Here is a 221,943-nt window from a genome sequence, read left to right as displayed (position 1 = left end):
CTGGCGATGACGATGTAGGGCGGGTTGTCCTGCGCCTTGATCAGGCGCGTGGCCTGCAGCCCGCCCATCTCGGGCATGGCCAGGTCCATCAGCACCACGTCCGGGCGCAGCACCTCGCACTGGGCGATGGCCTCGACGCCGTTGCCGGCGGTGCCGGCCACGGTCAGCCAGGGCAGGCGGCGGAAGTGGCGCATGGCCGCGGAAATGAAGCCGGCATGGTCGTCGACCAGCAGCACCGAGATCTGTCGCATCACACACACTCCTGTCGGGCCTGGCGCGTGGCCAGGCGCTGGCGCGCCCGCGCCGGCCCGATCGCCAGCTGGTCGCGGTACTTGGCCACGGTGCGGCGCGCGATGCGCACGCCCTGGCGGGCCAGCAGGCCGGCGATCACGTCGTCGGCCAGTGGCGCGTGGGCCGGTTCGGCGTCGATCAGGCGCTTGACCATCGCCTTGACCGCGGTGCCGGCGATCTCGGCGCCTTCCAGGCGCACGGCGAACATGCGCTTGAGCTCGAAGGTGCCGCGCGGGGTCTGGATGTACTTGCCGCTGACGATGCGCGAGATGGTGGACTCGTGCACGCCGATGGCGTCGGCCACCTCGCGCAGGGTCAGCGGCACGATCGCCTCCGGGCCCTGCGCCAGGAACGCGCTCTGGCGCTCGACCAGCACCTGCGCGGTGCGCAGCAGGGTGTCGTTGCGCATCGCCACGCCGCGCACCAGCCAGCGGGCTTCCTCCAGCAGGCCGCGCAGGGCGGTGTGCTGGCTGCCGGCCAGGGCGCGTTCGCAGTGCGCGGCGATGCGCAGCTGCGGCGCGCCGCGGCGGTTGAGGGCCACGCGCCAGGCGCCGCCGGCGTGCCGGACCACCACGTCCGGGACGATGTGCTCATGCACGTCGGCCGCGGGCGCCTGCACCGGGTGCGGACGCAGGGCCAGGATCATCGCCATGGCCGCACGTACGTCGTCGATCGGGGCGCCGGTGGCGGCGGCCAGGCGACCGGCGTCGTGCGTGGCCAGCAGGTCGAGGTGGCCGGCGACGATGCGCCGGGCCAGGTCGCGGGTGGCGTCCGCCGGCAGGGCGCGCAGCTGCGCGGCCAGGCATTCGGCCGGATCGGCGGCGGCCATGCCCGGCCAGTCGCCGTGCAGCAGCCGCTGGCGGAGCATGCCGACGTCGTCGGCGCGGGCAGGGAAGGCGTCGCGGGCGGCGTCGAGCAGGACGTCGAGGGGCTGTTCGAGATAGCCGCGGTCGTCGCACTGGTCCAGCCACCAGGCGGCGACCGGCAGGTCGCGCGCATCCCAGTGCAGGGCCAGCAGCCTGAGCAGGCGCAGGCGCGGATCGCTGGATTCGCCGTCGGCGATGCGCAGCATGCCGTCCTCGTCGCCGCCGGCGCCGGCGCTGCCGCCGGACAGGAAGGCCGGATCGGGCAGTTCGTCCCAGGCGGCGGCGTCGAGCGCGGCCGCTTCGGCGGCGGTGTCCTCGGCGGCCTCGTCCTCGGGCTCTTCCTGCTCCAGCAGCGGGTTGCGCTCCAGGGCTTGGCGCAGCTCCAGCTCCAGCTGCGGGGCGGTGAGCTGCAGCAGCCGGATCGACTGCAGCAGCTGCGGCGTCAGGTTGACGCCCTGGCTCATCCCGACGCGCAAGTTGGCTTTCATCGTCGACTCCCCGTGCGCCGGCATGCCGCCGGCGATGGGGGCCATCGTGATCGCCGCGTGACGGAAGCCGAATCAGGGCGAACCCGGCTCCGGATCAGGGAATTCCCGCCCCGGTGTCGGGGAAACCCCGACATTGCGTCAGGTTTCCGACCCGCCCCGGCCCGATGTGACGCCGCGGGTCCAAAACTGCCGACCGCTCAGGGGCGGTCGTGCAGGCGCATGGCGATGCGCAGCAGCTCGCCCGCGTTGCGGCAGCCCAGGGCTTCCATCATCCGCGCCCGGTGGGTTTCCACCGTCTTGACGCTGATGCCAAGGTCGCCGGCGATCTGCTTGGTGGTGCGGCCGGCGCCCAGCGCGTCGAGGATCTCGCGCTGGCGCCGCGGCAGGGCGTCGACATTGCCTTCGCCGCGGCTGCCGTTGCGGTAGCCCTGCAATTGCGGTGCCGAAACCTGGGGACTGAGGTAGGTGCGTCCGGCGGCGGCGGCGCGCACGGCGATCTCCAGCTCCGCCGGCGCGGCTTCCTTGACCACGAAGCCGAGCGCGCCGCGCGCCAGCGCCTCGCGTACATGCAGGGCGTCGTCGTGCATGGACATGATCACGACCGCGCATTCGGGGCTGGTGCGGCGCAGTTCGGCTAGGGCGTCGAAACCGCTGCGGCCCGGCATGGAGAGGTCGAGCAGGATGATGTGCGGCAGGGTCTCGCGCGCGCGGATCACCGCCTCGTCGGCGCTGCTGGCCTCGGCCACCACCTCGATGTCCCCGAACGAGTCGAGCAACCGGCGCAGGCCCGCCCGCACCAGCGTGTGGTCATCGCAGATCAGCACTTTCAGCAATGCATCACACCCCTTGTCCCGCCAGCGCCACCATAGCGGCGGGCGCGGTCCCCTGTGTGCAGTCCGCCAAGAAGTGTGACAGATTGCTCACTCGGTGGGGCGAGGGCGCCGGCTTTCCGCCACCGCGCGGCGGTGGATCCGGAACAGGTGCCGTTCCAGCGCGGCCTCGAGCGGGGCCGGCAGGGCTTCGAACCGCAGCCACACCCGGGTGCCCGGGGCTTCGACCGCGCTGGCGATCGCGGTCGCCGGCAGCAGCAGGGTCGAGGGCAGCCAGTCGGCCGGGCGCACGCGGAACAACCCGCTGGCACCGGACGCGGGCGCCTCGTCGAGCACCAGGCTCGCGCCCTTCGCGGACCAGCGCAGGGCGCGCGCCGGATCCTCGTCCATGCGGCACAGGCCGGCGACCAGGGTGGTCAGCAGGTCGAGCTTGGCTTCGATGCGCGGCAGGGCGTGGTCGCCGGATTCAGGTTCTTCCGGGCGCGGGCCGTCCTCGACCACGGCCAGCGCGCGCAGCAGCGCTTCGCCGCTGGCGGCCAGGACGGGACGGGGCTGGTCGGCGCGCGGCACGAATGCGGCCGGGCGCAGCTCCTCGCAGGCGAGGGTCTCGCCGAACAGCAGCCGTTCCGCCTCGGCCGGATTCATGCCAGGGCCTGCTGCCAGGCGCGGGCGCCGCGCTGGTCGCTGTTGAGCTTGTCGAGCGCGCGCGCGACGTCGTCGCGGGCGGCGCGGATCTCTTCGGTGAGCGCGTGCTGGGCGTCGAGCAGCTCCAGCCAGGGCGCATGCGGCGTCTTGGAGAAATCGACCTTGGCCAGGGCCTGCGCCACCGCCTGGCCGTGCGCGTCCAGCAGCGCGCTGGCGCGGTCCCAGTCCTCGCCGGCAATGGCCGCGCGGACCTCGGCGGCGGGCAGCACCGGGATCACGCGGCCTCCGGCGGCGCGATCGCCAGCCAGGCCGACTCGATGTCGCCCAGCAGGTCGTCGACCTCAAGCAGGGGCGCCGGATCGTTGTTGGCATTGGCCGCGAGCAGGCGGCGTTGCGCATAGTCGTAGAGCGCCTGCAGGCCATCCGCGATCTCGCCGCCGGCTTCCATGTTCAGCGCGCCGTTGAGTCCGCCGATGATGGCGCTGGCGTCGCTGATCGCCTGCGACTTGCGCGGCAGGTCGCCGCGTTCGAGACAGGCCGCGGCCAGGCGCGCACGCTCACGGGCGCCGGCGAGCAGCAGCGCGATCAGCCGGTGCGGGCTGGCTTCCAGCGTCGCGCTTGCCACGTCGGTCTGCCGGTACTGGTTGGCGAGGATGCGGGCGTTCATGTCAGTCTGGCTTCGGAAGGGCGGCGATCTGCTGGGCGAGGTAGTCGCTGCTGGTCTGCAGGCTGGTCAGCAGGACATCGAGCGCGGTGAACTGGGTGCGGTAGCGCACCTCGGCCTGGCTCATGCGGAAGTCGAGCGCGCTGCGCTGGCTGGCCAGCGCCTTGCTGCGCGTGCTCAGGTTCTCGCTGCGCGAGGCGAGCAGCCCCTCGGGGTCGAGCAGGCGGTCCAGGGTGGCGTCGAGCTTGCCTGCCATGCTGTCGGTGCCGGTGCCGAACAGGCGCGAGGTCAGCGTCGGGTCCTTGGCCAGGCCCGCGTCGAACGCGGTCTCGTCCAGCTTGAGCGTTCCGTCCTTGGCGATGGTGATGCCCATCGCCTTGAGGTCCATCACGTTGCTGCTGACCGTGTCGCGCAGCTCACGCGCCGCGTTGCGGGTCATGGCGTCGCCGTTGAGCGCGGCGGCGACCTGGGTGGAGGTGTTGTAGGCGGTGGTGGTGGCGATCGAGGCCAGCGCGGCGTTGTACGCGTTGACGAAGTTCTTGGCGGCGTTGCGCTGCGCGCTGCCGTCGCTGTCGATCCCGAGCTGGTGGACCACGCCGGGTTCGGCCCTGGTCAGGGTGAGGCTGACGCCTGCGACCAGGTCTTCGATCGTATTGCCCGAGTGGGTGCGCTCGAAGCCGTCCACGCGGACGCGCGCATCCGCGGCCGCCGTCAGCTCGGACATCGGGGAGGTCCCCGGAGGGCCATAGGCCAGCGCCGCCAGGCCCCCGTCGCCGCCGCTGGCGGCCACGGTCAGGGCATGGGCGGTGCCGGTGCCGACCGCGTTGAGGACCAGGTGCGCGCCATCGTCGCCGACCACGATGCTGGCCGACACGATGCGCCCGCCCGCCTGCGCGTTGATGGCGTCGCGGATGCCGGTGAGGCTGGCGTTGTCCTCGTCGATGTCGATGGTGAGGGTGGCGTCGCCGGCGCTGATCGTCAACTGGCCGGTGCCGACCGTTGTATCGGGCCTGGCGAATGCGCCGGAGGCGAGCTTGTGCGCGGTCGCCAGGGCCAGCACTTCGACGCCGTAGCGCCCGGTCGCCGCGCCGGTGGAGGCGGTGGCGGTGAAGCCCGCGCCGTCCGGGACCGTGACCTTGCGGGCCTGGGCGGCGTCGCGCGCCCCGAGAGCCTCGACCGCGGTGCGCAGCCCCGAGAACGCGCTGCGCAGGGTGCCGATGGCGGAGATCTGGGCGTTGATCTGGCGCTCGCTGCGATCCAGCCGCGCGTCGGTCGGCGCGCGTTCGGCGGCGACCAGCTGCGCGACCATCGTCATCACGTCGAGCTTGCCCGCCGAGCCGATGGTGGTCATGGCGCGTGGGCCCCCGTGGCGCCGTCCGCCTGGCGCGGGCCGCGGCGTTCAGTGCACTGCTGTGGGGCAGGTCCAGGGCGCATGGCGCGATCCTCGGCGGAATGGGAATTCTGGGTGGAGCCTCGAAACTGGACGGGCCGCGTTGGCGGGCCCGTCCGAACCGTTGCGCACCGCCGCGGACGGCGGATGCGCGTTGTCGCGGTCAGCCGCGAGGCGCGCCTGGGGCGACGCCTCGCGGCGGCCGGTCAGCGGAGCAGGCTCAGCACGCCCTGCGTGGCCTGGTTGGCCTGGGCCAGCATCGCGGTGCCGGCCTGCTGCAGGATCTGGTTGCGCGAGAGCTGCGCCGATTCCTTGGCGAAGTCGGCGTCCTGGATCCGGCTGCGGGCGGCCGACAGGTTCTCCGAGGTGGTCGACAGGTTGGCCACGACCGAGGTGAAGCGGTTCTGGATCGCACCCATCGAGGCGCGCGCGGTGTTGATCGCGTCCAGGGCGGCGGTCATCGACTGCATCGCAGCATCGGCGCCCGAGGCGGTGGAGATGTCGAGGCTGTCGAAACCGGTGGAGGTGGCGCGCGCGTTGGTGCCCGCGGCCAGGCCGGTGGTGGCCGCGGTCGAGCTGGGGCCGGCGTGGGCCACGGCGATGTCGGCGGTGGTCGAGACCAGGGTGATCGTGGTCGCGGTGTCGTTGACCGCGTAGACGCCGGTGGTGTCGGAGACCGAGTTGATCGCGTCGCGCACGCTGGCGGCGCGCGCAGTGGCCGATGCATCGGCGGCGATCGGGCCGACCGAGGTGCCGTTGATCGTCAGGTCGCCGGCATCGATCGCGGTGAACGCGGTCGCGGCGTTGCCGGTGACGGTGGCGCGCTGATAGGAACCCAGGGCGCTGGAGTTGGCGTTGACGATGGAGGAAACCGTGATCGTCTCGCCCTGGTTGGCGCCGACCTGGAACACCTGGTTGTTGAACGAGCCGTCGAGCAGCTTGACGCCGTTGAAGTTGGTCTGGCTGGCGACGCGGTTGATCTCGGCCTTCAGCGCCTGCGCTTCCTTGTCCAGCGCGGCGCGGTCGCTCGCGGAGTTGGTCGCGTTGCGCGACTGCACGGCCAGCTCGCGGATACGCTGCAGGTTGTTGCCGATCTCGGTCATCGCGCCTTCGGCGGTCTGCGCCAGCGAGATGCCGTCGTTGGCGTTGCGGGCGGCCACGTCCATGCCGCGGATCTGGGTGGTGAAGCGCTGCGAGATCGCGAGGCCGGCGGCGTCGTCCTTGGCGCTGTTGATGCGCATGCCCGACGACAGGCGCTGCAGGCTGGTGGCGAGCTGCGCGCTGGACGAGGTCAGGTTGCGCTGCGCGTTGAGCGACATCACGTTGGTGTTGATGACAGAGGACATTGGGACATCTCCTGGGAAGTTGGGTCCGGCGGCGACGAGAGGCGGGGCCGGCGTTCGCAGGGTGTGACCGGGATTGGTCCTCGCCGCTGCTGGTAGAGGTAACGGCGCGCCGCTGTCAAGCTTTAGGGCCGTTTCCCGCCTTCGGGAAAAATTCCTACAGGCGGTCGAACAGGGAGAGGCCCTGCACGCGCAGCATCGTCTTCTGCGCCGCTTCCAGCGCGGTCAGCTGCAGCGCCAGGCGGCTGGCGGCTTCGGCGACATCGACGTCGCGCAGGTCCGACAGCGATTCCTGCAGTGTCAGGTCGGTGGCGCCGCGCACGTCGTCGGCGGTATCGATCGCCGACAGGCGCGTGCCCACGCCCGAGCGCAGTCCCAGCATGTGGTCCTGCGCCGTGGCGATGTCGCCCACCGCAGCGCCGATGAGGTTCTCCCGGCGCGCGCGCTCCACGTCGCTGGCGGCGGGCGCCTCGAGCGCGTCGGCCAGGTTCTGCAGCGTGGAGAAGACGTCGCGGGTCGGCGCCGGTTCGATGGCGAAGCTGTCGCCGGGCGCCGGCGTGCCGGTGATGGTGAGCTGGAGCCCGCCGGCGCTGATGGTCGCGCCGGTGGCATAGGTGCCGGTGGCGAGCTGGGTGCCCGCCCCGTCGACCACGCGCCAGGTGTCGGCGGCGGTGAACTCCACCTGCAGGGCCTGCCGGCCCCAGGCGGCATGGTCGGTCACCCCGCTCGACTGCAGGACGCCGTTGCCGGTGTTGCCGGCCGCGGCGCTGCCGCGGACGATTCCGTCGCCGGTGCGCACGCGCAGGAACACCTCGCTGCCGGGATCGCCGTCGAGGACCCACTGGTCGGGCCCGATCTCGATGGTGTTGCGTCCGTCGTCGCCGGCGTAGGTCACCACGCCGGCATTGTCGGCGAACGGAATGACGCCGTCGCGGGTACCCGAGAACAGGCGCCGCCCGTTGCCGTCCTCGCGGTTGGCGATGGCGAGCAGCTCGCTGCGCACGGCGCGCAGCTCGGCCGCGATCGAGGCGCGGTCCTCGGCCGACAGCGAACCACTGTTGGCCTGCAGGGCGAGCTGGCGCGCGCGGTCGAGCTGGCTGCCGGCGTCGGCCAGCGCCGATTCCTGGGTACGCAGGCGGTGCTGCACCAGACTGGCATTGCGGTCCTGCTGCTGCAGCGAGGCCAGCGCGTGGTCCAGGCCCTGCGCGCGCGCCATGCCCGCAGGATTGTCGGCGGCGCGCAGCAGGCGGGTGTTGCTCACCAGCTCCTGCTGGGTGCGCGCGACCTTCTGCTGCTGCTGCATCAGGCCCTGCAGGCCCTGGGCATGCAGGGCGGCGGTGGACATGCGGAGTACGCTCATGGTCGGTCCTTAGCGGCGCACGGCCGACAGCAGGGTCTGGAACATGGTGTCGGCGGTGGCGATGATCTGGGCCGCGGCCTGGTAGGACTGCTGGAAGCGCATCAGGTCGGCCGCCTCCTCGTCGAGGTTCACGCCACTGATCGACTCGCGTTCGGCGGCGGCCTGCGCGTGGATCGCGGTCTGCGCCTCGTGGCCCAGGTTGGCGTGGCGCGCATCGGTGCCCACGCGCGCGGTCAGCTGGGTCAGGCCGGCGGTGAACGACTGGCTGCCGCCGTCGAGCACGCCGGTCTGGTCGAGGTTGCCGAGCGTGCGCGCGTTGCCGTTGTCGGTCGATCGCGGCGGCGTCGGCGCCAGCGAGAAACGGTCGCCGGCGGCGGGCGCGCCCTCGAGGGTCAGCGACCAGCCCGCGGCCGGATCCGAGATCGCGGTCCCCGGCGTCCAGGCGAAGGGGCCGTTGCCGTCGATGGTGTACTGGTTGCCGTCGATGAACTCGATGGCGGCACCGGCGAAGCCGGCGAACGCGCCCGCGCTGGTGACCTGCGCCTGTGCGACGCGGGCGGTGCCGAGGTTGGCCGGGTCGGCCGCGCCCTGCAGCGGCGAGGCCGCGGCGATCTGGGAGGTGCTGGTCAGCGCCACGCGCAGGCTGGCGGCCGCATCGGCGGCGGGGCGCAGCATGAAGCTGTCGCCGGGCGCCGGGGTGCCGCCGACCTCGAAGGCCATGCCGGCGACGCGGAACGGGTCGGCGGCCGTGCCGCTGCCCGCCAGCGCCACCGCTTCGCCGGTATCGGCGCGGGTGGCCGACCAGGCGCCGTCGAAGCGCAGCACCAGGTCCTGGGCCTTGAGCGCCCCCGGGTCGGTGACGCGCGCGGCGATGCTCGCGCTGCCCGTATTGCCGGTATGCGCGTCCGCCCGCGGCGGGGCCAGGCTGAAGAAGTCGGCGCCGGGCGCGCCGTCGTAGTCCACGCCCGCGCGATGCGCGGCATTGAACGCGCTGGCGAAGGTCGCGGCCAGGCGGCCGAGCTCGGCGCGCGCCGGATCGAGTACGCGCTCGCGGAATTCGAGCACGCCGCCCAGTTCGCCGGACACGCCGGCCGAGGACAGGCGCGTCTTGCCGCCAGGCCCGTCCACCGCCAGCAGCTGCCGGTCGGGCCGGTAGGGATCGGGCACGCTGGACAGCTGCATCGCCTGTGCGCCCAGCACCAGCGGCTGGCCGCCGACGGTGAACACGTTGAGCGAGCCGTCGTCCTGCGCGATCGCTTCGGCACCCACCAGGCCGGCCAGGCGCTCGATGCGCAGGGCCCGGGCGTCGAGCAGGTCGGGCGACGCGTTGCGGCCGCCGGCGTGGATCTCGCGATTGAGTCCGGCGATCTCCTGCGCCAGCTGGTTGGCGTCGGCGATGGTGGACTGCAGGCGCTGGCCCGACTCCTGGTCGAGGACGGCGAGCTGGCCGTCGAGCGCGCGCCAGCGCGCGGCCAGCTGCTCGCCGCTGGACAGCAGCTGGCCGCGCGACACGGTCGATCCGGGTTCAGCGGCCACCGCGTCGGCGGCGTTGAAGAACGACGACCAGTGGGCGGTCAGGCCGGTGGCCGGGTCGGACACCAGCGCGTCCACGCGGCCAGACAGCGACGACAGCTGCGACAGCCGGCCGAGCTCGCCGCTGCTGTCGACCTGGCGCGCAAACACCAGGCCGTCGGCGAGCCGCTGCAGCGCGGCCACCTGCACGCCCTGGCCCACCCAGCTGCCGCCCTCGGGCTGGGCCGGGCGCGCGGCCAGTTCGACGCGCTGGCGGCTGTAGCCGGGCGTCGAGGCATTGGCCACGTTGTGGCTGACGGTGCCCAGCGCGCGCTGGAACGCGAGCAGCGCGGAGGTGCCGGAGCTGAGCATGCCGGTCATGGCTTATCCCCTGGGAACGGCGGCGAGCGCCGCGGCATAGGTGGCGACGGCGGCGGGCTGCGCGGCCGGGGCGGCGGCGTACTGCACCGGAGCGTCGGCGCGCACCGGCAGCGAGGCCAGCGCACGGTTGAGGGTGGCGCCGTTGGCGATCGCGGTGATCTTGGCCGCGTACGACGGATCGGTGGCGTAGCCGGCCTTCTGCAGCGCGCTGGCGAAGCGGTGCACGTCGTTGCCGGTGCCGCGTGCGGCGGCGTAGCGCTCCTTGCCGATCAGCCGGGTGTAGTCGGCGAAGCTTTCGGCCACCGAACCGTAGGCGCGGAATTCGGCGCGCTCGTCCACGCGCTGGCCGCCGACGAATTCATGGGTACGCGCGCTGACGCGATCGCCCTTCCAGCCGCCGGTGGCCTTGATCCCGAACAGGTTCAGCGAGGAAGCGTCCTTGCGTCCGGCCAGGCGCCGGCCCCAGCCGGTTTCCAGCGCGGCCTGCGCCACCAGCGCCTTGGCCGGCACGCCGAGCTCGGCGGCGGCCTTCTGCGCCTGCGGCCAGATCGAGTGCACGAAGGCCTCGGGCGAGCTGGCGTCGAACGGCGCGTCGTCGCCGGCGGCGAAATCGGGCCTGCGCTGCGACGGCGCGGGCGCGGCGTAGGCGTGCAGGTCCATGCCCGGCATCGACACGCCGGAGCGGGTGGGCGCCAGCGGCAGCATCCCTGCCGTCGCTGACGCAGGGGAAAGCGGAATCGGCGCGGCGCCGGCGGCGGGCGCCGACAGCGGCATGGCGCCGGCCGGCGCAGTGGCGCCGCCGCCGCGCTGCTCGAGCTGGCGCATGATCATCGGCGCCAGGCCCAGGCCGCGGCCCCTGGACAGTTCGCGCGCCAGCTGCTGGTCGTACATGTCGCGGTAGCGCGTGTCGCCGCCCATCGCATTGCCCGGCGAGGCGCTGCGCATGGACTTGATCAGCATGTGCGCGAACTGCGTCTCCAGCTCGCGCGCCGCCTTCTCCACGTCCGCGCGCGGCGTGGCCTGCGCGGGCGCGAGATCGAATGCGTTGGTGGCGGGAAGGCGCATCAGGCGGCCGGGAATCGCGAACGGGGAATCGGGAATCGAGGCGCCGGACCGGATGCCTGCGGCATCCGGTTGGAGAGGGTCGAAACGGCGGCAAACCAGCGCATGCCGGCATGGATGCAAGCCACGTGCCCGGCCAGCGCTGCGGACGCGGAAACGGCGACGGGAACCGGCGACGGACCGGTTCCCGATTCCCGATTCGCCGTTCCCGGCTTCACGTCATATCACCTCAAGCTCGGCGCGCAGCGCGCCGGCGCGCTTGAGCGCCTCGAGGATGGCGACGATGTCGCCGGGCGCCGCGCCGACGGCGTTGACCGCGCGCACGATCGATTCCAGCGACGAACCGCCTTCGAACAGGAACATGCGGCCGCCGTCCTGGCTCACTTCCAGCGCGGACTGCGGCGCGACCACGGTGCCGCCGCGGCCGAACGCGCCGGGCTGGCTGACCTGCACGCTCTCGGTGACCGAGACGGTGAGCGAGCCGTGCGAGACCGCCGCCGGCAGCACCGACACCTCGCCGCCCATCACCACGGTGCCGGTGCGGGCGTTGACGATGACCTTGGCCGCGGCCGTGCCCGGCGTGACGTCCAGCGATTCGAGCCGGGCCAGGAAACCGACACGGTCGCCGGCCGGCGGCGTCACTTCGATGGTGACGCCGTCGAGCGCGCGGGCGCGGCCCGGGCCGAAGGCGCTGTCGATCGCGCCGACGATGCGCGCGGCGGTGGTGAAGTCGGACTGGCGCAGGTTGAGGGTGACCACGTCGCTGGCGGCGGCGCCCGGCGCGGCGCGCTCGACGATGGCGCCGTTGGGGATGCTGCCGCCGTTGGGCGCGTTGGTGGAGATGCGCGAGCCGTCGCGCCCGGAAGCGCCGAAGCCGCTGACCACCAGGGTGCCTTGGGCGATTGCGTAGACCTGGCCGTCGGCGCCCTTGAGCGGCGCCATCAGCAGGCTGCCGCCGCGCAGCGAACCGGCATTGCCGATCGAGGACACGGTGATGTCGATGGTCTGGCCGGGCTTGGCGAAGGGCGGCAGTTCGGCCTGGATCGCCACCGCGGCCACGTTCTTGAGCTGCGGATTGACGCCCGGCGGGATGGTCACGCCGAGCTGGTCGAGCATGGTCTTCAGGCTCTGCACGGTGAAGGGCGTCTGGCTGGTGCGGTCGCCGCTGCCGTCCAGGCCCACCACCAGGCCGTAGCCGACCAGCGGGTTGCCGCGCACGCCGGCCACCTGGGCCAGGTCCTTGATGCGCTCGGCCTGGGCCGGCGCGGGCGCGCTGCCCAGCACCAGGGCCAGCACGCAGGCCAGGGCGGGGAGCAGGCGGGTCGCGATCGATGTCTGCATGGTCGCGGCCTCAGTACGGGAATGCGGCGGAATTGAAGAACCGCGCCAGCCAGCCCATGGCATTGGAGCGCGCCAGGGTGCCGCGGCCGCCGTACAGGATCTGGGCGTCGGCCACGCGGTCGGAGCTGATGCGGTTGTCGGGACCGATATCGGCCACGCGCACCAGGCCTTGAATCTGCACCAGCTCGTCGCCCTGGTTCAGGCGCATCTGCTTCTCGCCGGCCACGCGCAGGTTGCCGTTGCCCAGGTCCTCGACCACGCGCACCGTGATGTTGCCGGCCAGCTGGTTGCTCTGGGCGCTGTCGCCGCGGCCGGCGAAGTCGCGCGTGCCCTCGATGCCGGCCTGCAGCAGCGGGCGGCCGTTGTAGGTGATGTCCTGGCCGAAGATGGTCGGCGCGGCCACGTCCACGCCGCTCTCCTTGCTCACCGCGGTGGTGGCGTTGGTGCGGGCGCGGGTGTTCTCCACCAGCACGATGGTCAGCAGGTCGCCGACGCCGCGCGCCTTGTTGTCCTGGAACAGCGACATGCCGCGGTGGCCGCCGCCGGCCGAGGCGTAGATCGAGCCGCCGCCGTCGCCGGCCACGGGCGCCGCGGGCATGGCCGCGTAGCCGCCGGGCGCGGCCGCGTGCGCCGGCGTGGCGTGGGCCGGGAAGGGGCGGGTATCGCCCAGGGTCGCGGCGCAGCCGCCCAGGGCCAGCACCAGGCCCATGCTCAGGAGTGCCTTCATGGCCGCGCTCACAGCTTGTTGTTGAGGTAGGCGAGCATCGAATCGATGGTCGAGATCGCCTTGGCATTGGTTTCGTAGGCGCGCTGGGTCTCGATCATCGACACCAGCTCTTCGACCACGTTGACGTTGGAGCCTTCCAGCGAACCCTGCACCAGCAGGCCGGTGCCGTTCTCGCCGGGCGCGCCGCTCTGCGCCGGGCCGCTGGCGCCGGTTTCCACGAACAGGTTCTCGCCCTTGGCCTGCAGGCCGGCGGGATTGACGAAATCGGCGATGGTCAGCGCGCCGACCTGCACCGGCTCGGCCTGCCCGGCCAGCTGCACGCTCACGGTGCCGTCGGCGCCGATGGTGATCGACTGCGCGCCCTCGGGCAGCTGCAGGCCCGGCTGCACCGGGAAGCCGGAGTTGGTGACCAGCTCGGCCTGGGCGTTGACCTTGAAGCTGCCGTCGCGGGTGTAGGCGGTGCTGCCGTCGGGCAGCAGCACCTCGAAGAAGCCGCGGCCGTTGATCGCCACGTCCAGCGCGCCGCCGGTCTGGCCGAGGCTGCCCTGGGCGAATTCTTTGGAGGTCGCGGCCACGCGCACGCCGGTGCCGACCTGCAGGCCGGTGGGCAGGCTGGTCTGTTCGGAGGTGGCGCCGCCCGGCTGGCGGGTGGTCTGGTACAGCAGGTCCTCGAAGCTGGCGCGGTCGCGCTTGAAGCCGGTGGTGTTGGTGTTGGCGAGGTTGTTGGAGATGACCGCCATGCGCGTCTGCTGCGCGTCGAGGCCGGTCTTGGCGATCCATAGAGCCTGGGTCATGGCGGGATTCCGTCGGTGAAGGTGGGCGCGATCAGCGCGTGGACAGCAGGGTGTTGGCCATGCGCGCGGTCTCGTCACCGCTCTGCAAGACCCGTACCTGCATCTCGAACTGCCGCGCCAGCTCGATCATCGAGACCAGCATCCCGGCCGCATCGACGTTGCTGCCCTCGCGCACCCCGGCGACCAGGACGTTGCCTGCCGCGGGCGCCGGTTCGGTGCCGGGCGCCGGGCGCATCAGGCCGTCGTCGCCGCGCACCATCGCGCGCGTGTCCGCGGCCACCACGCGCAGGCGGCCGGCCTCGGCCATGGTGGCCATGGGCTGGCCCTGCGGGACCAGCGACACGGTGCCGTCGCCGCCGATCTCGATCGCGTCGAACGGCGGCAGCGCCATCGGCGCGCCGCCGGCGTCGAGCACCTGCAGCCCGCTGGCGGTGGTCAGCAGGCCGTTGGGATTGAGCTTGAGGTCGCCGGCGCGGGTATAGGCCACGCCGCCGCCCGCATCCTGCACCGCCAGCCAGTGGCCGGGCGCCAGCGCCACGTCCAGGGGGTTGCCGGTGGTGGTGCGCGCGCCGGGCGCGTCGCTCACGCCGAGGTTGCGCTGCACGGTGGCCACGCGCGAAGCCAGCCCGGGGCCTTCCACCGGCACCGCGACGGTGCCGCCGAGGGCGGCCTGGAAGCCGGTGGTGTCGGCGTTGGCCAGGTTGTGGGCGACGGTCGACTGCCCGCGCAGCGTCGCGCTGGCGCCGGTCATCGCGATGTAGAGGGACTTGTCCATGCGGGCCTCGGTGTGGCGGTCGGCGGAGCGCGCGTCGCGCCCCGCCGGTGCCGCTGCAACATCCGTGCCGCGGCGGCGCCGCGTGCGTCGCCGGCGAGCGCCGGCGCGCCGTGGATCAGCGGATGTTGATCACCGTCTGGGTGAGGGCGTCCTGCGCCTGGATCATCTGCGCGTTGGCCTGGAAGTTGCGCTGCGCGGTGATCATGTTCACCAGTTGCTCGGTGAGGTTGACGTTGGAGGCCTCCAGCGCGCCGCCCTGGACCATGCCGAACTCGGCGGTGCCTGCCGCGCCGCGGCGCGCCAGGCCCGAGCCGTGGGTCTCGGCCCAGGCGTTGTCGCCGATCGGCTGCAGGCCCTGCGGGTTGGCGAAGTTGGTCAGGGCCACCTGGCCCAGCGGGGTGGACACGCCATTGCTGTAGCGCGCGGCGACCACGCCCTCGGCCGAGACTTCGATGCTGCTCAGGCGGCCGGTGGCGTGGCCGTCCTGGACCAGCGCGGACACGCCGAAACGGTCGCCGTACTGGGTCGAGCGCTCCAGGTCCAGGGTCAGGTCCAGCGCCGCGGCGCCGCCGGGGATGGTGTGGGTCGGCAGCGTGATCTCGCCGTTGGCGGGCGCGACCAGGGTGCCGGTGTTGGAGTACTGCAGGGTCTGCGGGCCGCCCACGTCGACGCCGTCGATGCGGGTATGGACCTGCCATTCGTTGGGATTGGCGGTGCGCACGAAGTACATCGACTGCGAGTGCGGCGCGCCCAGCGAGTCGTACACCGTCACCGAGGTGGTGTGGTTGTAGCTTTCCGGGTCGTTGGCGTCGAACGGCGTGGCGGTCGGCGGCGCGGCGTTACCGGGCAGGTTCAGGCCCAGCGAGACGTGCTCGGTGGCGCGCGGCGGGGCGTCGCCGGTGGCCAGGCGCAGGTCGCTCATGCGGCCGGTGTCGAAACCGTCGCCGCTGGCGTTGGGCAGGAACACCTGCAGGCGCTGGCCGGTCGGGTTGACCACGTAGCCTTCGCGGTCGGCGCCGAAGTTGCCGGCGCGCGAGTAGGAAACGCCGCTGCTGCCGGACAGGGTGAAGAATCCCTCGCCGGTCAACGCCATGTCCAGCGATTTGCCGGTGTAGTCCACGTTGCCCTGGGCGAACTGCTGGGCCACGCGCTGCAGGCGCACGCCGGCGCCGATGGTGTTGTTGGACAGGCCGTGCGCGGTGGCGGCGAACACGTCGCCGAACTCGCCGCGCGACTGCTTGAAGCCGGTGCTGTTGGCGTTGGCGATGTTGTTGGAGGTGATGTTGAGGTCGGACGACGCTGCGTTCATCCCGCTCAGCGAGATCAGGAAACTCATGGTGTGCTCCTTCGGGAAGGCGTGCTGGGGACGGCGTTGGTCAGCCGATGCGGTGGACCGCCGAGAGCGGGACGCTGCCCATTCCGGCGAGGTTGAGGTACAGGCCGCCCGGTTCGATCGAAACGCTGTCCACGCGCGCGTTGGCGCGGATCGGCAGCAGTTCGGCGTCCTTGGCGGAAGGATCGGTGGCGCCGCTGACGGCGCGGAAGCTGTAGGTGCCGGCGGTGGCCGGATTGCCGGCCTCGTCGAGGCCGTCCCATTCGAAGGCGGTGGCGCCCTTGTCGGCGGCCTCCACGGTCATCCGCCGCACGCGCACGCCGTTGGCATCGACCACGTCCATGGTGACCGGCCCGGCCGCGGCGGCGACCACCTCGCCGCGCAGGCCGGCGCCGCGCTGCAGCGGCACCGCGTCGACCGAGACCAGCGCCTCGTGGCCGACCAGGGCGGCCGCGCGCAGGGTCTGGTCGGACTCCATCACGCTGGCCATGGCGGCCATCGCGCCCTGCATCGAATCGATGCCCTGCACGGTGGAGAACTGCGCCAGCTGGCCGAGGAACTGGTTGTTGTCGAGCGGCTTGAGCGGATCCTGGTTCTTGAGCTGCTCGGTCATCAGGTGCAGGAAGTCGGCCTGGCCGAGCGAGGTGCTGCGCGTGGCCTGCTGCTGGCCGAGGCCGAGCGAAGCGTAGTCGGTGCCGGAGATCGTGGTCATCGGGAATCCTCGGGAGGGCGCGCTCAGCGGCCCATGTTCAGGGTGGCCACGGCGAGTTCCTTGGCGGCGTTGAAGACCTCGACGTTGGCCTGGTAGCTGCGCGAGGCCGAGATCAGGTCGACCATCTGCGTCACCGGGTCGATGTCGGGCGCGTACACGTAGCCCTGGCCGTCGGCGAGCGGATGGCCGGGCTCGTAGCGGCGCAGCGGCGCGGCGCTGCTGTCGAGCACCTCGTCCACGCGCACGCCGGCCAGGGCCGGATTGCCGTCGATCGGGATGGCCGAGAACACCGGCTGCTTGGCGCGGAACACCTCGTCCGGGTTGCCCGACACCGAGTTGGCGTTGGCCAGGTTGGAGGCGATGGTGGACAGTCGCACCGACTGCGCGTTCATCGCCGAACCGGCGACGTCGAAGATCGGGAGATTGCTCATGGCGGGCTCCTGTCGCGGCTTACTGGCCGGTGATCGCGGTCAGCATCCCGCGCACCTTCGACTCGACGAACGACATCGACGCGCGGTATTCGAGGGTGGCCTGGGCGAAGATCGCGTTCTCGCGGTCGCCGTCGACGGTGTTGCCGTCGAGACTGGGCTGCGAGGACGGCCGGGCGAAGCGCGCGGCCTCGCCGGCGGCGGTGATCGGGTCGCCGCCCGCGGCCGAGGCCGGATGCAGCGCCGCGGACAGGGCGCCGTTGAAGTCCAGGTCCCGGGCCTGGTAGCCGGGGGTGTCGGCGTTGGCGATATTGGCGCTGAGCAACTGCAGGCGCTGCTCGCGCAGGGCGAGCGCGGTGCCGTGGATGCCAAGGAAGTCGGACATGGGCCCTCCGGGGGCGGATACGCCCGGTAAGGCAGGCAAGCGGCGTGCCAGAGGGGGTCCGCTGGCGGCTGCGGGGGAGGTCCCGGTCCGCGCCTGGCCGCGTTGCGGCCCCAAGTCCGGCGGATCCGGCAGGGCGCGCCAAAGCCACCGCCTACGCGGGGCGAGGGCCTTCCGGATCAACCGGTTGCGCGTGCCGCAGGCGGCTAGTGGAAGGCGCCCATGCGCGCGCTGACGCGCTGCGCCAGCTCGCGCTCGGAGTACTTGGGCACGAAGTCGTCGGCGCCGACGCGCTCGACCATGGCCTGGTTGAACACGCCCGACAGCGAGGTGTGCAGCAGCACGAACAGGCCGCGCAGGGCGGGGTCGCGACGGATTTCCGTCGTCAGGGTGTAGCCGTCCATCGCCGGCATCTCGATGTCGGAGATGACCATGGCATAGCGCTCGCCCGGCGGTTCGCCGTTGCGGACCAGCGCCTGCAGGTGGTCCAGCGCCTGGCGCCCGTCCGACAGCTGCACGGCCTCCAGGCCCAGCTGCTCGAGCACCACCCGGATCTGGTTGCGGGCCACGCGCGAGTCGTCCACCACCAGCACCTGGCGCGGGCCGCCGTTGGTGGACACCGGCGTGAGCGTGCCCAGGTCGCTGGCGCGCGGGGCCGATTCGGCCAGCACGCTTTCCACGTCGATCAGCTGGATCAGCTCGCCCTGGTGGCGGGCCACGCCGGTGAGGTAGTGGTTCTCGCCGCCGAGGTCGGGCGGCGGCTGGATGTGCTCGACCGCGATGTTGACGATGCGGTCCACCCCGGCGACGAGGAAGCCCTGCACGGTCCGGTTGAATTCGGTCACCACCAGGTAGCGCGGTTCGTCCACGTCGCCGTCGCGGTGGCCGATGGCGCGCGCCAGGTCCAGCACGGGCACGCTGCGTCCGCGCACGTCGGCGGCGCCGGCGAAGGCCTTGGGCAGCTGCGGCAGGGTGAACAGCGGCGGGCGCTGCAGCACTTCCTTGACCTTGAACACGTTGACGCCAAAAAGCTGACGGCTGCCCAGCCGGAACAGCAGCAGGGCCAGCCGGTTGTGGCCGGCCAGGCGGGTGCGCTGGTCGATGCGGTCAAGCAGGTCCTGGCTCATGGGACAGGGTGTCGGCCGCGCGGCGGGGATCTTGAGCCCGGCGTTGCGGCTCTCCCCGCACCTGGGGGAGGGGGCAACGCGATGTCCCCCACATTTCCTCGAGTCCCGCGCTCTCGCCCCTTCCCCCGCCCGCGGGGGAAGGCCGGGATGGGGGCGCGCCGCAGGCGCGCGGACCGGACGCGGCGGCCTGCCGGCCCCCACCCCAGCCCTCCCCCGCAGGCGGGGCTGGGAGCCATGCGCGATGTCTTCCACATTTTCTCGAGTCCATCGCTCTGCCCCTTCCCCCGCTCGCGGGGGAAGGCCGGGATGGGGGCGCGCGCCGCAGGCGCGCGGATGGGGCGCGGCGACCTGCCGGCCCCCACCCCAACCCTCCCCCGCAGTTGGGGGAGGGGGCAATGCCCGATGTCTCCCAGATTTCCTCGAGTCCCGCGCTCTGCCCCTTCCCCCGCTCGCGGGGGGAAGGCCGGGATGGGGGCGCGCGCCGCAGGCGCGCGGATGGGGCGCGGCGACCTGCCGGCCCCCACCCCAACCCTCCCCCGCGATGCGGGGGAGGAGCAGGACGCGCGCGGCGCACGTCATCTGCGGTCCTCCATGCGTCGCAACCACAAGCCGCGCGACACCCACGGCACGCCGCTTGCAGCGGCCGTGCAGGAGACCCACCGACAGGAGCGATCCGTGTCCGTCGCCGACATCGTGGCGCGCTGCGAAGGCAGTCGCCGAATCCCGCAGGCTTGTCTTGCGCTGCTTCTGGCCCTGGCTGGACCGGCCATGGCCGCGGCGCAGGCCGGCGCAGCCGCAGTACAGCCGCTGGAGTCGATCGCCGAGGCGGCGGTGGCCGCGCTGGGTGCGGGCGATGCGGCCTCGGCCGAGGCGGTGCTGGCGCCATCGCTGCGGATGGTGCGCTGCAGCCAGCCGCTGCAGGCCGTCGCCACCGGGCCGACAACGGCCCAGGTGCGCTGCGACGACAGCCCGGGCTGGCGACTGTACGTGCCGGTGCGGGTGCGCCGCGAGGCCGAGGTGGTGGTGCTCCGCACCCCGGCGGCCAGCGGAGTGCCGATCACCGCCGACCAGCTGGTGGTGCAGCGCCGCGACATCGGCGGCGCCGCCGGCGCCACCTTCGCCGATCCGGCCGACCTGGTCGGCCGCGTCCCCAGCCGCGCGCTGGCCCCAGGCGTGGTGCCGACCGAGCACGACCTGTCGCTGGGCGCGCCGCTGCGGCGGGGCGACCCGGTGGTCCTGGTCTCGCGGACCGACGGCGTCGAGGTGCGGGTGCCGGGGCGGGCGCTGGGGCCGGCCCAGGCCGGTGGCCGCATCGGCGTGGAGAATGCCTCCTCGCGCCGCGTCCTGCGCGGCCGGCTGGTGGCCGAGGGCGTCGTCGAACTGCTGCCATGACCGCCCGGCGACGCAATCTGTGTCCGGGTTCAAGTTCCTGGCGGGGGTGCCGTTACAGTGCTCGACCAGGCACCCCCAGGAGCGGGCCATGACCCACAAGATCGACGGCAGCGTGCCCCTCGCACGCCCCACCGAATTGACCAGCCGGCCGCTGGCGAGCAGCCGTGCGGGCAGCGCCGAGCGCGGCGCGCCCGTGGCGGCGACCGAGAGCGTGCGCCTGACCGGCGAAGCCGAAGGACTGCAGGCGCTCGAGCGCGAGCTCGGCGCCGGCCCCGCCGGCATCGACGTGGCGCGGGTGAACGCGCTGCGCGCGGCCATCGCCGACGGCAGCTACCGCGTCGACGCGCAGGCCGTGGCCTCGCGCATGCTCGACCTCGAGCACCAGCTGGGCGGCTGACGATGGAGACCGCGCTCGCCGCCGACCATCCACTCGAGGCGCTCGAACGCGCGCTGGACGCCGAGCGCCGGGCCCTGCTGGACAACGACGTCGACGCCCTGCTGGCGTCGACCGCCGCCAAGCTCGAAGCGCTGCGGCGCGCCGAATCCGCACGCCCGGGCGTGGAAGCCGCGGCGCGGCTGGAAGCGCTGCGCCAGCAGAACCAGGCCAACGGCGTGCTGCTCTCGCGCCGCCGCCGCGAGGTGGGCTGGGCGCTGCGCCACATCGGCCGCGTCGAGTCGGCCGGCGTGTACGATGCACGTGGACAGCAGGGCGCCCGACCCCAGGCCCGCTGTCTGGGAGTGGGATGAGCGGACACGACGACGACCGGCACCAGCAGCCGCCTCCGGCCCCGGCCGCGGGCAGCATCGACTGGGCGTTCCGCACCACCGAGAACGCCGTGATCCTGCTGGACGGCGACCGCCGCCCGCTCAACATCAACGCCTCGGCGCGCGCGCTGGCCGCGCGCGCCCTCCCCGGGCAGGACATCGGCGCCCTGCTCGACCTGCTGCCCGACGAGGCCTGGACGCAGTCGCGCGCCAGCGGCCGCTGGGCCGGCGAGGTCGCCACCCCGGCCGACGTCATCCTGGAGATCGTGGTGCGCAACGGCCTCGGCCAGGGCGACGGCGTCGACCTCAACCTGGTCACCTTCGTCGATGTCTCGGCGCGCAACGCGCGCCAGGCCGAGCTGCAGCAGCGCCACGACGAGCTGCAGGCCGCGCACCGCCGCCTCGCCGGCACCCAGGAACAGCTGCTGCAGTCGGAAAAGATGGCCTCCATCGGCCTGCTCGCGGCCGGCGTCGCGCACGAGATCAACAACCCGATCGGCTACGTGCACTCCAACCTGGGCACGCTGCAGGAGTACATGGGCGCGCTGCTGTCGCTGATCGAATGCCAGGACGAGGCGCTGCAGGCCGACGACCCGGCCGCCGCGCGCGGCAACGTGCGCGAGCAGCGCGACCGCCTCGACATCGACTTCATCGTCGGCGACCTGCCCAAGCTGATGGCCGAGTCGCGCGAGGGCATCGAGCGCGTCACCAAGATCGTGCAGGACCTCAAGGAGTTCTCCTACGTCGGCCGCGGCGAACCGATGCGGCCCTCGGACCTGCACAAGGGCCTGGAGTCCACCCTCAACATCGTCTGGAACGACCTCAAGTACAAGGTGCGGGTGGAGAAGCACTACGGCCAGCTGCCGCTGGTCGAATGCCACCTGTCGGAGATCAACCAGGTGCTGATGTGCCTGCTGATCAATGCCGGCCAGGCGATCGAGCACCGCGGCACCATCGACATCACCACCGGCGCCGAGGACGGCGAGGCCTGGATCAGCGTCGCCGACAGCGGCTGCGGCATCCCGCCCGAGTCGCTGCCGCGGATCTTCGATCCGTTCTTCACCAGCAAGCCGATCGGGCGCGGCACGGGCTTGGGCCTGGCGATCGCCTACAGCATCGTGTCCAAGCACCACGGCCGCATCGAGGTCAGCAGCGAGGTCGGCGTGGGCAGCACCTTCCGCCTGGTGCTGCCGGTGGAGCAGCCGCGCGGGACGGATGCGCCGGTTCAGTAACCCGGGTATTCGCCTTCGCGGTGCCGCTCGTGCGACCGGAACGCGTCGGCGATGTGGCCGCGCAGTTCGTCGTCGTTCCAGGGCTTGGTCAGGAACCGGTAGATCGAACCGCGGTTGATCGCCTCGGTGATGGTGGCCAGGTCGGTGTAGCCCGACAGCACCATGCGCACCGTGTCCGGGTACAGCTCGCGCACCTTGGCCAGGAACTCGGTGCCGCTCATGTCCGGCATGCGCTGGTCGGAGACGATCACCTGCACGGTGTTGCTGGCCAGCAGGTCGAAGGCCTCGCGCACGCTGTTGGCGGTGAGCACCTTGTAGCCGTCGCGGCGGAACAGGCGCACCAGCGAGCGCAGCATGTTCTCCTCGTCGTCGAGCAGCAGCAGGGTGCGCTCGGGCCGCGTGGCGGCGAACGCCGAGGGCAGCAGGAAGCGGCGCTGCACCAGCGGGTCGAGCACCTCGGCCGGCAGCGCCGGGCTGAACAGGTGGCCGAGGAAGAAGTCGCAATGGTTGCGGCGCAGGAAGCCGAGCTCGGCCTCGGTCTCCACGCCCTTGGCGGTCAGCTTCATGCCGAGCCGGTGGCCCATGGCGATGATGCCGCGCACGATCGCCGCGCTGCGCGGGTCGCTGTCGACGTTGCGGATGAAGCCGCGGCCGATCTTGAGCCGGTCCAGCGGGTACTGCGCCAGCGCCGCGAAGCTCAGCCCGCCCATGCCGAAGTCCTGCACCGCCAGCGTGGTGCCCAGTGCGCGCAGGCCGCCCAGGGTGTCGTGGATGCGGTGCGCGTCCAGGGCCAGCGCGCTCTCGGGCAATTCGAACTCGAACGCGCTGCCGCGCAGCTGGTGGCGGTGCAGGCGCTCGCCGATCACGTCCAGGCAGTCCTCGCGCGCGAGCAGGATGCTGTCGATGTAGACCGACAGGGTGAGGTAGTCCAGGCCGCGCTCGCGCCACTCCACCAGCTGGCGCATCGCCGCGTCGATCACCCACAGCCCGAGCTGGCTCGACAGGCCGGCGCGTTCGACCCGGCCCAGGAAGCGGTTGGGCCGCAGCAGGCCGTGGTGCGGCGAGTCCCAGCGCAGCAGCGCGCTGAAGCCGACCAGGCCGCCGTCCTGCGCGGCCACCTGCGGCTGGAAGTACAGCCGCATCTCGTTCTTGTCGAGCGCCTCGACGAAGCGTTCGGCGAAGCCGCCGTCGGAGTTGGTCTTGGCCGCGACCCCCGAGTACAGGCCGACGTTGTTGTGGCCGCCGCGCTTGATCTCCAGCAGCGCGCGCTCGGCGCTGGCCAGCAGGGCCGCCGCGTCGCTGCCGTGTTCGGGGAACACCGCGATGCCGATCGAGACCGTCACCGGCAGCGTGTACGGCGGGATCGACAGCGGCGCCTCCAGCGCGTCGCGGAACAGGTCGGCCAGCGCCTCGCCGTTGGTCTCGTGCTCGCGGTAGGCCAGGCAGGCGACGAACTCGTCGCTCGACAGCCGCCACAGCGTTCCGCCGTGCGGCATCGCCTTGCGCAGGCGCTGCGCCACCGCCGCCAGCACCTGGTCGCCGACCGCCTCGCCCATGTTGACGTTGATCAGCTGAAGCATGTCGATGTCGACATGCAGCACCGCCAGGCTGCGGCGGCTGGCGCGCGCGCCGGCCAGCGCGGCGGTCAGGCTGGGCCCGCCCGCGCCGAGCCGGTACAGCGAGGTCACCGGATCGAGCGGGACGCCGCTGGTGTCGTTGTCGCCGAGGTTCATGGCCGAAGGGTATCCCGTGGAAGCCGCGGCTTCATGGCGCGGTCCGTCGCACGCGAAGAGTGCCCTATATTGGTGCAATGTCGCCGCCCGCATTCGATCCTGCCCTCGACCCGCTGGTCACGCCCGTGCTGCGGGCCGATCGCCACGGCCGTGTCGCGTGGTGCAACCAGGCCTTCGCGCGCTGGCTGGGGGTGAGCCAGAAGCGCCTGCCCGACCAGCCGCTGGTGGCGCTGGAGGCCGAGGGCGACAGCCTGCGCAATGCGCTGCACCAGCTGGACGACGCCGAGGGACCGCGCCGCCTGCGGCGGGTAGCGCTGGCCTTCCTCGGCGGCGAGCCGCGCTTCGCCGACGTCTGGCTCACCCGCGAGGCCGATGGCGGGCTGCTGCTCGAGGCGCATCCGGTCGACGAGTTCCCCGGCGAGGACCCGACCCGCGCGCTGCCGCTGGCGCTGTCGGCCGCGCTCAAGGGCCTGGCGCACGAGCTGCGCAACCCGCTGGCCGGGCTCAAGGGCGCCGCGCAGCTGCTGTCGCGGCGCGGCGTCGACGCCGACGCGCGCGAGCTCGTGGACCTGATCGGGGCGGAAGTGCAGCGCCTGACCCAACTGGTCGACCAGCTGCTCTCGCCGGCGCCGCCGCATCCGCACCAGCCGCTCAACATCCACGGCGTGCTCGAGCAGGTGGTGCGCCTGGCCGAACAGGAGGCCGGCTGGGCGGTGCGCCTGGCGCGCGACTACGACCCGAGCCTGCCGCCGCTGCTCGGCGATCCCGACCGGCTGGTGCAGGCGGTCTGGAACCTGGTGCGCAATGCCATCCAGGCCGGCGCGGCCAACGTCAGCCTGCGCACCCGCGCCGAATTCGGCGTGCGCATCGGCGAGCAGGTGCATCCGCTGGCGCTGCGCATGGAGATCGTCGACGACGGCCGCGGCGTACCCGAAGCGCTGGCCGAGCAGATCTTCCTGCCGCTGGTCTCCGGGCGCGCCGACGGCAGCGGCCTGGGACTGGCGATGGCGCAGCAGGTGGCGCGCGAGCACCGCGGTTCGCTGGCCTACCGCTCGCGACCGGGCCATACCGTGTTCACCCTGCTGCTGCCGCTGTCCCCGGACGGCGGCGACGGCGACTCCGATCCAGCCAGCGAAGGGGCAGTGCAGTGAGGTCGCAACGACATGACGGGTGATTCCGCCACGGTGTGGGTGGTCGACGACGACCGCTCGGTGCGGTTCGTGCTGGCGACCGCGCTCAGCGACGCGGGCTATGTGGTCTCGGGCTTCGACTCGGCCGATGCCGCGCTGTCGGCGCTCGACGCGCGGCCGGCGCCGCAGCTGCTGTTCACCGACGTCCGCATGCCGGGCGAGGACGGGCTCAAGCTGCTGGAGCGGATCAAGCAGCGCCATCCGGAGCTGCCGGTGGTGGTGATGTCGGCCTATACCGACGTGGCCAGCACCGCGGGCGCGTTCCGCGGCGGCGCCTACGAATTCCTGTCCAAGCCCTTCGACCTGGACGAGGCGGTGGGCCTGGCGGCGCGGGTGCTGGGCGAACGCGCCGAGGCCGATGCCACCGCGGCACCCGAGGTCGAGCCCGCCGGCGACGTGCTGGTCGGCGATTCGCCGGCCATGCGCCAGCTGTTCCGGGCGATCGGCCGGCTGGCGCAGGCGCCGCTGAGCGTGCTGGTCACCGGCGAGACCGGCACCGGCAAGGAGCTGGTGGCGCGCGCGCTGCACCGCGAGTCGCCGCGCGCGCGCCAGCCCTTCGTCGCGCTCAACACCGCCGCGATCCCGGCCGAGCTGCTGGAAAGCGAACTGTTCGGGCACGAGGCCGGCGCCTTCACCGGCGCCACGCGCCGCCACATCGGCCGCTTCGAGCAGGCCGACGGCGGCACCCTGTTCCTGGACGAGATCGGCGACATGCCGGCCTCGCTGCAGACCCGCCTGCTGCGGGTGCTGGCCGAAGGCGAATTCTTCCGCGTCGGCGGGCGCGAGCTGATCCGGGTCGACGTGCGCGTGATCGCGGCCACCCACCAGCACCTCGAGGCGCTGGTGGAGGAAGGCCGCTTCCGCGCCGACCTGCTGCACCGGCTGGACGTGGTGCGCCTGCGCCTGCCGCCGCTGCGCGAGCGCCGCAGCGACGTGCCGGCGCTGGCCGAGCGCTTCCTGCACGGCGCCGCCGAGCGCTTCGGTGCCGCGCCCAAGCGCTTCTCCCAGGCCGCCACCGAGCGCCTGCTGGCGCACGACTGGCCGGGCAACGTGCGCGAGCTGGAGAACCTGTGCTGGCGGCTGGCGGCGCTGGCGCCGGCGGATACGATCACCACCTCGGACCTCGACGGCATGCTGTCCTCGGCCCGCGAGGCCGGCGGCGGCGACTGGGACGCCGCGCTGCGCGCCTGGGCGCGCGACCAGCTCGCCGCGGGCGCCAGCGACCTGCACGCGCAGGCCCGCGAGCGCTTCGACCGGGCCCTGCTGGAAGCGGCGCTGGAGCACACCGGCGGGCGCCGCACCGAGGCCGCGACGCGGCTTGGACTCGGCCGCAACACCGTCACCCGCAAACTCGGCGCCAGCCGCCGCCCGCGCCGGAGTTGAACCTGGCGCGACGCGGGCGGTCCCATCCCTTCCCGCGTCGCCTGTCCTGTCCATGTCCAGATCGCCCCATGTCCGCGGCCCGCTGCTGGCCGCCACCGCTTCGGCCCTGCTGGCCGCCTGCGCCTCCTCGCCCCCACCCGCACCGCCCGCCGCGGCGCCTGCGCCGCCGCGGCAGATCGCCGAGGCCGGTACGGTCCCGCGCGCGGTGGCCAACCTGGCCTCCGCGTCGGGCAGCCTGGTGAGCGGGCGGCTGCTGCTGCAGCCGGTCGCCGAGGGCGTGCGCATGCGCGGCCAGGTCGGCGGCCTGGTCCGCAACGGCGCCCATGGCCTGCAGGTCCATGAGCGCGGCGACTGCAGCGCGGTCGATGCGCGCAGCGCCGGCCGCTACTACGACCCGCTGGCCGGTGCCCGCCAGGACGGCGCGGTCGGGGCCTCGCCGGGGCGCATCGTCGCCGGGCCCGACGGCGTGGCCACGGTGGACCTGGTGGTGCGCGGGGCGGTGCTGGGCGGCGGGTCCGACAACGACATCCTCGGCCGCTCGTTGCTGGTGCTGGGCGCCACGCCCGGTGCGATCAGCGCGCGGGTGGCCTGCGGGGTCGTCACCGCCGCCGAATGAGTTGCCGGCTAGGCTCGACGTTCTGTCGCGTCCGAGGAGACCACGTCATGCGTTATCCCAGCCTCCTGGTGCTGCCCGCCGCCCTGCTGCTGGCCGCCTGCCAACCCCAGGACCCCGAGCCGCCCAGCCCGACCGCCGCCACCGAGGCGCAGTCCCCGCAAGGCGGCGACCCGGAGAGGGTCGAGGAGGCCGCCATGCCGGATCCTGCGGACACCATGCGTGATGCCGACGAACTCGCGGCGGGGGCCCGTGCGACGCTCGCCCCGACCCAAGGCAGCCAGGTGGCCGGCACGCTCTCGTTCGCCGCGGTCGACGGCGGGGTGCGCGTCACCGGCGAGGTCACCGGCCTGCCCGGCGCCGGCGCGCACGGCTTCCACGTGCACGAGAACGGCGACTGCAGCGCGCCGGACGGCAGCAGCGCCGGTGGCCATTTCAACCCGGCGTCCACCGCCCACGGCCGCGTCGGCCAGGGCGAGCACCACGCCGGCGACAGCGACAACATCAGCGCGAACGACCAGGGCGTGGCCACCGTCGACACGCTGCTGCAGGGCGTGAGCCTGGGCGATGGCGGCGCGGGCGACATCGTGGGCAAGGGCGTGATCGTCCACGCCGATCCGGACGACTACACCACCCAGCCCACCGGCAACGCGGGCGGCCGGCTTGCCTGCGGCGTGATCGCGGCGCAGTAACCGACCCGGCCTGTCCGGGCCGCCGCTGCGACGGCCCGCTCCGCGCACGCGGCGCGGGCAGCCGCGTGCGGGACCCGGCGGGCTGGATGACGGCCCGGGCAAGGGCTAAAGCGCGCGCGCGTCCACGGCCGCAGCGGCCTCCACGAACACCACGTCGATGCCATGTGCGCCGAGCACCGCCGCGAACTGCCGCTGGCGCGTCTCGAAATGCGCGAACAGGCGGCGCAGCCGGTCGGTGTCGTCGGTATCGGGCTGGTACCGTTCGCGCCAGGCGGCGGGCGCGAACAGCGCCATGCGCACCTCGCCGGCGGTGTAGCGCAGCACCGGTTCCGGACCCGCGTCCAGCAGCGCCTCGTGCTGCGGCGACAGGAGGGCCGTTTCGATCAGCGGCCACAGCGGCGACAGCCCCAGGTGCTCGTACTGCAGGGCGACCATCGCCGCCAGGTCGTGCAGGGTCAGGTAGCGCGCGTGCTCCACCCGCGCACCGAACGCGTCCTGCAGCAGCAGGGCGGTATCGGCCTGGGCCATGCCGGTGTCCAGCAGCTGCGCCTCGAACGCGTCGGCCACGCTGCGTGCCGTCGCCGGAGCGCCGTGCAACAGGAACGGCAGCACGCGCAGGTTGCCGCCGAGCAGGGCCGGGTCGGCGGCCAGCGGCTGCGGTACCTCGCCGCGCGCATCGGCGCCCAGGGCGATGATGCGGGGCGCGCCGCCGCCGCCGGGCGCGCGCGCATGCAGCTCGGACAGCCGCCGATGCAGCGGCCAGCCCGGGCGCAGCGCCTCGGCCGGATCGAAATGCGCGGCCGCCAGGCACAGGTCGAGATCGCGCGCGCCGGGGACCAGGGCCGCGAGGTCGCGACCGACCAGGCCCGCCAGTCGCGCCGCCTCGTCCTGCACCAGTGCGGGCCGGCCGACGCCGGTGCCCGGCGCGAGTTCCAGCGCCAGCAGGCCGGCGACTGCGCCGTCGGGCAGGCGGGCGTCGCCGGAGGCGACCATGTGCTCGGTGTTCATGGGGCCATTCGCCACGGTACGTTAGACTCGTCGATTATGCCTGTCGCCGGTTGACGGGCCCGCACCGGAAGAGGTCCCCACGATGCTGCAAGGTCGTCCCGTCGCCGTGCTGGGCGGCGTCCGCATTCCGTTCTGCCGCCAGAACACCGCCTACGCGGACGTCGGCAACCTCGGCATGTCGGTGCGCACGCTCGGTGCCCTGGTCGAGAAGTTCGGCCTGCACGGCCAGCAGCTGGGCGAGGTCGCGATGGGGGCGGTGATCAAGCACGCGTCGGACTGGAACCTCGGCCGCGAAGCCGCGCTCTCGTCGGGCCTGTCGGCCCTGACCCCCGGCATCACCCTGCAGCGCGCCTGCGGCACCTCGCTCGACACCATCAACCTGATCGCGACCAAGATCGCGACCGGCCAGATCGAGTCGGGCATCGGCGGCGGCTCGGACACCACCTCCGACGTGCCGATCGTCTATGGCAAGTCGCTGCGCCGCCGCCTGCTCGCCGCCAACGCGGCCAAGACGACGAAGGACAAGCTGGCCGCGTTCAAGGGCTTCCGCCTGCGCGAGCTCAAGCCCGACTTCCCCGGCGTGGCCGAGCCGCGCACCGGCAAGTCGATGGGCGAGCACTGCGAGGACATGGCCAAGGAGTGGAACATCGCGCGCGACTCGCAGGACGAGCTCGCCGTGGCCTCGCACCGCAAGCTCGCCGCCGCCTACGAGCGCGGCTTCTTCGACGACCTGGTGGTGAGCTTCCGCGGCGTCTCGCGCGACAATATCCTGCGCCCGGACACCTCGCTGGAGAAGCTGGCCACGCTCAAGCCCGCGTTCGACCGTATCTCCGGCCGCGGCACGCTGACCGCCGCCAACTCGACTCCGCTCACCGACGGCGCCGCCGCCTGCCTGCTGGCCAGCGACGCCTGGGCCGCCGCGCATGGCCACGAGGTGCTGTGCCACATCCGCGACGTGCACGTTTCGGCGGTGGACTTCGTGCATGGCGAAGGCCTGCTGATGGCTCCGACCGTGGCCGTGGCCGAGATGCTGGCGCGCAACGGCCTCACCCTGCAGGACTTCGACCTCTACGAGATCCACGAAGCCTTTGCCGCCCAGGTGCTGTGCACCCTGCGCGCCTGGGAGAGCGAGGACTACTGTCGCAGCCGCCTGGGCCTGGATGCGCCGCTGGGCCGCATCGACCCGGAGAAGATGAACCCGGTCGGCTCCTCGCTGGCCGCGGGCCATCCCTTCGCCGCGACCGGCGCGCGCATCGTCGCCACCGCCGCCAAGCAGCTCAAGGAACGCGGCGGCGGCCGCGCCCTGGTCTCGATCTGCACCGCCGGCGGCATGGGCGTGGTCGCGATCCTGGAACGCTGACCGGCGCCGCGCGCCGCGTTAGACCACGACCGGCGCCTCGCTGCGCCCCTCGCCGCCGAACACGCGCAGGTAGCGCGCGATCTCGGCCGGGTCGCCGGTGGCCTTGGCCGGGTTGTCCGAGAGCTTCACCGCCGGGCGGCCGTTGGCCGAGGTCACCTTGCAGACCAGCGAGATCGGATCGAGCTGGTCGCTGGCGAACGGCGCGCAGCCGCGGAAGTCGTTGGTGAGGTTGGTGCCCCAGCCGAAGCTCATGCGAACCTTGCCGTGGAAGTGGTGGTAGGTGCGCTCGATCGAATCCACGTCCATGCCGTCGGAGAAGATCAGCAGCTTCTCGCGCGGGTCGCGACCGCGTTCGCGCCAGAAGCGCAGCACCTGCTCGCCGGCCTCGATCGGCGGCAGGCTGTCGGGGCGGAAGCCGGTCCAGTCGGCCACCCAGTCCGGCGCGTCGCGCAGGAAGGCGGCAGTGCCGAAGGCATCGGGCAGCACCACCAGCAGGTTGCCCGAATACAGCTCGCGCCAGTCGTCGAGCACGCGGTAGGGCGCGGCGCGCAGCGCCTCGTCGCCGTCGGCCAGCGCCGCCATCACCATCGGCAGTTCGTGCGCGTTGGTGCCGATCGCCTCGAGGTCGCTCTCCATCGCGATCAGCACGTTCGAGGTGCCGATGAAGCGTTCGCCGAGGCCCTCCTTCAGCGCCTCCACGCACCAGCGCTGCCACAGGAAGGAGTGCCGGCGGCGCGTGCCGAAGTCCGACAGCACCAGGTCCGGCAGCCGGCGCAGCCGCTCGAGCTTGTCCCAGAGCCTGGCCTTGGCGCGCGCATAGGTGACATCGAGCGCGAAGCGGCCGCGGCCCTGCAGGGTCGAGCGCACGCGCAGCTCGTTGACGATCGCCAGCGCCGGGATCTCCCACAGCGTGGTCAGCATCCACGGCCCGTGGAAGCGCAGCAGGTACTGGCCATCCTGCCGGGACAGCTCGTAGTCGGGCAGCTGCACCTGCGCCAGCCAGGCCAGGAACTCCGGCGCGAACATCTGCTCCCGGCCGTAGAAGGTGTTGCCCGCCAGCCAGATCAGTTCGCGCCGGGTGAAGCGCAGGCTGCGCACGTGGTCGAGCTGGGCGCGCAGTTCGCTTTCCGGGATGACGTCGGCCAGGCGCACCGTGCGGCTGCGGTTGATCAGTTCGAAGGTGGCATCCACCTGCGGATGGCGCCGCCAGATCATCTGCAGCATCAGCAGCTTGTAGAAATCGGTGTCCAGCAGGCTGCGGACGATGGGGTCCAGGCGCCAGCCCTGGTTGTAGGCACGGGTGGCGAGGTCGGTATGGAGCATGCGGAGGCCGTTGCGCGGGGGCGTCGCAATAGCGTACGCGACGCGGCGGAACCGGCCGGAAGCGGCACCACCGTGCACCTGCGGCACGGGCCGCCCCGGTAGAATCGCCGGCATGTCCCTCCTCCAACTCCAGCGCGTCGACTACGGCGTCGGCGGCCCGCTGCTGCTCGAACACGTCGACCTGTCCATCGAATCCGGCGAGCGCGTCTGCATCGTCGGCCGCAACGGCGCCGGCAAGTCCACCCTGATGCGCCTGATCGCGGGCGAGCTGAAGCCCGACGACGGCGAAGTGCGCCTGCAGTCGGGCGTGGTGGTCGCGCGCATGGCACAGGAAGTGCCGGGCGACGCCGCGGGCACCGTGTTCGACGTGGTCGCCCGTGGCCTGGGTGAGCTGGGCGAACTGCTGGCGCGCTACCACCACGCGCTCGATGCCGGCGACATGACGGCGATGGGCGAGGCGCAAGCGCGGATCGAGGCGCAGCACGGCTGGGACCTGGACCGCCGCATCGGGCAGGTGATCGAACAGCTGGAACTGCCCGGCGACGCCGACTTCGCCGCCCTGTCCGGCGGCATGAAGCGCCGCGTGCTGCTGGGCCAGGCGCTGGTGCGCAAGCCCGACATCCTGCTGCTGGACGAGCCCACCAACCACCTCGACATCGAGTCGATCGCCTGGCTGGAGGGCTTCCTCAAGTCGTTCCCCGGCAGCCTGCTGTTCGTCACCCACGACCGCAGTTTCCTGCGCGCGCTGGCCACGCGCATCGTCGAGATCGATCGCGGCCAGCTCACCAGCTGGCCCGGCGACTACGACAACTACCTGCGCCGGCGCGAGGAGCGCCTGCATGCCGAGGCGATGGAGAACGCGCGCTTCGACAAGCTGCTGGCGCAGGAGGAAGTGTGGATCCGCCAGGGCATCAAGGCGCGCCGCACCCGCAACGAGGGCCGCGTCACCGCGCTCAAGGCGATGCGCCGCGAACGCGCGCAGCGCCGCGAGCTCGCCGGGAACGTGCGGATGGAAGCGGCCGCCGCGCAGGCCTCGGGCCGCAAGGTGGTGGAGGCGCGCGGCATCCGCCACGCCTACGGCGGGCGCGTGCTGCTCGACGACGTCTCGACCACGATCATGCGCGGCGACCGGGTCGGCCTGATCGGGCCCAACGGCGCCGGCAAGTCGACCCTGCTGCGCATCCTGCTGGGCGAACTCGCGCCGCAGGCGGGCGAGGTCAAGCTCGGCACCGGACTGCAGATCGCCTATTTCGACCAGCACCGCAGCCAGCTCGACGAGTCGCTCAACGCGCTGGAGAACGTGGCCGAAGGACGCGAGTTCGTCGAGGTCAACGGCGCGCGCAAGCACGTGATCGGTTACCTGCAGGATTTCCTGTTCACGCCCGAGCGCGCACGCGCGCCGATCACCCGCCTGTCCGGCGGCGAGCGCAACCGCCTGCTGCTGGCGCGGCTGTTCGCGCAGCCGTCCAACCTGCTGGTGATGGACGAACCCACCAACGACTTGGACGTGGAAACGCTCGAGCTGCTCGAGGAGCTGCTGCTCGACTACAAGGGCACCCTGCTGCTGGTCAGCCACGACCGCGACTTCCTAGACAACGTGGTCACCAGCACCCTGGTGCTGGAAGGCGAGGGGCGACTGGGCGAATACGTCGGCGGCTATGCCGACTGGCTGCGCCAGCGGCCCGCGCCGGGGACGAAAGCGCCCCCGGCAGCGCCCAGGGAGGCGGTCGTGGCGCCGGTCGCGACCGGCGCGGCCCGGGCCAGGCGCAAGCTCGGCTTCAAGGAATCCCGGGAGCTGGAGCAGTTGCCGGGGCGGATCGAGCAGCTGGAGGCGGACATCGCGGCGCGCGGCGAGGCGATGAACGACCCGGCCTATTTCCAGCAGGACAGTGCGGCCATCCTCGCCGCCAACGCGGAGCTGGCGAGGCTGCAGGCCGAACTCGACGCGGCCTACGCGCGTTGGGCGGAACTCGACGAAGGCTGAGCGGTCACTCGCGCAGTCGCGGCAGCCCGTGCTCGTCGCGATCCTCGACCAGCGCCTCGTCGGCGATGCGCTGGTGCATCTCGCGCGGCGGCAGCGGCACCACCGCCTGCCCGCGGCCGGCGGCGAGGGCATTGGCGTAGCACTGGCGGGCGCGGTACTCGTCGCCGCTGCGCGCGTAGCCGTCGCCCAGCGCCTCCCAGGCCTCGCTGCCGCCGCCCTGCGCCAGGGCGCGGTGCAGCAGGGCTTCGGCCTGCGGCCAGTCGCCCGCGTCCTGTGCCAGGCGCGCCAGCGTGCCCAGCAGGGCCGGGCTGCCCGGGTGGGCCTTGAGCCAGCGCTCGGCCTGGCCGCGCCGGTGCTCGAGCCGGCCGACCGGCAACTGGCCGTAGCGGGTCGCGAGGTGTTCGTCCCAGCGCGCGTCCAGCGCCTGCTCGATGCTGCGCGTGGCCGCGTCGTCCCAGCCGAAGGCGGCGGCGCGGGTGGCATAGGCATCGACCACCACCGGATCGGTGCGCAGCGTCTTGGGCAGGGCGTCCCAGCGCTCGGCCAAGGCATTGGTGTCGGCCGCCTCGCGCAGCGACGCTTCCGCCCAGCGTTGCTCGCGTTCGTCGAGCAGGGCCTGCGGCCAGGCGTTCTGCTGGCGCAGCGCGCCCAGCAGGCCCCAGGCCTCCGCGGCCTGGCCGTTGGCCGCCAGCGCCTCGGCGCGCAGCGCCAGGCCGCGCGGCGGCAGCGGCTGCGCGGCCGGTGCATCCAGCGCCACCAGCGCGTCGGTCGGACGCTGCTCGCGCAGCGCGAGCTCGGCGGTGGCGATGGCGCGCAGTGCGGCATGGCGATCGCCGAATCCCGCCAGGTGCGTGCGCGCGGCGGCATGGTCGCCCCGCGCGACGGCGGCTTCGGCCGCGCCCAGGCGCGCCGCCGACTCCACGCGCTCGTCTTCGGCCGCGAGCGCCAGTTCCTTCTCGGCGCGCGACCAGTGCCCCTGGTGCAGCGCTTCCAGGCCGTGCCCGATGCGCGCACGCACGCGGCTGTCGCGATGCCGGCCCCAGGCGCGGAACGGCAACGACAGCAGGGTCCAGAGCAGCCACACCGCGAACGCCGCGGCGAACAGGACGCCGATCGCGATCAGGACGGTGGTGGTGTAGTCGTAGCCACGCCAGCGCACGAGCACGTAGCCCGGGTCCTGGGCCAGCAGCAGTTGCGCGGCCAGGGCACCGGCCAGCGCCAGCACGAGCCAGAGCAGCAGGGTGCGGAACAGGGTCATGGGGCAGGATCCTCGTCGTGGGAGCGTCCCGGTCGGCGCCCAGCCTCGCGTGGTGGGCGTTGAGGCGGCGTGGACATGCTGAATGGAGCGCTCAGGCCTGGCGCAGCCGGCGCAGCTGGCCGAGCGTGCTGCCCAGCGCAGGCACCTGCGGCGAGAGCGGGTGGGCCTGCAGTGCGCGCAGGTCGCCCCGCCGTGCCGCGCGCCCTGCCGACTCCGGCCACAACCGCAGGACCCACTCGTCCGCGCGCGCCAGCGCGGCGCGCCAGGCCTGCACGTCGCGCCGCTCGATCGCCGCGCGCGCCAGGGCGAGCTCCAGCTGCAGGGCGGCCAGGCCGGCGACGCGCTCGTCGGGGGCGAGGGCTTGCGCCTCACCGCTGGGGCGCACCTGCACCAGGCGCGACAGCAGCCGATCCCACCATGCGGCTTCCCCGGCGGCGGGTGCCGATCGCTGCGGGAGGGCCGGCAGCGCCGCTGCGAACGCATCCAGGCGGCGCGCGGCGGCGACTCCGGGGTCCTCGCCAAGGGCGTCGAGCGCGGCGCGCTCCTGGGCCAGGGCCTGGCGCAGGTCGAGGCGCGCATGGTCGACGATGCCGTCGAGCAGCTGCGCGGCCAGCGCATAGGCGCGCCGCGCGCCGTCCAGGTCGCCGGAGAGCAGCAGCCGCTGCTGGCCTTGTGCGAGCAGCAGTTCCACTTCGTCCAGCCGCAGCGACTGCCCGGCATCGGTGGCCGGGTCCGCGAGCTTCTGCACGGTCTCGTCCAGGAGCGCCGCGCGCTGGCCCAGGCCGATCAGCTCCTCGCGCAGCAGGCGGTTGGTGGCCTCGGCCTGCTGCAGGCGCGCGGTCTGCGCGCGCTGGTCGCGGCGCAGGGCATCCATGCGCTGTTCCAGGGCCTCGACGCGCAGGCGCTCGGCCGCGACCGCCTGCGCATCGGCGACGCGGATCGCGTTCCAGCGCCAGGCCGCGCAGGCGCCCAGCGCCAGCACGGCGACCATGGCGAGCAGGGCCCATGCGAGGGCGCCACCGCGGCGGGGCCGCGACGGTGGAAGGGAGGCAGGCGGGGCGTTCATCGAGAAAGGGGGACCGGGGGGCTGCGCATGCTATCGGAGCTTGAACGTCATCCTCGCGGCATGGCGGCCGCCAGCAGCGAGGCCGGCCGCGCATCGGTGGCGACCCGCACGTCGACGAACCCGGCCTCGCGCGCCAGGTCGGCCAGCCGCTGGCTGGCCGCCAGCACGCGGGCCTGGCGCAACCGGTCGAGCAGGTCGCCGGGCAGGGTCTGCAGCATGCGCTGCAGCGCTTCGCCGCTGCTCAGGGCCAGGCAGGCCGGGCGGTCCAGCGCGCGCAGCCGCGCCAGGGCGGCGGGCGAGGGCGGCACCGGGACCCGCGCGTACACCTCGGCGCGCAGCACGCGCGCGCCGCGCGCCGCCAGCGCCGGGGCGATCAGTCCGCGTCCACCCGGCGCGGTGACCATGCCCACGCTGCGGCCGTCCAGCCGCTGCAGGGCCGGCAGGGCCAGCAGGCCCTCGCTGTCCATTCGCGACGGCGCCGCCACCCCGCGCACGCCGGCCCGGCGCAGCGCCGCGGCCGTGCCGGCGCCCACCGCGACCCAGGGTTGTCCGGGCCTGTCGCGCAGCGGCTGCAGCGCCGCCGCCGCGCGCGCCGCAGCCGGGCTGGTAAACAGCACCACGTCGGCCGCCAGCGCCGCCGACAGCGCATCGCGCGTGGCGTCGTCGTCGCGCGCTTCGATCCGCCACGGCGACAGCGCCAGCACGCGCATGCCGTGCGCGGCCGCGGCGCGCCGCATCGCGTCGTGCCCGCCCACGGGTCGCAGCGAGATCACGTAGCATGCGGGCTGCTTGAGTGCGGGGGTGCCGTGTTTCATGCCGGCCAGCTTGGTCGCTGCCCTGGCGTGTCGCAAGCGCTCCCCTCCACACGGATGTCCCGGCCGCATGCCTGTCCTCGCCCCAACCGCCCTGCACGCCCTCCAGTCGCACCTGCTGGCGATGCCGCCGGCACGCGCGCTGCAGCCGAGCGTGGAGGGATTCGTCGCCGGCCGGCTGCGGCTGCGGGCGCCGCTCGCGGCCAACGTCAACGACAAGGGCAGCGCGTTCGGCGGCAGCCTGGCGTCGATGATGACGCTCGCCGCCTGGGGGCTGACCACGCTGCAGGTCGAGCATGCCGGGCTGGACGCGGAGGTCTACGTGGCCGACAGCCAGTTGCGCTACCTCACTCCGCTGCGCGAGGACCTGCTGGTCGAAGCCTGGCTCGACGACGACCGGGACTGGGCCGGGTTCCTGTCCACCCTGCGCAGCCGCGGCCGCGCGCGCACCACCGTGCACGCACAGGTCCTGCTGGGCGACGGCGCGCCGGCGGCCACGGCCACCTCGCGCTACGCGGCGATCCTGCGGCGCGGATGAGCGGCGCGCGCCCGGCTGCTAGCATGCCCGCGCCCACGGGGAGGACGACGATGCGCGGATGGCGGCTGGTGGTGACGGGTTGCGTGGCGCTGCTGCTGGCGGCCTGCGCCAGCACCGGCAAGGAGATGTCCGAACTGCAGCGCGCCCAGTATTCCTGGTCGGCCGCGATCCGCTGGGGCGACTTCGAGGGCGCCTGGAACCTGGTCGACCCCGACTGGCGCGAGGCGCATCCGCTGACCGACCTGCAGCTGGAGCGCTACCGCCAGGTGCAGGTCTCGCACTACCGCGACCTGGCCTCCAGCCCCGGCGAGTCGGAAGCGCTGCGCGAGATCGAGATCGGGGTGATCAACCGCCACACCATGGCCGAGCGCACCCTGCGCTACACCGAGCGCTGGCGCTACGACGCGCAGCGCAAGCGCTGGTGGATCGAGGGCGGACTGCCGGACTTCTGGGCGGGCGAGTAGCCGCCGGGGCCGTCCGCGCGGCCCTGTGCGACAATCCCGTCCCCTTCCGCACAGCCGATCCGCCGTGGACTTCCAGGAACTGATGGCCTTCGCCGGCCGCAACCAGATGCTCGCGCTGGCCTTCGTGGGCCTGACCGCCGCGATCGTCGCGACCGAGATCGCGCGCCTGCTGCGCAGCTACAAGGTCGTCCGCCCGGCCGAGGTGACCGCCCTGGTCAACCGCGACAACGCCCTGGTCGTGGACCTGCGCGCGATCGCCGATTTCGAGAAGGGACACATCCCCGGCTCGAAGAACGTGCTGATGAGCCAGTTCGATCCCGAGAACAAGCGCCTGGCTTCGGCCAGGGCGCTGCCGGTGGTGCTGGTCTGCAAGACCGGCCAGAGCGCCGGCGAGGCCGCCAAGCGGCTGAAGAAGGCCGGTTTCGAGCGCGTGTTCGTGCTCGACGGCGGCATCGGCAGCTGGCAACAGGCCGACCTGCCGCTGGCCAAGGGCCGCGGCTGAACCCTCCAGGTGCGATAATCGCCCCTTTCCGCCCATTTACCGGAGCAGTAGCAGGATGTCCGACCAAGCCCTCAACGGTGGCGCCGAGCCCGCGCAGCAGGCCAACGGCCCGCAGTTCAGCGTCGAGAAGATCTACGTCAAGGACGTCTCGTTTGAGTCGCCCAAGGCTCCGTTCGTGTTCAACGAACAGACCCAGCCGCAGATCAACATGAACCTCAACCAGCGCGTGCAGCGGCTGGGCGAGAACGCGTTCGAGGTGGTGCTGGGCGTGACCCTGACCTGCACCGCCGGCGAAGGCGACGCCAATGCGGTGTACATGGTCGAAGTGCAGCAGGCGGGCGTGTTCGGCCTGGCCGGCTTCGAGCCCAACGTCACCGATGCCCTGCTCGGCACCCAGTGCCCGAACGTGCTGTATCCCTATGCGCGCCAGCTGATCGGCGACCTGATCCAGGCCGGCGGCTTCGCCCCGTTCCTGCTGCAGCCGATCAACTTCGACGCGCTGTACGCCGAGGGCCTGCGCCAGCGCCAGTCGCAACAGGCCGGCGGCGACCTAGCCAACAGCGAGACGGCGGGCAACGCTTGATCCAGCAACGCACGTCCCCCCGGGTCGCGGTCCTCGGGGCGGGCTCCTGGGGCACGGCGCTCGCATCGCTGATCGCCCGCCACGGCCATCCCACGATCTTGTGGGGCCGTGACGCGGCGGTCGCCGAGGCGATCGACCGGCGCCACGAAAATCCGCACTACCTGCCGGGCATCCCGCTGCCCGGGGCGCTGCGCGCCACCACCGACCTGGCCCTCGCCGTGCGCGATGCCGACCTGGTGCTGGTGGTGGTGCCGTCGCACGCGTTCACCGAAACCCTGCGCGCGCTGGCGCCGCTGCGCCCCGCGCACGGTGGCGTGGCCTGGGCGGCCAAGGGTTTCGAGCCCGGGTCCGGCCGGTTCCTGCACGAGGTCGCGGGCGAGCTGCTGGGCGAGGACGTGCCGCTGGCGGTGGTCACCGGCCCTTCGTTCGCCAAGGAGGTCACCCTCGGTCTGCCGACCGCGGTGACGGTGCAGGGCGACGATGCGGCCTTCGTGCAGCAGGTCGCCGACGTGCTGCACGGGCCGGAATTCCGCGCCTACACCGGCAGCGACATGCGCGGCGCGGAACTCGGCGGCGCGATGAAGAACGTGCTGGCGGTGGCGACCGGCGTGGCCGACGGCATGGAGCTGGGCCTCAATGCCCGCACCGGCCTGATCACCCGCGGCCTCAACGAGATGCTGCGGCTCAATGCCGCGATCGGCGGCCGCCCCGAGACGCTGATGGGCCTGGCCGGCCTCGGCGACCTGGTGCTGACCTGCACCGGCGACCTGTCGCGCAACCGTCGCCTGGGCCTGGCCCTGGGCCGCGGCCAGAGCGTGGCCGAGGCCGTGCGCGAGATCGGCCAGGTGGTCGAGTCGGTGCAGACCGCCGACGAGGTGATGCGCCTGGCCGAGCGTTACGGGCTGGAGCTTCCGATCTCCAGCAATGTGCGCGACGTCCTGCATGGCGACATCACGCCCGCCGAAGGCCTGGCCCGGCTGATGGCGCGCGAGCGCAAGCCCGAGTATCCCGACGCGCTGTTCGAGACCGGCGGGCGCTGAGCCCTGCAGGCCCAAGCCGGGCCGAAAAAAAGCCCGACCGTTTCCGGTCGGGCCACGTGCGACGTCGGGAGAGAGGGGAGGGCGACGTCGCTGTTGACTGGATGGGGGCGCAGGCGCCCGTTTCCAGCCCTTACCAGGTGAACCGCGGTCCGACGAACCAGGCCGTGTCGCCGTCGCTGAACTTCACGTCGCCGTTGAGGCCCCAGTTCTGGTTGAACTTCACGGTGGCGCCGAGGCGGCCGTAGAAGTCGCCGTCGACCTGGTCGCCGTCCTGGTAGCCGGCCAGCGCATAGCCTTCGAAATTGCGTGCCAGGGCGCCGCGCGCGCCGGCTTCGACGCTCCAGCCGTCGCTGTCGCCGAGGCTGCCGAAATCGACCTTCTCGTAGGCCACGCGGGTGAGCAGGTCGGCGCGCGGCGAGATCTCGTGGTGGTAGCCCAGGCCGACGCGCCACTGGTCGACGTCGAGGCTGCTGTTGTCGAACTCCTGGTTGGCGTAATCGCCGAACACGTGGAAGTTGGGGTGGAACGCGATCGAGGCGCGGGTGGCGAAGCCGTCGGCGTCGGGCAGGCCGTCGCTGAGGTTGGTGGCGGCGTAGCCGGCCTCGACGTAGTTGTAGGACACGCCGTCGGCGGCGGTGGCCGCGAACGGGAGCGCGGCGGCAAGGGTGGCGGCAAGCAGGGAGCGCTTCATCGGCTTGTTCTCGTGATTCGCATCGATCAGGAAAAAGGGCCGCCCCGGTGGGAGGGGAGGGAGCAACCGTCGGGGAAAACGGTTCCAGCCGGGGCGGCACGCGGATTCTGGGCAGCGGCCCGCAACCATGGCTGAATACTGAACCCAATGGTTCAGGAAACCTTACGCTTGGACCATGCACGCGCGCAGGGCGCACCGCTCAGGCGCGCGACATCGCCCGATAGTCGCGCGGTGGCATGCCGACGGTGCACTTGAACTGGCGCGCGAAGGCGCTCTGGTCGGAAAACCCGCAGGCCTGGCCGATCTCGGCGATGCTGGCCCCGGTGTGGAGCATGCGCATCGCGGTTTCGATGCGCAGCTTGGTCAGCATCTGCTGCGGGGTGATCTGGAACACGCGCTTGAACAGGCGCTCGAGCTGCGACACCGAGACGTCGGCGATGGTCGCCAGGGTCTGCACCCTCAGCGGCTCGTGGAAGTGTGCCTGCATGTGCGCCACCGCCTGCTGCAGGCGGGCATAGGACGAATGCAGGCTGTCGGGCTGGCCGAGGTCGCGGGAGATGCCGACCAGGCCGACGATCCGCCCGTCCCGGCGCAGCGGCTGCTTGAAGGTCAGGCACCAGCCCGGCCTGCGGTTGGGATAGAGCTGCAGCTCCAGCAGGTTCTCGATCACCTCGCCGTCCACCACCCGCTGGTCCTGGGCGATGTAGGTCGCCGACAGGCTGGGCGGATACAGCTCCAGCACGCTCCTGCCGATGATGTCCTCGCGCCGGCGCTGGCCCAGCCGCTGGATCAGGGTCTGGTTGACGTGCACGTAGCGGCACTGCGTGTCCTTGACGAAGAACACCACGTCCGGCAGCGGATCGAACAGGCTCTGAAGCTGCGCGGGCGGCAGGATGGCGTCGATGGGGGCATCTCCATGTACACGCAGCAGCCGGCGCGGGCCCGCGATCCGCCGTGCGCGGAGATTATGCACGTTTCCGCGCCGGGCAGCGGTGCAGGCGTCGATGCGGAGCGAGGCGTTCCCGCTGCCTTCTGCGGAGCGGACCGGCAACCCGCCCGTGTTCGGAGCGACCCGGTCTATGCGGATTGCAGCGCGCTGCCGTGCGCAGGGCCGGCCGCGGCCATCAGCTCCCGCCCTCGAACCCCGACTGCCGCCAGGCCTCGAACGCCACCACCGCCACGGCGTTGGACAGGTTGAGGCTGCGGTTGCCCGGGCGCATCGGCAGGCGCAGGCGCTGGCCGTCCGGGATGCGCGCCAGCACCTCGTCGGGCAGGCCGCGCGTCTCGGGGCCGAACAGGAAGGCGTCGCCGGGGCGGTACCGCGGCTGGTCATAGCGCTGGCTGTTGCGCGTGCTCAGCGCGAACAGCCGCGGCGGCGCGATCGCCGCCAGCGCCGCGTCCAGCGAGTCGTGCACCTGCAGGCTCGCGTATTCGTGGTAGTCCAGCCCGGCCCGGCGCAGGTTGCGGTCCTCGAGGTCGAAGCCCAGCGGGCGGATCAGGTGCAGGCGCGCGCCGGTGTTGGCGCACAGCCGGATGACGTTGCCGGTGTTGGGCGGGATCTCGGGCTGGTACAGCAGCAGGTCGAACACGGGCGACGGCGTGGGCGGGCTGGCGGTATTGTCGCCCAGCCGGCGGCCTCACCAGGGCAGGGGGCGGCCGCGCCAGTCGAGGAAGCGGCCGCTGTCGTCCGGCGCCAGGCCCGCGATCGCGCGCAGCAGCCCCGCCGCCGACTCCGCCGGCGCCAGGCTCGCGCCTTCGCCGCCCATGTCGGTGCGCACCCAGCCCGGATGCAGCGCGACCACCACGATCCCGCGCTCGCGCAGGGCATGGGCCAGCAGCGCGGTCGCCATGTTCTGGGCGGCCTTGCTCATGTTGTAGCTGGGCGTGCCGAACCGGCTGGTGGCGCCGATCGAGCCCAGTTCCGATGACAGGTTGGCCACGCGCGCGCCCCCGGCCAGCAGCGGCGCCAGCGCCTGCACCAGCAGCAGCGGGCCGGCGGCGTTGGTGCGGAAGCTGTCCTCGAGGTTGGCCAGGCCCAGCCGGCCGAAGCGCTCGCCCGAATGCAGCACGCCGGCGTTGTTGACCAGCAGGTCGAGGCGGCCGTCCTCGCCCAGCACCAAGGGCAGTTCGCGGGCCAGTTCGTCCTGCGACTTCGGCGTGGCCACGTCCAGCGGCAGCACGTGCAGGCGTCCGGGGTGCTCGCCGGCCAGGGTGTTGAGCGCGGTGGCGCGGCCGGGGTGGCGACAGGTGGCGACCACGTGGCTCCCGGCAGCCAGCAGCTGGCGGACGAATTCGAGCCCGAGGCCGCGGTTGGCGCCGGTCACCAGGGCATGGCGGAAGGACATGGGCCCAGTTTGCCCCGGCGCGGGTTCAGGCGGCGTGGTGGGACTTCCGGCCCGGGAGGCCCCCGGAGCCCGCGGATAAGATGGAGGGTCACCCGGACCAAGAGCCATCGCATGCCGCCGAAGACCCAGAACCGCCAGCCCGCGCGTCGCGCCCTGCTGTCCGCCGCCCTCGGGCTGGCGCTCGGCACCGGACTGGTCGCGCTGCCCGCCGCGGCGGCCGTCGACGCGCCGGCCGTCGACATCGCCTACGACGGCTTCACCCTGCCCAACGGCCTGCGCGTGGTGGTGCACACCGACCGCAAGGCCCCGATCGTGGCGGTCAACATCTGGTACCACGTGGGCAGCAAGGACGAGCCGGCCGGGCGCAGCGGCTTCGCCCACCTGTTCGAACACCTGATGTTCCAGGCCAGCGAACACCACCCCGGCGAGTTCTTCGACCCCTTCCGCGCGGTCGGCGCCACCGACCAGAACGGCACCACCAACACCGACCGCACCAACTACTTCCAGAACGTGCCGACGACCGCGCTGGACATGGCGCTGTGGATGGAGTCGGACCGCATGGGCCACCTGCTCGGCGCGATCGACCAGGCCGCGCTCGACGAGCAGCGCGGCGTGGTGCAGAACGAGAAGCGCCAGCGCGAGAACCAGCCCTACGGCCAGGTCTGGGAAAGGATGACGCGCGCGCTGTACCGGCCGGGCCATCCGTACGCGCACAGCGTGATCGGCTCGATGAACGACCTCAACGCCGCCTCGCTGGACGACGTGAAGCAGTGGTTCCACGCCTGGTACGGCCCCAACAACGCGGTGCTGGTGCTGGCCGGCGACATCGACGTGGCCACGGCGAAGGAAAAGGTCGCGAAATACTTCGGCCACATCCCCGCCGGGCCGACCATGGCGCAGCCCGGGGTCGACGTCGCCAGGCGCGCGCAGTCCACCCGCGAGGTGATGCAGGACAAGGTGCCGCAGCCGCGCATCTACCGCGTCTGGAACGTGCCCGAGGCAGGCAACGTCGAACTCGACCAGCTGCAGGTGCTGGGCTACGTGCTGGGCGGGGCGAAGTCCTCGCGCCTTGACACCCGCCTGCTGCACGGCGAGAAGCTGGTCGACAACATCAGCGCGATGGCGGGCCCGTCGCAGCTGGGCTCGAACTTCTACATCGTCGCCACGGTGAAGCAGGGCGTGGACCCGGCGCGCGTGGAGGCGATCATCGACGAGGAGATCGCCCGGCTGGTGGCCGAGGGACCGACCGCGGACGAGCTCGAGCGGGCGCGCACCATGATCCGCGCCGGCTTCATCCGCGGCGTGGAGCGCATCGGCGGCTTTGGCGGCAAGGCCGACGTGCTGGCCGAGTGCACCGTGTTCGAAGGCGATCCGGGCTGCTTCCGCACCCAGCTGGCCAATTACGCGGCCACCACCGCGGACGACATCCGCGCGGTCGGCCGCAAGTGGCTCGGCGAGGGCAGCCATACCATCGTGGTCGAGCCCGGCGAGCGCACCGCGCTGGCCGAAGAGCCGGCGGTGACCCCGGCGCCGTTCGACCTGCCCAAGCCCGATCCCCGCTACCGCGCCGCCGCGCCGGCGGTGGACCGCAGCCAGGGCGTGCCGCGCACCACCGAGTTTCCCGAACTCAAGTTCCCGGCGCTGCAGCGCGCCACGCTGGGCAACGGCACCCAAGTGGTGCTGGCCGAGCGCCACGACATCCCGGTGGTGCAGCTGAGCTACGAATTCCACGGCGGCTACAGCAGCGATCCGGCCGGCAAGGAAGGCCTGGCCGACTTCGCCATGGACCTGCTCGACGAGGGCGCGGCCGGCATCGGCTCGCTCGACTTCGCCAACCGGGCCGAGAGCCTGGGCGCGAGCCTCGGCGCCGGCGCCGCGCAGGACGGCGGCAATGCCTTCCTGTCGGCGCTGAAGGAAAACCTCGACGAGTCGCTGGGGCTGTTCGCCGACATGCTGCGCCGGCCGAACTTCGACCAGGGCGAGATCGACCGCGTCCGCGCCACCTGGATCGCCGGCATCGCGCAGCAGAAGGCGCAGCCGGCCGGTGCGGCGATGCGCGTGCTCCCGGCGCTGCTCTACGGCGCCGATCACCCCTACGGCGCCCCCGGCAGCGGCACCGAGGCGTCCATCGCCGCGCTCGGCCGCGACGACCTGCTGGCCTTCCACCAGCGCTGGGTGCGGCCGGAGAACGCCACCGTCATCGTGGTCGGCGACACCACGCTGGCCGAGATCGTGCCGCTGCTCGAGCGCCACTTCGGCGACTGGCGCGGCGAAGGTCCGGCGCCGGCCCCGGTCGCGGTGCCCGAGGTCGCGCTGCCGCAGGCGCCGCGCGTGTACCTGATCGACCAGCCGGGCGCAGTGCAGGCCAACATCTTCGCCGCGCAGCTGGTGCCGGGCAGCCGCGACCCCGGCGCGGTGCGCGTCGAGCTGGCCAACGGCGTGATCGGCGGCGACTTCACCGCGCGCCTGAACATGAACCTGCGCGAGGACAAGCACTGGTCCTACGGCGCCCGCAGTTCCGTGGGTGGCGCGCTGGGCCAGCGCCGCTGGATGGTCTCGGCACCGGTGCAGATCGACCGTACCGCCGATGCCATGGCCGAGATCCAGCGCGAGGTCGGCGAGTTCGCCACTGGCCAGCGGCCGCCGGACGAGGCCGAGGTCGAGCGGGTCAAGGCGATCCAGACCCTCAGCCTGCCCGGCGCCTACGAGACGGCGTGGTCGGTGATGGGCGCGATCGGCGGAATCGTGCGCTTCGGTCGCCCGGACGACTACGTCGTGCGGCGCAAGGCCGAGGTCGAGGCGGCCACCGCCGCGCAGCTGGCCGAGGCCGCGAAGACCATCCGGCCCGGGGCGCTGACCTGGGTGGTGGTCGGCGACCTGGCCCAGACCGAGGCGCCGGTGCGCGCGCTGGAGCTGGGCACCGTGCAGGTGATCGACGCGGACGGCAAGCCGGTCGAATGACCCGGCGCGCGGCGCCCCCCCGGGGGGGCGCCGGCCTGCGGGACGCCGGCGCCGGCGAGATGAACGGACGCGCTACCGGTGCCGGTGCGCCCCTCCCGCTGCAGCCCGTGGCCGCCACAATGGCCGCGGTTCCGTCCCGACGACCTCCACGAGGAAGCCCCGATGCGCCTGTCTTTGACCGTCCCGCTGGCCCTGACCCTGGCCCTGTCCGGCTGCACCTGGGTGCACATGGCGCCCGGCGCCAGCGCGGTGCGGGTCGCCAGCGCCGAGCCGCAGGGCTGCGAGAAGCGCGGCGAGGTGGAAGTCTCGGTGAAGCATTCGATCGCCTTCATCGAGCGCAACCCGATCAAGGTGCGCGACGAGCTGGAGACCCTCGCCCGCAACGAGGCACCCGGCCTGCAGGCCGACACCATCCACCCGCTCGACGACCCCAGCGGCGGCCACCAGCGCTTCGCGGCCTGGCGCTGCGGGCGCTGAGGCACGGTCGGCGGGCGCCGCCGAAACCCGGCCGCGCGTCCCGGTTCGGCCCGGCCATTCAGCCAGTTCCATGATTCGGGGTCCCGAAGGCGGTAACCTATACGGCTCCGTATCCGTTACCGGCTGCCCAGCCCATGCTCTTCCAACACGTCGCCATTGCCGGCCTGGCCCACATCGACGCGCCGCGCCGCCTGTCTTCGGCGGAGATCAATGACCGGCTGAAGCCGACCCTGGAACGGCTCGGCATCCGCATCGACGTGCTGGGCGACGTGGCCGGCATCCACGCGCGCTACCTGTGGGAAGAAGACGTCCAGGCCTCCGACGTGGCGACCCTCGCCGGCGTGAAGGCGCTGGCCGACGCCGGCATCGACCCGGACAAGGTCGGCCTGCTGGTCAACACCTCGGTGAGCCGCGACTACCTCGAGCCGTCCACCGCCTCGATCGTCTCGGGCAACCTCGGCCTGCCCGACACCTGCCAGAACTTCGACGTGGCCAACGCCTGCCTGGCCTTCATCAACGGCATGGACATCGCCAGCCGGATGATCGAGCGCGGCGAGATCGACTACGCCCTGATCGTCGACGGCGAAACCGCCAACCTGGCCTACGAGAAGACCCTCGAGCGCCTGACCCGCGAAGACGCCACCGAGGAGCAGTTCCGCAACGAGCTGGCCACGCTGACGCTCGGCTCCGGCGCCGCCGCCATGGTGCTGGCGCGCGCCGAACTCGCCCCGGGCGCGCCGCGCTACAAGGGTGGCGTGACCCGCGCCGCGACCGAGTGGAACAAGCTCTGCCGCGGCAACCTCGACGGCATGATCACCGACACCCGCATGCTGCTGATCGAGGGCATCAAGCTGGCGCAGAAGACCTTCGGCGCGGCCAAGCAGGCGCTGGGCTGGGTGGCCGAGGAGATGGACCAGTTCGTGATCCACCAGGTCAGCAAGGTGCACACCGCGGCCTTCACCAAGGCCATCGGCATCGACCCGAAGAAGGTGCTGACCATCTTCGGCGAGCACGGCAACATCGGTCCGGCCTCGGTGCCGATCGTGCTGTCCAAGCTGCGCGAAGCCGGCCGGCTGAAGAAGGGCGACCGCGTGGCCCTGCTCGGGATCGGCTCGGGCCTGAACTGCTCGATGGCCGAAGTGGTGTGGTGATTCCCGCCGTCGGCGGTTGACGCAAGGGCCGGCCTGTCCGGCCCTTGTCGTGTCCGGACAACGCGCTGCGCCGCGCGCAGCCGCGTGCTCAGCCCGCGCCGCCCCTCAATGCGTCCCGCAGCACTTCTTGTGCTTCCTGCCGCTGCCGCAGGGGCAGGGGTCGTTGCGGCCGGGCTCGTCCTCGCGGCGGATCGGGGTGCGCGGGGTGAGCGCGTCGATGCGGTGGTGGTGGAGGTCGGCCAGCATGCCCGGCAGCGACAGGACGACCGCGAGGCGCTCGCGGTAACCGACGGGCGTGGGGGTTGCGGTCGGGTCGTCGCCGTTGATGGCCTCGCCGCTGGCGAGCCGGTCGAGGTGGTCGAAGATCTCTTCCATCCAGTCGTTCTCGTCCAGCCAGCGATCCCACTCGGCCTCGCGCAGCGCCACGCCCTCGAAGAAGCCCAGCGCCCAGTCGTGGCCGACGTCGAGCTCGTCCTCGTGCAGCGCCTCCTCGCCGGAGAGTTCGGGGTCCTCGGGCAGCCACATCAGTGGCGCCAGGTGGTCTGGCAGGTCGTCCTCGCCGTGGCGGACGCGTGCGGAGCACATGTTCCAGTGGCCCATCAGCAGGCGCTCGACTTCGGCGGCCTCCTCCGGGCTGTCCCAGCGCGGTGGCTTGCCGCCCCAGACCAGCGGCTGCCATTCGCCGGCCGGAACCGTCGACGGCGACACCACCAGCGCGGACAGGAAGCCGTCCAGCGCCTCCAGGTTGAAACCCTTGAACGGCACCGCGCGCTGCTCCAGCAGCTCGGCCAGGCGTTCGATCTGGGCGTCGTCGAGGTAGGGCGGGGGCGTGGACATGGCGGCGGCGTTCGGCGGCGGGGCGTGCATGGTAGTCCCTGCCGGGCGCCCTGGCCCGCGCAGCGGCCGCGTCAGAGCACCCAGCCGCCGTCGACGGTCAGTTCGGCGCCGGTGACGAATCCGGCATCGGCGCCGACGAGCCAGGCCACCGCGGCGGCGATCTCGTCCGGCTGGCCGATGCGCTTGAGCGGCGTGGCCTCGATGCCGGCCCGGTTGGCCTCGGCGCTGTTCTTCCCGATCATCGGAGTCTCGATGAAGCCCGGATGCACCGAGTTGACGCGGATGCGGTCGGGCGCGAACTCGACCGCCGCGGTCTTGGTCATGCCGCGTACCGCCCACTTGGTGCCCACGTAGGCGGCCGCACCCGGGAAGCCCAGCAGGCCGGCGATCGAGCTGATGTTGACGATGCAGCCGCCGCCGGCCTCGCGCATCGGCGCCTGCGCATGGCGCATGCCCAGGAAGGTGCCGAGCTGGTTGACCCGGATCTGGCGCTCGACGCCGGCCAGGTCGGCCTCGGCGATGCTGCCGGGTTCGTAGATGCCGGCGTTGTTGACCAGGATGTGCAGGCCGCCGAACGCCTCGCGTGTCGCGGCGACGGTGGCATGCCAGGCGGCGTCGGAGGCCACGTCGTGCTCGAAGAACGCAGCGCGTTCGCCCAGGCTGGCGGCGAGCGCGCGTCCCTCGTCCACCAGGACGTCGGTGATGGCCACGCTGGCGCCATCGGCGTGCAGCCGGCGCACGATCGCCGCGCCGATGCCGCGCGCGCCGCCGGTGACCAGGGCCGTCCGGCCTGCGAGGTTCGTTGTCATCGGGGTCTTCCGCGGGGAATGGATCGCCACCGTCGCACTGGCACGCAACGCGTGCATTGATCGGCATCAAACCGCGCCCATGCGTGGCGCGTCGGCTGCGTACCGCGGATTCCGCGGTCCCGCGTCACGGTCTTCCGGACGTGTGCGTCGCGAGGGTCCGCGCCATCCGGCCGGAAGCGGGCAGTGGCGCGCGCGGGCGGATGCCGGCCATGCGATGCCGTGTCCGTCCCTGCGGATCCGTCCGGGCCGGGCGGCAGGCCCGTCAGGAGCACGCCAGCGCGTGCGGCAGGGGTGCGACCGCGGCCTCCGGGGCGTCCGGCGCCTGGACCCGTGCCAGTGCCAGTGCACGTCCCACCAGGATCACGCCGGGCGCCCCGTGGCGCGGCCCGGCGGCGGCGGCGAGCTGTGCCAGCGTCGTCAGTACGCGGGTTTCGCCGGCCTGGCTGGCGGCCTGCACGATGGCCGCGGGGGTGTCCGCGGGCAGGTGCCGCTGCAGCGCGTGGGCCAGCCCATCGATGCGGCGCATGCCCATGTAGATCGCCAGCGTGGTGCCGGTGGCGCAGAGCGCGGCCCAGTCCGGCTCGCCATGGTCGGCGGTATGGGCGGTGACGAAGGTGACGCCGTGGCAGTGATCGCGATGGGTGAGCGAGACGCCCAGTGCGGCGGCGGCGGCGAAGGCGGCACTGACGCCGTTGACGATGCGCACCGGGACCCCGGCCGCGCGCAGGAAGGCGATCTCCTCGCCGGCGCGGCCGAACATCAGCGCATCGCCGCCCTTCACCCGGACCACGCGCTGGCCCTGCAGTGCGCAGCGGCGCATCAGCCGGCAGATGAAGTCCTGCGGCGTGGAACGGCAGCCGCCGCGCTTGCCCACGCGCACCACGCGCGCCCGCGGCGCGAGCTCGACGATGGCCGGGTCGACCAGTTCGTCGAGCAGCAGTACCTCGGCCGCCGCCAGCGCGCGCACGGCCTTGAGCGTGAGCAGTTCGAGATCGCCGGGGCCGGCCGAGAGCAGCACGACCTCCTGCGGGATGCGGCGTGGCGGCTGCGGAGTCGTGGTCGCGGGCATGGCTGGCCTCCGGGATCTCAGGCGATGGCGGGCCGGCGCGCGAGCCGCACCAGCTGTGGAATGCAGGAGCCGCAGACGCTGCCGCAGCCGAGGACGTCCTGGAGCCGGGCCACGTCGGCGCCCCTGCCGATCTCGGCGCGGATCGCCGATTCGGTGACCTGGCGGCAGCTGCAGACGACGGGGTCGCGCGGAGCCGCGGCCAGGGTCGAGAAGGCCGCCAGCCGTGGCCCCTGCCACGACCGGCCGGACAGCGCCGCCTGCAGCACGGCGTCGCCGCCGGGGGCGGGCCCGCTCCACAGCAGGCCGTCGATGCGGCTGTCGTCGCCCGCGCCGCGCCAGGCCACGCGCCTGAGCAGACCCCGGCGCGCGTCGCGGTACTCGAGCGTGTCGGGCCCGGATGCCAGCATCAGTGCCTGGTCGAGGACCGCCATCCACTCCGGCGACATCGGCGCGGGCGCGGCGGCGCGGAGCACGATCCACGCCGCCGCGCTTTCGCCTGCGCTGTCGTCGGCGGCCGCATGGCGCGCGGCCACGGGATGCAGCGACAGCCCGGCGTAGCCGCACTCGCGCAGCAGCGGCTGCAGGGCCTCGCGTATGGCGAGGACGTCGCCGCGACGCGCGGCCAGCAGGTGCCAGCCGAACGCGGCCTTCTCCACCCGCACCGCCGCGTGCTTGAGCTCGGGCTGGCGCGAGCGCGCGTCCACCGCCGGCAGGCTGACCTCGTTGACGCCGCCGCTGGACAGATACTGGCCGCTCCAGTGCATGGCAGCGAAGACCGTGCCCGACGCCACCTCGTCCGACAGTTCCAGCGGCAGCACCAGTTCGCCGCGCTTGCTGGCGATCCGCACCAGCTCGCCGGCGACGAGTGCGCGGCGGGCGGCATCTTCCGGATGCATGCGCAGCGCGGGATCCGGGCTGTGCGCGAACAGCGCCGGCACGCGCCCGCTGCGCGACATGCCGTGCCACTGGTCGCGCAGGCGGCCGGTGATCATGCGCAGCGGGAAACGCGCCGAGGTCTGCTCCACGACCGGGCGGTATGGGGTGGGATGGAAGCGCGCACGCCCGTCGGCGGTGGCGAATGCGCCGTCCACGTAGCGCCGCGCCTGCGCGCCTGCGGCGTCGGCGGGGAACGGCCACTGCTGCGGCCCCTCGCGTTCGAGCACCGCGTAGTCCAGGCCGCCGATGTCGAGGTCGCGGCCCACGGTGAGCGCGCGGTGCTCGTCGAACAGGCGCTCCGGCGTGTCGGCCTCGAACAGCGGCGCCGCGCCCGGGGATGCCAGCCTCGCTTCCAGCCGCCGCGCGACCTCGCGCGCGATCCACCAGTCCGGTTTCGCCTGTCCGGGCGCCGCCACCGCCGCGCGCACGCGCGAGATGCGGCGCTCGGAGTTGGTCACCGTGCCGTCCTTCTCGCCCCACGTGCTCGCCGGCAGCAGCGCGTCGGCGTAGGGCACGGTGTCGGTGCCGGCGTAGCATTCCTGCACGATGACGTACTCGGCGCGCTGCAGCGCCTCGCGCACGCGGCCGATGTCGGGCATCGAATGCGCGGGATTGGTGCAGGCGATCCAGACCGCCTTGACCTTGTCGCTGTGCAGCGCGTCGAACAGTTCCACCGCGGCCAGGCCCGGTTTCGCCGGCAGCGTGCCCGGCGCCAGCGACCACAGCGCTTCGACCTCGGCGCGGTGCGCGGGATCCTCGAGCTCGCGATGCGCGGCCAGCATCGTCGCCATGCCGCCGACCTCGCGCCCGCCCATGGCGTTGGGCTGGCCGGTGAGCGAGAACGGTCCCGCGCCCGGGCGCCCGAGCTGGCGCGTGGCCAGGTGCAGCTGGATCAGGGCCAGGTTCTTGTCGGTGCCGTGCGCGGACTGGTTCAGGCCCATGCAGTACAGCGACAGCGCCGCGGGGCTGCGGCCGAACCATTCGGCCGCGGTCACCAGGTCCTGGACCTCGATGCCGCAGAGTTCGGCCGACATGCGTGGCGTGTACTCGCGCAGCAGCTGCTTGAGCTCGCCGAAGCCGCTCGTATGCGCGGCAATGAAGTCCTGGTCCAGCAGCCCTTCCCAGACCAGGTGGTGGAGCATGCCGTTGAACAGCGCGACGTCGGTGCCCGGCTGGATCGCCAGGTGCAGGTCGGCCATGGCGGCGGTATCGGTGCGGCGTGGATCGGCCACGATCCAGCGCACCTGCGGGTCGCGCGCCCTGGCCTCTTCCAGCCGGCGGAACAGCACCGGATGCGCGTAGGCAGCATTGCTGCCGGCGAACAGCACGGTCTTCGCGTGCTCCAGGTCCTCGTAGCAGGTGGGTGGACCGTCGGCGCCGAAGGCGAGCTTGTAGCCCGCGACCGCGCTCGACATGCACAGGCGCGAATTGGTGTCGATGTTGGCGGTGCCGAGCAGGCCCTTGGCCAGCTTGTTGAAAACGTAGTAGTCCTCGGTCAGCAGCTGCCCGGACAGATAGAAGGCCACCGCGTCCGGCCCGTGGCGCTCCACGATGCGCGCCAGGCGCTCGGCCACGGTGTCCAGCGCCAGGCCCCAGTCCACGGGGCGACGTGCCTCGCCGCGGGTGGCGCGCAGCTCCGGCTGCAGGATCCGCCCCTGCAGGCTGCGTGCGCTTTCGGCGAGGGTCCGGCCCTTGCTGCACAGGCGCCCGAAGTTGGCCGGGTGCGCCGGATCGCCTTCGACGCCGGTGATGATCTCGCGCCCATCCGCGTCGCTGCGGCTGTGCACCAGCACGCCGCAGCCCACGCCGCAGTAGCAGCAGGTCGAGCGCGTGGTGCGCGCCTGCGGCTGCAGGGCGTGGCCGCCGTCCATCAGGCGGCCACGCCCGCGTCGACGTCGGTCGCGGCGGTGACTTCCGGGGCGAGCGACAGCCAGACCTCGCCCCCGCGCAGTTCCACCGCGTGGCGCCGGGCGCAGCCCACGTCCGGCGCGCAGGCCTGGCCGCTGTCGAGCGCGATGTTCCAGCCGTGCAGCGGGCAGGTCACGGTATCGCCGGCGACGATCCCCTGCGACAGCGGCCCGCCCCTGTGCGGGCAGCGGTCGGTGAGCGCGAACACGCGGTCGACGGCCGGACGGAACAGAGCGATGTCACCGCCGCCGGGACGGCGCAGCACGCGCGCGCCGAGCACGGGGATCTCGTCGATCGCGCAGACGTGGACCCAGGGAGGTGCGGTTTCCATGCTCAGTCCTCCAGGGCGACGGCGATGGGTCGCGGGCTCGCGTCGCCGGCCAGCGTCAGCGGTGCGTACTCGCGTGGCTTCGCGCCGGCGATGCGTGCGGCCCAGGGATCGGGCAGGCCCTCGAGCGCGAACAGCAGCCGCTCGTACAGCGCGCGGCGGCTGCCGGCGTCCTCGACCACCTTGCGCTTGATGTAGTCCAGGCCGACGCGCTCGATGTAGTGCACGGTGCGGTCGAGGTAATAGGCCTCCTCGCGGTACAGCTGCAGGAAGGCGCCGGTGTACTCCTTCACCTCGTCCGCGGTCCTGACCTTGCACAGGAAGCGCGCCACCTCGGTGCGGATGCCGCCGTTGCCGCCGACATGGATCTCCCAGCCCGAATCGACCGCGATGATGCCCACGTCCTTGATCCCGGACTCGGCGCAGTTGCGCGGACAGCCGGAGACGGCCAGCTTCACCTTGTGCGGGCTCCACATGTTGGCCAGCATGGTTTCCAGGTCGATGCCCATCTGCGTGCTGTTCTGGGTGCCGAAGCGGCAGAACTCGCTGCCCACGCAGGTCTTCACCGTGCGGATCGACTTGCCGTAGGCATGGCCGGACTTCATGCCGAGGTCGCGCCACACGTCCACCAGGTCTTCCTTCTTCACCCCGAGCAGGTCGATGCGCTGGCCGCCGGTGACCTTCACCATCGGCACCGCGTACTTGTCGGCGACGTCGGCGATGCGGCGCAGCTCGGAGGCGTTGGTCACGCCGCCCTTCATCTGCGGAATCACCGAGAAGGTGCCGTCCTTCTGGATGTTGGCGTGGGCGCGCTCGTTGATGAAACGACTCTGCGGGTCGTCGACCGCCTCGCGCGGCCAGGTCGAGAGCATGTAGTAGTTGATCGCCGGCCGGCAGGTGGCGCAGCCGTTGGGCGTGCGCCACTCCATGAAAGCATAGGCCTGGGCATGGCTGACCAGGTGGTGCTCGCGGATGGCCTGGCGCACCTCGCCATGGGTGCGGTCGGTGCAGCCGCATACCGCCTTGGTCTTGGGCGTCTCCTGGAAGTTGGAGCCGAGGCAGTTCATCAGGATCTGCTCGACCAGGCCGGTGCACGAGCCGCAGGAACTGGCCGCCTTGGTGTGCTTCTTCACCTCGTCCACGGTGAACAGGCCCTGCTCGCGCACCGCCTTGACGATCGTGCCCTTGCACACGCCGTTGCAGCCGCAGACTTCGTCGGCGTCGCCCATGCTCGCGGCGCGGTCCTGGCCGCCCGTGCCCGCATCGCCCAGCGCGGTCTCGCCGAAGGCCAGGGTGTCGCGGCGGTCGCCGATCGCCACGCCGTCCTTGATCTGCTTGAAGTACCAGGCGCCATCGCCGGTGTCGCCGTAGAGGCAGGCGCCCACCAGTTTGTCGTCGCGGATGACGAGCTTCTTGTACAGGCCCCCGGCCGGATCGCTGAGCACGATCTCCTCGGTGCCGTCGCCACCCATGAACTCGCCGGCCGAGAACAGGTCGATGCCGGTGACCTTGAGCTTGGTCGAGACCGCCGAACCCTTGTAGATGCCGATGCCGTAGGTGGCCAGGTGGTTGGCGCAGACCTTGGCCTGCTCGAACAGCGGCGCCACCAGGCCGTAGGCGATGCCGCGGTGCGCGGCGCACTCGCCGACCGCATAGACGCGCGGGTCGAAGGTCTGCAGCGAATCGTTGACCACGATGCCGCGGTTGCAGTGGATGCCGGCCTCCTGCGCCAGCGCGGTATTGGGGCGGATGCCGGCGGCCATCACCACCAGGTCCGCCGGGACTTCGCTGCCGTCGGAGAAGCGCACGCCGACGACTTCGCCGGCATCGTTGCCCAGCAACTCGCTGGTCGAGGTGTTGAGCCGGAACGTCAGCCCGCGCTCGACCAGGGATTTTTCCAGCAGCGCGCCGGCCACCGGATCGAGCTGGCGTTCGAGCAGCCAGCCGGCCAAGTGCACCACGGTGACGTCCATGCCGCGCAGCATCAGCCCGTTGGCCGCTTCCAGTCCGAGCAGGCCGCCGCCGATCACCACCGCATGGCGCTTGACCTTCGCCGCGTCGATCATCGCCTGCGTGTCGTGGATGTCGCGGTAGCCGATCACCCCCTTCAGGTCCTTGCCCGGGATCGGCAGGATGAAGGGCAGCGAGCCGGTGGCCAGCAGCAGGCGGTCGTAGGACGCCTCGGTGCCGTCGGCGGCGATGACGCGGCGATGCACCCGGTCGATGCGCGTCACCTGCTTGCCCAGGTGCAGGCGGATGCCGTTGTCCGCGTACCAGGACAGCGGATTGAGCACGATGTCGTCGAAGTCCTGCTCGCCGGCCAGCACCGGCGAGAGCAGGATGCGGTTGTAGTTGGGATGCGGCTCGGCGCCGAACACGGTGATGTCGTACATCCCGGGCACCAGCTTGAGCAGCTCTTCCAGCGTGCGGACGCCGGCCATGCCGTTGCCGACCACCACCAGGCGGGGTTGTTTCATCGTCGTCTCCGGGTCAGATGCGCGCGGCGCCGAGCGCCAGCCACTGGCTGCGCCACTGCTGCTTGACGCTCCACAGCAGCGTCCAGGCCGCGAGGCTGATCGCCACGAACAGCCACAGGCCGGGCGCATAGCTGCCGGACTGCTGTTTGACCACGCCCAGGCCCGCGGCAAGCAGGAAGCCGCCGACGCCGCCCGCCATGCCGATCAGCCCCGTCATCAGCCCGATGTCGCGGCCAAAGCGCTGCGGCACCAGCTGGAACACCGCGCCGTTGCCGGCGCCCAGGCACAGCAGGGTGAGCACGAACAGCGCGACCACGCCCACCGCGCCGCCCAGGCCCAGCGCCGCGCCGGCCACCAGGCCCGCGACCGAGAGATAGACCGCGAGCAGGGTGCGGGTGCCGCCGATGCGGTCGGCGATCACGCCGCCGACCGGACGCATCACCGAACCGGCCAGCACGCAGGCGGCGGTGGCCCAGCCGGCGAGCCTGGGTTCGAAGCCGAACTGGTCGTGGAAGTAGCCCGGCAGCGCGCTGGCGAAACCGGCGAAGCCGCCGAAGGTGATGGCGTAGAAGCACATGAACCACCACGAGTCGCGGTTGCCCACCAGCACCTGCGCGTAGTCGCGCAGTCGCTTGCGCGCCACCGGCACCGGCGCGTCCTTGGCGCACAGCGCGAATACCACCAGCACCGCGACCAGCGGGATGCAGGCCAGCCCGAACACGTTGCGGAAGCCGAGCGCGGCCGCCAGCGCCGGCGCGAACAGCGCGGCCAGCACCGTGCCTGAATTGCCGGCGCCGGCGATGCCCATCGCCGTGCCCTGGTGCTCGGGCGGATACCAGCGCGAGGCCAGCGGCAGCGCCACCGCGAACGAGGCGCCGGCCACGCCGAGTGCCAGGCCGAGCAGCAGCACCTGGCCGAAGCTGTGCACGCCCAGCCGCCACGCGACCAGCAGGGCGCCGATCACCAGCGCCTGGGCGAGCAGCCCGGTGCGCTTGGCGCCGATGCGGTCGGCGAGCAGGCCCAGGAACAGCCGCAGCACCGCGCCGCACAGGATCGGCACCGCCACCATCAGCGCGCGCTGCTGGGTGTCAAGCAGCAGGGCGTCCGCGATCTGCACCTGCATCGGACCGAGCAGGTACCAGACCATGAAGCTCAGGTCGAAGTAGAGGAAAGCCGACAGCAGGGTGGGCGTATGGCCGGCCTGCCAGAACGATCGGTTCATCCGTACACGCTCCTTGGAGGAGGGCCGTCGCCGGTGGCGCGGCCGGGGAGGGGAGGGCGAAACGAAAAACGGCGTCCTCCGGTGTGGGCCGGAGAGACGCCGTTGTCGGCGACCGGGCTGCCGTCGTTGGCGGTCGGTCGGGAAGGGAGGCCGGGCGCGCCATTGCGTCCGACGTTTATTGCATCGCAACACGCGTGCCAGCGTGTCGGCATCCGTCCCCTGGCCGAAGAATTGCCGGAGGATCAAGCGGTTGTCGCGGATTGGCCCGAAGGCGACCGTCTCCGGAAACGCCTGCACCCGCCGTTTTGCACCAATTTGGGGATATTAATGCACAGAAATGGTGCTGCGCGTGGCGCGGGAAGTCGCCCTACTCCCAGCGCATCCCGTCGAACAGGATGCTGGTCCGGCTATCCCCGCGCGGCAGCGGCACCCCGGCCTGCAGGGCGGCCAGCCGGTAGCCGTCGATGCGGTGGACCTCGGCCAGCAGGGCGTCGTCCTCGGCCGCGTCCGGAGACAGCCAGCCCCAGCGGCGGAACTGGTGCAGGAACCAGCGCCCGTCCGACAGCCACGGGAAGTTGACCGCGCCATCGCCATGGAAGCGCAGGCCGCTGCCGCCGGCCAGCAGGCATTCGGCCAGGTGCCCGGGCGGCAGGTCGATCATGCCCTCGGCCAGCCAGTACGCGGCCTGGACCCGGTGTTGTGGGTCCTCGTCGAGCCAGCGGCAGGCCTCCAGCACCGCGGCCGCCAGCGCGGTGGCCACCTCCGGCTCGAGCGCGGCGAAGCTGCGGCGGCAGGCCAGCACCTTTTCCGGATGCCCGGGCCAGATCCGGTCGCTGCGGATCACCCGCACGCCGGCGCCGGTGGCCTCGGCCTGGGCGGCCCAGGGCTCGCCGGCGCAGTAGCCGTCGATCTCGCCGCGGGCCAGCGCCGCGGGCATGTCCGACGGCGACAGGGTCAGCGCCCGGGCCTGGTGCAGCGGATCGATACCCTGCGCGGCCAGCCAGTAGTACAGCCACATGGCGTGGGTGCCGGTGGGGAAGGTCTGCGCCAGCCGCGGCGCGCGCGCGTCCACCTGCAGCGCCTCGCGCAGCGGCGCGCCGTCGGCCAGCGCCTGCGCCGGGCCCGGCGCCAGCACGATCGCCTGGCCGTTCTGGTTGAGCACCATCAGCACCGCCATCTGCCCGCGCGGGCCGCCGATGCCGGTCTCGATGCCGTAGACCATGCCGGCCAGCGCGTGCGCGGCATCCAGCTCGCCCGACAGCAGCTTGTCGCGCACCGCCGCCCACGAGCCCTGGCGCAGCAGTTCCAGCTGCAGGCCATGGCGACGGTCGAGCCCCAGCCGGACCGCGGCCACCAGCGGCGCGCAGTCCACCAGCGGCATGTAGCCCACGCGCAGCGTGCGCGGCGTGGCGTGGGGGCGGCTCATCCGATCAGGTCCGCCATGGCCACGATGCGCCGCGCCAGCTCGGCCAGCTTCAGGTTCTGCCGCATCGCCTGCTGGCGCAGGGCGGCGTAGGCCTCGCGTTCGCTCATGCCGCGCTTCTCCATCAGAAGGCCCTTGGCCTGTTCGATCGTCTTGCGGTCCTGCAGCTGCTGCTGCACGCCTTCGAGCTGCTGGCGCAGCTGCGCTTCCTGCTCGAACCGGGCCAGCGCCAGCTGCACGATCGGGCGCAGCCGCGAGGGCGCCAGGCCATCGACCACGTAGGCGGCCACGCCGGCGCCGACCGCCGCGCGGATCAGCTGCTCGTCGTCATTGGCCGAGAACATCACCACCGGCCTGGGCGCGTGCCGGTGCAGCATCGCCAGCTGTTCGAGCGTGTCGCGCGAGGGCGAGTCGACGTCGAGGATCACCACGTCGGGACGATGCGTCTCCACCGCACGCAGCAGCGCGGCGGCGCCCTCGATTCCGTCCAGCACCTCGTGCCCGGCCTCGACCAGGGCCGCGCGCAGCTCACCGATCGGCTTGGCGGTGTCGTTGATCAGCAGGATGCGCGGCATGCGCGTCTCGACAGCTGGCGGGGAGGGAGGGATGGCGCTATGTTGCCTTGCAACATAAGCGCAACCGGCGCGGATTGCCAAGGAGGCCGCGATGCCGCTGTACCCGATGTTCGTCGACCTGGCCGGTCGCGAGGTGCTGGTGGTGGGCGGCGGCGAGGTGGCGCTGCGCAAGATCGAGGCGCTGCTGCAGGCCGGCGCGCGGGTGCGGGTGCACGCCCATGAGTTGCATCCGCAACTGGTCGCGCTGCAGGCGCAGGGCTGCCTCGAGCGGCTCGAGGGCGATTTCGACGAGGCCTGGCTGGCGCAGGCGCAGCTGCTGGTGGTGGCGACCGACGATGCCGGATTCAACGCGAGGCTGGCGGCGCTGGCGGAGGCGCGCCGCGTGTTCGTCAACGTGGTGGACGATGCGGGGCTGTCGAGCTTCCAGGTGCCGGCGGTGATCGATCGCGCCCCGCTGCAGCTGGCGATCTCCTCGGGTGGCGCGGCGCCGATGCTGGCGCGGCGCCTGCGCGAACGGCTGGAGGCCGGACTCGACCCCGCGCTGGGGCCGTTGGCGAGGCTCTTCGCCCGGCATCGCGCCGCGATCCGCGAACGCCTGCCGGACCTGGCCCGGCGCCGGCGCTGGTTCGACGCGGTCATCGACGGTGCCGTGCCGGCGCTGCTGCGCGCCGGCCGCGAAGCCGATGCCGAGGCCGCCTTCCTGGCGCTGCTCGAGTCGAGGCATCCGGCCGGCGGCGGCCGCATCAGCCTGGTGGGCGCCGGCCCCGGCGATCCCGGCCAGCTCAGCCTCGCCGCGCTGCGGGCGATGAACCTGGCCGACGTGCTGGTGGTCGATCCGGCCGTGTCGGACGCCGTGCTGGCGCTGGCGCGCAAGGACGCCGCGCGCGAACCGGTGGCCGACGCGCCGGCTGCGGCAGGCCAGCAGGTGCGCGCCCATGCCGCGGCCGGTCGCCACGCCGTGTGGTTGCGCCCGGGCGACGGATTCCGCGTGGCGCCGTTCGACGCGGTCGCGGCGAGGCTTGCGCAGGATCCATGGCCCTGCGAGCTGCATCCGGGCATCGCTTCCGCAGGCGGCTGATCGCCGCCCTGCGGCGCGCGTCTACTCCGCCGTCGCCAGCGGGTCGCGCGCGTGGCCGGAAGCCATCACCAGCCGCTGCAGGTCCTCCTCCAGCTGCGAGATCCGCTCGGCCAGGGCCACGGTCTCGACCGGGCTCACGTGCACCAGGCTTTCCAGCAGCTCGGACATCTGCTGCAGCCGGCTGCGATGCTCGTGCACGTCGAGGTGGCCGCGGCGGGCGCGCAGCTCCTCCACCACGCGTCCGGTCGCGCCGGGATCGCGGAAGTGGTCGCGCAGCACCAGCTGCAGGCGCGCGGCCATGCGCAGCGCCGCGTCGTTCCAGGGTTCGCTGGCCCCACGCACGGTCTCGTTCCAGGCCGCGAAGCTCTTGCGCGGACCGATGCGCGTTCCGTCCTTGTCGATCACGAAAGGCTCGTCCGGAGGGCCGGCCCAGCGCACGTCCTCCACTTCCTCGCAGCGGAAGAACAGCAGCCACTCGCCGCGCACCGGATCCAGCGGCAGCGCTAGAACCCCCGCGATCCCGTCGGTGGAACCGTCCTGCGTGCTCCAGTCGGCGGCGCGCGCCGTCGCGACCGGAGCGCCGGCGCCGGTCGCCTGCGCCAGCCAGGCCTGGACGCCGGCGATGCAGGCGCTGGGCGGCGTGCGACCGGCCGTGCGCCATTGTCCGTCCCGCAGCAGCGCCACGCCGTCCGACGGCACGGTGCGCCGCACCAGTTCCAGTTCGTCCTGCAGCGCGGCGCGGCCGGACGCGGCCCGCGACAGCCGCAGCGCCAGCGCATCGCGCACCGCGCGCGCCTCGTCCTCCAGTCGCGTGGCCTCCTGCTGTTCGCGCGCGGCCACGCGCATCGAGACGAACAGTCCGAACAGGTCCGCCGCCGCGCGCACGCCCGGCGGCACGTGGCGCACCTCGCGATGGTGGCAGGCGATCAGACCCCACAGGCGGCCGCCGGCGACGATCGAGATCGACATCGACGCGGCCACGCCCATGTTGGCCAGGTACTCCAGGTGCACCGGCGAGACGCTGCGCAGCGACATCTGGCTCAGGTCCAGCGGCTGGCCGCCCGCGCTCCGGTCGGGCAGCACCGGCACCGGCGCATAGCGCGCGTCGGGGATCACGCGGATGCGGTTGTGCAGGTACAGCCGGCGCGCCTGCGCCGGGATATCCGAGGCCGGATAGCGCAGGCCGAGGTAGGAGGGCATGTCCTCGTCGCGCGCCTCGGCCACCACCTCGCCAGAATCGTCGTGGCGGAAGCGGTAGACCATCACCCGGTCGTAGCCGGTCAGCAGGCGCACCTGCTCGACCACGCGCTGGCGGAACGCGCCCTCGTCCTCGCTGCCGGCGGCCACGCGCGCGATCATCGCCTGCGCCACCACGGTCGGCGAACGGTCGCCGGCGCCGCGCTGCTGCGGTTCGATCTCGATGTGGACCAGTCCGTCGATGGCGTGCACGCTGACTTCGCACAGCGTGGCCATCGGGCCGATGTTGGCCACCGCGGCGCGCTGCGCGGGCGCGCCCGGATCGGCGAAGCCCACGGTCTCGGCGATGGTCTGGATGACGTCGCCGGTGATGAACTCGCGCAGCGAGTGGCGCAGCATGTCCTCCGGCGCCGCGCCGGTCAGCGCCTCGATGTTGGCCGAGACGTGGTGGATCGACCAGTCGGGCAGGCGGCAGCTGATCAGGTAGCCGTGGGGCTGGATGGCGCCGGACAGGTGGATCGGTTCGCTGGCGCAGCTCTGCAGGGCGCGTTCCAGTTCAGGGGTCATCGGCAGATGCGGTCTCGGCAGTGGAGGGAATGCGGTCGAAGCTGCGTTCGAAGCAGGTGCGCACCAGCGCGAACGCCGCGCGCGCGCCGGCCTCCGCACTGGCCATGCGCGGCGCATCGTCCGCATCGAAGTCCTGCAGGGACGCGCGCAGGCGGGCCCAATCGTCCGAGGCCGCGTGCCGCGACAGGAAGGTCGCACCCCGGCCCTCGCCATGGCCCAGGCGCCGGGCATCGCGCAGCAGCCCGCGCGCACCCATGCTGCTGCCGGCCATGACGTATCGCCAGCCCAGCCGCGTGGCCGCGTCCGCAGCCGTGTGCTGCACGCCCTGTGCGGCCAGGGGATCGAGCGCCAGCCAGGTCAGATCGTTCGCCAGCCAGGCCGACTGCTGCGGCAGCGCATCGGTGGCGATCTCGAAGTCCACCGTGAAACGGTGCATGCCCAGCACGTAACGCCGGTAATGGCCCGGCGAATCGAGACCATTGCCGAACAGGCCGTCGATCCCGGCGTGCAGTTCCGCAGTGGCGGCCCGCAGGCGCGCATGCGCGGGACCGGGGCCGGGCGCCGCCGGAATCGGAAGGGGGGTGGGGATCATCGTGCCAGCATACCGGAGGGGGCAGGCCCGACAGGGCCGGGCCTGTTCAGCCATGTGAGCGTGGCCGGCCCGCGCGAGCCGCCGCTTACAATGCGCGCCCGAACTCCGCGACCTGTCCCGTGCGCTTTCCCGACTACGACTTCGCCAGCCACCACCTCGAAGTGCGGCCGGGCATCCGCATGCACTACCTCGACGAAGGCCCGCGCGAGGGCGAGGTCGTGGTCATGGTCCACGGCAACCCGTCGTGGAGCTATTACTGGCGCCACCTGGTGCGCGGGCTGCGCGACCGCTACCGCTGCATCGTGCCCGACCACATCGGCATGGGCCTGTCCGACAAACCCGACGACGCGGACCGCGCGCTGCCGCGCTACGACTACACGCTGCAGTCGCGGGTGGACGATCTGCAGGCGCTGCTCGCGCATCTGGGCGTGGACGGACCCGTGACCCTGGCGGTGCACGACTGGGGCGGAATGATCGGCTTCGGCTGGGCGCTCTCGTGCATGCCGCAGGTGCGCCGGCTGGTGGTGCTCAATACCGCCGCGTTCCCGATGCCGGCGGACAAGGCGATGCCCTGGCAGATCGCGCTGGGCCGCGACTACAACGTCGGCGAACTGGCGATCCGTGGCTTCAACGCGTTTTCCGCCGGCGCGTCCTGGCTGGGCGTGGAGCGGCGCATGCCCGCCGACGTGCGCCGCGCCTACGTGGCGCCCTACGACTCGTGGAAGAACCGCATCTCCACGGTGCGCTTCATGCAGGACATCCCGCTGTCGCCCGCCGACCGCGCCTGGCCGCTGCTCGAGGCGGCGGGCCGCGCGCTGCCCGGCTACGCGGACCGGCCCGCCTTCATCGGCTGGGGGCTGAAGGACTTCGTATTCGACCACCATTTCCTGGCGCGCTTCCGCCGCGACCTGCCCGATGCCGAGGTGATGGCCTTCGACGACGCCGGCCATTACGTGCTCGAGGACAAACACGAGGTGCTGGTGCCGGCGGTGCGCGCCTTCCTCGAGCGCCACCCGCTGTAGCCGCTCGCCGGCGCGGCGGCGCCGAAGCGCCGCGTCGCTCAGGCCGCCACCGGCGGCAGCCGCGGCGTGGGCGGGCTGCTCCCGTTGTCGTCGGGGCAGTCGTCGTTGTCGGCGGCGTCGCGCCAGCGCCAGTCGGCGAGCGTGAGCGGCGCCAGGCCATGCGCCAGGCGCGCCTTGTCGCACTGGGCGCTCGGTGCGCCGTACTCCCAGGAGGCGTCCACCTGGCGGCAGACCGACGGCCGGTTGGAATGGATCGTGCAGCGCGAGTATTCGCCGATGCGCGCGTCCAGTGCCACGCAGTGCACGGGCGTGCTGTAGGTGCCGCGCATGCACAGCCGGTGCGCGTCCAGGCGCTCGGTCAGGGCGGCAGGCACGCCGCCTTCGCTGAACTCGTCCGATTCCATCCAGTGGAAGGCCACCCGGAACTGCGTACAGCAGGCGCCACAGCTCAGGCAGGGGTGGGGCATCGGAGGGGCGCGGACGGGCAGGGACGCGGATTCTTCCAATCCACCCCGGCAGCGCGCAAGAGGGTCAGCGCGCGTCCAGGCCCATCTGCCAGAAGCCGGCCTCCAGGCGCGCGGCCTTGGCGAAGATCGCCACCAGTTCGGGGAACCGCGCCTGGCTGCCGTAGCGCCGGTCGAGGTCGTCCAGCCACGCGTTGGCGCCTGCCGCCACGGCCTGGAACGCGTCGCCGGCGTATTCCGCGATCCATTCGCGGTAGGGGTGGTCCGGAGCGAGCGCGGTCGCGCCAGCCGGCGCCAGCCGTCGTCCGATCTCGGCATAGCCCAGGGTGCAGGGGGTCAGCGCGACCTGCAGGTCGAGCAGGTCGCCGGACATGCCGATGTCCAGCACCCAGCGCGTGTAGGCGACGGTCGCGGCGTGCTCCGGCGTGGCCTCCACGTCGGCGGCCGACAGGCCCCAGCGTTCGCACAGGCGCAGGTGCAGGTGCATTTCCACGTCCACGATCGCGGCCAGCCCGTCCTTGGCCGCGCGCATGTCGGACAGGCTGCGGGACTTGCACGCGGCCAGCGCGTGCGCGCGCGCGAACTGGATCAGGAACAGGTAGTCCTGCACCAGGTAATGGCGGAAGCAGTCGGCCGGCAGGCTGCCGTCGCCGAGGCCGCGCACGAAGGCGTGGTCGACATAGGCGTTCCAGTCGGCGGCGGCCGCCTGCTTGAGGCGTTCGAGCAGGGACATCAGCCGGCCTCCGCGTACACGGCGTCGAAGAACGCCAGCTCCAGCGCCACCGCACGGGCGAAGAAGTCGCGCGCCAGCGCTTCCTCGGCCGGGCCGACGCGGTCGAGTTCGCGGCGCAGGAAGGCGACGAAGTCCTCGAAGAACGGGTTGTCGTGCAGGGTGATCCACTCGGCGTGCACGAAACCGGCGGGCAGCGGCCGCGGCGCGCGCTGCGCCCAGTCCAGGTACAGGCCTTCGGCGACGTTGAGTACCGCCAGCGCGGCGGCATACGAGCGCGTCGCCGCGGCCTCGCGCATCAGCGCCTTGAAGCCGGCCGTGGGCGCGGCGTCCGGCGGGGCGGCGCGCGCGGCCTCGTCCACGCCCAGCGCCTCGAACGCGCGCAGGAAGTAGTCGTTCTCCTCGCTGCAGACCATGCCGGCGAAGCGGCCCAGGCGCAGCCGCGCGGCGAAGCTGTCGGCGCTGGCGATGGCCGCGCCCAGCAGGGTCACGAAGGCGTCGATGAAGCGGTGGTCCTGCACCAGGTAGCGCGCCATGTGCGCGTCGGCGATGCGGCCGCTGCACAGCTCGCGCACGAAGCGGTGCTCGACCGCCCGCGTCCAGGCCGCGGCGTGCTCGGCGCGCAGGCGTTCGTTGAAAGCCGGGTCCATCGGGTCCTGTTCCTCTTGGAGCGCAAGGGCGGCGCGATTGTCGGACGCCGGCGGCGGAACGTCCATGCGCAGGCAGTGCGTCCCGTGGCTGGCGGCTGCGCGTTGGCCACGCGGCCGAGACTGCGCGCCGACCGCAGGACGGGGCCGACGCACCGGGCAGCAGGGGGCCAGGGCGGCGCGCCTGCGCCGCGGGCCACCCGCAGGCCGCGCGCGCCAGTCGGCGATAATCGCGCCATGACCGCTCCCTGCAACATCGCCGCCGCCCTGCCGCGGCTGGCCGCCGAGGCGCCGGAACGCGTCGCCATGCGCTGCCCCGGCCCGCGCGGCGACTACGCGGTCTCGCTGCGCTATGGCGAACTCGATGCCCGCAGCGACGCCATCGCCGCCGGCCTGGCCCGCCGCGGCATCGTGCGCGGCACCCGCACGGTGCTGATGGTACGGCCCACGCCCGAGTTCTTCCTGCTGATGTTCGCCCTGTTCAAGGCCGGCGCGGTTCCGGTGCTGGTGGATCCGGGCATCGACAGGCGTGCGCTGCGCCAGTGCCTGGACGAGGCGCAGGCCGAAGCCTTCATCGGGATCCCGCTGGCGCAGCTGGCGCGGGTGCTGCTGGGCTGGGCGAAGTCGGCGAAGGTGCGCATCACCACCGGGCGCCGCGCGCTGCTGGCAGATGCCACCCTGGACGAGGTCGAGCGCGCGGGCGCCGGCGCGGGCCCGCAGCTGAGCGACACCGCGCCCGACGAGGTCGCCGCGATCCTGTTCACCAGCGGCTCGACCGGCGTGCCCAAGGGCGTGGTCTACCGGCACCGGCATTTCGTCGCGCAGATCGACATGCTCCGCGGGGCCTTTGGCATCGAGGCCGGTGGCGTCGATTTCCCGACCTTCCCGCCGTTCGCCCTGTTCGATCCCGCGCTGGGACTGACCTCGATCATCCCGGACATGGATCCCACCCGCCCCGCGTCGGCCGACCCGCGCAAGCTGCATGCCGCGATCGACCGGTTCGGGGCCGACCAGCTGTTCGGGTCGCCGGCCCTGATGCGGGTGCTGGCCGACCATGGCGCGCCGCTGCCGACGCTGCGCCGCGTGACCTCGGCCGGCGCGCCGGTACCGCCGGACGTGGTCGCCCGGATGCTGGAACTGCTGCCGGACGGCGCGCGCTTCTGGACGCCCTATGGCGCGACGGAATGCCTTCCGGTGGCGGTCATCGAGGGCCGCGAACTGCTGGCGCTGCGCGCTCGCACCGAGCAGGGCGCCGGCACCTGCGTGGGCCGCCCGGTGGCGCCGAACGAGGTGCGCCTGATCCGCATCGGCGACGCGGCGATCGCGGAGTGGTCGGACGCGTTGCTGGTGGCGCCCGGTGAGGTGGGCGAGATCACCGTGGCCGGCCCCAGCGCGACCGACAGCTATTTCAACCGCGAGGCGCAGACGCGGCTGGCCAAGATCCACGAGCGCCTCCCCGACGGCAGCGGGCGCGTGGTCCATCGCATGGGCGATCTCGGCTGGTTCGACGCGGAAGGCCGGCTGTGGTTCTGTGGGCGCAAGTCGCACCGGGTCGAGTCGGCCGATGGTCCGCTCTACACCGAGCAGGTCGAGCCGGTGTTCAACGTGCATCCGGACGTGCGCCGCACGGCGCTGGTTGGCGTCGGTGCGGCGGGTGCGCAGCGGCCGGTGCTCTGCGTCGAGCTGCGCCAGGGCGTTGCCGTCGCGCAGCAGCCGCGCATCGCGCGCGAGCTGCGCGAGATTGGCGCGGGCCATGCGCATACCGCTGGGCTGGAGACGATCCTGTTCCACCCGCGCTTTCCGGTCGACATCCGCCACAACGCCAAGATCGGCCGCGAAACCCTGGCGCGGTGGGCGGCCGCGCGCATCGGGAGCCAGGCATGAAGATCCTCGTCACCGGCGGCGGCGGCTTCCTCGGACAGGCGCTGTGCCGCGGCCTGGTCGAACGCGGCCACGAAGTGGCCAGCTTCAACCGCGGCCGCTATCCCGCGCTCGACGCGCTCGGCGTACGCCAGGTACAGGGCGACCTTGCCTCCGCCGACGCGGTGCGCGGGGCCGCGGCGGGCATGGACGCGATCTTCCACAACGCCGCCAAGGCGGGCGCCTGGGGGAGCTACGAGAGCTACCACCAGGCCAACGTGGTCGGCACCCGCAACGTGCTCAAGGCCTGCGCCGCCCACGGCATCGACCGGCTGGTCTACACATCCACGCCCAGCGTCACCCACCGCAAGACCCATCCGGTGGAAGGCGGCACCGCCGACAGCGTGCCTTACGGCGAAGGCTTCAAGGCGCCGTACGCCGCCACCAAGACCATTGCCGAGAAGGACGTGCTGGCCGCCAATGGTCGCGAGCTGGCGGGCGGCGCGCGCCTTGCGACGGTTGCGCTGCGGCCGCGCCTGATCTGGGGTCCGGGCGACCAGCAGATCCTGCCGCGTCTGGTGGAGCGCGCGCGGCAGGGTCGGCTGCGGCTGGTCGGCGACGGCAGCAACCGCATCGACACGACCTATATCGACAACGCCGCGCAGGCGCACTTCGATGCGTTCGAGCACCTCGCCCCGGGTGCTGCCTGTGCCGGACGCGCCTACTTCATCAGCAACGGCGAGCCGATGCCGACCCGGGAGATCGTCAATGCGCTGCTGGCCGCCGCAGGCGCGCCGCGGGTGGACGGCACCATCCCGTTCGGGCTGGCCTACGCCATCGGCGCGGCCTGCGAGACCCTGTGGCCGCTGCTGCGGCTGCAGGGCGAACCGCCGATGACGCGGTTCCTGGCCGAGCAGCTGAGCACCAGCCACTGGTACTCGATGGAGCCGGCGCGCCGCGATTTCGGTTACGTGCCGAAGGTATCGATCGCCGAAGGCCTGCGCCGGCTCGAGGCCGCCTGGCGCCAAGGTCCGCCGGCTGGCTGAGTTCACGACGGCATCACCCCGGCCTCACCGGCCCGCGACCGGACCTGCCTTAGCGTTCCCCGTGCCCCCATTCCACGGCCCGGACGGGCCACGCCACGGAGACGCACATCATGCTTCGCTACGCCATCATCTTCTTCGTCATCGCGCTCATTGCCGCCGTGCTCGGCTTCAGCGGCATCGCCGGCGCCGCCACCAACATCGCCTGGATCCTGTTCGTGGTGTTCGTGATCCTGGCCATCATCTCGCTGCTGCGCGGCAAGCGGGTCTAGCCGGTCCGCGACGCACCGCGACCAAGCCCGCCGCACGGCGGGCTTTTTCGTGGGCGGGCGTCGCGTCCCGCCACCCGCCCCGCCGTACAATGCCGCGCATGGCCAGCGACTCCTCCTCTCCCTTCAACGTGCTCAAGCCCATCGCCGGTCGCGCGCTGGAGCTGGCGCTCAACCGCGCCCTGGCCCTGGACGCGGACACGCGCGAGGCCCTGGCCCGGCTCGACGGCCGCGTCGTCGAACTGAGCCTGGCCTCGCCGCCGCTGGCGATGCGCCTGCGCGTGGAGGGCGAACGGCTCGCCGTCGGCCCGGTCGACGGCACGGGCGAACCCGACCTGGCGGTGCGTTCCACCCTGGCCGGCATGCTGGCCCAACTGCCGTTCCTGCGCCGCGACGACGCACCGGCCGTGGGCCGCGTTCGCGTCTCCGGCGATGCCGAACTGGCGCGGCAGCTGCAGCGGCTGGCCGAGCGTTTCGATCCGGACTGGCAGCAGCCCTTCGTCCGCGTGTTCGGCGAGGTGATCGGCGTGCAGGTCGCCGGCGCGATCGCGGGCGGGCTGCGCCAGATGCGCGGCGTCGGCGGAGAACTGGCGCGCAGCGCCGCTGCGTATGTCACCGAGGAATCGCGCGACGTGGTGCCGCGCGCGGAGCTGGAGGCCTTCCTCGACGACGTCGATGGCCTGCGCGACGACGTCGACCGCCTCGCCGCGCGGGTGTCGCGTCTGTCGACCGGGGGCACGGTTTGAGCAGCAGCGTGCTGCGCGCGGCGCGCATCGGCCGCGTGCTGCTGCGCTACCGGCTCGATGCGCTGCTCGACGGCACGCCCGCCGAGCGCTGGCTGAAGCTGATGCGGCCGTTCGTTCCACGGGCCTCGGCGGCCATCGCCGCGCAGCCGCGCGGCGCGCGCCTGCGCCTGGCGCTGCAGGAGCTGGGGCCGATCTTCGTCAAGTTCGGCCAGATCCTGTCCACCCGCCGCGACCTGCTGCCGCCCGACATCGTCGACGAGCTGGCCCTGCTGCAGGACCAGGTGGCGCCGTTCGACGGCGACGCTGCGCGGCTGATCGTGGAAAAGGCGCTGGGTGCGCCGATCGCCGGACTGTTCGCCAGCTTCGACACCGTCCCGCTGGCCTCGGCCTCGATCGCCCAGGTACATGCCGCGCGGATGCACGCGGCGAACGGCATGCCGGGCCGCGAGGTGGTGGTCAAGGTGCTGCGCCCGGGCATCGATCGCCAGATCGCCGGCGACATCGCCCTGCTGCGCAGCCTCGCCGGCCTGGTCGACCGCACCCATCCCAACGCCGACAAGATCCGCCCGCGCGAGGTGGTCGCCGAGATCGAGAACACCCTGGCGGCGGAGATCGACCTGCAGCGGGAAGGCGCCAACGCCTCGGTGATGCGCCGCTTCTGGCTGGCCTCGCCCGACCTGTACGTGCCCGAACCGATCTGGTCGCACACCACCGACAACGTGCTCACCCTGGAGCGCGTGCACGGCATCAACAGCGACGATGTCGCCGCGCTGGACGCGGCCGGCATCGACCGCCGCGCGCTGGCGGCCAAGGGCGTGCGCGTGTTCTACACCCAGGTGTTCCGCGACAACTTCTTCCACGCCGACGCCCACGCCGGCAACATCTGGGTCGATCCCGAGCGCAAGGCCGATCCGCGCTTCATCGCCCTGGACTTCGGGATCATGGGCCAGCTCTCCAGCGAGGACCAGTACTACCTCGCCGAGAACTTCATGGCGATCTTCAACCGCGACTACCGGCGCATCGCCGAGCTGCACCTGCAGGCCGGCTGGATGCCCGCGCACATCCGCATCGACGAACTCGAGGCGGCGGTGCGCTCGGTCTGCGAGCCGTACTTCACCCGGCCGCTGTCGGAGATCTCGCTGGGCGAGGTGCTGGGCAAGCTGTTCCGCACCGCCCAGCGCTACGAGCTCACCCTGCAGCCGCAGCTGATCCTGCTGCAGAAGACCCTGCTCACCATCGAGGGCATCGGCCGCCTGCTCGACCCGAAGATCGACATCTGGGCGGTCGCCCGCCCGGTGCTCGAACGCATCCTGGTCGAACGCTACAGCCCGCGTCGCCTGGCCTCCGAGTTCCGCCGGCAGCTGCCCGAACTGATGACCCGCGCCCCGGAGATGCCGCGCCTGCTGCACGCCTGGCTGCAGCAGCAGGTGGAAGGCCGCCACGAGCTGCGCATGCGCTCGCAGGACGTGGTCGACATCACCCGCACCCTGCAGGCGCTGCAGCGGCGCATGGTCGCCGCCATCCTCGGCGTCGGCCTGCTGGTGGTGGCCGCGGTGCTGTACGCGCTGGAAGCCGGCGGCCCCGCGTTCGCCGGCGTGCCGCTGTCGTCGTGGGTGGCCGGCGTGGGCGGCCTCTGGGCGATCCTGGCGGCGCTGCCGCGCCGCAGCTGACGCGGTCCCTTGACGCAAGCGAGACGTTTCCTTCGCGGCGCCTGAGCGCGCCGGGCGCTAGCGTGCGGGCTCACTTCCCCGCAGGAGCGCATCGATGAGCCATCTTTCCGGAAAACGCGTCGCCATCCTCGCCGCCGACGGGTTCGAGCAGTCCGAACTGCTGGAGCCGCTGAAGGCGCTGAAGGAGCACGAGGCGCAGGTCGACGTGGTCTCGCCCAAGGGCGGCCACGTGCAGGGTTTCGAGCATTTCGACAAGGGCGAGCAGGTGAAGGTCGACGTCGAACTGGCCAACGCCGACGCCGGCAAATACGACGCGCTGGTGATCCCCGGCGGCCTGTTCAATCCCGACGCGCTGCGCGTGGACGAGCAGGCGCTGGCCTTCACCCGTGCCTTCTTCGAGGCAGGCAAGCCGGTCGCCGCGATCTGCCATGGCCCGTGGGTGCTGGCCAACGCCGGCGTGCTGGAAGGCCGCACCGTGACCTCGGTGCCCAACATCCGCCGCGACCTCGAGAATGCCGGCGCGAAGTGGGAGGACGAGGAAGTCGTGGTCGACCAGGGCCTGGTCACCAGCCGCACGCCCGACGACCTGCCGGCCTTCTGCGCCAAGCTGGTCGAGGAGATCGACGAGGGCAGGCACGCCGGGCAGAAGCGCTCGGCCGCCTGAGGTTGCGCAGGCGCGACCCGCGCGGTCGCGCCTGCCTTGTATCCATCGCAAGCAGCGCCGCCGAGGCGACCCCGCCTCAGTCGCTTTCGTGCCGGTAGTTCACCGAGCCGCGGCTTTCCAGCGTGCTCGATTCGATTTCGATGTCGAAGCCGCGGCGCAGCAGGTACTTCAGCGTCAGCACCTGGCCGGTACCGAGCAGCGACACGCCGAAGCCGACGTACAGGCGCGGGGAGAGCTGCTTGCCGATGCCCAGCACGCTGCCGCCAAGCGCGCGCGATTCCGACACGCCCGCATCGTCCAGCCCCAGCTTTGCGCCGAGCTGGCCGGCGAGCATGCTGCCGCCGGCGGTGAGCGCTGCCGACGCCGCGTCGAGCTGGCGTCCCTCGGCGCTCGACAGGTTGGACAGCGGACGGCCAAGCGCGAGGTAGGAGAGCGCCTGCGAGTTGTCACTGGCCGGGTCGGTCCACACGTCCGCCTGCGGCGCCGAGGCGCGGCCGGTGACGCTGATGCCGGCGGTGACGTCTTCGGCCTCGATGCGGCGTTCTGCGCGGATGTCCAGGCGCGGGTCGGACACCGGGCCATCGAAGGTCAGCCTGCCACGCGTGACCTGCAGCTTCTGCCCGTAGGCGGTATAGCGGCCGCCGACCTCGAGCGTGCCGCTGCCGGTCATCTCGCGGCCCGGGTAGGCGCGCACGCGCATGCTGCCGCCGAGCGTGCCGTCCAGGCCGAAGCCGCGCAGGCGCACGTCCTCGCCCATCGCCAGGGTGAGGTCGAGCTGCAGCGGGGATCCGGGCCCGTCGTCGGGATCGACCGGATCGAGCACCACCACGTCGGGCGAGGTCGATACGCCCTGGTCCAGGCGCTCGAGGTCGATCAGCGCGCTGGGCACGGCCACGGTACCGGTCACGGTCAGCGGCTGGCCCGCGGCGTAGCGCAGCTCGATGTCCGGGTCGGCGACGATGCGCAGGTCGCGCGTGTTGGAAGCCACCACGTCATCGCCGGTCAGGCGCAGCAGCAGGGGCGCGCGCGCGTCGCGCCAGTTGAGGCTGCCGTCGATGGCCAGGCGCCCGCCGCCCGACAGCACGCTGCCGCCGATGCGGGCGCTCCCGTCGTCCTGCGCGTCCAGCGAGACGTCGCCCGATTCGAGCAGGATGCCGAGCGCGGGCAGTTCGGTGCTGAACCCGCTCAGGCGCGCCTGCCCGCCGAGCGTGGGCGTCGCGCGCCGGCCGCCGAGCTGCAGGTCGGCGGTCAGGCGGCCGGCCGGCTCGACGATGTCGGGCGAGAACAGCTCGAGCCAGGTGAGCTCGTCGGTTTCGGCGCTGAGCTCGCCGGCCAGCGGCGAGGACGCGTCCCAGCCGGTGGAGACGCGCGCGCGGACGTGGCCGTCCTCGTTGAACACCGTGGACAGGCTGGCTTCGATGCGGGCCGCGTTGAAGTCGGCCTGCAGGCGCAGGTCGCGATAGCCCAGCAGGTCGTTGCGCGAGCGCGCGCTGTTGCGCAGGCCGCCGTCGGCCGATCGCAGGTCGAGTTCGCCGGCCCAGGCGCGGCCGGCCGGTCGCAGCCGGCCTTCGAAATCGACGTCGCCGCGCAGCACCCACGGGCGTCCGCCCTCGCGCTCGGGCAGCCATGGCGTCACCAGGGTCAGCGGCAGGCCCAGGCCCGCGACCGACACCCCGCGGCGCGGCCAGTCGGCCTCGGCGCACAGCGCGCCGCCACCCTCCGCGCCCAGGCAGCTGCGCGACAGGGTGAACGCGGCGCCGCGCTGGCTCCAGCGCGCCGGCGCCTGCAGCCGCCAGGCCGGACCGCGCACCAGCTGCAGCTGCAGGCCGTCCAGCGCGCCGCCCCAGCCCGGGCCATCGCGGCGCGCGCTGCCCTGCAGCGCCAGCGTGCCGAGTTCGCCGCTGCGCGCCTGCGCATCCAGCGCCAGGTTCTCGACCGCGCCGCGCGCGTGGACACGGGCCTGGTCCAGTGCGACCCCGGCCTGGAAGCCGCTGCCTTCCAGCACCAGGTCGCCGCCGCCCTGCGACCAGGGCAGGCGCCCGCGGACCGACAGCGACGCCGCCGCGTAATCGCCCCAGCGCAGGCCGCTGCCTTCGAGATCGGCTTCCAGGTCGGGAGTCTCGCGCGCGCCACGGGCCTGCAGCGTGCCGCTCAGGCGGCCGGCCGCCTCCGGCAACAGGTCGGCCAGGTCCAGCGGGGAGAAGCGTGCATCGAGTTCGAGGCGCTCGGCCAGCGTGCCGCGCGCATCGACGCGGCTGCCGCCGATGGTGAGCGCCGCCTCGCCCTCGTAGTCGGTGCGGGTCTGCCCGGTCGCCGGACCGTGCATGGCGAACGTGGCCTGCCCGGCGATGCGGCGCCCGCGCAGCTGCCCGCCTAGTTCGCTCGCCTGCACGTCGAGCTCGAGGCCGCCGTCGTCGGGCAGGCTACCGCGGCTGGCGATGCGGCCGTCGATGGCGCCGTCGAAGGCGGGCACGAAATAGCCCGGGTCGAAGCCGGCCAGCGTGGCGTCGAGGTCCCAGCGCAGCGCCGGCGCCCAGCCGACCTCGCCGGTCGCATCCAGTCGCCCGCCAGGCGTCGTGGCGCGCAGGGCGGCCAGGCGCAGCGTCTCCAGGTCGCCGCGGCCGTCGAGTTCGACCTGGGCGCGCAGTTCGTCGCGCGCCAGATCCGCCTTGCCGATCACCGCCCAGGCGCGGCTGGTGCCGGCGATGCCGAGGTCGGCGTCGATGCCGACCGCCGGCGCCGGATCGGCCGGTTCGGGATCGTGCGCCTGCGGGTCGCCGCCCAGGCGCAGCCCGCGCGCGTTGACCGCGAAGCGGAAATCCGCCGCGCGCGGCTCGCTGAAATCGCCGCGGCCGCGCGCGGTGATGCGGCCGTCGAACACGTCCAGCACCAGCGGCTGCAGGTCCAGTACCTGCTCCTCCAGCTTGAGCTTCGAAGGCTGCAGCACCGCGTGCAGCGTGCCGCGGCGCAGTTCGCCGCGCGCATCGGCCGCGCCGCCGATACCGTCGGCCTGCAGCGAGAACGCCATCGGCTCGCCCGCTTCGCCGCCGGTGAGCAGGGCCGGGTCGAAGGCGTTGGAGTCCGCGCGCAGGCTCCACTGCCTGCCGCGCAGCGCCAGCGCCAGCCGCAGCGGGTCGGGCGCATGGCCGACGACGGCCACGTCCATCAGGTCGAGGTCGCCGCGCGCCACCAGGCCGATGCGCGGCCGCGGCCGCGGGAACGAGGCCGGCAGCAGCGCGCTGGCGGTGAGGTCGGTGCGGTAGTTGTCGTCCGGGGCGTACACGCCGTCGGCGGCGAAGCGGCCACGGTCGCTGTCGATCACCAGGCTGGCGATGCGCAGCTCGCCCTGGCGCGCGTCGAGGCCGCCGCGGATGCTGGCGATGTCGATCAGCGGCTGGCCCGTGCGGGTCACGTGCAGGCCGTCGACGCGGATGGTGTCGGCCTGCAGCGACAGCGGCAGGTCGATGCGCGGCAGCACTTCCGGCCAGGTCGGGAGTTCGAACGGTGTGTCCGCTGGCTCGGGCAGGTCCAGCGCGGCCCCTTCCACGTCCAGCGCGTCCAGGCGCAGGCGCCGGCCGATCAGCGGGGTGATCGCGGGGTCGAGCACCACGCGGTGCGCGCCGAAGGTGAGCACGGTCGGGTGTTCGCACTGGCCGTAGGGCACGGGCTCGCCGTCCACGTCGGGGCAGCCGCGCTGCACGTAGCGCACGTCGTGCAGGACCAGCGGGCCGGAAGCCGGGCCCTCGGCGCGCGCCCAGGTGAGTTCGGTGCCGGCGGGCAGCGCCGCCACGATGCGCGCGAGCAGGAAGTCGCGGCCACCGAACGTGGTCAGCAGCCAGTACAGCAACACCGCGCCCAGCACCGCCAGCGCGCCGGTGGCCAGTGCGCTGCGGACGGCGAGCACGCGCAGGCGGCGTCGCCTGCGCTCGCGCAGTTCGGCGATGCGCCGTTCGCGCTCCTCGGGGCTGATGTCGTCGGGCAGTCGCGACCGGCGGGGAAAGGCCATCTCAGAACTCCGCGCCGATGCTCAGGCCCACCGTGAACGGCGAGTCGGGGTCGTCCAGGCCGCGTGCCAGGTCCACCTTGACCGGACCCACCGGGGAACGGAAACGCGCGCCGATGCCCACGCCGGTATGCCAGTCCGGCGAGCTGCCGTCGAAGGCGCTGCCGCTGTCGACGAATACCGCCGCGCCCCAGTTGCCGTAGAAATAGCGCTCGTACTCCACGCTGGCGGTCAGCACGTTGCGCGCGCCGGTGGCGAGGTAGCCGGTCTCGCGCAGGTTGCCGTCCCCGTCTTCCTCGTAGCGGGTGATGCGCGGGCCGACCTCGCGCCATTCGTAGCCGCGGATGCTGCGGTCGCCGCCGGCGTAGAAGCGAAGGCTCGGCGGCATGTCCACCAGCGCGCTGGTGGTGGTGTAGCCGGCCTCGGCGCGCAGGATCAGGCGCGCGTTGTCGCCGAGTCCCTTGAACGTGCTGGCGCGCGCGTGGATCTGGGCGAAGCTCGCGTCCGAGCCGACGCCTTCGACGCCGCTGCGCAGCACCAGCGAACCGCCGGCGCCACTGGTCGGGAAAATGCGGTCGTCGACGTTGACGTAGTCCGCGCGCACCGACGGATAGGTAAAGGTCGCATAGCGGTAGGCCAGCGGCGTCGTCGGGTCCTCGTCGTCCTCGGTGGAGTACGCCCAGCGTTCGCGCAGCACGTGCAGCGAAGCGGTCAGGTCCACCTGGCGGCTGTACTGGCCGCTGCGGCTGCCGACCAGCTCGATCCGGCGCGTGTCGATGTAGTCGGTCTGTTCGTCGTAGCCCTGCGCGCTGATCGTGTACCAGCCGTCGCGCCAGGCGAAGGCGGGAATACGGTACTGCAGGGTCAGCGTCTTGCGCTTCTGCGCGTAGTCCAGCTGCGACAGCGCCTTGTGTCCGCGCGTGTTGACGTAGCGCCGCTCCAGTCCCAGTCGCACGCCGGGACCGCTGTCGGTGCCGTAGCTCAGGCCGGCGGTGTAGATGTTGCGCTTGGCCGGGGTGAGCTTCACCGTCACCGGCACGCGGCCATCGACGGCCTGCGCCGGATCGGGCGTGATCTCGATGTCGCCGAAGTAGTCCAGCCGCGCCAGCGAGGTGCGCAGCCGGTCGATGCGGCCCTGGTGGTAGTAGTCGCCTTCCTTCCAGTACACGAGGTTCTCGAGCAGCTCGTCGCGGATGACCGGGCGGGTCTGCTCGAAGATCGTCGGGCCCATGTCGTAGCGGATGCCGCTGGTCCAGACCAGTTCGATGTCGGCGGCGTTCTCCGCGCGCGTGACCTCGACCCGGCGCGAGGAGAAATCCGCGTCGAAGTAGCCGCGTTCGGTGAGGCGGCGGCTGATGCGGATCTTGCTGGCCTCGTAGTCGGCGTGGTTGAAGGTGGCGCCGGGCGAGGGAATGAAGTCGTCCAGGTCCGCCTGCAGGTAGCGGTCCTGCGAGCCTTCGCCGATGATCGCGATGTCGGAGTTGCGCACGCGCACCGGCTCGCCGGGCTCGACGCGGATGGTCACCGAGACGCTGCCGTTGTCGCGGGTCCGCTCGACCTCGATCTGCGGGGAGTAGAAGCCGAACGGTTCCAGCGCCTCGCGGGTCTCGTCCTCGGCCGCCCGCACCAGGTAACCCATGCGCCGGCCGCTCACGTCCTGGCCGGCGGCATCCACCAGCGACAGCGACACGCGCACGTTGGCCTCCATCTCCTCGTCCAGGCCGAGGATGCGTACCTCGCCCACGGTCACCGCATGCGCGGTGGCGGAGGACAGGAACAGGACGGCGGCGAGGGCGGCAACGCGGCGGGGGAGTCGCATCGGCGAAGGATACCGAAGGGGCGTTGAAAGACGTTTAACGGATCCGGGCTGGAACGCTGCCGCATCGCGTGCGAGGCTCCGGCTGGCCCCCACCCAACCCTCCCCCGCAGGCGGGGGAGGGCTCGGAGCTGCGCGGGGTCATGCGCCAACGAGGCGCCGCTGCACGCCGGCCTGCCAAGCCTGTTCCAATGCCCGCGTTGCCCGCATTGCCCGCATTGCCCGCATTGCCTGGGTCGCCCGCATTGCCGGCATTGCCCGCATCGACCGCATCGACCGGATCGACCGGATCGACCGGATCGCTTGGATCGCTTGGATCGATTTCGAATGGGCGTCGCGTGCACACTGCAGGCCTCGGCCCCTGGCCTCGGGTCCGGCAAGCCGTCCCCGGTTTGACCGAGTCTGTCCGTGCACAAACGTTCGCGTGAAAGCGGCCTGCGTCGGGGCGCCTACCTGCCGAGCATCAGAACACGCAGGTGCGGGCACCACCTGCAATGGGTGCTCGTGTGCCGCGGGATTCCATGCGCGCTGCGCTCTGCTCCCTCCCCCGCTTGCGGGGGAGGGACGGGGTGCAGGCGCGGGATGTGCCGCGTAGCGCTCAGGCCGACAGATGCTCGATCGCAGCCACGCTGCCCAGCCGCGACGCCAGGCGCGCCAGCAGGGCCAAACGGTTGCGGCGCACGGCCTCGTCCTCGACGTTCACCATCACGTCGTCGAAGAACGCATCGACCTGGGGGCGCAGCTGCGCCAGGCGCTCGAGCGCCGCGGCGTAATCGCCCTGCGCCAGCGTTGCATCGGTGTCGCGGTACGCCGCTTCCACCGCATCGGCCAGGGCGATCTCGGCCGGCTCCCGGAGTAGCGCGCGGTCCTCGCCCGATGGAATCTCGCCCTCGGCCTTGCGCAGGATGTTGCCGATGCGCTTGTTGGCCGCGGCCAGGGCTTCTGCCTCGGGCAGGGCGGCGAAGCGACCGATCGCCTTGATGCGGCGGTCGAAGTCGGTCAGCGACGCCGGCTTCAGTGCGGCGACCGCGCTGAAGTGCTGCGCCGGCACGCCCTGCTCGGCGTAGTAGCCGCGCAGGCGGTCGAGGATGAAGTCGTAGAGCTCGATCACATCCTCCAGCGCGACATGACCGGTCTGGATCTGTACCGGCGAAACGTCTGCGCCCGCGGATTGCGCTTCTCGTGCTGCAGCGGCCTTAGCCAGCACTGCTGCACGGCGAACGGCTTCCATCGCCGCTGTTGCTGCATCGGTGAGCAGAGCCCGCAGGTCCAGGTCGAAGCCGCTCTCTATCACTGTCCGCGCCAGCCCCAGCGCATTGCGGCGCAGCGCGAACGGATCCTTGTTGCCGGTCGGCTTGAGCCCCGCGGCGAAGCCACCGGCCAGCGTATCCAGGCGCTCGGCGATGGCCAGCACCCGGCCCAGCGGCGAAGCGGCGATGTCGTCGGCGGCGAAGCGCGGCTGCCAGGCTTGGTCGATGGCGTCGGCCAGCGCGACGCGGTCGGCGTGCGCCAGGTCGGCCAGCGCCGCATCCTGCATCGCATAGTGGCGGCCGGCGATGCCCTGCAGCTCCGGGAACTCGCCCACCAGGCGCGACTGCAGGTCGGCCTTGGACAGGCCCGCCGCGCGCCGCGCCAGCGCCGGGTCCACGCCCACCTGCGGCGCGATCGCCTCGGCCAGCGCGGTGACGCGCGCGACCTTGTCGGCCAAGGTGCCGAGCCTGGCCTGGTAGGTCACGGTCGCCAGGCCGGCGTTCATCGCTTCCAGGCCCTGCTTCATGTCCTCGACGAAGAAGAACTTGGCGTCGGCGAAGCGTGGCCGGATCACGCGCTCGTAGCCCTTGCGGATCTCGCTGTCGTCCTTCGGATCGACGTTGGCGATGCCGATGAAGCGGGCGGTCAGCCGGCCCTCGCCGTCGAGCACCGGGAAGAACTTCTGGTTGGCTTCCATCGTCGCCACCAGCGCTTCCTGCGGCACGGCGAGGAATTCCTCCTCGAAGGTGCAGGACACCGCGCGCGGCCATTCGTTGAGGCAGACCACCTGCTCGAGGTTGTCGGCGTCGATGCGCGCGCTGCCGCCGGCGGCCGCGGCGGCGGCCTCGACCTGCTCGACGATGCGCGCGCGGCGCTCGTCCGCGTCGACCAGCACCTTCGCGCTGCGCAGCGATTCGACGTAGTCGGCGGGCGTGGACAGCCACACCTGCTTGTCGTGCAGGAAGCGGTGTCCGCGGCTCATGCGGTCGGCGCGCACGCCGAAGACCTCGCCATCGACCACGTCCTTGCCCAGCAGCATCACCAGCCAGAGCACCGGCCGCGCGAAGGCGTAGTCATGGTCGCCCCAGCGCATCGGCTTGGGGATCGGCATCGCCGCGATCGCCTCGCGCACCACCTCCGGCAGCAGCGACGCGGTGGTCGCGCCCGGGGTGACCGCGCGATGCACGAAGCGCTCGCCCTTGGCGTCGGTGGTCTTGTCCAGCGCCGACCAGTCCACGCCGGCCTTGGCCGCGAAGCCCTGCAGCGCGCGCGTGGGCTGGCCGTCGGCATCGAGCGCGATGTTGAGATAGGGGCCGAGCACTTCCGAACGCTGCTCCGGCTGTTCGACCGCGACGCCCGGCAGCAGCACCGCCAGCCGGCGCGGGGTGTACAGCGGCTTCGCATCGGCGCGCTCGACCGCGATGCCGCGCTTGTCCAGCGCCGCCAGCACGCCGTCGAAGAACGCCTGCGCCAGGCCCGGCAGCGCCTTGACCGGCAGCTCCTCGGTGCCGAGTTCGATCAGCAGCGGCAGCATCGGGGCGGTACTCATGCGGGCGTGGCCTGTACGGTGGGGGCGGAGAAGGGGCTGTAGTGCTTGCGGAACACCTCCAGCGCCTCGCAGCGGTCCACGTGCGCGCGCAACGCGGGCCAAGGCGCCAGGTCGAGCGGAATCGCCTCGCGCAAGTGCGTGACGTAGCAGGCCACCGCGATATCGGCGTGGGTCATGGCGTCGCCGACCAGCCAGGGCGCGCCAGCGCGCGAAGCGCAGGCGCGTTCGAGCTCGCCCAGTGCGCCCTCGACCTGCACGCGGCAGCGCGACAGCCAGGCCTCGCTGTGCTGTTCCACCGGGCGGAAGATGCGCTCGAGCGCGATCAGGATCGCCTTGTCGATGGCGCCGGTCGCCAGCGCGACCAGGCGCTGGGCGTCGCGCCGGGCCCGGCCGGTGGCCGGCAGCAGCGCCCGCCCGGGGCCGACGCGGTCGTCGAGGTAGTCGAGGATCATCGTCGATTCGGTGAGCACCTCGCCGTCGTCCAGCACCAGGGTCGGGGCGCGCCCGAGCGGGTTGTACTCGCGGATGCGGTGGAAGTCGCGGCCCACCGACCAGGCGCGGTGCTCGAACTCGATGCCGTACAGCGCCATGGCGATCGCCACGCGACGCGTGTAGGACGAGTCGTACATGCCGATCAGGATCACGGCGCGGCCTGCTGCGCGGAGGGCGCGTCCTTCCTCAGGCCGGGGAAGCCCAGCTTTTCGCGCTGCTCGAAGTACGCCTGCGCCACCGACTGCGCCAGCCTGCGCACGCGCAGGATGTAGCGCTGGCGCTCGGTGACGGAGATCGCGCGGCGCGCGTCGAGCAGGTTGAAGCTGTGGCTGGCCTTGCATACCTGGTCGTAGGCGGGCAGCGGCAGGCCGGCTTCGACCAGCTTCAGCGCCTCGGCCTCGCAGGCGTCGAAGCGGTGGAACAGTTCGGCGACGTCGGCGTGCTCGAAGTTGTACGCGCTCTGCTCGCGCTCGTTCTGCAGGAACACGTCGCCGTAGGTGACCACGCCCTGCGGGCCGACCGTCCACACCAGGTCGTAGACGTTGTCGCAGTTCTGCAGGTACATGCACAGCCGCTCGAGGCCGTAGGTGATCTCGCCCAGCACCGGCCTGCACTCCAGGCCGCCGGCCTGCTGGAAGTAGGTGAACTGGGTGACTTCCATGCCGTTGAGCCAGACTTCCCAGCCCAGGCCCCAGGCGCCCAGCGTCGGCGATTCCCAGTTGTCCTCGACCAGGCGCAGGTCGTGCACCAGCGGATCGATGCCCAGCTCCTTGAGCGAGCCGAAGTACAGCTCGACGATGTTGTCCGGGCTGGGCTTCATCGCCACCTGGTACTGGTAGTAGTGCTGCAGGCGGTTGGGGTTCTCGCCGTAGCGGCCGTCGGTGGGGCGGCGCGAGGGCTGCACGTAGGCCGCGTTCCACGGCTCGGGGCCGAGCGCGCGCAGGAAGGTGGCCGGGTGGAAGGTGCCCGCGCCGACCTCGAGGTCGAGCGGCTGGATGAGCACGCAGCCCTGCGCCGCCCAATAGGCGTTGAGGCGGGTGATCAGTTCCTGGAACGTGGGTCCGGTCATGGCGCGGAGGGTCGGCGCGTTCGCGCGGCGCGCTAGTATAGCGGCGGACCCCGCAACGGCCGGCGTTTCCGGCCACGGAGCCGCGTTGAACGAACCGCTCGCCAGCCGCTCCGCGCCGACCGCCGCGCGCCTGCCGCCCGGCCGCCTGGCGATCGAGCCGGTGGTCGCCGCGCTGGTGGCCGACGGCCTGCTCGCGCCGAAGGAAGCCGAACACGCGCGCGCCAGCGCGCGCCACGTGCGCGGGCTCGACGCCGTGCACCCGCTGGTGCTGCTGGCCAACCTCAAGCTGCCCTCGGCACAGCGCCCGGGCAGCGAGCTGGGGCTGGAGGCGCTGACCGAATGGCTCGCCGCTGCAAGTGGCCGCCCCTACCTGCGCATCGATCCGACGAAGATCCGGGTGGGCGAGGTCACCGACCTGGTGTCCCACGCCTACGCGCGCCGCCACCGGATCCTGCCGGTGGAGGTGCTGGCCGACCGCGTGCGCGTCGCCACCAGCGAACCGCTGGCGGTGGACTGGGTGGCCGACGTGCAGCGCCTGCTGCGCCGCGAGATCGAGCTGGTGGTGGCCAACCCGCTCGACCTGCACCGCTACACGATGGAGTTCTTCGGCGTCACCCGCTCGGTGCGCGGCGCGCATGCCGATGGCGACAAAGCCACGGCGGCGCCGAGCTTCGAGCAGCTGGTCGAACTCGGCCGCGCCGGCGACGTCAATGCCGACGACCACCACATCGTCAACATCGTCGACTGGCTGCTGCAGTACGCCTACGAGCAGCGCGCCTCCGACATCCACCTCGAACCGCGCCGCGACGTGGGCCGGGTGCGTTTCCGCATCGACGGCGTGCTGCACAAGGTGTTCGAGATGCCGCCGGCGGTGATGACCGCGGTGGTCTCGCGCATCAAGGTGCTCGGGCGCATGGACCTGGCCGAGCGCCGGCGGCCGCAGGACGGGCGCATCAAGACCCGCTCGCCGGGCGGGCGCGAGGTGGAGATGCGCCTGTCGACCATGCCCACGGCCTTCGGCGAGAAGTGCGTGATGCGCATCTTCGACCCCGACACCGCGTTCAAGAGCATCGAGCAGCTGGGCTTCGACGCCGGCGAGGCCGCCACCTGGCAGGAGCTCACCGGCCGGCCGCACGGCATCGTGCTGGTCACCGGCCCCACCGGTTCGGGCAAGACCACCACGCTGTATTCCACGCTCAAGCGGCTGGCGACCAGCGACGTCAACGTCTGCACGGTCGAGGACCCGATCGAGATGATCGCGCCCGAGCTCAACCAGATGCAGGTGCACCACGCGATCGACCTGGGCTTCGCCCAGGGCGTGCGCACCCTGCTGCGCCAGGATCCCGACATCATCATGATCGGCGAGATCCGCGACCTGGACACCGCGCAGATGGCGGTGCAGGCCTCGCTCACCGGCCACCTGGTGCTCTCGACCCTGCACACCAACGACGCGCCTTCGGCGATCACCCGCCTGCTCGACCTCGGCCTGCCGCATTACCTGATCGCCTCCACGCTCAATGGCGTGCTCGCCCAGCGCCTGGTCCGCACGCTGTGCCCGCACTGCAAGGTGCCTAGGCCGCCCAGCCCCGAGGCCTGGCACGCGTTGCTGCCCGGGCCGCACCCGCCGCCGGTGCCCGCGTCCGCCAACGGCCCGGTCGGTTGCCTGGAGTGCCGCAACACCGGCTACCTGGGGCGCGTGGGCCTGTACGAACTGATGCCGGTGAGTGCGCTGTTGCGTGCCCGGATCCGTCCGGACATGGAGCTGGCGGGCTTCGCCCGCGCCGCGGTCGGCGAGGGCCTGCGCACGCTGCGGATGGCCGGGGCCGAGAAAGTCGCGCAGGGCGTGACCACGGTCGAGGAAGTGCTGGCGGTGCTGCCGCCGGCCGAATGAGGCAGTGGTCAGGCGAGGCAACCGCCGGCTCAGGCAGCGGTTGAGCGCTCAGCTCCTTCCGCCGCACGTTTTCCTCCCTCCCCGCTCGCGGGAGGGCTGGGGTGGGGGTCTGCCAGGTCGCCGCGTGTCGGCGCCCACTTCTGGATCCTCGGCGTCGCGTCCCCATCCCAACCTTCCCCCGCAAGCGGGGGAATGGGAAGGGGCAGGGGCGCGAAGTTGCGCGTGCGCTTGGCTTCAAACCGTCCGTCATCACCCTCCTCCGCCTGCGGGCGAGGGGCGGGGCGCATCAGTTGCCGCGCGCGCAGGCGCCCACTTCCGCATCCTCGCGGCGTCACGTCCCCCATCCCAGCCTTCCCCCGCAAGCGGGGGAAGGGGCAGAGGCGCGAAGCTGCGCGTGCAGCTTGGCTTCAAACCGTCCGTCTTCACCCTTCTCTGCCTGCGGGGGCGGGGGCGCATCAGTTGCCGCGCGCGCCGGTGCCGACTTCCGCATCCTCGCGGCGTCGCGTCCCCATCCCAACCTTCCCACGCAAGCGGGGGAAGGGGCAGAGGCGCGAAGTTGCGCGTGCCGCTTGGCTTCAAACCGCCTGTCTTCCCACTCCCGCCTGCGGAGGAGGGGCTGGCTGGGAGACCATCAAGTCGTCGCGCGCGCCGGCGCCGACTTTCCGGATCCTCGCCGCGTCGCGTCGCCCATCAACGTTCCCCTGCGGGCGAAGAAAAGCCGCGAAGGGCGCGACGCCGCGCCGGGAACGCTGCGGCCGCGCGCGTTCCCCGGGGCTGCGCGCGGCCGATGCAGTAGCATGTCCGCCATCGTGGCAGGGCCACTTCGAAGGCAAAGCAGGGCAGTCATGTCGACGCGGGCAATGGGTCCGGCCACCGGTTGGTCGTGGCTGGCGCGGGCGCTCAACCTGGGGCGCGGGAACCCGAAGGCGGTGATCGGCGCGATCGCGGTCGTGGCCCTGCTGGCGGTCCTGCCGAGCGTGATGCAGATGATCCTGCAGCCGCGGCTGGGCGGGCAGCCGACCGCCCTGCTCACCGTCGCCGGGCTGAGCACCCTGGCCTCGCTGATCGTGTTCCCGCTGCTGATCGGCGGCGTGCTGCGCGTGATCGATGCCGTCGAGCGCGGCCGTCCGGCCAGCGTCGGCGGAGTGTTCGAGCCGTTCCGCGCGGGCCACGGCGCGGGTCGCCTGGTCGGCTTCGGACTGCTGATGACCGCGCTCTACCTGCTGGTGTTCGGCACCATCGTCGGCAGCTTCGGCCAGGACCTGCCGGAGTGGTACATGCAACTGGTGCAGCTGACCGTGGACGCCGGCGGCAAGCCGGTGCAGCCGGACGACATCCCGGCGCCGCCGCCGGGCCTGGGGATGGTGATGGCGCTGGGCCTGCTGTTCGGCCTGTTCCTCGGCGGCGCCTATGCGATCGGCTTCGGCCAGGTCGCGCTGGGCGGCCGCGGCGTGCTGGCGGCGATCGGCGACGGCCTCGCCGGCGCACTCAAGAACCTGCTGCCGATCGTGGTGATGTCGGCGCTGGCGATCGTCGCGCTGCTCGCGCTGACCCTGGTGGTGACCCTGGTGGGCGGCGTGCTCATGCTGGTCGGCGGCCTGGTGCATCCGGCGCTGGGCGCGCTGCTGGTCGCGCCGGTCTACCTCGGCATGATCCTGCTGATGTACGTGGTGATGTTCGGCGTGATGTACCACATGTGGCGCGACATCTGCGCCGAGCCGGTCGCGCCGCCGCCGCTGCCGGACCACCTGGTCGAACTCTGACGGCGTCGCCTCGGCGTCCGCCGCCCGCGGCGCGGCTAGAACAGCAGCAGCGCGTCGAGCGCGCGCTGCATCGCCGCCTGCATCGCGGCGAACAGCCACGCCAGTGCGGCCAGGGCCGCCAGCGCCTGCAGCGCGAGCCAGGCCCATGCCCAGCCGGGCAGCGCCGCATCCGGCCGGACCCCCAGCACGCGGGTCCCGGCGATGCGGTCGTGCAGCGCCTGGTACTGCGGCGGCGCCATCGCCAGCAGGTGGCCGATATTGAGCGTCAGCCAGGACAGCGCGCCGGCGAGGTGGCGACCCGCCGCGCGCGCAACGCCCGGGCTCCCGCCCGCGGCATCGACCACGCGCAGGCCGAGCGCCTGCTTGCCCGGCGTCGCCTGTCGCGCCGAGCCTTCCCACAGCGTCGACCAGGCCAGCGCCAGCAGGGCGAGCAGCAGCAGCGGGACGAACACCGCATCGCCGACGGCATCGACCAGGGCGGACACCAGACCCCTGGAGCCCGCATCGGCCAGCCAGTCCCGCGCCAGTTCCCAGGGCGTGCCGCCCTGCGCCAGCACGTCGAGCATCGAGCGCGCCATTGCCGCGACCAGGGCCTCGAAGGCCCCGCAGGCGCGGGCCGCCGCCTCGCGGATACGGTCCAGGCTGGCCAGCATGGCCACGGCCGACAGCAGCGCCATGTCCAGCGACCAGGCCGCGTAGCGCCGCAGCAGGCCCGCCGGCGCGGTGCTCATGCCTCGTCCGCGGCTCCGGGCTCGCGCCGCGGCGCCAGCAGCCGTGCGGCGATGATGCCGGCCTCGTAGAGCAGGCACATCGGGATCGCCAGCATCAGCTGCGAGACCACGTCGGGCGGGGTGATGACCGCGGCCAGGATGAACACGCCGACGATCGAGTACCCGCGCCATTCGCGCAGCTGGTCGGGCGTCACCCAGCCCAGCAGCACCAGGATCACCAGGGCCACCGGCAGCTCGAAGCTGATGCCGAAGGCCAGGAAGATCACCAGCACGAAGTTCAGGTAGGCGTTGATGTCGGTCATCATCGCCACGCCATCGGGGGTGATCGCGGTGAGGAAGCCGAACACCGACGGCAGCACCACGAAGAACGCGAACGCGCAGCCGGCGTAGAACAGCGCCACCGCCGAAACCAGCAGCGGCAGGGCCAGCCGCTTCTCGCGCCGGTACAGTCCGGGCGCGACGAAGGCCCAGGCCTGGTAGAGCAGCCAGGGCATGGTCACCAGCACCGCCGCGAACAGCGCCAGCTTCAGCGGCGCGAAGAACGGGGAGGCGACCTCCACCGCGATCAGTTGCGCGCCCTGCGGCAGCTTGTCGAGCAGCGGCTGGGCGAACCAGCCGTACAGGCGGTTGGCGAACGGCAGCAGCGCGACCAGCGCCAGGCCCAGCCCGGCCAGCGCCCGCATCAGGCGGCTGCGCAGCTCGACCAGGTGTTCGATCAGGCTGCTCTCGCCGCTGTCGTGCTCAGCGCTGCCGGCCATCGTCCGTCCCCGGGGGCTGGTCCGGCTCGCCCGACGCCTCGCCGCGGGCGGCCTGCGGCGGCAGCTGGCTCGCGGCCGCGGTGGCAGGGTCGTCGCCGTCGTCGGGCGCGGCCTCGTCCGGCGCCCCTGTCGCCTGCCGGCGCAGGGCCTCGATCTCGCGCCGCGCCTCGGCCTCGGCCGCGCGCACCTTGGCCTGTACCTCGGCCTCGGTCTCCTGCATGGTCTTCTGCAGGTCGGATGCGGCCAGCCTGGCGTCGTGCAGGCTGCGCTTGAGTTCCTCGGCGGCCAGTTCGCGCTCGAGTTCGGACTTCACCGAATACCACTGCGCGCGCGCGCGGCGCACCCACAGGCCCGCGAAGCGCGCCGCCTTGGGCAGGCGCTCGGGGCCGAGCACGACCAGTGCGACCACCGCGACCAGCAGCAGTTCGGTAAAGCCGATGTCGAACATGGGGGCGGCCGCGGACCCGCGGCTCAGCGCGAGATGGTGTCGTCCTGCCGGGACTTGCCCGACACGGTGCCATCGCGCTCCTGCTGCGGCGGCTGGTGGTCGAGTTCGCCGGCGGGCCGGTCGTCGTCGGCCATGCCCTTCTTGAATCCCTTCACCGCTTCGCCCAGGTCGCGGCCGGCGCCGCGCAGGCGCTTGGTGCCGAACACCAGCAGCACCACGACCAGCACGATCAGCCAATGCCAGATGCTGAAACTACCCATTGCATGCTTCCGGGGACAGGTGGAAAGCGCTCAGGATACTCCACGCGGCGCCGCGCGACCGTGCGCGGCGCCGCGCACGGCCGTTCACGGCGTTTCGGGCAGCGGCTCGACCATGGCCGGGTTGTCGTTCACCGGCTGGAACGGCTCGGGCTGCGGTTCGTCCACCACCAGCTGGCTGGACAGCGGCACGGTGCTGGCGCCGCCGACCGGCTCCGCCGGCGCCTGCGCGGTCGCGGCCGGCCGGGCCGGCGCGGGGGCGCGATCCGTCCCACGGGCGATGCGGGCGGCATTGGTGGCCTCCTCGAGCTGGTCGCGGAAGGCGACCACCGCGTCCGACGGCGCCTGCGCGGCGCGGCCCTCGAAGATCATGCGCGGGGTGGAGTTGGCTCCATAGACCAGCTGGTTGGCCTCGTTGTCGATCTGCAGCACCGCGCCGTCCAGCGCCACGCCGGCGAACAGGCCGCGCGCGCGCGACCACGACCAGATCTCGGCCTTGAGCTGGCCGTCGGTCGCGGCGGCCGCGTTGCGCCCGACCGGACCGGCGGCCACGCCGGCGTCGGCGCCGAGGGTGACCTTGCCGTTGACGATCGATTCCAGGCTGCGGTCGTTGCGGAACACCAGCACCACGTCGGAAGACTGCACGCCGGCCTGGAAGCCGATGCTGCCGCCGGTGAGCTTGACGAAGCTGGGGTTGGACCAGGTGCCGTCGGCCGACTTCACCGACAGCAGGCCATGGCCGCGGCGCCCGCCGAGCACCAGGCCGACCTTGAGCGTGTCGGGGATGACGACGATCGCGCGGGCCTCGTCGAGCAGCTTGTCGGGGATGGCGGACTCGGGGATGGCCTGCACTTCGTTGAGCACGCGCAGCGCGTTGGACGCGCGCGCATCCTCCTCGGGGCCGGCGACGGCGGCACCGCTGGCGAGCGCGAAGGCCAGCAGCGAGGCGAGCAGCGTCTTGCGCAGCGGGGAAGCGGGCATCGAACGGGACATCGCGGACTCCGGGAAAGGCGTGGGCACCGCGCGTCGCGGCGACGGCTCAGGCTAGTGACGGCGCGATGAATCGGGGATGAGTTGATCGGGCCTATCGCAGCGATCGAAAACGGCCCATGCCAAGCGCGGCGTGGCCTGCCATCCTATGCCCATGACGACTCCAGCCACCGCGCCCGCCGGCGCGACGCCCGACACCGCCGTCCTCCTGGTCAACCTCGGTACCCCGGAGGCGCCCACCGCGGCGGCGGTCAAACGTTACCTCGGCGAATTCCTTGGCGATCCGTACGTGGTGCAGATCCCGCGCGTGTTCTGGTGGCCCCTGCTGCACGGGGTGATCCTGCCGCTGCGTTCGCCGCGGGTGGCGAAGAAGTACGCCGAGATCTGGATGGAAGGCGGCTCGCCGCTGGCCGTGCATACGCGCCGGCTCGCCGGCGCGCTGCAGGCGCGGCTTCCCGGCATCGCGGTCGACCATGCGATGCGCTACGGCGCGCCCGCGATCGACACGCGCCTGCGCGAACTCGCCGCCGCCGGCGCGCGCCGCGTGCTGGTGCTGCCGCTGTACCCGCAGTACTCCTCGACCACCACCGGCACGGTGGCGGCGGCGGTCGAGCGCAGCAGTGGCGCGCTGCCGGCACGGGTCGTGCACGACTACGCCACCGACCCCGGCTGGGTGGCGGCGGTGGCCGACTCGATCCGCACCCACTGGGACCGGCACGGCCGTGGCGAACGCCTGCTGTTCTCCTTCCACGGCCTGCCGCAGCGGCTGGTCGACGCCGGCGATCCCTACGCCGCGCAGTGCGAGGCCAGCGTGGCGGAGCTCGCGCGCGCGCTGGACCTGGCGCCGGCCGACTACGTGATGACCTACCAGTCGCGCTTCGGACGCGAGCGCTGGCTCGGCCCGGCCACCGACGAGACCCTGCGCGCGCTGGCCGAAGGCGGCCTGCGCCGCATCGACGTGGTCTGCCCGGGGTTCGCCGCCGACTGCCTGGAGACGCTGGAGGAGATCGCCATGCAGAACGAGGAACTGTTCCGCGAGGCGGGCGGCCAGGCACTGCACTACATCCCCTGCCTCAACGATGCGCCCGCCCATGCCGATGCGCTGGCCGCCCTGGCGCTGCGCGAACTCGCCGAGTGGAGCGCGTCGTCCTGATGCGCGAGTTCCAGCTCGACATCGCCGTGGGCCGCATCCACGGCCTGCGCCAGGGCGAGCCGGGGCAGCCGCGCGTGCTGGCCCTGCACGGCTGGCTCGACAACGCCGCCAGCTTCGTGCCGCTGGCCGCCCACCTGCCCGGGCTGGACCTGGTGGCGGTGGACCTGCCCGGCCACGGGCGCAGCGCGCACCTGCCGCCGGGCGCCGACTATTCCTTCGCCGGCGCCCTGCACAGCGTGCTCGACATCACCGATGCGCTGGACTGGGAGCGTTTCGCCCTGCTGGGGCATTCGATGGGCGCGGGCATCGCCAGCCTGCTGGCCGCCGCCTGCCCGCAGCGGGTGGCGCGGCTGGTGGCGATCGAGGCGCTGGGCGCGCTGCCCGAGCAGGAGGAGAACACGGTGGCACGGCTGCGCGACGCGGTCGCCACCGGGCGCACGCTGGGCGGCAAGCGCCTGCGCATGTTCACAGAACTGGACACGCCGGTGCGCGCACGCACCCTGGCCCGGACCGGCGCGATCGGCGAAGCGGCCGCGCGCCTGCTGGTCGAACGCGGCGTGCGCGAGGTTGAGGCCGGGGACGGCCGCCGCGGCTGGGTCTGGAGCAGCGACCCGCGCCTGACCCTGCCGACCCTGGTGCGGATGACGCCGGGCCAGGTACGCGCCCTGATCCGCGGCATCGAGTGTCCCACGCGGGTGATCCACGCCGATCCGCCGCAGCCCTACCTGCCCGAGCCGATGCGCAGCGCGCACGCGGCCCTGCTCCCCGACGGCGAACTGTACGTCCTGCCGGGCGGGCACCACCTGCACATGGAGCAGCCGGCGGCGGTGGCCGCGGCGATCGGCGACTTCCTGCACGCCTCGCCCGCGGGCTGAGGCCCAGCCGGGTTTACTGCTGGCGCGGGCCCTGCAGCTGCACGCCGACGATCACGTGGTCGTCGCCGTTGTTGCGGTTGAACGACAGCGTGGCGCTGCGCCGCTGCTCGTCCTCGCCCTTCTCGAAGGCCAGCATGGCGGCGTCGGCCGAATGCTGTGCGGACATCGACTGGGTCCAGCCCTGGGCCTGCATCGCCTCGCGGGCGGCGGCGAACAGGCCAGCCACCTGGCCGGGCGCGGTCAGGCTGACCATGCTGATGCCCTGCAGGTCCATGACGCTGTTCACCTGGGCGTCCGGCGGCAGGTAGATGTCGGCCGGGAAGTCCTCGGGCAGGGCGACCGATTCGCCGGCGCGGATCGCCAGCTCGCCGTCGGCCGAGCGCAGGGTCATCTGGTCGCCGTCGCGCTCCACCTTCACCCCGGTCGCGCGCTCGATGGCGGCGTCGGCGGCGGTCTCCCCGACCTTCTGGCAGGCCCCTGCGGCCAGCACCAGGGCCAGGGCGAAGGACAGTTGTGACGCGCGCTTGGCAACACCGTTCATCGCATCCCCTGGGCGGTGTGGTGGAGTGGTCGATGAACGTGAAAACGCGGTTCGCCGCCGGAACAGGTCAGGTGTCGAGCAGGACGTGCAGCCCGGCCTTGAGCCGGCGGCCCTCGTCGCGGAAATAGTCGCGCGCATCGCGCCAGTCCGGGCAGCGCGCCTCGACCTCGCGCCAGAACCGGCGCGAGTGGTCGGCATGGATCAGGTGGCAGAGCTCGTGCACCAGAACGTACTCGAACGCCGCCGGCCTTCCCAGCACCAGGGCCAGGTCGAGGGTGAGGGTGCCGTCCGGCGCCAGCGAGCCCCACTGCGAGGACAGCACGCGCAGCCGGATCCGCGACGGCGGCCGCGGCAGGCCGGGCAGGTAGGCCGGCAGCCAGCGGCCGATGTCGGCGCGGGCCTCGGCTTCGTAGAAGTCGCGCAGCGCGCGCGAGACCGCGGCCTGTCCGGCGCGCGCCGGCAGCTGCAGCGTCAGCGCCTCCTCGCCGGCGACCACGCGCGCGACCCGGCCTGGCGCCCAGTGCAGCGGCAGCATGCGCCCGCGCAGCGGCACGCTGGTCGCCTCGCCCGGGACCAGCGCCATCACGTCGCCGGGCTGCTGGGCGAGCTGGTCGGTGAGCCAGTCGCGATGCTCGTGCACGAAACGCTCGCCGGCGACCAGGCTGGTGCGTGGCGGCAGGGTCAGGCGCGCGCCGCGTTCGCCCACGCTCAGGCGCAGGCGCTTGGCGCGCGGATCGCGCACGCGCATCACGTCGATGCGGCGCCCGTCGGACAGCACGAAGGGGAACGAGTCGCGCTGCAGCCGGGAGACGCCCGGCGCCGTCGGCGACAGTCGGAACAGGGAAGGCATGCGGGAATGCTAACTGCTGCGGGCCGCCGCGCCCACGCCGCGTCGCGCGGCGCAGGGGTCGTGCGCGGCGCGGTGTGCGGCGGGCGGCGCTGCGGCCGTGCTCAGGCGTCGGCCCTGGAGAGCTTCAGCGCCTTCTCCAGGACCGTGAACAGGCGCGAGAACTCGGCGCTCATCAGTGCGAAGCGCGCGTCGAGCTCGGCGCGGATGTCGTCGCGCTCGCTGGATTCGAGCTGGTCCACCGCGCCGTCGAGCAGCTTGAACTTGCGCACCACCAGGTCCTCGCCGAGCACGAACGAGACATGGTCGTCCAGGTTCAGCGCCAGCTTCGTCACCTGCTTGCCGGAATCCAGGTGCTTGGCGATCTCGTCGCACTGCAGCTCCTGGCGCTGGCACTTCACGATCGCGCCGTGTTCGGCCGGATCCTTGAGCTCGCACTCTTCGCCCAGGGACAGGCCGTCGGGCAGCGGATCGCCGGCGATCCAGCCGGTGAGCACGCTGCGCGGCGCGACTTCGGCGTTCAGCGGCAGCGCCGGGAAGCTGCCCATCGCCTGGCGGATCTCCGAGACCACCGCCTCGCCGCTCTTGCGGCTGGAGGTGTCGACCACGCACACGCCGTGCTCCAGGTCGAGCAGCGCGTCGGTGCGCGACGGCCGCACGAAGGCACGCGGCAGCAGCTCCTGCACCAGGTCGTCCTTCATCTGCTTGCGCATGCGGCTGCCGGGACGCCGGCCCTGCTTTTCCTCCATCTCGGCCAGGCGGTCGGCGAGCATCTCGTTGACCACCGACGAGGGCAGCAGCCGGTCTTCGCCGCCGACGGTCAGCCAGATGGTGTCGCCGATGCGGTGGGACAGGGCCTCGCCGTTGCGGCCGAAGGGCGGGATGAAGCCGCGCGAGGACAGCTCCAGCGGGCCGACGGGCTTGAGCGGGTGGCCGGCGAGCAGCTCCTCGATGCCGGAGAAATCGAGCGTGGTGGGAAAGCGGAACAGGGTGAGGTTGCGGAAGAACATCGGGAGGGGGTGCCGTAGTGGGGATGGGGAACAGCGCCGGGCGCGTCGCCGTCAGCGCAGGGGGCGGGCGGCGTGGCGTCCGCGGTCAGGAAAGGATCGGCTGCGCGCCGCGCGCGCGGCCCGGGCAGGAGCGACGGCGCACGTCAGGCATGGCCGTCGTGGCCGGCCGGCGCGTGCGCGGCCGGGTCGCCGGCGAGCCAGGCGTGCGCGTCTGCGACGGCGGCCCCTTCGCGGTGGCCCAGCGCGAGGAAATCGAACAGTTTCGGGTCGCTCAGCTGCGAGGGGCGGATGTCGCCCAGTGCGCGCGCGATGGTCTCGATGCGGCCCGGCGATTCGCGTTCCCATTGCTTCATCATCAACCCGACCTGCTTGCGCTGCAGGTTCTCCTGCGAGCCGCAGAGGTTGCACGGGATGATCGGGAACCGCTTCGCCTCGGCATAGGCGACGATGTCTTCCTCGCGCACGTAGGCCAGCGGACGGATCACCACGTGCCTGCCATCGTCGGACAGCAGCTTCGGCGGCATCCCGCTGAGCCTGGCGTGGAAGAACAGGTTGAGGAAGAAGGTGGCGACCAGGTCGTCGCGGTGGTGGCCCAGCGCGATCTTGGTGTAGCCATGCTGCTCGGCGTACGTGTACAGCGCGCCGCGGCGCAGGCGCGAGCACAGCGAGCACATGGTCTTGCCCTCGGGCACCACGCGCGTGACCACCGAGTAGGTGTCCTGCTCGATGATGTGGTAATCGACGCCGAGCGAACGCAGGTACTCCGGCAGCACGTGTTCGGGGAAGCCCGGCTGCTTCTGGTCGAGGTTGACCGCGGTGATCGAGAACGACACCGGCGCCTTCTTCTGCAGCTGCAGCAGCACGTCGAGCATGGTGTAGCTGTCCTTGCCGCCGGACAGGCACACCATCACCCGGTCGCCGTCCTCGATCATGCCGAAGTCGGCGATCGCCCTGCCCACCTGGTGGCGCAGGCGCTTGGCCAGGCGGTTGGCCTCGTGCGCGCCGCGCCGCTCGGCGTTGCGCAGGGTGGGCATGGGCAGGGGGACGACGGTTTCCATGCGTGGATTTTACCGGTCCGCGCGCGACCCGGCTCGGCCGCGCCGGGATTGACGTCGCGGCGCGCTTCTGCGCACGCGCGGCAGCCGGCGCCGCGAGGGGTGCGGCGCCGGCTCAGTCGCTCAGGGCGTCCACACCCGGTTGCGCGTGGCCGGATCGGTGGTGATGTCGCTGACCCGTCCATTGCTGAAGTGCAGCTGGAACTCGGCGAAGCTGCTCAGCCAGTAGCGCCACAGGTCGGACTCCAGGTCCGGGTTTTCGCTGCTGATCGGATAGCCCAGCGAGGCGAGGACCTGTTCGCGGGTCATGCCCGGGGTCACGCGGGACTGGCGCACCGCCTCCTGCACCTTGGCCGGCCAGCCGGCGATGGCCGCCTTCGGATCCTCGGTGACCACGTAGCGGCGGGCGAATGCCGCGTTGTCGAGGTCGCGGCTGTAGTCGTTGCCGATCTCCTGCTTCTCGCCGTCGATCTGCACCTTCACCCGGTAGCGGCCGTAGCCGGTCACCTTCACAGGGGTGCCTGCGGGAATGACCCGCTTGCCGCCCTCGGCATAGTTGCTGTCGCTGATCCAGCTGCCGTCGCTGCGCATGTTGCAGCACAGGTAGCCGTCGTACTTGTCCTGCGCGCCGGCGCTCCCCGCCAGCAGCGCTGCGGCAAGCCCCAGCGCCCGCAGGCCCTGGCGCGTGCCGATCCTGGTCGTCACATCCATCGTGTCGTGCTCCGTTCCCCTGCGGCCGGGCCTTCCGCGATGCGTGGACCGGGGCGCCACGGCCCCGTGCGCGTCGCCCCTCCGCGCCGCCGCATTGTGCCCGCTGCGCGCGCCCCGGGACACCCGCGCGGCGCCGGCCGCGGTGTAAGCTGTCGCTGCGATGCAATGCGCCGATGCCGCCGAAACGTCCCGCCAGCTGGCCGAACTGCGGCTCCAGCATCGCGACCTCGACACCGCGATCGCGCGGCTGCAGGCCGATATCGCCAACGACGAGCTGATGATCAAGCGGCTGAAGAAGCGCAAGCTGATGCTCAAGGACCAGATCGCGCGCCTGGAAAGCGCGCTGATTCCGGACGAGCCGGCCTAGTCCGCGACCGCCTGCGGCGCCGGCTCCTCGCTGCGCACCGCCTCGGGACTGATCTTCTCGATCGTGTGCCGCAGCTCGCGCCCGAGGATGATCTTGGCGTCGCGCGCCCAGGTCTCCAGCCGCTGGTCGAACACCAGCTTGCTGTTCTGGTCGAGCCTGACCAGGCCAAGTTCGCGCAGCTTCTGGATGAAGCCGCGGAACAGGCTCTTGTCGAAGAACTCCGGCGCCGCCGGCGCGTACAGCAGGCTCAGGCGCTGGGCGGCGAGCTGGCACAGGCTTTCCAGTTCGCCCGCGCCCAGCGTGCCCGGGCCGTTCTTGGCCAGCACCGAGATCGCGATGTAGTAGCGCTCGAAGGCCTGCTGCAGCGGATGGCCGATCGCGCGCAGGCGGAACACCTCGTCCGACTGCCCGGCGTTGCGCGCCAGGATGCCGCCGTCGTCGTCGCTGACCTGCTGCAGCAGGCCCTCGCGCACGAACACGTCGAGGGTGCGGTCGATGCGCGCGGCGAAGCCGTCCTCGTCCCAGGCCAGGAACAGCTCGCCCTGCAGGAACGGGTAGACCGAACGTCCGAGCCGCTTGAGCGTGTCTCGCGACATCCGCCGGTTGTGCTGGAAGCAGCAGGCGATCCAGGCCGAGGCGGTGAACAGGTGCAGCACGTTGTTTCGGAAATAGCTCAGCAATACCGCGTCGTCGTCGCCCACGCTGAGCACGTCGCCCAGCGGATGCGCGATGCGCCGCAGCACGCCGATCTCCTCGCCATGCGCCACGATCTCGCGCGGCGAATGCGGCGTCACCGTCACCCGGTCCGAATACGGCACCTCGGCCAGCAGGGTCTTGGACAGCGCGATCTGCGCCAGCAGGTCGGCCTCGGCCATGGTGTGCTTGGGCGTGGACAGCAGCGCCATCGCCAGCAGGTTGATCGGATTGACGTCGGCGGCGCGGTTGATGTTGACCTGGATGCGCTCGGCCGCGGCGTCCACGGTGTGCGACAGCCAGTCCGGCTTGTCCTCGTCGGTGAGCGGCTTGCCGTCCCATTCGGCGGCGTGCTCGGCGAGCAGGTCGGCCAGGGGGATCGGCTCGCCGAAGTTCACCACCACCTGGCCGTAGTTCTGGCGCAGCACCTTGGGAATCGACCACAGCAACGCCCAGATCGACTCCTTCTCCTTGGGCTTGCCCGACAGCTCGTCGAGGTAGCTGCTGCCTTCCATCAGCTTCTCGTAGCCGATGTACACCGGCTGGAACAGCACCGGACGCGACGGTTGCCGCAGGTAGGCGCGCAAGGTCATGGAGATCATGCCGCCCTTGGGCTGCAGCAGCCGGCCGGTGCGCGAACGCCCGCCCTCGATGAAGTACTCGATCGAATAGCCGCCGGCGATCAGCTGCGCCACGTACTCGGCCAGCACCGCCGAGTACAGCGCCGAGCCGCGGATCGAGCGCCGGATGAAGAACGCGCCGCCGCGCCGCAGGATCGGGCCGATCACCGGCAGGTTGAGGTTGATGCCGGCGACGATGTGCGGCGGCACGATGCCCTTGGTGTAGAGCAGGTAGGACAGCAGCAGGTAGTCCATGTGGCTGCGGTGGCTGGGCACGTAGATCACCTCGTGCCCGGGCGCGGCGGCCTTGAGGCTGTCGAGGTGGTGCACCAGCACGCCGCGATAGATCCGGTTCCACACCGAGGTCAGCAGGAACGAGGCCGAACGCACCACCGGGTGCGAATAGTCGGCCGCGATCTCGTAGGCCATGGCGTGGGCCTTCTTCCACGCCTCCTCCGGCGAGCTGCTGTCGCGCCGCGCCTGGTCGGCGATCGCCTCCTTGACCTGGGCCGAGGACAGGACCTTGTCGATCAGCAGGCGCCGGGTCGACAGGTCGGGCCCGATCACCGCCTCGCGCAGGCGGTTGAAGTGGGTGCGCAGCAGGCGCGAGAGCTTGCGCACGCTGCGCTCGGGCGGAAGGTCCTCGGCCAGCAGGTCGCGGATCGAGACCGGGCCCGCGAACTGCACCAGGGTGTCGCGGCCGTTGAGCAGGATCGCCAGCAGCCGGCGGAAGCGGCCCACGATCGCCCAGTTCTCGGAAAACAGCACCGAGAACCAGCCCGAGGCCTTGTCCGGCGAGCGGCCGACGAAGATCGACACCGGCACCAGCTGCACGTCCAGCGCCGGATCCTCGCGGTGCGCCTCGAGCAGGCGCGCCAGCGATTCGGAATGGGTCTTCTTCGGCGGCGGCTGGCCGGTGGCCAGGGCCAGCGCCGCGCTCGCGTTGCGCCGCGACAGCGCCACGTAGGCGCGCTTGCGGCCCAGCGGATCGCCCGGCAACGGCCGCAGCGGGGACGGCATGCCGGTCTCGCGGCAGGCGCGATCCAGGATCAGGGCGTTCGACAGCCCGTAGTCCTCGAGCACGTAGCAGACCGGACGCGGGTCGACCAGCTCCGGCGGCGCCTGCGGCTCGATCTTCAGCCCGATCCAGGGCTGCAGCACGCGCCCGGCCAGCGTGGCCCACCACGGCCGGCCGCTGCGCATCGCCGAGACCCGCGGCGGCGGATCGCGGTCGGGGCCGGTGGGGGGGCGATCGCCGCCCTGGCCGGCGGGCGGGTCGGCCTCGAAGAGGTTCGGCTGGCTTGGCATCCCTCGCATTATGCCGAAGCGCGGGCGGGCATCCGCTGCGGGGGCGGCGGTCAGCAATGTCAAGGCCGGCTGAACAGTTTCAGCCGAACTGCGGCAAAACTGTGACCCGGTGCCGGTTGCGCCGATCGGCAGGCTTGCGCGGCTTTACAGCTTGTTTACAAACAGGCCAACGCGCGAGGGGGCGCGCGGAACTGGATCCCCGCTGCATCACTTCCAAGGAGAGACCCGATGTTGCCCCGTCCCGATCGCCTGGGCGCCGCCGTGCGCCGTGCCCTGCTGCTGTCCGTCCTGTCCCCCGCCGCCTTCGCCCAGCAGGCGCCCGCGCCAGCGCCGGAGGAGGGCGCGCGCACCCTCGATACCGTCACGGTGACCGGCTCGCGCATCCGCCGCGCCGAACTCGAGACCCAGGTCCCGGTGCAGGTCCTGAGCCGCGAGGACATCGACCGCAGCGGCTTCACCTCGGTGGCCGAGGTGGTGCAGAACCTCACCGCCAGCGGCACGGCGCTCAACACCAAGTTCAATTCCTCCGGCAACTTCGGCTTCCCGCCCGACGGTGGCGGCGTCGGCGCCGGCGCGGCCACGGTCGACCTGCGCCACCTCGGCGCCAAGCGCGTGCTGGTGCTGGTCGACGGGATCCGCTGGGTCAACGAGTCCTCGGCCTCGGGCGTGGGTTCGGCGGTCGACCTCAACACCATCCCGCTGGCGATCATCGACCGCATCGAGGTGCTGGAGGACGGCGCCTCGTCGATCTACGGCTCGGACGCCATCGCGGGCGTGGTCAACATCATCACCCGCAAGGACGTCGACGGCGCCAGCGTGCAGCTGCACACCGGCGACTACAGCGACCTGGACGGCGGCGAGACCTGGGGTGCCGACCTGGGCTGGGGCGGCAGCAGCGACCGCGCGCGCTGGTTCGTCGGCGCGTCCTACTTCAAGCAGAAGGAAATCTCTTCGCTCGGGTACGGCCCGGCGAGCGTGCCGGTGCCGGGCACCGGGCTGGACAACGGCAGTTCGGCGACGCCGCAGGGCCGGTTCGTATTCCAGGACCCCAACACAGGCGAGGTCTACAGCATCACGCCCGACACCGGCGTCCCGGATCCGACCTATCTAGGCCAGCCGGCCTGCCCCACCGAGCGCGCCGACGACTTCCACTGCTTCACCAACGCCGACCGCTTCAACTTCGCGCCCTACAACCTGCTGCTCACGCCGTCGGAACGCAAGTCGGTGTTCGGCCAGGTGCAGTTCGACTTCACCCCGACCTTCGGCGCCTACGCGCGCGTGCTCTACAACGAGCGCGAATCGGCCAACCAGGCCGCGCCCGAACCGATCTTCCTCGGTACCGACGCCGGCGTGTACAACGAGTGGGCCGAGACGCGGCTGGTGATCTCGGCCGCGAACCCCTACAACCCCTTCGGCTTCGACCTCACCACCGTCGGCCCGGATGCCAACCTGTTCCTGCTCGGCCGGCGCCCGGTCGAGGGCGGGCCGCGCCGCTACGTGCAGGAGGTCGAGACCTGGTATGCCGCGTTCGGGCTCAACGGCCTGTTCGACGTCGGCGGCCGCCAGTGGAGCTGGGACCTCAACCTGGTGCGCAGCGAGAGCAAGGCCGAGCAGACCAATACCGGCAGCTACAACGTGCGCCGCATCAACGAGGCGCTGGGCGACCCCGCAGCCTGCGCGACCATCGCCGGCTGCGTACCGCTCAACCTGTTCGGCGGCGTGGGCACGATCACGCCCGAAATGCTCGCCTTCATCCAGCCGGTCGTGCGCGACCGCAGCAGCAACAGCCTGAGCCTGGTCTCGGCCAACGTCACCGGCGACCTGTTCGACAACTGGGCTGGCGCGGTGGCCTTCGCCGCCGGCGTCGAGTACCGCGACTACGAGGGCGAGTACCAGCCCGACCCGATCACCGTCGCCGGCGAATACAACGGCGTGCCGTCCGGCCCCACCCAAGGCCAGTACGACGTGCGCGAGGCCTATGCCGAGCTGCTGGTGCCGCTGGCCGGCGAGGGCTGGCTGGGCGAGAGCCTGGACCTGAGCCTGGCCGGGCGCTGGTCGGACTACTCCAACTTCGGCAGCACCAACACCGGCAAGATCGGCCTGCGCTGGCAGGTGGCCGACGAGTTCCTGCTGCGCGGTTCGTTCGCCGAAGGCTTCCGCGCGCCGTCGATCGGCGAGCTCTACGGCACCCTCAGCCGTTTCGACGCGACCCTGGTCGATCCCTGCAACAACGAAGCCTCGACCACGCCGCAGTGCGTGGCCGACGGGGTGCCGCCCGGCTACGAGCAGTCCAACCCGCAGATCTCGGTGGTCACCGCGGGCAACATCGACCTGCAGCCCGAAACCAGCCGCAGCCTGATGCTGGGCGCGGTGTGGAGCCCCGCGTTCGCCGACGAAGCGTCGTGGTCGCAGGCGCTGGACCTCGGCCTGACGTTCTACCGCCACACCATCGACGGCGCGATCCAGGCGCTGGACGCGCAGACCATCCTCAACCGCTGCATTTCCACCCGCGATCCGGTGTCGTGCGGCTTCTACGAGCGCAACGACCGCGGCCAGATCGTCCGCTTCGACAACATCCTCGGCAATGTCGGCACGATCCGCACCGACGGCTGGGACTTCAGCGCCGACTGGCGCCTGCCCGAGCAGGCCTGGGGCCAGCTGGCCTTCGCCTGGAAGACCACCTGGGTGACGAAGTACGAACTGGTCAACGAGGCCGGCCAGCCCGAGCCGCGAGCGCCGGGCGTGGAGATCAACAACAGCGCCATTCCCGAGACCACCTCCACCCTGGCCGCGGTGTGGCGCGGGGCCGGTGGCTGGCAGGCGGCCTGGACCGCGCGCTACATCGACCGCCTGCGCGAGTCCTGCGCCGGCGCCAACGGCTACGACATCTGCGACGACAGCGACAACGACCGCAACGATCTCGGCGCCACCACCTACCACGACGCCCAGCTGTCCTGGGGCACCGACGCCTGGATGAAGGACTTCCGCATCACCCTCGGCGTCAACAACGTGTTCGCCAAGGATCCGCCGATCTGCCTGAGCTGCTCGCTCAACGGCTACGACGCGTCGACCTACGACCTGCCGGGCCGCTTCTGGTACGCGCGGGTGGGCTTCGGCTTCTGAGCGGAATGCGGCGGGGCCGGCCGGTCCGGCTCCGCCGCGTCAGCGCGCCAGCGCGCCGTCGGGCACTTCCAGGTTGACCGACAGCGCCAGGTGGTCGGAGAACGCGGCCGGGACGGCGCGCATGCCCTCGCAGCGCAGGGTGTCGGTGACCAGGATGTGGTCGATCGCGCGCTGCGGTTTCCAGCTGGGGAAGGTGTGCACGGTGCAGCCCGGCGGCTGCAGGCGGGTCTTGCGGAACAGGCTGCCCATCTCCGGGCAGTCGACCACGCAGTTGAAATCGCCCATCAGCACCGCGTTGGGGAAGTCGTGCAGCAGCTCGGCGATGAAGTCGAGCTGCATCTGGCGCGACTGCGCGCCCAGCGACAGGTGTGCGACCGCGACGGTGAGGCCCTGCGGACCGTCGCCGAAGTGGCCCATCAGCACGCCGCGCCCGGCGATGCGGCCGGGCAGCGGGTGATGCACCACTTCCACCGGCTCGAGCCGGCTGAGCAGGCCGTTGGCGCTGGAGGCCACGTTGCCCACGCGCCGGTTGGGCTGGTGGGTCCAGTAGTCGAAGCCGGCGCGCTCGGCCAGGTAGTGGGTCTGGTTGGTGAAGCCCGAGCGCCAGCTGCCCGGATCGCTCTCCTGCAGGCCGACGATGTCGTGCTCGCCGGCCAGGCGCGCGATCGCGTCGAGCGAGGTGCGCTTGCCGACCGGCAGCACGTGCGACCAGCTGCGCGTGGCGTAGTCGCTGTAGCGCCGCGTGCTGGAGCCTGCCTGGATGTTCGCGCTGAGCAGCTTCAGCCGTTGCGTGGACATGCGCGTTCGGGCATCAGCCGCCGGCCCGCACCTGCGAGATCACGCGGTCGACGTTCTGCATCATGTCCTCGAAGCTGCGGCCCTTCACCCGGTAGCGGCCGTTGACGATCATCGTCGGCGTCGAGTTCACGCGCTGCTGCGTGATGTACTGCTTGGCGCGGCCGAACTTGGCGTTGACCGTGAAGCTGGCCATGGTGCTGGCGAACTGCGCCGGGTCGGCGCCGAACTTCGCGTAGGCGCGGGCGAGGTCCTGCGGCGAGTCGGTGCCGCGTTCGCCCTTGAGCGAGCGCTCCACGTGGATGGCCTGGAAGATGCCGTCGTGGGACTTGTCGGCGATGCCCATCGCCTCGGCGGCGTAGTAGGCGCGCACGTAGGGATCCCAGTTGCCGCCGAACGGCGCCGGTACGTAGGTGAAGCGCACGTCGGCCGGCAGCCGCGCCTTCCAGCTGTTCACCAGCGGCTGGAACATGGCGCAGGCCGGGCAGACGTAGTTGAACACCTCGACCACCTCGATCTTGCCGTTGAGCGGCTCGAACGGCTGGCCGCCGGGAATCAGGTCGTAATGCTCGCCCTCGGTGGCGAACGTGGCCGCGGAAGGCGTTGCCGGCGCGGGCGCGGGCTCGGGGCTTTCGCCCTCGGCGGGGGCGGGCGCCTGGCCTTCGGGCGTGGCCTCGGCGGCCGCCGGATCGACCGCGGGCTCGTCGCCGATGGCTTCGGCGGGCGTCTCCGCGACGGGAGCGGGTTCCGCGGCCGGCGCAGGTTCGGCGGTGGCGGGCTCCGACGGCTGGCAGGCGGCCAGCAGCAGGGCGAGGGCGGCGGGCGCCAGGACGAGGCGGGAGGCGGCACGAAGCTTCATCGACGGATTCCTGGATCGTGTTGGGGCAAAGCGTACAGCGGCCTGCGTGAGGCCGGCGGCGTCAGCGCGCGGCCGCGCGTTCCATCGCCACCAGCCCGTCGGCGATGTGCAGGGCATCCTGCAGGCTGCGCGCCTGGATGCGGTAACGGCCGTTGATGATGAGGGTCGGCGTGCCCTGGATCCCGCTGCGGATGGCGAACTCGCGGGCGGCATTCATTTTCGCGTCAGTCGCGGGCGAACCCATCGCCGCGCGCACGCGCGCCGCATCCAGGCCCTCGCCGACGAGGAAGCTGCCAACCTCGGCGATCGTCGCGCCGCGCCCGGGCAGGCTGCCCTCGCGGTGGACGGCGTCGAACAGGCGCTGGTGCAGGCGCGTTTCGCCCAGCGCCTCGAGCGCGAACCAGGCGCGCGCGTAGGCGTCGGTGGGCTGGTAGGCGGCGGGGACATAGCGCACGCGCACGTCCGGCCCTGCCTTGCGCGCCCAGTCGGCCAGCATCGGCGCGAACCGGTCGCAGTGGCCGCAGGGGTAGGCGAAGACCTCGACGACCTCGATCGTGCCGGGCTCGGCCTGCCACGGCTGGCCGCCCTCGATGCGCACATAGTCGCTCCCCTCCGCGGGGACGCCGTGCGCCGCCCCCAGCAGCGGCAGCAGGAACAGCAGGCCCAGTGCGAGCAGGCGCGCGCCCATCGGCACGGTTCCGGGACGTCCTGCCGGTGCGGGGCTCAGCCCTGCGCCGGCGCTTCGTCGGTGGTGGGCTGTTCGCCCTCGGCGGGCGCGGCTTCGGGCGCCGCCTCGGTGGCCGGCGCCGGCGCCGGCGCCGACGCGCGGGCCGACTCGATCGCCGCCAGGGTGGCCGCGTCGGGGCGCTGGTGCAGGCCCTGCAGGTAGCTGGCCAGGGCCTGGATTTCCTGGTCGGTCAGCGGCGCGGCCACCTCGGCCATGATGTCGAACAGGTGGCGGTCGCCCAGGCTGGTCTCGCCGGAGCGGTATCCCTGCAGTCGGCGCTCCACATAGGCCGATTCCTGGCCGGCGACGGCCGGATAGGCCGGGCCCGGATTGCCCTGGCCGGCGGGGCCGTGGCAGGCCAGGCAGGCCGGGACGCCGCGGGCGGCGTCGCCCGTGCGGTACAGCTGCTGGCCGATCTCGTAGAACTTCATGCCGTCATAGGCGCCGCCCTCGACCAGGCCGTCGTCGGCGATGCCGGCGCCCGGGCTCTTGGTGGCGAAGAACGCGCCGAGGTCGCGCATGTCCTGCGGGCTGAGCGGGGTGGCGAACGGGATCATCGCCGCGGCCAGGCCGGTGTTGCGCTCGCCGCTCTTGAACAGCGCCAGCTGCTGCGAGATGTAGCGCTCGCTCTGGCCTGCGATGCGCGGATAGGGCAGGCCCTCGGGGGGGTTGCCGTCCAGGCCGTGGCAGGCCGCGCAGGTGCCGGCCAGGGTCGCGCCGTTCTCCGGGTCGCCGGCGTGGGTCTGCTTGAGCGCGGCCAGGGCGCTGGCGTCCAGCGACGAGACCTCCACCGGCGGATTTTCCTCCAGCGGCTCGACGGTGGACTGGGCGAACGCGACGGCGCCGGCCACGAGGGCGGCGAGGCCGGCGACACCGATGGCGCGGGCGTGGCGCATTGCAAGGCTCCGAAAATCATGGATCGCGGACGGGCTGCCCCGGCCGCAAGGTCCGCGATTATCGCGGTCCGCCGCGCGGACGGTCAAACCGCCCGCCGTCCGCGACGCCCCCGGGCGGTGCCCGTGAGAAGCTATGCGGGCCCCGAGCCGCAGGATCCCGATGTCCAATCCGTTCGCGCGCGCCAGCTACCTGCTCGCCGCCCACACCCCCAGGCAGCTGCCGCCCGACGGCGGCGCCGAGGTCGCCTTCGCCGGCCGCTCCAACGCCGGCAAGTCCAGCGCGCTCAACGCGCTGTGCCAGCAGAACGCGCTGGCGCGGGTGTCCAAGACCCCGGGCCGGACCCAGCAGCTGGTGTATTTCGGCCTTCCGCCGCACGAGGGCAAGTACCTGGTCGACCTGCCCGGCTACGGCTACGCCAAGGTGCCGCTGGCCCTGCGCGAGCACTGGCAGGCCTTCATCGACCAGTGGTTCCAGGACCGCTTCGCCCTGCGCGGGCTGGTGGTGGTGATGGACATCCGCCATCCGCTCAAGGAATACGACCTGCAGATGCTGGGCTACGCCATGCGCCGCGGGCTGCCGGCGCATGCGCTGCTGACCAAGGCCGACAAGCTTTCGCGCGGCGCCGCCGGCAACGTGGTGCAGACGGTGCGGCGCCAGCTGGCGGCCTCGTGGGGCGACAGCGTCGGCGTGCAGGCGTTCTCGGCCGAGGCCAGGACCGGCGTGGAGGAGTTGCGCCGGGTCGTGGCCGGCTGGCTGGAACTGTAGGGAGCGCACCCGGGCGTGGCCGCGCCCGGGCCGACGGCAGGAGGGGCACATGCACGCGAAGATCCCATGGGAACGGCTCGAAGGCCTGCTCGGCACCGACGAGGGGCTGAGCGAGGCCGAAGCCGGGCTGCGCCGCGCGCGCCATGGCCGCAACGACATCGTCGAGGCGGCGCCGCCGACCTGGTGGATGCTGGCGCGCGACACCCTGCGCGACCCGATGCTGTGGTTCCTGCTCGGGACCGCGGCGCTGTTCACCTGGCTGGGCGATCGCGTCGAAGCCGTGATCCTGCTGGTGGCCGTGGTGCCGCTGGTGGGCATGGACGCCTACCTGCACCGTCGGACCCAGGCCTCGACCCAGGGCCTGGCCAGCCGCCTGGCGAGCTCGGCCCGGGTGCTGCGCGACGGCGTCTGGCGCACCCTCCCCGCGGGCGAGCTGGTCCCGGGCGACCTGGTGGAGCTGGCTGCGGGCGAGGCCATTCCGGCCGACGCGCTGGTCGAGGCCGGCGACGGGATGCAGGTGGACGAGTCGATGCTGAGCGGGGAGTCGCTGCCGGTGCCCAAGCGCCCCTACCGGCGCGGCCCGGAGGGCGCGGCGCCTGCGCACTGGGTCGCCGCCGGCACGCGCCTGCTGGCCGGGACGGCCCGCCTGCGCATCGCCTGCACCGGCGCCGAGACGCTCTATGGCGAGATCGTGCGCCTGGCCGTGCAGGGCACGCAGGCGCGTACCCCGCTGCAGCAGGCGATCACGCGCCTGGTCGGGACGTTGCTGGTGGTCGCGCTTGCGATCTGCGTGCTGCTGGCGGGCATCCGCCTGGCGCAGGGACATGGCCTGGTCGATGCGCTGCTCAGCGCGGTGACCCTCGCGGTGGCGGCGCTGCCGGAGGAGTTCCCGGTGGTGTTCACCTTTTTCCTCGGCGCGGGCGTGTACCGGCTGGCACGGCGCCAGGCCCTGGTGCGGCGCGCGGTGGCCGTGGAGAACATCGGCCGCATCAGCTGCATCTGCTCGGACAAGACCGGTACCATGACCGAAGGCCGGCTGGCGCTGGTCCACCGGCAGCCGGCCACGGGTGGGGACGGCGAGGCGCTGGCGCGGCTCGCGGGCCGGGCCTGCCGCGCCGACAGCGGCGATCCGCTGGACGCGGCGATCCTGGCGCTGGGCGGGCCACAGGGCGCGGACGCACCGCTGCGCGTGCATCCGTTCACCGAGGCGCGCCGCCGCGAAACCCTCGTCTGGGCGGACGGACCCGATGCTGCGGTCGCCGTGACCAAGGGCGCGCCCGAGACGGTGCTGGCGCTGTGCGCCATGCCCGACGCCGAGCGGGCCGAATGGCGCGCGCGCGTGGCCGGCCACGCCGACGCCGGCCACAAGGTCATCGCCGTGGCCTCGCGCGCGTTGCCGTCGTTCGAGGCCGGTGCCGGCGAGCCGGACGCGGGATTCGCGTTCGCCGGGCTGCTGGTGTTCGCCGATCCGCTGCGCCCGGGCGTGCGCGAGGCCGCACGCGCCTGCGCCGAGGCGGGCATCCGCGTGCTCATGGTCACCGGCGACCACCCCGGCACCGCGCGCGCGATCGCGCGCGAAGCCGGGCTGGGCAGCGGTGATCCGCGGGTCGCGACGATGGCCGACCTCGGGCCGGGCGACGAAGCGCTGGCCGAGGTCGACGTGGTCGCGCGCGCGGTGCCGGCGCAGAAGCTGGAACTGGTGCAGCGGCTGCAGCGCCAGGGCGAGATCGTCGCGGTCACCGGCGACGGGGTGAACGACGCGCCGGCCCTGCAGGCGGCCGACATCGGCATCGCGATGGGCGGCTCGGGCTCGCAGAGCAGCCGCGAGGTGGCCGCGATCGTGCTGCTCGACGACAACTTCCGCACGATCGTGGGCGCGATCGCCGAGGGCCGGCAGCTGTTCCGCAACCTGCAGTCGAGCTTCGCCTACCTGCTGATGGTGCACCTGCCGCTGGTCCTCAGCGCGGCGATCGTGCCGCTGGCCGGCCAGCCGCTGCTGTACCTGCCCATCCACATCGTCTGGCTCGAACTGCTGATCCATCCCACCGCGCTCCTGGTCTTCCAGGACCCGCCACCCGAGGGCCGCATGGCGCCGGCGGGCCACGGCCGACGCGCCTCGTTCTTCGGGCGCCGGGAGTGGGCCGTGATCCTGCTTGCCGGCCTGGCCGTGACCGTGGCGGTCCTGCTGGCCTACGGAAGCGGCGTGGCGAGCGGCGACGAGGTGCGTGCCCGCACGCTGGCCCTGGCCACGCTGGTGCTGGCCAGCACGGCGATCACCGCGATCCTGTCGCGGCTGGCCTCGCGGACGGCGCGCGTGATCGCGCTGGGGTCGCTGGCATCGCTGGTGTTCCTGGTGCAGGAGCCCGCCCTGGCGGGCTGGCTGCACCTGCAGCCGCTGGCGCTGCGCGACTGGGCGATCGTCTCGGCCGGTGCGCTGGCCAGCGCCAGCCCGGCGCTGCTGTTCGCCGCGCACGCGCGGCGTGGCGGCCGCCTCCATCCCGCGGCGGCGCCTTCGCGCCGGCTGCGCTGACCGCTGCCTTCAGTCCAGTTCGAGGACCAGTGGCGCCCGCGCCGGCAGCAGCAGCGATTCGCCGAGCGGCAGGCGGGCGCCGGTGAGCACGTCGGTCGCCTCGCGCGCGTGTCCGATCGAGTCGGCGAAGCGCGCCAGCGGCAGCGGCGTCGCCGAGTCGTTGCGGTTGAGCGCGACCATCACCCGCTGCGCGCCGTCGTCGCGGAAGTACACGTACACGCCGCCTTCGGGGACGTAGTGCACCAGCCGGCCGCCGTGCACCGCCGTGGCCTCCCTGCGCCAGTTGAACAGGCGGCGCACGAAGGCCTGCGCCTCGCGCTGGCGCGCGTCCAGTCCCGCGCCGGTGAACGCGCTGGCCGCATCGCCCGCCCAGCCGCCGGGCATGTCCGCGCGCAGTTCGCCGTCGCGGCGCTCGGACGGGCCGCGCAGCAGCACTTCGGAACCGTAGTAGAACTGCGGAATGCCGCGCATCGTCGCGATGTAGGCCATGCCCAGCTTCCACAACCCGAGGTCGCCGTCGACGTGGGCCAGCAGGCGGGTGGTGTCGTGGTTCTCGGCGAACATCACCAGCGCCTGCGGATCGGGATAGAGGAAGTCGTTGGCCAGCGCCTCGTACAGCGGCGTCCAGCCGCTCTCCCAGGTGTCGGGCCGCAGCAGTGCGTCGCGCAGGGCGATGTGCAGCGGGAAGTCCATCATGCTGGTCATGTGCGGCACGTGGCCGCTGGCGTTGGCCTTGCCGCGCTGCCAGTGGGCGACGATCGCCGGGTTCGGGCTCCACTCTTCGCCGACCATGGCGAAGTCGGGATATTCGTCCATCACCGCCTTCGCCCAGGCCGACAGGAAGCCCGCGTCGGCGTAGCCGAAGGTGTCCTCGCGGATGCCGGCCAGGCCCGCGGACTCGATCCACCACAGCGTGTTCTGGATCAGGTAGCGCGCCAGCTGCGGCTGGCGCTGGTTGAGGTCGGGCATGGTCTCGACGAACCAGCCGTCGGTGAAGCCGATGCGGTCGCCCGGCGCCGCGTACGGATCCTGGATGGTGGTGCGGCGGTGGTTGGTGGGGCTGAAGCGGCCGGCGTTGTTGATCCAGTCGCGGCTGGGCAGGTCGCGCATCCACCAGTGCTCCGAGCCGATGTGGTTGAGCACCACGTCCATCACCAGGCCGATGCCGTGCGCGCGCGCCTCGCGGGACAGGGCGCGGTAGTCGTCGTTGCTGCCCATGCGCGGGTCGACGCGGTACAGGTCGGTGATCGCGTAGCCGTGGTAGGAGTAGCCGGGCTGGTCGTTCTCCAGGACCGGCGTGGGCCAGAGCCGGGTGAAGCCGAGCGAGGCGATGTAGCCCAGCTGCGCGCGCATGCCGGCCAGGTCGCCGCCATGGCGGCCGTCGGGATTGGCGCGGTCGGCCGCCTCGCGCAGTCCGGCCACGCTGTCGTTGCCGGGATCGCCGTTGGCGAAGCGGTCGGGGGTGACCAAGTAGATCGCATCGCGCGCGTCGAAGCCGCGCGGCGGCGCCGGTTCGCGCGCGTCGACGCGCCAGGGATGGCGCGCGGCGACCGCGTCGCCGTCGAGCAGTTCGATCTCCAGCGCGCCGGGCGTGGCGTCGTCGTCGATCTCCACGGTCACGAACAGGTAGTTCGGGCTGTCCAGCGCCTGCACGCCGGTGACGCGTACGCCGGGATGCGCGATGCGCGCCTGCAGCGCGGCGATGTCCTGGCCATGCAGCATCAGTTCCACCTGGCGGTGGCGCATGCCGACCCACCAGTTCTCCGGCTCCACCCGCTCGACCGTGGCCGCGTGCAATGGCGGCAGGCAGGACAACAGCAGGCACAGCAGCAAGGCCGAACGCGTCATGGAGGGTCCCCCGTTGTTTCGAATCCGCCCGAGGCTAACGGCGGCAGCGCCGCAGCGACAGCGCGCGGGGCGATGAATTCGTATGCATGGGCCGGGCATCGGCGCCGCCGGTGCCGCGCCTGCGTTCCAGTGCCGGAATGCCGTGCCTGCCCGCGCCGTTCCATAATGCGTGCCGCGAGCGCCGGCCACCGGGCCTCGCGCCCTCCACCAGAGCGATGCGCATGTCGAGCCCCAGCCACGCCGGCGACACCCCGGTCACCCACCGCGACCAGCTGGCCGCGGTCCTCGCGTCGGGCGAGAAGCCGCGGGGTGACTGGCGCATCGGCACCGAGCACGAGAAGTTCGGTTTCCGCCTCGACGACCTGCGCCCGCCCACCTTCGAGGGCGAACGCGGGATCGAGGCCCTGCTCAAGGGGCTGACGCGTTTCGGCTGGGAGGCGGTCGGGGAGCACGGCCGGGTCATCGCCCTGTACAAGGACGGCGCCTCGGTCACGCTCGAGCCGGCCGGCCAGCTGGAGCTGTCGGGCGCGCCGCTGGAGGACATCCACCAGACCTGCCGGGAAGTCGGCAGCCACCTGCGCGAGGTCAAGGCCGTCGCTGACGAGCTGCGGCTGGGCTTCCTCGGCATGGGCTTCCAGCCCAAGTGGTCGCGCGCAGACATGCCGTGGATGCCGAAGGGCCGCTACCGGATCATGCGCGACTACATGCCCAGGGTCGGCTCGCTCGGCCTGGACATGATGACCCGCACCTGCACCGTCCAGGTCAACCTCGACTACGCGGACGAGGCGGACATGGTGAAGAAGTTCCGCGTCTCGCTGGCGCTGCAGCCGGTCGCGACCGCGCTGTTCGCCGATTCGCCGTTCACCGAAGGGCGGCCCAACGGCTACCTGAGCTACCGCTCGCACATCTGGACCGATACCGATCCGGGCCGCACCGGCATGCTCGACTTCGTGTTCGAGGACGGCTTCGGTTACGAACGCTACGTCGACTACCTGCTCGACGTGCCGATGTACTTCTCCTACCGCGATGGCGAGTACATCGACGCCTCGGGAAAGTCGTTCCGCGATTTCATGGCCGGGCGCCTCGACGTGCTGCCCGGGGCGCTGCCCACGCTGCGCGACTGGAACGACCACATGACCACCGCGTTCCCGGAAGTGCGGCTGAAGAAGTACCTGGAGATGCGCGGCGCCGACGGCGGCCCCTGGAACCGGCTGTGCGCGCTGCCCGCCTTCTGGGTGGGCCTGCTGTACGACGATGCCGCGCTCGACGCCGCCTGGGACCTGGTGCGCGACTTCAGTCGCGAAGAGCGCCATGCGCTGCGCGACGGCGTGCCGAAGCACGCACTGGCGCTGCCGTTCCGCGGCGGAAGCGTGCAGGACCTGGCGCGCGAGGCGCTGCGCATCTCCGCCGCCGGACTGGCGCGTCGCGCCCGCCGCAATGCGTCGGGCGAGGACGAGCGCGATTTCCTGTCGCCGCTGATGGAAACGGTCGAGGCCGGGCAGACCCCGGCCGAACACAAGCTCGCGCTCTACCATGGCGAGTGGCAGGGCGAGATCGACCGCGTGTTCCGCGAGTTCGCCTACTGAGCGCGCCGCGGCTTGCGGGCCGCGGCGCCGGTGCGGCTCAGGGCAGCAGGTGGTTGGCGACCACGGTGCCGCCGTCGGTGGAGACCGACAGGTAGCCGCTGTTGCGCACGTCGTTGGCCGCCAGGCGCCCGTCCAGGTCCAGGCGCAGGGTATGGGTGTCGCTGAACGCGCCCGGCGGCATCAGCCGCACGCTGGTCCAGGCGTAGCTGCCGTAGACGCCGTCGAGCGCGGGCCTCTGCGCCTCGATGACCGCCGGCAGGGCGGCGACGTCCACCTGCGACAGCGGCAGTACGTAGTCGTCGAGGCGGAACGAGGCGGCGTCGCCGCTCACCGACAGCTCGATGTCGTACGGGTCCGAGAAGCGGCCGGTGGCCAGGTCGAGCCGCTGGCCCCGCAGCTTCCGCGGATCGGCCGGGTTCTGGTAGTCCACCGTGCACAGCTGGAGTTCGCCCGTGTCGGCGCTGAAGGTCGAGTTGATTTCCGAAACCGGGGTGTCGGCGCCGATCTGTTCGGCCGCGGCGCGGAAGCAGACGTCGTGGGCGTCGGCGAAACGCGGCACGGAGGCCGGAGCCGCGCTGCCGGCGGTGGCCGGGGGCGCGGAGGACACGCCATCGGCGGGCGCTGCGGCGTCGTCCGATTTGCCGCCACAGGCGGCGAGGACGACCGCAAGCGCGGTGGACGGCAGGGCGAGGCGGGACAACGCGGGGGTGGAAGACCTCATATCCATATGCTCCTTGTCGAGGGCGGGTGAAAAGCGCGGCGCACTATAGGCGGTCGCGTCGGTTGCCGTGGCAACAGTTGCTGCACCGCCGCACGCAATCCGTGTAGTGTTTTGCGAATGAACATCCCAGACGGCCCGCTGCGCGAACAGCTCGATTTCGCCGAAACCGACACCCTGCTGCGCGACGACGTGCGGCGGCTCGGAGCGCTGGTGGGCGAGGTGCTGGCCGAGCAGGGCGCGCCGGGCCTGCTGGACGAGGTCGAAGGCATCCGCCGCGCCGCGATCGCGCGCCGCGAGCAGGGCCTGCCGGTCGATGCGCTGGCCGAGGAAATGGCGCGGGTGCCGCTGTCCGATGCCGAGGCGGTGGTGCGCGCCTTCTCCACCTACTTCGGCGCGATCAACCTGGCCGAACGCGTGCACCGCATCCGCCGTCGCCGCGACTACGAGCGCATCAGCGAACTGCCGCAGCCCGGCGGCTTCGAGGCGGTGCTGCGCGACCTGCGCGAGGACGGGGTGACCTTCGAGGAGCTCGAGGCGACCCTGCCGCGGCTCTGGGTCGAGCCGGTGTTCACCGCCCATCCCACCGAGGCGGTGCGGCGCGTGCTGCTGGAGAAGGAGCGCGACATCGTCGAGCGCCTGGTCGAGGACATCGACCGCACGCGCACGCCGGTCGAGCGCCGCGCCGACATCGAGCGCATCCGCGTCGCGCTCACGGCCGGCTGGCAGACCAGCGACACGCCCACGCACAAGCCCACCGTGGCCGACGAGGTCGAGCACGTCGGCTACTACCTGTCGCACATGCTCTACCGGATCGTGCCGGTCTATTACGAGGCGTTCGCCGATGCGATCGAGGCGGTGTACGGCCGCCGCATCCGCCTGCCGCAGGTGCTGCGCTTCGGCACCTGGGTGGGCGGCGACATGGACGGCAACCCGAACGTCAACGCCGGGACCGTGCGTGGTGCGCTGGACGCACAGCGGGCGCAGGCGATCGACCGCTACCGCGCCGACCTGCGCGCGCTGAGCAACCTGCTCACGCAGTCGCTGGGGCGGGTCGGGGTCGACGAGGCGGTGATCGCCCGGGCCGACGAATACATCGCGCTGCTGCCGCAGGCGGCCGAACGGCTGCGGCCCCGCCTTGCGGACATGCCGTACCGGCGCCTGATCGACCTGGTCAAGGCGCGGCTCGCGCTGACCGCCGAATCGGACGAACGCGGCTACGCGGGCGCACGCGAGTTCATCGCCGACCTCGAACTGATCGACGCCAGCCTGCAGCGCAACCGCGGCGAGCACGCCGGCCGCTTCGCCCTGCAGCGCGTGCTGTGGCGCGCGCGCACCTTCGGCTTCCACCTGGCCGCGCTCGACCTGCGCCAGGACTCGGCGGTGCACGACGCCGCGCTCGCCAGCCTGCTCGGCGACCCGGACTGGGCTGCGCGCGAGGCTTCCGATCGCACCGCGCGCCTGCAGGCGCTGCTGGCCGATCCGCCGGCCCCGCCCACCGGCGCCGACGACCCGCTCGCCTCGACGCTGGAGGTCTTCCGCACCGTGCTCGCGCTGCGCCGCACGCACGGGGTCGAGGCGATCGGCCTGTACATCATCAGCATGAGCCGAAGCGCGGCCGATGCGCTGGCGGTGCTGGCGCTGGCGCGCGTGGCCGGCTGCGTCGAGGGAGAGGCGGTGCCGCTGGACGTCTCGCCGCTGTTCGAAACCGTCGACGACCTGCAGGCCGCGCCCGCAGTGATGCAGTCGCTGTTCGAGGACCCGGCGTACCGCGACCACCTGGCCGCGCGCGGCAACGAGCAGACGGTGATGCTGGGCTATTCGGACAGCGCCAAGGACGGGGGGCTGTTCGCCTCGCGCTGGGCGCTGCAGCGCACCCAGGTCGAGCTGACCGAACTGGCCAACCGCCACGGCGTGCGGATCATGTTCTTCCATGGCCGCGGCGGTTCGGTCAGCCGCGGCGGCGGCAAGACCGAACGCGCGATCATCGCCGCGCCGCGCGGTTCGGTGAACGGCTCGATGCGGGTCACCGAGCAGGGCGAGGTGATCCACCGCAAGTACGGCATCCGCGCGCTGGCCCTGCGCAACCTCGAGCAGACCACCGGCGCGGTGCTGCGCGCGACGCTGCGGCCACGGCCGCGCGACCCGCGCGAGGAGAGCTGGAAGGAGATCGCGCGCAGCCTGGCCGAAACCTCGCGCGCGCACTACCGCGCGCTGGTGCACGAGCACCCCGACTTCCCCGACTACTTCCGCGCCGCGACGCCGGTGGACGTGATCGAGCGGCTGCAGATCGGGTCGCGCCCCTCGCGCCGCCGCGACGGCGGCATCGACAACCTGCGCGCCATCCCCTGGGTGTTCGCCTGGTCGCAGAACCGCTCCGGCCTGACCGGCTGGTACGGCATCGGCCATGCGCTGTGCCGCGGGATGCAGCGATACGGCCAGGAGGCGATGACCGAGATGGCGCGCGACTGGCCGTTCTTAGCCGCCGTGCTCGACGACGTGGAAATGCTGCTGGCCAAGTCCGACCTCGCCATCTTCGAGCGCTACTCGCGCCTGGCCGGGCCGCTGCACGAGGTGTTCCACCCCAGCATCGCCGAGGAGTTCCTGCGCACCTGCGACGCGATCCTGCTGCTCAAGCAGCGCGACCGCATCCTCGCCGACGACTACCGCCTGCGCCTGTCGATCCGGCTGCGCAATCCCTACGTGGATCCGCTCAGCCTGCTGCAGGTGGAGCTGCTGCAGCGCTGGCGCGCGGGCGGGCGCGAGGACGAGGACCTGCTGCGCGCGCTGGTGTCCACCGTCAACGGCATCTCGGCTGGCATCCAGAACACCGGCTGAGGCCGGCCGCCCGGCGCGCCGGGCACGCGCTCGGCCGAGGTCGACGCGGTATCGTCTGCACCTCTTCCGACGGGGCAGGGCCATGGCCGAAGCAGAACTCGTTTTCCACACCAACCCGATGTCGCGTGGGCGCATCGTGCGCTGGATGCTCGAGGAGGTGGGGGTTCCCTACCGCAGCGTCGTCCACGCGTACGGCGAGGACATGAAGTCACCCGCGTACCTGGCGATCAATCCCATGGGCAAGGTGCCCGCGATCGAGCATCGCGGCGTGGTCGTGACCGAGGCCGCCGCGATCTGCGCCTACCTCGCCGACGCCTTCCCGCAGGCCGGGCTGGCCCCGGCGCTGGACAACCCGTTGCGCGGCACCTACCTGCGCTGGATGTTCTTCGCCGCCGGCCCGGTGGAGGCGGCGGTGACCGCGCGCAGCCTCGACCGCCTGCCGCCGCCGGAGAAGGCGGGCTTCGTCGGCTACGGCAGCTACGAGCAGACGATGGACGTGCTGGAACAGGCGGCCGCCTCGGCTTCGCCCTGGCTGCTGGGCGAGCGCTTCAGCGCGGCCGACGTCTACGTCGGCAGCCAGGTCGACTTCGGCCTGGCGTTCAAGTCGATCCCCGACCGCGCCGCCTTCGCCGCCTGGGCCGCGCGCCTGCGCGAGAGGGAAGGCTATCGCCGCGCCAAGGCCGCCGACGATGCACTGATGCCGCCGCCGGGCTGAGGGCGATGCCCTCGCGCATCCAGCTCAGCCGCCGGCGCGGCTGGCGCCTGCCGGACAATGCGGTGAGCGTCGCGCGCCCGACCCGCTGGGGCAACCCCTTCCGGATCGGCGTCGACGGCGACGCCGCCGCCTGCGTGGCGCGCTTCCGTGCCTGGATGCAGGCGGATCCGGCGCGCGTGGCCGCGGCCCGTGCGGCACTGCGCGGCCGCGACCTGGCCTGCTGGTGCGCACCGCACGCCCCCTGCCACGCCGACGTCCTGCTGGAGCTGGCCAACCCCTGATCCGCAGCCGGCCGCCTCGCGCCGCGCGGCCGCGTGCCATCAGCGAGCCGGTCGTGGCGCGGCGCCGTCGCGGCCCTCGTCGAACAGCCACAGCATCGCGCGCCGGTACGCCTCGCCGATGCTGGCGGCGTGGGTGCCGTCGGGCAGCACGCTCAGCTGCACCTGCCAGGGCGCGTCCCGGCGCGCGGCCCAGGTCGAGGCCCACTCCTTCGCATGCGCCACGCGCCCGGCGGTGTCGCGCGCGCCGCTGGCCACGACCACGCCCAGGTCGCCGCGACGATGCGGCGCCGGGCTGCGGTACAGCTGCTCGCGCGCCGGCGCCGCGGCCGGGTTGCTGGCGATGCGGCCCCAGAACAGGTCGGGATCCTGCAGCGCCGACCACAGCACGAAATAGCCGCCGCGCGATTGCCCGACCAGCACCCGCCGCGAGGGATCGGCCCGGTAGCGGCCTTCGACCTCCGGCAGCAGCTGCCCGCGGAGGAAACGGTGGAACGCCTCGGCCCCGCCCTGGTCCGCTGCGGTGTCGGCGCCGGCGGCGGTGAAATCGAGGTTGCGCCGGTTGATGGCCGGATCGAAGCCGCCGTAGGCGATGCCGACCACGATCGCCTCGGGCAGGGCTTCGTCGTAGGTCAGGAACAGGTGGGTGGACGCGAGCAGCGGAAACAGGCTGTCGCCATCGAGCAGGTACACCACCGGCCAGCGGCGCCCGGGCTCGGCCTCGTAGCCCTCGGGCAGGCGCACGTAGACGTGGTGGGTGCGGCCGCTGGCCGCGTCCACGAGGGGGAAGTAGCCCCCGCGCAGCGCGGCGAGATGGTCGAGCGGCGTCATCGCGCGGTCGCCCGGCGGCGTGCGGCCGGGCGCGTCCTGCGCCTGGGCGAAGGGCAGCCAGGACAACAGGACGAGCGCAAGCAATCGGGCGGACAGGGACATGGCGCGAGTCTAGTGGGGCGTGGTCCGGAGTGGCCCTGCCGTTCGGCAGGGGGCCGGGTCGGGCACGGCTGCTGTATACTGCCCCCCACTATCTGTCCGTCCGCCCCATGCCGCATTCGCCCGAGGAAAAGAGGAAGGTCCTCGCCCGCATCCGCCGCATCCGCGGCCAGTGCGAGGGCCTGGAGCGCGCGCTGGAAGGCGGCGCGGACTGCGGTCCGGTGCTGCAGCAGATCGCCGCGATCCGCGGCGCGGTCAACGGCCTGATGAGCGAGGTGCTCGAATCGCACCTGCGCGAACAGTTCGGCCATGCCGCGCACGACGACGCCGAGCGCGCCGCGCGCGTCGCCGAGATGACCGGGCTGATTCGTTCGTACCTGAAATAACGCATCCAGCGCGGCCGCGGCCGCGTTCCACTACGCATCGCAGGAGCCACACCCATGAAAACCCGTGCCGCCGTCGCCTTCGAACCGGGCAAGCCGCTGCAGATCGTCGAGCTCGACCTGGAAGGCCCGAGGAAGGGCGAGGTGCTGGTCAAGATCACCCATACCGCGCTGTGCCACACCGACGCCTTCACCCTCTCGGGCGAGGATCCCGAAGGCGTATTCCCGGCGGTGCTGGGCCACGAGGGCGCGGGCGTGGTGGTCGAAGTGGGCGAGGGCGTGACGTCCGTGAAGCCGGGCGACCACGTGATCCCGCTCTACACCGCCGAGTGCGGCGAGTGCCTGTTCTGCAAGAGCGGCAAGACCAATCTGTGCGTGGCCGTGCGCGCCACCCAGGGCAAGGGCGTGATGCCCGACGGCACCACCCGTTTCTCCTACAACGGCCAGCCGGTCTACCACTACATGGGCTGCTCGACCTTCTCCGAGTACACCGTGGTCGCCGAGGTCTCGCTGGCGAAGGTGAACCCCGAGGCCAATCCCGAGCACACCTGCCTGCTGGGCTGCGGCGTGACTACGGGTATTGGAGCCGTGCACAACACCGCCAAGGTGCAGGAAGGCGACAGTGTCGCCGTGTTCGGCCTGGGTGCGATCGGCCTGGCGGTGATCCAGGGCGCGAAGCAGGCCAAGGCGGGGCGCATCATCGCCATCGACACCAACCCGGCCAAGTTCGAACTCGCGCTGCAGATGGGCGCGACCGAATGCGTCAACCCGAAGGACCACGACAGGCCGATCCAGCAGGTGATCGTGGAGATGACCGGCTGGGGCGTGGACCACAGCTTCGAGTGCATCGGCAACGTCGAGGTGATGCGCGCGGCGCTGGAATGCGCGCACCGCGGCTGGGGCCAGAGCGTGATCATCGGCGTGGCCGGCGCGGGCAAGCAGATCAGCACCCGGCCGTTCCAGCTGGTCACCGGCCGCAAGTGGATGGGCACCGCCTTCGGCGGGGTCAAGGGCCGCAGCCAGCTGCCGGGCATGGTCGAGGACGCGATGAAAGGCGAGATCCAGCTGGCGCCGTTCGTCACCCACACCCTGCCGCTGGAGCGCATCAACGAGGCCTTCGACCTGATGCACGAAGGCAAGTCGATCCGCGCCGTCATCCATTACTGACGTCGTGCACGCGCGCGACGCCGGCGACCACGCGCACGCGGCCCAGGGCCGGGTCGTGCTGGTGGCCGGTGCCAGCGGCCTGGTCGGTCGCGCGCTGCTGGCGCGCCTGTGCGCCGACCCCGGCGTGGCCCGCGCGCATGCGCTGGTGCGGGGGCCGCTGGATGTCGCGTTGCCGAAGCTCGAGCCGCATGTCGTCGATTTCGCGGCCCTGCCTGCGCTGCCGCGCTGCGACGAGGCGTATCTGGCGCTCGGGACCACGATTGCGGTGGCCGGCAGCCGCGACGCCTTCCGCGCGGTCGACTTCGACGCCAACCTCGCCGTTGCGCGTGCCGCTGTCGCCGCCGGCGCGCGCCGCGTCGGCCTGGTCAGCGCGATGGGCGCGGATGCGCGCTCGCGCGTGTTCTACAGCCGCATCAAGGGCGAGCTGGAGGACGCGCTGTCGGCGCTGCCCCTGGACGCGCTGGTGATCGCGCGACCGTCGCTGCTGCTTGGCGACCGCGCATCGCTGGGGCAGCCGCCGCGCCGCGGCGAGCACCTTGCCAGCCTCGTCGACCGCTGGCTGCGCCCGCTGCTGCCGGCGCGGCTGCGCGGCATTGCCGCGCACGACGTGGCCGCCGCGCTGGCGACGGCCGTGCCGCGCGCCAGCGGGCGCGTGGTGCTGGATTCGGCCCGCATGCAGGGTGCCGCTGCGGCCTGAGCCGCGCGGCCTCACTTCTTCACCAGGAATCAGGAGGAACCATGGAACGCATCGAACACCGCGCCTGCTTCGGCGGCTGGCAGGACGTCTACCGCCACCGCTCCGAGGTCCTCGGCTGCGACATGACCGTCGGCGTGTACTTCCCGCCGCAGGCGGCCGAAAGCCCCTGCCCGGTGCTGTACTGGCTCTCCGGCCTGACCTGCACCGAGCAGAACTTCATCACCAAGGCCGGCGCGCAGCGCTACGCGGCCGAGCACGGGATCATCCTGGTCGCGCCCGACACCAGTCCGCGCGGCGAGGGCGTGGCCGATGCGGACGGCTACGACCTCGGCAAGGGGGCCGGCTTCTACCTCAACGCCACGCGCGAGCCCTGGGCGAAGCATTACCGCATGTACGACTACATCGTCGAGGAGCTGCCGGCCTGGGTGGAGGCCGATCCGGCCGCCAGCGACGCGCGCGCGATCAGCGGCCATTCGATGGGCGGGCACGGCGCGCTGGCCATCGCGCTGAAGAACCCGGGCCGCTACCGCAGCGTCTCGGCCTTCTCGCCGATCGTCGCGCCCTCGCAGGTGCCCTGGGGCCAGAAGGCCTTCGCCGCCTACCTCGGCGAGGACCGCGAGGCGTGGACGCAGTACGACACGGTCGAACTGGTGAAGGCGGCGCGGGAAAAGCTGCCGCTGCTGGTCGACCAGGGCGACGCCGATGAATTCCTCGACAGCCAGCTGCGCCCGCAGCTGCTGCAGGCCGCCTGCGAAGCGGCAGGGCATCCGCTGACCCTGCGCCTGCAGCCGGGCTACGACCACAGCTACTACTTCATCGCCAGCTTCATCGGCGAGCACATCGCCCACCATGCGCGGGCGCTGAAGGGGTAGGCGTCCCGCGGACCTCTCCCCGGGCCCGCTCAAGCGCGCCCGCCGCCGGCCGTTACCGACGACGTGCACCTCGGGGAGGGGATATGCCGGGTTCCGAACACAACAGCCTTGCCTGCCTGCCGACGCTGCCTGACGCGCCGGTGGCGCTGATCCGGCTTGCGCAGGACGGGCGCGTGCAGGCGCTCAACCGCGCCGCCGTCGACCTGCTCGACCTGGCCGGCGTCGATCCGGCGACCCTGCGCTGCGACTGCGTCTGGGGGCTGTCCGAGGCCGACCTGGCCGGCGACGAGGGCGTCTGGGTGGCGCCCGGCGCCGATCCCGCGCGCCGGGTGTGCTACCAGATCGATCGCGACGGCGGCGGCTGGCTGCTGTCGCTGCCCGATGCCGCTTCCGCGGCCCTGTGGCGCGAGCGCGCGCAGCCCGTACCCGCGCTGCCGGCCGCCGCCGGCGAGAGCGATCGCGCCGGGCGGCTGCTGGCCATGGTCGGCGACCGGCTGGCCGCCTGCGACCTGGAGCTGCGCCTGGACGCGGCCGACGCCGGCACGTCCGATGCGCGCCGTCTCGCCGCCGGCTTCGGCAACCTGGCAGAGGCGATCCGCCAGGCCGTGGCGCTGTCGCTGCAGGTCGCCGGCGAAGTCCCGCAGGTGGTGGCCGAGAACGACGAACTGGTGCGCCAGTCGCAGGCCCAGGTCGACGCGCTGGACACCGTGGTCGTCTCGACCCGGCAGCTGCTCGCCGGACTCGACGCCCTGCGCGGGGACCTGGGCACGGTGACGTCGGTGGCCGCCAGCGCCGACGACAGCGCGCGCGAGGGCGCCGCCGCGGCGCGCGCGCTGGCCGAGGCCATGGCCGCGGTGCGCCAGAGCTCGGCGCGGGCCAACGACGTGATCGAGGTGATCGACTCGGTCGCGTTCCAGACCAACATCCTGTCCATCAACGCCAGCATCGAGGCCGCCCACGCCGGGCCGGCCGGACGCGGCTTCGCGGTGGTGGCGACCGAGATCCGGCGCCTGGCCGAACGCGCGGCGGAGGCCGCGCGCGACGTGCGCAGGATCATCGGCGAGAACAGCGAGGCCCTGGCCGAAGGCGCCGAGACCGCTGCGCGCACCGAGCAGGTGCTCGGCGGCATCGGTGGACTGCTCAGCCGCGCCAGCGCCGCGATCGAGACCGTGGCCGGCGGCATCGCGCAGCAGGGCGACGCGATCGCCGACATCGACCGCGCGGTGGGGGAGGTGGCCGCGCTGGGGCGCAGCAACCTCGAGCACGCCGCCAAGGTCGCCGAACGCAGCGAGGCGCTGGGCGCCGGCGCCGGCGCGCTGCACGACTGCGTCGGCCTGTTCCGGCTGCCGCCCGACCCGTTGCGCGAGCCGCGCCACGCGCGCGTGCTGGCACTGGCGCGCGAGACCTCGGACGCCATCGGGGCCACCTTCGCGCATGCGCTGGACCAGGGCTGGATCGACGACGACGGCCTGTTCTCGCGCGACTACACGCCGGTCCCGGGCGTGGAACCGGCCAAGTACGAAACCGCCTTCGACGCGCTCTGCGACGAGCTGCTGCCGCCGCTGCAGGAGCCGGTGGCCACCGCGCATCCGTGGATCGTGTTCGCGATCAGCGCCAATCCAGACGGCTACGTGCCCACCCACAACGACCGCTTCTGCCAGCCGCTGACCGGCGACCGCGCACGCGACCTCGTCGGCAACCGCACCAAGCGCATCTTCTCCGACCGCGTGGGACGCAGCGTCGGCGCGCACACCGATCCCTACCGCCTGCAAGTCTACCGGCGCGACACCGGCCAGATCATGTTCGACCTGTCGGTGCCGGTGTTCGTCAACGGGCGCCACTGGGGCGGTTTCCGCGTGGGCTATACGCTCGACTGAGGGCGCCGCGCCATCCGTCCCGATGCGGCTTACCATCGGGCCGGCGACACAGGGGGTTGTCGATGTCGAAACGCAGCAGTGGGCGCGCCTGCGCCCTGGTCCTGGCCATCGCCGCGCTGGGCGCCGGCGCCGCGCATGCGCAGGACGGCGCCGTGGGCGAAGGCCGCAGCATCGCCAGTGCGCAGGAGTTCCTGCGCCAGGTGCTGCCCGGCAACCGCTACGCCTCGACGATGATGTCGGAGATCCTCGAACGCGCCGGACGCCAGGGCTTGCGCGGGCACTTCGAGCCGCTGCCGCCGGTCTTCGACGCCGCGCCGCTGGCAGAATGCCGTTCTCTGCTGCTGGCCGATATCCGCGCTACCGACCTGGTGGTGCGCGATCCCGCCACGGGCGAGAGGGCGGTCAGCGCGCTGGCCGACCTGGTCGACGACAACGCGGTCGGCAGTCCGGACGGCTTCGACTTCGGCAGCATCCGCGCGCTGCGCCAGTCCGGCAACCGGGTGTTGCTGCGCTTCGCGGGCGAGCAGTCCGATGCGGTGCTGTACCTGGAGGGGGAGGAGATGGCCGCGCGCGTGCACGCCGCCCTGGATTACCTGCGCCGGCACTGCGACGCCAGCGCGGCCACCGGCTTCTAGCCGCCTTACGCCAGCGCGAAGTCGACCATGCGAAAGCGCCCGTCCCGGGTCCACGTCGCACCGGACACCAGCGCCAGGGGCGCATCGAACATCGGGCCGGCCCATACGCAGGTGTGGAACTCGCCGTTCTCGCCGCAGGCATCCACGCCCGGCGGCAGCGCGTCGAGCAGGGCGCGATCGAAGGCGCGGCCGGCGAAACCCGCATCGAGTTGCGTGGTATCCACGCAGCACAGCGCCGCATGCAGCCCGCCTCCCACCATCTCCCGCGCGAGCGCCTCAGTGCCGGCGCCGAACAAGGGCGTTTCGAGCCGCCAGCCCAGCGCGCCCAGCTGCGCCTCCCGCCAGGCGCGGATGTCGGCCAGGAACAGGTCGCCATAGGCCACGGTGTCCAGGCCCGGCCAGCGCGCGGCCGCATGCTGCAGGGCCTGGGCCAGGACCGACGTGTAGGTGGCGTTGTCGCTGCCCTCGGACACCGTCGCCTCCAGCAGCGGCAGGCCGGCCGCCCGGGCCTGCGCGCGCAGTACCTCGCCGCGCACGCCCTGCAGGCTGGCGCGGCCATCGCCGGCCGAGACCGTGCTCAGCAGGCCCACGACCTCCACGTCGGCGCGCTGGCGCAGAACGTGCAGGCTCCAGGCCGCGTCCTTGCCGCCGCTCCAGGCCAGCAGCAGCGGCCGCCGCGCCGCACTCACGCCGACGGCCCCGGTGCGCGGCATTGCGCATTCCTACAATCCCGTCGCGGCGCGGGCGTGCCAGTGTGCCGGTCCATGCCATGTTTATCCGCGAACGGATGATCGCGTTCAAGCCCGTCCTGGTCGTGCTGCTGGCACTGGTCGCCAGCGTGCAGGTCCGCGCCGGACCGCTGCCGCGCGTGCTGGTCCTCACCGGCAGCGGCCCCACGCGCGAGCATGGCCAGCAGTACCCGCCCTGGGTGCACGAGTTCCAGAACGACACGGTGGCCGCGGTGCTCTCGGGGAGCGCCGAGGTCGAGGTCAGCGAGGACCTGTCGATGCTCGACGCGCGCCGGCTCGCCGCCTACGACCTGGTGATCTCCAATTCGCTGTTCCTGACTCCCGACGCGGCCCAGCTCGAGGCGCTGCGCGGCTTCGTCACCGGCGGCGGCGCACTGATGACCCTGCACTGCGGGCTGCTGAGCTTCCTCAACGCCCCGTTCTACGAGCGGATGATGGGCGGGCTGTTCATCGGCGGGCCGGCGACCGTGCCGGAAACGTTCGAGGTGGTGCCCGGCAATCGCGAGTTCTGGTACTACGGCTACGCCTTCCGACCCGATGCGCCGCATCCGGTGTCGCGGGTGGTTGAACCCTTCACCACCACCGACGAGCTTTACCACTTCCAGCCCGGCGATCCGGACATCCAGGTGATCGCGCGCGCCGAGAACCATCCGGTGATGTGGGAGCGGCGCTGGGGCGGCGGCCGGGTCATGAGCCTGACCCTGGGCCACGACCGCCGCGCCAAGGACAATCCCGGCTACCGCGCCCTGCTGCGCGCGGGCGTGCGCTGGCTGGTGGGCTACCCGCTGGTCGCTCCGCTGCCGAAGCTCCATCTGGACGGCAGCGACGCGGCGTACGGGGCCGTCCTGCGCCTGGCCGACCACGCCCGGGTGCGCGGCGACGCGCCGCTGTCCTACGCGCTGGACGGCAACGACAACCCCGGCCTGCTGCAGCCCTTCGTCGATGCCGATGGCGTGCTGTCGCTGCGCCTGGGGGAGGGATCGGGCACGGCGCGCCTGCGCGTCCGCGTCAGCGCCCCGGACGGCCTGGCGGAGACGGTGGAGGCGATGGTCGAGGTCGACCGCGAACGGCGCGGCAACCTGGCCCGCTTCCGCGGCGTGCGCGCCAGCGTCTCCTCGGCCGAGGCGCGTCGCGACGTGATGGACCCGATGCACCTGGTCGACGGCGACCTTCGCACGCGCTGGAGCAGCGCCTGGGTCGACGAGGCCTGGGCCATGGTCGACCTCGGTCGCGCGGACGAGGTCTCGCGCGTGGTCCTGCACTGGGACCTGGCCCATGCCTCGGCCTATGCGCTGCAGGTGTCCGACGATCCGAACGGCGGCTGGCGTACCGTGGCCAGCGAAACCGCGGGCGACGGCGGCCGCGACGAGCTGCGCTTCGCGCCGGCGCGGGCGCGCTACCTGCGGCTGCTGGCCGGGCGCCGCGCCGATACGCGCTGGGGCCATTCGCTGCACGAGATCGAGGTCTACAATCGCTGACGCTCCCGGCAATCGTCGGTGCGTCATGCTGCCCCAGGACCCATCCCATGGACTGCAGTATCGCGAGCTGCCGCCCGGACCGCGGCTGCAGCCCCACGTGGCCTGCTACTGGGCGCTGCGCGCCCCCGCACCGCTGAGCCTGCGCGACCGCACCTTCCCGGACGGCTGCCAGGAGCTGATCTTCAACATCGGCACGCGCGTGCTGCGCAGCGACGACGGCCGGGCCTACGCGCGCAACCCGGACGCCGAGCTGGTCGGCCAGATGACGCGGCCCTACGACGTGCTGGCCGAGGGCGAGCAGCTGTATTTCGGGGTAAAGTTCCTGCCGCACGGCTTCGCGGTGTTCTGCCGCGAACCGGTCGACAGCCTGCGCGACCAGTCGATCGACCTGCGCCTGCTGTTCGGCCCCGCGTTCGGGGCGGTGCACGAACGGATCGCGACGGCGCGGCGCCTGTCCGTGTTCGTGGACGAAATGGAGGCGTGGCTGGACAGCCGCCTGTGCGAACGGCGCGCCGCCTCGGCCGCCTACCGTGCGGTCGACCGGGTCGTGGCGGCGCTGCTGGCCAGGCCGGACGGCAGCGGCCTGCACGCGGCCTGCGCGGACCCCGGCATCGGCCCGCGACGGCTGCAGGGTGCGTTCCGGGAACTGGTCGGCCTGAGCCCGCGCCAGCTGCGCGGCATGCTGCGCTTCCAGTCCTGCTTCCGCGGCCTGCAGGCGGGCATGCCGCCCGCGCAGCTGGCGCTGGCCTGCGGCTATTACGACCAGGCCCACTTCAATCGCGAGTTCCGGCACTACGCCGGCATGAGTCCGGGCGCCTGGAAGCGCGCGGGCGCGCCGCTCAACCGCTTCTTCCTCGACGCGGACAGCCGCGCCTGGCTGTGCAACGGCGCGCGCGTCGGGCGCTGAACGCCTTGGCCGCGCGGATCAGCCGCGAACGTCGCGCAGTTCCCATGCGCCGCCGGCCAGCAGGCGCATGCGGTGCTTGAACACGGTGCCGGGGATCGCGGTGTCGGCGACCAGGTCGATGTGCAGGTCGTGCTGCTGGCCCTGCACCACCGCCGTCGGGTCGGTGGCGCCCAGCGCGGCATCGACCGAGTCCGGATCGTCCTGGCGCGCGCGCCAGCGCTGGAACAGGCCGTCGCCGCGCAGCGCGTCCTGCAGCTCCGCGGCCAGGCCTTCGGCGCCCTGCGAGCGGAAGGCGAATTCGCCGGAGGCGCGGACGCGGTCGGGATCGGGCAGCCGGATGTGGTAGCGGACGGACATGGACGCAGGCTCCGAGAGGTGGGCTCCAGACTAGCAGCGCCGCGTCGATGCGGCGTCGGCGTCAGCCGAACTCGTGCGGATCGGCCGCGAAGCCGACGCAGACCGCGCCCTTGCCGACGTTGACCATGCCGGTCGGGCTCATCACCGTCTCGAACACTTCGATGCCGCGCTCGCCGCAGGCGTCGCGCAGCGCCCCGTAGCCGGGCATGGCGCGCATCTCGTCGAGCTCGCCGCCATAGCACAGGCACAGGGTGGGCGTGAGCAGGCCGGCCTCGACGCGGCGCGCGGCGAACTCGAACAGCGCACGCACCGCCGGATCGAATCCCTTGATCTTGGCCACCGGGCCGGTATCGCCGCGCCAGCCGCGCAGCACCGGCTTGATGTCGAGCGCGGTGCCGAGCGCCGCGCTGAACAGGCTGACGCTGCGGTCGCCCTTGTGGCGCGCGCGATTGCGGATGTAGTACAGGTCGCGCGGCACCAGGTAGCCGTAGGTGTGCATGGCCAGGTGCTCGAGCCGGCCGCGGATCCTGCCGGGCCCTTCGCCCGCGGCGCGCAGCCGCACCGCCTCGACCGGCAGGATGCCCTGCGCCGAGAACAGGTTCTGGCTGTCGATCACGCGCAGCGCGAACGGCGTGTTGTGCCCGGCCGCCGAACGCACCGGCCGGTACTCGTTGAGGATGGCGTAGCTGGCCTGGCGCGCGTTCTCGAAGATCTGGCTGCGCGTGCTGGTGACGGTGATGCAGAACACGTGGTCGTAGTCGACCACGAGCCGCCGCAGGAACAGGTCGCGGATCTGCTCGACGCTGAAGGGAATGGTCTCGGCGCTGACGCCGCGCTCGGCGATGTGCGAGTGCAGGAAGGCGAGCGTGTCCGCTTCGTCGCGGTAGTCGACCTGCACTTCATCGCCGATCCGGACCGAGATCGGCAGGATCTCGACCTCGTTGGCCTTCAGGTACTCGACCGGCAGGTCGCAGGTCGAGTCGACGACGATTCCGATGCGCATCGCTCCTCCCGTGGGGCCGCCCCCGCAACGCGATCCGGCAATTGTCGCGCAGTCCCGGTCAAAGCGGACCGTTCCACCGTCGCGCCGCGGCGTGGCAGGCGGCGCGCGGCGGCCCCGCGTTCAGTCTGCGCGGGCCGGGTAGGCGCGCGGCAGCGCCCCGGACTCGGCGGACGGGGCAGGACGCAGGTAGCGGTCGCGCAGTTCGGTCTGGCGCGAGCGCATCGGCATCGCCCGCCCGCCCAGCCAGACCTGGCGCGCGGTGTGGGCCACGTCGAGCGGGTCGCCGCTCCACAGCACCAGGTCGGCGGTCTGTCCGACCGCGATCGTGCCGAGGCGGTCGCCGACGCCGAAGGCCTGCGCCGGCACCCGGGTCAGCCCGGCCAGCGCCGCGTCCCAGGGCAGGCCGTTGGCCACCGCGTTGCCGGCCAGCTGGCGCACCTTGCGCGCATTGTGCGAGGCGTCGCCCGACTGGCTGAAGCCGACCTGCACGCCGGCCGCGTGCAGGCGCGCGGCGTTTTCCAGCGTCGCGCCGAGGCGGTCGAAATTGCCCGGCAGGTTGACCAGCGGATCGAGGAACACCGGCACCTGCGCCGAGGCGAGTTCGCCGGCGAGCTTCCAGGCCTCGGCGCCGCCGGAGATGGCCACGCGCACCCGCTGCTTCTGCGCCCAGCGCAGCAGCTGGCGGATGTCGCTGGCGCGATCGACCTCGACCACCATCAGTCCGCGGTTGTCCAGGAAGCGGTTCAGCGTGGCGCGGCCGGCGGGCGTGAGCAGGGCGAACTGCGAGTCGGCCGGGATCCGGCCCTGCGCCTCGTCGACCAGCTGCTGCAGCAGCATCCACTGGCCGGCGCGCGAGGCACCGCTGAGGTTGGAGGCGCCCGCGCCGAGCGACAGGAACAGCACCTTCGGGCCGGCCGGATCGGGGCTGCCGTCCAGGCGCACCACCGCGCCCTGTCCGCCGACGATCGAGCCGCCCGAGACCGTGCCCGCGCTGAGCAGGGTGAAGCCGATGCCTTCCACCCGCGCCACCGGCAGCAGGATCGACTCGGGGTTGTAGGCCAGGGTCACGTCGAACTCGGGACGGACGGTGATGTCCTTGGCGTTCTCGCCCAGCGCCAGCGAGGCATCGCGGGTCGAGGCTTCGCCCGAGACCTCCTCGATGCCGATGCCGGTCAGGCCGCCGAAGAAGGTCGGCGTCAGCGGCTGGCCCTGCGCATCGACCACCTGCGCGGCACCGGCCTGCAGGCCGCTGCCGATGGCGGCGATTCGGCCACCCTGCACCATCACGTCGGCGCCGCGCAGCGTGCCGCGCTCGCCGGCGGTGTGCACGGTCGCATTGCGGATCAGCACGTCCTGGGCGGCCGCCGACAGCGGCAGCAGCGCGGCGAGCAGGGCGGCGGCGAGGCCGGCGCGCTTGCGGACCGGGCGGCTCATCGCGCACCTCCCTGCGCGACCGGCTGGCCGAGCATGAAGTCGGTGACCGGCTGGCGCGATGGATCGTGGCGGTCGTAGACGTGGGCGCCGTCGATCCAGACCTGTTCGGCCTGCGCGTAGACGCTGAAGGGATTGCCGTTCCAGAGCACCACGTCGGCCATCTTGCCCGGCGCGAGTGTGCCGGTGACCTCGCCCACGCCCAGCGCGCGGGCCGCGTTCTGGGTGATCCAGCGGATCGCGTGCTCGGGTGCGATCTCGATGCCGACGCGGCGCGCGTTGGCGATCACCTTGGCCGCTTCCTGGTTGAGGCGCTGGATGCCCTCGTCCGAGTCCGAGTGCACGATCGCGCAGCCGCCCGGCGCGCGGTCGACGATGGCGATGTTCTCCTGGATGCCGTCGAAGGCCTCCATCTTGAAGCCCCACCAGTCGGCCCAGAGCGCGCCGCACACGCCTTCGGCGGCGAGCCGGTCGGCCAGCTTGTAGGCCTCCACGCCGTGGTGGAAGGCGGTGACCTTGAAGTCGAACTCCCGGGCCAGGTCCAGCATCTGCGCCATCTCGTCGGCGCGGTAGCAGTGGATGTGCACCAGGATGTCGCCGGCCATGGCGCCGGCCAGGGTCTCGAGCTTGAGGTCGCGCTTGGTGGAGGCGTCCTTGTCGCGCTTGCGCGCGTAGTCCTGCGCCTCGATGAAGGCCGCGCGGTAGCCGGCCACGTTGCCCATGCGCGTGGACGGGCCGCCCTTCTGGCCGTAGACGCGCTTGGGGTTCTCGCCGCAGGCCATCTTCAGCCCGTGCGGCGCGTCGGGGAACTTCATGCCCTGCGCGGTGGTGGCGGCGACGTTCTTGAGCGTGACCCCGCGCCCGCCGACCAGGTTGGCCGAACCGGGCAGGATCTGCAGCGCGGTCACGCCGCCGGCCAGCGCCGCGCCGAAGCCCGGATCCTGCGGCCACACCGAATGCTCGGCCCAGACCTGTGCGGTGACCGGCGCGGTCGCCTCGTTGCCGTCGCTGTGCGCGCTGGCCCCGGGGCTGGGGTACACGCCCAGGTGCGAGTGCACGTCGATCAGGCCGGGCGTGACCCACTTGCCGCTGCCGTCCACGCGCACCGCGTCGGCGCCGGCCGACAGGCCGCTGCCCACCTGCTCGACCCTGCCGTCGCGCAGCAGCACGTCGGCGTTGTCCAGGCGGCGGCCGTCGCCGGTGAGCACCGTGGCGCCGGTGATCAGCACCGGTGGCGCCGCGATCGGGCGGTAGGTGCTCGCGTAGGACTCCACGCCGGAGCTGGCCGGTGCGCTGGCAGCATCGCGGCCGGTGGTGCTCGCGCAGCCGGCGAGCAGGGCTGCACACAGGGCAGCGGTGAGGGGTTTGCGCATGGCGGCCTGTTCACGGGACGGATCGGCCGACGGTAACCGCTGGCCCCGGTTCCGCCAAGCGGCCGAAAGTCATGGCGCGTGACACAATGCCCGCAGGAGGATCTTCGATGAAGGATAAGGAAGACATCGTCGCCAACTGGCTGCCGCGCTACACCGGCGTGCCGCTGGCGGACTTCGGCCAGCACATCCTGCTGACCAACTTCGGCGGCTACCTCGGCCACTTCAGCCGCATGACCGGCGCGCCCGTGGTCGGGCTCGACCGGCCGATGCCCAGCGCCACCGCCGACGGCATCACCATGATCAACTTCGGCATGGGCAGCCCCAACGCCGCGACCATGATGGACCTGCTCTCGGCGATCGGGCCCAGGGCGGTGCTGTTCCTGGGCAAGTGCGGCGGACTCAAGCGCAAGAACCAGCTCGGCGACCTGGTGCTGCCGATCGCCGCGATCCGGGGCGAGGGCACGTCCAACGACTACCTGCTGCCGGAGGTCCCGGCGCTGCCGGCCTTCGCCCTGCAGCGCGCGGTCTCGACCATGATCCGCGACCTCGGCCACGACTACTGGACCGGCACGGTGTTCACCACCAACCGCCGCGTCTGGGAGCACGACGACGCGTTCAAGGAACGGCTGCGCGCGATGCGCTGCATGGCCATCGACATGGAAACCGCGACCATCTTCGCCGCCGGCTTCGCCAATCGCATCCCGTCCGGCGCGCTGCTGCTGGTGAGCGACCAGCCGATGATCCCGGAAGGGGTCAAGACCGAGGCCTCGGACGCCAAGGTCAGCGCCGAATACGTCGAGCGCCACATCCAGATCGGCATCGAGGCGCTGCGCCTGATCCGTCGCCACGGCAAGTCGGTGCGCCACCTGCGTTTCGACGAGTAGCGCTGCCGCGCGCCGGCCGGCGGCGTATGCTGGCGGCCGGTCCCTGCAAGGAGGCTCCATGGCGGTCCAGACCCATCGTGGCAGCTGCCACTGCGGCAACGTGGCGTTCGAAGTCGACCTCGACCTGTCCGCCGGCGGCGGCAAGTGCAACTGCTCGATCTGCCGCAAGACGCGCAACTGGTCGGCCTCGGTCAAACCCGAGGCGTTCCGGCTGCTGACCGATCCGGGCGCCACCACCGACTACAGCCGCAACGGCGTGGTCCACTGGGTGTTCTGCAGCACCTGCGGCGTGCGGCCCTATTACCATGGCGACATCCCGGAAGCCGGCGGCGCCTTCGTCGGCGTGCAGCTGGCCTGCCTGGACGGGGTCGACGACGCGCAGCTCGCGGCCGCGCCGGTGCGCTATGCCAACGGACGCGACAACGACTGGTGGCACGAACCGTCCGCGGCCGAAAAGGCGTTCCTGTGAGCGCACGCGCCATGTCCCCGGAGGCGGTGGTCGGGTTCTGGCGGGACGCCGGTTACGCCAGCTGGTTCAACGGCGGCGAGCAGTTCGACCTGCAGTGCCGCGAGCGTTTCGCCGATGCGCACTTCGCTGCCGCGCGGCGCGAGTACGAGCACTGGATGGACAGCGCCGACGGCGCGCTGGCGCTGCTGGTCCTGCTCGACCAGATCCCGCGCAACATTTTCCGCGGCAGCGGCCACGCCTTCGCCACCGACCCGCTGGCCCTGCATTACGCGCGCCGCATGGTGGACGCGGGCCTCGACCAGGCCGTCGACGCGGAGCTGCGCGCGTTCGCCTACCTGCCGTTCGAACATTCCGAAGACCTCGCCGACCAGCGTCGCTCGGTCGCGCTGTTCGACGCGCTGGGCAACGAAGGCTACGCCCGCTATGCGCAGGCGCACCTGGACGTGATCGAACGCTTCGGCCGCTTCCCGCACCGCAACCGCGCGCTGGGACGGGTCAACACGCCTGAGGAGCAGGCCTGGCTGGACGCAGGCGGCGGGTTCTGAGGTTCAGTCCAGAGGGATGGGACGGCCACTCCCATCACGCCAGTAGGCGGGCGAGGGGGCGGGCAAGACATCGTTGAAGGCGTCCCAGAGGCGCGCGGTGGCTTGCATCGAAGTCCCGCAATTTCGCATTCGGGCGGCATAGCGCCCACCAATGCAGGCCTCCAGAAATACCGGATTCCCATCGAGGCAGTTCAGACTGATGCTGTCCTGGGGTGAGTCCCACAGCAATGAATCCCGCCAGCGAGCGCGCACGGAATCCATTTCCGTCCGTGTCAGGCGAAGCGTCCTCACCGGTGTCACAAGCGTCACGTTCTCATCCGTGGCACTGCGAACCCCAAGGGGCGCGCCCTGCGGAGGGGGCGGAGGAGGAGCACCGACCAAGCCATTCTCGCTCCACCGGATCTCGACGTCGCGGCCGCGGACGTCCATCGCGATTCTCCACGCGGGGGGGCCGAATGCACCCGCGCCGATGTGCGCGACATAGTGTTCGCCATCGCCTGTCCGGGAAAAGGGGTTTCCGCACTCACGTGCCAATGACATGGCAGCGTCGGTTCGGATCAACACCTGCCGGACCGCGTGTTCATGCGCATCCATGCCGCCGGAGGGCAGGCCGATCCACGGCTGGTAACCAGCTGGAGATGGCCGGGAACCGCCGAAAGCAAGGTGGAGGGTCGCGCCAGTGACCAGCGTCAGCGCGACGACCGCCACCACGATTGCCCCAGGGTGGATGTGCCGGCCCCGTCGCATGGACCCGGACTCAGTACTTCGGGATCGACGGATCCACCGTGTCCGACCAGGCGCTGATGCCGCCGTCCACGTTGTGCACGTCGCGGAAGCCGAGCATCCGGAATTCCTCGGCGGCGCGGCCGCTGCGGCCGCCGGCGTGGCACAGGAAGGCGATCGGCCGGTCCTTCGGCAGCGCCTGGATCCCGGCGCTGCCGGCGTCCAGGGTCAGGAACGGCACGGACACCGACGCGATCGCGCGCTCTTCAGGCGGGCGCACGTCGACCAGGACCATTTCGCCGGCGCGCACGCGCGCTTCGACCTCGGCCGGGGTCGACTGCACCACCGGCGGCGGCGCGTTCGGGTTCTCGATCACCAGGCCCTTGCCGCGCATGTCGTCGGCAAAGTCGATGCGCAGGCCTTCGGCGCGGCGCGCGCCGGCCAGGTCGAACTGCACGCGCACGCCCTCGACCTCGGTGGCCACGGCGTCGGCGTCGGGCGGGGCCAGGTTCAGGCGGGTGCGGAAGTTGCGGTCCACGTCCACCTGCAGCACCACTTCGCCACCGGCGTCGCTGATCGCCTGTCGGATCATCGCCAGCGCGGCCGGGGTGATGGTGATCGACGGCGGCGTGCGGTCGGGCGCGGGCAGGCCCAGCGCGGTATGCAGCTCGCCGCTGTTGACCATCTGCGCGATGATGTCGCTGCCGCCCACCAGTTCGCCGTCGATGTACAGCTGCGGGATCGTCGGCCAGTCGCCGTAGGCCTTGATGCCTTCGCGGATCTCGCCGTCGGCCAGCACGTTCACGTGCGCGTAGTCGGCGCCCAGCGCATCCAGCGCGGACACCGCCTTGGCCGAGAAGCCGCACTGCGGCGCGGACGGCTCGCCCTTCATGAACAGCACGGCGCGGTTGGCCTGCAGCAGCGATTCGATGCGGGCGCGCAGGGCGGGGTCGAGGGACATGACGGCGATCCTTGGAGCGGGCCGGCCATGGTACCGCGATCGCCCCTGCCGGGCCCGCAACGCGGCGTTGCGGGCGCGTGCGATGGCATCATCCGCGCATGCATGCCCCGCACCGACCGCCGCGCCACCCGCACGCCTGGCTGCCCCTGCTGCTGCTCTCGCAGCTGCTGGTGGCGGGGATCTGGTGGCGCTGGGGCTGGGGCGTCGGCCTGCCGTCCATGCTGGCCACGCATGCGCTGGCCTGGTGGGGCGTGCTGGCGCCGGGCGCGGCGCTGTACGGGCCGGTGCTCGCGCGCCTGCCGACGCAGGATCGGGAGGTCTGGCTGACCATCGACGACGGCCCGTCGGAAGACACCGCCGCCATCCTCGACCTGCTCGACGCGCATGGCGCGAAGGCGACGTTCTTCCTGGTCGGCGACCGCGCGGCGGCGCGCCCGGAGCTGGCGCGCGAGATCGCGCGCCGCGGCCACGGCATCGGCAACCACAGCGCCACCCATCCGCAGGCCTGGTTCTGGGCGCTGGGGCCGGGGCGGATGCTCCGCGAAATCGAGGACGCGCAGCGCCAGCTCACCGCGATCGCGGGGCGCGCGCCGCGCTGGTTCCGTTCGGTGGTCGGGCATACCAATCCGTTCGTGCACGCGCCGCTGCGACGGGCGGGGCTGGCGCGCGTGGCCTGGAGCGCGCGCGGCTTCGACGCGGTGCAGGGCGACGTCGACAAGGTGGTGTCTGCGATCGAGCGCGACCTCGCGCCCGGCGCGATCGTGCTGCTGCACGAGGGCGCGCCGCACGGGCGCAACGTGGAGATGATCGGCCGGCTGCTGCAGCGGCTCGATGCGCTCGACTACCGCGCGACGCTGCCGGACGGCGACCGCGGCTGATCCCCGGCGTCAGTCGCGGCGCGCGACCACCAGCCAGTTGTTGAAGGGCGTATTGCCGAACCAGGGGCGGATGTCCGCCGCCAGGCCGGCCGCGTCGAAGCGCGCCTGCAGTTCGTCCACGGTGGGGTAGTGCTTGGGCCGGTCGGGCATCCAGCCGGTGAGCGCGGCGAACCGGTCGCCGGCGCGGGTGCGGCGGATGCGTGCGCCGCCATCGTCGAGCGCGGCCCGCATCACCAGCACCGCGCCGGGCGCGAGCATGGCGATCGCCGCGTCGAGCAGGGTGGCCTGCTGCTCGCGGGTGAGGAACTGCAGCACGTCCAGGATCGCCACGCTGCCCTGGTGCGATGGATAGCCGCGCGACAGGTCGACCACCGCGAAGTGCACGTCGGGCAGGCCGGACCTTGCGGCGATGCGCTGGGCACGCGCGATCTTCGGGGCGTCGATGTCCACGCCGAGATAGGACGTGTCCTGTCCATCCGCACGCAGCGCGTGGGCCAGCAGGCCCAGCCCGCAGCCCAGGTCGAGCACGGGCGCGTGGCAGCCGCGCAGCGCGTCGAGCACCCCGGGATAGAGCGGGTCGGTGCGCAGCTTGGTCAGGGTGTAGTAGTAGTCGTAGCGGTTGCCCAGTACACGGGCCGGCAGGAAGGCGCGGGCGATGCCCTTCGCGGTGGCGGCGTCGAGCGGCCGCAGCGTCTGTTCAGTCATCGCGGGACAGTAACCGACGCGCCACCGGCAGCGCCAGCTGCGCCCATTGCGCGTACATCGCCGCGGAAGGATGCAGGCCGTCCCCGGCCAGCATCCCGGGTTCGGCGCCGCGCGCGCGGCTGACCGGCGCGATGTCGACGAAGGCGATGCCGCGCGCCGCGCACAGCTGCCGCGCCGCCGCGTTGAACGCGTCGAGTTCGCGCGCGATCGCGGCGGTGTCGCGCCCGCTGGCCCGGGCGAACGGCGTCACGCCCCAGTCCGGGATCGACAGCACCAGCACGCGGCCGGCGCGGCCGGCGGCGAAACCGGTCGCGCGCTGCAGCAGTGCGTCGAACTGGGTGCGGTATTCGTCGAGGCCGCGCCCGCGGTACTGGTTGTTGACCCCGACCAGCAGCGAGACCAGGGCGAAATCCGAAGCCGGCTGCACCGCGTCGATCGCGTCCGACAGCTCGTCCGTGGTCCAGCCGGTGGTGGCGATGATCCGCGGATCATCCAGCGCGATGCCTTCGGCGCGCAGTGCATGCGCCAGCTGTACCGGCCAGCGGCCCGCTTCTTCCACCGACTCGCCGATGGTGTAGCTGTCGCCCAGCGCGAGGTAGGGCAGGGTGCGCGGACCGGTAGCCATCAGTGCGTCGTCCTCGGGTGCGGAACGACGCGCCTCGCCTGCGGATGGAGGGCCGGGGTGGGGGCCTGCCGCCGCGGCCATCGTCGGTCCAGAGCGGGAATGCCGCGCGTTGAGCGGCCTCCGTGCCTGCCGGCGGTGATGCGTTCCGCCAGGCAGACTCACGCCGCCGGCCGCGCCTTCTTCTTCATCGGCACGACCTTGCCATTGGCGATCGCGCGCTTCTCGAGCACGCGGTCGATGCGGGCGAACACCTCGCGCACCATCTCCGGCTGCGGCAGCAGCGTCACCCGGAAGTGGTTGCGGTAGGGCACGTTGAAACTGGTGCCGGGCACGATCAGCACGTCCTCGGTCTCCATCAGCTCCAGCGCGAAGCCGTGGTCGTCGAAGCCCCTGGCCGCGTCGCCGACCACGCCCGGGAAGGCATAGAGCGCGCCGGCCGGCGCCACCAGCTGCAGGTGTTCGCTGGCCTCGCAGGCCTCGACCACCGCGCGCCGCGCCTCGTACAGGCGACCGCCCGGCGCGCACAGCGGGCCGATGGTGTCCTCGCCACTGAGCGCGGCCTCGATCGCGAACTGCCCCGGCACGTTGGCGCACAGGCGCAGCGCGCCCAGCAGGTCCATGGCGTGGCGGAACGCGGTGCTGCGCGCCGGATCGCCCGACAGCACCGCCCAGCCCACGCGCCAGCCGCAGGCGCGATGCACCTTGCTCAGCCCGCCGAAGGACAGGCAGGGCACGTCGCCGGCCAGCGGCGCCACCGGCTCGAAGCGGGTGTCGTCGTAGACGATGCTGTCGTAGATCTCGTCGCACAGCAGCAGCAGGTTGTGCTTCGCGGCGATGGCCACGATGCGCTCCAGCAGCTCGCGCGGATAGTTGGCGCCGGTGGGATTGTTGGGATTGATCAGCACGATCGCGCGGGTGCGCGCGGACACCAGCGCCTCCATCTCCACCGGATCGGGCAGGAAGCCGTTGTCCTGGTGGCACTGGTAGAACACGGGCCGGCCGTCGTTGAGGATGGTGGCCGCCGACCACAGCGGGTAGTCGGGCGAGGGCACCAGCACTTCGTCGCCGGGGTTGAGCAGGGCGCGCAGCGAGATGTCGATCAGCTCGCTCACGCCGTTGCCCACGAACACGCGGTCGGGCGAGGCATAGGGCGTGCCGCGCGCCACGTGGTGCGCGGCGATCGCCTCGCGCGCCTCGGGCAGGCCCTGCTGGTGGGTGTAGGGATCGGTGCGGTGGATGTGGTCGGCGATCGCGCGCTGCAGGTGCTCGGGCGCGCGGAAGCCGAAGGCGCCCGGATTGCCGATGTTGAGCTTGATCAGCGTACGTCCCTGGGCCTCGAGCTCGCGGGCGCGCCGGGCGAGTTCGCCGCGGATCTCGTAGCGGACTTCGGACAGGCGTTCGCGGACGGGCAGGCTGGGAGCGGACATCGACGTGGGCCGGCGGCGGGAGGCCGCGCAAAACCGGATCATACGCCGCGCCGGCGCTAGAATCGCGGGCATGACGACCCTCGCCGCCCGCGCTTGATTCCCGCCATCGATGCCCTGCGCGCGATCGGCTGGCCCTGGGTGGGCCGGCCGACCGCGGGCCCATGGGCCGAGGTGATGGACGCCCACCCCAAGGCCGGGCCGGCGCGGGTGATCGAGCAGCACCGCAGCGGCTACGTGGTTGCCAATGCAACCGACCATGCCGCCAGCGTCGAGTCGCCGCCGGAATGGCAGCGCCCGCCCGGCTACCGCAAGGGCAAGGTCGCTCCCGAGGACCGCGCGGTGGTGGGCGACTGGGTGCTGGTCGAGGACGGCAGGCGCATCGTCGCGCTGCTGCCCCGGCGCAGCGCGATCAAGCGCGGCGCGGCCGGCGAGCACTACCGCCAGCAGCTGATCGCCGCCAACATCGACGTGGTGCTGGTGGTCTGCGGCCTGGACGGCGACTTCAACCCGCGCCGGATCGAGCGCTACCTGCTGCTGGTCCAGGCCGAGGGCGTCACCCCGGTGGTGGTGCTGACCAAGGCCGACCGCCCCGGCGCCGATCCCGAAGCGGCCTTGGCCGCGCTCGCCGGCGTGGCCGCGCAGGGCGTGCCGGTGCTGGCGCTCAACGCGCGCGACCCCGAGGCCGCGCGTGCGCTCGACCCCTGGCTGCAGCCGGGCGCCACCGCGGTGCTGGTCGGCTCCTCGGGCGCGGGCAAATCGACGCTCACCAATTCCCTGCTCGGGATCGAGCGCATGAAGACCGCGGCGGTGCGCGAGCACGACGCGCGCGGCCGCCACACCACCACCTACCGCGCGCTGATCGCGCTGCCCTCGGGCGCCTGCCTGATCGACACCCCGGGCATGCGCGAACTCAAGCCGACCGGCGAGGAGGAACTGGCCGAGGGTGGCTTCGGCGAGATCGAGGCCCTGGCCGCGCAATGCCGCTTCCGCGACTGCCGCCACGCCGCCGAACCCGGCTGCGCCGTGCGCGCGGCGGTCGAGGCGGGCACGCTGGATCCGGGCCGGCTGGCCAACTACCTCAAGCTGCGCGACGAGGTGGCGATCGCCTCCGACCGCCTGGCCTCGCGCCTGGCGCAGAAGCCGGCGCCGCGTCCCGCCGCAAAGCCGCCCGCGAGACGTCCCGACGGCAAGCCCGGACGACGCTGAGCCGGGTCAGGGCGCGGACAGCAGCGCCTGGACGGCCGCGTCCAGCACCGGGTCCCGCCCGGCGCGCACCGCGTCCCAGTCCGGGGCCAGCGCCACGTCGGGATCGACCCCTACCTTGTCGAGGCTGCGTCCGCCGGCCGTGGTGATGGCCCACATGCCCACCCGCAGCAGCCCGCCGTCGGGCAGGTTGATGCCGCGCGTCCCGACCACCGCACCGTGGCTGCGCTGGCCGAACAGGCGTGCGCGGCCGGTCTCCTGCAGGCGCGCGGCCAGCAGTTCGGCCGCGCTGGCGCTGCCGGGACCGATCAGCACCGCCAGCGGACCGGTGTAGGGGTCGCGCGGCGTGCTGGCGAGGATCCGGTGTCCGGCAGTCCCCTCGTGCAGCACCAGCAGGTCCTCGCGTGGAGGATTGAGGCGCGCGTGGATGCGGGCGGCCACGCCCCACTGGCCACCGCCGTTGCGGCGCAGGTCCAGCACCAGCGCGCGTGGCGGGGTGCGTGCCAGCGCTTCGAGCTCGGGCACCAGCCACGCCTCGCTGACGTGGTCGAAATCGTCGAAACGCAGATAGGCGATGCCGTCGCGGAGCTGCCGCCGTTCGCGGCGCGGCGGCGGCTCCATCGCCCGCGCCACCAGGTCGAGGCCGTGGCGGCCGCCGTCCTCGTCCACGAAAACAAGGTGGGCGGACCGGCCTGCGACGGGTGCTGGCGCGCTGGCCGGCGGCTGCCCGTCCACCGTGTCCAGCTGCCATCCGGCGAGCACGCCCGCCGCGGCCGCCGGGCCGGCTGGATCGACCGCGGCCACCACGGTGCGCGGCCCGTCCTTGACGGTGGCGAGCCCCCAGTTGGCGTCCGCCCGCCCGTGCCGCTGCGCCGCGCGCCGCGCGCGCGCGGTCGGCGACAGCGCGTAGGTGTGGGCGTCGTCGAGCGTCTGGAGCAGGCGGTCGATGCCGGCATACAGCGCGGCTTCGTCGACCGCCGCCACGCTGTCGGGGCGCAGGGCCGCGGCCGCAGCGGCGAAGCCGGCGCGGTCGGCATCGCGCCGGTAGAACAGCTGCTGGGCGTACCGCACCACCGCGTCGTGGACGCGGCCGTTGAGCGCGGCGCGTTCGGCCGAACCATCGGCCGGGCGTACGGCAGCGGGCGGCTGCTCGTACTCGTGCGGCCGTTCGAAGGGCGGGCTGGCGCAGCTGGCAAGCGCCAGCGCGCCCAATACGGCAAGCAGGCGGGAAAGAAGCATCGGATGAGCCTAGGCGATCGCCGGGCGGCGGTCGATCTGCCGGCCGCGCCGCGCACGGCGTGGCGGCGCCCGCGCGCCTGCCGGCCGCTTCTGCGCTAGCGTGTGCGTTCCGAAGCCGCCGCCTGCCGATGATCGACGCCATCGCCCACCACGCCGCCCTCGATGCCCGCATGGTGCGGGCGGCGCGCGAACTGCGCGTGCTGTCGCTGGCCAGCTGGCCGGCGACGGTGCAGCGCGACTTCCTGGCCGACCTGGCGCGCGGCCAGCGCCGCCTGCCCCGGGTCGAGTACCCGGCGCACGACTTCGGCGAGGCCCGGCGCGAACTCGAGTCCATCGCCGCCGCCGCCGATCCGGACCATCCGCTCGGCGCCTACCTGGCCGACTCGGCGCGCGACTGGGCGCTGGCCGCGCGCATGCTCGAGGCCCTGGGCACGCCGGCCGTGGGCGCGATGTCGGTGATGCTCTACGGGCATCCGGACGATCCGCTGCCGGGCGGCGACACCAGTACCGGCGAGGCCGCCCGCCACTTCATCGGGATCGCCGACGAACTCGACCGGGAGCTGCTGGCGCCCGAAGAGCAGGTGACCATCTCGGCCACCGCCCTGCAGCTGCAGCTGCAGAACCAGCTCGACGCCTTCTTCGAAGGGCGCGTGGTGACGGTGGAGCTGGACCCGGAGCTGATTGCCAAGGCCGCCGCCGGCGCCTACCGCATCCGCCTGCGCGACGGCGCCGCCTTCAGCGACTACGACCGCGCCCAGCTGCTGCACCACGAAGCGCTGGTGCACTCGCTGACCGCGCTCAACGGCCGCGCCCAGGCCACCCTGCCGAGCCTGGCGATGTCCTCGCCGCGGGTCACCGCCACCCAGGAGGGCCTGGCGGTGCTGGCCGAACTGATCACCGGCAGCATCGACATCGAGCGCATGAAGCGGGTGAGCCTGCGCACCACGGCGATCTCGATGGCGCTGGCCGGCGCGGATTTCCTGCAGGTGTTCGACTGGTTCCGGGACGCGGGCCAGGACGCGGCGGAAAGCTTTTCCTCGACCCAGCGCGTGTTCCGCGGCGTGCCCGTCACCGGCGGCAGCGCATTCGCCAAGGACACGGTGTACCTGCGCGGCCTGGTCGAAGTGCACACCTTCTTCCGCCACGCCCTGCGCGAGGGCCGCCTGCTGCAGTGCCGGCGCCTGTTCGCGGGCAAGATGACGCTGCAGGACGTGGCCCGCCTGGACCCGCTGTTCGACGCCGGCGTGCTCGCGCCGCCGCGCTGGCTGCCCGACTGGGTGGCGCGCGCCAACGGCCTGGCGGGGCAGCTGGCGTTCTCCCTGTTCGCCAACCGCATCCGCCTGGACCGGATCTCCAACGGCGCCTGAACCTGCCGGTGCCGCGCTTTCGCAGCGCCATGCGCCATCCAGCGCGCTTGCGCCACCTTCCGCAGCCCTGCCGCGGTGATCGGGCAAGCCCGCAACGGGGGGCAGGGGCTAGAATCGGTGGCCCTTCACCGGTCCCGCATGCGATGTCCGAGCCTTCCAGCACCGATTCCGCAGCCGCCTTCCGCAAGGCCGCGCTCGACTACCACCGCATGGAGCCGCGCGGCAAGATCAAGGTGGCGGCCACCAAGCCGATGCTGACCCAGCGCGACCTGGCCCTGGCCTATTCGCCGGGCGTGGCGTATGCCTGCGAGGAAATCGCGGCGGACCCGACCAAGGCCAGCGACTACACGGCGCGCGGCAACCTGGTGGCGGTGATCTCTAACGGCACCGCGGTGCTGGGTCTGGGCGACATCGGCCCGCTGGCCGGCAAGCCGGTGATGGAAGGCAAGGGCGTGCTGTTCCAGAAGTTCGCCGGCATCGACGTGTTCGACATCGAGATCGACGAGAAGGACCCGGACAGGCTGGTCGACATCATCGCCAGCCTCGAGCCCACCTTCGGCGGCATCAACCTCGAGGACATCAAGGCGCCGGAGTGCTTCATCGTCGAGCGCAAGCTGCGCGAGCGGCTCAACATCCCGGTCTTCCACGACGACCAGCACGGTACCGCGATCATCGTCGGCGCGGCCGTGGTCAACGCGCTGGAGATCGCCGGCAAGGACATCGGGCAGGTCAAGCTCGCCACGACTGGCGCCGGGGCCGCGGGCATCGCCTGCCTCGACATGCTGGTGGCGCTGGGCCTGAAGCCGGAGAACATCACCGCCTTCGACCGCGGCGGCGTGATCCACACCGGCCGCGACGACCTGGACGAGGCCAAGCGCCGTTACGCGCGCGAGACCGACCAGCGCGAGCTGGCGCAGATCGTCGCCGGCGCCGACATCTTCCTGGGCCTGTCGGCCGGCGGCATCCTCACCCCGGACATGGTCGCGACCATGGCCGAGCGGCCGATCATCCTGGCGCTGGCCAACCCGTATCCGGAAATCATGCCGGAGCTGGCGCGCGCGGTGCGCCCGGACGCGATCATCGCCACCGGCCGCTCCGACTTCCCCAACCAGGTCAACAACGCGCTCTGCTTCCCCTACATCTTCCGCGGCGCGCTGGACGTGGGCGCCACCGGCATCAACGAGGCGATGAAGCTGGCCTGCGTGCACGCCATCGCCGCGCTCGCCAAGAGCGAGGCCAGCGACCTGGGCGCGGCCTACGGCGAGGAGATTCCCTGCTTCGGCCCGGACTACATCATCCCGCGCCCGTTCGACCCGCGCCTGCTGACCATCGTCGCCACGGCGGTGGCCGGCGCGGCGATGGAGACCGGCGTGGCGACGCGTCCGATCGAGGACATGGCGGCCTACCGCGAGAAGCTCTCCCAGTTCCACCACCGCACCGCGCTGGTGATGCGCCCGCTGTACGACCGCGCCCGCGCCGACCTGCAGCGCGTGGTCTATGCCGAGGGCGAGAACGAGACCGTGCTGCGCGGCGTGCAGACCGTGGTCGACGAAGGCCTGGCCCATCCGATCCTGATCGGCCGTCCGGACGTGATCGAATCGCGGATCCAGCGCCTGGGCCTGCGCCTGCGCGCAGGCGTGCACTACGAGGTCACCAACCAGGACGACGACCCGCGCTTCCACGACTACTGGAACCACTACCACAAGCTCACCGAACGCCGCGGCGTGACCCCGGAGACGGCCAAGAGCCTGCTGCGCTCGCGCACCACCCTGATCGCGGCGGTGATGGTGGACCGCGGCGAGGCCGACGCGATGATCACCGGCCTGGTCGGCCGCTACCACAAGAAGCTCGGCTACATCCGCAGCGTGTTCGAACTCGATCCTGGCGTGCAGAGCACGTCGGCCATGACCGGCGTGATCAACGACCGCGGCCTGTGGTTCTTCCTCGATACGCACGTGCAGCCGGATCCGACCCCGGAGCAGATCGCCGAGAGCACCATCCAGGCGGCCTACAGGCTGAAGCTGTTCGGCATCGAACCGAAGGTGGCGCTGCTGTCGCACTCCAACTTCGGCAGCCACGACGACCCGAGCGCGCGCAAGATGCGCCAGGTGCTGGAAATTCTGCGCAAGCGCTCGCCGAAGCTCGAGGTGGACGGCGAGATGATGGCCGATACGGCGTGGGACGACGATTTCCGCCGCCGCATCTTCCCCAGCACCACGCTGGAAGGCCGCGCCAACCTGTTCGTGATGCCCAACCTCGACGCGGCCAACATCACCTACAACATGGTGCGGGTGATGACCGACGGCGTGGCGCTGGGCCCGATCCTGATGGGCATCAGCAAGCCCGCGCACGTGCTGACCACCGCCTCGCGTCCGCGCCGCGTGGTCAACATGACGGCAATCGCCGCGGTGGAAGCGCAGATCCGCAAGCAGCGTCAGGCCGAACGCGGGGGCGGCTGAGCGGCGCAGCCCCGCGGCGATCGCAGGACGGCGGCGCGCGCGGCTTCCGTGGGTCGCGTCCGCCGCCAGTCACGGCCGTGGTGTCGCGTGACGCGCCTCGAACGCACTGATCCTGTCGGCGTATCCGAGCAGGTACTCCAGCTGGTCGAGCCCCTGGAGCAGGCACAGGCGCGAAAACCGGTCAAGCGCAAAGGGCAGCGGCGGTCCGCCCGGGGGGACCAGTTCGCACCGGTCGAGGTCGACCAGCAACTCGTCGTCCGGGCGCTCCATCAGCTTCGACACGATCGGGGCATCGAGTTCGACCGGCAACAATCCGTTCTTCAGGCAATTGTTGCGGAAGATGTCCGCGATGCCGGTACTCACCACCACGCGGACGCCCAGGTCGGCGAGTGCCCAGGGCGCATGTTCCCGGGAGGAGCCGCAGCCGAAGTTCGCGCCTGCCAGGAGGATGCTTCTGCCGGCATTCCCCGGCTGGTCGAACGGGAAACCCGGGATCAGGGTGCCATCATCGCGCCAGCGCCAGTCGTGGAAGGCATGCCTGCCGAGCCCTTCGCGGCTGGTGGTGGTCAGAAACCGTGCCGGCAGGATCTGGTCGGTGTCGATGTTGGCGTGCGCAAGCACGACGCTGCGCGAACGGAGGTGGCGCCAGCCGCTCATGCAGGGTCTCCTGCGGCAGCCCACTGGCGCGGATCGCTCAGTACGCCGCATACGGCCGACCAGGCGGCGGTCGATGGCGAGGCGAGCACCGTGCGCGCGCCAGGGCCCTGGCGACCCTCGAAATTGCGGTTGCTGGTACTGACCACGAGCTGTCCCGGTTGTGCAAGGTCGCCGTTCATCGCGATGCACATGCTGCAGCCGGGCTCACGCCACTCCGCGCCTGCCGCGCGCACGACGCGATCGATGCCCTCGATCTCCGCCGCCCGTTTCACGGCTTCGGAACCCGGGACGACCAGCATCCGCACGTGCTTCGCCACGCGTCGCCCGCGCAGGATCCTCGCGACTTCGCGCAGGTCTCCCAGCCGACCATTGGTGCATGAGCCGACGAAGGCGACGTCGATCGGGGTTCCCAGCAGAGAACGCCCGCTTTCAAGACCCATATAGGCAAGCGCCTGCTGGTCCTCGTCACTGGTCGCGACGGGCACGGACGCGTCGACGGCCAGCGCCGTGCCGGGATGGGTGCCCCAGGTCAGCGTAGGGCGGATGTCGCGCGCGTCGATGTGTACCTCGACGTCGAACATGGCGCCTTCGTCGCTGCGCCACTGCGCCCATTCTGCCGCGCAAGCCTCAAGCTCCCGGCCCTTCGGGCCACGTGGCGTGTTGGCGATCCACGCCAGGGTCGTGGCATCGGCGGCGATCATCCCCGATCGCGCACCCGCCTCGATGGACATGTTGCACAGGGTCATGCGCTGTTCCATGTCCAGTGCGCGCACGGTCTCGCCGCGGTACTCGATCACGTGGCCGACGCCGCCGTGCGTGCCGACCACTCCGATGACATGCAGGATGATGTCCTTGGCCGTCACGCCTGGGCCCGGCGGGCCATCGATCGTGACCGCCATGGTCCTGGCTTTCCGCTGCAACAGGCACTGGGTGGCAAGCACCTGTGCGACCTCGCTGGTGCCGATGCCGAAAGCCAGCGCACCGAACGCACCGTGGGTGGAGGTATGGCTGTCGCCACAGACGATCGTCATGCCTGGCCGGGTGAGGCCAATCTCTGGGGCCACCACGTGCACGATCCCGCGGTCGGGCGCGCCCATGCCGAACGCTTCGATGCCGTGGCGCTGGCAATTGGCGGAGAACAGCGCAACCTGCCTGCGCGTCGCCTCGTTGGCGTAGCGATAACTGCCATCGCGCCCGCGGGGACTGGTCGGGGTGGAGTGGTCCGTGGTGCCGACGGTCCGGTCCGGCCGGCGGACCGGCAATCCCCGGCGCTCCAACTCGGCGAACGCTTGCGGCGACGTCACCTCGTGCACCAGATGGAGGTCGACGTAGAGCAGTGCGGGCGCCTCCACGGTTTCCGGCACCACCACGTGGGCGTCCCAGAGCTTGTCGTACAACGTGCGGGGGGCAGCGGAATGCGATGGCATCGGTGAAGCGTCCTGGCGACTCATCGGTTCAGGCACACCGGCCAAGGCGCGGATCCGCAACGAAGTCGCCGGCACGCGCCAGCATCCCCGGTACCGGGCGTCCGAGAACGCCGTCCAGCCAGCGTGCGGCCTCGATCAGCGGAGCCAGCTGGTACCCGGTTGGAACGCCCATGCGTTCGAACATGTAGATGGCGTCCTCGGTGGGAATGTTCCCGGTCGCTGCCGGCGCGAAGGGGCAACCGCCGATGCCGCCGATGGATGCGTCCAGGCTGTGCGCGCCCGCCTGCCACGCGCTGTAGGCGTTGGCGATGCCGGTGTTGCGAGTGTTGTGGAAGTGGCAGCGGATCCTTGCGCCCGGTGCAACGTCCTGCACGATGCCGACGCGCCTGTGGACCGCAAGCGGGTCGCCGACGCCGATGGTGTCGGCGAGCGCGATCTCGTCCACCCCGGTCCGCGCCACGGCAGAAAGTACTTCGCGCAACCTGGTTTCCGGGACTTCCCCTTCAAAGGGACAACCGAATGCCGCCCCGATCGTTACGCTGACCCCGATCCCGGCCTCGCGGGCCGGTGCAAGGCACTGGGCGAGCTGCTCCACCGATTGCGCCACGCTGACGCCCTGGTTGCGCTGGTTGAATGTCTCGGTCGCGACGACGATGAAGTTGACTTCGTCGACGCCGGCGGCGATGGCGCGATCAAGTCCGCGCCGGTTCACCACCAGGCCGGCCAGCACGACGGGCGATGCCCAGCCCGGTCTCGCGGAGTTCAACGCCCGCATCACCGCCTCGGCGTCCGCCATGCGCGGCACCGCCTTTGGACTGACGAAGCTCGTGGCTTCGATCCGCCGTGCGCCTGCGGCGATCGCACGCTCGACAAGGGCCACCTTGTCGCCGGTGCTGACGTCGGTGGCCTCGTTCTGCAGGCCGTCGCGTGGAGAGACCTCCACGATCTCGATGGGGGTATTCGCAGCTGTCATAGAAGGAGGAGTAACCCGGTGAGGTTTCGTCCGGCGAGCCGAACTAGGATGAATTGGACGCACGATAGTTGATCGCGGGCCTGCTCCGTTATGCCGAACGATCAACCGGATCAAGCGATTGGTAAGACCCTGCTGGAGCGACGAGATGGCCTATAGATTGGGTGTGGACGTGGGCGGCACCTTCACGGACCTGCTTCTGCTCGACACGGAGCAGGGACGGTTCTGGCGACACAAGACACCGTCCACGCCCCGGGACAGTTCGATCGGAATCCTGCAGGGCGTGACCGCCATATGCGAGCAGGCCGGGGTCCCGCCCAGCAAGGTCGATGTGTTCCTGCACGGCACCACCGTGGCCACCAACGCGGTCCTGGAAGGCAGGGGCGCCCGGGTGGGCCTGGTCACGACCGAAGGGCATCGCCAGGTCATGCAGATCGCCCGCTCCTTCGTGCCTGGCGGCCTGGCGGGCTGGATCGTGTGGCCGAAGCCCGAGCCCCTTGCGCTACTGGAGCATACGGTCGAAGTCACCGGACGGATGGATGCCAAGGGCAACGAGGTCGCCCCGCCCGATCCGGAGCAGGTCCGCGAAGCTTTGCTGCGCCTGCGCGACGAGGGCATTGAGGCGCTGACCATCTCTCTTCTCAACTCGTACCTCAATGGCGCGCATGAGCGCCTGGTGCGCGATATCGCCGAGGACACACTTCCCGGCATCCCGATCTCCCTCTCGCATGAAGTCCTGCCCGAGATGCAGGAGTACGAGCGTGCCCTCACAACCGTGGCCAATGCGTCCATGCGCCCGATCGTGGGCGGCTACGTACGAAGCCTGCGCGCGAAGCTGCAGGCGGTGGAAATGCCGGCGCGCATCGCCATCCTGCGATCCGACGGCGGGTTGATGTCCTCCGAGAAGGCCGAGGAGCACCCGGTCAGCCTGCTGATGTCCGGCCCGGCAGGCGGCGTCGCCGGCGCGGTCTGGGTCGCGCGGCGTTCCGGCTTCAGCAACATCCTCACCCTGGACATGGGAGGCACTTCCACCGATGTGGCGTTGATCGAACACGGACAGCCGCGGCGGGTGCGCACGACCGAGGTCGCGCACCTTTCCGTGCGCGCCTCGTCGCTGGACGTGAAAACAGTCGGCGCCGGCGGCGGTTCGATCGCCAAGGTTCCCGAACTGACGGGCGCATTGCGAGTGGGTCCCGAATCGGCGGGCGCCGAGCCCGGACCCGCTGCCTATGGAAAGGGCGGGGTGCTGCCTACCGTCACCGACGCCAACGTCGTGCTGGGCTACCTCCCCGAGAACCTGCTCGGCGGCAGCTTCAAGCTCGATCGGGAGGCGTCGCGCAGGGCGGTGCAGGGAATCGCCGACGTGCTGGGCGTGGACGTCTACCAGGCCGCCCGCGGCATCATCGACATCGTCAACGAGAACATGTTCGGCGCACTGCGCATGATCTCCGTGCAGCAGGGCTACGACCCGCGGCAGTTCGCGCTGATGGGGTTCGGTGGTGCCGGTCCATTGCACGTGAATGCCGTCGCCAAGCTGTCAAACGCCTGGCCGGCGATCTCTCCGGTGTCGCCGGGCGTGCTGTGCGCGCTGGGCGACGCTACAACCCGGATGCGCGCCGAGACCGCGCGCTCGTGTGCAAAGCCGATGCCGGACGTGAGCCGGAACGACCTGCTTGCTGAACTGCAGGAGATGGCCGCCATCGTCCGCGACGAGCTGATGCGTGACGGGATCGCGGAGCACGAGATCACGATCGAGTTCGAAGCCGACGTGCGCTACAGCGGGCAGGCATTCGAAGTGCCCCTGCCCCTGACCCTTGACGAGCTGCGCGCAGATGGTCTGGAGCCGTTGGCGCGTGCGTTCGATGCCGAGCACAAGCGGCTATTCACCTTCAACATGGACGCCGAGCGCGAGCTGGTGAATGTCCGTGCGGTAGCGCTCAGCGCGGTGCAGGAAATCGCATCGGTGCCGATCGAGCGCGGCGATGGCGATCCTGTCAGGGCCAAGATCCGCGACCACCGGATCTGGGCCGATGGCGAATTCCACGATGCCGTCATCTACGACCGCAGTCTGCTTCGCGCCGGCGACGTCATCGTCGGCCCGGCGATCATCTGCGAGATGGACTCCACCACGCTGGTGCTGCCGGCGCACGTGGCGAACGTCGACGATCACGGCGTTATCTTGATCCGGCCAGCTTGAGGACCAGTTGATGTCAGCCCGTATCACCGAAACCAACCCGAAGCCGATCGCATCGGTTGCCGTCGACCCGATCACGCTGGAGATCATCGAGAGCGCGCTGCGGAACGCGCGCAATGAAATGGACGCCACCCTGATCCGCACCGCGCTTTCTCCGGGAATCCGGGAGCAGGGCGACGCGTTCCCGCTGATCGCCGACCGCAAGGGGCGCATGGTGGTCGGGCAGTTCGGTTCCTTCATCGACGGATTTCTTCGCAGCTATGCCGGCGAGATCGAGGAAGGCGACATCATCCTGGTCAACGACCCGTACGCTTGCGAGGGTGCGGTCAGCCACCTCAACGACCTGCTGTGCATCATGCCGATCTACCGCGACGGGCGCCTGGTCGCCTGGTCGGCGATGTTCGGACACATGACCGACGTCGGTGGAATGGTCCCCGGTTCGCTGCCGACCAACTCGGGATCCGTGTTCGAGGAGGGGCTGCGCCTGCCTCCGGTGAAGCTGTACAGGAAGGGCGAGCTGCAGGAGGACATCCTCAGCATCGCCGCGAACTCGTCGCGGATGCCTGAATGGCTCCGGGCGGACCTGCATGCCATCGTCGCCGCGTGCCGGGTCGCGGCGCGCCGAGTGCAGGAGCTGTGCGACAGGTTTGGGGAGGACGTGTTCCTGTCGACGCTGGACGAACTGCTCGAGCGCAATCGCCGGGCAATGCTGAGCCTGATCACCAGGGCGGTTTCGGAGACGCCGGTCTCGTTCGAGGACTACCTCTGCGACGACGGAAAGGGCGCTGGTCCGTTCAAGATCAAGTGCTCGATGTGGCGCGAGGGCGAGCGGGTGATCCTCGACTTCGAGGGGACCGATCCCCAGTCGGAGTCGTCGATCAACTTCTACATGAACGAGAACATGTTCAAGATGTTCTTCGGCATCTACATGATCATGGTCTTCGATCCACAGGTGCTGTTCAACGACGGCTTCTACGACCACGTCGAGGTCCGGATTCCGGAGGGATCGCTGCTGCGGCCGAAGTTCCCCGCGGCGCTGTCCTGCCGTACCCACGCCCTGGGTCGGATCTTCGATGTGCTGGGCGCGCTTCTCGGCCAGAAGACGCCGGAATTCCTCAACGCGGCCGGGTTCTCCTCCTCGCCGCATCTCATGTATTCCGGCCACGACAGCCAGGGCAAGTGGTTCCAGCTGTTCCAGATCGGATTCGGCGGGATCCCCGGCAGGCCGTTCGGCGACGGGCCGGACGGCCACTCGCTGTGGCCTGGCTTCACGAACGTGCCCAACGAGTTCCTGGAGCGCTACTTCCCGATGCTGATCGAGCGGTATGAAACCGTGCCCGACTCGGGCGGCGCAGGCCTGCATCGGGGAGGAAACGGAATCCGCATGAGCTACCGCTTCCTTGAGGCGGGCATGATCTCGATCCACGACGACCGCTGGTTCATCCCGCCCTGGGGCGTCAACGGCGGCGAACCGGGCAAGCGGTCGTCGAAGCTGCTCGAGCGTGCGGACGGCGAGCGGATCGTGCTTCCCGCCAAGTGCGATCGCATCCAGGTAGGCCCCGGCGACGTCCTGCATTACATCACCTGGGGAGGCGCGGGCTGGGGCGATCCGCTGCAGCGCGACCCGGCGCTCGTGGCCAAGGAAGTGCGCCGTGGCCTGGTGACGGTCGCGGGGGCTCGCGATTATGGCGTGGTAGTCGACGCGGCCGGCCTGCTCGACCAGCAGGCGACGGCACAGCTGCGCGCGCGGATGATCGCGGAGCGCGGGCCGGACCACGGCAAGGACATCTTCAATCGTGGCCCGTCCATCGATGCACTGCGGGAGAGCTGCCTGCAGGAGACGGGTTTGCCGGCACCGGTACAGCCGGCATGGCGCAACCGCGTGGGAGCATCTGCATGAGTCTGCATGGCGAGGCGGGAACGGGTGCCCTGGCCGGGCTGAAGGTGGTGGAGATGGGGCAGCTGATCGCCGGCCCGTTCTGCGGCCAGCTTCTGGGCGACCAGGGGGCTGAGGTGGTCAAGATCGAACCGCCTGGCAAGGGCGATCCGATGCGGCTATGGGGCCGCGGCGACTATCCGCTCTGGTGGGAAGTGGTCGCACGCAACAAGAAGTCCGTGTCCCTCGACCTGCGGATAGCCGAGGGCCAGGAGCTGGCGAAGCGGCTGATCTCGCAGGCGGACGTGCTGATCGAGAACTTCCGCCCCGGAACCCTCGAGAAGTGGGGGCTTTCGCCGGAGCGCCTGCACGCCGACAACCCCGGGCTGGTGATCGTGCGGGTATCCGGCTATGGGCAGGACGGTCCCTATGCGCAACGCGCAGGCTTCGGCGGGATCGGGGAAGCCATGGGCGGCTGGCGCTACATCGTCGGCGATCCTGACCGGGCGCCATCGAGGATGGGAATCTCCATCGGCGATACCCTGGCCGCGACCTACGGCTGCCTCGGCGCGCTGGCCGCATTGCGTCATCGCGACCTGACCGGTAAAGGCCAGGTGGTGGACTCCTCGCTGTACGAGTCGGTCCTGCAGGTCATGGAAAGCCTGATTCCCGACTACACGGTCATGGAGTACATCCGGGAGCGTTCGGGCTCCGTACTTCCCGGCATCGCGCCGTCCAACGTCTACCCGGCGCTGGATGGCGAGTACATGATCGCTGCCAACCAGGACACCGTGTTCGGACGCCTGTGCCGCGCGATGGGCATGCCCGAGCTGGCCGAGCATCCCGACTACGTGAACCACGTGGAGCGCGGACGCCACCAGTCCGAACTGGACGACGTCATCCGCGCCTGGACGAAGACCAAGACGGTCGAGGAGCTCGAGACGCTGATGATCGAAGCCGGCGTCCCCGCGGGCAGGATCTACCGTGCACCGGAGATGCTGGCGGATCCGCACTTCGCCGCACGCGAGTCGATCATCAGCATGGACCACCCGCGCTGGGGGCGGATGAGCATGCAGAACGTGTTTCCGCGCCTGTCGCTGACGCCGGGATCCGTCAAAGCCATCGCACCGCAGCGCGTGGGACAGCACAACAGCGAGATCTACGGCGACTGGCTGCGACTGTCCACCGCGGAGCTGGACGACCTCGCTTCGAGGGGCGTGATTTGAGCGCGGGAAGGGGCGACGGCGAGCGCCCGGTGCCCGACCGAAGCAGCTTGAGGGAGTCCTACCTCGATGCCGGTTTCGGAGCGCGCCTGGAGCCTGGAAGGAAAGCTGCCCTGGTCGCCATCGACGTGGTCAACGCCTACGTCCTGCCGGAGTCTCCGCTGTGCGTCCATCGCCCGCAGGTCCTGGACAATATCCGTCGCCTCCTTGCGGCTGCGCGGCAGGCGGGCATGCCGGTCCTGTTCACCGAGGTACTGTACCAACCGGGCGGGATCGACGGTGGCGTCTTCTATCGCAAGGTCCCCGCGCTGCGGATGTTCGAGCGGGGCAGCCGGTGGGGCGAGTGGCCGGAGGGCGTGGAGCTCCAGCAGGGGGAGATCCGGGTGGTCAAGCAGTACGCCTCGGCGTTCTTCGGCACATCACTGGCATCGAGCCTGCGCGCCGCCGATGTCGACACCGTTTTCCTGTGCGGTTACTCCACTTCCGGCTGTGTCAGGGCGAGTGCGGTGGACGCCATCCAGCTGGGGTTCCTGCCGTTCGTGGTGGGCGACGCGAGTGGTGACCGCGACGACTCCATCCAGCAGGCGAACCTGTTCGACCTGCAGGCCAAGTACGCCGAGGTCGTGGATACGGAACAAGCGCTCGGCTGGATGGGGGGATAGCGCCCTTCGCGTCGGGAACGCCGGCGGATGCGGCGGACGACAACCAAAGAGCTGGCGGACGCGTCCGCCAGGCTGTCGCCTGGTCCGGCCTCGAACAGTCCACGCGACGAATGCATAGGGGTCCCACTTCTGCACATCCATACCGGCTTCGATCCGTGCATAGAATCGATCGGAGCCCCGGCGGCGACCAAGCGCGGTTGTCGCCACCACACGAGCCCTCGTCCGCAACCCGGAATCCAGATGGCATCGCAATCCGACTCCCAATCGCAGTTGATCATCGGCCCGCGGGGCACCTTGCGCCACGCGCTGCTCGACGGACTCGGCGCCGCCGGTGGCACGCCGACGGTCCTCGATCCGAACGACGACCGCTTCGCGCCGGCGCTGGCGTCGTGGATCCGGGATCTCGGGGAAGGCACCACCGGGGCCATCGTGGTGAACATCCTCGACGCTTCGCCCGCTGGTGGCCTCCAGGACATGGCGCTCGACGCGTTCGAACGTCTGCTGGACACGCAGATCGCATCCACCTGGAGAATGCTGAGCGAACTGCTGCAGGCCCTGCGTGGACGCGGCGGAGTGGTGGTCAATGTCATGCCCATTGTTCCCGGAGCCCTCTGCCTCGCGGAGTCGCTGGCCATACTTGGGCGGTGTGCGGCCATCGAGGGCGGCGCGCCCACGCGTCCGGTGCGGGTTCATACGATCACGACGAGGCCGCACGTGCGCGAGTCGGACGTGGCCTCGGCGGCCGCATTCCTCGCAGGCGACGGCGCGAGCTACATGTCCGGCAACGTGCTGCGGCTGGGAGAGCCCGCATGACCACCGTAGCGGACAGCGGGGCGCCGGGTGTTGCCGGAAAGGTGCTGCTGGTGACTGGCGCGACGTCCGGCATCGGCCTGCAATGCGCCCGCTCGCTGGCGGAAGCGGGGGCGAAGGTCATCCTGACCGGGCGGCGGCAGGACCGCGTGGATGCTGCCGCCGCGCTGTTGGCTGGCGCCGGGCTGGACATCGAAGCGCATGTGCTGGACGTCACTGTCGAGGCCGACTGGCTGCGAGCCGTTGCCGCCGCAAAGTCCGCCTTCGGCCGTCTGGACGGGATCCTGAGCAACGCCGGCGAATGCGTCCTGGCCCCCATCGACCAGCTCGACCCGGCGTCCGTGCAGCGGCAGCTGAAGGTCAACGTGGTGGGAACATTCCTGGCGCTGAAGCATGGGTTGCCGGCGGTGCGTGAGTCCGGTGGCGGGCAGATCGTGGCGGTCGGTTCGGTTGCGGGCCTGCGCCCCGCCGCGAACAGCACGGTCTACTCGGCGAGCAAGGCTGCGCTGGTCGACCTGGTCCGGTTTGGCGCGACGGAGGGAGCGGCGCGGCAACCGTCGGTGCAGGTGTTCGGCGTCCATCCAGGAATGATTGCCGGCGAAGGAGCGATCGAGGCGTTTGGCGCGGAGCGCGCAAAGGCGATGCAGGACGCCATCGCCGCCCAGACGCCGGTGGGCCGCATCGGCCTTCCGGAGGATGTTTCACGGTTGGTGCAGTGGATCTTTTCCAACGAGGCATCGCCATGCAGCGGTGCCCAATTCGTCATCGACGGCGGCTTTTCGATGCGCTGACGAAGAACCCAAATACAAACGCGGGAGTGGGAATGAAGAAGTCGCGATTGGCCCAGGGAGTTTCCATCGTGCTGATGATGGGAGCCATGCAGATGTCCTTTGCGCAGGACGGCAAGGCTCCTGGCGGAGACGATGCAGGATCCGACGAGAAGAAGTCGATGGCAACGCTCGACGCGATCATGGTGACGTCGCAGCGTCGCGTGCAGAACGTGCAGGACGTCCCGCTCTCGGTGACCGCAATGGGCTCCGAACAACTCGACCGGATGCAGGTGGCCACCACGACGGACCTGATCCAGCATGTGCCCAACATGTCCGGGGGCGAGGCGTCCGGGTCCGGATCCAACCAGTACACCCTGCGCGGCCTGTACAACAGCGAGACGGCTGCAACGTTCGACTCCCCGGTCGGGACGTACGTGGACGGCATCTTCCTGGCGCGGATGAGCGCGAACAATTTCGCGCTTTTCGACGTGGAGCGCATCGAAGTCCTGCGTGGTCCCCAAGGCACCCTGTTCGGCCGCAACACGACCGGCGGCGCCGTCAACATCATCCTGAAGAAGCCAATGAACGTATTCGGCGGAACCGCCGAGGTAGGCTTCGGTGACTACGGCTACTGGCAGGTGCGCGGCAGCGTGGACCTGCCGGTGTCCGAGACCATCGCCACCCGGGTGAGCGCCTATCAGTTGGACGAGGACGGGTGGGTTCGCAACGTGACCGTCGGCGGCCGGAACAACGCCCATGCGAGCCGTGGCGTCCGTGCGGCGATGACCTGGAACATCACGGACAACGTGGTCTGGGACCTGGCGGCCGACTATATCGAGGAAGAAGGGGCCAACATTCCCTCCGTCAAGTCAGGCAACCGCTTCGTGTCCCGCAGCGGCCTCCAGGCCCTGAACCCGCTGACCGTAGGCAGGAAATCGACGCTTCCCGGCAATTATGTCGGCAATGACACGCTGGGCATCACTTCGACGTTCCGCGTCGCGACGGGTCTGGGCGACGTGGAAGTCATCACCGGCTACCGCGACCTGGCCACCGGCTTCAACGTGGACTACTACGACAACCCGCTGCCCATTGGTGGCTACGTCGTCAACCAGCACAGCACCCACGAGCAGATCACCCAGGAGGTCAAGCTGACGGGGGGCCGGGGGCCTTGGAACTACACCACCGGCATCTACTACTTCCACGAGGCGAACGACACCGATTTCGCCACGAGCTTCACGCTCGGGTCGGGCGTGCCGTTCATCGAAACCGACTCGCGCTTCTACAACGACACCGAGTCGCTGGCCGTCTATGGGCAGTTCGATTACGCATTCACCGAACGACTCACCGTGACTGCCGGCGCGCGCCTGACCGACGAGCGCAAGGACATCCATTTCGTGGACAACGGCAATCCCAACGCCGCCGCCGTCATCTCCGACGACATCCTGACCAATGCGGGCATCCCCTTGTCGCAGAGCGAGCGGGTGCTGACGCCGCGCCTTGCCGCCCAATACGAGCTGTCCGACGACGCCATGCTGTTCGCGTCCGCAACGCGAGGCTTCAAGTCTGGCGGCTGGAACGTCCGAGGCTCGACGGCGGCCACGCTCCAGGGATTCGGACCCGAGCAGATCTGGTCGTACGAAGCAGGCCTGCGGTCGGACTGGCTCGACCGTCGCCTGCGCGTGAACCTGACCGCATTCTACGGCATCACCGACGATCTGCAGATCGCGTCGGCTTTCATCCCGGCTGGTGGCGGCGCGCCGGCGTTCCCGGTGGGCAACTACTCGGGATTCAAGAGCTACGGCACGGAACTGGAGGTGGAAGCGGCACCCACCGAAAGGCTGCGTTTGTTCGCGGCGCTGGGGTACAACAAGACGAAGTACGTCGACATCAGCGAAACGGTGCAGGCGCAGCTGGAACGATGCCAGGAATCCATTGCCGGCGGGATCACGCCGCGGCCCAACTGCGGCGCCGGCATCATCACCGCCGATGGCCGTATCGCCGATCCGGCGCGTGCACCCGAATGGACCGGTACCGTGGGGGCCACCTACATCGCCCCGCTCACCAGCAACTGGGACTTCGTGCCCAGCGTTGCCTGGCGCTACACCGGTGACTACAACACCTCGGCCACCGGGCTGGTCAATGCGGAGCAGAGCGCGTTCAGCCAGGTGTCTGCAGGGGTGTCGCTGGAGCGTGCGGATGGTCGCCTGAGCTTCAGCGGCGGCTGCACCAACTGCACCAACGAGAGCTACATGCTGTCGCTGATCGGCGGCCACACCTGGTGGAGCGAGCCGCGACGCTGGCAGGTGAGCATGCGGGTGAACTTCTGACGCGATGACCGCTATGGAGTGCCGGGAGGTACTTTCGCCAGCAGGCGGATCTCCCGGCGCACCGCGTCGGCGAACTGTACCGCCACCGGCAGTTCGACCGAGGATTTGCGGAAGATCAACCCACAGACCGCACTTCCGAAAACGCCATCCGTGTTGACGGGCGACAATCGCAGGTGGGTGTCGGTGGAGATCAGCTCTTCGGGCAGGATGGTGATGAGGTCGGTATCCTGGATCACCGAGACCAGCATCGCGACCGAGGTGCAGCGCATCGAGATTTTCGGAGGCGTGATCCCGCGGTCGTTGAAGTAATTGAAGAACGCCGCACGCGCCGACCCCCCGTTGATCAGGCCCCAGTGGCATCGGGCGATCTGCTCGGAAGACACCGACGGCAGCGTGGTGAGCTCGTGTCCGGTCCGTGCGAAGACACGGGTGTTGACGGTGAACAGGTCTTCGTAGTCCAGGTCCGGGTGGCGGCTGCCTTCGGTGTACAGCGAGAAGGCGAAGTCCAGTTCGCCATCGTTCAACCGTTCCTGCAGTCGCTGGTAGTTGTCGCTGACGATCGACAGCTCCACCTCGGGCCAGCGTCGCAGGACGGACGAAATGGCTTCCGGCACCACGTAGTATGCGAAGCTGTGGGCCACTCCGATCGTCAGCGAGCCCCGGCCCAGCTGGCGGAATGCGCTGAGATTTTCCAGGACCCGATCGTGTTCGTTCAGGAGCCGGTTCGCGAACGGCAACAGGTCGTGCCCGAACTCGGTCAGCTTGACGCCTTTCGGACCGCGCTCGAACAGCGGCAGGCCCAGGGACGACTCCAGTGCATTGATGCTGCGGCTCAACCCGGACTGGGTGATGTTGGCGATTTCAGCCGCCTTGAGGATGTTGCCGCAGGAGGCGGTGACGATGAAATGGCGCAGCTGTTGGAAATTCATGGTCTTCCGGGTCTAGATGGCGCCGACGAAGTCTCCTCCGTTGGGGCTGATCGCCTGGCCGGTAAGGAAGCCCATCGATTCGTCGCACAGGAACAGGACGCACCGCGCGGAGTCGCAAGGCGTGCCCAGTCGTCCAGCGGGGACCGAGCGCGCGCGTGCGCGCAGCGCATCGTCGCCCAAAGCATCGTAGGCCATGCGGGTGTGCGTCAAGCCCGGCAGCACCGCATTGACGGAGATGCCGAACGGCGCGAGCTCGACCGCCCACGCCCGGGTGAAGCCGAGCATCGCCGCCTTCGCGCCTGCGTAGTGGGGGTTGCCGGAGGCCCCTCTTGCCGCGATCAGCGAGGATACGTTGACGATGCGCCCGCCACCTTTCCGCTTCATTCCCGCCAGTAGGGCCTGGGTCAGGAAGAAGGTGCCGCGGGCCGATACCGAAAACACCTGGTCGTAGCGCGCAGGCGTGACCTCGGCGAACGGCTCGCCGCCACCGATGGCGGCGTTGTTGACCAGGATGTCGGCGTCCCCGGCAAGCTCCTGCATCGAGGCCACGAACCCGCCGAAGGAGTCGATCGCCGCCACATCGAGGTACAAGGCGCTGGCTTGGTGACCCTCGGCACGCAACGCATCGCTGACGCGTTCCGCACCTGCGCGGTCGATGTCGGCGACGACCACGTGGGCGCCGGCCTCTGCCAGCACGCAGGCGATTGCCTCGCCGATGCCCGACGCGGCCCCCGTCACCAGCGCGACCTTGCCGCGGACGCCACTCCAGCTGGGGCCGGCACCCGTCATGGAGATATCCGTTCCTGCCCGCTGCGAACGGCGACGCCTGCGTCCGGGGCGCACGGGATGCCACCAGGCGCGCCGACCTGGGGACCACCAGGCCTCGTGGCCGTTTCAGGCGCCATGCGCGACGGGCTCGGCCGGCCGCGTCCGCACCGCGTTCCGGCGTCGACGGGCAATGATCGTCGATGCGGCGATCGACACCACGACCAGTGCCGCCGAGAACGTGAACGGGCCGGCGTAGCTGCCCGCCTGGTCGTACAGCACGCCGGTCAACCACACGCCCAGGCCCGCGGCGCAGCCTTCCATCAGGACCGACATCCCGCTCAGCCGTCCGAGCCATGGTCCTGCGAAGAGCTCGGTGATGATGGACTGGGTGACCGTGTAACACCCGCCCCAGCCAAGCCCCAGCAACACGATGCCGGCCCAGATGATCGGGCCCGAACCCAATGCCAGCACCAGCGCACCCGCCAACAGCAGTCCCTGAAACACCAGCCAGCAGCTGTGGGGCCCCAACCGGTCCGCAAGCAGGCCGCCCCCGAGCTTGCCGGCGAACGCGGTGATGAAGATCAGACTCAGGCTTGTGGCCGCTGCGCTGGCGGGCAAGCCGCTGTCGCGGAAGTACAGGAAGGCGTGGGCGACGAACCCTCCGCCGGCGTAGAACAGGCATACCGCCGCCAGCAGCAGCAGGAAGGTCGTCGGTTGCAGCAGGTAGTCGCGGAAACGGGCATCGGGTCCCAGGGCAGCGTCGGGCATCCGCTTCTCCGGCGGACGCACTTCGCCTTCCCCGAAGCGCGGGTGGCCATGGTCTTCCGGCGTGCGCCGAAGCAGGAGCAAGAGGACCAGGCTCAGCAGGAGCGGAACCGCCGAGAGCACCTGCATCGCGGTGCGCCAGTCGTACTGCTCGAGCAGCCGGACCACGATCTGGGGGAACACGGTTCCGCCCAGGCTTTCGCCGGCCAGGATGATGCCCAGCGCCGCGCTCTTGCGGGTATAGAACCAGCGCGTGATGATCAGGATCACGATCACGACGTGGCAGGACGAATAAGCGAAGGCCAGCAGCAGGTGCAGGCCGTAGATCTGGTAGACGTTGGTGACGTAGCCGTACCCCAGCAGCACCCCTGCCAGTACAACCAGGCCCACGTAGATGATGGTGCGTGGACCGATGCGTTCGGCGGTGTAGCCGATCAGCAGCGCCCAGATGCCGGCTGCGAACAGCTGCAGGAAATCGCGGAATTTCAGATCCCCGCGCCCGATGCCCAGATCCTTGAGGATCTCGGCATCGAAGACCGAGATGCCCGAAGTGATCAGCCCGTGGGAGATCGCCAGCAGGAACGTCAAGGTGGCGACGACGATCCATGCATATCTGGATCCAAGCAGCAGCGGTCTCATGCGGACGGGATTCCTGCGGCGGCTGTTGCGGACCGGCCCTGCGGTGTCATAGCGCGACACTCATGCCGCCGTCGACGCTGATCATCTGCCCGGTCATGAACGCGGCGTGCGGCGAGGTCAGCAGGCCGATGAACGCGCCGATATCGTCCGGCGTGCCCACCCTGCCCAACGGCACCTGGTCGGCGCTTGCGTGCAGCCCCGCCGGGGCGACGCCGTTCACGCGGATCGCCTGGGGCGCCAGCTCCATGGCCAGGCTCTTGACGAAACCGGCGACGCCGGCCTTGGCCGACGAGTAGGCGAGCCGGCCGGGCCAGCCCGATGTATAGCCGGCGATCGAGCCCAGGCAGATGATGTGGCCGCCGCCGCGTTCGCGCATGCCGGGCACCACCGCCCGGGCGACCCGCATCATGCTCATGAGGTTGAGGTTCACCGTATGCGCCCAGTGCTCGTCGGTGATCTCGTCGAGCGTTGCGACGGTCGCATAGCCGGCGTTGTTGACAAGGACGTCGAAGCCGCGGCCATACGTGCGGGCGGCCGCGGAGACGGACTGGTCCACGCTCCCGGTGTCGCACACGTCCATCCGGCAGGTGTCGATCGTACCCCCCGCGGCGCGGACGGCCGCTGCGGTCTCCTCCAGGCCCTGGAGGTCGATGTCGGTCGCCAGTACGTGGGTCCCGGCGGCGCACAACGCGCGTGCCGTGGCGGCGCCTATTCCGCGCGAAGCGCCCGTGACCAGGGCGAGCGTAGGAGGGGGGGAGGCGCAGGTCATGAGGCGTCCACGTTCGGAAAAAGTACAATCATGCCCTGCCGGCGACCGTCCGGTCACCGGCATCGTACGGACGTCAGGCCGGCTTGCTGGCCGCGGGCAGGAAGTCCAGCTTGCCGCCAAAGTTGACGTACGCGACCGCGCCGTTCTCGCTGCTCACGGCGCTCTGGACGTACATCGGCGGCTTGTAGCTGTAGCAGCCCTTGGTGAAGACCTTGCCATCGGCGGTTTCCAGTTGCCCGCTGACGACGAAGACTTCCTCGTAGACCGAATGGTAGTGGTCGCCATGCGGACTGACGAACCCCGGAAGGAACTCCACCAGCATCGAGCCTTCGCCCGTGCCCGGGTGCACGCTGAGGATCTGGCGGCGGGCGATGGTCTTGCCGCCGGCGTCGAGGATGTCTTCCCAAGGTCGCTCGGCCGGGGTCGGCACCACCGCGACTCCGCGCTCTGATTCCACGCCATCGAGGCTGTAAGGCTCCAGGCTCTCCGCGTCCTCGTGGAAGTCGAACTTCAGCGGCCGCTTGATGCGCGAGATGAACCAGGCCTCGCTATCCACCTGGCTGCGGAAGCCGTGGACCGTCCGGGCCGGGTGGAAGCAGTAGGCGCGTTCGCCCAACCATTGCCGCCCGTCGAACGTGAGCTCGCCCTTGACGATGAAGATCTCTTCGTCGCCGTCGTGGTAATGCGGAAGCGCCGGGGCCTTGTAGCCGCGCGCGGGGTCGATGCACTGCAGTGCGCTGCGGGCACCGGTCTCGGGGTCGGCGCTCAACATCTTCGTGAACAGTCCCGGCATGTCGCCGGGCACCCATTCCATCGCATGGGTGTCCAGGAACGGTACGGCTGGACGCATCGGATCAATCCTCCAGAAAAAGAATGGTGGCCAGGTTGGATCAGGGGTGCAACGGGTTGACCCAGTTCTCCCAGATGATGTTTCCCCAGTCCAGGTTCCACGACATCTCGACCATCCAGGCACGCAGGATCTTGCGCGGCTTGAGCTGGTGCACCGCGCTGAAACCCTGGCCGGGGAACTCGACGAACCCACGCCCTTCCCACAGCATGCCGCAGCTGAAACTTCCGCCCGTGGCGTTGTGGATGATCTGCTTCAACGCGGGCTTGCCCTTCTGGGGCATCAGGATCTTGCGCACCGAGAGCCAGTCACGCGAGAACGGCAGGTCCTTGGGCGATCCGGGCTTCTCCAGTGCGACCGAAATGCGCATCAGCGTTTCGCCGCGACGGGTGATCTCGGCGCGGGCCTGGCTGCCCATGATCTGCAGCTCGTTGTGGTCGCAGATGGTCTTGGGCCGGCCGGAGACCTCGCGGGCAGCCAGCATGGCTTCGTCGGTCGAGGTCCAGATGTACGGGATGTAGGTCCCGACCATGTCGTTGAAACGCGCCTGCAGCAGGACCATGCCTTCCTGGAACTTCTGCGAGGTCGGCATCTGCCGGTTGTCGCCGATCATGGCGACCGCCGTGGTGCCTTCCTCCCAGATCAATGGATCGGGGATGCAGGCGAATGCCGCTTCCGGGTCCGGCTCGAACTCGACCATGATGTTGCGCGCCAGTTCCATGCGGTGCGGCGGCTCGTTGATCGGGGACGACAGGAACGGGCCGCTCCAGCCCTCGCGGCGCGCCTGGATCCCGGTGGGGACGTGGGTGGGAGCGTCGGGCGTGATCGAGGCCGAGGGAGGGAACACGTGCTTCGTGCGGGAGGAAGATGTCATGATCGATGGGATTCCGTGAGCCGGTGGTACGGGTCGTGTGGCGACCCGGCGTCGTCACCCGCCGTCTGTGGCTCTTGATGCCGGTGGCGTGACTGAAAGACTGATTGTTGGAAAAAGCGCACAGGACAGCCACTTCAGATGTATCGAACGACTATGCGCAAGGATCAATCCTCTGCGCTGCGGATCAGCTTTGTTGACCTGATCAGGTGTCGTCGTCGGCGAACGCGCTGATCTGCTTCCAGTCGTCGTCGGAGTCGACCACCAGGGCCCAGCTGCGGAGGCGGGAGAAATCGATCCCCGCGCCTGCCTGCTCCCAGGCGGGCGGTGCCCCGGATTTGAGCGCGCGCAACAGTTCCCTCCTGACGGTGCTGATGGTCAGGTCGACCTGCATCAGGTGCTCCTTGGTGCGGTCGACAATCGGTCCCATCGACTCGAGCACGGCGAAGTCCTCGCAGAACACGTGGCGCTTGGTCAGTCCGCTGTAGTGGCCCTGCTTCATCGCCTCGCGGTCCTGGTCCCAGTTGGTTTCGCGGCCGGGGATGCCCTGGGCGATGTTGTTGGCGTCCGGATGCGTGTCGAACCACAACGTGTCGATCTCCTCCCGGGTCATCGGCCGATACGGGTTGTAGGTGACGATGACCTGCAGGCAGCTGGCATCGTCGATCGGCACGGTGATGATGTGCTGCCGTTCGCACTGCGGCTCGCCGGGCAGGATGACGTGCCAGGGGAACACCACCTCACGGATGCGTGCATTCACCCGGCCTTCCGGCGTGTCGCGAAGCGCGGCCTCCCGCAGGCCATAGGGAGCGGGCTTGACCTGCAGCCTCGGCACCGGGTTCTGCAGCCAGTAGTCCGCGTTCTTCTGCGAGGGCGCGTCGCGCGACTGCGCCACCGAGCTGCTGTGCAGGAATCCCAGGTGCGCGGAGTCGAGGATGGCCTCCATGGTCTGCAGCCAGTTGCACGGCACGATCGCCATGCGGATGTCCCGGTGGGAGGCGTCCAGGACCGTGAACTCGAACTGCTGGAATGGCGGCGGCGCGCCCTCTCCGAAATAGACCCAGACCAGCCCGCCGGCCTCGTGGACCGGATAGCGGACCGACTTTACGCGCGAGCGGATGCGTTCGGCGCGCTCCGGGTCCGGTTCGGTGGGGATGTCGACGAGGTTACCGTCCACATCGACCTTCCAGCCATGGAAGATGCAGCGCAGCCCGTTACCCTCGTTGCGCCCGAGCATGAGCGAGGCGCAGCGGTGGGCGCAAGCTTCCTCGAGCACGCCGACGCGGCCGTCGGTGGCGCGGAACGCCACTGCGGTCTGACCGCAAGCCTTGACCCGGATCGGCGCACCATCCGCCTCCAGTGCCTCCGAACGGAGCACGGGAATCCAGTTGCGGCGCAGCATGGCGCCGAGTGGAGCGGGTCCCTGGACCGAGGTGAGCAACTGGTTGTCGGCGTGGCTGAGCATCTGCGATTTCCGTGGTGGATCCCGCTTCGATGATGCCGCCGACGCCGGGAGAGTTCCCAATGCGTATTCGTATGATTCCTATGCAGGACGGTGCGCCGCCATGCAGGATCCTCGGGTGGGTATGAGGAGCTTGAGTACTTGGTCGCGGCGTGCGTGGGCTAGAGTCTGCCCGACCCTTACGAAGGGTCCGGCGCATGGCCGATCCTTCATCCAAGAACATTTCCCTGGTGTCCCGTGAGCAATTTCGACGCTGATGTGCTGGTCGTGGGAATGGGGCCGGTCGGATCCACCGGCGCCCTGTATCTGGCCCGCGAGGGGCTGCGCGTGATCGGGGTCGATCCCCTACCGAAGGGTGCCACCGACCTGCGGGCCTCGACGTTCCATTCGCCGACCCTGGAAATCCTCGACAAGCTCGGGGCGGCGGACCTGCTGCACCAGAACGGTCTGGTCGCGCCGGTCTACCAGTTCATCGATCAGGAGTCGAACGAGGCTTTCAGGTTCGACATGGGCGAACTGGCGGACCAGACCCGCTTTCCCTATCGCCTGCAGTGCGAGCAGCAATGGCTGTCCAACGGCATGATCGGCCTGCTGCGCTCCGAACCCGGGGCCGATCTGCGGATGCAGCAGCGGCTGCTCTACCTGGAGCAGGACGACACCGGCGTCACCTCGTGGATCGAGGACGCGGTCAGCGTCCGCAAGATCCGGACCCGGTTCGTGATCGGCGCGGACGGTGCCAGCAGCACCGTGCGCAAGTTGCTCGGCATCGGCTTCGACGGGTTCACCTACGCAGAGAAGTTCCTGTGCCTGTCGACCGCAGACGACATCGCCGCCGACCATCCCGGCCTGTGCGCGGTCAACTACATCTCCAACCCCGACATGTGGGCGGTTCTGCTGCAAGTCCCCGGCTTCTGGCGCATCCTGGTGCCGGCCCCGGAAGACGAGCCGGACGAGGTCCTGCTGTCGGACGACAACAAGGACGCCGTGTTCCGCAAGCTGCTGGGCAGCGACAGGCCGATCACGACCCGCCACCGCACGATCTACCGCGTGCACCAGCGTGTCGCCGACCGTTTCGTGCAAGGCAGGGTAGCGCTGGCCGGCGATGCCGCCCACGTCAACAGTCCGGTGGGCGGTTACGGCATGAACAGCGGCATCCACGACGTGGTCAACCTGGCCGACAAGCTGGTCGAGATCCTGCAACGGGATGCGACCCTGGACCTGCTCGCGCGCTATGAGCGCCAGCGCCAGGCCGTGACGCGCGAGTTCGTGCAGGCGCAGACCATCGAGAACACCCGGTTGATGCGGGAGGGCTGGGGTTCGGTGCGCGCGGAGCGGCGCGACCGCATGGACCAGCTGGCCAACGACCCGGGGAGCCGGCGTGAATTCCTGTTGCGGACGGCGATGTTCCGCAGCCTGGAGCAGGCCGCCAACATCCAGTAAGCGCAGGATACGCAGACATGACCGACGTACTTGGCTGGCGCAAGGTCCTGGCGGTCATCGCGCCGTCGACCAACACCATCGTCCAGCCCGACATGGAAGCAATGCGCCCGATCGGGGTGACCAACCACTACCGGGACATCTACGTCGAAGATCCGCTCGCGTTGAGCGATGCATCCTTCACCGAAGGCACCACCAGGATCGGCCAGGGCATGCAGGACTGCCTGCGCACCGCCATCACCTGCAAGCCCGACTACATCGTGCTCGGGGTGTCGGCGATCTCGTTCGCCGGAGGGCTTGCAGGTGCCCGGGAGTTCGCGTCCGGCCTCAGTGAGTTCACCGGCAAGGACGTCAGCGTCGGCTCGCTCTCGACGGCGGCAGCGCTGGAGGCCTATGGCGGCATCCGGCGCATTGCGTTCGTGTCTCCGTATTACCCGGTCGCCAATGCCCAGGTGAAGCGCTTCTTCGAGGACTGCGGCTTCGAAGTGGTCCGCGACGTGCCCCTGCGCTGCAGGACCTGGACCGACATCGCGCAGGTGACCGAGGCGCGGCTCCTGGAGGTGCTGCGGCAACTGGATGGCGACGACGTCGACGCGATCGTGCAGGTCGGCACCAACCTGTCGATGGTACGGCTGGCCGCACAGGCAGAACTGTGGCTGGGCAAGCCGGTCATCGCCATCAACACCGCGACCTATTGGCACGCGCTTCGGCAGTGCGGCATCCACGACAGGATGGAGAGTTTCGGCAAGCTGTTGCGGGACCACTAACCCTCATGGCGCTCCTGACCCGCATCGCCGAGCTGTACCAGGAAACAGATGAGATCCGGCGCTACCGGCTGGTGGCCGCCGACGGAGGGGCCTTGCCGGCCGGGACGCCGGGTTCCCATATCGACGTGCAGCTCGAGTCGGGCCTCGTGCGCCAGTATTCCCTGTGCAATGGGCCAGGGGAACAGGGGGTGTTCGAGATCGCGGTGAAGCGCGAGCCGGCGTCGCGTGGCGGGTCGGCCGCAGTGCACGCCGGGTTCCGGGTGGGCGGGCTGGTGCCGGTCAGCGCTCCCCGCAACAGTTTTCCGCTGCAGGACGACGCCGACCACCACCTGTTGCTGGCCGGCGGCATCGGCATCACTCCGCTGCTGAGCATGGCGCGTCACCTCGCGGCAGCGGGCAAGCCGTTCCATCTGCATTATTTCGTGCGGTCCGCGCGGGACGCCGCGTTCAGGGAACTGCTGGCGTCGCCGACGCTGCGTGGTTCGGTCACGCAGCACCATGGGCTCGACCCCGCGGAGACCGCCGACGTGTTGCGCGCGGTGTCGCGGGTCCGCCCTTCGGGAGGCCATCTCTACGTCTGCGGCCCCGCGCCCTTCATGGCATGCGCGACCGGGGCCGCTGGCGCCTGGCCCGAGGGGACCGTTCACCAGGAGTGGTTCGCGGCGGCTCCATCGGACTCCGACGGCGCAGCGACCGGGCGGCCGTTCCGGGTCCGTCTCGCGCGGCAGGACGTCGAGTTCGAGGTCGCTCCCGGGCAATCGATCCTGCAAGCGCTCGACGCGCATGACATCTTCGCGCCGCGCAGCTGCGAGCAGGGCTTCTGCGGCACCTGCGAGGTCGCGGTGCTCGAGGGCGAACCGGATCATCGCGACACCTACCTCAGCGAAGAGGAGCGTCGCCGCGGCAAGGTGATGATGCCCTGCGTGTCGCGTTGCAGGGGCCCGCTGCTGGTGCTCGATCTCTAGCGACGGCGGACCGGGACAGGAACAGCCTGCGTTGCGATCACCGCACGCCCGGCGTGGCCATGCGGTTGCCACCCAGCAAGCCGCGCAGCTCGCGCGGCAGGGCGTCCAAGTCGTCCTTCAGCAGCAGGGCTTCGGCTTCCGGCGGATCTTCGTCCGGCGCCACTGCGCCGGTCAGGATCAGCACCGGCACGCCCGGGTCGTGCGCGCGCACCTGGGCCAGTGCGTCGAGGCCGGAATAGCCCGGCAGGTTGAGGTCGGACACCACCGCATGCGGCGCGAACTCGCGCAGCGCCTGGTCCACGCCCGCCGCCGTGCAGGCGCGGCGGCATTCCACGTCCAGCCCCGCCTTGCGCAGGGCGTACTCGGCCAGCTCCGCGTCGTCGGGCGAGTCGTCGACCAGCAGCACCCGCCAGGCGCTGCCTGCCGGAGGGCTGCTGGCGGGCGTGGCCGACATGTCGGTGTCAGTCCAGCTTCGGCGGTTCGTTGAGCACCGCCCAGAAGCGGCCCAGCGTGCGCACCGCGTCGAAGAACTGGTCCACGTCCACCGGCTTGACCACGTAGGCGTTCACGCCCAGGTCCCAGCTCAGCGCCAGGTCGCTCTCCTCGCGCGAGGACGACAGCACGACGATCGGCAGCGCCTTGAAGCGGTCGTTCTTGCGCAGGTCGGTCAGCACCTCCAGCCCGTCCATGCGCGGCATCTTGATGTCCAGCAGCAGTACCGCCGGGTCGCCCTCCGGGCGGTCGGCCCACTTGCCGCGGCGATGCAGGTAGTCCAGCGCCTCGACGCCGTCCTCCACGTGCACGATCGGGTTGGCCAGGTGGGCTTCGCGCAGCGCGTCGATCGCCATCTCGGCGTCGTGGGGGCTGTCTTCGGCCAGCAGGATGGTGCGCAGTTCGGTCATGGCTTTTTCTCTTGGTTGGCCGGCAGGTCGCCCGCGCCCGGCAGCGTGAAATGGAAGGTAGCACCCTTGCCCGGCTCGCCCTCGGCCTCGATCCGGCCGCCGTGGCGGGTCAGCACCCGTCGCACGCTGGCCAGGCCGACGCCGGTGCCGGGGAACTCGCTGGGCGCGTGCAGGCGCTGGAACACGCCGAACAGCTTGCCAGCGTACTTCATGTCGAACCCGGCGCCGTTGTCGCGGACGGTGAAATGGTGCGCGTCGTCGTCGCCGCGCCGGTACTCGACCTCGATGCGCGCGGGCTCGCTGCCCTGGCTGTACTTGACCGCGTTGCCGAGCAGGTTCAGCCACACCTGCCGCAGCATGTTCTCGTCGCCCACCACCACCGGCAGCGGCGCGATGCGCCATTCGATCGAATGGCCGGGATTCTCGGCGGCGTTGTTGGAGTCGAGCATCGCCCGCGTCTCCGCCACCAGCGACTGCATGTCCACCGTCTGCAGGCGCAGCGCGCTGCGGCCCAGGCGCGAGTACACCAGCAGATCGTCGATCAGCGCCGACATGCGCTTGGCCGAGGACACCATCACTTCGATGTAGTGGCGGGTCTTGTCGTCCGCGTCTTCGCCCAGGTGGCGGCCGAGCTTGTCGCCGAAGCCGGCGATATGGCGCAGCGGCGCGCGCAGGTCGTGCGAGACCGAATAGCTGAAGGCCTCCAGCTCGCGGTTCACGTCCGACACCTGCTCCACCTTGCCCTCGAGCTGGCGGTTGAGCTCGCGGATCTGGCGGTCGCTGGCCTTCTGCACGCTGATGTCGCTGGCGGTCACCAGCGCCACCGAATCCTCGCTGTCGGGCAGGGGCATGCGCCGCGCGTTGATCATCATCGTGCGCTCGACGCCGTCGGCGGTGACCTGCACCTGCTCGAAATCCCACAGCTCGCGGCCGCGGCCCAGCACGTCGGCCAGGCGGCGCAGCATGCGCTCGTCGCGCCAGGCACCGTCGCCGATCCCGGCCAGCGGCTGCCCGCGTACGTCCTCGGTCACCCCGAACAGCTCGGCGAACGCGGCGTTGTAGATCACCACCCGCTGCTCGTGGTCGATCGCCACGATCGGCTCGCGCACCGTATCGAGCACCACGCTGGCGCGGGCGCTGGCCTTCATCGCGCTGCTCTCGGCGGTCAGGCGATGGGCGATCTGGCGGGCCACGTAGGTCAGCAGGCCGCCCAGCAGCAGCAGCTGCGCGGCCATCGCCGCCCACGATGCCGTGCGCGCCCGCGCGGCCACCCGCTCGGCGCGTTCGCGGCGCTCGACGAGCAATTCCTGCTCGGCGCCGACGATCTCCGTGATCAGCTCGTGGATCGGGTAGCGCGCCACCATTTCGTCGATGTCGGCCACGGTGGCGCCGGTGCCCTGGTCGATCACGCGATCGGCCTGCGCCTTGCGCAGCAGCACGTGGGTCTGCAGGCCGCCGATACGCAGCTGCTGCTCGGGGTTGTCGCGGGTGAGTTCCTGCAGCTCGCGCAGCAGCGGCAGGATCCGCTCCCGGCTCTCGCTCACGCGCGCCCGCATGGCGTCGTTGTCCACGCCGGCGGCCATCGACAGCGCGCCGTTCTCCAGGTTGCGCATGTGCGCGGCCAGCGCCTGCACGGTCACTTCCACCTGCTGGGTGTGCGAGACCGCCAGCCAGGCGTTCTCCGCGTCCTTGCCCGCGGCCCGCAGCAGGATGAACGGGCTGATGATGATCGCGGCCAGCAGCAGGCCCAGCGCCGCGAGGCGCCAGTTGGACAACGTGGAGGGAGCGGCGGGCAGGGGCATCGCAGGGACCGGGCGTGGGCGGGCAGCCGGGAACCCGGCGCCTTCCGGCACCCGACCCCCTTGCCGTCGATCATTGCCCCTCCGGCAGGGGAGGGCAAGCGATCGGCGGCCGTCAAAAACCGCGCATTCTCGGCGTGGCGAATGTGTGGGCAGCGTGAAGACGACGCCAGGCCGCGCGCCCCGGCCGGCCTAAACGCCCGGGACCAGCCGACGTTTCAAACGCCCGCTGGACGGGGAGATCGCCGTCGTTCGCCGCCAGATGGTTGCGCAGGCAACCACGCCCACCCACTCGCGGCAGGGGTCCGGCGCGGCCCGGGTCGCCTGTCCGCCCCTGCTAGAATCGACGGTCCAACTTCCCACGACCTTTTGCGCGGCCCGGGGCCGCGGCGGAGCAAGGCATGAACTGGCTGAACGACGTGCTGCAGAACGATCCGGACCCCACCGAGACCCGGGAGTGGATCGAATCGCTCAAGGCGGTCATCGACCACCGCGGGCCCGAGCGCGCCCACCAGCTGCTCGAGGACATGGTGGAACTGACCCGCCGTGCCGGCGCCCACCTGCCGTTCGCGCCCACCACCGAGTACATCAATACGATCCCCGCCCACCTGGAGCCCCGCATGCCGGGCGACCAGACCCTGGAGTGGCGGATCCGCTCGATCATCCGCTGGAACGCCATGGCCATGGTGGTGCGGGCCAACCGCAAGCCCGGCGACCTGGGCGGCCACATCGCCAGCTTCGCCTCCAGCGCCACGCTTTATGACGTGGGCTTCAACCACTTCTTCCGCGGCCCCGAGGGCGACCACCCGGGCGACATCGTGGCCAGCCAGGGCCACAGCTCGCCCGGCATCTACGCCCGCGCCTTCCTGGAAGGCCGCATCAGCGAGTCGCAGATCGACCACTTCCGCATGGAAGTCGACGGCCGCGGCATCTCGTCCTATCCGCACCCCTGGCTGATGCCCGATTTCTGGCAGGTGCCCACGGTGTCGATGGGCCTGGGCCCGATCGCCGCCATCTACCAGGCGCGCAACTGGAAGTACCTCGAATCGCGCGGCCTGATGCCCAAGTCCGACCGCAAGGTGTGGTGCTTCATGGGCGACGGCGAGACCGACGAGCCCGAGAGCCTGGGCGCGCTGTCGATCGCCGGCCGTGAGGGCCTGGACAACCTGGTGTTCGTGGTCAACTGCAACCTGCAGCGCCTCGACGGCCCGGTGCGCGGCAACGGCAAGATCATCCAGGAGCTGGAGAGCCAGTTCCGCGGCGCTGGCTGGAACGTCATCAAGACCATCTGGGGCAGCTACTGGGATCCGCTGCTGGCCAACGACCACCAGGGCATCCTCAAGAAGCTCATGATGGAAACCGTCGACGGCGAGTACCAGAACTGCAAGGCCTTCGGCGGCGCCTACACGCGCGAGAACTTCTTCGGCAAGTACCCGGAGACCGCGGCGATGGTGGCCAGCCTGTCCGACGACGACATCTGGCGCCTCAACCGCGGCGGCCACGACCCGCACAAGGTCTACGCCGCCTACGACAAGGCGATGAAGACCACCGGCCAGCCGACCGTGATCCTGGCCAAGACGGTGAAGGGCTATGGCCTCGGCAGCGCCGGCGAGGCGCTCAACCCCACCCACAACACCAAGAAGCTCGACGACGACGCGGTGCGCGCGTTCCGCGACCGCTTCAAGATCCCGGTCGACGACGAGCAGCTCAAGGACGGCAAGATCCCGTTCTACCACCCGGGCGAGAAGTCCGAGGAAGTGCAGTACCTGCTCGAGCGCCGCCGCGCGCTGGGCGGCTTCGTGCCGCAGCGCCGGCGCAAGGCCGACGAATCCCTGGCCGCGCCCAAGCTCGAAGCCTTCGACCGCCTGCTCAAGAGCACCGGCGAGCGCGAGATGAGCACTACCATGGCCTTCGTGCAGTCGCTCAACATCATCCTGCGCGACAAGCAGGTGGGCCCGCGCGTGGTGCCCATCGTCTGCGACGAGGCGCGCACCTTCGGCATGGAGGGCCTGTTCCGCCAGATCGGCATCTACGCCCCGGCCGGGCAGAAGTACAAGCCGGTCGACCGCGACCAGCTGATGTACTACCGCGAGGACGCCACCGGCCAGGTACTACAGGAAGGCATCACCGAGGCCGGCGCCTTCGCCTCGTGGATGGCCGCGGCCACCAGCTACTCCACCAACAACCTGCAGCTGCTGCCGTTCTACATCTACTACTCGATGTTCGGCTTCCAGCGGGTGGGCGACGCCGCCTGGCAGGCGGCCGACATGCGCGCGCGCGGCTTCCTGCTCGGCGGCACCGCCGGCCGCACCACGCTCAACGGCGAGGGCCTGCAGCACGAGGACGGCCACAGCCACCTGCTGTCGGGCGCCATCCCCAACTGCCGCAGCTACGACCCCAGCTTCGCCGGCGAAGTGGCGGTGATCCTGCAGCACGGCATGAAGCGCATGCTGGAAGAGCAGCAGGACGAGTACTACTACCTCACCCTGATGAACGAGAACTACAGCCACCCCGAGCTGCCCGAAGGCGCGGCCGAGGGGGTCATCAAGGGCATGTACCTGCTCAAGGACGCGGGCGCCAAGCTCAAGAAGGGCGAGCTGCGCGTGCAGCTGCTGGGCAGCGGCACCATCCTGCGCGAGGCCATCGCGGCGGCCGAACTGCTGGACAAGGACTTCGGCGTGACCGCCGACATCTGGTCCTGCCCCAGCTTCACCGAACTGCGCCGCGACGGCTACGACGCCGAGCGCTGGAACCGCCTGCATCCCGAGGACACGCCGCGCAAGGCCTACGTCACCGAGTGCATCGAATCGCGGCCGGCCGGCCCGGTGATCGCCGCGACGGACTATGTGCGGAATTTCACCGACCAGATCCGTGCCTTCATCCCGCGTACCTATACCGTGCTGGGCACCGACGGCTTCGGTCGCTCCGACACCCGCGCCAACCTGCGACGCCACTTCGAGGTGGACCGCTACTACATCGCCCACGCGGCGATCGATGCGCTGGCGAAGGACGGCAAGATGACGGCGAAGGATGCGGCGCGGGCGATCAAGCTTTACAAGCTGGATCAGGAGAAGCCGAATCCGTTGGGGGTTTGAGCTTGCCTGAGGGTGGCCCTTGCCTTCACACGGCAAGGGTCGCAGGTTCGAACCCTGCACCGCCCACCATATAAAACAATGATTTAGGCCGCATCAACGAGCGGCCTACTTCGTTGTACGGATCACCGTACGGATTTCCATAGCGGTACTACGTTGTGCGGTCGCGGCTTTCCGCTTCGTCACCAGCCGCTCGACCATCCAAGCCGCGAACATCGGCAGGAACGTCGTCGCCTCGGCATCGCCGGCAGCGGCTCGGGCCTGTAGCCGGTCCAGCAGGTCCATTGCGTCCATCGCGTTATCCATCCGTGGAAGTCGCGACATCGTGCCGGGCGAAGGTCGACGCCGGTATCAGCTAGCGGTGACGCGAGGTGTAGGACTTTTCCGATAGCGCCGGAGCGCGACACGCGGCAATCTTCGCCTGCCGGCAGCGTGCATACGCCGACGCGACAATCGCAGCTCCTAGGGCTGCCGCTGCCGGCATCTCAACCCGCGCGACTGGGACCCGTAGGCTTAAGGAATGGCCTCTAGAGACTCCCGACGCGCTGCCCTCCGCCGCTCCAAGCTTCCGGGCGTCCTACCGCCTTCGGAGCTGGCAGAGCTTCCAGCGCTGCCTCAGACGGTTCAGGCCTACGGATGGCGCAATCCGATCAATTCGATCGACTACAACCGGGACGCTTGGGAGATCTATTACGTCGAGCCCGGAGGGTCGGTGACCGTCGTGCATCTGCGGCGGGTGTCTGGCGACCAGTTTCGTCTCTGGCGCGGCGGCCAAGTTGAGGCGCAAGGGTTCGACGTTGCTGGGGCAGCAGCTGCGTTCGCGGTGGCGGTATCCTTCGCGACACCAGAATGGTGACGGGACGCACGGCCATACGTGCGGGCATGGTGAGGTATCGAACCCTCGGCAGGCCGCTGGGAGCGCCCCGACGGTCAGGAGGCCGTCACTAGCGCTACTTCACAGATTTGCGAACTACAACCTGCCCGGCGCGGGACTGAACGCTAAACGAAGCGGTTTTGGAGCTGGCCGCGCTCCTCTTGACCACCTGTCCGTTAGATTGGGGGGCGACTATCCGAGCGTGTTCACCCTTTCCGGTCGGCGCGCGCGCAGCCTGACAATTCAAGTAGTTACGCGTCATGGTTGTACCCCACGTGATGATGAACGATCTCTGGTTCATTCAGGAATGCAAACGGCATGCCACGCCTCATGAGGCCAATACGGGTACGACCGCCGACGGTCGCGATACCCATAGAGAACTTCTGTATAGCAGACTCTGCGTTTACCAGAGTTGACACAAGGTCCACCGCGGACTGGACGGGCAAATTGGCCCAGTCAACGGCAGGCGCTGCTTGGCCCCAAGGGAGTTCCGCCGGTACGGCAACGTCGATCGTCGCTTCGAAGGGTTCCGGCACCTGCACCCCCTGTGCGCGGAGTTGGTCGAGCACAGACGAGACGATTGTCTGGCGTTGATCTGCCAGCGCATCGGCCACCGAACGCTCGACGGCCCACTTCGTAGCAGTGCTAAAGCCGTTCACCAAACTTGATATCGAATCAGCCTGCCCCGCCCACGCTGCGCTGCAGTGGGGGGGTTCAGTGAAAATCTCCATCGCATCCGGCTTTGCAATGCTGATGCGATACACCTTTATGTATTCGTCTTCTGGACCATAACCAGCGACAAGAAACTCCAAATCAGATAGAAACGCTTTCTGGTCATCAGGTGTGTGGTGCCAGTCCACCTGAGTTTCCCAGAGGGGACGCACAAACCTGCAAAACTCCTCCACAACTTCACCAGCGCTAGCGAAATCTCTCCCGCTTGATCGTGCGTGGCGCTTGAACCTGTCAGCAATCTCCGCGATGACTACACCGTTCAGAGTTCCCAAGCCTGCTGTGGTGGCCGCGACAGAGCAAACAACATCATCAGGGTTAGGCGATTCGTGAAGTAGAAACAGCTTTCGGACACCGCCCATGAAATTCGTCGGTGTCGCTATCAGGTTGTTTTCGGAATAGACAAGCAAGGGGTTGCCTTCTGCGTCACGCATCAAGCTTCCGGATGCGTCCCGTGCAAACGCCTGACCTCCCCGAAACGGGAAGAAGGCGCGTTCCACGACACTCGCCAGGGAATCACACCCCAGCACAACGCCGTGGTATGTCGCGACAACGACGTTTGTGGTCACCGCCCCTCCCCCGATCCGCTCCCTCGCGGCATCTAGTGTATCCCAGACATGGACCCGAGCCTCCCTGCGTGCGCCCCGGCCGGCCGTTTTAGGATCCGTGCGAGGGTGGTCCTAGTTCTGATATCCGGGAACGGGGTCAGGTTCACTTTTTTTGGGGAAATGGTGTCAGGGACATTTTTCCGGGGAGTCAGCTCCGCCCTCGGTGGTGAAAGGAGGAGTCCGGCCGTCACGCGTAATCATTGATCCATGAGCCGATCAGCGCGACGTGGGATCAGCCTGCCAACTGCGCTAGGAAGGTCGTCGCATCCAGCTGGCAATGGGATTCGATGGCGCCGGGCAGGTTGAACAGGCGAGGGCGTTTGCGGAAGTCGAACACGCGGTAGAGCTGGTAGCGCTCGGCGTCCGCGTTGGAGCGCGCCAGTTCGTTGCGTGACACAAAGAATGGTGTGAGTTCTCCGAAGGCCGTGGTCTTGACCTCGATCAGGCGTTCGCGGCCGTCCCTCTCGAAGGACAGTACATCGAAGCCCAGGCCGTCCCCCTGCGTTTCGGAGACCTGCTCGACACGCTCGGCCAGCACCTTGCAGCCGGCGGCGTGCAGGCGCTGCGCCTCCAGCTCCATGACGAACAGTTCGCCTGCCCTGCCCAGGGAGCGGTTGTGCGACTCTCGGGCCAGGTAGTCGCGGCGCGCGGGGGAGAAGCGCGGCGCATACTGTGGCGGTGCCTCCTTCAGGCGTTTGGGCTTCGGCTTGGGGATCCAGACCTGCTCGTCGACTACAGCTTCCGCGATGGCTGCCGGCCGTGTCACCGCGTGCTCGGCCGCTACCTGCAGCGCTGGCCTGTGGCCCAGTTGCGCTTCCACGACCTCAAGCAGTAGCAACTGGTAGTTCTCCAGGGCCTTGTACCCACTGACGGTGGGCCACTGCAGTTCCTGCATCACCGCGCTGATGTTGCGGAACTTGTACTCCACTGACGCCTTGCTGCGCCCGTCGAGCTTCTGCATCAAGCCCTGGATGCGCGCGGACTTGTTGAACTGCTGGCCATTGAGTTCCAACTCCAGCATGTGCAGGTAGTCCGCGACGCACGCTTCCACTTCCAGCCGTGACCAGTCCTCGCCCGTCGCCATGCGGCGCCACCCCTGGAGATCCCCGTCCAGGTTACCCCGAACCTGGAAGCTTGAGGGCCAGGTCCTAGTCGAGATCCGACGTGAGCCGGCTCCCCCCGGTCGGCCCAAATGAAGTGCCTGGCTGGGTTCGAGGGATGCGGACGTGTCCGCGCTCACGCACACTTGCGCACCGCTCCCTACTCCCCGCCCGCCCCGATGACCAACGGCCTGTCCTTCCGCCACCCGCTCGTGTTCTGGTTCGGCTGCGCGCTGCTGGTGGGCGGGGTGTTCGCGCACGCGCCGATGTTCCTGATGGGCCAGCACACGCACTGGCAGATGGTGGGCATGCCGATGACCACGGAGATGTGGCTGGGCATGGCCGCGATCCCGGTGGGCCTGGCCCTGTCCGCGTTCGGCATGCTGCCGCGGCTGCCCGGTGGCGCTGCGGCGCCGGGCGCGCACCTGCATTTCCATGTCGCCGACGGGGTGCCGCTCAATCGCGCCCACGCCACCCTGGTGTTCGTGCTGATCGTCGCGCTGGCGGTGGACGTGATGAAGCCGGCCACGCTGGGCTTCGTGATGCCCGGCATGCGCGCCGAGTACGGCATCGGCACCTCGCGCGCCAGCCTGCTGGCGCTGTTCGCGCTCACCGGCACCACGGTCGGCTCGATCGTATGGGGACGCATCGCCGACATCGCCGGGCGCCGCGCGGCGATCCTGCTGTCGGCGCTGATGTTCATGGGCACCGCGATCTGCGGCGCGATGCCGACGTTCGAATGGAACCTGGCGATGTGCTTCCTGATGGGCGCCTCGGCCGGCGGCCTGCTGCCGATCACCTTCACACTGATGGCCGAAACCGTGCCGGCCGCGCACCGCGGCTGGTTGCTGGTGGCGCTGGGCGGCATCGGCACCTCGGCCGGCTACCTGCTGGCCGCCGGCGCGGCGGCGTGGCTGGAACCGATGTTCAGCTGGCGCGTGCTGTGGCTGCTCGGGCTGCCCACCGGCGCGCTGATCATCGTGCTCAACCGCTGGATTCCCGAGTCGCCACGGTTCCTGTCCAACGCTGGCCTGGACGAGGCCGCGCGTGCGGTGCTGCGGCGTTTCGCGGGCCAGCGGCGCGACGCGGTGGAGGTGGACGACGCCACGCATCCCGGTGCGCCTGTGATCGAGGAAGCGCACACCGTCAGCGGGCTGCGCGCGCTGATGCACGGGCGCCACCGGCCGATCACCTCCGGACTGCTGGTGTGCGGCGTGGCCTGGGGGCTGGCCAACTTCGGCTTCCTGCTGTGGCTGCCGACCAACCTGGTGGAGCTGGGCGTGGACGCGGCGGGCGCGAGCGCGGTGCTGGCGCGTTCGGCGCTGCTGGCGCTGCCCGGCATTGCCGTGGTGATCTGGCTCTACCACCGCTGGAGCAGCGTGCGCGCGCTGGTGCTGTTCATCGCGGCCACCACGCTCTCGCTGCTGGCGTTCGCGGCCATGGGCTTTGCCGAAGTGCGCGCGCCCGGCGCGGTGGTCGCGGCGACGGTGTCGCTGCTGGTCAGCGTGAGCGGCGTGATCGCGATGCTGATCCCGTACGCGGCCGAGATCTATCCGGTGCGCCTGCGCGGCACCGGCTCGGGCGTGGTCGCGGCGAGTTCAAAGGCCGGCGGCATCCTGGGGGCCGGGCTGGGCGTGGTCGGCTTCTTCGACCACTTCGCGTGGTCGGCGCTGCTGATCGCGCTGCCGATGGCGGTCTCGGGCTGGATGCTGCTGCGCCATGGCATCGAGACGCGCGGGCGTCGGCTGGAGGAGATCGAATCCGCGCTGGCCGGGCCGCGAGCGGGCTAGGGCCGGCGCCGTGACGCGCGGGCACCGGCCTGCGCCATTCACGATGCCGAGGCAGCCACTAGGTTCGCGCCACACGGGGCGGCCGGTGGCTCGGGCAGTCGTAGCGACGGGCCTGTACGCGACAAGCCGGTGGTGCGTCGCTACGGTGCGCCTGCCTGCCGTATCCCGCGCCGGGGGGCCAGCAGCGCGGTCAACGTGTCCGGCGTGCCCGGAACGCGGACCAAGTGTGGATAGCGCAGCGTTCCGCGGTAGGGGAGGGTCGCCCCGACACGCTCGCCATCCTGCTCGACCAGCAGATGGAGGGGCGTGCGCGCCGCATTGCGGACCGCCGCCACGAGGGCCGGACCGTCGAACGGTTGGCCCTGCACGGCGACGATGCGCGTGCCCGGCGCCAGGCCGGCCGCGAAGGCGGGGCCATTCCAGCTCACGGCCCGGACGGTGCCCTGGTCCGTCACCGTCAGGCCGATGGAGTAGGCGAGGTCGGTGACGCCGTCCTCCGCCTGCTGCTGCAGGAAGGCCGCGGTGGGGGTGTCGGTATAGGCAAGTTCCCAGCCGTGCTTGCGCAGCCCTGCCGTGGTGTCGACTTCCGCGCGGCCGTCCACCCAGGCGCGCAGTTCGCCCGCCCAGTCGTGCGGGGCGATGCCGTCGAGCGCTGCACACAGATCCTCGAAGGTGTAGGTGCGCGCGGGAGCGTCGCCGGATGGTGCAGCGAAGAATGCGCGTGCGAAGTCGTCCAGGCCGCGGCGGCCCTCGCTGCGTTCGCGCAGCAGCGCGTCCACCCAGAGCCACAGCATCACGCCTTCGCGGTAGTAGTCCTTGCGGCGCTGCCAGTCGCGCCAGGGCACCGGCTGGCGAAGCATGAAAGCCGGGTAGTGCACGTCGTCGGACAGGCTGCGCCAGGCGCGGCCGGGACGATTGGCGACTTCGGCGGCGTCGAGCGCCAGCTGGTCGAGCGTCTCCTGCGGGCCGCGCAGGCCGGCGCGCGCGGCGAGGACGCGGCCCCAGAACTCGGTCTGCCCTTCGTAGACCCACAGCAGGCTGCCGCCCTGCGGCACGTTGGGGGTCGGCGCCCACAGGTCGGCAGGCACGCGGTAGAGCCCGTTCCAGGCATGCACCAGCTCGTGGGCGAGGATGTCGCGGCCGTTGAGCTGGCTCTGCCAGTCGCGGAAATAGTTCGATGGCAGCGAGATCTCGCTGGAGCCGCGGTGCTCGGTGCCGCCTGTCGAGGCATCCTCTTCCAGCCGGGCAAGGAATTCGTAGCGGTTGAACGGCGGGGGGGCGAAGACCACGGCGACCTGTTCGAGCATCCGCGCCAGTTCCGCCCGCCGCTGGGACGGCAGGTCGAGATCCCCGGCACGGTTGGCCATCAGGTTGAGGTGGACGGGCGCGTCCCCGCTGGCCGCGAGCGGCACCTTGGCGAGGTGGCGCGCTGCGTGGAGCGGCGAGTCCATCAGCGTGTCGAGCGGGACCGGCGCGAACTCGATCGTCCCGCCGTCTGCGGCTCCCGACTCCAGCGAGGACACCGGTGCCAGTCCGGGCGGCAACGTCGCACTGGCCTTCACCACGATGTTGCGCGCGTACCAGCCGGCGGGATACAGGACCAGGCGATGCCAGGGCACGACGACCAGGTCCCGCGACAGCGTGTCCGCGCCCACGATGATCTGGTACCTGGCCTCCAGCGTCCTCGCGCCTGCCGGCACATCCAGCTGGAACGCGTGCGCTTCGACCGGATGGCGCCGCCAGGGCAGCGGGCGGCCATCGATCGATAGCGACAGCCCGGCAAGATTCGTGACGGTGAGGCTGGGGCCGTGGCTGGCCGATTCCCAGCGCGGATAGAGCAGGGTGGTCGGGCCGGGCGCCTGCACCGGCATGCGGACGCGGACGTTGAAGATCCGGCGGGCGGTGTCCGTGGCGTCCGCGTGCAGCTCGATGGCGCCGGCGAACGCATGGTCGGCGGGTTCGGGGATGGGCGCGGCGGTGAGGACCTGGACGGGCAACTCCGCGGTCTTTCCAGTCGCTGGATACGCGGCCGACAGCGCCATTAGCGCGGCGGCAACAGCCGCGCCGAGATGCCGCCCCGCTATGGACGGACAACGAAGCGCGACAGGACGCTGCGGCGATGGGTGCACGATGTCGGACCTCGAGGCAGGGATGAGCGGGGGAGTGCGGAAGTTCCGTCCTCCTGGCAGGACCGGTCGAAGAACGGCGCGCGCACGGCCGGGCCGTGCTGCATGCCATCCGTACCGTGGTCGGGGTGGCCGGAAGCCGGCCGATGCCGATGCGGTCGTGCCGGGATCGTATGACGGACAGTCTGTCGCCGGCCAAGTTCCGGAGCCGCAGGAATCACGACCAGCCGGGGCGCGGTGCAGTATCGTCCCCGCCTTCCCGACCGGAGACCGCCGCCATGACCACCCCCTACCGCGCCTGGGCCGCCCCCAAAGCCGGGGCCCCGCTGGAACCGTTCGAGTACGACCCCGGTCCGCTGGGCGCCGAGGAGGTCGAGATCACCGTCGAGCATTGCGGTCTCTGCCATTCCGACCTGTCGATGCTGGACAACGAGTGGGGCTTCACCGCCTATCCGTTCGTGCCCGGCCACGAGGCGGTGGGGCGGGTGACGGCGCTGGGCGAGCACGCCAGGGGCGTGGCGATCGGCCAGCGCGTAGGCCTGGGCTGGAATGCGCGCAGCTGCCTGCACTGCGACGCCTGCCTGGCCGGCAACCAGCACCTGTGCCGCGAGGTGCAGGCGACCATCGGCGGACGCCATGGCGCCTTCGCCGACAAGGTGCGCGCGCACTGGGTCTGGGTGGCGCCGCTGCCCGAGGGCCTGGACGCGGCCGAATCCGGCCCGCTGCTGTGCGGCGGCATCACCGTGTTCGCGCCGCTGCGCGAGCTGGGCATTTCGCCCACCGCGCGGGTCGCCGTGATCGGCATTGGTGGCCTCGGCCACATGGCGCTGAAGTTCTGCCGCGCATGGGGTTGCGAGGTCACCGCCTTCACCACCAGCGCCTCGAAGGAGGAAGAGGCGCGCGCGTTCGGCGCGCACCGCGTGGTCACCACGGGCGATGCCGCGGCGCTGAAGCGGCTTAACGGCGCGTTCGACCTGATCATCGACACGGTCAACGCGTCGCTCGACTGGCCCGGCCTGCTGAGCGCGCTGGCGCCCCAGGGGCGGCTGCACGTGGTGGGGGTGCCGCTGGAGCCGATCGCCGTGCCGGCGTTCGGGCTGATCGGGGGACAGAAGTCGCTGTCCGGTTCGCCCACCGGCTCGCGCGGCGCGATCGACAGCATGCTCGGCTTCGCCGCCCGGCACGGCGTGGCACCGCAGACCGAACACTTCCCGATGCGCCGCGTGAACGAGGCGCTGGACCATCTGCGCGCCGGCAAGGCGCGTTACCGGATCGTGCTGGACGCGGATTTCTGAGGCCCGTTCGACCGGGCTACCAGCGAGGCCATCTTCCGGCGCGGCCATGCGGCTGCGCCGTATGCGACGCCGCCTCCGTGGCTGTGGACGTGCGCTGCGCGTGCAAATCGGGACGTGCGGCGCTGCTCACGGCACAACGATCCTCTTGAACGTGCCTTTAACTGTCGGCGTGGATTCAGCATGAAGGTTTTCGTGCGCTTCAGTTGGCTCTATCTGTAATGCGGGCCCCGCAGCCGGTGAGTCGTGTTGGCTGCATCACGCAGGCGTGCCGTGCTCCGGCCGCATGCCGAAGATAAGGAAGGCCCACAATGAAGAAGTCCGTGATTTGTGCCGCGCTGGTTGCGGCGATGTGCTCCCCCCTCGCATTCGCGCAGTCCGCCAGCGGCGACGCCTACCGCCCCAGCCTGTCGACCGGCGACGGCGCCTGGTTCGTCAGCGGCAACGTCGGCCGCACCGATGGCGGCACCGCCGGCCGCTTCGGCACCGGCAATTTCGATTTCCTCGAAAGCAACGAAGGCCGCGACACCGGCTATGGCGTGACCGGCGGCTACCGCTGGAAGGTCAGCGACCGCTGGGGCGTCGGTGCCGAACTCGGCTACGTCGACCTGGGCAACTACAAGGTCCGCAACGTGTTCAACGACGAGGACGTGGACCAGACCGAAGGCCGCAATGCGCTGCGTGGCTGGACCGCGGGCGCGAACGCGCGCGTCAACATCACCCCGGCCTGGTACGTGGGTATGCGGGGCGGCTATTTCCGCGCGTCGGACAACTCCACCGACTACTACAACACCATCGGCCAGGAGCTGCGCGTGCGCAGCGGCCGCGACCCGGAGCGGAGCAGCTGGTACGCGGGCGTGGGCACCGGCTGGAACGCGACCGAGAACTTCAGCATCGGCCTGCATTACGACTACTTCCGCGCCAAGTCCGGCACGCTGGTCGACGAGGACAGCGGCGCCGAGATCGACGGTCCCAAGCGCTCGACGGCGCTGGTGGGCCTGACGGCAGAGTACGCGTTCTGATGCGCTGCCCGGCGATCGGGCCAGGCGCCTGATCCGGACGCCCGGGAGGGGCCCCGCCTCCCGGGCGATCCGCACGCGCCAGTTCGACTGCGCGCCCGGGTAACGTGGTTCAGCGCGTCCGTGTCCGCCAGCAACGCTGCTACCCGCCCGCAGCTGGACGGGGACGGGCCTGATGCGGATCCGTTCGCGAAGGCGCAGGCCTGCGGCTACGCGAGAATCCCTGTCGTGGCCCGATGCCCTGCCGTGACCAGCCGGGTGGCACGCCCGAGCGGAGAACCCTGCTGCCAGCGTTGAGTTCAACGCGCGCCCGCCGTCTAGGCAGGAACAGGACGCCCGATCGCACGCCAGTCTGCTGCGTGCTCCCTCCGGAAATCGAAACCTGAGATGGGTCGGGCGCGCCGTGCCGGCGTGCGTGCCGCATTGAACACCACTGCGCAGCGGCCGGACGCTACGCGGCCGTGCATTTGGAGTTCCGGAAGGCGTCCAGACGGAAGGAGTTGCCGCACGCGGACAGTTTTGTGGCGGAGGCGTTTTAACGAATCCATCACGGCGCCGTGAGAACGTTGCGCGCCCCGGAGCCGCCGATGCCAACGCTGTCAGTGTCAGGGCCCCAGCTCGACGATGGATCCCACCAGATCGACCTGCTGCTGCGCAGCGTGGTCGACTACGCCATCTACATGCTCGACGTGGACGGCTACGTCCGCAGCTGGAACACGGGCGGCGAACGGATCAAGGGCTACAGCTCCGACGAGATCATCGGCCGGCACGTATCCTCGTTCTACACGCCGGAGGACATCGCGGCCGGCGCGCCGGCGCGCGGCCTGGAGGTGGCGCGGAACGACGGGCGATTCGAGGCCGAAGGCTGGCGCGTGCGCAAGGACGGCTCGCGATTCCGCGCGCACGTGGTCATCGACCCGATCGTGCAGGACGGCGAGGTGGTCGGCTTCGCCAAGATCACGCGCGACATCACCGAACGTTACGAGGCGCAGCAGGCGCTGGAGGAAGCGCGGCGCACGCTGGCGCATTCGCAGAAGCTCGAGGCCGTGGGCAAGCTCACGCTGGGCCTCGCGCACGATTTCAACAACCTGCTGACGGTGGTCATCAACAGCCTGGACCTGATCGCGAGGCGGCCGTCGGCGGATGAACGCACCCGGCGCATGGTGGAGACGGCCCTGCGCGCCTCCGAGCGTGGCGCGGTGCTGACCCGGCAGTTGCTGGCATTCGGGCGCGGGCAGATGCTCGCACCTGAACGCTCATCGATTGACCTTCTGATCACGCGTTCCATGGAATTGTATCGCCGCGCCGCCGGTAGCGAAGTGTCGCTGGTGGTGGAGGTCGAGGCCGGCCTGCCCGACGTGGAAGTCGATCGTGCGCAGTTCGAGGCGGCAGTGCTCAACCTCGTGTCCAACAGCCGCGACGCCATGCGCCAGGGAGGCCGTATCACCTTGTCCGCACGCCTGGTCCATCGCGCCGATCCCACGCGTCCGGACAGCGTGTCCTGCGATTACGTGTCCGTTTCGGTTCGCGATGAAGGGCATGGAATCCCGGTCGAGATCCAGGAGCGGGTGTTCGAGCCGTTCTTCACCACCAAGGAGGTGGGCCGCGGAAGCGGACTGGGCCTGAGCCAGGTATTCGGGTTCGCGGCGCAGTCCGGCGGCTTCGCCACCTTGGAGAGCTGGCCCGGCCAGGGCACCACCGTGAGTATCTGTCTGCCACCCATGAGTGCAATCGATGCGTAGTCAGGTAGTCCTGCTGGTCGACGACGAGATCGACATCGTGGAACTGGTAGGCGAGGCGCTCGAAGACCTGGGCTTCGAGGTCGTGACCGCGCGCTCTGGCGTCGAGGCGCTGGGCCAGCTGGCCGCGGGCAGGCCGTTCGACTTCGTGGTCACCGACGTCAGCATGCCCGGCGGCGTATCGGGGACGGACCTGGCCAGGCGCGCGCGTGAACTGCACCCGCAGGCGCGCCTGATCGTCGCATCGGGACATCCGCGCGCGCATCTGCCCGAGGTGCCGGTGGACGTGGAGTTCCTGCCCAAGCCTTATCGCCTGGGCCAACTGCTTGACCTGCTCCAGCCGTCATGACGGGGACCTGACCCGACCCATAACGCAAAGGGCCCTCCCGGGCCCTTTGCGACGTCATCTACCGGCGGGAGACTTCAGCGGCGCTCGTCCTCGCGCTGCTGCTGCTGGTTCCGCTGCTCGTCCTGGCCGCGGCTCTGCTGGTTGCGCTCGTCCTGGCGCTGCCCTTCCTGGTTCCGCTGCTCGTCCTGGCTGCGGCCCTGCTGGTTGCGCTCATCCTGGCGCTGCTGTTCCTGGTTGCGCTGGTTCTGGTTGTTATTGTCCATCAGTCACTCCATTGAACACGTCCCGGCGTCGTTGCCGGGCGGCAAAGTTGCGCGCGGTGCGGTGAAGGGGTCGTCGTTTCCCGCAGCGCCGTCGTTCAACTTCATTAATGCGCCTGCGCGCGTCGACGCGTCACGTCGCTGACACCGACGGCGCACCAGACTCCGGCCTCCCGCAAGGAGGCCGCCATGCGCGTGCATCACCTCAACTGCATCTCCACCTGTCCACTCGGCGGGCGGCTGATGGACGGGCGTTCGGCGCACGTCCTCGAACGCGGGCACCTGTGCTGCCATTGCCTGCTCGTGGAAACGAGCCAGGGCCTGGTGCTGGTCGATACCGGGCTCGGGCTGCGCGACGTGGCCGACCCGCGCGGCCGCCTGAGCCGGTTCTTCCTCGGACTGGTCAGCCCGGATTTCCGCGAGGAGATGACGGCGGCGCGCCAGGTCGAGCGGCTGGGTTTCGATCGCGCCGACGTGCGCCACATCGTGCTCACCCACCTCGACTTCGACCATGCCGGAGGCCTCGACGATTTCCCGCAGGCCACCGTGCACCTGCTGGCCAGCGAGCGCGACGATGCGCTGCGCCAGCGCAGCTGGCTGGACCGGCAGCGGTTCCGTCCGCAGCAGTGGTCGTCGCGGCCGCGCTGGCGCGCTTACGACAGCACCCAGGGCGAGTCGTGGATGGGCTTCGACTGCATTCGCCAGCTCGATGGCCTGCCGCCCGAACTCCTGCTGGTGCCCCTGCCTGGCCACACGCATGGCCACGCCGGCGTGGCGCTGCAGGTCGACGGCGCCTGGCGGCTGCTCGCCGGTGACGCCTACTTCTTCCATGCCGAGATGGATCCGGAGCGCCCGCGCTGCACGCCGGGACTGCGCGTCTACCAGTGGATGATGGAGAAGGATCGCAGCGCCCGCCTGCACAACCAGCGGCGCCTTCGCGCGCTGGCGGCGCACGCGGGCGACGCGGCGCCGACCGTCTTCTGCTCGCATGATGTCACCGAGTTCGAGCGTTTGAGCGGACGCTCGGCGCGTCTGCCCGCCGGCGCCCTGCTGGCGACCGGCCGCTAGCGGTTCTCAGCGGCGCTTCGCCAGCACGCCGTCCAGCGCCAGCCGCGCCTGGAAGCCGGCCTTTTCCAGGCGCCGCGACACTTCGCGCGGGACATCGCGGCCGCTGGTGAGCCGGTTCGGCATGCCGGTGTAGTGGAACAGCCGGCCGCCGCGGCGCAGCACGCGCGCGAGCTGGTCGTAGAAGGCCTGCGAATACAGTTCGCCCGCGATGCCGAAGCGGGGCGGGTCGTGCAGGATGGCGTCGTACGCGGCAGCGGGCAGCTGCGCGATCTGCTGCGACACGTCGCCGTGCCGCAGCTGCAGGCGCCCTTCGTGCTGCGGCGCGTCCGGATCGGGCGACCAGGGATTGAGCGTGCGCAGCCACAGTACGTCCTCGCTCTTCTCGAACGAGTCGATCCGCGCCGCGCCCGCCTCCAGGCAGCACGCGGCGAAGTAGCCGAGCCCGCCGCAGGTATCGAGCACGCGGCGCCCGCGCGGTTCCACCAGGGCCACCTTGGCGCGCGCGTCCTCGAACGGCGACACCTTCGCCGTGGGCAGCATCTTGATGCCGTCGATCTCGAAGGTCGGCGCGCCCCAGTCGGTCGGCACCAGTTTGTACAGCGCCCGCCCGTAGCGCGAAGCGGGCACGAAGTGCTCGCCGTCCCAGTAGTGGATGGTGCGGTCCTTGAGCCGGTCCGGATACGGAAATTCGTGCTCGCGCCAGCGCCAGTGCGTCGGCGCGAGTTTCACCTGCGCGTGCGAGCGCCCGAGATCCAGCGAGCCGCTCCAGCCGTCCTGCCCGGCATCGCGTGCGGCGCCGAGTGCGGCGGCGATGTCGCGGGTCAGCAGCGGTCCGTCGTAGTGGGGCACGGGCGGGGGGGATCGGCAGGGGGCGCCATCGTAACCGCTCCGGACGCCGGCCCAGGGACGCGCCGGCGACTGCACCTCGACCAGCACCGCCGGCAGCACCAGGCAGACGACGACCTGCAGCTGCAGGTAGCCGAAGAAGGCGCCGGCGCCGGACGCGACCGCGATCGGGGTCGCGATCAAGCCCGTGCCCAGCCGCAGCGGGGTGAGCGAGCCCGACCCGTCCGACCCGCCGGATGCCGGCCGTCATACCCGGCGTGCGCGACCACAGGGTGAACAGGGAGACGGCGACGAGGTTGCGGGCGGGATCGACCAGGAACCGGGCGACGACCTTGTGCATGCGGCCCCGGAGGGCTGTGCGGCGCGCCATCACGCCCGGCCATGGCGACTCCGGGCGATGGCCACAGGCGTTGCAACCGGATGCCGCCTGCCGGTGTCTTGTCGTGAACGTCCAACGGAGACCGATGACCATGCGCCACACCCGCTTTCCCGCCCTTGCCGTGGGCGCCCTGCTGGCGGCGCTTGCCTGGGCCGCGCCAACGGCGTGTGCGGCCGACCCTGCGCCACCGGTGCAGCCCGCCGCCGGCGATACCGCGCAGCAGGCGCTGGCCGATTGGCTTGAGGCGTTCAACTCCGCCGATGCCACGCGCCTGGAAGCCTTCCGCGACCGCTGGCAGCCGGACATGGACGTGGCCCGGATGCTTGAGTTCCATGCCGAAACCGGCGGTTTCCGCCTGGTCCGCCATGAGCCGGGCGAACCCGGAACCGCGCGGGCGCTGCTGCAGGAACGCGAGTCGGACACCGTGGCGCGGCTGCAGTTCGTGCTGCGCCCCGGTGAGCCGGCGCAGTTCTCGCTGGAAGCGATCGAAGCGCCGGACGACCTGCGCGTGCAGCGGATGGATGCGGACGGCGCCATCGCATCGCTGGTGGCCCGCGCCGACGAGCTGGCGGCGCGCGACGCCTTCTCCGGCGTCATGCTGGTGGCCGACGGCGACCAGGTGCTGCTGCATCGCGCCTGGAACCGGGCAGGCGACGCCGAGGCGCCGGTCCGGCTGGACTCGCGGTTCCGCATCGGGTCGATGAACAAGATGTTCACCGCCGTCGCCACGCTGCAGCTGGTCCAGGCCGGCAGGCTCTCGCTCGACGGCACCGTCGGACAGTACCTGCCGGGTTACGAGGATCCCGGCGTGGCCGCGGTGACCATCCGCCAGCTGCTGACGCACGCGGGCGGCACGGGCGATTTCTTCGGCCCCGAGTTCGACGCCAACCGGCTTACGCTCAGGACCCACGACGATTACGTGCGGCTGTTCCAGAAGCGCCCGCCCGACCATGTGCCGGGCGCGGAGCATCGCTACTCCAACTACGGTTTCCTGCTGCTGGGCGCGATCATCGAACGGGCGAGCGGGCAGTCGTACTACGACTACGTGGACGAACACGTGTTCGCGCCTGCGGGCATGACGCGCACCGGTTCGCTGCCTGAGGACGTGCCGGTGGACGGACGCCTCACTGCCTACACCCGTCGCGACGGTGCCTGGCATGACGCGGCCGAGACGCTGCCATGGCGCGGCACCGCCGCTGGCGGCGGCTACAGCACCGCGGGCGATCTGCTGCGCTTCGCGCGGGCGATGCTCGACGGGCGCCTGCTCGGCCCTGAGATGCTCGCCGAGGCCACGCGCAACCAGAGCCCGTGGTACGGCTACGGCTTCATGGTGCGCGAGCAGGACGGCGCCCGCATGTTCGGCCACGGCGGCGGCGCGCCCGGGATGAACGGCGACCTGCGCATCTATCCTGACCAGGGCATCGTGGTGGCGGGCCTGTCCAACCTCGATCCGCCAGCCGTCTCGCGCCTGATCGACCACTACCTGCTGCGGATGCCGCTGGAGGCGGACGTCGGGCGGTAGGCGCAGCGACCCGTCGGAAGCGGAAAATCCCGCCTCCGGCAGGCACCCGCGACGCCGCCGCTTCCCGGCGGGCCCGATGTCCTGAAGGGGGTGCGCGCCGCGTTGCAAGAGGCGACAGGGGAGCCAGCGGAGTCGCCGCGATGACGCCGTCCGACCTGCAGCGCCTGCTCGCTGACAGCGGCCACTACACCGGCGCCATCGACGGCGACATCGGCCCGCAAAGCCTGGCCGCAATCGAGGCCATCCTCTCGGCCAACGTCGCGCACTGCGTCTCCCCACCCGCGACCTGGTCCGCGAAGCGCCGCATGATCGGCGCGGGCCAGCTCGCACTGCGCCAGGCCGGTTTCGCGCCCGGCGCGATCGACGGCTATGCCGGCAACAGCACCGCCGGCGCACTGCTGGAGTGGAACCATCGCAAGGCCTACGGGCGCGACCTCGAACTGGACCGCACGCCCGTGGCGCCGCCGGTCGCCAGCCCGTTCCCGACGCAATCGGGCTGCCCGAACTATTACGGACAGCCGGGTCCGGCGGTCGAACGGCAGCTGGTGACGGTCGAACTGCCCTACCGGATGCGGCTGGACTGGAACCCGTCGCAGCCCAGCACCCGCGTGCGGCTACATGCACGCTGCGCCGACAGCGCCCGGGCGGCGATGCGCGAGGTCCTGCGGGCCTATGGCGAGGATGACCTGCGCCGGCTCGGGCTGGACCGCAACGCCGGCACCTACGCGCATCGGCGCATGCGCGGCGGCAGCGCCTGGTCGATGCACGCCTACGGCTGCGCCTGGGACTTCCATGCCGGCCCCAATGGCTTGACCACCTGCTGTCCGCAGGCCCTGTTCTGCGGCAGGGAATACCGGACGTTCTTCGACATCTGGGAAGCGCATGGCTGGACGTCGCTGGGGCGCGCGATCGGTCGCGACTGGATGCACGTGCAGGCGGCGGGGCTCTGACGGCCCGGCTTCACGCGCCCGGGTGTGTCGCGGCGTCACGATGCGGGATACGGGGCGGCACGGTGCCGCGTCGCTCCATCGAGGGCATCGCATGCAGGGAGTCCGTTGTTCCGCCCGCCGCGTCGCGGTCTTCGCGCTGGCGCTGTCATCGCTCGGGATCGCGGCGTGTTCGCGCGATCCGGCGCCGCCAGCCGATGCCGCGACGAGTTCGCAACGCGTGCCCGGGCCCGTGGCGGCCCTGGAGCCTTCCACCCGTCGCGAGGGGGCTGCGCCTGCAGCCGCCACGATCGGCGGCGATGGCTCTCCGATCGCGCTGCAGGCGCTCGCGCCGGACGACGTCGCGGCTGCGAACCTGGGCGGCGAGCTTGGATGCGTGTTCGTCGATCGCGATGGCGCGCCACTGTTGCATGCGATGGGGGTCGTCGCGTCCGACGATCCTGCACTCGGCATCGTCAGGATCGCCGGCGTCGTGGAAACGGTGCGCGCACCCGGCGGCTACGACGGCATGCTCGCCGACCCGGTCTGGTCGGCGCCCGGCATGACGATCCGGATCTCGATGACGGGTGCGGCGCAGGGCGGCGGCGAATCGCCTCCGCGTCCCGCCACGCTGACCGTCCTGCGCGCCGACGGCGCAACCCGCCGGATCGACGGCCAGTGGCAGTGCGGACCGTGAGTCCCGGCCCCTGATCGACCGCGCGGACGCACGCGAGATGGCGATTTCGCGCCCGCCCGGTCGCCTCCGCCTGCGGCACAGCGGTCCTAGAATGAGGCCCCCACGTTCGAGGACATCGCCATGGCCACCTACCTGATCACCGGCGCCAACCGCGGCATCGGCCTGTCGCTGGCGCAGCGGCTGGCCCGGCGCGGCGAAACGGTCATCGGCGTGTGCCGGCAGTCGAGCGCGGCCCTGGTGGCGACCGGCGCGCAGGTGATCGACGGCGTGGACATGGCCGACGCCGATGCGGTGGCCTCGCTGCCGGCGCGGCTGGACGGGCAGCGCATCGACGGGCTGGTGCTCAACGCCGGAATCTTCACCAACGAGACGCTGGACGCGCTGGATGCCGACGCATTCGCGCGCATCCAGCGCCAGTTCGACGTCAACACGCTCGGCCCGCTGCGCGTGGCGGCCGCGCTGCGGGATCACCTGGCGGAAGGCGCGAAGGTCGGCATCATCACCAGCCGCATGGGCTCGGTGGCCGACAACGGCTCGGGTGCGTATTACGGCTACCGCGCCTCCAAGGCGGCCGTGAACGCGATTGGCAAGTCGCTGGCGATGGACCTGGCCCCGCGCGGTATCGCGGTGTTCCTGCTGCATCCGGGGCGCGTGGCCACCGACATGCTCGGCGGGCACGGCGACATCGGCCCGGACGAGGCGGCGGCCAACCTCATCGACCGCCTCGACAGCCTCACCCTCGCCGACACCGGCACGTTCTGGCACGCGAACGGTACGCCGCTGCCCTGGTAACGCGCCGGGGCAGGGCCGGTCCGGCGCGGATTGCCGCAGCCACGCCGGATGGGATCGTGTCCACCGACGCGACCTCAGTCCTCCAGCGCATTCCTTGACTTGCCGCGCGCCGCGGGGTTTCATCGGGCGACGCAAGGAAAAGGAAGCCCTCGCGATGATGGAGACTCCGTGCGCCCCGCGGCGCGCCGGCGCCCCGGCCCGGATGGCCGCGCTGGTCGCATCCTCCCTGCTGGTGATGTCCTGCGGCGCAGCGCCGCCGGAGACCGCAGCCGAACCCACTGGGCCCGCGGGACAAGCCGCCGTGGTGCGCGCGGCCTCGTCTGCACCCGACAACCCCTTCTCGGTCGAAGAGGCATTGGGCGCGGAGTGCAGGCCCAACTACGGCGGCGATCCCCCCTTGCAGGGCGCCGCCTGCCATGGTCGGCTGCCGGAGCACCTGCAGTGGTTGTTGCGCAACCTGCCGGCGACGCATCCCTACCTCAGCCAAGAGCAGCGCGAAGAGGCTGCCGCAGCCAAGCAGTGGTTCCGCGCAGTGCCGGGTTATGGGGACCGTCCGGACTTCGTTGCGCATATTCCGCATTACAGCCAGTTCTGGATACGTTCCTTCGAGGGTGCCGATCCGCGCGTCACGGTTTATGTGGTGTATGGGCCAGCCTGCGACGACGATCCAGTCCGGTCCAGGCAGTCCATCGAGGACGGTTGTCTTGGCGGGGCGCCGTACGTGGTGCGCGAGCTGAAGATCTACCGGGTAGTCTCGGGCGGCGTCCCCGAGGATGTCACCGCCGAGATCGCGCCTGCGCCACCCACGCTGACGCCCGAAGAGCGCATACGCTACGGACGCTATCTGCGGCCGCCTGAAGAAGGCGGGGCACGCGACACGGATATCGGCCTGGATGTTCGCCGTCTGGCGACTACGCCAGTCATGCGCTGGACGATCGACCCTCCGGAAGAAGGCGACTACGTGCCGCCACGCATACCCGACTCGGACCCCAGGGGTTTCATGCAGCTGGCGCATTTCGGGTTCCTGGTGTGGACCGGGGAGCGCTTCGAGTTGCGCGAGAAAGTGCCGCTGCTGCTGTGGGCTTGCGGGACCAGGCAGGATGACGACTGCACCACGGGCGATCGTGGAGATCCCTACCTGATCGAGGACGGAGCGGCTGCCGCCGGAGCCGGCATCCCATGAATCCATATGACGCCGTTCCCACCGACATCGACATACGCGCCAGTGCCGACCGGGTCATTTCCCAGCTCCGCGATGGGCACACGGAGGAAGGATTCAGGTTGCTGGAGCGGGTCGGTCAGTCGGAACGCCTGGTGGTGCGGGAAGCGCTGCACCGATACGTTGCGGCGGCAGTCCTAAGGGATGGCGATCCATCGTCGCAGGAGGCACGGGCCGCCGACGGGTATGCGGCAACGCAACTGGAGCGGGCACTTGGGCCACCCCGTGTTCCTGACTACGGTCGGACGGCGAATGAGTCGAACGAGTTGGCGGGCCTGACGGAGGCGCAGAAATATCATGTCTACGCCAGCATGGTGGAGGTGCGGGGAAACGAAACCGCCCGGACGGACTTGCAGCGCGACAACCACGTCGTACTGCTCGGCCTGCGACGGGAAACGTCGACCCTGTCGTCGCCGGGGAACGGCCGTGCGGGGACCGGTGTCTACGACGACCAGATGGTCGTGCTCGGAAGGACCGCCGATGGAGGCGAACGCGTCTTCATTGCGCTGGCAAGCACCGAGCCGACGGCGCAGTACTCCCACCAGGCAGGAAGCGACGGCAATCGCCGCTTCAGCGGCGGCGATCGGGAAAACCGCGTGATCGCGCCCGCGCCTGGATACGAGGCCGTGCGGTGGAGGAAGATCGAGGGCGAGGAAGTGAATGGCGACACCATGCTCGACCTCGGTCGACTCGCCGAGGGAACGATCGAGATGTTCAGGGCGGAGCATCCGAACCCCAGGAGTGTCGGGACCCGCGACGCATTCCGGCCATCTCCCGAGCAGATGACGCGGACCGCCGGCATGGTCCAGCGGGACACCAACGGAGACGGGTACTTCACGCCGGCCGATCCATCCGGAGTCCAGGCGTTGAACGGGAGTTTCAAGATCCACAGTGGATCCGTCCACAACACCGACTCGGCGGGCTGCCAGACGATCCATCCACGCGACTATCGCGGTTTCATCGATGCAGCCCAGCGCAATCCAGCGCAGACCCGCTGGCAGTACGTGCTCACCTCGACCCGGGGCGGCCTGTTCCACAACGTCGAGGTCGGGCGCCAGTCAGCGGCCGACACCATGCCAGGACCTGCAGATCGCCAGGATGAGCGGCAGGCCAATGGCCGCGCTGTCCAAGGGCCCTTCGAAGACCCGGGCCTGAATCGCTATTACGAGGCCGTGCTTTCGGGCCGGATCGAGCAGGCCAACCGCATTGCGCTGGGTTTCGCCTTCCGCGAGCCGGAGCCGGCCCTGCACCGTGCAGCTGCCGCGGTAGCACCCGAGCCTGCTCCTGCGAGCGCCGAAGCGCGGGCGCAGCCGCATGGCGCGCCCGTCCTCCAACCCTGACTGCGACTGGCTCGGCCGGGCGGCGCCGGCCGAACGCATGACTCACCGGCGCAGCGCTACCCGGCCGGCCGTCGGCACCCAGCCGCCCGGATTGCGTACCCGCAGCATGGCGGTCTGGACGCACAGCAGCACTGCGATCGCCAGCGCCACCCAGCTCGAGGCGCCGGAGCCCGGCAGGTCGTGTCCGGACTGGCGCACGTAGACCGCGACCAGCGCCCACAACGCCGCCGCCGCATACACGATATTGCCGCGCATGCGGTGATTGAGTGCGAGGAGCACGACCGCCGCCACGGCATACAGGCCGAGCGCCCATGGAAGCTGCGCGTCTACCGGCATCACTTCGTAGGCCACCATCACCTGCGCGAGGTTGAGGAACGCGGCGAGCGTGAGCCAGCCCGCGTGCAGCGACAGTGGCAGCCAGGCGAACAGGTGCTGGCGCTGCAGCGGCGCGGGATCGCGGGTCAACTGCGCGGCGCAGTACGCCAGGCAGGCGAGTGCGCCGAAGATCACCAGCAGGCAGGGCACGAACAGCTCCTGCGAGAACAGCGGCATCCAGATCGTGGTGAGGAAGAACCCCGCCGCCGCCCAGGGCGCGATGCGCGAGAGCGTGCCGTCGCGCTTGCGTTCGCCGCCGGCTTGCCAGAACGCGTAGAGCAGGTCCAGCAGGAAGATCAGGCTCCAGATCGAGAACGCATAGCCGGCGGCGACCAGCAGCGTGGGATAGCGGTCGGAAATGGTGCCCTGGTCCGGCCCGAAAGCGCCGGTGTTGGACAGCCACGCCACGAGGGGCATGGCCAGCGCGGTAATGACGACGAGCAGGCGCATCGGGGGCCTCGCTCAGTCGCCGCCGAAGCCGCGGCTGGCGTGCGCGATCGGGCGGGAAGGTTCCGATACATCGATCTGCTCGCCCACGAGCACGGGGTCGCCGTGCGGCGCGGTGCGGGTGCCGTCGTCCTGCACGCGCGGGGGCGTGGTGGTGTCCTGGTGGCGCTGCCAGGCGCGGTAGGCGAGGTAGCCGATGGTGCCGTAGGCGAACAGCTTGAACAGCGACATGGTGCTTCTCCGGAAAGTCTGGCGATCAGGTTGGCGCAGCGGCGGTGATCCGGGTGTGACCGCGCGGACGGTGCCGGCGCTTCCGTCGGGCCACGTGGGGCGACGGACGTTGGACGAGTTGGCGAAGGGGATCGCATGGAAAAGCCCCCGCGAAACGGGGGCTTTTCCGCTTCATTGCAGGATCAGCGGCCGTCGCCGTCCGCGTCGCCCGGAAGTCGGCGCTCGACGCGGTGCCAGGCATCCTTCACCGCTTCCTTGGCTTCCTGCCACGACAGGCGGGACTCGCCCTTGGCGCGTTCCCAGCCCTGCTCCAGGCGCGACTCGGTGTCCGCGTCCCAGGCCGAGGTCGCCGACAGGCTGCGCGCCTGCGTCCCGTAGCGGTAGGCGGGGCGGTAGTCCTGGAAATCGAAGTCGTTGCGATAGTAGGCGGCCTTGCTGTACTGCTCGCCGTAGTAGCGGTCGGTGTCCTCGTAGGCACCATAGGTGCGGTCGGTGCGGTCCCAGGCATCGCGCACCGCCGGCTGCGCAGCCTCCCAGTCCAGCGTCGAGGCGCCGCGGGTTTCGTTCCAGCGCGTCCGCAGGTCGGCTTCGGCCTCGCTCCAGTCGCGGCGGCCCGCCTCGTTGCGGTGTTCCGTGCCCAGGCGATAGGCCGGTGCGTAGTCGCGGTCGAAGTCGCGGTCGGCCCGGTAGTACTCGCGGCCGCTGGCATCCTGGCGCCAATACTCGACCTCGGCCGTCGGGTCGACGCGCTCGGCGATGGCCTTGCCGCCCGAGGCGCCACCGATTGCGCCGATGCCGCCGCCAATCAGGGTGCCGATCGGGCCGAAGAAACTGCCGACCGCCGCGCCGGCGATGGCGCCAGCCGTGCCGCCGGCAGCCACGCCCACGGGATGGGCACCCGGGGCACCGGTGATCGGATCGGGATTGGTATCGTGCTTGTTCATCGCGTGGCTCCGGCTTGTGGGAGGCGGATCATGCGGTTCGCCTTGTGGTCTGCCCGTGCAGGCCGCGTCGCCGCGGTTTTAACGCGCCGGCCGGGGCGGGGTAGGATGCGGGCCGTCCGTCGCGGGAGATGTCCCGCCAGGACGACGCGGGCGGCCGGCGCCATTCGGGCAATGCGTTGCGTCATGCAGGCGGGGAGGGGATCGATGGACCAGGACTTCAGGATCACGCTGCGGCGGGAGGCAGGCGAACTGCAGGCGCACGTGACCGGACCCAACACGCGCGAGAACACGTTCGGCTACTGGCTGGCGATCTGCGAGGCAGTCAAGCAGCATCCGGTCGAACGGCTGCTGCTGGTGGACGAACTGGAAGGCCCGTCGCTGGACGCCGCCGACTGGCGCGCGCTGGTGGCGGAAGTCGGTCCGCAACTGGGACGGATGCGGGTGGCCCACGTCAAGCCGCGCGGCGTGGACACGGTGGAGCACTGCGTGCTGTCGGCGATCGGCTCCGGACTGGAAGCGCAGGTGTTCGCCGACGTGCATCTCGGCGCCCTCTGGCTGCGCTACGGCCAGCAGCAGGAAGCCGGACCCGGGGCCTGAGCGTCAGCCCCGGCGGGCGAGGCGTCGCATGTGCAGGGACATCGCCGCCAGCCAGCAGACGATCGAGGCGATCACCACCTTCTGTGCAAGGCCGCGCGGCAGTTCGCGCCACAGCGCGAGTACCCAGATCGCGCCGAAACAGGCGACTGCCCACGGCAGCAGCCAGCGCGCCTGTCGACGCCAGCGTGGATCGTGCCGCAGGCGCAGCGCCTGCAGCACCAGGCCGGTGGTGGTGAACAGGAATGCGCCCTGCGCGGTGATGCCGTGGAGCAGGCCTTCCATGCTGGCGTCGACGCCGGGCAGGTCCATCCAGGCATAGGCGGTGATCGACAGGCACACGCCACCCAGCACGAACATCAACAGCGGTGCGGCCGATCGCGAGGCGGGTGGCGCACTGCGCCGCGCGTCCCAGGCCAGGCCGACCATGGCGGCCGACAGCGCCACGTACGCCGCCTGCAGCAGTGGTCCCCATGGCCCGATGAGGTACAGGCTCATCTGGCTGTGGACGGGATCGAGTTCGGGCCGCAGCAGGTGGAGGGCGACAGCCGCCATGACGAACAGCGCGATGCCGGCCAGCGCGGTCTGCGGCCAGCGGGAGGACACGGGCATGGGAACGTGCGGATGCATATCGCGTCGACGCGGAACCAGGATCGCTGTGTAGCACGCGATGCGCGCAGGCGGAACCGCACGCATTCCTGCGGCTTCCCGATCCCGTCCGCATGCGACCCGCGCGATGCGCCCGGACCGCCGCGCGCGGCCCGGACGCTGCGGATTCAGCGGCGGAACCTGGTCGCGCCTTCGTAGCTGATCATCCACTGCACGCCGAAGCGGTCGGCGCAGATGCCGTACAGTTCGGCCCACTCGGTGGCCTGCAGCGGCATTGCGATGCTGCCGCCCGCCGACAGCCCCTCGAACACGCGCATGGCCTCCGCGGCGTCGTCGGGCGCGACCACGATGTAGCTGTTGTTGCCGGGACGGAACGCCGCGGCATCGGCGCCGACCACGTCCGTGCCCATCAGCATGTTCGCGCCCAGCGGCAGCGCGATGTGCGCGATCCGGTCGCCGGCCTCGGGCGGCGCGCCCATGTTGGCGGGGAAGTCGCGGTAGCGCACCACCATCGGGAAATCGCCGCCGAACACCGAACGGTAGAACTCGAAGGCTTCCAGCGTATTGCCGGCGAAATTGAGGTAGGGATTGACGCTTTGGACCATTGGGGAAACTCCTGTCGATGGCTGCGTGCGACGGCGCACGCCGGTGCGACGAACGGCAGGGCCCAGCATCGACAGTTGCTTCTCGCGAGTGGCCGGCTCCCCTAGGCCCCGTTGCCGCTCCGGTCCGATTGTGTATGCTCGGCCGGCGGCGGCACAGGGGGCTGTGCCGCGTCGCGGTCGTCGGCGGGGGAGGCCGCGGCCGCCAGAGGAACGCCAAGCCAGCCGTGCCCGGCCCTCCGGGCGCGCAGGGGGATGTCATGGATGCGATGGTGGTGCCGGCGGGCGAGAACGCCCCGCCCTTGACGGGGTTGATGCAGGCGATGGCGCCGGGCTCGGTCCCCCGGCCGGCGCGGCGGCCGCTGTACACGCTCCTGCTGTGGCTGGTGGCGCTGCTGTCGTGCCTGCTGCCGCTGGTGTACTTCGGCCTCGTCGCCGCACTCGGCTGGCTGGGCTACGCCTACTACGCCGACTGGGCGCCGCGCGGGTTCAGCGGCTGGACGATGGTGGCCTGGACGGTGCCGGGCTTCGTGCTCGGGGTGTTGATCCTGTTCCTGCTCAAGCCACTGTTCGCGCCGCGGGCCAGGGTGCCCGACGCGGTCCGGCTGCCGGAGAAGGAAATCGCCTTCCGCGCGGCGGTCGTCTCGCTCTGCCGCGCCGTGGGCGTGGCCCCGCCACGCGAGATCTACCTCAGTCACAGCGTCAACGCCTGGGTCCAGTTCAGTCCCGGCCCGGCCGGCCTGGTGGGTGGCGCGAGGACGCTGACCATCGGCCTGCCGCTGGTGGCGGGCATGAGCGCGCGCCAGCTGGTGGGCGTGCTGGCGCACGAGTTCGGCCACTTCGCGCAGCGTGGCGGCATGCGCGCCGCGCACGTGATCAATCGCGTCAACCGCTGGCTCGAATCGCGTGCCTACCATCGCGACGAGTGGGACGAGCGCCTGCAGGGCTGGCTCGACGACGGCGAGGAGGGAGATGGCGGCAACCTGCTCCATCTGGCGTGCGCGATCACCCAGGCCTGCCTTGGCCTGACCCGCGTGTTCCTGCGTGGGCTGTTCCAGCTCAGCTTCCGCATGAGCCGGCGCCTGTCGCAGGAGATGGAGTTCGACGCCGACCGTTACGAAGTCGCCGTGGCAGGCAGCGACAGCTTCGCCGGCACTGCGCTGCGCCTGCGCGCGCTGTCGCAGGCCATGCACGAGGTCGAGCTGCTCAATCGCAAGGCCTGGCGCGAGGGCAGCCTGGTGGCCGACCTGCCGGCGGCCGCCGCACTGCGCATGGGCCAGTGGACCGCAGACGACTGGCAGGCGGTGGAGCGCCTGGTCGACAACGACGACGAGACCCGCTACTGGGATTCGCATCCGGCCGACCAGGCGCGCATCGCCAACGCGATGGCGCAGCCGGTGGCGGGCATGTTCGTCGACGACCGTCCCGCCGCCGGGCTGTTCGCCGACTTCCCCGCTCTGTGCCGGGAAGTGACCGATCACTACTACCGGGAGATGGGCCTGGAGTTCAGCGCGCGCAACCTCATGGAGCCCGCGCAGCTGCTCGGCATGGGGCAGCTGCCGGAGGCGCTGGCGGCGGCCTGGAAGCGCTTCGCCAACGGCATGCTCGGCACGGTGCCGCTGCTCGACCCCTCCGCCGGCCTGCTGCAGCCGGCGGCCGGCTTCGACTGGCAGGGCTGCGTGGACGAACTGCGCCGGCTCGGCCCGGAGGCCTCCGACCTGTGGCCGCGACTGGAGCGCAGTCGCGCCAGGGCCGACGAGCTGGAGTTGTGGGTGCGACTGGTCGACCTGGGCGTGGACTTCAGCATGCCCGACGGCAGCGAGCCCGATGCGGCCGCACTGCGCGAACAGCTGGGCCAGTGCCGCAACGGCACGTCGGCGGACAACAGGCTGACCGCGCGCCTGCTCGCGGTGTTCGCGCGCCGCCTGCAGCTGGCGGCCGATGCGATGGAAGCTCCCGCGCGCGGGCAGGCACAGGCGCGGCTGGCCCTGCTGCAGCAACTTCACGATGCGTGGCCGCGGCTTGAGCGGCTGGTGTCCGATGGGCGGCTGTGCCTGCGCCTGCAGTCGGGCATGGCGCGCGATGCGGACGCGCTGCGTGTGCGCGTGTTCGCCATGGCCGAGGACTACCGCCAGGCTTTCGATGCGCTGCTGGCCAGGTTCGATGGAGTCGCGTTGCCCGATGGCGCAAGTCTTGGCCGGGCGCTGCGGAGTCGCTGTGGCCGCATGTCCACCGCGGGAGCCGACCCGTTCGCCTTCATCCACGTCACCGCACCCGTGGAAGATGCCTTCCTCGACATGTACCGGCGCGAGCTGGCGGAACTGGCGCTGCTGGCCGACGCGGCCGAGCGCGCGCATGGCATCCGACCGATCCGGTTGTTCCAGGCACGCTGACCGCGCCCCGTCCGGGCGCAGGCCGGGTGGCTGGCGCGCGGCTCACTCGCCGCGCGCGAGCTGCTCCTCGATCTCGCTGAAGGCCGAGCGCGAGCCGGTGCGTTCGTCCGGCACGCCCGTGGCGAAATAGACCACGCCGCTGCCGGCGGCCGGATCGATCCACAGCCCCGAGCGCAGTCCATAGGCCGAGCCGCTGTGGCCGACGCGTTCGACCCCGTCGCCGAAGGGGTCGTCGCCGCAGCCGGGCTGCGGCGTCGCCAGGGTCTGCGTGGCCAACCCGTAGCGGCAGAAGAAGGCCAGCGCGTCGCCTGCGCCGGTGTCCTCCTCGTGGCCGATGCCGTTGCCTGCCGCCTGTCGCCATTGCGGCGCGAGCAGGCTGCGCACCGATGCGGGCGTCAGCAGGCGCACGCCGTCCACCTCGCCCTCGCCCAGCAGCAGGCGGCCGATCTTCGCCAGGTCGCGTGCCGAGATGCGCAGGCCGCCCTGGGGCGAGAACAGCGCGCCGTTCTCGCCGGCGCGCCAGCGCGACAGGTCGCACTCGGCGCCATCGGCGACGATCACCGGACAGGCCGGCGCGCGTCCGCGGTGGTCGTCGCGCACTGGGGCGTGCGTCTCGTCGTACAGCACCACGGCGCGCGCCGTCGTCGCCGCGTCGCAGGCGGCCCAGTTGTAGCAGCCGGCGAGGCCGAGTGGCGCCAGCACCAGGCGCTGCATCAGCAGGTCGAAGCGTTCCCCGGTAGCGCGTTCCATCACCGCGGCCACCAGCGGGAAGCCGAGGTTGGCGTAGCGGAAGAAGGCCCCCGGCGGGTGGTCCGCGTCCCAGGCGCGCGGATCGTCGAGCAGCGGCTGCAGCGGCTCGCCCAGCGGCACCTGCCAGTAGCCCGCGCCGTCGGTCAGCCCGGCCTGGTGCGACAGCAGCAGGCGCAGGCTGATCGGCACGTCGGGGTACTGCGGATGGCGCAGGGTCCAGCCCAGCGCCTCGGAAACATCTGCATCGAGGTCCAGGGTGCCGGCTTCGACCAGCCGCATGATCCCGATCGCCACCACCAGCTTGGAGATCGACGCTACCCGCACCGGATCGTCGGCGGTGACTTCGCGCCCGGTGGCGAGATCGGCATGTCCGCTCGCCTGCACCGCAGCCACTCCGTCGCGGTCGAACGCCAGCCGGACCCGCGCCACCGGATCGTCGGCCCGGACCTGACCGGCGCAGAGGGTCAACATCAGCAGCCAGAACAGCAGGCGCATGGATCGGATCCCGTTTGTCGTCGACGACGATCAGCGAATGAAACGGGCGTGCAGCGGTCAGGCGACCGCCGGCCGCTTCCGCGCGCCGACGCGCGCGCGCACCGCGTCGACGTCGCGCACCGCACGCACCTCGATGCAGCCGGTTTCGGCCCAGGGCAGTTCCTGCGCCATTCGCACCGCATCGTCCAGGCTGTCGGCTTCGACCAGGTTGAAACCGGCCAGCATCTCCTTGGTCTCGGCGAAGGGGCCGTCGACCACGCTCACCCTGCCCTCGCGGCGGCGCACCGACCTGGCCGTGTCCGGCCGTTCCAGCTGCTGGAAGCCCAGCAGCGCGCCCTCGGCCTGCAGCGCGTCGGCGCGCTCCAGGCAATGGCGCATGCGGCGATCGTACTCGCCCTCGGGCAGCGCCTCGATCATCGATTCGTCCACGTAGACCAGCAGCAGGTACTGCATCGGATCCTCCGGTGGTGCCGGCTCAGGGCGCGGCCTGGTTGTCGCCGCGCCCCAGCGGGTCGGGCAGGGGCTCGCCCGCGTCGACGAAGGCCAGCGACACCGAGTTGATGCAGTGGCGCTCATGCGTGGGCGGCGGGCCGTCGGGAAAGACATGGCCGAGATGGCTGCCGCAGCGTGCGCACACTTCCTCGGTGCGGACCATGCCGTGGCTGGTGTCGCGCACATAGCGGATGTGGTCGGGCGCATAGGGCGCGAAGAAGCTGGGCCAGCCGGTGCCGGAGTCGAACTTGGCGCCGGAGCGGAACAGCGGCAGCCCGCACAACCGGCAGGCATAGACGCCTTCGCGCTTGTTGTCCAGGAATACGCCGCAGAACGGCGCCTCGGTGCCGTGCGCCAGCAGGACGCGGCGCTCGGCCTCGTCCAGCCCCGCTTCGAGCGTGGCGCGTTGCGCGGGATCGGGCGGGGTCAGGTCGAATCCGGGCACGGGCGGTTCCTTGCGGCGGGGCCTGCGGGAAGTGTGCCAGCTCCGGGACGGGCCGGAGTGAGCGGTCCGTCAGTACAGGGCACCGGCAGGGCTACTGCGCCTGCGGCAGCAGGTACCAGGCTTCGACCTCGCCCTTGAGCTTGATCGTCAGCGGCTGCCCGCGACGGTCCAGCGCCTTGCCGGCGGCGACGCGGATCCAGCCTTCGCTGATGCAGTACTCCTCCACGTCGCGGCGCTCCACGCCCTTGAAGCGGATGCCGATGCCGCGCCCCAGCGCGGCCTCGTCGTAGTGCGGGCTGCGCGGGTCGTTGCTGAGGTGGTCGGGGGGCGTGTCGGACATGGCGGGCAACGGGATCTGGTGTGCCCGCCATTGTAGCGGACCGGCTCAGGGCGCTTCGCCGCGCCCCTGTGCGCGGGCGCGGGCGATCACCGCGCGCACCAGCATGCGGTCGCGGTGTCGCGAGATCGGCTGCGCGCCCAGTGCGATCGCATGCTCGCGCAGTTCGGCGGTCACGTCGTAGTGCGCGCCGCTGGTCTTGTTCTGGAAGGCATGGCGCGGGATGCCCAGCCGCGCGGCGAAGGCGTGCAGTTCGTCGAGCGTGTCGGCCATCAGGTGCGCCCAGCGGCGGCCGCGCCACAGGGTGACGGCGTCATCGACGTACACGGTCATCCGGCGGCGGCTCCTCACGTTGCGATGACGCATCTTCGCCCAAAACGGGCCGAGTCCGCCGTCCCGCCGTCGCCGGAGACGTCCATGTCCGATCTTCCATTGGCGCGGCGCCGGCCGCGCGCCATGATCCTGCCGCAGGTGTTCTACCCGGTCGCCGGCCTGGTGCTGCTGCTGGTGGCCATGGCCTTCGTCGCGCCGGCGCGCACCGGGGAGGTGTTCGAGATCGCCAAGCGCTGGACGGCCGAGGAGGCCGGCTGGTTCACGGTGCTGTCGGTGGCCGGCTTCCTGGTGTTCGTGGTGGGGGTGGCCGCCAGCCGCATCGGCACGCTCAAGCTCGGCCCCGACCACAGCGAGCCGGACTACGGCTATCCGACCTGGTTCGCGATGCTGTTCGCCGCCGGCATGGGCATCGGCCTGATGTACTTCGGCGTGGCCGAACCGGTGATGCACTTCAGTGCGCCGCCCGTGGGCGAGCCCGGCAGCGTCGATGCCGCGCGCCAGGCCATGCGCATCACCTTTTTCCACTGGGGCCTGCATGCCTGGGCGGTGTATGCGGTGGTGGCGCTGTCGCTGGCCTATTTCGCCTACCGCCACGGCCTGCCGCTGCGGATGCGCTCGGCGCTGTATCCGCTGATCGGCGAGCGCATCCACGGCTGGATCGGGCATGCGGTGGACGCGTTCGCCGTGCTGGGCACGATCTTCGGCCTGGCCACATCGCTGGGCCTGGGCGTGATCCAGATCAACTCCGGCCTCGACTATCTGTTCGGCCTGCGCGTGGATACCGGCGTGCAGGTGGCGCTGATCGCGGGCATCACGGCGGTGGCCACCTTGTCGGTGTTCTCCGGCCTGGACCGCGGCGTGCGTCGGCTGTCGGAATTCAACATGCTGCTGGCCGTGGCCCTGCTGCTGTTCGTGCTGCTTACCGGCCCCACCATCCACCTGCTGCAGGCGCTGGTGCAGAACACGGGCATGTACCTGTCGAACGTGTTCGCGATGACGTTCAACCTGTATGCCTACGAGCCGACCGGCTGGATCGGCGGGTGGACGCTGTTCTACTGGGGCTGGTGGATCGCGTGGTCGCCGTTCGTGGGCATGTTCATCGCGCGCATCTCGCGCGGGCGCACCATCCGCGAGTTCGTGGTGGGCGTGCTGCTGGTGCCGATGGGGTTCACCTGCCTGTGGATGACGGTGTACGGCAACAGCGCGCTGCACATAGTGCTGTTCGGCGGCGATGCGGCCCTGGTCGAGGCGGTGTCGGCCGACAGTTCGGTAGCGCTCTACCGGTTCCTGCAATCCCTGCCGCTGGCCGCCGTGACGTCCGCGATCGCGACGCTGCTGGTGACGGTGTTCTTCGTCACCTCGGCCGACTCGGGCGCGCTGGTGATCGACATGCTGTCCTCGAAAGGCGAGCAGGAATCGCCGGTCTGGCAGCGCATCTTCTGGTCGCTGCTGGTCGGTGCGGTCGCTGTCGCCCTGCTGCTGGCGGGCGGGCTGGCCGCGCTGCAGGCGGGCACCATCGCCGCGGCACTGCCGTTCACCGTTGTCCTGATCCTCGCCTGCCTCGGCATGCTGCGCGCGATGCGGCTGGACGTCGCCAAGCGCGAAGCCGTGCGCGGCGCGCGCAGCCTGCCCCCGGGACACGGCCTGCACATGGACTGGCGCACGCGCCTGCGGGTGCTGGTACAGCAGCCGGGGTGCGACGAGGTCCGGGCCTTCGTCCGCGACCAGGTGGCACCGGCGCTGGGCGACGTGGCGGCGGAGCTGCGCGGGCAAGGCATCCCGGCCGACACCGGGCAGGGCGGGGACGGACGCGCCTGGCTGCAGGTGGGCCATGGCGAGGAAATGAATTTCCTGTACTCGGTCAGGCCCACGCCGTACGAGCCGCCCTCGTTCGTGCTGGCCGATCCGCGGCCCGGTTCGGACTCACGGCGCTACTGCCGGGCCGAAGTGCACCTGCGCGAGGGCGGGCAGGGCTACGACATCATGGGGTGGCGGCGCGAGGACGTTCTCCACGACGTCCTCGACCAGTACCGCCGCCACATGCACTTCCTCGACGCGGTGCGTTGACCCTCGGGACGCGTGACGGCTCAGCGGCCGGCGACCTCGACGCGGCGCAATTCGTCGCGCACCCAGCCGTCGATCATGCGCTTCTCGTAGTACAGGTTGTCGCGCGCCATCGGGTTGGCGCCGCCGGTGGTCAGGTAGCCGGAGTCGCGCAGCTCGCGCACGCCTTCGGCCAGCAGCTGGCCGTCCGCGCCGTACAGGCGGAACTCCAGCGACATCGACGGCGGGTAGTGGTCGCGCAGGAAGCGCACGTCCTGCATGTTCAGGCCGTGCCAAGGTTCGTAGCGGCCCGCGCGGTGGATGTCGGTGATCGTCACCTCCATCTTCTCGCCTTCGGGCAGGCGCTTCTCGGCGGACTCGCGCACGTGCTCGGCCAGCTGTTCGACCCAGCTGCCCTGGGCGGCGCGCCAGCGGTTGCCGCTGTACTTGAGATCGCTGAATTCGGCGGGATCGGTCCACTGTACCTGCACCCGGTCGGCCTCGGGCAGGCTGCGGGGCGCATCGGGATCGGTGACGTTGCGCGTCCTGGCGCTGGCGGCGGACGCAGCGGTGGCCAGCAGGACGACGACCAGCAGGAGCAGGCGGGATGCGCGGCTCATGGCATAGGACTCCGTGGTGGACACCCGGAGTGTGCGCCGGCGGTGCTTAACCGTCCACGACGCCCTCACGCCGGAGTGGTCGAGTTCACGCGGCGCAGGCGCGCCCCCCCGACAAGATGCGGTCCCGACCCGCTGCTGCCTGCCCGCCATGATCCGACTGCTGACTCCTGCCGTCCTGACCCTGTGCCTGTCGCTGGTCCCCGTCCACGCCGCGGACCAGCCAGCGGGCGAACTGTCGGCCGACAGCGTCAATGCCGCTACCGGCAGCGGGAACGCGGCATTGCTGCGCGCCCAGGTGCTGCTGGAGCGATTCCGCTTCTCCCCGGGCGAGATCGACGGCGGGCCGGGCGACAACACCCGGCGCGCGATCGCGGCCTTCCAGCGTGCGAACAGGCTGGAGCCAGGGGGCGAACTCGACGAGGCGACCTGGAAGTTGCTCGCCGGCGACGACGTACCCGCGCTGGTGACCTACACCCTTACCGAGGACGACGTGGCCGGTCCGTTTCGGGAAATTCCCGAGGACACGATGGAAAAAGCCAAGCTGGAGGCGCTGGGCTATGCCTCCGTCGAGGAGGCAGTGGCCGAAAAGTTCCGCGCCTCGCCGAAGCTGATCGCGCGACTGAATCCCGGCAAGCCGCTCAAGGCCGGCACCGAACTGCTGGTACCGAACGTGGCAGACCTGCCGGCGCTCGCGCCGGCCGCGACCGTGGTGGTCGACAAGTCCGATTCGGTCCTGCGCCTGCTGGACGCGGACGGCAAGGTGTACGCGCAGTTCCCGGCGTCCACCGGCAGCGAGCACGATCCGCTGCCGATCGGGGAGTGGAAGGTCCGGACCGTGGCCACCGACCCCACCTTCCACTACAACCCGGAGCTGTTCTGGGATGCCGATCCCGAGCACGCCAAGGCGACCCTTCCGCCCGGGCCGAACAATCCGGTGGGCACGGTCTGGATCGACCTGTCGAAGGAGCATTACGGCATCCATGGCACGCCCGAGCCCGCGCAGATCGGCAAGACCCAGTCCTACGGCTGCATCCGCCTGACCAACTGGTCGGCGCGCGCGGTCGCCGGCGCGGTCGAGGCCGGCACCCGCGTGGTGCTGCAGGAGTGAGGCGGCGCTGGTGCGTTGGTTGATCGTCCTGGCCCTGCTGTTGCTGCTGGCCAATGCCGGCTGGTGGCTGCTGGGCGGGGAGGGGCGAATGCCCTGGCAACGCAGTCCGGCGCCGGGCGAGGCGCGGGCGACCGCGCAAGCGGCGGACGCCCCCGGGCCGCGTCGCCATGACGGGCGCGCCACCGTGCCCGCGACACCGGCGCCTGTGCCCGCAACAACGCCTGCTGCAGGACCCGGCCTGCTGCTGCCCGTGCAGGGTGTGACCCCTGCGCAGCTGTCCGACACCTTCGGCGACGCGCGCGACGGCGAGCGCCGGCACGAGGCACTCGACATCATGGCGCCGGCAGGCACGCCGGTGCTGGCGGTCGCCGACGGGCACGTCGAGAAACTGTTCGACAGCGAGCGCGGCGGTCTCACCGTGTACCAGTTCGAGCCCACTGGCCGCTGGTGCTACTACTACGCCCATCTGCAGGCCTACGCGCCGGGACTGGCCGAGGGTGCGGAAGTGAAGCGCGGGCAGGTGCTCGGCTACGTCGGAAGCACCGGCAACGCGGACCCGTCCGCGCCGCACCTGCACTTCGCCGTGTTCGCGCTGGGCCCCGAGCGGCAGTGGTGGGTGGGTACGCCCGTGAACCCGTATCCGCTGCTGGCCCGGCCCGCTCCGCCCTGAGACCTGCGTGGCCCGGCGGCACCGATTGGGCTAACCTGCGGGCGTCACCCGACAGGCAGGACGCCATGGAAGGAGCCGCAGGGATGCCGATCCGTGTTGGGCGCGGCAGCGCGGGCGGCGCCCCGCTCGTGATCCGCCTTGTGCCGTGCTGGCTCGCGCTGGCCTGCCTGCTGCTGGCCGGCTGCCATCCGGACCTCTTCGCCGCCGCACGCCAGTCGCGCCAGCAGGCCGCCCTGGTCGAAATGTTCCCCGACCCTCAAGCCCAGGCGCTGGCGATCGCCGCCGAGCACGGCGACGCGCGCGAGGTGGGGCGGCTGATGCGGGAGGAGGGCGTCGATCCGGACCGGATCTTCAGCAGCCCGAAGGGGCGCATCCCGCTCCTGGCCTGGCCCATCATCACCGGCAACCCCGACGGCCTGCGCGCCATGCTCGAGGCCGGCGCGGATCCGAATGCGAAGACCCGTTACCCGAGCGACCGCGGCGAGCGCTACTACCCCAACGCGATGGTCTGGGCCGCGCAGCAGCCCGATCCGGCCTACCTTCGGATCCTGCTCGACCACGGCGGCGACCCGGACACGCGCAACGCCAACGACGAGGCGCTGCTGTTCCACGCCTACATCCACGGCAACCAGTGGCGGAACGTGCAGCTGCTGGTGGAGCGGGGGGCGGATGTGAATGCCGACATCTTTGCCGGATCCACGATCCTCGACACCTATGCATCGATGGGTGGATTCGAAATGACCTACTGGCTCCTCGAGCATGGGGCGGATCCCGCTCTGATCTATCGATACGGGCAGCCGGAAACCCGACCCGACTCGCATGCCATCGAGGCGATCTTCTGGCACCCCGGATCCCCCGAGCGGCCCGAGTGGCAGCGGCATTGTCAGCAGAGACTGCTGGCCGATGGGCATGTACGGCCGCCGATGCCCGAGCATTACCGTCTTATGCGGGAAAGACTGGGCATGCCATTTCGTGAGCGGGACATTCCACTGCTCTGACCATCGCCTGGACAAGGAAAGTCGGCATGGATGATCACTACAGGCAACGACGTGACTTGCTGTTGCAACTGGAGCTGGCAGGCGAGCCGGAACTGTCTGCCCGGGCGACTCGTCTCAGGGAGCTGTATCACGCTCGCGAGATCGCAGGGCTTTCCCTGGACTCTTACGACGCGGCTCGCGGGGTCGGCCAGCCCGAAGTTGCCTGGAAGAGGGCAAGCGAAGCTCCCGGGTTGTTGCGTAGCTGGGCGCCCGGACTTGGACTGCAAGAAAACCAGCTACGCGCCATGCTGCGTCCGGAGAACTCAGGGTTCCGGGCAGAGATATATCTGCCCGATCCAGAGATACTTGGCCCGGGATTCAAGCCGACGCTGGTATTCAAGGGATCGGGGGGCGAGGTTGCGGGCGCTGACGGACGGCTTCGCGACACGACCATCGAAGATTTCTTCGGGAACAACTTTCCCCAGTCGCTCGGCATGCAAACCGATTACTACGACCGCGCGATGACTATCGCGATGCTGCTCAAGCGTGCTGGCCTGGATTTCGAGATCGGTGGGCACAGCCTCGGGGCGGGCAAGGCCAGCGCTGCTTCAGCCATTACCGGCATGCGGGCAGTCACCTTCAATGCCGCAGGTCTGCATCCCGGAACCGCACTCCGGTTCTCCAAGCAAAATGGCAACATGCCGTTGTTTGACACCGACAAGTTCGTCACCGCCTGGCAAGTCCAGGGCGATCTCCTCAACGACGGCGTCCAGGGCGATCTGGCCAACCTGGGCGCGCTGGATCGGCATCGCCTCGGCAGGCTGCTGGCCGATACCGCGGGCCTGCTGCGCAAGGTGCCCGAGGCGCGGCAGGTGCTGGAGCGGGAGCTGATGCCCAACGTGTCCGACGCGTCGCAGCCGGCGATGCGCGAGTTCCTCGACCGGCTCGAACAGGGCGGCGGCGCCAGGCTGCTGCGCGACCTGCCGCAGGCGGCGGGCATGCGCAAGCCGCCACTGTCGGCAATGGCCTCGGTGGACGGGGTACTGGTGCATCGCGAGCACGCCGCCTCGATCGCCGGGCTGCACAAGCTGGCCTCGCCGCTGCTCACGACCGTGGCATCGGCGGCGCGCGGCGCCGACGCGGGCAGTTCGGTGGGACAGGTGGTCGCGGCCGGCGGGCGCCTCGGCGATCGCGGGCTCGACCTGGGCGGCGACGGCGTGCGCCGTGCCCTGGGGCAGGCAGGGACGTTCGCCGCGGAGGGCTATCGCAGCGGTGGCATCACGTTCGCGCACGGCATGCGCGGCACTGGCGAGCTGACGGCGCAGTGGCGGGAACTGGGCGCCTCCCTGGAAGCGGGCGTCCACGAGGGCCGGAGCTGGCTGCGGGCACGACAGGGCGAGGCGGCGGCAGGTGCCTGGCGCGCACTGGGCGCAGCAGCGGGCGTGGTCTCGCCGCGGACGCGACGCGAACTGGAGGATCGGGGCGAGGCCAGCGTCGAACGCGCTGCGGCCCTGGCTGCGCAGGGGCGGCTCGAGGCGGAACAGGCGCGGGCACGAGGCCTGGCGTCGGCCGGCACGATCCGCCTGGCGGCGCAGTCGATCGGCGATGCGGCGGAGGCCCGCACCCGCGAAAACGGCGAGCAGGTGAAGCTGCGGCTGGCGGTCGCAGGGACCGTGGCCGATGCGGTGCTCGATGCCAGCGGCGACCGCATCGGGGCGATCACTGCCCGCGCGCCCCTGTCCGGCGCGGCGCTGGGGGGCACCACCGGCCTGCTGGTGGGTGGCGCGGTGGCGTATCGCCCCGGGTCTCCCTGGACCGGCTACGACGTGCAGGGGACGGTTCGCCTGGCGAGGGAGGCCGGTCCGGCGCTGCAGGAGGCGCTGCAGCGCCATGGCATGGCGAGCGCCATGATCCCGAGCCTCGATGGCGAGATCGCCCGGCAGGAACAGGCCGCACGCGCGCTGCTCGATGCCCGACAGCGCGGGGGCGCGCGGATCGAGCGCCCGCTTCTGCACACCGGCGAGTCGGGCCAGGCGCTGGACCGCTTCCTGGAAGCGCTCAAGTCGGGCGACGCCGGGCGCATCTCCGCCGCGTCGGCGGCGATGCTCGAGACGCCGCAGGCGCGCGGCTGGCTGCGGGACGGGCAGCAGCGGCTCGATGCGCTGCAGTCGCGCCAGGCGCCTGTCCCGGCGATCGAACAGGAGGCCCGCCAGCCGGACGACGCCGTGCTGGCGCGCTAGCGGAAGGCGGGCGGGCCCACGCCGGCCCCCGGGCGCGCGCCATGGTCATCGCCACGCCGCGGCCGGGATCGTCCCGTCAATCCGCGTCCGCCGCCTCGATCAGCGGCAGCAGCGCCGGCCAGACGTGGTCGAGCAGCTTGCCCTGGACCTCGATCGTCGGATGCAGGTTGTCGTCCTGGAATGCGTCGCGGTCGAGCGCGATGGGTTCGAGCAGGAACGGCAGCAACCCCGTGTCGAACAGCTTGGCGAGGTCGCTGTAGTTGCGCTCGAAGCCGCGCGTGTAGTCCTCGCCGAGGTTGGGCGGCATGCGCATGCCCACCAGCAGCACCTTCGCGCCCACGTGCTGCGAGGCACCGATCATGCGCGCCAGGTTGCGGCGCGCCTCGCGCAGCGGCAGGCCGCGCAGGCCGTCGTTGGCGCCCAGCGCGATCACGACCACCTCCGGACGATGGCGCAGCACCTCGCCGACGATGCGGGAAGCGCCGCCCGCGGTGGTCTCGCCGCTGATGCTGGCATTGACCACCCGCCAGCCGGGCCGGTCCTTCGCAAGCCGCTCGCCCAGCCGCGATACCCAGCCCTCGTGGGCGGCCATGCCGTAGCCGGCCGAGAGCGAATCGCCCATCACCAGCACGGTGCGCGCCTGCGGCGTGGTCGCCGGCCCGGGCTGGGCGAGAGCCGGCAGCAGCGCCAGCAGCAGGAGTAAACCGATGGCCCATTGCATCCCGCGGAGCCAGCCGCCATAAGGACCGTGACGTGCCGGCGTTTGCCCGCGGTTCGCGCGTTGCCGGACACGCTGGCCGGCAATGCGCTGCGCCGGCAGGCCCTGCGTCCTCGTACGGGCCGCGTCGTGCCGCCGCTGCGGCAACGCCGCCGGTGTCGTGCCGTAACCGCCAAGCTGCTGCATCGAACCTCCTCGTCCGTCGTGCGCATCGCGCCTGCGGTCCACGATAACCAATCCGGAATGAACATGGCCGACGCCCCCGCGCCCCACGCCGCCGCCGACCCCGCCCCTGATTCCGCCCCCGCTGCATCTCCCTCCACCGCGCCGGCCCTGCGCGTGCAGGCGCTGGGCAAGCGCGTGTCCCTGCCCTCGGGCCCGCTGACGATCCTCGACGGCGTCGGCTTCGACGTCGCGCGCGGGGAGGTGGTCGCCATCGTCGGCGCCTCGGGATCGGGCAAGAGCACCCTGCTGTCGCTGCTGGCCGGGCTCGACACGCCCAGCGACGGCTCGGTGGAACTCGACGGCGAGCCGATCTCGCGCCTGGACGAGGACGGTCGCGCGCGGGTGCGCGGCGACCGGGTCGGTTTCGTGTTCCAGAACTTCCAGCTGCTGCCCTCGCTGACCGCGCTGGAGAACGTGATGCTGCCGCTGGAGCTGCGCGGCGACGCCGATGCGGACGGACCGGCCCGCGCGATGCTGGGCAAGGTCGGCCTCGGCGAGCGCCTCGGCCACTATCCGAAGCAGCTCTCGGGCGGCGAGCAGCAGCGCGTGGCGCTGGCGCGCGCGTTCGTGACGCGGCCTTCCCTGCTGTTCGCGGACGAACCCACCGGCAACCTCGACACCAATACCGGACAGGCCATCATCGAAACGCTGTTCGCGATGAACGCCGATGCCGGCACCACCCTGGTGCTGGTCACCCACGACGACCATCTGGCCGCGCGCTGCCACCGCATCCTGCGCCTGGACGGCGGGCGCCTGGTCGGCGACGGGCGCGGGTGAGGCCATGAGGACGCTCACGCTCGCCTGGCGCCAGCTGCGCCGCGACCTGGCCGCCGGCGACATCCGCATCCTGTTCGCCGCGCTGGTGCTGGCGGTGGTGGCGGTGACCTCGGTCGGGTTCGTCACCGACCGCGCCGGCCGCGCGCTGGCGATGGAAGCCAACCGCCTGCTCGGCGGCGACGCGCTGGTGCGCGGCGATGCGCCCATCGTCGGGGCGATCGACGAGGCCGCCAGCGCGGCGGGCCTGCGGCGCACGCAGACGGTCGAGCTCGACAGCATGATCCGCGTCGGCAGCGGCGCCGATGCGCAACTGCGGCTGGGCGACCTGCGCGCGCTGGGCGAAGGATTCCCGCTGCGCGGCAGCTTCCGCATCGTCGATGGCGAGGGCGTGGAGCGCGATGCCGCCGGCGTGCCCGACCCCGGCACGCTGTGGCTCAGTCGTGCCGGCGCCGACACACTCGGCGCGCGCGTGGGCGATCGCGTCGGCATCGGCACGCGCGAGTTCCAGCTCACCGCGCTGGTGACGCAGGAGCCGGACGCGTCGATCGACTATTTCAACGTCGCGCCGAAGGCCTTCCTCAACCTCGGCGACCTGGCGTCCACCGGGCTGGTGCAGGAAGGAAGCCGGATCCGCTACCGGCTGGTGGTGGCGGGCGATGCGGCGGCGGTGGAAGCCTTCGCCGCGGTGGCGCGCGGGAATCTCGGCCGCGGCCAGCGCATCGAGACGATCACCGATGCGCGCCCGGAAGTGCGCTCCGCGCTGGATCGCGCCGGCCGCTTCCTCGGCCTGGCCGCGCTGGTGTCGGTGGTGCTGGCGGCGGTGGCGGTCGCCATGGCCGCGCGCCGCCACAGCGAGCGGCACCTGTCGGGCGTGGCGGTGATGCGCTGCCTCGGCGCGCAGCAGCGCACCCTGGTGGGGATCCATGTCGGGGAACTGCTGCTGCTGGGCCTGATCGTCTGCACCGTCGGCGTGGCCATCGCCTTCGCCCTGCAGTGGTCGGTGGCCGGCTGGCTGGCGCAGGCGCTGAAGGTGGATATCCCGCCGACGAGCCTCTGGCCGGCGCTGCGCGGCTACGGGGTGGGGCTGGTGGTGCTGCTGGCGTTCGGCGCGCCGCCGGTGCTGGCGCTGCGCCGGGTGCCGGCGCTGCGCGTGCTGCGGCGCGACCTCGACGGCGTCGAACCTTCGGCCTGGATCGTCGCGCTGGCCGCGCTGGGCGGGCTGGCGGCGCTGCTCTGGTGGCAGGCAGGCTCGGCCACGCTGGCCACGGCCATGCTGGTCGGCATCGCCGCCACGCTGGCGGCGCTGGCCCTGATCGCCTGGCTGCTGATCCTGCTGGTGCGCCGCGTGCGCGGACGCCTGCGCGGGGCGCTGCGCTATGGCCTTGCCAACGTCAGCCGTCGCGCGGGCACCTCGATCGCGCAGGTCAGCGCGCTCGGCCTGGGCCTGATGGCGCTGCTGCTGCTCACCTTCGTGCGCACCGACCTGCTCGACCGATGGCAGCTGGCGCTGGCGCAGGATGCGCCCAACCGCTTCATCGTCAACGTGCAGTCCGACCAGATCGGCCCGGTGCGCGAGTTCATCGCCGCGCGCGGGGTGGCCGAGCCGGTGCTGTTCCCGATGGTCCGGGCCCGGCTGGTCGAGCGCAACGGCACGCCGGTGCGCGGCGAGGACTACGCCGGGCGCACGGGCGATGCGGACGAGGACCGCCAGTCGCAGCGGCGCGCCGAGCGCGAATTCAACCTGTCGATGGCGGCGTCGCTGCGCGAGGACAACAAGGTCGTGGCCGGTACGTTCTGGAACGGCACGCCGGCCAGCCCGGAGCTGTCGGTGGAAGAGAACTTCGCCAAGGGCCTGGGCTGGGCGATCGGCGACCGCATCGCCTTCGACATCGCCGGCCAGCGCTTCGAGGCGCCGATCACCAGCCTGCGCAGCGTGGAGTGGGAAAGCTTCCAGCCCAACTTCTTCGTGCTCGCCTCGCCCGGCGCGCTGGACGGCTATCCGGCCAGCCACATCACCGCGGTGCAGGTGCCGGCGTCGCTGCCGCGGTTCACCGCCGAGCTGGTGCAGGCCTTCCCCAACCTGTCGGTGATCGACGTCGACGCGGTACTGGCGCAGGTGCGCAGCACCGCCGACCAGGTCTCGACCGTGGTCCAGGTGGTGTTCTGGTTCTCGCTGCTGGCCGGCGTGCTGGTGCTGCTGGCGGCGGTGAGCGCCAGCCAGGACGAACGCCTGCTCGAAGGCGGGGTGATGCGCGCGCTGGGCGGGCGGCGCGGGCAGCTGCGCATGGCCCAGGTCTCGGAATTCGCGGCGATCGGCCTGCTCTCGGGACTGGTCGCGGCGATCGCGGCCTCGCTGCTGTCGGGCATCATCGCCACCGAGGTGTTCGACCTGCCGTGGCGGACCAACTGGATGCTCGCGGTGGTCGGTGGCGCGCTGGGCGTGGTGGTCACGCTGGCCGCCGGGCTGTTCGCGACGCGGCGCGTGCTCGATGCGCCGCCGTCGACCACGCTGCGCGAGCTGCAGGGCTGAGGCGGGGAGGCACGACGATGGACGATGGGACTTTCGAGCTCGACGGCGAGTACGTCGAGCTCAACCAGCTGCTCAAGCTCTGCGGCCTGGTCGACAGCGGCGGTGCCGGCAAGGCGGTGGTCGCCAGCGGTGCGGTGCGGGTGGACGGCGCGGTGGAGCTGCGCAAGACCTGCAAGATCCGAGCGGGCCAGGTGGTCGAGCTCGATGGCGCGCGCATCCGCGTGATCGGCGGCGCCTGACGGTCGCGCCGCGCCGGGGCCTGTGGCAGCGACCCGGGCTGCGCCGTTCAAGGCGCGATGCCGCGTCCGGCCTCCGCCCGGGAATGCGCAGCGATGCCGGCGCATGCCCGGCGCGGCCACGGCGACGCTTGCGACCGGGCTGCGGCCCGGGCTCAGGCGTCCCAGCGGCGCAGCACCAGGCTGGCGTTGGTGCCGCCGAAACCGAAGCTGTTGGACAGGACCGTGCGCAGGGCGGCGTCGCGGCTCTCGCGCGCCAGCGGCAGGTCGGCCGCTTCCGGGTCGACGTTGTCCACGTTCACCGAGCCGGCGATGAAGCCCTGCTGCAGCATCAGCAGGCAGAAGATCGCCTCGTGCACGCTGGTCGCGCCCAGCGAGTGGCCGGTCAGCGACTTGGTCGAGGAAAACGGCGGTACCGCGTCGCCGAACACCGCGCGCATCGCGCGCAGTTCGGCCACGTCGCCCACCGGCGTGGAGGTGCCGTGGGTGTTGACGTAGTCGATTCCGCCATCCAGGCCTTCGATCGCCAGGCGCATGCAGGCGATGGCGCCATCGCCCGAGGGGGCCACCATGTCCTCGCCGTCGGAGCTGGCGCCGAAGCCGACCAGTTCGCCGAGGATCGTGGCGCCGCGCGCCTGCGCGTGCTCCAGGCTCTCGAGCACCAGGGCGCCGCCGCCGCCGGCGATGACGAAGCCGTCGCGGTCGGTGTCGTAAGCGCGCGAGGCGCGCTGCGGCGTGTCGTTGTATTTCGTGGACAGCGCGCCCATGCCGTCGAACAGCATGGCCATGCCCCAGCTGACCTCCTCGCCGCCGCCGGCGAAGACCACGTCCTGCAGCCCGGCCTGGATCTGCTGCGCGGCCACGCCGATGCAGTGCGCCGAGGTGGCGCAGGCCGAGGAGATCGAATAGTTCAGGCCCTTGATGCCGAACGCCGTGGCCAGGCAGGCGGACACGGTGGAGCTCATCGTGCGCGTGACCTGGTACGGACCCACCCGGCGGATGCCGCGCTCGCGCAGGGTGTCGGCCGATTCGATCTGGTTGGTCGGCGAACCGCCGCCCGAGCCCATGATCAGGCCGGTGCGCGGGTTCGAGACCTGGTCGTCGCCCAGCCCCGACTGCGCGATCGCGTCGCGCAGCGCGATGTAGGCATAGGCCGCCGCGTCGCCCATGAAGCGGCGCAGCTTTCGGTCGATCTGCGCTTCCAGGTCCACCTGCGGCACGCCCGAGACCTGGCTGCGCAGGCCGCGGTCGGCGAATTCCTGGTCGAATGCGATGCCGGGGCGTCCCTCGCGCAGCGCGGCCGAGACGGTGTCCAGGTCGTTGCCGATACACGAGACGATGCCCATCCCGGTGATCACGACGCGGCGCGGGCCCATCACCAGGCTCATGCGTCGCCTTCCCTCTGGAACAGGCCCACGCGCAGGTCGCTGGCCGTGTAGATCTCCTGTCCGTCGCAGTACATGCGCGCGTCGGCGATGGCCAGGATCAGCTTGCGCCGGATCACGCGCTTGATGTCGATCTCGTAGCGCACCAGCTTCGCGTCGGGGCCGACCTCGCCGGTGAACTTGACCTCGCCGGCGCCCAGCGCGCGGCCGCGGCCCGGCAGCTTCTGCCAGGTCAGGTAGAAGCCGACCAGCTGCCACATCGCGTCCAGGCCCAGGCAGCCCGGCATCACCGGGTCGCCGGCGAAATGGCACTGGAAGAACCAGAGGTCCGGGCGGATGTCGAGTTCGGCCTCGACCCGGCCCAGGCCGTGGGCGCCGCCGTCGTCGTCGATATGGGTGATGCGGTCGAACATCAGCATCGGCGGCAGGGGCAGGCGGCCGCTGCCGGGGCCGAAGAGCGTGCCTTCGCCCGAGGCGATCAGCTGGTCGTAGCTAAAGGAATCCTTCATCGAACGGGCGACTCGTCTTGCGCGGGACAATCCTGCAAGTATCGCGGAAAACCGCCCCATCGGGGCGCGCGCAGGGCCGCGGGAGTCGACCAAAGTCGCAGATGCGGCGTCGACGCCGCCTGAAAATCCCGGCCGGCCGCCGTCCCGGCAGCCGGCCGCAGGGCTTACTTGAGGTTGCGCGTGACGGCGTAGGCGGCCAGGTTGCCCAGGCCCGTGGCGCCGAGCAGGATCGCGAACATCAGCGGCGACGGGTCTTCCCAGCCCACGCCCTCGAGCACGGCGAATCCGACCGCCAGCGCCACGAGGATCACGCCCCAGCGCAGCGACGCGTGGCGGCGGCGCGATTCCTCGCCGGCCAGCAGGGTGCGCAGCATGTCCTCGGAGCCGTGCGACTGGACCAGATGGCGGCGGGCGCGGGCATCGACCACGGCCTTGATGGACAGGTAGATGCAGACGAACAGGACGATGGGGATGAAGACGGCGATGTCCATGGCGGGTGTCCCGGTAGGCGGATGGTGGTGGGTTCGGGTACTGGAGATACGGCCATCCGGCGCCCGGTTGCAGCCCGGCCCCCGACGATGCCGGCACCGCGTCTTGCAACCGTCGCTGCGGTGGGCGTATCCCTGTGGGCGATGACGGAGCCCTCCACCCCCGACAAGGACGTGCCGGCCGCCGACCGCGCCCTGGTGTCGGCGGTGCTCGCCGGCGCCCCGGGCGCGTTCGAGCGGCTGGTGCGCGAGTACCAGGGCCTGTGCTGGCACGTGATCGACCGCATGGTCCGCCATCCGGACGATACCCGCGAGCTGTGCCAGGAGGCCTTCCTGCGCGTGCACCAGGCCCTGCACCAGTACCGCGGCGAGAGCGCGCTCAAGTCCTGGATCGCGCAGGTGGCCTACTCGGTGGCCAAGCGCCACCTGGAGAAGAAGCGGATCCCGATCGCGGAGGCCGGCGCCGGCGACGACGGGCCATCCCTGGCCGAGACCGTCGGCGACGGCTTCGACCTGGAGGCGGCCGCGGCCGACGACCAGGCCGTGGCCATGCTGCACGCCGCGATCGGGAAGCTGCCGCCGCTGCAGCGCACCCTGCTCACGCTGTATCACCTCGAGGACATGCCGATCGGCGAGATTTCACGGGTCACCGGACTCGCCGAAGGTACGATCAAGAGCCATCTGTTCCGCAGCCGCAAGCTGTTGCGCGGGCTGCTGGAGCCGAGCCTGGGAGTATTTGCCGCATGAACACGCGCCCGTCCCATCCGACCGCCCCCGGTCCCGTCGCCGACCGCGACTGGCAGGCCCAGGAGCAGGCGCTGGCTTCCCCCAGCCACCGTGCCGACGCGCTGCTGGCCCGGGCCCTGCGCAGCCAGCCGCTGCCCGAGCCGCCGCCCGGCTTCGCCGCAGCGGTCGCGGCGCTGGCGGCGTCCACGCCGGCGCCGCGGCCCGCCGACGCCGGCCTGGAACGCAGCCTGCTCAACGCGCTGCTCGCGATCCTCGCGCTCTCGACGCTGGCCACGCTGGGATATTTCGGCGGGCAGTGGTGGGCGCTCGCCAGCCAGGCGCTGGGCAGCGGCGCGGCGCAGTGGGCGCTGCTGGGCGCGGGCTGCCTGTTGCTGTCGTGGCTGCCCGAGGCCGCGCGGCGCCTGCGCGGGCCGGATCGGGCCGCGATCGCCTGACCCGCCGCGGAGGCCGTTATTCCACGAGGTCGAGCCGGACGCCGAAGCGGCGCGCGTAATCGCGCTCGTCGCTGACCCGCATCACCTCGTCGCGATCCAGGCCGGGGGCGCCGTACACCGCGCAACCGACGCCGTCGTCGCCGCGCCCCACCGCCTGCAGGCGGTAGCGCGACTGGCCGCTGCCCGTTTCCGGCGGGTAGTGGATCGGCGGCTCGGACACGTCCAGGTCCAGCTCGCCATTGTCGATCACGCCGCCGACGAACAGTGCGCGCATGGCGCCTCCTTCCAGTCATGTGCCAACCCGCAGCCTGCGGGGCGGGATGTTCTTGCGCGGTCAAGGATGCGTATGGCGGCCGTTTCCAGGGCTGCGGGCGCGGCCCGCTAGAATCGTGCGCCCTGCCGCGCCGCGATGCCGATGTCCGATCCCGCCCTCGACGCCCTGATGCTGCCGTTCGCCAGTGGCCAGCTGGCCTGGCCGGAGGCGGGGGCACTGTTCCTGCGTGCCCGCGGCGGCACGGCCCTGCATGCGCACGCCCCGCGCAGCCTGGCCTGCGAGCAGAGCTTCCGGCCCGAGTACGATGCGCTCGGGCGCGCCGGTTTCGACGTGCGCGCCGGCGGCGAGGACCGGTTCCCGCTGGTGCTGGTGCTGCCGCCGCGCCAGCGCGACGAGGCGCGGGCGCTGCTGGCCCAGGCGCTCGCGCGGAGCCTGCCGGGCGGGTGCATCGTCGCGGCGATGCCCAACGACGCCGGCGCGCGCACCGGCCAGGCCGACTTCGAGGCGCTGCTGGGACCCGCCAACGTGCAGAGCAAGCACAAGTGCCGCGTGTTCCGGGCGCAGGTGGACGGCGCCGACGCGGCCCTGGCCGCCGCCTGGTCGGCACTCGACGCGCCGCGGCCGATCCTGGGCGGCCGCCATGTCAGCCGGCCCGGCGTGTTCGCCTGGGACCGGGTCGACGCGGCTTCTGCGCTGCTGGCGCGACACCTGCCGGTGACGCTGGCCGGGCACGGCGCCGATCTCGGCGCGGGCTGGGGCTATCTGTCCGACCAGGTGCTGGCGCGCTGCCCGCGCGTCACCTCCCTGGACGTGGTCGAGGCCGAGCTGCGCGCGCTCGACTGCGCCCGCGCCAACCTCGCCGCGCATGCGCCGCGCGTGGCGCTGGATTTCCTCTGGCACGACGTCGCCGCCGGCCTGCCGCGGCGCTACGACTTCATCGTCAGCAATCCGCCATTCCATGCGCTGCGCGGCGAGCCGCGCCCGGACATCGGCCGCGCCTTCATCGCCGCGGCCGCCGACGCCCTGCGCGACGGCGGCGAGCTGTGGCTGGTCGCCAACCGCCAGTTGCCCTACGAGCAGGCGCTGGCGGGGCGCTTCCCGCAGGTCCGCGAGGTGGCGGGCGAGGGGGGCTTCAAGGTGATCCATGCGGTGAAGGGTCGATGAAGCTGCTGCGCTACCTCGCCAACCTCGGCTATGGCAGCCGCCGCGAGGTGCAGTGGATGTTCCGCGAGGGACGGATCACCGATGCCGCGGGCGAGGTGCTCTATGCCGACGACCCGGCCCGGCACGACGACGTGCGCGTCGATGGCGAGCCGCTCGATCCGGCGCCGGGCCTGGTGCTGATGCTGCACAAGCCGGTCGGCCATACCTGTTCGACCAGGGATGCCGGCCGCCTCGTCTACGACCTGCTTCCACCGCGCTTCCGCCGCCGCGATCCGGTGCTGTCCACGGTGGGCCGGCTCGACCGCGACACCAGCGGCCTGCTGTTGCTCACCGACGACGGCCAGCTGCTGCACCGGATCATTTCGCCGAAGTCCAACCTGTCCAAGACCTACGAGGCCACGCTCGACCGTCCGCTGCGCGGCGACGAGGCGGCGCTGTTCGCCAGCGGCAGCCTGATGCTGGAGGCGGAGACGACGCCGCTGAAGCCGGCGCGGCTCGAGGCCATCGACGGCACCCATGCCCGGCTGTCGATCACCGAGGGCCGCTACCACCAGGTGCGGCGCATGTTCGCCGCCGTCGGCAACCACGTGCAGGCGCTGCACCGTTCGCGCATCGGCGGGCTCGAACTCGGCGGGCTGGAGCCGGGGCAGTGGCGTCCGCTCGACGCCGGCGACCTCGCCCGGCTGTTCGCGGAGGCGGGGTCATGAACGCGGCGCCGCTGCCGTTCCTGCCCGACGCGGTGATCTTCGACATGGACGGGCTGATGCTCGACAGCGAACGGGCCATCACCGACTGCATGGAGCGCGCCGCGGCCGAGGCCGGCCATGCGCTGCCGCGATCGTTGTGGCTGTCCCTGGTCGGCACCGGCGAGCAGGCCTGCCGCGAGATCCTGGCGGCGCGCCTGGGGGAGCCCGGCGCGATGGCCATGCTCGACCGGACCGACGTGCTCTACGAGGCGATGGTCGAGGCCGGGATCCCGCACCGCCCCGGCATCGTCGGCCTGCTGGAATGGCTGCAGGCGCGCGGCATTCCCCGCGCGGTCGCGACCTCGACCCGGCGCCCGCTGGCGCTGCGCAAGCTGCGCCGCGCCGGCCTGCTCGAGCGCTTCGACGCGGTCTGCACCAGCAGCGACGTGGAGCAGCCCAAGCCCGCTCCCGACGTCTACCTGCTCGCCGCCAAGCGGCTGGGCGTGGCGCCCGCGCGCTGCCTGGTGCTGGAGGATTCGCCGGCCGGGGTGCGCGCCGCGCTGGCGGCGGGGATGCTGCCGGTACAGGTGCCGGACCTGGTCGAGCCGGACGCGGCGCTGCGGAAGCTCGGGCACCGGATCGTGCCCTCGCTGGCGCAGGCGCAGGCGCTGCTCGAGGCCGCCGCCGGCGCCTGCCGCCTCGCCCCCTAGTCCGGACGCGGCCTGCCGTCGTCGCCGTCGAGCAGGGCGCGCCAGCCGGCGTGGCCGAGCGCGCGCACGGTGGCGATGTTGCGCTCGATGATCGCGTCGGGCTCGGGATAGGCCTCGACCGCGCGATCCACGCTGGCCTCGCGCAGCAGGTGCAGGATCGGGTAGGGCGCGCGGTTGGTGAGGTTCTCGACATCGTCCGGTCCGCTGTCGGCGAACTGGTAGTCGGGATGGAAGCTGGCCACCTGCAGCACGCCGTCCAGTTCCAGCGTCTCGACCAGCGCGTCGGCCTCGTCGAGGAAGTCGTTGTAGGCGAGGAAATCGCCCAGCACCTGCGGATGCACCAGCAATGTGGTGTCGATGGCGTCGGGCGGGGTGTCGCGCAGCAGCGCCAGTTCCTCGCCCAGCTGCTCGAGCAGGGCGCGTTCGGTGCTGGCGTCGCTGACCACGATCCGCACCTGCTGCTTGCCGTACACCGCCTTGGCGAACGGGCACAGGTTGAGCCCGATCACCGCGCGCTCGAGCCAGCGCCTTACCGCCAGCTCGACCGCGGCCGGGTCGGGGGCGGCGTCAGTCACGGAAGTTGTCGAACTGCAGGGGCAGGCCGAAGTCCTCGCCGCGCAGCAGCGCGATCGCGGCCTGCAGGTCGTCGCGCTTCTTGCCGTTCACGCGCAGCTTGTCGCCGTTGATCTGGCTGTCGACCTTGAGTTTGGCGTCCTTGAGCTTGTTCTGGATCTTCTTGGCCAGGTCGCGCTCGATCCCCTGCTTGACCGTCACCTTCTGCCGCGCGCCGGCGACGTTGGTGTCGATGTCGCCGAACTCGAGGCAGCGCACGTCGATCTTCCGCGCGATCAGGCGCGCGCGCAGGATGTCGGTCATCTGCTGGAGCTGGAACTCGCTGGGCGCGGACTGGGTGATCACCGCGTCCTCGCGCACGAACTTCGCGTCCACGCCCTTGAAGTCGAAGCGGGTGGACAGTTCGCGGTTGGCCTGGTCGACGGCGTTGATCAGTTCGTGGGTGTCGACTTCCGAGACGATGTCGAAGGAGGGCATGGCGGGATCCGGTTGTGCGTGGGGAACGCCGGGCGCTTGCGCTGCATGCGGCCGGCGGGCGACAGGGTACCGCACGGTTGCGCAAGCAACGGATGCGCGCACCGCGGCCAGCCCGTACCGTGTGGCCTCCCCCGTGCCGCCCGCTCCGTCCGTGACCGCAGCCCCCACCATCGCCATCGTCGGCAGCGCCGGCACCTACGGCCGTTGGCTGCGCGGTTTCTTCGAGCGGCGCATGGGCCTGCGCGTGCTCGGCCACGACCCGGGCGATCCGGCCAGCGACACGCCCGAGGCGCTGCTGGAGCAGGCCGACGTGCTGCTGTTCGCCACCCCGATCCGGCAGACGCCGCAGGTGGTCGGGGACTACGTGCGCCGCTCCGGCGGGCGCGAGGCCGGGCGCCTGTGGCTGGACATCACCTCGATCAAGCAGGCGCCGACCGAGGCGATGCTGCGCTCGCGCGCCGAGGTGGCCGGCCTGCATCCGATGACCGCCCCGCCCAAGGCGCCGACACTCAAGGGCCGGGTGGTGGTGGTGTGCGAGTCCCGGCTGGACCGCTGGCGTCCTTGGCTGCAGGCCCTGCTCGACGCGCTCGAGGGCGAGTACGTGTACGCCGACGCCGAGCGCCACGACCGGATGATGGCGCTGGTGCAGGCGATGGTGCACGCCTCGCACCTGGCCCAGGCCGGCGTGCTGGGCGAGTACGCCGGAGGACTGGGCGGCCTCGACGCGATCATGCCGTTCCGCTCGGCCTCGTTCGAACTCGACGCGGCCATCGCCGCGCGCATCCTCTCGCTCAATCCGGCGATCTACGAGGAGATCCAGTTCGGCAATCCGCACGTTGCCGGGATGCTCGACCGCCTGCTGGCGCAACTCTCGGAACTGCGCGGACTGGTGCGCCAGGGCGACGATGCCGCGCGCGCCCGCTTCCGCGAACGCTTCCTGCACAGCCGCGAGGCGTTCGGCGCGCAGGCGCTGGAAGAGGGCAGCTACGCCTACGAGCGGGTCGGCTACCTGCTCGCCGACCTGGTCACGCGCCGCTACGCCAGCGTCCACCTGCCCGAGGACCGGGCCGGCTCGCTGCGCGCGCTGCTGCACGTGTTCGAACGCCATGGGGTCAGCCTGGAGTCGATCCATTCCTCGCGCACGCCGGCTGGCGAAGTGCACTTCCGCATCGGCTTCGTCCGCGGCACCGAGCCGGCGGCGCTGTCCACGGCCTTGACCGAAATTGCCGGAACCGGCCTGGGGCACGTGCTGGAAGCCGGCTGAGCGCGCGGATGCGGCATCATGCGCATCCACCTTCCCGCCAGGCCCTCCGCATGATCCCCGCCTACGCAGC

The 221,943-nt window shown here is 71.3% G+C and carries 207 protein-coding genes and 1 tRNA gene (2 of these 208 running past the window's edge); 94 read left to right on the top strand and 114 right to left on the bottom strand.

Annotated elements, in window-relative coordinates:
- The 20 genes from ACFQ2D_RS11060 to ACFQ2D_RS10965 all read right to left on the bottom strand — a co-directional run.
- On the bottom strand, positions 1-251 hold the 5' portion of the coding sequence (locus ACFQ2D_RS11060; RefSeq protein WP_280941286.1) for a response regulator. 148 nt of this gene lie to the left of the window's left edge; the window shows 251 of its 399 coding nt (coding positions 1-251); the start codon lies at positions 249-251; its stop codon lies beyond the left edge, outside the window.
- Complete coding sequence (gene rpoN, locus ACFQ2D_RS11055; protein ID WP_280941287.1) at positions 251-1,645, bottom strand: RNA polymerase factor sigma-54; 1,395 nt, start codon at positions 1,643-1,645, stop codon at positions 251-253. The genes ACFQ2D_RS11060 and rpoN overlap by 1 nt, the downstream gene beginning before the upstream one ends.
- Positions 1,646-1,842: 197 nt before the next feature.
- Positions 1,843-2,475 (bottom strand): response regulator, encoded by a 633-nt coding sequence (locus ACFQ2D_RS11050; protein WP_280941531.1) that lies wholly within the window; start codon positions 2,473-2,475, stop codon positions 1,843-1,845.
- A 90-nt stretch (positions 2,476-2,565) separates the two neighbouring features.
- Complete coding sequence (locus ACFQ2D_RS11045) at positions 2,566-3,120, bottom strand: PilZ domain-containing protein (protein ID WP_280941288.1); 555 nt, start codon at positions 3,118-3,120, stop codon at positions 2,566-2,568.
- Positions 3,117-3,398: a hypothetical protein gene (locus ACFQ2D_RS11040; protein ID WP_280941289.1), complete on the bottom strand. Its 282-nt coding sequence runs from the start codon at positions 3,396-3,398 to the stop codon at positions 3,117-3,119. The genes ACFQ2D_RS11045 and ACFQ2D_RS11040 overlap by 4 nt, the downstream gene beginning before the upstream one ends.
- Positions 3,395-3,787 (bottom strand): flagellar export chaperone FliS, encoded by a 393-nt coding sequence (gene fliS / locus ACFQ2D_RS11035; RefSeq protein ID WP_280941290.1) that lies wholly within the window; start codon positions 3,785-3,787, stop codon positions 3,395-3,397. The genes ACFQ2D_RS11040 and fliS overlap by 4 nt, the downstream gene beginning before the upstream one ends.
- 1 nt (position 3,788) lies before the next feature.
- Entirely contained in the window at positions 3,789-5,135 is a 1,347-nt protein-coding gene (fliD, locus tag ACFQ2D_RS11030; RefSeq protein WP_280941291.1) for a flagellar filament capping protein FliD, read from the bottom strand.
- Positions 5,136-5,380: 245 nt separating this feature from the next.
- Positions 5,381-6,520: a flagellin gene (locus ACFQ2D_RS11025; protein WP_280941292.1), complete on the bottom strand. Its 1,140-nt coding sequence runs from the start codon at positions 6,518-6,520 to the stop codon at positions 5,381-5,383.
- 154 nt (positions 6,521-6,674) lie between these two features.
- On the bottom strand, positions 6,675-7,877 hold the full coding sequence (flgL, locus tag ACFQ2D_RS11020) for a flagellar hook-associated protein FlgL (RefSeq protein WP_280941293.1): 1,203 nt from the start codon (positions 7,875-7,877) through the stop codon (positions 6,675-6,677).
- A gap of 9 nt (positions 7,878-7,886) precedes the next feature.
- Positions 7,887-9,770, bottom strand: a complete 1,884-nt coding sequence (gene flgK, locus ACFQ2D_RS11015; protein WP_280941294.1) for a flagellar hook-associated protein FlgK — start codon at positions 9,768-9,770, stop codon at positions 7,887-7,889.
- Between the two features lie 3 nt (positions 9,771-9,773).
- On the bottom strand, positions 9,774-10,835 hold the full coding sequence (gene flgJ, locus ACFQ2D_RS11010; protein WP_280941295.1) for a flagellar assembly peptidoglycan hydrolase FlgJ: 1,062 nt from the start codon (positions 10,833-10,835) through the stop codon (positions 9,774-9,776).
- 216 nt (positions 10,836-11,051) lie between these two features.
- Positions 11,052-12,173, bottom strand: coding sequence for a flagellar basal body P-ring protein FlgI (locus ACFQ2D_RS11005; RefSeq protein ID WP_280941296.1), 1,122 nt, complete (start codon positions 12,171-12,173; stop codon positions 11,052-11,054).
- A 10-nt stretch (positions 12,174-12,183) separates the two neighbouring features.
- Positions 12,184-12,900, bottom strand: a complete 717-nt coding sequence (gene flgH, locus ACFQ2D_RS11000) for a flagellar basal body L-ring protein FlgH (protein ID WP_280941297.1) — start codon at positions 12,898-12,900, stop codon at positions 12,184-12,186.
- Positions 12,901-12,908: 8 nt separating this feature from the next.
- A complete protein-coding gene (gene flgG / locus ACFQ2D_RS10995) occupies positions 12,909-13,694 on the bottom strand; it encodes a flagellar basal-body rod protein FlgG (RefSeq protein ID WP_280941298.1) in 786 nt (261 codons plus the stop codon).
- A 31-nt stretch (positions 13,695-13,725) separates the two neighbouring features.
- On the bottom strand, positions 13,726-14,469 hold the full coding sequence (locus ACFQ2D_RS10990; RefSeq protein WP_280941299.1) for a flagellar basal body rod protein FlgF: 744 nt from the start codon (positions 14,467-14,469) through the stop codon (positions 13,726-13,728).
- A 115-nt stretch (positions 14,470-14,584) separates the two neighbouring features.
- Positions 14,585-15,805 carry a flagellar hook protein FlgE gene (gene flgE / locus ACFQ2D_RS10985; protein WP_280941300.1) on the bottom strand — a complete coding sequence of 407 codons (1,221 nt, stop codon included), beginning with the start codon at positions 15,803-15,805 and terminating at the stop codon, positions 14,585-14,587.
- Positions 15,806-15,845: 40 nt separating this feature from the next.
- Complete coding sequence (locus tag ACFQ2D_RS10980) at positions 15,846-16,514, bottom strand: flagellar hook assembly protein FlgD (RefSeq protein WP_280941301.1); 669 nt, start codon at positions 16,512-16,514, stop codon at positions 15,846-15,848.
- A gap of 23 nt (positions 16,515-16,537) precedes the next feature.
- The gene (gene flgC / locus ACFQ2D_RS10975) at positions 16,538-16,945 is read right to left on the bottom strand and encodes a flagellar basal body rod protein FlgC (RefSeq protein ID WP_280941302.1); all 408 of its coding nucleotides are present in this window, start codon (positions 16,943-16,945) and stop codon (positions 16,538-16,540) included.
- Positions 16,946-16,964: 19 nt separating this feature from the next.
- The gene (flgB, locus tag ACFQ2D_RS10970) at positions 16,965-17,327 is read right to left on the bottom strand and encodes a flagellar basal body rod protein FlgB (RefSeq protein WP_280941303.1); all 363 of its coding nucleotides are present in this window, start codon (positions 17,325-17,327) and stop codon (positions 16,965-16,967) included.
- A gap of 203 nt (positions 17,328-17,530) precedes the next feature.
- The gene (locus tag ACFQ2D_RS10965) at positions 17,531-18,451 is read right to left on the bottom strand and encodes a chemotaxis protein (protein WP_280941304.1); all 921 of its coding nucleotides are present in this window, start codon (positions 18,449-18,451) and stop codon (positions 17,531-17,533) included.
- 675 nt (positions 18,452-19,126) lie between these two features.
- Between ACFQ2D_RS10965 and flgA the strand changes: the two genes are divergently transcribed.
- The 4 genes from flgA to ACFQ2D_RS10945 all read left to right on the top strand — a co-directional run bounded on the left by flgA (position 19,127) and on the right by ACFQ2D_RS10945 (position 21,840).
- Entirely contained in the window at positions 19,127-19,843 is a 717-nt protein-coding gene (gene flgA / locus ACFQ2D_RS10960) for a flagellar basal body P-ring formation chaperone FlgA (RefSeq protein ID WP_280941305.1), read from the top strand.
- A gap of 88 nt (positions 19,844-19,931) precedes the next feature.
- Positions 19,932-20,240, top strand: coding sequence for a flagellar biosynthesis anti-sigma factor FlgM (flgM, locus tag ACFQ2D_RS10955; protein WP_280941306.1), 309 nt, complete (start codon positions 19,932-19,934; stop codon positions 20,238-20,240).
- Positions 20,241-20,242: 2 nt separating this feature from the next.
- Complete coding sequence (locus ACFQ2D_RS10950; protein ID WP_280941307.1) at positions 20,243-20,590, top strand: flagellar protein FlgN; 348 nt, start codon at positions 20,243-20,245, stop codon at positions 20,588-20,590.
- Positions 20,587-21,840 (top strand): ATP-binding protein, encoded by a 1,254-nt coding sequence (locus ACFQ2D_RS10945; protein WP_280941308.1) that lies wholly within the window; start codon positions 20,587-20,589, stop codon positions 21,838-21,840. Before ACFQ2D_RS10950 ends, ACFQ2D_RS10945 begins: the two co-directional genes overlap by 4 nt.
- Here the strand turns inward: ACFQ2D_RS10945 and ACFQ2D_RS10940 are convergent.
- Positions 21,834-23,573: an EAL domain-containing protein gene (locus ACFQ2D_RS10940; RefSeq protein WP_280941309.1), complete on the bottom strand. Its 1,740-nt coding sequence runs from the start codon at positions 23,571-23,573 to the stop codon at positions 21,834-21,836. The genes ACFQ2D_RS10945 and ACFQ2D_RS10940 overlap by 7 nt on opposite strands.
- Positions 23,574-23,650: 77 nt before the next feature.
- On the opposite strand from ACFQ2D_RS10940, the gene ACFQ2D_RS10935 reads away from it, so the two are divergent.
- From ACFQ2D_RS10935 to ACFQ2D_RS10920, 4 genes are read left to right on the top strand one after another with little or no spacing between them, the layout of a single operon-like run.
- Positions 23,651-24,724 (top strand): two-component system sensor histidine kinase NtrB, encoded by a 1,074-nt coding sequence (locus ACFQ2D_RS10935; RefSeq protein ID WP_280941310.1) that lies wholly within the window; start codon positions 23,651-23,653, stop codon positions 24,722-24,724.
- A 12-nt stretch (positions 24,725-24,736) separates the two neighbouring features.
- Complete coding sequence (gene ntrC / locus ACFQ2D_RS10930) at positions 24,737-26,146, top strand: nitrogen regulation protein NR(I) (protein ID WP_280941311.1); 1,410 nt, start codon at positions 24,737-24,739, stop codon at positions 26,144-26,146.
- 52 nt (positions 26,147-26,198) lie between these two features.
- Positions 26,199-26,762, top strand: coding sequence for a superoxide dismutase family protein (locus ACFQ2D_RS10925; RefSeq protein ID WP_280941312.1), 564 nt, complete (start codon positions 26,199-26,201; stop codon positions 26,760-26,762).
- Positions 26,763-26,809: 47 nt separating this feature from the next.
- Positions 26,810-27,451 (top strand): superoxide dismutase family protein, encoded by a 642-nt coding sequence (locus ACFQ2D_RS10920; RefSeq protein WP_280941313.1) that lies wholly within the window; start codon positions 26,810-26,812, stop codon positions 27,449-27,451.
- A 105-nt stretch (positions 27,452-27,556) separates the two neighbouring features.
- Here ACFQ2D_RS10920 and ACFQ2D_RS10915 read toward each other — a convergent pair whose 3' ends face one another.
- Entirely contained in the window at positions 27,557-28,459 is a 903-nt protein-coding gene (locus ACFQ2D_RS10915; protein ID WP_280941315.1) for a hypothetical protein, read from the bottom strand.
- 82 nt (positions 28,460-28,541) lie between these two features.
- Between ACFQ2D_RS10915 and ACFQ2D_RS10910 the strand changes: the two genes are divergently transcribed.
- Positions 28,542-29,819 (top strand): acetyl-CoA C-acetyltransferase, encoded by a 1,278-nt coding sequence (locus tag ACFQ2D_RS10910; RefSeq protein ID WP_280941316.1) that lies wholly within the window; start codon positions 28,542-28,544, stop codon positions 29,817-29,819.
- An 18-nt stretch (positions 29,820-29,837) separates the two neighbouring features.
- Here ACFQ2D_RS10910 and pncB read toward each other — a convergent pair whose 3' ends face one another.
- The gene (pncB, locus tag ACFQ2D_RS10905) at positions 29,838-31,142 is read right to left on the bottom strand and encodes a nicotinate phosphoribosyltransferase (protein ID WP_280941317.1); all 1,305 of its coding nucleotides are present in this window, start codon (positions 31,140-31,142) and stop codon (positions 29,838-29,840) included.
- Between the two features lie 112 nt (positions 31,143-31,254).
- Between pncB and ACFQ2D_RS10900 the strand changes: the two genes are divergently transcribed.
- Complete coding sequence (locus ACFQ2D_RS10900) at positions 31,255-33,126, top strand: ATP-binding cassette domain-containing protein (RefSeq protein ID WP_280941318.1); 1,872 nt, start codon at positions 31,255-31,257, stop codon at positions 33,124-33,126.
- Positions 33,127-33,130: 4 nt separating this feature from the next.
- Here ACFQ2D_RS10900 and ACFQ2D_RS10895 read toward each other — a convergent pair whose 3' ends face one another.
- The 3 genes from ACFQ2D_RS10895 to ACFQ2D_RS10885 all read right to left on the bottom strand — a co-directional run bounded on the left by ACFQ2D_RS10895 (position 33,131) and on the right by ACFQ2D_RS10885 (position 36,274).
- The gene (locus ACFQ2D_RS10895) at positions 33,131-34,384 is read right to left on the bottom strand and encodes a heme biosynthesis HemY N-terminal domain-containing protein (protein WP_280941319.1); all 1,254 of its coding nucleotides are present in this window, start codon (positions 34,382-34,384) and stop codon (positions 33,131-33,133) included.
- 91 nt (positions 34,385-34,475) lie between these two features.
- Positions 34,476-35,375, bottom strand: coding sequence for a uroporphyrinogen-III C-methyltransferase (locus ACFQ2D_RS10890; RefSeq protein ID WP_280941320.1), 900 nt, complete (start codon positions 35,373-35,375; stop codon positions 34,476-34,478).
- Between the two features lie 122 nt (positions 35,376-35,497).
- The gene (locus ACFQ2D_RS10885; protein ID WP_386795663.1) at positions 35,498-36,274 is read right to left on the bottom strand and encodes a uroporphyrinogen-III synthase; all 777 of its coding nucleotides are present in this window, start codon (positions 36,272-36,274) and stop codon (positions 35,498-35,500) included.
- A gap of 58 nt (positions 36,275-36,332) precedes the next feature.
- Between ACFQ2D_RS10885 and ACFQ2D_RS10880 the strand changes: the two genes are divergently transcribed.
- From ACFQ2D_RS10880 to ACFQ2D_RS10860, 5 genes are all read left to right on the top strand, one after another.
- Positions 36,333-36,800 (top strand): YiiD C-terminal domain-containing protein, encoded by a 468-nt coding sequence (locus ACFQ2D_RS10880; RefSeq protein WP_280941322.1) that lies wholly within the window; start codon positions 36,333-36,335, stop codon positions 36,798-36,800.
- Between the two features lie 50 nt (positions 36,801-36,850).
- Entirely contained in the window at positions 36,851-37,264 is a 414-nt protein-coding gene (locus ACFQ2D_RS10875) for a hypothetical protein (protein ID WP_280941323.1), read from the top strand.
- A 64-nt stretch (positions 37,265-37,328) separates the two neighbouring features.
- Positions 37,329-37,766, top strand: a complete 438-nt coding sequence (locus ACFQ2D_RS10870; protein ID WP_280941324.1) for a rhodanese-like domain-containing protein — start codon at positions 37,329-37,331, stop codon at positions 37,764-37,766.
- A gap of 55 nt (positions 37,767-37,821) precedes the next feature.
- Entirely contained in the window at positions 37,822-38,349 is a 528-nt protein-coding gene (secB, locus tag ACFQ2D_RS10865) for a protein-export chaperone SecB (RefSeq protein ID WP_280941325.1), read from the top strand.
- On the top strand, positions 38,349-39,389 hold the full coding sequence (locus tag ACFQ2D_RS10860; protein ID WP_280941532.1) for an NAD(P)H-dependent glycerol-3-phosphate dehydrogenase: 1,041 nt from the start codon (positions 38,349-38,351) through the stop codon (positions 39,387-39,389). Before secB ends, ACFQ2D_RS10860 begins: the two co-directional genes overlap by 1 nt.
- Positions 39,390-39,519: 130 nt before the next feature.
- On the opposite strand, the gene ACFQ2D_RS10855 is transcribed toward ACFQ2D_RS10860, so the two are convergent.
- From ACFQ2D_RS10855 to ACFQ2D_RS10840, 4 genes are all read right to left on the bottom strand, one after another.
- On the bottom strand, positions 39,520-40,080 hold the full coding sequence (locus ACFQ2D_RS10855) for an outer membrane beta-barrel protein (protein ID WP_280941326.1): 561 nt from the start codon (positions 40,078-40,080) through the stop codon (positions 39,520-39,522).
- 199 nt (positions 40,081-40,279) lie between these two features.
- The gene (locus ACFQ2D_RS10850) at positions 40,280-40,984 is read right to left on the bottom strand and encodes an AraC family transcriptional regulator (RefSeq protein WP_280941533.1); all 705 of its coding nucleotides are present in this window, start codon (positions 40,982-40,984) and stop codon (positions 40,280-40,282) included.
- Positions 40,985-41,204: 220 nt separating this feature from the next.
- Positions 41,205-41,669, bottom strand: a complete 465-nt coding sequence (locus ACFQ2D_RS10845; RefSeq protein WP_280941327.1) for a tRNA (cytidine(34)-2'-O)-methyltransferase — start codon at positions 41,667-41,669, stop codon at positions 41,205-41,207.
- A 48-nt stretch (positions 41,670-41,717) separates the two neighbouring features.
- Positions 41,718-42,425: an SDR family oxidoreductase gene (locus ACFQ2D_RS10840; protein WP_280941328.1), complete on the bottom strand. Its 708-nt coding sequence runs from the start codon at positions 42,423-42,425 to the stop codon at positions 41,718-41,720.
- A 111-nt stretch (positions 42,426-42,536) separates the two neighbouring features.
- On the opposite strand from ACFQ2D_RS10840, the gene ACFQ2D_RS10835 reads away from it, so the two are divergent.
- The 3 genes from ACFQ2D_RS10835 to ACFQ2D_RS10825 all read left to right on the top strand — a co-directional run bounded on the left by ACFQ2D_RS10835 (position 42,537) and on the right by ACFQ2D_RS10825 (position 47,014).
- Positions 42,537-45,386: a M16 family metallopeptidase gene (locus ACFQ2D_RS10835; protein WP_280941329.1), complete on the top strand. Its 2,850-nt coding sequence runs from the start codon at positions 42,537-42,539 to the stop codon at positions 45,384-45,386.
- A 162-nt stretch (positions 45,387-45,548) separates the two neighbouring features.
- Positions 45,549-45,863: a DUF4156 domain-containing protein gene (locus ACFQ2D_RS10830; RefSeq protein ID WP_280941330.1), complete on the top strand. Its 315-nt coding sequence runs from the start codon at positions 45,549-45,551 to the stop codon at positions 45,861-45,863.
- A gap of 134 nt (positions 45,864-45,997) precedes the next feature.
- Complete coding sequence (locus tag ACFQ2D_RS10825; RefSeq protein WP_280941331.1) at positions 45,998-47,014, top strand: 3-oxoacyl-ACP synthase III; 1,017 nt, start codon at positions 45,998-46,000, stop codon at positions 47,012-47,014.
- Between the two features lie 105 nt (positions 47,015-47,119).
- On the opposite strand, the gene ACFQ2D_RS10820 is transcribed toward ACFQ2D_RS10825, so the two are convergent.
- From ACFQ2D_RS10820 to ACFQ2D_RS10780, 9 genes are all read right to left on the bottom strand, one after another.
- Positions 47,120-47,851, bottom strand: a complete 732-nt coding sequence (locus tag ACFQ2D_RS10820) for a UPF0149 family protein (RefSeq protein WP_280941332.1) — start codon at positions 47,849-47,851, stop codon at positions 47,120-47,122.
- A gap of 71 nt (positions 47,852-47,922) precedes the next feature.
- A complete protein-coding gene (locus ACFQ2D_RS10815) occupies positions 47,923-48,660 on the bottom strand; it encodes an SDR family NAD(P)-dependent oxidoreductase (RefSeq protein WP_280941333.1) in 738 nt (245 codons plus the stop codon).
- A gap of 262 nt (positions 48,661-48,922) precedes the next feature.
- On the bottom strand, positions 48,923-49,729 hold the full coding sequence (gene cobA / locus ACFQ2D_RS10810; protein WP_280941334.1) for a uroporphyrinogen-III C-methyltransferase: 807 nt from the start codon (positions 49,727-49,729) through the stop codon (positions 48,923-48,925).
- A gap of 17 nt (positions 49,730-49,746) precedes the next feature.
- Positions 49,747-52,536 (bottom strand): nitrate reductase, encoded by a 2,790-nt coding sequence (locus ACFQ2D_RS10805; RefSeq protein WP_280941335.1) that lies wholly within the window; start codon positions 52,534-52,536, stop codon positions 49,747-49,749.
- The gene (gene nirD / locus ACFQ2D_RS10800; protein WP_280941336.1) at positions 52,536-52,904 is read right to left on the bottom strand and encodes a nitrite reductase small subunit NirD; all 369 of its coding nucleotides are present in this window, start codon (positions 52,902-52,904) and stop codon (positions 52,536-52,538) included. Before nirD ends, ACFQ2D_RS10805 begins: the two co-directional genes overlap by 1 nt.
- A 2-nt stretch (positions 52,905-52,906) precedes the next feature.
- The gene (gene nirB / locus ACFQ2D_RS10795) at positions 52,907-55,378 is read right to left on the bottom strand and encodes a nitrite reductase large subunit NirB (RefSeq protein ID WP_280941337.1); all 2,472 of its coding nucleotides are present in this window, start codon (positions 55,376-55,378) and stop codon (positions 52,907-52,909) included.
- A 13-nt stretch (positions 55,379-55,391) separates the two neighbouring features.
- Positions 55,392-56,561 carry a nitrate/nitrite transporter gene (locus ACFQ2D_RS10790; RefSeq protein WP_280941534.1) on the bottom strand — a complete coding sequence of 390 codons (1,170 nt, stop codon included), beginning with the start codon at positions 56,559-56,561 and terminating at the stop codon, positions 55,392-55,394.
- A gap of 406 nt (positions 56,562-56,967) precedes the next feature.
- Positions 56,968-58,026 (bottom strand): CmpA/NrtA family ABC transporter substrate-binding protein, encoded by a 1,059-nt coding sequence (locus ACFQ2D_RS10785; protein ID WP_280941338.1) that lies wholly within the window; start codon positions 58,024-58,026, stop codon positions 56,968-56,970.
- A complete protein-coding gene (locus ACFQ2D_RS10780; protein WP_280941339.1) occupies positions 58,023-58,598 on the bottom strand; it encodes an ANTAR domain-containing response regulator in 576 nt (191 codons plus the stop codon). Before ACFQ2D_RS10780 ends, ACFQ2D_RS10785 begins: the two co-directional genes overlap by 4 nt.
- 91 nt (positions 58,599-58,689) lie before the next feature.
- Here ACFQ2D_RS10780 and ACFQ2D_RS10775 point away from each other — a divergent pair, with 91 nt between their 5' ends.
- Entirely contained in the window at positions 58,690-59,676 is a 987-nt protein-coding gene (locus ACFQ2D_RS10775; protein ID WP_280941340.1) for an NAD(P)-dependent oxidoreductase, read from the top strand.
- A 21-nt stretch (positions 59,677-59,697) separates the two neighbouring features.
- Here ACFQ2D_RS10775 and ACFQ2D_RS10770 read toward each other — a convergent pair whose 3' ends face one another.
- Together ACFQ2D_RS10770 and ACFQ2D_RS10765 are read right to left on the bottom strand one after the other, a co-directional pair.
- Complete coding sequence (locus ACFQ2D_RS10770; RefSeq protein WP_280941341.1) at positions 59,698-61,440, bottom strand: GAF domain-containing protein; 1,743 nt, start codon at positions 61,438-61,440, stop codon at positions 59,698-59,700.
- Positions 61,430-62,032, bottom strand: a complete 603-nt coding sequence (locus tag ACFQ2D_RS10765; RefSeq protein ID WP_280941342.1) for a biliverdin-producing heme oxygenase — start codon at positions 62,030-62,032, stop codon at positions 61,430-61,432. The genes ACFQ2D_RS10770 and ACFQ2D_RS10765 overlap by 11 nt, the downstream gene beginning before the upstream one ends.
- Before the next feature lie 179 nt (positions 62,033-62,211).
- On the opposite strand from ACFQ2D_RS10765, the gene ACFQ2D_RS10760 reads away from it, so the two are divergent.
- On the top strand, positions 62,212-63,054 hold the full coding sequence (locus tag ACFQ2D_RS10760; RefSeq protein WP_386795662.1) for an alpha/beta fold hydrolase: 843 nt from the start codon (positions 62,212-62,214) through the stop codon (positions 63,052-63,054).
- A 38-nt stretch (positions 63,055-63,092) separates the two neighbouring features.
- Here ACFQ2D_RS10760 and ACFQ2D_RS10755 read toward each other — a convergent pair whose 3' ends face one another.
- The 3 genes from ACFQ2D_RS10755 to ACFQ2D_RS10745 form a co-directional block, all read right to left on the bottom strand.
- The gene (locus ACFQ2D_RS10755; protein WP_280941344.1) at positions 63,093-63,521 is read right to left on the bottom strand and encodes a YkgJ family cysteine cluster protein; all 429 of its coding nucleotides are present in this window, start codon (positions 63,519-63,521) and stop codon (positions 63,093-63,095) included.
- 64 nt (positions 63,522-63,585) lie between these two features.
- Positions 63,586-64,251 carry a thiaminase II gene (tenA, locus tag ACFQ2D_RS10750; RefSeq protein ID WP_280941345.1) on the bottom strand — a complete coding sequence of 222 codons (666 nt, stop codon included), beginning with the start codon at positions 64,249-64,251 and terminating at the stop codon, positions 63,586-63,588.
- Complete coding sequence (locus ACFQ2D_RS10745; RefSeq protein WP_280941346.1) at positions 64,251-64,898, bottom strand: TenA family protein; 648 nt, start codon at positions 64,896-64,898, stop codon at positions 64,251-64,253. The genes tenA and ACFQ2D_RS10745 overlap by 1 nt, the downstream gene beginning before the upstream one ends.
- A gap of 234 nt (positions 64,899-65,132) precedes the next feature.
- Here ACFQ2D_RS10745 and oleC point away from each other — a divergent pair, with 234 nt between their 5' ends.
- From oleC to ACFQ2D_RS10715, 6 genes are all read left to right on the top strand, one after another.
- Positions 65,133-66,779, top strand: a complete 1,647-nt coding sequence (gene oleC, locus ACFQ2D_RS10740; protein WP_280941347.1) for an olefin beta-lactone synthetase — start codon at positions 65,133-65,135, stop codon at positions 66,777-66,779.
- Entirely contained in the window at positions 66,776-67,801 is a 1,026-nt protein-coding gene (gene oleD / locus ACFQ2D_RS10735) for a 2-alkyl-3-oxoalkanoate reductase (RefSeq protein WP_280941348.1), read from the top strand. The genes oleC and oleD overlap by 4 nt, the downstream gene beginning before the upstream one ends.
- A gap of 110 nt (positions 67,802-67,911) precedes the next feature.
- On the top strand, positions 67,912-68,070 hold the full coding sequence (locus ACFQ2D_RS10730; protein ID WP_280941349.1) for a DUF1328 domain-containing protein: 159 nt from the start codon (positions 67,912-67,914) through the stop codon (positions 68,068-68,070).
- 98 nt (positions 68,071-68,168) lie between these two features.
- Positions 68,169-68,813, top strand: coding sequence for a ubiquinone biosynthesis accessory factor UbiJ (locus ACFQ2D_RS10725; RefSeq protein WP_280941350.1), 645 nt, complete (start codon positions 68,169-68,171; stop codon positions 68,811-68,813).
- Complete coding sequence (ubiB, locus tag ACFQ2D_RS10720) at positions 68,810-70,483, top strand: ubiquinone biosynthesis regulatory protein kinase UbiB (RefSeq protein WP_280941351.1); 1,674 nt, start codon at positions 68,810-68,812, stop codon at positions 70,481-70,483. The genes ACFQ2D_RS10725 and ubiB overlap by 4 nt, the downstream gene beginning before the upstream one ends.
- A 94-nt stretch (positions 70,484-70,577) precedes the next feature.
- Positions 70,578-71,147 (top strand): type 1 glutamine amidotransferase domain-containing protein, encoded by a 570-nt coding sequence (locus ACFQ2D_RS10715; protein WP_280941352.1) that lies wholly within the window; start codon positions 70,578-70,580, stop codon positions 71,145-71,147.
- Positions 71,148-71,223: 76 nt separating this feature from the next.
- Here ACFQ2D_RS10715 and ACFQ2D_RS10710 read toward each other — a convergent pair whose 3' ends face one another.
- From ACFQ2D_RS10710 to glyQ, 5 genes are all read right to left on the bottom strand, one after another.
- Positions 71,224-75,153, bottom strand: coding sequence for a translocation/assembly module TamB domain-containing protein (locus tag ACFQ2D_RS10710; protein WP_280941353.1), 3,930 nt, complete (start codon positions 75,151-75,153; stop codon positions 71,224-71,226).
- A 1-nt stretch (position 75,154) separates the two neighbouring features.
- Positions 75,155-76,969, bottom strand: coding sequence for an autotransporter assembly complex protein TamA (locus ACFQ2D_RS10705; RefSeq protein ID WP_280941354.1), 1,815 nt, complete (start codon positions 76,967-76,969; stop codon positions 75,155-75,157).
- 595 nt (positions 76,970-77,564) lie between these two features.
- Positions 77,565-79,766 carry a glycine--tRNA ligase subunit beta gene (gene glyS / locus ACFQ2D_RS10700; RefSeq protein ID WP_280941355.1) on the bottom strand — a complete coding sequence of 734 codons (2,202 nt, stop codon included), beginning with the start codon at positions 79,764-79,766 and terminating at the stop codon, positions 77,565-77,567.
- Positions 79,763-80,410: a glutathione S-transferase family protein gene (locus tag ACFQ2D_RS10695; RefSeq protein WP_280941356.1), complete on the bottom strand. Its 648-nt coding sequence runs from the start codon at positions 80,408-80,410 to the stop codon at positions 79,763-79,765. The genes glyS and ACFQ2D_RS10695 overlap by 4 nt, the downstream gene beginning before the upstream one ends.
- On the bottom strand, positions 80,407-81,327 hold the full coding sequence (glyQ, locus tag ACFQ2D_RS10690) for a glycine--tRNA ligase subunit alpha (RefSeq protein ID WP_280941357.1): 921 nt from the start codon (positions 81,325-81,327) through the stop codon (positions 80,407-80,409). The genes ACFQ2D_RS10695 and glyQ overlap by 4 nt, the downstream gene beginning before the upstream one ends.
- 85 nt (positions 81,328-81,412) lie before the next feature.
- Between glyQ and ACFQ2D_RS10685 the strand changes: the two genes are divergently transcribed.
- Together ACFQ2D_RS10685 and ACFQ2D_RS10680 are read left to right on the top strand one after the other, a co-directional pair.
- The gene (locus tag ACFQ2D_RS10685) at positions 81,413-83,218 is read left to right on the top strand and encodes a GspE/PulE family protein (protein ID WP_280941358.1); all 1,806 of its coding nucleotides are present in this window, start codon (positions 81,413-81,415) and stop codon (positions 83,216-83,218) included.
- 845 nt (positions 83,219-84,063) lie between these two features.
- Positions 84,064-84,981 (top strand): hypothetical protein, encoded by a 918-nt coding sequence (locus tag ACFQ2D_RS10680; RefSeq protein WP_280941359.1) that lies wholly within the window; start codon positions 84,064-84,066, stop codon positions 84,979-84,981.
- Between the two features lie 35 nt (positions 84,982-85,016).
- Here the strand turns inward: ACFQ2D_RS10680 and ACFQ2D_RS10675 are convergent, their stop codons facing one another.
- The 5 genes from ACFQ2D_RS10675 to ACFQ2D_RS10655 form a co-directional block, all read right to left on the bottom strand.
- Complete coding sequence (locus ACFQ2D_RS10675; RefSeq protein ID WP_280941360.1) at positions 85,017-85,712, bottom strand: RDD family protein; 696 nt, start codon at positions 85,710-85,712, stop codon at positions 85,017-85,019.
- Positions 85,709-86,470, bottom strand: a complete 762-nt coding sequence (tatC, locus tag ACFQ2D_RS10670; RefSeq protein ID WP_280941361.1) for a twin-arginine translocase subunit TatC — start codon at positions 86,468-86,470, stop codon at positions 85,709-85,711. The genes ACFQ2D_RS10675 and tatC overlap by 4 nt, the downstream gene beginning before the upstream one ends.
- On the bottom strand, positions 86,454-86,918 hold the full coding sequence (gene tatB, locus ACFQ2D_RS10665; protein WP_280941362.1) for a Sec-independent protein translocase protein TatB: 465 nt from the start codon (positions 86,916-86,918) through the stop codon (positions 86,454-86,456). The genes tatC and tatB overlap by 17 nt, the downstream gene beginning before the upstream one ends.
- Before the next feature lie 23 nt (positions 86,919-86,941).
- Positions 86,942-87,178, bottom strand: coding sequence for a Sec-independent protein translocase subunit TatA (tatA, locus tag ACFQ2D_RS10660; RefSeq protein ID WP_280941363.1), 237 nt, complete (start codon positions 87,176-87,178; stop codon positions 86,942-86,944).
- Between the two features lie 84 nt (positions 87,179-87,262).
- Positions 87,263-88,156: a lipid-binding SYLF domain-containing protein gene (locus ACFQ2D_RS10655; protein WP_280941535.1), complete on the bottom strand. Its 894-nt coding sequence runs from the start codon at positions 88,154-88,156 to the stop codon at positions 87,263-87,265.
- Positions 88,157-88,319: 163 nt separating this feature from the next.
- Here ACFQ2D_RS10655 and hemH point away from each other — a divergent pair, with 163 nt between their 5' ends.
- Both hemH and ACFQ2D_RS10645 read left to right on the top strand, forming a co-directional pair.
- A complete protein-coding gene (gene hemH, locus ACFQ2D_RS10650; protein ID WP_280941364.1) occupies positions 88,320-89,318 on the top strand; it encodes a ferrochelatase in 999 nt (332 codons plus the stop codon).
- Positions 89,318-90,193, top strand: a complete 876-nt coding sequence (locus ACFQ2D_RS10645; RefSeq protein WP_280941536.1) for an alpha/beta fold hydrolase — start codon at positions 89,318-89,320, stop codon at positions 90,191-90,193. The genes hemH and ACFQ2D_RS10645 overlap by 1 nt, the downstream gene beginning before the upstream one ends.
- A gap of 13 nt (positions 90,194-90,206) precedes the next feature.
- Here the strand turns inward: ACFQ2D_RS10645 and ACFQ2D_RS10640 are convergent, their stop codons facing one another.
- The 5 genes from ACFQ2D_RS10640 to bamE all read right to left on the bottom strand — a co-directional run bounded on the left by ACFQ2D_RS10640 (position 90,207) and on the right by bamE (position 94,339).
- Positions 90,207-90,734, bottom strand: coding sequence for a hypothetical protein (locus ACFQ2D_RS10640; RefSeq protein WP_280941365.1), 528 nt, complete (start codon positions 90,732-90,734; stop codon positions 90,207-90,209).
- Positions 90,735-90,801: 67 nt separating this feature from the next.
- The gene (locus tag ACFQ2D_RS10635; protein WP_280941366.1) at positions 90,802-91,584 is read right to left on the bottom strand and encodes a M48 family metallopeptidase; all 783 of its coding nucleotides are present in this window, start codon (positions 91,582-91,584) and stop codon (positions 90,802-90,804) included.
- Positions 91,585-91,685: 101 nt separating this feature from the next.
- Positions 91,686-92,591, bottom strand: a complete 906-nt coding sequence (locus ACFQ2D_RS10630) for a recombination-associated protein RdgC (protein WP_280941367.1) — start codon at positions 92,589-92,591, stop codon at positions 91,686-91,688.
- A gap of 143 nt (positions 92,592-92,734) precedes the next feature.
- Positions 92,735-93,649 carry a tRNA 2-thiocytidine(32) synthetase TtcA gene (gene ttcA / locus ACFQ2D_RS10625; RefSeq protein ID WP_386795644.1) on the bottom strand — a complete coding sequence of 305 codons (915 nt, stop codon included), beginning with the start codon at positions 93,647-93,649 and terminating at the stop codon, positions 92,735-92,737.
- Positions 93,650-93,769: 120 nt separating this feature from the next.
- Positions 93,770-94,339: an outer membrane protein assembly factor BamE domain-containing protein gene (gene bamE, locus ACFQ2D_RS10620; protein ID WP_386795661.1), complete on the bottom strand. Its 570-nt coding sequence runs from the start codon at positions 94,337-94,339 to the stop codon at positions 93,770-93,772.
- A gap of 178 nt (positions 94,340-94,517) precedes the next feature.
- Here bamE and ACFQ2D_RS10615 point away from each other — a divergent pair, with 178 nt between their 5' ends.
- Positions 94,518-94,724: a YdcH family protein gene (locus tag ACFQ2D_RS10615; RefSeq protein WP_280941369.1), complete on the top strand. Its 207-nt coding sequence runs from the start codon at positions 94,518-94,520 to the stop codon at positions 94,722-94,724.
- Here ACFQ2D_RS10615 and plsB read toward each other — a convergent pair.
- Positions 94,721-97,354, bottom strand: coding sequence for a glycerol-3-phosphate 1-O-acyltransferase PlsB (plsB, locus tag ACFQ2D_RS10610; RefSeq protein ID WP_386795643.1), 2,634 nt, complete (start codon positions 97,352-97,354; stop codon positions 94,721-94,723). The two genes, ACFQ2D_RS10615 and plsB, sit on opposite strands and share 4 nt — an antisense overlap.
- A 219-nt stretch (positions 97,355-97,573) precedes the next feature.
- On the opposite strand from plsB, the gene ACFQ2D_RS10605 reads away from it, so the two are divergent.
- Positions 97,574-100,468, top strand: a complete 2,895-nt coding sequence (locus tag ACFQ2D_RS10605; protein ID WP_280941371.1) for a TonB-dependent receptor plug domain-containing protein — start codon at positions 97,574-97,576, stop codon at positions 100,466-100,468.
- Between the two features lie 39 nt (positions 100,469-100,507).
- Here ACFQ2D_RS10605 and ACFQ2D_RS10600 read toward each other — a convergent pair whose 3' ends face one another.
- The 4 genes from ACFQ2D_RS10600 to ACFQ2D_RS10585 all read right to left on the bottom strand — a co-directional run bounded on the left by ACFQ2D_RS10600 (position 100,508) and on the right by ACFQ2D_RS10585 (position 103,745).
- On the bottom strand, positions 100,508-101,266 hold the full coding sequence (locus tag ACFQ2D_RS10600; RefSeq protein ID WP_280941372.1) for an endonuclease/exonuclease/phosphatase family protein: 759 nt from the start codon (positions 101,264-101,266) through the stop codon (positions 100,508-100,510).
- A 13-nt stretch (positions 101,267-101,279) separates the two neighbouring features.
- Complete coding sequence (locus ACFQ2D_RS10595; RefSeq protein WP_280941373.1) at positions 101,280-102,122, bottom strand: thiol:disulfide interchange protein DsbA/DsbL; 843 nt, start codon at positions 102,120-102,122, stop codon at positions 101,280-101,282.
- Positions 102,123-102,183: 61 nt separating this feature from the next.
- A complete protein-coding gene (locus ACFQ2D_RS10590; protein ID WP_280941374.1) occupies positions 102,184-102,810 on the bottom strand; it encodes a thiol:disulfide interchange protein DsbA/DsbL in 627 nt (208 codons plus the stop codon).
- Positions 102,811-102,845: 35 nt separating this feature from the next.
- Entirely contained in the window at positions 102,846-103,745 is a 900-nt protein-coding gene (locus ACFQ2D_RS10585; RefSeq protein WP_280941375.1) for a c-type cytochrome, read from the bottom strand.
- 160 nt (positions 103,746-103,905) lie between these two features.
- On the opposite strand from ACFQ2D_RS10585, the gene yihA reads away from it, so the two are divergent.
- Positions 103,906-104,511 carry a ribosome biogenesis GTP-binding protein YihA/YsxC gene (gene yihA / locus ACFQ2D_RS10580; protein ID WP_280941376.1) on the top strand — a complete coding sequence of 202 codons (606 nt, stop codon included), beginning with the start codon at positions 103,906-103,908 and terminating at the stop codon, positions 104,509-104,511.
- Between the two features lie 49 nt (positions 104,512-104,560).
- On the top strand, positions 104,561-107,041 hold the full coding sequence (locus tag ACFQ2D_RS10575; RefSeq protein WP_280941377.1) for a cation-translocating P-type ATPase: 2,481 nt from the start codon (positions 104,561-104,563) through the stop codon (positions 107,039-107,041).
- Between the two features lie 9 nt (positions 107,042-107,050).
- Here the strand turns inward: ACFQ2D_RS10575 and ACFQ2D_RS10570 are convergent, their stop codons facing one another.
- Positions 107,051-108,889 carry a glycoside hydrolase family 13 protein gene (locus tag ACFQ2D_RS10570; RefSeq protein WP_280941378.1) on the bottom strand — a complete coding sequence of 613 codons (1,839 nt, stop codon included), beginning with the start codon at positions 108,887-108,889 and terminating at the stop codon, positions 107,051-107,053.
- Positions 108,890-109,110: 221 nt separating this feature from the next.
- Between ACFQ2D_RS10570 and ACFQ2D_RS10565 the strand changes: the two genes are divergently transcribed.
- The gene (locus tag ACFQ2D_RS10565) at positions 109,111-110,475 is read left to right on the top strand and encodes a glutamate--cysteine ligase (RefSeq protein ID WP_280941379.1); all 1,365 of its coding nucleotides are present in this window, start codon (positions 109,111-109,113) and stop codon (positions 110,473-110,475) included.
- Between the two features lie 37 nt (positions 110,476-110,512).
- Here the strand turns inward: ACFQ2D_RS10565 and ACFQ2D_RS10560 are convergent, their stop codons facing one another.
- Positions 110,513-111,196, bottom strand: a complete 684-nt coding sequence (locus ACFQ2D_RS10560; protein ID WP_280941380.1) for a hypothetical protein — start codon at positions 111,194-111,196, stop codon at positions 110,513-110,515.
- A gap of 117 nt (positions 111,197-111,313) precedes the next feature.
- Between ACFQ2D_RS10560 and ppc the strand changes: the two genes are divergently transcribed.
- The 3 genes from ppc (at position 111,314) to ACFQ2D_RS10545 (ending at position 115,027) form a co-directional block, all read left to right on the top strand.
- Positions 111,314-114,031: a phosphoenolpyruvate carboxylase gene (gene ppc, locus ACFQ2D_RS10555; RefSeq protein ID WP_280941381.1), complete on the top strand. Its 2,718-nt coding sequence runs from the start codon at positions 111,314-111,316 to the stop codon at positions 114,029-114,031.
- An 82-nt stretch (positions 114,032-114,113) separates the two neighbouring features.
- The gene (locus ACFQ2D_RS10550; RefSeq protein WP_280941382.1) at positions 114,114-114,746 is read left to right on the top strand and encodes a glutathione S-transferase family protein; all 633 of its coding nucleotides are present in this window, start codon (positions 114,114-114,116) and stop codon (positions 114,744-114,746) included.
- Positions 114,747-114,751: 5 nt separating this feature from the next.
- Positions 114,752-115,027 (top strand): DUF4326 domain-containing protein, encoded by a 276-nt coding sequence (locus ACFQ2D_RS10545; protein ID WP_280941383.1) that lies wholly within the window; start codon positions 114,752-114,754, stop codon positions 115,025-115,027.
- Positions 115,028-115,066: 39 nt separating this feature from the next.
- Here the strand turns inward: ACFQ2D_RS10545 and ACFQ2D_RS10540 are convergent, their stop codons facing one another.
- Positions 115,067-115,957 carry an alpha/beta hydrolase gene (locus tag ACFQ2D_RS10540; RefSeq protein ID WP_280941384.1) on the bottom strand — a complete coding sequence of 297 codons (891 nt, stop codon included), beginning with the start codon at positions 115,955-115,957 and terminating at the stop codon, positions 115,067-115,069.
- A 107-nt stretch (positions 115,958-116,064) separates the two neighbouring features.
- On the opposite strand from ACFQ2D_RS10540, the gene ACFQ2D_RS10535 reads away from it, so the two are divergent.
- The 6 genes from ACFQ2D_RS10535 to ACFQ2D_RS10510 all read left to right on the top strand — a co-directional run bounded on the left by ACFQ2D_RS10535 (position 116,065) and on the right by ACFQ2D_RS10510 (position 121,585).
- Positions 116,065-116,340 (top strand): metal/formaldehyde-sensitive transcriptional repressor, encoded by a 276-nt coding sequence (locus ACFQ2D_RS10535; protein WP_280941385.1) that lies wholly within the window; start codon positions 116,065-116,067, stop codon positions 116,338-116,340.
- A gap of 54 nt (positions 116,341-116,394) precedes the next feature.
- On the top strand, positions 116,395-117,504 hold the full coding sequence (locus tag ACFQ2D_RS10530) for an S-(hydroxymethyl)glutathione dehydrogenase/class III alcohol dehydrogenase (RefSeq protein WP_280941386.1): 1,110 nt from the start codon (positions 116,395-116,397) through the stop codon (positions 117,502-117,504).
- 4 nt (positions 117,505-117,508) lie between these two features.
- Positions 117,509-118,201, top strand: coding sequence for a nucleoside-diphosphate sugar epimerase (locus ACFQ2D_RS10525; protein ID WP_280941387.1), 693 nt, complete (start codon positions 117,509-117,511; stop codon positions 118,199-118,201).
- Between the two features lie 41 nt (positions 118,202-118,242).
- Positions 118,243-119,073, top strand: coding sequence for an S-formylglutathione hydrolase (gene fghA, locus ACFQ2D_RS10520; protein ID WP_280941388.1), 831 nt, complete (start codon positions 118,243-118,245; stop codon positions 119,071-119,073).
- Positions 119,074-119,156: 83 nt separating this feature from the next.
- Positions 119,157-120,950, top strand: a complete 1,794-nt coding sequence (locus ACFQ2D_RS10515) for a methyl-accepting chemotaxis protein (RefSeq protein ID WP_280941389.1) — start codon at positions 119,157-119,159, stop codon at positions 120,948-120,950.
- Positions 120,951-121,012: 62 nt separating this feature from the next.
- A complete protein-coding gene (locus ACFQ2D_RS10510) occupies positions 121,013-121,585 on the top strand; it encodes a hypothetical protein (RefSeq protein ID WP_280941391.1) in 573 nt (190 codons plus the stop codon).
- 5 nt (positions 121,586-121,590) lie between these two features.
- Here the strand turns inward: ACFQ2D_RS10510 and ACFQ2D_RS10505 are convergent, their stop codons facing one another.
- Positions 121,591-122,298, bottom strand: a complete 708-nt coding sequence (locus tag ACFQ2D_RS10505) for a Dph6-related ATP pyrophosphatase (protein WP_280941392.1) — start codon at positions 122,296-122,298, stop codon at positions 121,591-121,593.
- 56 nt (positions 122,299-122,354) lie between these two features.
- Here ACFQ2D_RS10505 and ACFQ2D_RS10500 point away from each other — a divergent pair, with 56 nt between their 5' ends.
- On the top strand, positions 122,355-123,812 hold the full coding sequence (locus ACFQ2D_RS10500; protein WP_280941393.1) for a ThuA domain-containing protein: 1,458 nt from the start codon (positions 122,355-122,357) through the stop codon (positions 123,810-123,812).
- A gap of 25 nt (positions 123,813-123,837) precedes the next feature.
- Positions 123,838-124,719 carry an AraC family transcriptional regulator gene (locus ACFQ2D_RS10495; protein WP_280941394.1) on the top strand — a complete coding sequence of 294 codons (882 nt, stop codon included), beginning with the start codon at positions 123,838-123,840 and terminating at the stop codon, positions 124,717-124,719.
- 18 nt (positions 124,720-124,737) lie between these two features.
- Here ACFQ2D_RS10495 and ACFQ2D_RS10490 read toward each other — a convergent pair whose 3' ends face one another.
- The 4 genes from ACFQ2D_RS10490 to ACFQ2D_RS10475 all read right to left on the bottom strand — a co-directional run bounded on the left by ACFQ2D_RS10490 (position 124,738) and on the right by ACFQ2D_RS10475 (position 128,883).
- Positions 124,738-125,076 (bottom strand): hypothetical protein, encoded by a 339-nt coding sequence (locus tag ACFQ2D_RS10490; RefSeq protein ID WP_280941395.1) that lies wholly within the window; start codon positions 125,074-125,076, stop codon positions 124,738-124,740.
- A gap of 61 nt (positions 125,077-125,137) precedes the next feature.
- Positions 125,138-126,079 carry a DegV family protein gene (locus ACFQ2D_RS10485; protein WP_280941396.1) on the bottom strand — a complete coding sequence of 314 codons (942 nt, stop codon included), beginning with the start codon at positions 126,077-126,079 and terminating at the stop codon, positions 125,138-125,140.
- A gap of 120 nt (positions 126,080-126,199) precedes the next feature.
- Positions 126,200-127,513, bottom strand: a complete 1,314-nt coding sequence (locus tag ACFQ2D_RS10480) for an amidohydrolase family protein (protein WP_280941397.1) — start codon at positions 127,511-127,513, stop codon at positions 126,200-126,202.
- The gene (locus tag ACFQ2D_RS10475) at positions 127,510-128,883 is read right to left on the bottom strand and encodes an amidohydrolase (protein ID WP_280941398.1); all 1,374 of its coding nucleotides are present in this window, start codon (positions 128,881-128,883) and stop codon (positions 127,510-127,512) included. Before ACFQ2D_RS10475 ends, ACFQ2D_RS10480 begins: the two co-directional genes overlap by 4 nt.
- Positions 128,884-128,990: 107 nt before the next feature.
- Between ACFQ2D_RS10475 and ACFQ2D_RS10470 the strand changes: the two genes are divergently transcribed.
- Genes ACFQ2D_RS10470 through ACFQ2D_RS10460 form a run of 3 tightly spaced genes read left to right on the top strand, consistent with a single transcriptional unit; the run spans position 128,991 to position 130,781 of the window.
- Positions 128,991-129,767, top strand: coding sequence for an AMP nucleosidase (locus ACFQ2D_RS10470; protein ID WP_280941399.1), 777 nt, complete (start codon positions 128,991-128,993; stop codon positions 129,765-129,767).
- Between the two features lie 58 nt (positions 129,768-129,825).
- The gene (locus ACFQ2D_RS10465) at positions 129,826-130,236 is read left to right on the top strand and encodes a GFA family protein (RefSeq protein WP_280941400.1); all 411 of its coding nucleotides are present in this window, start codon (positions 129,826-129,828) and stop codon (positions 130,234-130,236) included.
- An 11-nt stretch (positions 130,237-130,247) separates the two neighbouring features.
- Positions 130,248-130,781, top strand: coding sequence for a DUF924 family protein (locus tag ACFQ2D_RS10460; RefSeq protein WP_280941538.1), 534 nt, complete (start codon positions 130,248-130,250; stop codon positions 130,779-130,781).
- A gap of 757 nt (positions 130,782-131,538) precedes the next feature.
- On the opposite strand, the gene grxD is transcribed toward ACFQ2D_RS10460, so the two are convergent.
- The gene (grxD, locus tag ACFQ2D_RS10455; protein WP_280941401.1) at positions 131,539-132,465 is read right to left on the bottom strand and encodes a Grx4 family monothiol glutaredoxin; all 927 of its coding nucleotides are present in this window, start codon (positions 132,463-132,465) and stop codon (positions 131,539-131,541) included.
- A gap of 98 nt (positions 132,466-132,563) precedes the next feature.
- On the opposite strand from grxD, the gene ACFQ2D_RS10450 reads away from it, so the two are divergent.
- Complete coding sequence (locus ACFQ2D_RS10450) at positions 132,564-133,343, top strand: polysaccharide deacetylase family protein (RefSeq protein WP_280941402.1); 780 nt, start codon at positions 132,564-132,566, stop codon at positions 133,341-133,343.
- A 9-nt stretch (positions 133,344-133,352) separates the two neighbouring features.
- On the opposite strand, the gene ACFQ2D_RS10445 is transcribed toward ACFQ2D_RS10450, so the two are convergent.
- From ACFQ2D_RS10445 to ACFQ2D_RS10435, 3 genes are all read right to left on the bottom strand, one after another.
- Positions 133,353-134,048, bottom strand: coding sequence for a class I SAM-dependent methyltransferase (locus ACFQ2D_RS10445; protein ID WP_280941403.1), 696 nt, complete (start codon positions 134,046-134,048; stop codon positions 133,353-133,355).
- Entirely contained in the window at positions 134,041-134,673 is a 633-nt protein-coding gene (locus ACFQ2D_RS10440) for an SGNH/GDSL hydrolase family protein (RefSeq protein WP_280941404.1), read from the bottom strand. Before ACFQ2D_RS10440 ends, ACFQ2D_RS10445 begins: the two co-directional genes overlap by 8 nt.
- 158 nt (positions 134,674-134,831) lie before the next feature.
- Positions 134,832-136,100 carry an aminotransferase class I/II-fold pyridoxal phosphate-dependent enzyme gene (locus ACFQ2D_RS10435; RefSeq protein WP_280941405.1) on the bottom strand — a complete coding sequence of 423 codons (1,269 nt, stop codon included), beginning with the start codon at positions 136,098-136,100 and terminating at the stop codon, positions 134,832-134,834.
- A 93-nt stretch (positions 136,101-136,193) separates the two neighbouring features.
- Here ACFQ2D_RS10435 and rsgA point away from each other — a divergent pair, with 93 nt between their 5' ends.
- Positions 136,194-137,306, top strand: coding sequence for a ribosome small subunit-dependent GTPase A (gene rsgA / locus ACFQ2D_RS10430; protein WP_280941406.1), 1,113 nt, complete (start codon positions 136,194-136,196; stop codon positions 137,304-137,306).
- 6 nt (positions 137,307-137,312) lie between these two features.
- On the opposite strand, the gene ACFQ2D_RS10425 is transcribed toward rsgA, so the two are convergent.
- Positions 137,313-138,542, bottom strand: coding sequence for a S41 family peptidase (locus ACFQ2D_RS10425; RefSeq protein ID WP_280941407.1), 1,230 nt, complete (start codon positions 138,540-138,542; stop codon positions 137,313-137,315).
- 128 nt (positions 138,543-138,670) lie between these two features.
- On the opposite strand from ACFQ2D_RS10425, the gene ACFQ2D_RS10420 reads away from it, so the two are divergent.
- Together ACFQ2D_RS10420 and ACFQ2D_RS10415 are read left to right on the top strand one after the other, a co-directional pair.
- Entirely contained in the window at positions 138,671-139,909 is a 1,239-nt protein-coding gene (locus ACFQ2D_RS10420; RefSeq protein WP_280941408.1) for a flavohemoglobin expression-modulating QEGLA motif protein, read from the top strand.
- A 143-nt stretch (positions 139,910-140,052) separates the two neighbouring features.
- Positions 140,053-142,368 carry an NADP-dependent malic enzyme gene (locus tag ACFQ2D_RS10415; RefSeq protein ID WP_280941409.1) on the top strand — a complete coding sequence of 772 codons (2,316 nt, stop codon included), beginning with the start codon at positions 140,053-140,055 and terminating at the stop codon, positions 142,366-142,368.
- A gap of 69 nt (positions 142,369-142,437) precedes the next feature.
- Here ACFQ2D_RS10415 and leuD read toward each other — a convergent pair whose 3' ends face one another.
- From leuD to ACFQ2D_RS10400, 3 genes are read right to left on the bottom strand one after another with little or no spacing between them, the layout of a single operon-like run.
- Complete coding sequence (leuD, locus tag ACFQ2D_RS10410; protein WP_280941410.1) at positions 142,438-143,025, bottom strand: 3-isopropylmalate dehydratase small subunit; 588 nt, start codon at positions 143,023-143,025, stop codon at positions 142,438-142,440.
- Positions 143,022-144,452: a 3-isopropylmalate dehydratase large subunit gene (leuC, locus tag ACFQ2D_RS10405; protein WP_280941411.1), complete on the bottom strand. Its 1,431-nt coding sequence runs from the start codon at positions 144,450-144,452 to the stop codon at positions 143,022-143,024. Before leuC ends, leuD begins: the two co-directional genes overlap by 4 nt.
- A gap of 28 nt (positions 144,453-144,480) precedes the next feature.
- Positions 144,481-145,425 (bottom strand): hydroxymethylglutaryl-CoA lyase, encoded by a 945-nt coding sequence (locus ACFQ2D_RS10400; RefSeq protein ID WP_280941412.1) that lies wholly within the window; start codon positions 145,423-145,425, stop codon positions 144,481-144,483.
- Between the two features lie 145 nt (positions 145,426-145,570).
- Between ACFQ2D_RS10400 and ACFQ2D_RS10395 the strand changes: the two genes are divergently transcribed.
- The 7 genes from ACFQ2D_RS10395 (at position 145,571) to ACFQ2D_RS10365 (ending at position 155,284) form a co-directional block, all read left to right on the top strand.
- Entirely contained in the window at positions 145,571-147,619 is a 2,049-nt protein-coding gene (locus ACFQ2D_RS10395) for a hydantoinase/oxoprolinase family protein (RefSeq protein WP_280941413.1), read from the top strand.
- Between the two features lie 10 nt (positions 147,620-147,629).
- Positions 147,630-149,516 carry a hydantoinase B/oxoprolinase family protein gene (locus ACFQ2D_RS10390; protein WP_280941414.1) on the top strand — a complete coding sequence of 629 codons (1,887 nt, stop codon included), beginning with the start codon at positions 147,630-147,632 and terminating at the stop codon, positions 149,514-149,516.
- Positions 149,513-150,718 carry a CaiB/BaiF CoA transferase family protein gene (locus ACFQ2D_RS10385; protein WP_280941415.1) on the top strand — a complete coding sequence of 402 codons (1,206 nt, stop codon included), beginning with the start codon at positions 149,513-149,515 and terminating at the stop codon, positions 150,716-150,718. The genes ACFQ2D_RS10390 and ACFQ2D_RS10385 overlap by 4 nt, the downstream gene beginning before the upstream one ends.
- 47 nt (positions 150,719-150,765) lie before the next feature.
- Positions 150,766-151,377: an isochorismatase family protein gene (locus ACFQ2D_RS10380; protein WP_280941416.1), complete on the top strand. Its 612-nt coding sequence runs from the start codon at positions 150,766-150,768 to the stop codon at positions 151,375-151,377.
- A gap of 240 nt (positions 151,378-151,617) precedes the next feature.
- Positions 151,618-152,190: a hypothetical protein gene (locus ACFQ2D_RS10375; RefSeq protein WP_280941417.1), complete on the top strand. Its 573-nt coding sequence runs from the start codon at positions 151,618-151,620 to the stop codon at positions 152,188-152,190.
- Positions 152,187-152,978: an SDR family NAD(P)-dependent oxidoreductase gene (locus tag ACFQ2D_RS10370; protein ID WP_280941418.1), complete on the top strand. Its 792-nt coding sequence runs from the start codon at positions 152,187-152,189 to the stop codon at positions 152,976-152,978. Before ACFQ2D_RS10375 ends, ACFQ2D_RS10370 begins: the two co-directional genes overlap by 4 nt.
- 32 nt (positions 152,979-153,010) lie before the next feature.
- Complete coding sequence (locus tag ACFQ2D_RS10365; RefSeq protein ID WP_280941419.1) at positions 153,011-155,284, top strand: TonB-dependent receptor; 2,274 nt, start codon at positions 153,011-153,013, stop codon at positions 155,282-155,284.
- An 11-nt stretch (positions 155,285-155,295) separates the two neighbouring features.
- Here ACFQ2D_RS10365 and ACFQ2D_RS10360 read toward each other — a convergent pair whose 3' ends face one another.
- From ACFQ2D_RS10360 to ACFQ2D_RS10330, 7 genes are all read right to left on the bottom strand, one after another.
- Positions 155,296-156,213, bottom strand: a complete 918-nt coding sequence (locus tag ACFQ2D_RS10360; RefSeq protein ID WP_280941420.1) for a LysR family transcriptional regulator — start codon at positions 156,211-156,213, stop codon at positions 155,296-155,298.
- Positions 156,214-156,225: 12 nt separating this feature from the next.
- Positions 156,226-157,002, bottom strand: coding sequence for an SDR family NAD(P)-dependent oxidoreductase (locus ACFQ2D_RS10355; protein WP_280941421.1), 777 nt, complete (start codon positions 157,000-157,002; stop codon positions 156,226-156,228).
- A 105-nt stretch (positions 157,003-157,107) separates the two neighbouring features.
- Positions 157,108-158,385 (bottom strand): MFS transporter, encoded by a 1,278-nt coding sequence (locus ACFQ2D_RS10350; RefSeq protein WP_280941422.1) that lies wholly within the window; start codon positions 158,383-158,385, stop codon positions 157,108-157,110.
- 46 nt (positions 158,386-158,431) lie between these two features.
- Positions 158,432-159,154: an SDR family NAD(P)-dependent oxidoreductase gene (locus ACFQ2D_RS10345; protein ID WP_280941423.1), complete on the bottom strand. Its 723-nt coding sequence runs from the start codon at positions 159,152-159,154 to the stop codon at positions 158,432-158,434.
- Positions 159,155-159,227: 73 nt separating this feature from the next.
- Positions 159,228-160,004: a cupin domain-containing protein gene (locus tag ACFQ2D_RS10340; RefSeq protein ID WP_280941424.1), complete on the bottom strand. Its 777-nt coding sequence runs from the start codon at positions 160,002-160,004 to the stop codon at positions 159,228-159,230.
- Between the two features lie 40 nt (positions 160,005-160,044).
- The gene (locus ACFQ2D_RS10335) at positions 160,045-160,875 is read right to left on the bottom strand and encodes an acetoacetate decarboxylase family protein (RefSeq protein ID WP_280941425.1); all 831 of its coding nucleotides are present in this window, start codon (positions 160,873-160,875) and stop codon (positions 160,045-160,047) included.
- Positions 160,876-161,077: 202 nt separating this feature from the next.
- Positions 161,078-162,337, bottom strand: a complete 1,260-nt coding sequence (locus tag ACFQ2D_RS10330; protein WP_280941426.1) for a Rieske 2Fe-2S domain-containing protein — start codon at positions 162,335-162,337, stop codon at positions 161,078-161,080.
- 234 nt (positions 162,338-162,571) lie between these two features.
- Between ACFQ2D_RS10330 and ACFQ2D_RS10325 the strand changes: the two genes are divergently transcribed.
- The 3 genes from ACFQ2D_RS10325 to ACFQ2D_RS10315 are packed head-to-tail and all read left to right on the top strand — an operon-like array spanning position 162,572 to position 165,503.
- The gene (locus ACFQ2D_RS10325) at positions 162,572-163,774 is read left to right on the top strand and encodes an FAD-dependent oxidoreductase (RefSeq protein ID WP_280941427.1); all 1,203 of its coding nucleotides are present in this window, start codon (positions 162,572-162,574) and stop codon (positions 163,772-163,774) included.
- Positions 163,775-163,791: 17 nt separating this feature from the next.
- Positions 163,792-164,538 carry a maleate cis-trans isomerase family protein gene (locus tag ACFQ2D_RS10320; protein ID WP_280941428.1) on the top strand — a complete coding sequence of 249 codons (747 nt, stop codon included), beginning with the start codon at positions 163,792-163,794 and terminating at the stop codon, positions 164,536-164,538.
- Positions 164,539-164,543: 5 nt separating this feature from the next.
- Positions 164,544-165,503 carry a PDR/VanB family oxidoreductase gene (locus tag ACFQ2D_RS10315; RefSeq protein ID WP_280941429.1) on the top strand — a complete coding sequence of 320 codons (960 nt, stop codon included), beginning with the start codon at positions 164,544-164,546 and terminating at the stop codon, positions 165,501-165,503.
- 37 nt (positions 165,504-165,540) lie between these two features.
- Here the strand turns inward: ACFQ2D_RS10315 and ACFQ2D_RS10310 are convergent, their stop codons facing one another.
- From ACFQ2D_RS10310 to ACFQ2D_RS10300, 3 genes are read right to left on the bottom strand one after another with little or no spacing between them, the layout of a single operon-like run.
- A complete protein-coding gene (locus ACFQ2D_RS10310) occupies positions 165,541-165,957 on the bottom strand; it encodes a response regulator (RefSeq protein ID WP_280941430.1) in 417 nt (138 codons plus the stop codon).
- Positions 165,958-165,964: 7 nt separating this feature from the next.
- Entirely contained in the window at positions 165,965-166,405 is a 441-nt protein-coding gene (locus tag ACFQ2D_RS10305; RefSeq protein ID WP_280941431.1) for a response regulator, read from the bottom strand.
- Positions 166,402-168,207 (bottom strand): sensor histidine kinase, encoded by a 1,806-nt coding sequence (locus tag ACFQ2D_RS10300; protein WP_280941432.1) that lies wholly within the window; start codon positions 168,205-168,207, stop codon positions 166,402-166,404. The genes ACFQ2D_RS10305 and ACFQ2D_RS10300 overlap by 4 nt, the downstream gene beginning before the upstream one ends.
- Before the next feature lie 398 nt (positions 168,208-168,605).
- On the opposite strand from ACFQ2D_RS10300, the gene aceE reads away from it, so the two are divergent.
- Both aceE and ACFQ2D_RS10290 read left to right on the top strand, forming a co-directional pair.
- Positions 168,606-171,299: a pyruvate dehydrogenase (acetyl-transferring), homodimeric type gene (gene aceE, locus ACFQ2D_RS10295; protein WP_280941433.1), complete on the top strand. Its 2,694-nt coding sequence runs from the start codon at positions 168,606-168,608 to the stop codon at positions 171,297-171,299.
- Positions 171,290-171,368, top strand: a tRNA-Val gene (locus tag ACFQ2D_RS10290). The genes aceE and ACFQ2D_RS10290 overlap by 10 nt, the downstream gene beginning before the upstream one ends.
- Before the next feature lie 36 nt (positions 171,369-171,404).
- Here the strand turns inward: ACFQ2D_RS10290 and ACFQ2D_RS10285 are convergent.
- From ACFQ2D_RS10285 to ACFQ2D_RS10275, 3 genes are all read right to left on the bottom strand, one after another.
- Entirely contained in the window at positions 171,405-171,590 is a 186-nt protein-coding gene (locus ACFQ2D_RS10285) for a hypothetical protein (protein WP_280941434.1), read from the bottom strand.
- Positions 171,591-172,421: 831 nt separating this feature from the next.
- Positions 172,422-173,468, bottom strand: coding sequence for a hypothetical protein (locus ACFQ2D_RS10280; protein WP_280941435.1), 1,047 nt, complete (start codon positions 173,466-173,468; stop codon positions 172,422-172,424).
- Between the two features lie 271 nt (positions 173,469-173,739).
- Complete coding sequence (locus tag ACFQ2D_RS10275; protein ID WP_280941436.1) at positions 173,740-174,591, bottom strand: DUF3883 domain-containing protein; 852 nt, start codon at positions 174,589-174,591, stop codon at positions 173,740-173,742.
- A 195-nt stretch (positions 174,592-174,786) separates the two neighbouring features.
- Between ACFQ2D_RS10275 and ACFQ2D_RS10270 the strand changes: the two genes are divergently transcribed.
- Positions 174,787-176,397 carry an MFS transporter gene (locus tag ACFQ2D_RS10270; protein WP_280941437.1) on the top strand — a complete coding sequence of 537 codons (1,611 nt, stop codon included), beginning with the start codon at positions 174,787-174,789 and terminating at the stop codon, positions 176,395-176,397.
- Positions 176,398-176,537: 140 nt separating this feature from the next.
- Here the strand turns inward: ACFQ2D_RS10270 and ACFQ2D_RS10265 are convergent, their stop codons facing one another.
- Positions 176,538-178,439 (bottom strand): M61 family metallopeptidase, encoded by a 1,902-nt coding sequence (locus tag ACFQ2D_RS10265; protein ID WP_386795642.1) that lies wholly within the window; start codon positions 178,437-178,439, stop codon positions 176,538-176,540.
- A gap of 362 nt (positions 178,440-178,801) precedes the next feature.
- Here ACFQ2D_RS10265 and ahr point away from each other — a divergent pair, with 362 nt between their 5' ends.
- The 4 genes from ahr to ACFQ2D_RS10245 all read left to right on the top strand — a co-directional run bounded on the left by ahr (position 178,802) and on the right by ACFQ2D_RS10245 (position 182,922).
- The gene (gene ahr / locus ACFQ2D_RS10260; RefSeq protein WP_280941439.1) at positions 178,802-179,818 is read left to right on the top strand and encodes an NADPH-dependent aldehyde reductase Ahr; all 1,017 of its coding nucleotides are present in this window, start codon (positions 178,802-178,804) and stop codon (positions 179,816-179,818) included.
- 308 nt (positions 179,819-180,126) lie between these two features.
- A complete protein-coding gene (locus tag ACFQ2D_RS10255; protein WP_280941440.1) occupies positions 180,127-180,837 on the top strand; it encodes an outer membrane protein in 711 nt (236 codons plus the stop codon).
- A gap of 584 nt (positions 180,838-181,421) precedes the next feature.
- Positions 181,422-182,576, top strand: coding sequence for a two-component system sensor histidine kinase NtrB (locus tag ACFQ2D_RS10250; RefSeq protein ID WP_280941441.1), 1,155 nt, complete (start codon positions 181,422-181,424; stop codon positions 182,574-182,576).
- Positions 182,569-182,922 carry a response regulator gene (locus ACFQ2D_RS10245; protein ID WP_280941442.1) on the top strand — a complete coding sequence of 118 codons (354 nt, stop codon included), beginning with the start codon at positions 182,569-182,571 and terminating at the stop codon, positions 182,920-182,922. The genes ACFQ2D_RS10250 and ACFQ2D_RS10245 overlap by 8 nt, the downstream gene beginning before the upstream one ends.
- 74 nt (positions 182,923-182,996) lie before the next feature.
- Here the strand turns inward: ACFQ2D_RS10245 and ACFQ2D_RS10240 are convergent, their stop codons facing one another.
- Positions 182,997-183,185 carry a hypothetical protein gene (locus tag ACFQ2D_RS10240; protein WP_280941443.1) on the bottom strand — a complete coding sequence of 63 codons (189 nt, stop codon included), beginning with the start codon at positions 183,183-183,185 and terminating at the stop codon, positions 182,997-182,999.
- Between the two features lie 186 nt (positions 183,186-183,371).
- Between ACFQ2D_RS10240 and ACFQ2D_RS10235 the strand changes: the two genes are divergently transcribed.
- Complete coding sequence (locus ACFQ2D_RS10235; RefSeq protein ID WP_280941444.1) at positions 183,372-184,250, top strand: MBL fold metallo-hydrolase; 879 nt, start codon at positions 183,372-183,374, stop codon at positions 184,248-184,250.
- A gap of 6 nt (positions 184,251-184,256) precedes the next feature.
- On the opposite strand, the gene ACFQ2D_RS10230 is transcribed toward ACFQ2D_RS10235, so the two are convergent.
- Positions 184,257-185,099, bottom strand: coding sequence for a class I SAM-dependent methyltransferase (locus ACFQ2D_RS10230; RefSeq protein WP_280941539.1), 843 nt, complete (start codon positions 185,097-185,099; stop codon positions 184,257-184,259).
- A gap of 461 nt (positions 185,100-185,560) precedes the next feature.
- Here ACFQ2D_RS10230 and ACFQ2D_RS10225 point away from each other — a divergent pair, with 461 nt between their 5' ends.
- The 6 genes from ACFQ2D_RS10225 to ACFQ2D_RS10200 all read left to right on the top strand — a co-directional run bounded on the left by ACFQ2D_RS10225 (position 185,561) and on the right by ACFQ2D_RS10200 (position 191,971).
- Positions 185,561-186,997: a serine hydrolase domain-containing protein gene (locus ACFQ2D_RS10225; RefSeq protein ID WP_280941445.1), complete on the top strand. Its 1,437-nt coding sequence runs from the start codon at positions 185,561-185,563 to the stop codon at positions 186,995-186,997.
- 140 nt (positions 186,998-187,137) lie between these two features.
- A complete protein-coding gene (locus tag ACFQ2D_RS10220; protein WP_280941446.1) occupies positions 187,138-187,947 on the top strand; it encodes a hypothetical protein in 810 nt (269 codons plus the stop codon).
- Positions 187,948-187,969: 22 nt separating this feature from the next.
- The gene (locus tag ACFQ2D_RS10215; RefSeq protein ID WP_280941447.1) at positions 187,970-188,620 is read left to right on the top strand and encodes a hypothetical protein; all 651 of its coding nucleotides are present in this window, start codon (positions 187,970-187,972) and stop codon (positions 188,618-188,620) included.
- Between the two features lie 120 nt (positions 188,621-188,740).
- Positions 188,741-189,412 (top strand): SDR family oxidoreductase, encoded by a 672-nt coding sequence (locus ACFQ2D_RS10210; protein WP_280941448.1) that lies wholly within the window; start codon positions 188,741-188,743, stop codon positions 189,410-189,412.
- Positions 189,413-189,614: 202 nt separating this feature from the next.
- Positions 189,615-190,595: a hypothetical protein gene (locus tag ACFQ2D_RS10205; RefSeq protein ID WP_280941449.1), complete on the top strand. Its 981-nt coding sequence runs from the start codon at positions 189,615-189,617 to the stop codon at positions 190,593-190,595.
- Positions 190,592-191,971 (top strand): hypothetical protein, encoded by a 1,380-nt coding sequence (locus ACFQ2D_RS10200; protein ID WP_280941450.1) that lies wholly within the window; start codon positions 190,592-190,594, stop codon positions 191,969-191,971. Before ACFQ2D_RS10205 ends, ACFQ2D_RS10200 begins: the two co-directional genes overlap by 4 nt.
- Before the next feature lie 42 nt (positions 191,972-192,013).
- Here the strand turns inward: ACFQ2D_RS10200 and ACFQ2D_RS10195 are convergent, their stop codons facing one another.
- From ACFQ2D_RS10195 to ACFQ2D_RS10185, 3 genes are all read right to left on the bottom strand, one after another.
- Complete coding sequence (locus tag ACFQ2D_RS10195; protein ID WP_280941451.1) at positions 192,014-192,796, bottom strand: hypothetical protein; 783 nt, start codon at positions 192,794-192,796, stop codon at positions 192,014-192,016.
- Positions 192,797-192,808: 12 nt separating this feature from the next.
- On the bottom strand, positions 192,809-193,024 hold the full coding sequence (locus ACFQ2D_RS10190; RefSeq protein ID WP_280941452.1) for a hypothetical protein: 216 nt from the start codon (positions 193,022-193,024) through the stop codon (positions 192,809-192,811).
- 182 nt (positions 193,025-193,206) lie between these two features.
- Entirely contained in the window at positions 193,207-193,968 is a 762-nt protein-coding gene (locus ACFQ2D_RS10185; protein ID WP_280941453.1) for a hypothetical protein, read from the bottom strand.
- A gap of 204 nt (positions 193,969-194,172) precedes the next feature.
- On the opposite strand from ACFQ2D_RS10185, the gene ACFQ2D_RS10180 reads away from it, so the two are divergent.
- Positions 194,173-194,565 (top strand): hypothetical protein, encoded by a 393-nt coding sequence (locus ACFQ2D_RS10180; protein WP_280941454.1) that lies wholly within the window; start codon positions 194,173-194,175, stop codon positions 194,563-194,565.
- A 3-nt stretch (positions 194,566-194,568) separates the two neighbouring features.
- On the opposite strand, the gene ACFQ2D_RS10175 is transcribed toward ACFQ2D_RS10180, so the two are convergent.
- Both ACFQ2D_RS10175 and ACFQ2D_RS10170 read right to left on the bottom strand, forming a co-directional pair.
- On the bottom strand, positions 194,569-195,174 hold the full coding sequence (locus tag ACFQ2D_RS10175; protein WP_280941455.1) for a DUF998 domain-containing protein: 606 nt from the start codon (positions 195,172-195,174) through the stop codon (positions 194,569-194,571).
- 164 nt (positions 195,175-195,338) lie between these two features.
- On the bottom strand, positions 195,339-195,776 hold the full coding sequence (locus ACFQ2D_RS10170; RefSeq protein WP_280941456.1) for a VOC family protein: 438 nt from the start codon (positions 195,774-195,776) through the stop codon (positions 195,339-195,341).
- A gap of 257 nt (positions 195,777-196,033) precedes the next feature.
- On the opposite strand from ACFQ2D_RS10170, the gene ACFQ2D_RS10165 reads away from it, so the two are divergent.
- Positions 196,034-198,166 (top strand): M48 family metallopeptidase, encoded by a 2,133-nt coding sequence (locus ACFQ2D_RS10165; protein WP_280941457.1) that lies wholly within the window; start codon positions 196,034-196,036, stop codon positions 198,164-198,166.
- 42 nt (positions 198,167-198,208) lie between these two features.
- Here ACFQ2D_RS10165 and ACFQ2D_RS10160 read toward each other — a convergent pair whose 3' ends face one another.
- From ACFQ2D_RS10160 to ACFQ2D_RS10140, 5 genes are all read right to left on the bottom strand, one after another.
- Positions 198,209-199,411, bottom strand: coding sequence for a serine hydrolase domain-containing protein (locus ACFQ2D_RS10160; protein ID WP_280941458.1), 1,203 nt, complete (start codon positions 199,409-199,411; stop codon positions 198,209-198,211).
- 57 nt (positions 199,412-199,468) lie between these two features.
- Positions 199,469-199,864 carry a YciI family protein gene (locus ACFQ2D_RS10155; RefSeq protein WP_280941459.1) on the bottom strand — a complete coding sequence of 132 codons (396 nt, stop codon included), beginning with the start codon at positions 199,862-199,864 and terminating at the stop codon, positions 199,469-199,471.
- Between the two features lie 22 nt (positions 199,865-199,886).
- Positions 199,887-200,348 carry a peptide-methionine (R)-S-oxide reductase MsrB gene (msrB, locus tag ACFQ2D_RS10150; RefSeq protein WP_280941460.1) on the bottom strand — a complete coding sequence of 154 codons (462 nt, stop codon included), beginning with the start codon at positions 200,346-200,348 and terminating at the stop codon, positions 199,887-199,889.
- A gap of 91 nt (positions 200,349-200,439) precedes the next feature.
- Complete coding sequence (locus tag ACFQ2D_RS10145) at positions 200,440-200,688, bottom strand: DUF3297 family protein (protein ID WP_280941461.1); 249 nt, start codon at positions 200,686-200,688, stop codon at positions 200,440-200,442.
- 45 nt (positions 200,689-200,733) lie between these two features.
- Positions 200,734-201,018: a DUF4031 domain-containing protein gene (locus ACFQ2D_RS10140; protein WP_280941462.1), complete on the bottom strand. Its 285-nt coding sequence runs from the start codon at positions 201,016-201,018 to the stop codon at positions 200,734-200,736.
- 84 nt (positions 201,019-201,102) lie between these two features.
- On the opposite strand from ACFQ2D_RS10140, the gene ACFQ2D_RS10135 reads away from it, so the two are divergent.
- The gene (locus ACFQ2D_RS10135; RefSeq protein WP_280941463.1) at positions 201,103-203,085 is read left to right on the top strand and encodes a BCCT family transporter; all 1,983 of its coding nucleotides are present in this window, start codon (positions 201,103-201,105) and stop codon (positions 203,083-203,085) included.
- A 20-nt stretch (positions 203,086-203,105) separates the two neighbouring features.
- Here ACFQ2D_RS10135 and ACFQ2D_RS10130 read toward each other — a convergent pair whose 3' ends face one another.
- A complete protein-coding gene (locus ACFQ2D_RS10130; RefSeq protein WP_280941464.1) occupies positions 203,106-203,681 on the bottom strand; it encodes a DUF3016 domain-containing protein in 576 nt (191 codons plus the stop codon).
- A 148-nt stretch (positions 203,682-203,829) separates the two neighbouring features.
- On the opposite strand from ACFQ2D_RS10130, the gene ACFQ2D_RS10125 reads away from it, so the two are divergent.
- From ACFQ2D_RS10125 to ACFQ2D_RS10110, 4 genes are all read left to right on the top strand, one after another.
- Positions 203,830-204,789 (top strand): L,D-transpeptidase family protein, encoded by a 960-nt coding sequence (locus ACFQ2D_RS10125; protein ID WP_280941465.1) that lies wholly within the window; start codon positions 203,830-203,832, stop codon positions 204,787-204,789.
- Between the two features lie 10 nt (positions 204,790-204,799).
- The gene (locus ACFQ2D_RS10120) at positions 204,800-205,459 is read left to right on the top strand and encodes a M23 family metallopeptidase (protein ID WP_280941466.1); all 660 of its coding nucleotides are present in this window, start codon (positions 204,800-204,802) and stop codon (positions 205,457-205,459) included.
- An 83-nt stretch (positions 205,460-205,542) separates the two neighbouring features.
- Positions 205,543-206,457: an ankyrin repeat domain-containing protein gene (locus ACFQ2D_RS10115; RefSeq protein ID WP_280941467.1), complete on the top strand. Its 915-nt coding sequence runs from the start codon at positions 205,543-205,545 to the stop codon at positions 206,455-206,457.
- 26 nt (positions 206,458-206,483) lie between these two features.
- Complete coding sequence (locus ACFQ2D_RS10110; protein WP_280941468.1) at positions 206,484-208,676, top strand: hypothetical protein; 2,193 nt, start codon at positions 206,484-206,486, stop codon at positions 208,674-208,676.
- A 76-nt stretch (positions 208,677-208,752) separates the two neighbouring features.
- On the opposite strand, the gene ACFQ2D_RS10105 is transcribed toward ACFQ2D_RS10110, so the two are convergent.
- Complete coding sequence (locus ACFQ2D_RS10105; RefSeq protein ID WP_280941469.1) at positions 208,753-209,397, bottom strand: arylesterase; 645 nt, start codon at positions 209,395-209,397, stop codon at positions 208,753-208,755.
- A 246-nt stretch (positions 209,398-209,643) separates the two neighbouring features.
- On the opposite strand from ACFQ2D_RS10105, the gene ACFQ2D_RS10100 reads away from it, so the two are divergent.
- From ACFQ2D_RS10100 to ACFQ2D_RS10090, 3 genes are read left to right on the top strand one after another with little or no spacing between them, the layout of a single operon-like run.
- On the top strand, positions 209,644-210,396 hold the full coding sequence (locus tag ACFQ2D_RS10100) for an ABC transporter ATP-binding protein (RefSeq protein ID WP_280941470.1): 753 nt from the start codon (positions 209,644-209,646) through the stop codon (positions 210,394-210,396).
- 4 nt (positions 210,397-210,400) lie between these two features.
- Positions 210,401-212,926, top strand: a complete 2,526-nt coding sequence (locus tag ACFQ2D_RS10095; RefSeq protein WP_280941471.1) for an ABC transporter permease — start codon at positions 210,401-210,403, stop codon at positions 212,924-212,926.
- A 17-nt stretch (positions 212,927-212,943) separates the two neighbouring features.
- Complete coding sequence (locus tag ACFQ2D_RS10090) at positions 212,944-213,165, top strand: RNA-binding S4 domain-containing protein (RefSeq protein ID WP_280941472.1); 222 nt, start codon at positions 212,944-212,946, stop codon at positions 213,163-213,165.
- 152 nt (positions 213,166-213,317) lie between these two features.
- Here the strand turns inward: ACFQ2D_RS10090 and fabB are convergent, their stop codons facing one another.
- The 3 genes from fabB to ACFQ2D_RS10075 form a co-directional block, all read right to left on the bottom strand.
- Positions 213,318-214,550 carry a beta-ketoacyl-ACP synthase I gene (fabB, locus tag ACFQ2D_RS10085; RefSeq protein WP_280941473.1) on the bottom strand — a complete coding sequence of 411 codons (1,233 nt, stop codon included), beginning with the start codon at positions 214,548-214,550 and terminating at the stop codon, positions 213,318-213,320.
- Positions 214,547-215,056: a 3-hydroxyacyl-[acyl-carrier-protein] dehydratase FabA gene (gene fabA / locus ACFQ2D_RS10080; protein ID WP_280941474.1), complete on the bottom strand. Its 510-nt coding sequence runs from the start codon at positions 215,054-215,056 to the stop codon at positions 214,547-214,549. Before fabA ends, fabB begins: the two co-directional genes overlap by 4 nt.
- A 164-nt stretch (positions 215,057-215,220) precedes the next feature.
- The gene (locus tag ACFQ2D_RS10075) at positions 215,221-215,547 is read right to left on the bottom strand and encodes a DUF6249 domain-containing protein (RefSeq protein WP_280941475.1); all 327 of its coding nucleotides are present in this window, start codon (positions 215,545-215,547) and stop codon (positions 215,221-215,223) included.
- Positions 215,548-215,688: 141 nt separating this feature from the next.
- Between ACFQ2D_RS10075 and ACFQ2D_RS10070 the strand changes: the two genes are divergently transcribed.
- Complete coding sequence (locus ACFQ2D_RS10070; protein WP_280941476.1) at positions 215,689-216,291, top strand: RNA polymerase sigma factor; 603 nt, start codon at positions 215,689-215,691, stop codon at positions 216,289-216,291.
- Positions 216,288-216,725, top strand: a complete 438-nt coding sequence (locus tag ACFQ2D_RS10065; protein WP_280941477.1) for a hypothetical protein — start codon at positions 216,288-216,290, stop codon at positions 216,723-216,725. Before ACFQ2D_RS10070 ends, ACFQ2D_RS10065 begins: the two co-directional genes overlap by 4 nt.
- 16 nt (positions 216,726-216,741) lie before the next feature.
- Here ACFQ2D_RS10065 and ACFQ2D_RS10060 read toward each other — a convergent pair whose 3' ends face one another.
- Positions 216,742-216,999, bottom strand: a complete 258-nt coding sequence (locus ACFQ2D_RS10060) for a hypothetical protein (RefSeq protein ID WP_280941478.1) — start codon at positions 216,997-216,999, stop codon at positions 216,742-216,744.
- 141 nt (positions 217,000-217,140) lie between these two features.
- On the opposite strand from ACFQ2D_RS10060, the gene ACFQ2D_RS10055 reads away from it, so the two are divergent.
- From ACFQ2D_RS10055 to ACFQ2D_RS10045, 3 genes are read left to right on the top strand one after another with little or no spacing between them, the layout of a single operon-like run.
- On the top strand, positions 217,141-218,163 hold the full coding sequence (locus ACFQ2D_RS10055) for a class I SAM-dependent methyltransferase (RefSeq protein ID WP_386795641.1): 1,023 nt from the start codon (positions 217,141-217,143) through the stop codon (positions 218,161-218,163).
- Positions 218,160-218,870: a pseudouridine synthase gene (locus ACFQ2D_RS10050; RefSeq protein WP_280941480.1), complete on the top strand. Its 711-nt coding sequence runs from the start codon at positions 218,160-218,162 to the stop codon at positions 218,868-218,870. Before ACFQ2D_RS10055 ends, ACFQ2D_RS10050 begins: the two co-directional genes overlap by 4 nt.
- Positions 218,867-219,559 carry an HAD family hydrolase gene (locus ACFQ2D_RS10045; protein ID WP_280941481.1) on the top strand — a complete coding sequence of 231 codons (693 nt, stop codon included), beginning with the start codon at positions 218,867-218,869 and terminating at the stop codon, positions 219,557-219,559. The genes ACFQ2D_RS10050 and ACFQ2D_RS10045 overlap by 4 nt, the downstream gene beginning before the upstream one ends.
- Here ACFQ2D_RS10045 and ACFQ2D_RS10040 read toward each other — a convergent pair.
- On the bottom strand, positions 219,556-220,134 hold the full coding sequence (locus ACFQ2D_RS10040; RefSeq protein ID WP_280941482.1) for a DUF1415 domain-containing protein: 579 nt from the start codon (positions 220,132-220,134) through the stop codon (positions 219,556-219,558). The genes ACFQ2D_RS10045 and ACFQ2D_RS10040 overlap by 4 nt on opposite strands.
- Positions 220,127-220,609, bottom strand: a complete 483-nt coding sequence (locus tag ACFQ2D_RS10035) for a YajQ family cyclic di-GMP-binding protein (protein WP_280941483.1) — start codon at positions 220,607-220,609, stop codon at positions 220,127-220,129. The genes ACFQ2D_RS10040 and ACFQ2D_RS10035 overlap by 8 nt, the downstream gene beginning before the upstream one ends.
- A gap of 151 nt (positions 220,610-220,760) precedes the next feature.
- Here ACFQ2D_RS10035 and ACFQ2D_RS10030 point away from each other — a divergent pair, with 151 nt between their 5' ends.
- Both ACFQ2D_RS10030 and ACFQ2D_RS10025 read left to right on the top strand, forming a co-directional pair.
- Positions 220,761-221,873 (top strand): prephenate dehydrogenase, encoded by a 1,113-nt coding sequence (locus ACFQ2D_RS10030; protein ID WP_280941484.1) that lies wholly within the window; start codon positions 220,761-220,763, stop codon positions 221,871-221,873.
- 50 nt (positions 221,874-221,923) lie between these two features.
- Positions 221,924-221,943, top strand: the start of a protein-coding gene (locus tag ACFQ2D_RS10025; protein WP_280941485.1) for an NAD(P)-dependent alcohol dehydrogenase. 1,021 nt of this gene lie beyond the right edge of the window; only the first 20 of its 1,041 coding nucleotides appear in the window; the start codon lies at positions 221,924-221,926; its stop codon lies beyond the right edge, outside the window.

Origin of the sequence: Luteimonas composti (genome assembly GCF_042678665.1) — a bacterium.
Taxonomy (GTDB): Bacteria; Pseudomonadota; Gammaproteobacteria; order Xanthomonadales; family Xanthomonadaceae; genus Luteimonas; species Luteimonas composti.
Note: the sequence above shows the minus strand (reverse complement) of the source record. Positions and strands in the feature narration are given on the sequence as shown.

Bases quoted from the DNA above. Each gene is read 5' to 3' on its own strand.
- ACFQ2D_RS10875 (WP_280941323.1), top strand. From the start codon at position 36,851: ATGCGCGGATGGCGGCTGGTGGTGACGGGTTGCGTGGCGCTGCTGCTG.
- ACFQ2D_RS10235 (WP_280941444.1), top strand. From the start codon at position 183,372: ATGCGCGTGCATCACCTCAACTGCATCTCCACCTGTCCACTCGGCGGG.
- ACFQ2D_RS10185 (WP_280941453.1), bottom strand. From the start codon at position 193,968: ATGAACAAGCACGATACCAATCCCGATCCGATCACCGGTGCCCCGGGT.
- ACFQ2D_RS10535 (WP_280941385.1), top strand. From the start codon at position 116,065: ATGCCGCATTCGCCCGAGGAAAAGAGGAAGGTCCTCGCCCGCATCCGC.
- ACFQ2D_RS10105 (WP_280941469.1), bottom strand. From the start codon at position 209,397: ATGCAATGGGCCATCGGTTTACTCCTGCTGCTGGCGCTGCTGCCGGCT.
- ACFQ2D_RS10640 (WP_280941365.1), bottom strand. From the start codon at position 90,734: ATGAACGGTGTTGCCAAGCGCGCGTCACAACTGTCCTTCGCCCTGGCC.
- fabA (WP_280941474.1), bottom strand. From the start codon at position 215,056: ATGAAGGATTCCTTTAGCTACGACCAGCTGATCGCCTCGGGCGAAGGC.
- ACFQ2D_RS10765 (WP_280941342.1), bottom strand. From the start codon at position 62,032: ATGATCCCCACCCCCCTTCCGATTCCGGCGGCGCCCGGCCCCGGTCCC.
- ACFQ2D_RS10585 (WP_280941375.1), bottom strand. From the start codon at position 103,745: ATGCGCCACGCCCGCGCCATCGGTGTCGCCGGCCTCGCCGCCCTCGTG.
- ACFQ2D_RS10805 (WP_280941335.1), bottom strand. From the start codon at position 52,536: ATGGACGGCGGCCACGCCCTGCAGCCGCAGGCGCGCACCACGCGCTCG.
- plsB (WP_386795643.1), bottom strand. From the start codon at position 97,354: ATGCGAGGGATGCCAAGCCAGCCGAACCTCTTCGAGGCCGACCCGCCC.
- ACFQ2D_RS10785 (WP_280941338.1), bottom strand. From the start codon at position 58,026: ATGAGCCGCCCCCACGCCACGCCGCGCACGCTGCGCGTGGGCTACATG.
- ACFQ2D_RS10500 (WP_280941393.1), top strand. From the start codon at position 122,355: ATGTTTATCCGCGAACGGATGATCGCGTTCAAGCCCGTCCTGGTCGTG.
- ACFQ2D_RS10425 (WP_280941407.1), bottom strand. From the start codon at position 138,542: ATGCTTCTTTCCCGCCTGCTTGCCGTATTGGGCGCGCTGGCGCTTGCC.
- ACFQ2D_RS10165 (WP_280941457.1), top strand. From the start codon at position 196,034: ATGGATGCGATGGTGGTGCCGGCGGGCGAGAACGCCCCGCCCTTGACG.
- grxD (WP_280941401.1), bottom strand. From the start codon at position 132,465: ATGTCCCTCGACCCCGCCCTGCGCGCCCGCATCGAATCGCTGCTGCAG.
- ACFQ2D_RS10140 (WP_280941462.1), bottom strand. From the start codon at position 201,018: ATGACCGTGTACGTCGATGACGCCGTCACCCTGTGGCGCGGCCGCCGC.
- ACFQ2D_RS10310 (WP_280941430.1), bottom strand. From the start codon at position 165,957: ATGTCGGCCACGCCCGCCAGCAGCCCTCCGGCAGGCAGCGCCTGGCGG.
- ACFQ2D_RS10170 (WP_280941456.1), bottom strand. From the start codon at position 195,776: ATGGTCCAAAGCGTCAATCCCTACCTCAATTTCGCCGGCAATACGCTG.
- ACFQ2D_RS10645 (WP_280941536.1), top strand. From the start codon at position 89,318: ATGCGCGAGTTCCAGCTCGACATCGCCGTGGGCCGCATCCACGGCCTG.
- ACFQ2D_RS11045 (WP_280941288.1), bottom strand. From the start codon at position 3,120: ATGAATCCGGCCGAGGCGGAACGGCTGCTGTTCGGCGAGACCCTCGCC.
- ACFQ2D_RS10440 (WP_280941404.1), bottom strand. From the start codon at position 134,673: ATGGCTACCGGTCCGCGCACCCTGCCCTACCTCGCGCTGGGCGACAGC.
- ntrC (WP_280941311.1), top strand. From the start codon at position 24,737: ATGACGGGTGATTCCGCCACGGTGTGGGTGGTCGACGACGACCGCTCG.
- ACFQ2D_RS10505 (WP_280941392.1), bottom strand. From the start codon at position 122,298: ATGCCGCGCACCGGGGCCGTCGGCGTGAGTGCGGCGCGGCGGCCGCTG.
- nirB (WP_280941337.1), bottom strand. From the start codon at position 55,378: ATGAAACAACCCCGCCTGGTGGTGGTCGGCAACGGCATGGCCGGCGTC.
- cobA (WP_280941334.1), bottom strand. From the start codon at position 49,729: ATGCCCGCGACCACGACTCCGCAGCCGCCACGCCGCATCCCGCAGGAG.
- ACFQ2D_RS10935 (WP_280941310.1), top strand. From the start codon at position 23,651: ATGTCGCCGCCCGCATTCGATCCTGCCCTCGACCCGCTGGTCACGCCC.
- ACFQ2D_RS10755 (WP_280941344.1), bottom strand. From the start codon at position 63,521: ATGCCCCACCCCTGCCTGAGCTGTGGCGCCTGCTGTACGCAGTTCCGG.
- ACFQ2D_RS10895 (WP_280941319.1), bottom strand. From the start codon at position 34,384: ATGACCCTGTTCCGCACCCTGCTGCTCTGGCTCGTGCTGGCGCTGGCC.
- ACFQ2D_RS10200 (WP_280941450.1), top strand. From the start codon at position 190,592: ATGAATCCATATGACGCCGTTCCCACCGACATCGACATACGCGCCAGT.
- ACFQ2D_RS10365 (WP_280941419.1), top strand. From the start codon at position 153,011: ATGAAGAAGTCGCGATTGGCCCAGGGAGTTTCCATCGTGCTGATGATG.
- oleC (WP_280941347.1), top strand. From the start codon at position 65,133: ATGACCGCTCCCTGCAACATCGCCGCCGCCCTGCCGCGGCTGGCCGCC.
- ACFQ2D_RS10725 (WP_280941350.1), top strand. From the start codon at position 68,169: ATGGCCAGCGACTCCTCCTCTCCCTTCAACGTGCTCAAGCCCATCGCC.
- ACFQ2D_RS10205 (WP_280941449.1), top strand. From the start codon at position 189,615: ATGGCCGCGCTGGTCGCATCCTCCCTGCTGGTGATGTCCTGCGGCGCA.
- secB (WP_280941325.1), top strand. From the start codon at position 37,822: ATGTCCGACCAAGCCCTCAACGGTGGCGCCGAGCCCGCGCAGCAGGCC.
- ACFQ2D_RS10570 (WP_280941378.1), bottom strand. From the start codon at position 108,889: ATGACGCGTTCGGCCTTGCTGCTGTGCCTGCTGTTGTCCTGCCTGCCG.
- ACFQ2D_RS10420 (WP_280941408.1), top strand. From the start codon at position 138,671: ATGATCGACGCCATCGCCCACCACGCCGCCCTCGATGCCCGCATGGTG.
- ACFQ2D_RS10475 (WP_280941398.1), bottom strand. From the start codon at position 128,883: ATGCGCAAACCCCTCACCGCTGCCCTGTGTGCAGCCCTGCTCGCCGGC.
- ACFQ2D_RS10990 (WP_280941299.1), bottom strand. From the start codon at position 14,469: ATGGACAAGTCCCTCTACATCGCGATGACCGGCGCCAGCGCGACGCTG.
- ACFQ2D_RS10445 (WP_280941403.1), bottom strand. From the start codon at position 134,048: ATGACTGAACAGACGCTGCGGCCGCTCGACGCCGCCACCGCGAAGGGC.
- ACFQ2D_RS10820 (WP_280941332.1), bottom strand. From the start codon at position 47,851: ATGTCCACGCCCCCGCCCTACCTCGACGACGCCCAGATCGAACGCCTG.
- tatC (WP_280941361.1), bottom strand. From the start codon at position 86,470: ATGGCCGGCAGCGCTGAGCACGACAGCGGCGAGAGCAGCCTGATCGAA.
- flgE (WP_280941300.1), bottom strand. From the start codon at position 15,805: ATGAGTTTCCTGATCTCGCTGAGCGGGATGAACGCAGCGTCGTCCGAC.
- ACFQ2D_RS10460 (WP_280941538.1), top strand. From the start codon at position 130,248: ATGTCCCCGGAGGCGGTGGTCGGGTTCTGGCGGGACGCCGGTTACGCC.
- ACFQ2D_RS10450 (WP_280941402.1), top strand. From the start codon at position 132,564: ATGCATGCCCCGCACCGACCGCCGCGCCACCCGCACGCCTGGCTGCCC.
- tatB (WP_280941362.1), bottom strand. From the start codon at position 86,918: ATGTTCGACATCGGCTTTACCGAACTGCTGCTGGTCGCGGTGGTCGCA.
- ACFQ2D_RS10830 (WP_280941330.1), top strand. From the start codon at position 45,549: ATGCGCCTGTCTTTGACCGTCCCGCTGGCCCTGACCCTGGCCCTGTCC.
- ACFQ2D_RS10345 (WP_280941423.1), bottom strand. From the start codon at position 159,154: ATGACCTGCGCCTCCCCCCCTCCTACGCTCGCCCTGGTCACGGGCGCT.
- ppc (WP_280941381.1), top strand. From the start codon at position 111,314: ATGAACATCCCAGACGGCCCGCTGCGCGAACAGCTCGATTTCGCCGAA.
- ACFQ2D_RS10840 (WP_280941328.1), bottom strand. From the start codon at position 42,425: ATGTCCTTCCGCCATGCCCTGGTGACCGGCGCCAACCGCGGCCTCGGG.
- ACFQ2D_RS10950 (WP_280941307.1), top strand. From the start codon at position 20,243: ATGGAGACCGCGCTCGCCGCCGACCATCCACTCGAGGCGCTCGAACGC.
- pncB (WP_280941317.1), bottom strand. From the start codon at position 31,142: ATGCTCCATACCGACCTCGCCACCCGTGCCTACAACCAGGGCTGGCGC.
- ACFQ2D_RS10815 (WP_280941333.1), bottom strand. From the start codon at position 48,660: ATGACAACGAACCTCGCAGGCCGGACGGCCCTGGTCACCGGCGGCGCG.
- ACFQ2D_RS10125 (WP_280941465.1), top strand. From the start codon at position 203,830: ATGATCCGACTGCTGACTCCTGCCGTCCTGACCCTGTGCCTGTCGCTG.
- ACFQ2D_RS10095 (WP_280941471.1), top strand. From the start codon at position 210,401: ATGAGGACGCTCACGCTCGCCTGGCGCCAGCTGCGCCGCGACCTGGCC.
- ACFQ2D_RS10825 (WP_280941331.1), top strand. From the start codon at position 45,998: ATGCTCTTCCAACACGTCGCCATTGCCGGCCTGGCCCACATCGACGCG.
- ACFQ2D_RS10250 (WP_280941441.1), top strand. From the start codon at position 181,422: ATGCCAACGCTGTCAGTGTCAGGGCCCCAGCTCGACGATGGATCCCAC.
- ACFQ2D_RS10320 (WP_280941428.1), top strand. From the start codon at position 163,792: ATGACCGACGTACTTGGCTGGCGCAAGGTCCTGGCGGTCATCGCGCCG.
- ACFQ2D_RS10275 (WP_280941436.1), bottom strand. From the start codon at position 174,591: ATGGCGACGGGCGAGGACTGGTCACGGCTGGAAGTGGAAGCGTGCGTC.
- ACFQ2D_RS10775 (WP_280941340.1), top strand. From the start codon at position 58,690: ATGCCGCTGTACCCGATGTTCGTCGACCTGGCCGGTCGCGAGGTGCTG.
- ACFQ2D_RS10595 (WP_280941373.1), bottom strand. From the start codon at position 102,122: ATGAAGCTTCGTGCCGCCTCCCGCCTCGTCCTGGCGCCCGCCGCCCTC.
- ACFQ2D_RS10780 (WP_280941339.1), bottom strand. From the start codon at position 58,598: ATGCCGCGCATCCTGCTGATCAACGACACCGCCAAGCCGATCGGTGAG.
- ACFQ2D_RS10130 (WP_280941464.1), bottom strand. From the start codon at position 203,681: ATGAGCCGCGCATCCCGCCTGCTCCTGCTGGTCGTCGTCCTGCTGGCC.
- ACFQ2D_RS10560 (WP_280941380.1), bottom strand. From the start codon at position 111,196: ATGAGGTCTTCCACCCCCGCGTTGTCCCGCCTCGCCCTGCCGTCCACC.
- tatA (WP_280941363.1), bottom strand. From the start codon at position 87,178: ATGGGTAGTTTCAGCATCTGGCATTGGCTGATCGTGCTGGTCGTGGTG.
- ACFQ2D_RS10075 (WP_280941475.1), bottom strand. From the start codon at position 215,547: ATGGACATCGCCGTCTTCATCCCCATCGTCCTGTTCGTCTGCATCTAC.
- ACFQ2D_RS10060 (WP_280941478.1), bottom strand. From the start codon at position 216,999: ATGCGCGCACTGTTCGTCGGCGGCGTGATCGACAATGGCGAGCTGGAC.
- ACFQ2D_RS10110 (WP_280941468.1), top strand. From the start codon at position 206,484: ATGGATGATCACTACAGGCAACGACGTGACTTGCTGTTGCAACTGGAG.
- ACFQ2D_RS10330 (WP_280941426.1), bottom strand. From the start codon at position 162,337: ATGCTCAGCCACGCCGACAACCAGTTGCTCACCTCGGTCCAGGGACCC.
- ACFQ2D_RS10745 (WP_280941346.1), bottom strand. From the start codon at position 64,898: ATGGACCCGGCTTTCAACGAACGCCTGCGCGCCGAGCACGCCGCGGCC.
- ACFQ2D_RS10035 (WP_280941483.1), bottom strand. From the start codon at position 220,609: ATGCCCTCCTTCGACATCGTCTCGGAAGTCGACACCCACGAACTGATC.
- ACFQ2D_RS10915 (WP_280941315.1), bottom strand. From the start codon at position 28,459: ATGAACACCGAGCACATGGTCGCCTCCGGCGACGCCCGCCTGCCCGAC.
- ACFQ2D_RS10135 (WP_280941463.1), top strand. From the start codon at position 201,103: ATGTCCGATCTTCCATTGGCGCGGCGCCGGCCGCGCGCCATGATCCTG.
- ACFQ2D_RS10255 (WP_280941440.1), top strand. From the start codon at position 180,127: ATGAAGAAGTCCGTGATTTGTGCCGCGCTGGTTGCGGCGATGTGCTCC.
- ACFQ2D_RS10565 (WP_280941379.1), top strand. From the start codon at position 109,111: ATGTCGAGCCCCAGCCACGCCGGCGACACCCCGGTCACCCACCGCGAC.
- ACFQ2D_RS10370 (WP_280941418.1), top strand. From the start codon at position 152,187: ATGACCACCGTAGCGGACAGCGGGGCGCCGGGTGTTGCCGGAAAGGTG.
- ACFQ2D_RS10265 (WP_386795642.1), bottom strand. From the start codon at position 178,439: ATGGCGCTGTCGGCCGCGTATCCAGCGACTGGAAAGACCGCGGAGTTG.
- ACFQ2D_RS10300 (WP_280941432.1), bottom strand. From the start codon at position 168,207: ATGCCCCTGCCCGCCGCTCCCTCCACGTTGTCCAACTGGCGCCTCGCG.
- ACFQ2D_RS10705 (WP_280941354.1), bottom strand. From the start codon at position 76,969: ATGCGACTCCCCCGCCGCGTTGCCGCCCTCGCCGCCGTCCTGTTCCTG.
- ACFQ2D_RS10160 (WP_280941458.1), bottom strand. From the start codon at position 199,411: ATGCGCCTGCTGTTCTGGCTGCTGATGTTGACCCTCTGCGCCGGTCAG.
- ahr (WP_280941439.1), top strand. From the start codon at position 178,802: ATGACCACCCCCTACCGCGCCTGGGCCGCCCCCAAAGCCGGGGCCCCG.
- flgC (WP_280941302.1), bottom strand. From the start codon at position 16,945: ATGAGCAATCTCCCGATCTTCGACGTCGCCGGTTCGGCGATGAACGCG.
- ACFQ2D_RS10540 (WP_280941384.1), bottom strand. From the start codon at position 115,957: ATGTCCCTGTCCGCCCGATTGCTTGCGCTCGTCCTGTTGTCCTGGCTG.
- ACFQ2D_RS10715 (WP_280941352.1), top strand. From the start codon at position 70,578: ATGAGCCATCTTTCCGGAAAACGCGTCGCCATCCTCGCCGCCGACGGG.
- oleD (WP_280941348.1), top strand. From the start codon at position 66,776: ATGAAGATCCTCGTCACCGGCGGCGGCGGCTTCCTCGGACAGGCGCTG.
- ACFQ2D_RS10855 (WP_280941326.1), bottom strand. From the start codon at position 40,080: ATGAAGCGCTCCCTGCTTGCCGCCACCCTTGCCGCCGCGCTCCCGTTC.
- glyQ (WP_280941357.1), bottom strand. From the start codon at position 81,327: ATGACCGGACCCACGTTCCAGGAACTGATCACCCGCCTCAACGCCTAT.
- ACFQ2D_RS10100 (WP_280941470.1), top strand. From the start codon at position 209,644: ATGGCCGACGCCCCCGCGCCCCACGCCGCCGCCGACCCCGCCCCTGAT.
- ACFQ2D_RS10070 (WP_280941476.1), top strand. From the start codon at position 215,689: ATGACGGAGCCCTCCACCCCCGACAAGGACGTGCCGGCCGCCGACCGC.
- fabB (WP_280941473.1), bottom strand. From the start codon at position 214,550: ATGAGCCTGGTGATGGGCCCGCGCCGCGTCGTGATCACCGGGATGGGC.
- ACFQ2D_RS10270 (WP_280941437.1), top strand. From the start codon at position 174,787: ATGACCAACGGCCTGTCCTTCCGCCACCCGCTCGTGTTCTGGTTCGGC.
- ACFQ2D_RS10980 (WP_280941301.1), bottom strand. From the start codon at position 16,514: ATGACCACGATCTCCGGCACCGACTACGCTTCGCTCGGCCTCGGCCAG.
- ACFQ2D_RS11025 (WP_280941292.1), bottom strand. From the start codon at position 6,520: ATGTCCTCTGTCATCAACACCAACGTGATGTCGCTCAACGCGCAGCGC.
- ACFQ2D_RS10760 (WP_386795662.1), top strand. From the start codon at position 62,212: ATGCACTACCTCGACGAAGGCCCGCGCGAGGGCGAGGTCGTGGTCATG.
- ACFQ2D_RS10675 (WP_280941360.1), bottom strand. From the start codon at position 85,712: ATGAGCACCGCGCCGGCGGGCCTGCTGCGGCGCTACGCGGCCTGGTCG.
- ACFQ2D_RS10710 (WP_280941353.1), bottom strand. From the start codon at position 75,153: ATGGCCTTTCCCCGCCGGTCGCGACTGCCCGACGACATCAGCCCCGAG.
- ACFQ2D_RS10770 (WP_280941341.1), bottom strand. From the start codon at position 61,440: ATGACCCCTGAACTGGAACGCGCCCTGCAGAGCTGCGCCAGCGAACCG.
- ACFQ2D_RS10835 (WP_280941329.1), top strand. From the start codon at position 42,537: ATGCCGCCGAAGACCCAGAACCGCCAGCCCGCGCGTCGCGCCCTGCTG.
- ACFQ2D_RS10155 (WP_280941459.1), bottom strand. From the start codon at position 199,864: ATGCAGTACCTGCTGCTGGTCTACGTGGACGAATCGATGATCGAGGCG.
- ttcA (WP_386795644.1), bottom strand. From the start codon at position 93,649: ATGGAAACCGTCGTCCCCCTGCCCATGCCCACCCTGCGCAACGCCGAG.
- ACFQ2D_RS10730 (WP_280941349.1), top strand. From the start codon at position 67,912: ATGCTTCGCTACGCCATCATCTTCTTCGTCATCGCGCTCATTGCCGCC.
- ACFQ2D_RS10945 (WP_280941308.1), top strand. From the start codon at position 20,587: ATGAGCGGACACGACGACGACCGGCACCAGCAGCCGCCTCCGGCCCCG.
- ACFQ2D_RS10605 (WP_280941371.1), top strand. From the start codon at position 97,574: ATGTTGCCCCGTCCCGATCGCCTGGGCGCCGCCGTGCGCCGTGCCCTG.
- ACFQ2D_RS10190 (WP_280941452.1), bottom strand. From the start codon at position 193,024: ATGTCGCTGTTCAAGCTGTTCGCCTACGGCACCATCGGCTACCTCGCC.
- ACFQ2D_RS10400 (WP_280941412.1), bottom strand. From the start codon at position 145,425: ATGACAGCTGCGAATACCCCCATCGAGATCGTGGAGGTCTCTCCACGC.
- leuC (WP_280941411.1), bottom strand. From the start codon at position 144,452: ATGCCATCGCATTCCGCTGCCCCCCGCACGTTGTACGACAAGCTCTGG.
- ACFQ2D_RS10210 (WP_280941448.1), top strand. From the start codon at position 188,741: ATGGCCACCTACCTGATCACCGGCGCCAACCGCGGCATCGGCCTGTCG.
- ACFQ2D_RS10470 (WP_280941399.1), top strand. From the start codon at position 128,991: ATGAAGGATAAGGAAGACATCGTCGCCAACTGGCTGCCGCGCTACACC.
- ACFQ2D_RS10355 (WP_280941421.1), bottom strand. From the start codon at position 157,002: ATGACGGGTGCCGGCCCCAGCTGGAGTGGCGTCCGCGGCAAGGTCGCG.
- ACFQ2D_RS10925 (WP_280941312.1), top strand. From the start codon at position 26,199: ATGTCCAGATCGCCCCATGTCCGCGGCCCGCTGCTGGCCGCCACCGCT.
- ACFQ2D_RS10415 (WP_280941409.1), top strand. From the start codon at position 140,053: ATGTCCGAGCCTTCCAGCACCGATTCCGCAGCCGCCTTCCGCAAGGCC.
- ACFQ2D_RS10550 (WP_280941382.1), top strand. From the start codon at position 114,114: ATGGCCGAAGCAGAACTCGTTTTCCACACCAACCCGATGTCGCGTGGG.
- ACFQ2D_RS10890 (WP_280941320.1), bottom strand. From the start codon at position 35,375: ATGGTCGCCGTGCTGGCGCTGGGCGCCTGCGCGGCCTGGCGCTGGAAC.
- tenA (WP_280941345.1), bottom strand. From the start codon at position 64,251: ATGTCCCTGCTCGAACGCCTCAAGCAGGCGGCCGCCGCCGACTGGAAC.
- fliS (WP_280941290.1), bottom strand. From the start codon at position 3,787: ATGAACGCCCGCATCCTCGCCAACCAGTACCGGCAGACCGACGTGGCA.
- ACFQ2D_RS10600 (WP_280941372.1), bottom strand. From the start codon at position 101,266: ATGTCCACGCAACGGCTGAAGCTGCTCAGCGCGAACATCCAGGCAGGC.
- ACFQ2D_RS10350 (WP_280941422.1), bottom strand. From the start codon at position 158,385: ATGAGACCGCTGCTGCTTGGATCCAGATATGCATGGATCGTCGTCGCC.
- ACFQ2D_RS10940 (WP_280941309.1), bottom strand. From the start codon at position 23,573: ATGAACCTCGGCGACAACGACACCAGCGGCGTCCCGCTCGATCCGGTG.
- ACFQ2D_RS10175 (WP_280941455.1), bottom strand. From the start codon at position 195,174: ATGCCCGTGTCCTCCCGCTGGCCGCAGACCGCGCTGGCCGGCATCGCG.
- ACFQ2D_RS10195 (WP_280941451.1), bottom strand. From the start codon at position 192,796: ATGCGCCTGCTCGTCGTCATTACCGCGCTGGCCATGCCCCTCGTGGCG.
- rpoN (WP_280941287.1), bottom strand. From the start codon at position 1,645: ATGAAAGCCAACTTGCGCGTCGGGATGAGCCAGGGCGTCAACCTGACG.
- ACFQ2D_RS10435 (WP_280941405.1), bottom strand. From the start codon at position 136,100: ATGTCCGCTCCCAGCCTGCCCGTCCGCGAACGCCTGTCCGAAGTCCGC.
- ACFQ2D_RS10615 (WP_280941369.1), top strand. From the start codon at position 94,518: ATGCAATGCGCCGATGCCGCCGAAACGTCCCGCCAGCTGGCCGAACTG.
- fghA (WP_280941388.1), top strand. From the start codon at position 118,243: ATGGAACGCATCGAACACCGCGCCTGCTTCGGCGGCTGGCAGGACGTC.
- ACFQ2D_RS10395 (WP_280941413.1), top strand. From the start codon at position 145,571: ATGGCCTATAGATTGGGTGTGGACGTGGGCGGCACCTTCACGGACCTG.
- ACFQ2D_RS10315 (WP_280941429.1), top strand. From the start codon at position 164,544: ATGGCGCTCCTGACCCGCATCGCCGAGCTGTACCAGGAAACAGATGAG.
- flgJ (WP_280941295.1), bottom strand. From the start codon at position 10,835: ATGCGCCTTCCCGCCACCAACGCATTCGATCTCGCGCCCGCGCAGGCC.
- ACFQ2D_RS10180 (WP_280941454.1), top strand. From the start codon at position 194,173: ATGGACCAGGACTTCAGGATCACGCTGCGGCGGGAGGCAGGCGAACTG.
- ACFQ2D_RS10045 (WP_280941481.1), top strand. From the start codon at position 218,867: ATGAACGCGGCGCCGCTGCCGTTCCTGCCCGACGCGGTGATCTTCGAC.
- ACFQ2D_RS10575 (WP_280941377.1), top strand. From the start codon at position 104,561: ATGCACGCGAAGATCCCATGGGAACGGCTCGAAGGCCTGCTCGGCACC.
- ACFQ2D_RS10495 (WP_280941394.1), top strand. From the start codon at position 123,838: ATGCTGCCCCAGGACCCATCCCATGGACTGCAGTATCGCGAGCTGCCG.
- hemH (WP_280941364.1), top strand. From the start codon at position 88,320: ATGACGACTCCAGCCACCGCGCCCGCCGGCGCGACGCCCGACACCGCC.
- fliD (WP_280941291.1), bottom strand. From the start codon at position 5,135: ATGACCACCATCGGCTCGGCGGGCAAGCTCGACGTGATGACGATGGTC.
- flgM (WP_280941306.1), top strand. From the start codon at position 19,932: ATGACCCACAAGATCGACGGCAGCGTGCCCCTCGCACGCCCCACCGAA.
- ACFQ2D_RS10360 (WP_280941420.1), bottom strand. From the start codon at position 156,213: ATGAATTTCCAACAGCTGCGCCATTTCATCGTCACCGCCTCCTGCGGC.
- ACFQ2D_RS10090 (WP_280941472.1), top strand. From the start codon at position 212,944: ATGGACGATGGGACTTTCGAGCTCGACGGCGAGTACGTCGAGCTCAAC.
- ACFQ2D_RS10055 (WP_386795641.1), top strand. From the start codon at position 217,141: ATGTCCGATCCCGCCCTCGACGCCCTGATGCTGCCGTTCGCCAGTGGC.
- ACFQ2D_RS10225 (WP_280941445.1), top strand. From the start codon at position 185,561: ATGACCATGCGCCACACCCGCTTTCCCGCCCTTGCCGTGGGCGCCCTG.
- ACFQ2D_RS10245 (WP_280941442.1), top strand. From the start codon at position 182,569: ATGCGTAGTCAGGTAGTCCTGCTGGTCGACGACGAGATCGACATCGTG.
- ACFQ2D_RS10465 (WP_280941400.1), top strand. From the start codon at position 129,826: ATGGCGGTCCAGACCCATCGTGGCAGCTGCCACTGCGGCAACGTGGCG.
- ACFQ2D_RS10385 (WP_280941415.1), top strand. From the start codon at position 149,513: ATGAGTCTGCATGGCGAGGCGGGAACGGGTGCCCTGGCCGGGCTGAAG.
- flgH (WP_280941297.1), bottom strand. From the start codon at position 12,900: ATGAAGGCACTCCTGAGCATGGGCCTGGTGCTGGCCCTGGGCGGCTGC.
- ACFQ2D_RS10375 (WP_280941417.1), top strand. From the start codon at position 151,618: ATGGCATCGCAATCCGACTCCCAATCGCAGTTGATCATCGGCCCGCGG.
- ACFQ2D_RS10910 (WP_280941316.1), top strand. From the start codon at position 28,542: ATGCTGCAAGGTCGTCCCGTCGCCGTGCTGGGCGGCGTCCGCATTCCG.
- flgK (WP_280941294.1), bottom strand. From the start codon at position 9,770: ATGACCGGCATGCTCAGCTCCGGCACCTCCGCGCTGCTCGCGTTCCAG.
- ACFQ2D_RS10480 (WP_280941397.1), bottom strand. From the start codon at position 127,513: ATGAGCCGCCCGGTCCGCAAGCGCGCCGGCCTCGCCGCCGCCCTGCTC.
- ACFQ2D_RS10630 (WP_280941367.1), bottom strand. From the start codon at position 92,591: ATGTTCTTCCGCAACCTCACCCTGTTCCGCTTTCCCACCACGCTCGAT.
- flgG (WP_280941298.1), bottom strand. From the start codon at position 13,694: ATGACCCAGGCTCTATGGATCGCCAAGACCGGCCTCGACGCGCAGCAG.
- glyS (WP_280941355.1), bottom strand. From the start codon at position 79,766: ATGAGTACCGCCCCGATGCTGCCGCTGCTGATCGAACTCGGCACCGAG.
- ACFQ2D_RS10115 (WP_280941467.1), top strand. From the start codon at position 205,543: ATGCCGATCCGTGTTGGGCGCGGCAGCGCGGGCGGCGCCCCGCTCGTG.
- ACFQ2D_RS10590 (WP_280941374.1), bottom strand. From the start codon at position 102,810: ATGGGCGCGCGCCTGCTCGCACTGGGCCTGCTGTTCCTGCTGCCGCTG.
- ACFQ2D_RS10390 (WP_280941414.1), top strand. From the start codon at position 147,630: ATGTCAGCCCGTATCACCGAAACCAACCCGAAGCCGATCGCATCGGTT.
- ACFQ2D_RS10065 (WP_280941477.1), top strand. From the start codon at position 216,288: ATGAACACGCGCCCGTCCCATCCGACCGCCCCCGGTCCCGTCGCCGAC.
- ACFQ2D_RS10880 (WP_280941322.1), top strand. From the start codon at position 36,333: ATGCCTGTCCTCGCCCCAACCGCCCTGCACGCCCTCCAGTCGCACCTG.
- ACFQ2D_RS10285 (WP_280941434.1), bottom strand. From the start codon at position 171,590: ATGGACGCAATGGACCTGCTGGACCGGCTACAGGCCCGAGCCGCTGCC.
- ACFQ2D_RS11005 (WP_280941296.1), bottom strand. From the start codon at position 12,173: ATGCAGACATCGATCGCGACCCGCCTGCTCCCCGCCCTGGCCTGCGTG.
- flgL (WP_280941293.1), bottom strand. From the start codon at position 7,877: ATGAGCGTACTCCGCATGTCCACCGCCGCCCTGCATGCCCAGGGCCTG.
- ACFQ2D_RS10965 (WP_280941304.1), bottom strand. From the start codon at position 18,451: ATGAGCCAGGACCTGCTTGACCGCATCGACCAGCGCACCCGCCTGGCC.
- ACFQ2D_RS10680 (WP_280941359.1), top strand. From the start codon at position 84,064: ATGTCGACGCGGGCAATGGGTCCGGCCACCGGTTGGTCGTGGCTGGCG.
- ACFQ2D_RS10485 (WP_280941396.1), bottom strand. From the start codon at position 126,079: ATGCGCATCGGAATCGTCGTCGACTCGACCTGCGACCTGCCGGTCGAG.
- yihA (WP_280941376.1), top strand. From the start codon at position 103,906: ATGTCCAATCCGTTCGCGCGCGCCAGCTACCTGCTCGCCGCCCACACC.
- ACFQ2D_RS10145 (WP_280941461.1), bottom strand. From the start codon at position 200,688: ATGTCCGACACGCCCCCCGACCACCTCAGCAACGACCCGCGCAGCCCG.
- ACFQ2D_RS10050 (WP_280941480.1), top strand. From the start codon at position 218,160: ATGAAGCTGCTGCGCTACCTCGCCAACCTCGGCTATGGCAGCCGCCGC.
- ACFQ2D_RS10920 (WP_280941313.1), top strand. From the start codon at position 26,810: ATGCGTTATCCCAGCCTCCTGGTGCTGCCCGCCGCCCTGCTGCTGGCC.
- ACFQ2D_RS10655 (WP_280941535.1), bottom strand. From the start codon at position 88,156: ATGCCCGCTTCCCCGCTGCGCAAGACGCTGCTCGCCTCGCTGCTGGCC.
- ACFQ2D_RS10305 (WP_280941431.1), bottom strand. From the start codon at position 166,405: ATGACCGAACTGCGCACCATCCTGCTGGCCGAAGACAGCCCCCACGAC.
- ACFQ2D_RS10240 (WP_280941443.1), bottom strand. From the start codon at position 183,185: ATGGACAATAACAACCAGAACCAGCGCAACCAGGAACAGCAGCGCCAG.
- ACFQ2D_RS10635 (WP_280941366.1), bottom strand. From the start codon at position 91,584: ATGCCTTCCCTGTTCCGACTGTCGCCGACGGCGCCGGGCGTCTCCCGG.
- nirD (WP_280941336.1), bottom strand. From the start codon at position 52,904: ATGGAAACCGCACCTCCCTGGGTCCACGTCTGCGCGATCGACGAGATC.
- leuD (WP_280941410.1), bottom strand. From the start codon at position 143,025: ATGAGCGGCTGGCGCCACCTCCGTTCGCGCAGCGTCGTGCTTGCGCAC.
- ACFQ2D_RS10900 (WP_280941318.1), top strand. From the start codon at position 31,255: ATGTCCCTCCTCCAACTCCAGCGCGTCGACTACGGCGTCGGCGGCCCG.
- ACFQ2D_RS10490 (WP_280941395.1), bottom strand. From the start codon at position 125,076: ATGTCCGTCCGCTACCACATCCGGCTGCCCGATCCCGACCGCGTCCGC.
- flgB (WP_280941303.1), bottom strand. From the start codon at position 17,327: ATGTCCGACTTCCTTGGCATCCACGGCACCGCGCTCGCCCTGCGCGAG.
- ACFQ2D_RS10530 (WP_280941386.1), top strand. From the start codon at position 116,395: ATGAAAACCCGTGCCGCCGTCGCCTTCGAACCGGGCAAGCCGCTGCAG.
- ACFQ2D_RS10220 (WP_280941446.1), top strand. From the start codon at position 187,138: ATGACGCCGTCCGACCTGCAGCGCCTGCTCGCTGACAGCGGCCACTAC.
- ACFQ2D_RS10545 (WP_280941383.1), top strand. From the start codon at position 114,752: ATGCCCTCGCGCATCCAGCTCAGCCGCCGGCGCGGCTGGCGCCTGCCG.
- aceE (WP_280941433.1), top strand. From the start codon at position 168,606: ATGAACTGGCTGAACGACGTGCTGCAGAACGATCCGGACCCCACCGAG.
- ACFQ2D_RS10510 (WP_280941391.1), top strand. From the start codon at position 121,013: ATGTCGAAACGCAGCAGTGGGCGCGCCTGCGCCCTGGTCCTGGCCATC.
- ACFQ2D_RS10340 (WP_280941424.1), bottom strand. From the start codon at position 160,004: ATGCGTCCAGCCGTACCGTTCCTGGACACCCATGCGATGGAATGGGTG.
- ACFQ2D_RS10515 (WP_280941389.1), top strand. From the start codon at position 119,157: ATGCCGGGTTCCGAACACAACAGCCTTGCCTGCCTGCCGACGCTGCCT.
- ACFQ2D_RS10335 (WP_280941425.1), bottom strand. From the start codon at position 160,875: ATGACATCTTCCTCCCGCACGAAGCACGTGTTCCCTCCCTCGGCCTCG.